Annotated in this window: 226 protein-coding genes, 6 tRNA genes, 1 other RNA gene, 4 pseudogenes, 1 riboswitch and 3 other annotated features (2 of these 241 running past the window's edge); of the genes and pseudogenes, 189 read left to right on the top strand and 48 right to left on the bottom strand. The window is 38.0% G+C overall.

Annotated features, from left to right (window positions below):
- The 5 genes from nadB to MUN87_RS04350 form a co-directional block, all read left to right on the top strand.
- Positions 1 to 230 carry the final stretch of an L-aspartate oxidase gene (gene nadB / locus MUN87_RS04370; RefSeq protein WP_244746461.1) on the top strand. The gene continues 1,309 nt to the left of window position 1, outside the view, so 230 of the gene's 1,539 nt are visible here — the last part of the coding sequence; the start codon falls outside the window, past its left edge; its stop codon occupies positions 228 to 230.
- The gene (nadC, locus tag MUN87_RS04365; RefSeq protein WP_244746460.1) at positions 227 to 1,072 is read left to right on the top strand and encodes a carboxylating nicotinate-nucleotide diphosphorylase; all 846 of its coding nucleotides are present in this window, start codon (positions 227 to 229) and stop codon (positions 1,070 to 1,072) included. Before nadB ends, nadC begins: the two co-directional genes overlap by 4 nt.
- The gene (gene nadA, locus MUN87_RS04360) at positions 1,069 to 2,169 is read left to right on the top strand and encodes a quinolinate synthase NadA (RefSeq protein WP_244746459.1); all 1,101 of its coding nucleotides are present in this window, start codon (positions 1,069 to 1,071) and stop codon (positions 2,167 to 2,169) included. Before nadC ends, nadA begins: the two co-directional genes overlap by 4 nt.
- A gap of 137 nt (positions 2,170 to 2,306) precedes the next feature.
- Positions 2,307 to 3,308 (top strand): SafA/ExsA family spore coat assembly protein, encoded by a 1,002-nt coding sequence (gene safA / locus MUN87_RS04355; protein WP_244746458.1) that lies wholly within the window; start codon positions 2,307 to 2,309, stop codon positions 3,306 to 3,308.
- Between the two features lie 581 nt (positions 3,309 to 3,889).
- Positions 3,890 to 4,639: a YebC/PmpR family DNA-binding transcriptional regulator gene (locus tag MUN87_RS04350; protein ID WP_244746457.1), complete on the top strand. Its 750-nt coding sequence runs from the start codon at positions 3,890 to 3,892 to the stop codon at positions 4,637 to 4,639.
- A 75-nt stretch (positions 4,640 to 4,714) separates the two neighbouring features.
- On the opposite strand, the gene MUN87_RS04345 is transcribed toward MUN87_RS04350, so the two are convergent.
- Positions 4,715 to 5,260, bottom strand: a complete 546-nt coding sequence (locus MUN87_RS04345) for a BofC C-terminal domain-containing protein (RefSeq protein WP_244746456.1) — start codon at positions 5,258 to 5,260, stop codon at positions 4,715 to 4,717.
- A 1,196-nt stretch (positions 5,261 to 6,456) separates the two neighbouring features.
- On the opposite strand from MUN87_RS04345, the gene ruvA reads away from it, so the two are divergent.
- Genes ruvA through yajC form a run of 6 tightly spaced genes read left to right on the top strand, consistent with a single transcriptional unit; the run spans position 6,457 to position 10,750 of the window.
- A complete protein-coding gene (ruvA, locus tag MUN87_RS04340) occupies positions 6,457 to 7,056 on the top strand; it encodes a Holliday junction branch migration protein RuvA (protein ID WP_244746455.1) in 600 nt (199 codons plus the stop codon).
- A 15-nt stretch (positions 7,057 to 7,071) separates the two neighbouring features.
- Entirely contained in the window at positions 7,072 to 8,073 is a 1,002-nt protein-coding gene (gene ruvB, locus MUN87_RS04335; protein WP_244747875.1) for a Holliday junction branch migration DNA helicase RuvB, read from the top strand.
- Positions 8,070 to 8,270: a DUF2905 domain-containing protein gene (locus MUN87_RS04330; RefSeq protein ID WP_244746454.1), complete on the top strand. Its 201-nt coding sequence runs from the start codon at positions 8,070 to 8,072 to the stop codon at positions 8,268 to 8,270. Before ruvB ends, MUN87_RS04330 begins: the two co-directional genes overlap by 4 nt.
- A gap of 13 nt (positions 8,271 to 8,283) precedes the next feature.
- Positions 8,284 to 9,312 carry a tRNA preQ1(34) S-adenosylmethionine ribosyltransferase-isomerase QueA gene (queA, locus tag MUN87_RS04325; RefSeq protein WP_244746453.1) on the top strand — a complete coding sequence of 343 codons (1,029 nt, stop codon included), beginning with the start codon at positions 8,284 to 8,286 and terminating at the stop codon, positions 9,310 to 9,312.
- Positions 9,313 to 9,329: 17 nt separating this feature from the next.
- Positions 9,330 to 10,469 (top strand): tRNA guanosine(34) transglycosylase Tgt, encoded by a 1,140-nt coding sequence (gene tgt, locus MUN87_RS04320; RefSeq protein WP_244746452.1) that lies wholly within the window; start codon positions 9,330 to 9,332, stop codon positions 10,467 to 10,469.
- 17 nt (positions 10,470 to 10,486) lie between these two features.
- Entirely contained in the window at positions 10,487 to 10,750 is a 264-nt protein-coding gene (gene yajC, locus MUN87_RS04315) for a preprotein translocase subunit YajC (protein WP_244746451.1), read from the top strand.
- A gap of 166 nt (positions 10,751 to 10,916) precedes the next feature.
- On the opposite strand, the gene MUN87_RS04310 is transcribed toward yajC, so the two are convergent.
- Positions 10,917 to 11,291: a TIGR04086 family membrane protein gene (locus MUN87_RS04310; protein WP_244746450.1), complete on the bottom strand. Its 375-nt coding sequence runs from the start codon at positions 11,289 to 11,291 to the stop codon at positions 10,917 to 10,919.
- 152 nt (positions 11,292 to 11,443) lie between these two features.
- Here MUN87_RS04310 and MUN87_RS04305 point away from each other — a divergent pair, with 152 nt between their 5' ends.
- Both MUN87_RS04305 and MUN87_RS04300 read left to right on the top strand, forming a co-directional pair.
- Positions 11,444 to 12,745, top strand: a complete 1,302-nt coding sequence (locus MUN87_RS04305) for an ArsB/NhaD family transporter (protein ID WP_244746449.1) — start codon at positions 11,444 to 11,446, stop codon at positions 12,743 to 12,745.
- 60 nt (positions 12,746 to 12,805) lie between these two features.
- Complete coding sequence (locus tag MUN87_RS04300; protein ID WP_244746448.1) at positions 12,806 to 13,477, top strand: DUF421 domain-containing protein; 672 nt, start codon at positions 12,806 to 12,808, stop codon at positions 13,475 to 13,477.
- Between the two features lie 34 nt (positions 13,478 to 13,511).
- Here the strand turns inward: MUN87_RS04300 and spoVB are convergent, their stop codons facing one another.
- Positions 13,512 to 15,053: a stage V sporulation protein B gene (gene spoVB / locus MUN87_RS04295; RefSeq protein WP_244746447.1), complete on the bottom strand. Its 1,542-nt coding sequence runs from the start codon at positions 15,051 to 15,053 to the stop codon at positions 13,512 to 13,514.
- Between the two features lie 115 nt (positions 15,054 to 15,168).
- Between spoVB and MUN87_RS04290 the strand changes: the two genes are divergently transcribed.
- The 7 genes from MUN87_RS04290 (at position 15,169) to dtd (ending at position 24,351) form a co-directional block, all read left to right on the top strand.
- Positions 15,169 to 15,465, top strand: a complete 297-nt coding sequence (locus tag MUN87_RS04290; protein ID WP_244746446.1) for a post-transcriptional regulator — start codon at positions 15,169 to 15,171, stop codon at positions 15,463 to 15,465.
- Between the two features lie 78 nt (positions 15,466 to 15,543).
- Positions 15,544 to 17,802, top strand: coding sequence for a protein translocase subunit SecDF (secDF, locus tag MUN87_RS04285; protein ID WP_244746445.1), 2,259 nt, complete (start codon positions 15,544 to 15,546; stop codon positions 17,800 to 17,802).
- 241 nt (positions 17,803 to 18,043) lie between these two features.
- On the top strand, positions 18,044 to 18,373 hold the full coding sequence (locus MUN87_RS04280) for a LapA family protein (protein WP_244746444.1): 330 nt from the start codon (positions 18,044 to 18,046) through the stop codon (positions 18,371 to 18,373).
- 56 nt (positions 18,374 to 18,429) lie between these two features.
- Positions 18,430 to 20,751 carry a single-stranded-DNA-specific exonuclease RecJ gene (gene recJ / locus MUN87_RS04275; protein WP_244746443.1) on the top strand — a complete coding sequence of 774 codons (2,322 nt, stop codon included), beginning with the start codon at positions 18,430 to 18,432 and terminating at the stop codon, positions 20,749 to 20,751.
- Entirely contained in the window at positions 20,741 to 21,253 is a 513-nt protein-coding gene (locus tag MUN87_RS04270) for an adenine phosphoribosyltransferase (protein WP_244746442.1), read from the top strand. The genes recJ and MUN87_RS04270 overlap by 11 nt, the downstream gene beginning before the upstream one ends.
- Before the next feature lie 418 nt (positions 21,254 to 21,671).
- Entirely contained in the window at positions 21,672 to 23,876 is a 2,205-nt protein-coding gene (locus MUN87_RS04265; RefSeq protein WP_244746441.1) for a RelA/SpoT family protein, read from the top strand.
- A 19-nt stretch (positions 23,877 to 23,895) separates the two neighbouring features.
- Positions 23,896 to 24,351 (top strand): D-aminoacyl-tRNA deacylase, encoded by a 456-nt coding sequence (gene dtd / locus MUN87_RS04260; RefSeq protein WP_244746440.1) that lies wholly within the window; start codon positions 23,896 to 23,898, stop codon positions 24,349 to 24,351.
- A gap of 967 nt (positions 24,352 to 25,318) precedes the next feature.
- Here the strand turns inward: dtd and MUN87_RS04255 are convergent.
- Positions 25,319 to 26,245, bottom strand: a complete 927-nt coding sequence (locus tag MUN87_RS04255) for an N-acetylmuramoyl-L-alanine amidase (protein ID WP_244746439.1) — start codon at positions 26,243 to 26,245, stop codon at positions 25,319 to 25,321.
- A 112-nt stretch (positions 26,246 to 26,357) separates the two neighbouring features.
- Here MUN87_RS04255 and MUN87_RS04250 point away from each other — a divergent pair, with 112 nt between their 5' ends.
- The 4 genes from MUN87_RS04250 (at position 26,358) to ssrS (ending at position 30,250) form a co-directional block, all read left to right on the top strand.
- Positions 26,358 to 26,525 (top strand): hypothetical protein, encoded by a 168-nt coding sequence (locus MUN87_RS04250; protein WP_244746438.1) that lies wholly within the window; start codon positions 26,358 to 26,360, stop codon positions 26,523 to 26,525.
- Positions 26,526 to 26,589: 64 nt separating this feature from the next.
- Positions 26,590 to 26,810, top strand: a binding site (T-box leader).
- 142 nt (positions 26,811 to 26,952) lie between these two features.
- The gene (gene hisS, locus MUN87_RS04245; RefSeq protein WP_244747874.1) at positions 26,953 to 28,221 is read left to right on the top strand and encodes a histidine--tRNA ligase; all 1,269 of its coding nucleotides are present in this window, start codon (positions 26,953 to 26,955) and stop codon (positions 28,219 to 28,221) included.
- Between the two features lie 11 nt (positions 28,222 to 28,232).
- Positions 28,233 to 29,984 carry an aspartate--tRNA ligase gene (aspS, locus tag MUN87_RS04240; RefSeq protein WP_244746437.1) on the top strand — a complete coding sequence of 584 codons (1,752 nt, stop codon included), beginning with the start codon at positions 28,233 to 28,235 and terminating at the stop codon, positions 29,982 to 29,984.
- A 71-nt stretch (positions 29,985 to 30,055) separates the two neighbouring features.
- Positions 30,056 to 30,250: non-coding RNA, 6S RNA (gene ssrS, locus MUN87_RS04235), on the top strand.
- A gap of 540 nt (positions 30,251 to 30,790) precedes the next feature.
- Here the strand turns inward: ssrS and MUN87_RS04230 are convergent.
- Together MUN87_RS04230 and MUN87_RS04225 are read right to left on the bottom strand one after the other, a co-directional pair.
- On the bottom strand, positions 30,791 to 31,513 hold the full coding sequence (locus MUN87_RS04230) for an RsfA family transcriptional regulator (RefSeq protein ID WP_244746436.1): 723 nt from the start codon (positions 31,511 to 31,513) through the stop codon (positions 30,791 to 30,793).
- Positions 31,514 to 31,617: 104 nt separating this feature from the next.
- A complete protein-coding gene (locus tag MUN87_RS04225) occupies positions 31,618 to 32,880 on the bottom strand; it encodes a replication-associated recombination protein A (protein WP_244747873.1) in 1,263 nt (420 codons plus the stop codon).
- 189 nt (positions 32,881 to 33,069) lie between these two features.
- Between MUN87_RS04225 and cymR the strand changes: the two genes are divergently transcribed.
- The 15 genes from cymR to greA all read left to right on the top strand — a co-directional run bounded on the left by cymR (position 33,070) and on the right by greA (position 48,957).
- Entirely contained in the window at positions 33,070 to 33,489 is a 420-nt protein-coding gene (gene cymR, locus MUN87_RS04220; protein ID WP_244746435.1) for a cysteine metabolism transcriptional regulator CymR, read from the top strand.
- A gap of 19 nt (positions 33,490 to 33,508) precedes the next feature.
- Positions 33,509 to 34,651, top strand: coding sequence for a cysteine desulfurase family protein (locus MUN87_RS04215; protein WP_244746434.1), 1,143 nt, complete (start codon positions 33,509 to 33,511; stop codon positions 34,649 to 34,651).
- A 12-nt stretch (positions 34,652 to 34,663) separates the two neighbouring features.
- Positions 34,664 to 35,773, top strand: coding sequence for a tRNA 2-thiouridine(34) synthase MnmA (gene mnmA, locus MUN87_RS04210; protein WP_244746433.1), 1,110 nt, complete (start codon positions 34,664 to 34,666; stop codon positions 35,771 to 35,773).
- Between the two features lie 617 nt (positions 35,774 to 36,390).
- On the top strand, positions 36,391 to 37,056 hold the full coding sequence (locus MUN87_RS04205; RefSeq protein WP_244746432.1) for a tetratricopeptide repeat protein: 666 nt from the start codon (positions 36,391 to 36,393) through the stop codon (positions 37,054 to 37,056).
- 16 nt (positions 37,057 to 37,072) lie between these two features.
- The gene (gene recD2, locus MUN87_RS04200) at positions 37,073 to 39,439 is read left to right on the top strand and encodes an SF1B family DNA helicase RecD2 (RefSeq protein WP_244746431.1); all 2,367 of its coding nucleotides are present in this window, start codon (positions 37,073 to 37,075) and stop codon (positions 39,437 to 39,439) included.
- 230 nt (positions 39,440 to 39,669) lie between these two features.
- Positions 39,670 to 39,858 (top strand): YrzR-like zinc ribbon domain, encoded by a 189-nt coding sequence (locus MUN87_RS04195; RefSeq protein WP_244746430.1) that lies wholly within the window; start codon positions 39,670 to 39,672, stop codon positions 39,856 to 39,858.
- Positions 39,859 to 39,863: 5 nt separating this feature from the next.
- Positions 39,864 to 40,934: an AI-2E family transporter gene (locus MUN87_RS04190; protein ID WP_244746429.1), complete on the top strand. Its 1,071-nt coding sequence runs from the start codon at positions 39,864 to 39,866 to the stop codon at positions 40,932 to 40,934.
- A gap of 38 nt (positions 40,935 to 40,972) precedes the next feature.
- Positions 40,973 to 41,182: a binding site (T-box leader), on the top strand.
- A gap of 81 nt (positions 41,183 to 41,263) precedes the next feature.
- Complete coding sequence (alaS, locus tag MUN87_RS04185) at positions 41,264 to 43,894, top strand: alanine--tRNA ligase (protein WP_244746428.1); 2,631 nt, start codon at positions 41,264 to 41,266, stop codon at positions 43,892 to 43,894.
- 76 nt (positions 43,895 to 43,970) lie between these two features.
- Complete coding sequence (locus MUN87_RS04180; RefSeq protein ID WP_244746427.1) at positions 43,971 to 44,234, top strand: IreB family regulatory phosphoprotein; 264 nt, start codon at positions 43,971 to 43,973, stop codon at positions 44,232 to 44,234.
- A complete protein-coding gene (gene ruvX / locus MUN87_RS04175; protein WP_244746426.1) occupies positions 44,234 to 44,653 on the top strand; it encodes a Holliday junction resolvase RuvX in 420 nt (139 codons plus the stop codon). Before MUN87_RS04180 ends, ruvX begins: the two co-directional genes overlap by 1 nt.
- Before the next feature lie 13 nt (positions 44,654 to 44,666).
- Positions 44,667 to 44,951: a DUF1292 domain-containing protein gene (locus tag MUN87_RS04170; RefSeq protein WP_244746425.1), complete on the top strand. Its 285-nt coding sequence runs from the start codon at positions 44,667 to 44,669 to the stop codon at positions 44,949 to 44,951.
- A gap of 822 nt (positions 44,952 to 45,773) precedes the next feature.
- Entirely contained in the window at positions 45,774 to 46,916 is a 1,143-nt protein-coding gene (gene mltG / locus MUN87_RS04165) for an endolytic transglycosylase MltG (protein WP_244746424.1), read from the top strand.
- Positions 46,917 to 46,973: 57 nt separating this feature from the next.
- A complete protein-coding gene (locus tag MUN87_RS04160; protein ID WP_244746423.1) occupies positions 46,974 to 47,618 on the top strand; it encodes an O-methyltransferase in 645 nt (214 codons plus the stop codon).
- Between the two features lie 13 nt (positions 47,619 to 47,631).
- Positions 47,632 to 48,261: a uridine kinase gene (gene udk, locus MUN87_RS04155; protein WP_244746422.1), complete on the top strand. Its 630-nt coding sequence runs from the start codon at positions 47,632 to 47,634 to the stop codon at positions 48,259 to 48,261.
- A gap of 219 nt (positions 48,262 to 48,480) precedes the next feature.
- Entirely contained in the window at positions 48,481 to 48,957 is a 477-nt protein-coding gene (gene greA, locus MUN87_RS04150; RefSeq protein WP_244746421.1) for a transcription elongation factor GreA, read from the top strand.
- 50 nt (positions 48,958 to 49,007) lie between these two features.
- Here the strand turns inward: greA and MUN87_RS04145 are convergent, their stop codons facing one another.
- The gene (locus MUN87_RS04145) at positions 49,008 to 49,229 is read right to left on the bottom strand and encodes a KTSC domain-containing protein (protein WP_244746420.1); all 222 of its coding nucleotides are present in this window, start codon (positions 49,227 to 49,229) and stop codon (positions 49,008 to 49,010) included.
- 168 nt (positions 49,230 to 49,397) lie between these two features.
- Between MUN87_RS04145 and MUN87_RS04140 the strand changes: the two genes are divergently transcribed.
- Both MUN87_RS04140 and mtnN read left to right on the top strand, forming a co-directional pair.
- The gene (locus MUN87_RS04140) at positions 49,398 to 50,090 is read left to right on the top strand and encodes a YrrS family protein (protein ID WP_244746419.1); all 693 of its coding nucleotides are present in this window, start codon (positions 49,398 to 49,400) and stop codon (positions 50,088 to 50,090) included.
- Positions 50,091 to 50,132: 42 nt separating this feature from the next.
- Positions 50,133 to 50,828 (top strand): 5'-methylthioadenosine/S-adenosylhomocysteine nucleosidase, encoded by a 696-nt coding sequence (gene mtnN, locus MUN87_RS04135; protein WP_244746418.1) that lies wholly within the window; start codon positions 50,133 to 50,135, stop codon positions 50,826 to 50,828.
- Positions 50,829 to 50,855: 27 nt separating this feature from the next.
- Here mtnN and sigK read toward each other — a convergent pair whose 3' ends face one another.
- From sigK to MUN87_RS04095, 8 genes are all read right to left on the bottom strand, one after another.
- Positions 50,856 to 51,554: an RNA polymerase sporulation sigma factor SigK gene (gene sigK, locus MUN87_RS04130; RefSeq protein ID WP_244746417.1), complete on the bottom strand. Its 699-nt coding sequence runs from the start codon at positions 51,552 to 51,554 to the stop codon at positions 50,856 to 50,858.
- A gap of 1,431 nt (positions 51,555 to 52,985) precedes the next feature.
- Positions 52,986 to 53,354, bottom strand: coding sequence for a monovalent cation/H(+) antiporter subunit G (gene mnhG / locus MUN87_RS04125; protein ID WP_244746416.1), 369 nt, complete (start codon positions 53,352 to 53,354; stop codon positions 52,986 to 52,988).
- Entirely contained in the window at positions 53,335 to 53,625 is a 291-nt protein-coding gene (locus MUN87_RS04120) for a Na(+)/H(+) antiporter subunit F1 (RefSeq protein WP_244746415.1), read from the bottom strand. Before MUN87_RS04120 ends, mnhG begins: the two co-directional genes overlap by 20 nt.
- Positions 53,622 to 54,098, bottom strand: coding sequence for a Na+/H+ antiporter subunit E (locus MUN87_RS04115; protein WP_244746414.1), 477 nt, complete (start codon positions 54,096 to 54,098; stop codon positions 53,622 to 53,624). The genes MUN87_RS04120 and MUN87_RS04115 overlap by 4 nt, the downstream gene beginning before the upstream one ends.
- A gap of 6 nt (positions 54,099 to 54,104) precedes the next feature.
- Positions 54,105 to 55,589, bottom strand: coding sequence for a Na+/H+ antiporter subunit D (locus MUN87_RS04110; RefSeq protein ID WP_244746413.1), 1,485 nt, complete (start codon positions 55,587 to 55,589; stop codon positions 54,105 to 54,107).
- Positions 55,582 to 55,920, bottom strand: a complete 339-nt coding sequence (locus tag MUN87_RS04105) for a Na(+)/H(+) antiporter subunit C (protein ID WP_244746412.1) — start codon at positions 55,918 to 55,920, stop codon at positions 55,582 to 55,584. Before MUN87_RS04105 ends, MUN87_RS04110 begins: the two co-directional genes overlap by 8 nt.
- Positions 55,921 to 58,257 carry a Na+/H+ antiporter subunit A gene (locus MUN87_RS04100; RefSeq protein WP_244746411.1) on the bottom strand — a complete coding sequence of 779 codons (2,337 nt, stop codon included), beginning with the start codon at positions 58,255 to 58,257 and terminating at the stop codon, positions 55,921 to 55,923.
- A 337-nt stretch (positions 58,258 to 58,594) separates the two neighbouring features.
- The gene (locus MUN87_RS04095; RefSeq protein WP_244716423.1) at positions 58,595 to 58,735 is read right to left on the bottom strand and encodes a sporulation histidine kinase inhibitor Sda; all 141 of its coding nucleotides are present in this window, start codon (positions 58,733 to 58,735) and stop codon (positions 58,595 to 58,597) included.
- A 367-nt stretch (positions 58,736 to 59,102) separates the two neighbouring features.
- Here MUN87_RS04095 and MUN87_RS04090 point away from each other — a divergent pair, with 367 nt between their 5' ends.
- From MUN87_RS04090 to MUN87_RS04050, 9 genes are all read left to right on the top strand, one after another.
- Positions 59,103 to 59,621, top strand: a complete 519-nt coding sequence (locus MUN87_RS04090; protein WP_244746410.1) for a YqeG family HAD IIIA-type phosphatase — start codon at positions 59,103 to 59,105, stop codon at positions 59,619 to 59,621.
- Positions 59,621 to 60,721, top strand: a complete 1,101-nt coding sequence (gene yqeH / locus MUN87_RS04085) for a ribosome biogenesis GTPase YqeH (RefSeq protein ID WP_244746409.1) — start codon at positions 59,621 to 59,623, stop codon at positions 60,719 to 60,721. The genes MUN87_RS04090 and yqeH overlap by 1 nt, the downstream gene beginning before the upstream one ends.
- A 23-nt stretch (positions 60,722 to 60,744) precedes the next feature.
- On the top strand, positions 60,745 to 61,593 hold the full coding sequence (gene aroE, locus MUN87_RS04080; protein ID WP_244746408.1) for a shikimate dehydrogenase: 849 nt from the start codon (positions 60,745 to 60,747) through the stop codon (positions 61,591 to 61,593).
- On the top strand, positions 61,590 to 61,883 hold the full coding sequence (gene yhbY, locus MUN87_RS04075) for a ribosome assembly RNA-binding protein YhbY (RefSeq protein ID WP_244746407.1): 294 nt from the start codon (positions 61,590 to 61,592) through the stop codon (positions 61,881 to 61,883). Before aroE ends, yhbY begins: the two co-directional genes overlap by 4 nt.
- A gap of 15 nt (positions 61,884 to 61,898) precedes the next feature.
- Positions 61,899 to 62,462 carry a nicotinate-nucleotide adenylyltransferase gene (locus MUN87_RS04070; RefSeq protein ID WP_244746406.1) on the top strand — a complete coding sequence of 188 codons (564 nt, stop codon included), beginning with the start codon at positions 61,899 to 61,901 and terminating at the stop codon, positions 62,460 to 62,462.
- A 41-nt stretch (positions 62,463 to 62,503) separates the two neighbouring features.
- Positions 62,504 to 63,073: a bis(5'-nucleosyl)-tetraphosphatase (symmetrical) YqeK gene (yqeK, locus tag MUN87_RS04065; RefSeq protein WP_244746405.1), complete on the top strand. Its 570-nt coding sequence runs from the start codon at positions 62,504 to 62,506 to the stop codon at positions 63,071 to 63,073.
- Positions 63,066 to 63,410 (top strand): ribosome silencing factor, encoded by a 345-nt coding sequence (gene rsfS / locus MUN87_RS04060; protein ID WP_244746404.1) that lies wholly within the window; start codon positions 63,066 to 63,068, stop codon positions 63,408 to 63,410. Before yqeK ends, rsfS begins: the two co-directional genes overlap by 8 nt.
- On the top strand, positions 63,411 to 64,136 hold the full coding sequence (locus tag MUN87_RS04055; protein WP_244746403.1) for a class I SAM-dependent DNA methyltransferase: 726 nt from the start codon (positions 63,411 to 63,413) through the stop codon (positions 64,134 to 64,136).
- 131 nt (positions 64,137 to 64,267) lie between these two features.
- Entirely contained in the window at positions 64,268 to 65,395 is a 1,128-nt protein-coding gene (locus tag MUN87_RS04050; protein ID WP_244746402.1) for a DUF4145 domain-containing protein, read from the top strand.
- A 2-nt stretch (positions 65,396 to 65,397) separates the two neighbouring features.
- Here the strand turns inward: MUN87_RS04050 and MUN87_RS04045 are convergent, their stop codons facing one another.
- Positions 65,398 to 66,057, bottom strand: coding sequence for a YqcI/YcgG family protein (locus tag MUN87_RS04045; RefSeq protein WP_244746401.1), 660 nt, complete (start codon positions 66,055 to 66,057; stop codon positions 65,398 to 65,400).
- A 227-nt stretch (positions 66,058 to 66,284) separates the two neighbouring features.
- Here MUN87_RS04045 and MUN87_RS04040 point away from each other — a divergent pair, with 227 nt between their 5' ends.
- A complete protein-coding gene (locus tag MUN87_RS04040; protein ID WP_244746400.1) occupies positions 66,285 to 66,941 on the top strand; it encodes a type 1 glutamine amidotransferase domain-containing protein in 657 nt (218 codons plus the stop codon).
- Positions 66,942 to 67,322: 381 nt separating this feature from the next.
- Here the strand turns inward: MUN87_RS04040 and MUN87_RS04035 are convergent, their stop codons facing one another.
- Complete coding sequence (locus tag MUN87_RS04035) at positions 67,323 to 67,526, bottom strand: zinc ribbon domain-containing protein (protein WP_244746399.1); 204 nt, start codon at positions 67,524 to 67,526, stop codon at positions 67,323 to 67,325.
- A 180-nt stretch (positions 67,527 to 67,706) separates the two neighbouring features.
- Here MUN87_RS04035 and MUN87_RS04030 point away from each other — a divergent pair, with 180 nt between their 5' ends.
- From MUN87_RS04030 to MUN87_RS04015, 4 genes and pseudogenes are all read left to right on the top strand, one after another.
- Complete coding sequence (locus MUN87_RS04030) at positions 67,707 to 68,555, top strand: patatin-like phospholipase family protein (RefSeq protein WP_244746398.1); 849 nt, start codon at positions 67,707 to 67,709, stop codon at positions 68,553 to 68,555.
- Between the two features lie 14 nt (positions 68,556 to 68,569).
- Positions 68,570 to 69,274 carry an HAD family hydrolase gene (locus MUN87_RS04025; RefSeq protein WP_244746397.1) on the top strand — a complete coding sequence of 235 codons (705 nt, stop codon included), beginning with the start codon at positions 68,570 to 68,572 and terminating at the stop codon, positions 69,272 to 69,274.
- A gap of 22 nt (positions 69,275 to 69,296) precedes the next feature.
- Positions 69,297 to 70,025, top strand: a pseudogene (locus MUN87_RS04020) (class I SAM-dependent methyltransferase).
- Positions 70,026 to 70,070: 45 nt separating this feature from the next.
- Positions 70,071 to 71,393, top strand: a complete 1,323-nt coding sequence (locus tag MUN87_RS04015; RefSeq protein ID WP_244746396.1) for a CoA-disulfide reductase — start codon at positions 70,071 to 70,073, stop codon at positions 71,391 to 71,393.
- A gap of 290 nt (positions 71,394 to 71,683) precedes the next feature.
- Here the strand turns inward: MUN87_RS04015 and MUN87_RS04010 are convergent, their stop codons facing one another.
- A complete protein-coding gene (locus MUN87_RS04010) occupies positions 71,684 to 72,799 on the bottom strand; it encodes a DUF2515 family protein (RefSeq protein ID WP_244746395.1) in 1,116 nt (371 codons plus the stop codon).
- 192 nt (positions 72,800 to 72,991) lie between these two features.
- Positions 72,992 to 73,082: riboswitch (SAM riboswitch) on the top strand.
- A 102-nt stretch (positions 73,083 to 73,184) separates the two neighbouring features.
- Between MUN87_RS04010 and MUN87_RS04005 the strand changes: the two genes are divergently transcribed.
- Together MUN87_RS04005 and MUN87_RS04000 are read left to right on the top strand one after the other, a co-directional pair.
- On the top strand, positions 73,185 to 74,291 hold the full coding sequence (locus tag MUN87_RS04005) for a 5-methyltetrahydropteroyltriglutamate--homocysteine S-methyltransferase (RefSeq protein ID WP_244746394.1): 1,107 nt from the start codon (positions 73,185 to 73,187) through the stop codon (positions 74,289 to 74,291).
- A gap of 218 nt (positions 74,292 to 74,509) precedes the next feature.
- On the top strand, positions 74,510 to 75,352 hold the full coding sequence (locus tag MUN87_RS04000) for a metallophosphoesterase (protein ID WP_244746393.1): 843 nt from the start codon (positions 74,510 to 74,512) through the stop codon (positions 75,350 to 75,352).
- Here MUN87_RS04000 and ligD read toward each other — a convergent pair whose 3' ends face one another.
- The gene (ligD, locus tag MUN87_RS03995; protein ID WP_244746392.1) at positions 75,353 to 77,098 is read right to left on the bottom strand and encodes a DNA ligase D; all 1,746 of its coding nucleotides are present in this window, start codon (positions 77,096 to 77,098) and stop codon (positions 75,353 to 75,355) included.
- 102 nt (positions 77,099 to 77,200) lie between these two features.
- Between ligD and ku the strand changes: the two genes are divergently transcribed.
- Both ku and MUN87_RS03985 read left to right on the top strand, forming a co-directional pair.
- Positions 77,201 to 78,049 carry a non-homologous end joining protein Ku gene (gene ku, locus MUN87_RS03990; protein WP_244746391.1) on the top strand — a complete coding sequence of 283 codons (849 nt, stop codon included), beginning with the start codon at positions 77,201 to 77,203 and terminating at the stop codon, positions 78,047 to 78,049.
- 389 nt (positions 78,050 to 78,438) lie between these two features.
- Positions 78,439 to 78,618, top strand: coding sequence for an H-type small acid-soluble spore protein (locus MUN87_RS03985; RefSeq protein ID WP_244746390.1), 180 nt, complete (start codon positions 78,439 to 78,441; stop codon positions 78,616 to 78,618).
- 312 nt (positions 78,619 to 78,930) lie between these two features.
- On the opposite strand, the gene comER is transcribed toward MUN87_RS03985, so the two are convergent.
- On the bottom strand, positions 78,931 to 79,752 hold the full coding sequence (gene comER / locus MUN87_RS03980; protein ID WP_244746389.1) for a late competence protein ComER: 822 nt from the start codon (positions 79,750 to 79,752) through the stop codon (positions 78,931 to 78,933).
- Positions 79,753 to 79,829: 77 nt separating this feature from the next.
- Here comER and MUN87_RS03975 point away from each other — a divergent pair, with 77 nt between their 5' ends.
- The 3 genes and pseudogenes from MUN87_RS03975 (at position 79,830) to MUN87_RS03965 (ending at position 83,241) form a co-directional block, all read left to right on the top strand.
- The gene (locus MUN87_RS03975; protein WP_244746388.1) at positions 79,830 to 80,423 is read left to right on the top strand and encodes a helix-hairpin-helix domain-containing protein; all 594 of its coding nucleotides are present in this window, start codon (positions 79,830 to 79,832) and stop codon (positions 80,421 to 80,423) included.
- 65 nt (positions 80,424 to 80,488) lie between these two features.
- Positions 80,489 to 80,941, top strand: a pseudogene (locus MUN87_RS03970) (ComE operon protein 2); the annotation flags it as partial.
- Between the two features lie 29 nt (positions 80,942 to 80,970).
- A complete protein-coding gene (locus MUN87_RS03965) occupies positions 80,971 to 83,241 on the top strand; it encodes a DNA internalization-related competence protein ComEC/Rec2 (RefSeq protein ID WP_244746386.1) in 2,271 nt (756 codons plus the stop codon).
- Positions 83,242 to 83,344: 103 nt separating this feature from the next.
- Here MUN87_RS03965 and MUN87_RS03960 read toward each other — a convergent pair whose 3' ends face one another.
- Positions 83,345 to 83,479: a YqzM family protein gene (locus tag MUN87_RS03960; protein WP_244716480.1), complete on the bottom strand. Its 135-nt coding sequence runs from the start codon at positions 83,477 to 83,479 to the stop codon at positions 83,345 to 83,347.
- 364 nt (positions 83,480 to 83,843) lie between these two features.
- On the opposite strand from MUN87_RS03960, the gene holA reads away from it, so the two are divergent.
- Positions 83,844 to 84,881 (top strand): DNA polymerase III subunit delta, encoded by a 1,038-nt coding sequence (gene holA, locus MUN87_RS03955; protein ID WP_244746385.1) that lies wholly within the window; start codon positions 83,844 to 83,846, stop codon positions 84,879 to 84,881.
- A gap of 101 nt (positions 84,882 to 84,982) precedes the next feature.
- Here the strand turns inward: holA and rpsT are convergent, their stop codons facing one another.
- A complete protein-coding gene (rpsT, locus tag MUN87_RS03950; RefSeq protein WP_244746384.1) occupies positions 84,983 to 85,249 on the bottom strand; it encodes a 30S ribosomal protein S20 in 267 nt (88 codons plus the stop codon).
- A gap of 232 nt (positions 85,250 to 85,481) precedes the next feature.
- Here rpsT and gpr point away from each other — a divergent pair, with 232 nt between their 5' ends.
- From gpr to MUN87_RS03775, 35 genes and pseudogenes are all read left to right on the top strand, one after another.
- On the top strand, positions 85,482 to 86,525 hold the full coding sequence (gene gpr, locus MUN87_RS03945) for a GPR endopeptidase (RefSeq protein ID WP_439649656.1): 1,044 nt from the start codon (positions 85,482 to 85,484) through the stop codon (positions 86,523 to 86,525).
- A 74-nt stretch (positions 86,526 to 86,599) separates the two neighbouring features.
- Entirely contained in the window at positions 86,600 to 87,781 is a 1,182-nt protein-coding gene (spoIIP, locus tag MUN87_RS03940) for a stage II sporulation protein P (protein WP_244746382.1), read from the top strand.
- Complete coding sequence (locus tag MUN87_RS03935) at positions 87,774 to 88,103, top strand: hypothetical protein (RefSeq protein ID WP_244746381.1); 330 nt, start codon at positions 87,774 to 87,776, stop codon at positions 88,101 to 88,103. The genes spoIIP and MUN87_RS03935 overlap by 8 nt, the downstream gene beginning before the upstream one ends.
- Positions 88,104 to 88,194: 91 nt before the next feature.
- Positions 88,195 to 90,015: a translation elongation factor 4 gene (gene lepA / locus MUN87_RS03930; RefSeq protein WP_244746380.1), complete on the top strand. Its 1,821-nt coding sequence runs from the start codon at positions 88,195 to 88,197 to the stop codon at positions 90,013 to 90,015.
- Between the two features lie 96 nt (positions 90,016 to 90,111).
- The gene (gene hemW, locus MUN87_RS03925; RefSeq protein ID WP_244746379.1) at positions 90,112 to 91,257 is read left to right on the top strand and encodes a radical SAM family heme chaperone HemW; all 1,146 of its coding nucleotides are present in this window, start codon (positions 90,112 to 90,114) and stop codon (positions 91,255 to 91,257) included.
- 113 nt (positions 91,258 to 91,370) lie between these two features.
- Entirely contained in the window at positions 91,371 to 92,393 is a 1,023-nt protein-coding gene (gene hrcA, locus MUN87_RS03920) for a heat-inducible transcriptional repressor HrcA (protein WP_244746378.1), read from the top strand.
- Between the two features lie 115 nt (positions 92,394 to 92,508).
- Positions 92,509 to 93,069, top strand: coding sequence for a nucleotide exchange factor GrpE (gene grpE, locus MUN87_RS03915; RefSeq protein WP_244746377.1), 561 nt, complete (start codon positions 92,509 to 92,511; stop codon positions 93,067 to 93,069).
- Positions 93,070 to 93,100: 31 nt separating this feature from the next.
- Positions 93,101 to 94,939, top strand: a complete 1,839-nt coding sequence (gene dnaK, locus MUN87_RS03910) for a molecular chaperone DnaK (RefSeq protein WP_244746376.1) — start codon at positions 93,101 to 93,103, stop codon at positions 94,937 to 94,939.
- A 277-nt stretch (positions 94,940 to 95,216) separates the two neighbouring features.
- Positions 95,217 to 96,344 carry a molecular chaperone DnaJ gene (dnaJ, locus tag MUN87_RS03905; protein ID WP_244746375.1) on the top strand — a complete coding sequence of 376 codons (1,128 nt, stop codon included), beginning with the start codon at positions 95,217 to 95,219 and terminating at the stop codon, positions 96,342 to 96,344.
- A 43-nt stretch (positions 96,345 to 96,387) separates the two neighbouring features.
- Complete coding sequence (gene prmA / locus MUN87_RS03900; RefSeq protein WP_244746374.1) at positions 96,388 to 97,338, top strand: 50S ribosomal protein L11 methyltransferase; 951 nt, start codon at positions 96,388 to 96,390, stop codon at positions 97,336 to 97,338.
- A gap of 4 nt (positions 97,339 to 97,342) precedes the next feature.
- Positions 97,343 to 98,095, top strand: coding sequence for a 16S rRNA (uracil(1498)-N(3))-methyltransferase (locus MUN87_RS03895; protein ID WP_244746373.1), 753 nt, complete (start codon positions 97,343 to 97,345; stop codon positions 98,093 to 98,095).
- Positions 98,096 to 98,099: 4 nt separating this feature from the next.
- Complete coding sequence (gene mtaB / locus MUN87_RS03890; protein WP_244746372.1) at positions 98,100 to 99,437, top strand: tRNA (N(6)-L-threonylcarbamoyladenosine(37)-C(2))-methylthiotransferase MtaB; 1,338 nt, start codon at positions 98,100 to 98,102, stop codon at positions 99,435 to 99,437.
- A 172-nt stretch (positions 99,438 to 99,609) separates the two neighbouring features.
- Entirely contained in the window at positions 99,610 to 99,786 is a 177-nt protein-coding gene (gene rpsU, locus MUN87_RS03885; protein ID WP_018931586.1) for a 30S ribosomal protein S21, read from the top strand.
- Positions 99,787 to 99,804: 18 nt separating this feature from the next.
- Positions 99,805 to 100,251, top strand: coding sequence for a GatB/YqeY domain-containing protein (locus tag MUN87_RS03880; RefSeq protein WP_244746371.1), 447 nt, complete (start codon positions 99,805 to 99,807; stop codon positions 100,249 to 100,251).
- A 498-nt stretch (positions 100,252 to 100,749) separates the two neighbouring features.
- Entirely contained in the window at positions 100,750 to 102,051 is a 1,302-nt protein-coding gene (locus MUN87_RS03875) for an NfeD family protein (RefSeq protein WP_439649655.1), read from the top strand.
- A gap of 21 nt (positions 102,052 to 102,072) precedes the next feature.
- Positions 102,073 to 103,076 (top strand): annotated as a pseudogene (gene floA, locus MUN87_RS03870) (flotillin-like protein FloA).
- A gap of 36 nt (positions 103,077 to 103,112) precedes the next feature.
- Positions 103,113 to 103,583, top strand: coding sequence for a YqfB family membrane protein (locus tag MUN87_RS03865; protein ID WP_244746370.1), 471 nt, complete (start codon positions 103,113 to 103,115; stop codon positions 103,581 to 103,583).
- A 619-nt stretch (positions 103,584 to 104,202) separates the two neighbouring features.
- Entirely contained in the window at positions 104,203 to 104,481 is a 279-nt protein-coding gene (gene yqfC / locus MUN87_RS03860; protein WP_439649654.1) for a sporulation protein YqfC, read from the top strand.
- Positions 104,482 to 104,499: 18 nt separating this feature from the next.
- The gene (gene yqfD / locus MUN87_RS03855) at positions 104,500 to 105,714 is read left to right on the top strand and encodes a sporulation protein YqfD (RefSeq protein WP_244746368.1); all 1,215 of its coding nucleotides are present in this window, start codon (positions 104,500 to 104,502) and stop codon (positions 105,712 to 105,714) included.
- A 2-nt stretch (positions 105,715 to 105,716) separates the two neighbouring features.
- Positions 105,717 to 106,670 carry a PhoH family protein gene (locus MUN87_RS03850; RefSeq protein ID WP_244746367.1) on the top strand — a complete coding sequence of 318 codons (954 nt, stop codon included), beginning with the start codon at positions 105,717 to 105,719 and terminating at the stop codon, positions 106,668 to 106,670.
- Between the two features lie 85 nt (positions 106,671 to 106,755).
- Positions 106,756 to 108,900, top strand: coding sequence for an HD family phosphohydrolase (locus MUN87_RS03845; protein ID WP_244746366.1), 2,145 nt, complete (start codon positions 106,756 to 106,758; stop codon positions 108,898 to 108,900).
- 1 nt (position 108,901) lies between these two features.
- Positions 108,902 to 109,372, top strand: coding sequence for an rRNA maturation RNase YbeY (gene ybeY, locus MUN87_RS03840; protein ID WP_244746365.1), 471 nt, complete (start codon positions 108,902 to 108,904; stop codon positions 109,370 to 109,372).
- Positions 109,344 to 109,721, top strand: a complete 378-nt coding sequence (locus MUN87_RS03835) for a diacylglycerol kinase family protein (RefSeq protein WP_244746364.1) — start codon at positions 109,344 to 109,346, stop codon at positions 109,719 to 109,721. Before ybeY ends, MUN87_RS03835 begins: the two co-directional genes overlap by 29 nt.
- A 120-nt stretch (positions 109,722 to 109,841) precedes the next feature.
- A complete protein-coding gene (gene era / locus MUN87_RS03830; RefSeq protein ID WP_244746363.1) occupies positions 109,842 to 110,747 on the top strand; it encodes a GTPase Era in 906 nt (301 codons plus the stop codon).
- 105 nt (positions 110,748 to 110,852) lie between these two features.
- Positions 110,853 to 111,041 carry a YqzL family protein gene (locus MUN87_RS03825; RefSeq protein ID WP_369413999.1) on the top strand — a complete coding sequence of 63 codons (189 nt, stop codon included), beginning with the start codon at positions 110,853 to 110,855 and terminating at the stop codon, positions 111,039 to 111,041.
- 23 nt (positions 111,042 to 111,064) lie between these two features.
- On the top strand, positions 111,065 to 111,829 hold the full coding sequence (gene recO / locus MUN87_RS03820) for a DNA repair protein RecO (protein WP_244746362.1): 765 nt from the start codon (positions 111,065 to 111,067) through the stop codon (positions 111,827 to 111,829).
- A gap of 37 nt (positions 111,830 to 111,866) precedes the next feature.
- Positions 111,867 to 112,039: a binding site (T-box leader), on the top strand.
- Between the two features lie 281 nt (positions 112,040 to 112,320).
- Positions 112,321 to 113,211 carry a glycine--tRNA ligase subunit alpha gene (gene glyQ, locus MUN87_RS03815; RefSeq protein ID WP_244746361.1) on the top strand — a complete coding sequence of 297 codons (891 nt, stop codon included), beginning with the start codon at positions 112,321 to 112,323 and terminating at the stop codon, positions 113,209 to 113,211.
- Complete coding sequence (glyS, locus tag MUN87_RS03810; protein ID WP_244746360.1) at positions 113,198 to 115,291, top strand: glycine--tRNA ligase subunit beta; 2,094 nt, start codon at positions 113,198 to 113,200, stop codon at positions 115,289 to 115,291. The genes glyQ and glyS overlap by 14 nt, the downstream gene beginning before the upstream one ends.
- 24 nt (positions 115,292 to 115,315) lie before the next feature.
- Entirely contained in the window at positions 115,316 to 116,155 is an 840-nt protein-coding gene (locus MUN87_RS03805) for a pyruvate, water dikinase regulatory protein (protein ID WP_244746359.1), read from the top strand.
- 406 nt (positions 116,156 to 116,561) lie between these two features.
- Entirely contained in the window at positions 116,562 to 118,382 is a 1,821-nt protein-coding gene (dnaG, locus tag MUN87_RS03800; protein ID WP_244746358.1) for a DNA primase, read from the top strand.
- A gap of 21 nt (positions 118,383 to 118,403) precedes the next feature.
- Positions 118,404 to 119,519 carry an RNA polymerase sigma factor RpoD gene (gene rpoD, locus MUN87_RS03795; protein ID WP_244746357.1) on the top strand — a complete coding sequence of 372 codons (1,116 nt, stop codon included), beginning with the start codon at positions 118,404 to 118,406 and terminating at the stop codon, positions 119,517 to 119,519.
- Between the two features lie 134 nt (positions 119,520 to 119,653).
- Positions 119,654 to 120,190, top strand: coding sequence for a hypothetical protein (locus MUN87_RS03790; RefSeq protein WP_244746356.1), 537 nt, complete (start codon positions 119,654 to 119,656; stop codon positions 120,188 to 120,190).
- Positions 120,191 to 120,335: 145 nt separating this feature from the next.
- Positions 120,336 to 120,695 (top strand): cytochrome c550, encoded by a 360-nt coding sequence (gene cccA, locus MUN87_RS03785; protein WP_244746355.1) that lies wholly within the window; start codon positions 120,336 to 120,338, stop codon positions 120,693 to 120,695.
- Between the two features lie 89 nt (positions 120,696 to 120,784).
- Complete coding sequence (locus tag MUN87_RS03780; protein ID WP_244746353.1) at positions 120,785 to 121,477, top strand: tRNA (adenine(22)-N(1))-methyltransferase; 693 nt, start codon at positions 120,785 to 120,787, stop codon at positions 121,475 to 121,477.
- Positions 121,464 to 122,575 (top strand): annotated as a pseudogene (locus MUN87_RS03775) (Nif3-like dinuclear metal center hexameric protein). The gene MUN87_RS03780 and the pseudogene MUN87_RS03775 overlap by 14 nt, the downstream one beginning before the upstream one ends.
- Before the next feature lie 181 nt (positions 122,576 to 122,756).
- Here MUN87_RS03775 and MUN87_RS03770 read toward each other — a convergent pair.
- Entirely contained in the window at positions 122,757 to 123,698 is a 942-nt protein-coding gene (locus MUN87_RS03770; protein WP_244746352.1) for a 4-hydroxy-3-methylbut-2-enyl diphosphate reductase, read from the bottom strand.
- Between the two features lie 136 nt (positions 123,699 to 123,834).
- Here MUN87_RS03770 and MUN87_RS03765 point away from each other — a divergent pair, with 136 nt between their 5' ends.
- Both MUN87_RS03765 and MUN87_RS03760 read left to right on the top strand, forming a co-directional pair.
- On the top strand, positions 123,835 to 125,145 hold the full coding sequence (locus MUN87_RS03765) for a DEAD/DEAH box helicase (RefSeq protein WP_244746351.1): 1,311 nt from the start codon (positions 123,835 to 123,837) through the stop codon (positions 125,143 to 125,145).
- A 19-nt stretch (positions 125,146 to 125,164) separates the two neighbouring features.
- Positions 125,165 to 126,058 carry a deoxyribonuclease IV gene (locus MUN87_RS03760; protein ID WP_244746349.1) on the top strand — a complete coding sequence of 298 codons (894 nt, stop codon included), beginning with the start codon at positions 125,165 to 125,167 and terminating at the stop codon, positions 126,056 to 126,058.
- A 296-nt stretch (positions 126,059 to 126,354) separates the two neighbouring features.
- Here MUN87_RS03760 and MUN87_RS03755 read toward each other — a convergent pair whose 3' ends face one another.
- A complete protein-coding gene (locus tag MUN87_RS03755) occupies positions 126,355 to 126,639 on the bottom strand; it encodes a DUF2624 family protein (protein WP_244746348.1) in 285 nt (94 codons plus the stop codon).
- 188 nt (positions 126,640 to 126,827) lie between these two features.
- On the opposite strand from MUN87_RS03755, the gene MUN87_RS03750 reads away from it, so the two are divergent.
- Together MUN87_RS03750 and MUN87_RS03745 are read left to right on the top strand one after the other, a co-directional pair.
- Positions 126,828 to 127,535, top strand: coding sequence for a lytic transglycosylase domain-containing protein (locus MUN87_RS03750; protein WP_244746347.1), 708 nt, complete (start codon positions 126,828 to 126,830; stop codon positions 127,533 to 127,535).
- Positions 127,536 to 127,621: 86 nt separating this feature from the next.
- Positions 127,622 to 128,041: a DUF4190 domain-containing protein gene (locus MUN87_RS03745; protein ID WP_244746345.1), complete on the top strand. Its 420-nt coding sequence runs from the start codon at positions 127,622 to 127,624 to the stop codon at positions 128,039 to 128,041.
- Positions 128,042 to 128,086: 45 nt separating this feature from the next.
- Here the strand turns inward: MUN87_RS03745 and ispG are convergent, their stop codons facing one another.
- Positions 128,087 to 129,190: a flavodoxin-dependent (E)-4-hydroxy-3-methylbut-2-enyl-diphosphate synthase gene (gene ispG, locus MUN87_RS03740; protein ID WP_244746344.1), complete on the bottom strand. Its 1,104-nt coding sequence runs from the start codon at positions 129,188 to 129,190 to the stop codon at positions 128,087 to 128,089.
- Positions 129,191 to 129,457: 267 nt separating this feature from the next.
- On the opposite strand from ispG, the gene MUN87_RS03735 reads away from it, so the two are divergent.
- The 16 genes from MUN87_RS03735 to phoU all read left to right on the top strand — a co-directional run bounded on the left by MUN87_RS03735 (position 129,458) and on the right by phoU (position 143,214).
- On the top strand, positions 129,458 to 130,099 hold the full coding sequence (locus MUN87_RS03735; protein WP_244746343.1) for an NfeD family protein: 642 nt from the start codon (positions 129,458 to 129,460) through the stop codon (positions 130,097 to 130,099).
- Positions 130,100 to 131,006: 907 nt separating this feature from the next.
- Positions 131,007 to 132,644, top strand: coding sequence for a Na/Pi cotransporter family protein (locus tag MUN87_RS03730; protein WP_244746342.1), 1,638 nt, complete (start codon positions 131,007 to 131,009; stop codon positions 132,642 to 132,644).
- Between the two features lie 148 nt (positions 132,645 to 132,792).
- A tRNA-Asn gene (locus MUN87_RS03725) sits at positions 132,793 to 132,867 on the top strand.
- Between the two features lies 1 nt (position 132,868).
- Positions 132,869 to 132,945: transfer RNA gene (locus MUN87_RS03720), tRNA-Met, on the top strand.
- A gap of 8 nt (positions 132,946 to 132,953) precedes the next feature.
- Positions 132,954 to 133,029 (top strand) — tRNA-His (locus tag MUN87_RS03715).
- Between the two features lie 20 nt (positions 133,030 to 133,049).
- Positions 133,050 to 133,126, top strand: a tRNA-Ile gene (locus MUN87_RS03710).
- Positions 133,127 to 133,135: 9 nt separating this feature from the next.
- Positions 133,136 to 133,228 (top strand) — tRNA-Ser (locus MUN87_RS03705).
- A gap of 36 nt (positions 133,229 to 133,264) precedes the next feature.
- Positions 133,265 to 133,340, top strand: a tRNA-Phe gene (locus tag MUN87_RS03700).
- 190 nt (positions 133,341 to 133,530) lie between these two features.
- Positions 133,531 to 134,142: a superoxide dismutase gene (gene sodA / locus MUN87_RS03695; protein WP_244746340.1), complete on the top strand. Its 612-nt coding sequence runs from the start codon at positions 133,531 to 133,533 to the stop codon at positions 134,140 to 134,142.
- Positions 134,143 to 134,279: 137 nt separating this feature from the next.
- On the top strand, positions 134,280 to 135,512 hold the full coding sequence (locus MUN87_RS03690) for an MFS transporter (RefSeq protein WP_244746338.1): 1,233 nt from the start codon (positions 134,280 to 134,282) through the stop codon (positions 135,510 to 135,512).
- 59 nt (positions 135,513 to 135,571) lie between these two features.
- On the top strand, positions 135,572 to 137,710 hold the full coding sequence (locus tag MUN87_RS03685) for a peptidoglycan D,D-transpeptidase FtsI family protein (protein ID WP_244746337.1): 2,139 nt from the start codon (positions 135,572 to 135,574) through the stop codon (positions 137,708 to 137,710).
- 1,114 nt (positions 137,711 to 138,824) lie between these two features.
- Positions 138,825 to 139,856, top strand: coding sequence for a PstS family phosphate ABC transporter substrate-binding protein (locus tag MUN87_RS03680; RefSeq protein WP_244746336.1), 1,032 nt, complete (start codon positions 138,825 to 138,827; stop codon positions 139,854 to 139,856).
- An 84-nt stretch (positions 139,857 to 139,940) separates the two neighbouring features.
- The gene (gene pstC, locus MUN87_RS03675; protein ID WP_244746334.1) at positions 139,941 to 140,882 is read left to right on the top strand and encodes a phosphate ABC transporter permease subunit PstC; all 942 of its coding nucleotides are present in this window, start codon (positions 139,941 to 139,943) and stop codon (positions 140,880 to 140,882) included.
- Positions 140,882 to 141,751, top strand: a complete 870-nt coding sequence (gene pstA / locus MUN87_RS03670; RefSeq protein ID WP_244746333.1) for a phosphate ABC transporter permease PstA — start codon at positions 140,882 to 140,884, stop codon at positions 141,749 to 141,751. Before pstC ends, pstA begins: the two co-directional genes overlap by 1 nt.
- Before the next feature lie 17 nt (positions 141,752 to 141,768).
- On the top strand, positions 141,769 to 142,530 hold the full coding sequence (pstB, locus tag MUN87_RS03665) for a phosphate ABC transporter ATP-binding protein PstB (RefSeq protein ID WP_369413998.1): 762 nt from the start codon (positions 141,769 to 141,771) through the stop codon (positions 142,528 to 142,530).
- Positions 142,531 to 142,554: 24 nt separating this feature from the next.
- Positions 142,555 to 143,214, top strand: coding sequence for a phosphate signaling complex protein PhoU (phoU, locus tag MUN87_RS03660; protein WP_244746331.1), 660 nt, complete (start codon positions 142,555 to 142,557; stop codon positions 143,212 to 143,214).
- Between the two features lie 925 nt (positions 143,215 to 144,139).
- On the opposite strand, the gene MUN87_RS03655 is transcribed toward phoU, so the two are convergent.
- Positions 144,140 to 144,607, bottom strand: a complete 468-nt coding sequence (locus MUN87_RS03655) for an endolytic transglycosylase MltG (RefSeq protein ID WP_244746330.1) — start codon at positions 144,605 to 144,607, stop codon at positions 144,140 to 144,142.
- A 14-nt stretch (positions 144,608 to 144,621) separates the two neighbouring features.
- A complete protein-coding gene (locus MUN87_RS03650; RefSeq protein ID WP_244746329.1) occupies positions 144,622 to 144,963 on the bottom strand; it encodes a hypothetical protein in 342 nt (113 codons plus the stop codon).
- A gap of 156 nt (positions 144,964 to 145,119) precedes the next feature.
- Between MUN87_RS03650 and rpmG the strand changes: the two genes are divergently transcribed.
- From rpmG to MUN87_RS03635, 4 genes are all read left to right on the top strand, one after another.
- Positions 145,120 to 145,269 (top strand): 50S ribosomal protein L33, encoded by a 150-nt coding sequence (gene rpmG, locus MUN87_RS03645; protein WP_018933855.1) that lies wholly within the window; start codon positions 145,120 to 145,122, stop codon positions 145,267 to 145,269.
- Between the two features lie 87 nt (positions 145,270 to 145,356).
- A complete protein-coding gene (locus tag MUN87_RS03640) occupies positions 145,357 to 145,977 on the top strand; it encodes a 5-formyltetrahydrofolate cyclo-ligase (RefSeq protein WP_244746328.1) in 621 nt (206 codons plus the stop codon).
- A 5-nt stretch (positions 145,978 to 145,982) separates the two neighbouring features.
- On the top strand, positions 145,983 to 146,159 hold the full coding sequence (gene yqgO, locus MUN87_RS22535) for a protein YqgO (RefSeq protein WP_500796462.1): 177 nt from the start codon (positions 145,983 to 145,985) through the stop codon (positions 146,157 to 146,159).
- A 75-nt stretch (positions 146,160 to 146,234) separates the two neighbouring features.
- A complete protein-coding gene (locus MUN87_RS03635; RefSeq protein ID WP_244746326.1) occupies positions 146,235 to 147,779 on the top strand; it encodes a rhomboid family protein in 1,545 nt (514 codons plus the stop codon).
- Here the strand turns inward: MUN87_RS03635 and MUN87_RS03630 are convergent, their stop codons facing one another.
- Complete coding sequence (locus MUN87_RS03630; RefSeq protein ID WP_244746324.1) at positions 147,780 to 148,670, bottom strand: hypothetical protein; 891 nt, start codon at positions 148,668 to 148,670, stop codon at positions 147,780 to 147,782. It lies immediately after the preceding gene.
- Positions 148,671 to 148,777: 107 nt separating this feature from the next.
- Between MUN87_RS03630 and MUN87_RS03625 the strand changes: the two genes are divergently transcribed.
- The 4 genes from MUN87_RS03625 (at position 148,778) to MUN87_RS03610 (ending at position 153,497) form a co-directional block, all read left to right on the top strand.
- On the top strand, positions 148,778 to 150,232 hold the full coding sequence (locus tag MUN87_RS03625) for a spore germination protein (protein ID WP_244746323.1): 1,455 nt from the start codon (positions 148,778 to 148,780) through the stop codon (positions 150,230 to 150,232).
- Positions 150,233 to 150,291: 59 nt separating this feature from the next.
- Positions 150,292 to 150,483 (top strand): YqgQ family protein, encoded by a 192-nt coding sequence (locus tag MUN87_RS03620; RefSeq protein WP_244746322.1) that lies wholly within the window; start codon positions 150,292 to 150,294, stop codon positions 150,481 to 150,483.
- A 14-nt stretch (positions 150,484 to 150,497) separates the two neighbouring features.
- Positions 150,498 to 151,457 carry an ROK family glucokinase gene (locus MUN87_RS03615; RefSeq protein ID WP_244746321.1) on the top strand — a complete coding sequence of 320 codons (960 nt, stop codon included), beginning with the start codon at positions 150,498 to 150,500 and terminating at the stop codon, positions 151,455 to 151,457.
- A 150-nt stretch (positions 151,458 to 151,607) separates the two neighbouring features.
- Entirely contained in the window at positions 151,608 to 153,497 is a 1,890-nt protein-coding gene (locus MUN87_RS03610) for an LTA synthase family protein (protein WP_244746318.1), read from the top strand.
- A 1,533-nt stretch (positions 153,498 to 155,030) separates the two neighbouring features.
- On the opposite strand, the gene MUN87_RS03605 is transcribed toward MUN87_RS03610, so the two are convergent.
- The gene (locus tag MUN87_RS03605; RefSeq protein WP_244746317.1) at positions 155,031 to 155,210 is read right to left on the bottom strand and encodes a DUF2759 domain-containing protein; all 180 of its coding nucleotides are present in this window, start codon (positions 155,208 to 155,210) and stop codon (positions 155,031 to 155,033) included.
- A gap of 147 nt (positions 155,211 to 155,357) precedes the next feature.
- Here MUN87_RS03605 and MUN87_RS03600 point away from each other — a divergent pair, with 147 nt between their 5' ends.
- Entirely contained in the window at positions 155,358 to 155,987 is a 630-nt protein-coding gene (locus MUN87_RS03600; protein ID WP_244746315.1) for an MBL fold metallo-hydrolase, read from the top strand.
- A gap of 40 nt (positions 155,988 to 156,027) precedes the next feature.
- On the opposite strand, the gene MUN87_RS03595 is transcribed toward MUN87_RS03600, so the two are convergent.
- From MUN87_RS03595 to comGA, 7 genes are all read right to left on the bottom strand, one after another.
- Positions 156,028 to 156,270 carry a DUF2626 domain-containing protein gene (locus tag MUN87_RS03595; protein ID WP_244716607.1) on the bottom strand — a complete coding sequence of 81 codons (243 nt, stop codon included), beginning with the start codon at positions 156,268 to 156,270 and terminating at the stop codon, positions 156,028 to 156,030.
- Positions 156,271 to 156,411: 141 nt separating this feature from the next.
- Complete coding sequence (locus tag MUN87_RS03590; RefSeq protein ID WP_244746313.1) at positions 156,412 to 156,762, bottom strand: hypothetical protein; 351 nt, start codon at positions 156,760 to 156,762, stop codon at positions 156,412 to 156,414.
- 81 nt (positions 156,763 to 156,843) lie between these two features.
- Positions 156,844 to 157,179 carry a ComGF family competence protein gene (locus tag MUN87_RS03585; protein WP_244746311.1) on the bottom strand — a complete coding sequence of 112 codons (336 nt, stop codon included), beginning with the start codon at positions 157,177 to 157,179 and terminating at the stop codon, positions 156,844 to 156,846.
- Between the two features lie 278 nt (positions 157,180 to 157,457).
- Positions 157,458 to 157,901 (bottom strand): competence type IV pilus minor pilin ComGD, encoded by a 444-nt coding sequence (gene comGD, locus MUN87_RS03580; protein ID WP_244746309.1) that lies wholly within the window; start codon positions 157,899 to 157,901, stop codon positions 157,458 to 157,460.
- Positions 157,894 to 158,205, bottom strand: a complete 312-nt coding sequence (comGC, locus tag MUN87_RS03575; protein WP_244746307.1) for a competence type IV pilus major pilin ComGC — start codon at positions 158,203 to 158,205, stop codon at positions 157,894 to 157,896. Before comGC ends, comGD begins: the two co-directional genes overlap by 8 nt.
- Before the next feature lie 16 nt (positions 158,206 to 158,221).
- Positions 158,222 to 159,265 (bottom strand): type II secretion system F family protein, encoded by a 1,044-nt coding sequence (locus MUN87_RS03570; protein ID WP_244746305.1) that lies wholly within the window; start codon positions 159,263 to 159,265, stop codon positions 158,222 to 158,224.
- On the bottom strand, positions 159,237 to 160,223 hold the full coding sequence (gene comGA / locus MUN87_RS03565) for a competence type IV pilus ATPase ComGA (RefSeq protein WP_244746304.1): 987 nt from the start codon (positions 160,221 to 160,223) through the stop codon (positions 159,237 to 159,239). The genes MUN87_RS03570 and comGA overlap by 29 nt, the downstream gene beginning before the upstream one ends.
- A 109-nt stretch (positions 160,224 to 160,332) precedes the next feature.
- On the opposite strand from comGA, the gene MUN87_RS03560 reads away from it, so the two are divergent.
- A complete protein-coding gene (locus MUN87_RS03560; protein ID WP_244746303.1) occupies positions 160,333 to 160,830 on the top strand; it encodes a shikimate kinase in 498 nt (165 codons plus the stop codon).
- A gap of 54 nt (positions 160,831 to 160,884) precedes the next feature.
- Positions 160,885 to 161,067, top strand: a complete 183-nt coding sequence (locus MUN87_RS03555; protein ID WP_244746301.1) for a YqzE family protein — start codon at positions 160,885 to 160,887, stop codon at positions 161,065 to 161,067.
- 1,228 nt (positions 161,068 to 162,295) lie between these two features.
- On the opposite strand, the gene MUN87_RS03550 is transcribed toward MUN87_RS03555, so the two are convergent.
- From MUN87_RS03550 to MUN87_RS03540, 3 genes are all read right to left on the bottom strand, one after another.
- On the bottom strand, positions 162,296 to 163,090 hold the full coding sequence (locus tag MUN87_RS03550; RefSeq protein ID WP_244746299.1) for a YqhG family protein: 795 nt from the start codon (positions 163,088 to 163,090) through the stop codon (positions 162,296 to 162,298).
- Positions 163,087 to 164,733 (bottom strand): DEAD/DEAH box helicase, encoded by a 1,647-nt coding sequence (locus MUN87_RS03545; RefSeq protein ID WP_244746298.1) that lies wholly within the window; start codon positions 164,731 to 164,733, stop codon positions 163,087 to 163,089. Before MUN87_RS03545 ends, MUN87_RS03550 begins: the two co-directional genes overlap by 4 nt.
- Before the next feature lie 1,922 nt (positions 164,734 to 166,655).
- Positions 166,656 to 167,048 carry a rhodanese-like domain-containing protein gene (locus tag MUN87_RS03540; protein WP_244746297.1) on the bottom strand — a complete coding sequence of 131 codons (393 nt, stop codon included), beginning with the start codon at positions 167,046 to 167,048 and terminating at the stop codon, positions 166,656 to 166,658.
- A 173-nt stretch (positions 167,049 to 167,221) separates the two neighbouring features.
- On the opposite strand from MUN87_RS03540, the gene mntR reads away from it, so the two are divergent.
- Positions 167,222 to 167,635 carry a transcriptional regulator MntR gene (mntR, locus tag MUN87_RS03535; RefSeq protein WP_244746296.1) on the top strand — a complete coding sequence of 138 codons (414 nt, stop codon included), beginning with the start codon at positions 167,222 to 167,224 and terminating at the stop codon, positions 167,633 to 167,635.
- Positions 167,636 to 167,704: 69 nt separating this feature from the next.
- Positions 167,705 to 168,598, top strand: a complete 894-nt coding sequence (locus tag MUN87_RS03530) for a patatin-like phospholipase family protein (protein ID WP_244746294.1) — start codon at positions 167,705 to 167,707, stop codon at positions 168,596 to 168,598.
- A gap of 16 nt (positions 168,599 to 168,614) precedes the next feature.
- Here MUN87_RS03530 and MUN87_RS03525 read toward each other — a convergent pair whose 3' ends face one another.
- Positions 168,615 to 169,010: an SA1362 family protein gene (locus MUN87_RS03525; RefSeq protein WP_244746292.1), complete on the bottom strand. Its 396-nt coding sequence runs from the start codon at positions 169,008 to 169,010 to the stop codon at positions 168,615 to 168,617.
- A 217-nt stretch (positions 169,011 to 169,227) separates the two neighbouring features.
- Here MUN87_RS03525 and MUN87_RS03520 point away from each other — a divergent pair, with 217 nt between their 5' ends.
- The 27 genes from MUN87_RS03520 to spo0A all read left to right on the top strand — a co-directional run bounded on the left by MUN87_RS03520 (position 169,228) and on the right by spo0A (position 193,443).
- Positions 169,228 to 169,716, top strand: coding sequence for a YqhR family membrane protein (locus tag MUN87_RS03520; RefSeq protein WP_244746291.1), 489 nt, complete (start codon positions 169,228 to 169,230; stop codon positions 169,714 to 169,716).
- A 48-nt stretch (positions 169,717 to 169,764) separates the two neighbouring features.
- Entirely contained in the window at positions 169,765 to 170,199 is a 435-nt protein-coding gene (gene aroQ, locus MUN87_RS03515; RefSeq protein WP_244746288.1) for a type II 3-dehydroquinate dehydratase, read from the top strand.
- Between the two features lie 16 nt (positions 170,200 to 170,215).
- Positions 170,216 to 171,286 carry a M24 family metallopeptidase gene (locus tag MUN87_RS03510; RefSeq protein WP_244746286.1) on the top strand — a complete coding sequence of 357 codons (1,071 nt, stop codon included), beginning with the start codon at positions 170,216 to 170,218 and terminating at the stop codon, positions 171,284 to 171,286.
- A 19-nt stretch (positions 171,287 to 171,305) separates the two neighbouring features.
- On the top strand, positions 171,306 to 171,863 hold the full coding sequence (gene efp, locus MUN87_RS03505; RefSeq protein ID WP_244746285.1) for an elongation factor P: 558 nt from the start codon (positions 171,306 to 171,308) through the stop codon (positions 171,861 to 171,863).
- Positions 171,864 to 172,348: 485 nt separating this feature from the next.
- Positions 172,349 to 173,302, top strand: coding sequence for a stage III sporulation protein AA (gene spoIIIAA, locus MUN87_RS03500; protein WP_244746283.1), 954 nt, complete (start codon positions 172,349 to 172,351; stop codon positions 173,300 to 173,302).
- The gene (spoIIIAB, locus tag MUN87_RS03495; RefSeq protein WP_244746282.1) at positions 173,296 to 173,811 is read left to right on the top strand and encodes a stage III sporulation protein SpoIIIAB; all 516 of its coding nucleotides are present in this window, start codon (positions 173,296 to 173,298) and stop codon (positions 173,809 to 173,811) included. The genes spoIIIAA and spoIIIAB overlap by 7 nt, the downstream gene beginning before the upstream one ends.
- 14 nt (positions 173,812 to 173,825) lie before the next feature.
- Positions 173,826 to 174,032, top strand: coding sequence for a stage III sporulation protein AC (spoIIIAC, locus tag MUN87_RS03490; RefSeq protein ID WP_244746280.1), 207 nt, complete (start codon positions 173,826 to 173,828; stop codon positions 174,030 to 174,032).
- A 6-nt stretch (positions 174,033 to 174,038) separates the two neighbouring features.
- Entirely contained in the window at positions 174,039 to 174,431 is a 393-nt protein-coding gene (gene spoIIIAD, locus MUN87_RS03485; RefSeq protein WP_244716648.1) for a stage III sporulation protein AD, read from the top strand.
- A gap of 15 nt (positions 174,432 to 174,446) precedes the next feature.
- Positions 174,447 to 175,610, top strand: a complete 1,164-nt coding sequence (gene spoIIIAE / locus MUN87_RS03480) for a stage III sporulation protein AE (RefSeq protein WP_244746279.1) — start codon at positions 174,447 to 174,449, stop codon at positions 175,608 to 175,610.
- 7 nt (positions 175,611 to 175,617) lie between these two features.
- Entirely contained in the window at positions 175,618 to 176,232 is a 615-nt protein-coding gene (spoIIIAF, locus tag MUN87_RS03475) for a stage III sporulation protein AF (protein WP_244746278.1), read from the top strand.
- A gap of 13 nt (positions 176,233 to 176,245) precedes the next feature.
- Complete coding sequence (spoIIIAG, locus tag MUN87_RS03470) at positions 176,246 to 176,878, top strand: stage III sporulation protein AG (RefSeq protein WP_244746277.1); 633 nt, start codon at positions 176,246 to 176,248, stop codon at positions 176,876 to 176,878.
- A gap of 24 nt (positions 176,879 to 176,902) precedes the next feature.
- Positions 176,903 to 177,487, top strand: coding sequence for a SpoIIIAH-like family protein (locus tag MUN87_RS03465; RefSeq protein WP_244746276.1), 585 nt, complete (start codon positions 176,903 to 176,905; stop codon positions 177,485 to 177,487).
- A gap of 803 nt (positions 177,488 to 178,290) precedes the next feature.
- Positions 178,291 to 178,788 (top strand): acetyl-CoA carboxylase biotin carboxyl carrier protein, encoded by a 498-nt coding sequence (accB, locus tag MUN87_RS03460; RefSeq protein ID WP_244746274.1) that lies wholly within the window; start codon positions 178,291 to 178,293, stop codon positions 178,786 to 178,788.
- A 12-nt stretch (positions 178,789 to 178,800) separates the two neighbouring features.
- Positions 178,801 to 180,168, top strand: a complete 1,368-nt coding sequence (accC, locus tag MUN87_RS03455; RefSeq protein WP_244746273.1) for an acetyl-CoA carboxylase biotin carboxylase subunit — start codon at positions 178,801 to 178,803, stop codon at positions 180,166 to 180,168.
- Between the two features lie 16 nt (positions 180,169 to 180,184).
- Positions 180,185 to 180,577, top strand: a complete 393-nt coding sequence (locus MUN87_RS03450; RefSeq protein WP_244746271.1) for an Asp23/Gls24 family envelope stress response protein — start codon at positions 180,185 to 180,187, stop codon at positions 180,575 to 180,577.
- 288 nt (positions 180,578 to 180,865) lie between these two features.
- Positions 180,866 to 181,243, top strand: a complete 378-nt coding sequence (nusB, locus tag MUN87_RS03445) for a transcription antitermination factor NusB (RefSeq protein ID WP_244746270.1) — start codon at positions 180,866 to 180,868, stop codon at positions 181,241 to 181,243.
- A 12-nt stretch (positions 181,244 to 181,255) separates the two neighbouring features.
- Positions 181,256 to 182,113 carry a bifunctional methylenetetrahydrofolate dehydrogenase/methenyltetrahydrofolate cyclohydrolase FolD gene (gene folD, locus MUN87_RS03440; RefSeq protein WP_244746269.1) on the top strand — a complete coding sequence of 286 codons (858 nt, stop codon included), beginning with the start codon at positions 181,256 to 181,258 and terminating at the stop codon, positions 182,111 to 182,113.
- Positions 182,114 to 182,231: 118 nt separating this feature from the next.
- Entirely contained in the window at positions 182,232 to 183,575 is a 1,344-nt protein-coding gene (gene xseA, locus MUN87_RS03435) for an exodeoxyribonuclease VII large subunit (protein WP_244746267.1), read from the top strand.
- Between the two features lie 2 nt (positions 183,576 to 183,577).
- Positions 183,578 to 183,814, top strand: coding sequence for an exodeoxyribonuclease VII small subunit (xseB, locus tag MUN87_RS03430; RefSeq protein WP_244746265.1), 237 nt, complete (start codon positions 183,578 to 183,580; stop codon positions 183,812 to 183,814).
- Positions 183,815 to 184,699, top strand: a complete 885-nt coding sequence (locus tag MUN87_RS03425; protein ID WP_244746263.1) for a polyprenyl synthetase family protein — start codon at positions 183,815 to 183,817, stop codon at positions 184,697 to 184,699.
- 690 nt (positions 184,700 to 185,389) lie between these two features.
- Positions 185,390 to 185,965, top strand: coding sequence for a hypothetical protein (locus tag MUN87_RS03420; RefSeq protein ID WP_244746262.1), 576 nt, complete (start codon positions 185,390 to 185,392; stop codon positions 185,963 to 185,965).
- A 35-nt stretch (positions 185,966 to 186,000) separates the two neighbouring features.
- Positions 186,001 to 187,899 carry a 1-deoxy-D-xylulose-5-phosphate synthase gene (gene dxs / locus MUN87_RS03415; RefSeq protein ID WP_244746261.1) on the top strand — a complete coding sequence of 633 codons (1,899 nt, stop codon included), beginning with the start codon at positions 186,001 to 186,003 and terminating at the stop codon, positions 187,897 to 187,899.
- A gap of 5 nt (positions 187,900 to 187,904) precedes the next feature.
- On the top strand, positions 187,905 to 188,723 hold the full coding sequence (locus tag MUN87_RS03410; protein ID WP_244746260.1) for a TlyA family RNA methyltransferase: 819 nt from the start codon (positions 187,905 to 187,907) through the stop codon (positions 188,721 to 188,723).
- Between the two features lie 64 nt (positions 188,724 to 188,787).
- The gene (gene ahrC, locus MUN87_RS03405) at positions 188,788 to 189,237 is read left to right on the top strand and encodes a transcriptional regulator AhrC/ArgR (RefSeq protein ID WP_244716696.1); all 450 of its coding nucleotides are present in this window, start codon (positions 188,788 to 188,790) and stop codon (positions 189,235 to 189,237) included.
- Positions 189,238 to 189,253: 16 nt separating this feature from the next.
- Positions 189,254 to 190,972 carry a DNA repair protein RecN gene (gene recN, locus MUN87_RS03400; protein WP_244746259.1) on the top strand — a complete coding sequence of 573 codons (1,719 nt, stop codon included), beginning with the start codon at positions 189,254 to 189,256 and terminating at the stop codon, positions 190,970 to 190,972.
- Positions 190,973 to 191,110: 138 nt separating this feature from the next.
- Positions 191,111 to 192,403 carry a SpoIVB peptidase gene (gene spoIVB / locus MUN87_RS03395; RefSeq protein WP_244746258.1) on the top strand — a complete coding sequence of 431 codons (1,293 nt, stop codon included), beginning with the start codon at positions 191,111 to 191,113 and terminating at the stop codon, positions 192,401 to 192,403.
- A 260-nt stretch (positions 192,404 to 192,663) separates the two neighbouring features.
- Positions 192,664 to 193,443, top strand: a complete 780-nt coding sequence (gene spo0A, locus MUN87_RS03390) for a sporulation transcription factor Spo0A (protein WP_244746257.1) — start codon at positions 192,664 to 192,666, stop codon at positions 193,441 to 193,443.
- A 40-nt stretch (positions 193,444 to 193,483) separates the two neighbouring features.
- On the opposite strand, the gene MUN87_RS03385 is transcribed toward spo0A, so the two are convergent.
- Positions 193,484 to 194,590 carry a mechanosensitive ion channel family protein gene (locus tag MUN87_RS03385; RefSeq protein WP_369413994.1) on the bottom strand — a complete coding sequence of 369 codons (1,107 nt, stop codon included), beginning with the start codon at positions 194,588 to 194,590 and terminating at the stop codon, positions 193,484 to 193,486.
- Between the two features lie 133 nt (positions 194,591 to 194,723).
- On the opposite strand from MUN87_RS03385, the gene safA (MUN87_RS03380) reads away from it, so the two are divergent.
- On the top strand, positions 194,724 to 195,326 hold the full coding sequence (gene safA, locus MUN87_RS03380; RefSeq protein WP_244746256.1) for a SafA/ExsA family spore coat assembly protein: 603 nt from the start codon (positions 194,724 to 194,726) through the stop codon (positions 195,324 to 195,326).
- 195 nt (positions 195,327 to 195,521) lie between these two features.
- Positions 195,522 to 196,868: an aspartate kinase gene (locus MUN87_RS03375; RefSeq protein WP_244746255.1), complete on the top strand. Its 1,347-nt coding sequence runs from the start codon at positions 195,522 to 195,524 to the stop codon at positions 196,866 to 196,868.
- 25 nt (positions 196,869 to 196,893) lie between these two features.
- Here the strand turns inward: MUN87_RS03375 and MUN87_RS03370 are convergent, their stop codons facing one another.
- Both MUN87_RS03370 and MUN87_RS03365 read right to left on the bottom strand, forming a co-directional pair.
- A complete protein-coding gene (locus tag MUN87_RS03370; protein ID WP_244746254.1) occupies positions 196,894 to 197,940 on the bottom strand; it encodes an NAD(P)/FAD-dependent oxidoreductase in 1,047 nt (348 codons plus the stop codon).
- A gap of 948 nt (positions 197,941 to 198,888) precedes the next feature.
- Positions 198,889 to 199,131, bottom strand: coding sequence for a DUF2627 domain-containing protein (locus tag MUN87_RS03365; RefSeq protein ID WP_244746253.1), 243 nt, complete (start codon positions 199,129 to 199,131; stop codon positions 198,889 to 198,891).
- Between the two features lie 129 nt (positions 199,132 to 199,260).
- On the opposite strand from MUN87_RS03365, the gene MUN87_RS03360 reads away from it, so the two are divergent.
- The 8 genes from MUN87_RS03360 to MUN87_RS03325 all read left to right on the top strand — a co-directional run bounded on the left by MUN87_RS03360 (position 199,261) and on the right by MUN87_RS03325 (position 207,995).
- A complete protein-coding gene (locus tag MUN87_RS03360; protein ID WP_244746252.1) occupies positions 199,261 to 200,835 on the top strand; it encodes an AAA-type ATPase lid domain-containing protein in 1,575 nt (524 codons plus the stop codon).
- Positions 200,835 to 201,932 (top strand): butyrate kinase, encoded by a 1,098-nt coding sequence (buk, locus tag MUN87_RS03355; protein WP_244746251.1) that lies wholly within the window; start codon positions 200,835 to 200,837, stop codon positions 201,930 to 201,932. Before MUN87_RS03360 ends, buk begins: the two co-directional genes overlap by 1 nt.
- Positions 201,922 to 203,343 (top strand): dihydrolipoyl dehydrogenase, encoded by a 1,422-nt coding sequence (gene lpdA, locus MUN87_RS03350; RefSeq protein ID WP_244746250.1) that lies wholly within the window; start codon positions 201,922 to 201,924, stop codon positions 203,341 to 203,343. The genes buk and lpdA overlap by 11 nt, the downstream gene beginning before the upstream one ends.
- Positions 203,336 to 204,337: a thiamine pyrophosphate-dependent dehydrogenase E1 component subunit alpha gene (locus MUN87_RS03345; RefSeq protein ID WP_244746249.1), complete on the top strand. Its 1,002-nt coding sequence runs from the start codon at positions 203,336 to 203,338 to the stop codon at positions 204,335 to 204,337. The genes lpdA and MUN87_RS03345 overlap by 8 nt, the downstream gene beginning before the upstream one ends.
- Entirely contained in the window at positions 204,337 to 205,320 is a 984-nt protein-coding gene (locus tag MUN87_RS03340) for an alpha-ketoacid dehydrogenase subunit beta (RefSeq protein WP_244746248.1), read from the top strand. The genes MUN87_RS03345 and MUN87_RS03340 overlap by 1 nt, the downstream gene beginning before the upstream one ends.
- A gap of 15 nt (positions 205,321 to 205,335) precedes the next feature.
- Positions 205,336 to 206,601, top strand: a complete 1,266-nt coding sequence (locus MUN87_RS03335; protein WP_244746247.1) for a dihydrolipoamide acetyltransferase family protein — start codon at positions 205,336 to 205,338, stop codon at positions 206,599 to 206,601.
- A 140-nt stretch (positions 206,602 to 206,741) separates the two neighbouring features.
- A complete protein-coding gene (locus MUN87_RS03330) occupies positions 206,742 to 207,371 on the top strand; it encodes a transporter (protein ID WP_244746246.1) in 630 nt (209 codons plus the stop codon).
- Positions 207,372 to 207,374: 3 nt separating this feature from the next.
- Positions 207,375 to 207,995, top strand: a complete 621-nt coding sequence (locus tag MUN87_RS03325) for a trimeric intracellular cation channel family protein (RefSeq protein ID WP_244746245.1) — start codon at positions 207,375 to 207,377, stop codon at positions 207,993 to 207,995.
- Positions 207,996 to 207,998: 3 nt separating this feature from the next.
- Here the strand turns inward: MUN87_RS03325 and MUN87_RS03320 are convergent, their stop codons facing one another.
- A complete protein-coding gene (locus MUN87_RS03320) occupies positions 207,999 to 208,685 on the bottom strand; it encodes a TerC family protein (RefSeq protein WP_244746244.1) in 687 nt (228 codons plus the stop codon).
- A gap of 176 nt (positions 208,686 to 208,861) precedes the next feature.
- Here MUN87_RS03320 and MUN87_RS03315 point away from each other — a divergent pair, with 176 nt between their 5' ends.
- From MUN87_RS03315 to MUN87_RS03300, 4 genes are all read left to right on the top strand, one after another.
- Complete coding sequence (locus tag MUN87_RS03315; protein WP_244746243.1) at positions 208,862 to 209,845, top strand: BMP family ABC transporter substrate-binding protein; 984 nt, start codon at positions 208,862 to 208,864, stop codon at positions 209,843 to 209,845.
- A gap of 29 nt (positions 209,846 to 209,874) precedes the next feature.
- The gene (locus MUN87_RS03310; protein ID WP_244746242.1) at positions 209,875 to 210,300 is read left to right on the top strand and encodes a hypothetical protein; all 426 of its coding nucleotides are present in this window, start codon (positions 209,875 to 209,877) and stop codon (positions 210,298 to 210,300) included.
- Complete coding sequence (locus tag MUN87_RS03305; RefSeq protein ID WP_244746241.1) at positions 210,275 to 211,705, top strand: sensor histidine kinase; 1,431 nt, start codon at positions 210,275 to 210,277, stop codon at positions 211,703 to 211,705. The genes MUN87_RS03310 and MUN87_RS03305 overlap by 26 nt, the downstream gene beginning before the upstream one ends.
- A 110-nt stretch (positions 211,706 to 211,815) precedes the next feature.
- The gene (locus MUN87_RS03300; protein WP_244747870.1) at positions 211,816 to 212,253 is read left to right on the top strand and encodes a BrxA/BrxB family bacilliredoxin; all 438 of its coding nucleotides are present in this window, start codon (positions 211,816 to 211,818) and stop codon (positions 212,251 to 212,253) included.
- A gap of 71 nt (positions 212,254 to 212,324) precedes the next feature.
- Here MUN87_RS03300 and prli42 read toward each other — a convergent pair whose 3' ends face one another.
- Positions 212,325 to 212,429 (bottom strand): stressosome-associated protein Prli42, encoded by a 105-nt coding sequence (gene prli42 / locus MUN87_RS03295; RefSeq protein ID WP_244716733.1) that lies wholly within the window; start codon positions 212,427 to 212,429, stop codon positions 212,325 to 212,327.
- 93 nt (positions 212,430 to 212,522) lie between these two features.
- On the opposite strand from prli42, the gene MUN87_RS03290 reads away from it, so the two are divergent.
- Complete coding sequence (locus tag MUN87_RS03290; protein ID WP_244746240.1) at positions 212,523 to 213,641, top strand: M20/M25/M40 family metallo-hydrolase; 1,119 nt, start codon at positions 212,523 to 212,525, stop codon at positions 213,639 to 213,641.
- A 10-nt stretch (positions 213,642 to 213,651) separates the two neighbouring features.
- Positions 213,652 to 214,761 carry a DNA polymerase IV gene (locus MUN87_RS03285; RefSeq protein ID WP_244746239.1) on the top strand — a complete coding sequence of 370 codons (1,110 nt, stop codon included), beginning with the start codon at positions 213,652 to 213,654 and terminating at the stop codon, positions 214,759 to 214,761.
- A gap of 198 nt (positions 214,762 to 214,959) precedes the next feature.
- Here the strand turns inward: MUN87_RS03285 and rnz are convergent, their stop codons facing one another.
- Complete coding sequence (gene rnz / locus MUN87_RS03280) at positions 214,960 to 215,877, bottom strand: ribonuclease Z (protein WP_244746238.1); 918 nt, start codon at positions 215,875 to 215,877, stop codon at positions 214,960 to 214,962.
- A 14-nt stretch (positions 215,878 to 215,891) separates the two neighbouring features.
- A complete protein-coding gene (locus tag MUN87_RS03275; RefSeq protein WP_244746237.1) occupies positions 215,892 to 216,617 on the bottom strand; it encodes a glycerophosphodiester phosphodiesterase in 726 nt (241 codons plus the stop codon).
- A 201-nt stretch (positions 216,618 to 216,818) separates the two neighbouring features.
- Here MUN87_RS03275 and MUN87_RS03270 point away from each other — a divergent pair, with 201 nt between their 5' ends.
- Both MUN87_RS03270 and MUN87_RS03265 read left to right on the top strand, forming a co-directional pair.
- Positions 216,819 to 217,607: an SDR family NAD(P)-dependent oxidoreductase gene (locus MUN87_RS03270; protein ID WP_244746236.1), complete on the top strand. Its 789-nt coding sequence runs from the start codon at positions 216,819 to 216,821 to the stop codon at positions 217,605 to 217,607.
- 16 nt (positions 217,608 to 217,623) lie between these two features.
- Entirely contained in the window at positions 217,624 to 217,941 is a 318-nt protein-coding gene (locus MUN87_RS03265; RefSeq protein ID WP_244746235.1) for an iron-sulfur cluster biosynthesis family protein, read from the top strand.
- A 253-nt stretch (positions 217,942 to 218,194) separates the two neighbouring features.
- Here MUN87_RS03265 and MUN87_RS03260 read toward each other — a convergent pair whose 3' ends face one another.
- Positions 218,195 to 219,109, bottom strand: coding sequence for an aldo/keto reductase (locus MUN87_RS03260; protein ID WP_244746234.1), 915 nt, complete (start codon positions 219,107 to 219,109; stop codon positions 218,195 to 218,197).
- 97 nt (positions 219,110 to 219,206) lie between these two features.
- On the opposite strand from MUN87_RS03260, the gene MUN87_RS03255 reads away from it, so the two are divergent.
- From MUN87_RS03255 to MUN87_RS03195, 13 genes are all read left to right on the top strand, one after another.
- Complete coding sequence (locus MUN87_RS03255; protein WP_244746233.1) at positions 219,207 to 219,752, top strand: NUDIX hydrolase; 546 nt, start codon at positions 219,207 to 219,209, stop codon at positions 219,750 to 219,752.
- A 1-nt stretch (position 219,753) separates the two neighbouring features.
- Positions 219,754 to 220,917 carry an endonuclease Q family protein gene (locus MUN87_RS03250; protein WP_244746232.1) on the top strand — a complete coding sequence of 388 codons (1,164 nt, stop codon included), beginning with the start codon at positions 219,754 to 219,756 and terminating at the stop codon, positions 220,915 to 220,917.
- An 89-nt stretch (positions 220,918 to 221,006) separates the two neighbouring features.
- Positions 221,007 to 221,651 carry a stage II sporulation protein M gene (gene spoIIM, locus MUN87_RS03245; protein WP_244746231.1) on the top strand — a complete coding sequence of 215 codons (645 nt, stop codon included), beginning with the start codon at positions 221,007 to 221,009 and terminating at the stop codon, positions 221,649 to 221,651.
- A gap of 103 nt (positions 221,652 to 221,754) precedes the next feature.
- The gene (fur, locus tag MUN87_RS03240) at positions 221,755 to 222,234 is read left to right on the top strand and encodes a ferric iron uptake transcriptional regulator (protein ID WP_244746230.1); all 480 of its coding nucleotides are present in this window, start codon (positions 221,755 to 221,757) and stop codon (positions 222,232 to 222,234) included.
- Positions 222,235 to 222,297: 63 nt separating this feature from the next.
- Positions 222,298 to 222,519, top strand: a complete 222-nt coding sequence (locus MUN87_RS03235) for a DUF4227 family protein (RefSeq protein WP_244746229.1) — start codon at positions 222,298 to 222,300, stop codon at positions 222,517 to 222,519.
- 12 nt (positions 222,520 to 222,531) lie between these two features.
- The gene (gene xerD / locus MUN87_RS03230; RefSeq protein ID WP_244747869.1) at positions 222,532 to 223,419 is read left to right on the top strand and encodes a site-specific tyrosine recombinase XerD; all 888 of its coding nucleotides are present in this window, start codon (positions 222,532 to 222,534) and stop codon (positions 223,417 to 223,419) included.
- 155 nt (positions 223,420 to 223,574) lie between these two features.
- Positions 223,575 to 224,753 (top strand): phosphopentomutase, encoded by a 1,179-nt coding sequence (gene deoB / locus MUN87_RS03225; RefSeq protein ID WP_244746228.1) that lies wholly within the window; start codon positions 223,575 to 223,577, stop codon positions 224,751 to 224,753.
- 14 nt (positions 224,754 to 224,767) lie between these two features.
- Positions 224,768 to 226,069: a pyrimidine-nucleoside phosphorylase gene (locus tag MUN87_RS03220; protein WP_244746227.1), complete on the top strand. Its 1,302-nt coding sequence runs from the start codon at positions 224,768 to 224,770 to the stop codon at positions 226,067 to 226,069.
- Positions 226,070 to 226,803: 734 nt separating this feature from the next.
- On the top strand, positions 226,804 to 227,946 hold the full coding sequence (locus tag MUN87_RS03215; RefSeq protein WP_439649653.1) for a D-alanyl-D-alanine carboxypeptidase family protein: 1,143 nt from the start codon (positions 226,804 to 226,806) through the stop codon (positions 227,944 to 227,946).
- Between the two features lie 151 nt (positions 227,947 to 228,097).
- Positions 228,098 to 228,451, top strand: a complete 354-nt coding sequence (gene spoIIAA, locus MUN87_RS03210; RefSeq protein WP_244746226.1) for an anti-sigma F factor antagonist — start codon at positions 228,098 to 228,100, stop codon at positions 228,449 to 228,451.
- Positions 228,448 to 228,888, top strand: coding sequence for an anti-sigma F factor (gene spoIIAB, locus MUN87_RS03205; RefSeq protein ID WP_244746225.1), 441 nt, complete (start codon positions 228,448 to 228,450; stop codon positions 228,886 to 228,888). The genes spoIIAA and spoIIAB overlap by 4 nt, the downstream gene beginning before the upstream one ends.
- 9 nt (positions 228,889 to 228,897) lie before the next feature.
- Complete coding sequence (gene sigF, locus MUN87_RS03200) at positions 228,898 to 229,644, top strand: RNA polymerase sporulation sigma factor SigF (RefSeq protein WP_244746224.1); 747 nt, start codon at positions 228,898 to 228,900, stop codon at positions 229,642 to 229,644.
- Positions 229,645 to 230,626: 982 nt separating this feature from the next.
- A protein-coding gene (locus MUN87_RS03195; RefSeq protein WP_244746223.1) for a stage V sporulation protein AA crosses the window boundary here: on the top strand, positions 230,627 to 230,686 show its beginning. It continues 558 nt past the right edge of the window; only the first 60 of its 618 coding nucleotides appear in the window; its start codon is at positions 230,627 to 230,629; its stop codon lies off the right edge, out of view.

Raw genomic sequence — 230,686 nt, 5'->3', positions numbered from 1 at the left:
TGGATCGTTATACCATAATGAAAGAGCCAAAGCTTCGTAATTATTCATTAACGAAAGAGGAATGTGAAATGCAGCATATGCTCCTGACCGCAGAATTAATAACGAAATCAGCTTATCAAAGAAAAGAAAGCAGGGGAGCGCATTATCGTATTGATTTTCCAGAATCCTCGTCAGAATGGCAACAAAATTATATAAGATGGAATTCTTACAAACAAGGAGTAAAAATATGAATCGATTATATTTGCGACGACAGTTAGAATCTTTCCTTCATGAAGATATTGGTTTCGGTGATCAATCGACCACAGCATTATTCCCTGATCAGACGTTGATTGGGGAAGGAGAATTTATCGCAAAGCAGGAAGGAATATTTGCAGGTGGAATTATAATTGAAGAAGTGTTTCGGCTTTTTGGTACCGAAACCTCAGTCGACTTGTTCAAAATGGATGGAGAACCATTACAGAAAGGAGAGGTAATGGCGAAGGTGACAGGACCTTATGCACAATTATTGACGGCAGAGCGGGTAATTTTGAATTTAGTACAGCGTTTATCAGGGATTGCTACTGTTACTAATCAAACTATTATGAAGCTTAGTAATTCGAAAATAAAATTGACGGACACGAGGAAAACAACGCCAGGATTACGAATGCTGGAAAAATACGCTGTTCGCTGTGGTGGAGGAGTCAATCATCGTTTCGGATTGGACGATGCGATTATGTTAAAAGACAATCACATTGTTGCGGCAGGTACTATTTCAAGAGCAGTCAGTCAGGTGAGATCAACAGTCGGTCATATGATAAAAATTGAAGTTGAAATTGAAAATCAGCAGCAATTAGAGGAAGCGATCGAGGCTGAAGTCGATGTAATCATGTTTGATAACATGTCACCAGATCACATTAAACAATTAATTCATACAGTACCATCCCATATTGTCACAGAAGCTTCTGGATCCATTACAAATGATAATATTGCAGCTTACAGTGACACAGGTGTACATATGATTTCCTTGGGATTTCTGACACATTCTGCTCAAGCACTTGATATTAGTTTTTCATTAGTGGAGGTAACAAAATGAGTATAGATACAATTTTTTCAACCAATCAACAAATTCCGGAGCAATATCTGCATTTGACAGATGATGAGATGATCGCTCATATCCGTCAGATCAAACAAGACATGGGTGATGACCTGTATATTCCAGGTCATCACTATCAAAAAGACGAAGTGATGCAATTCGCTGACTCAAATGGTGATTCTTTAAAGCTCGCACAATTATCTTCCAATGTTAATGCAAGAAATATCGTATTTTGCGGGGTACACTTTATGGCAGAAACGGCCGACATATTATCGAAACCCGATCAAAAAGTTTTTCTGCCAGACATGCGTGCAGGGTGCTCTATGGCGGATATGGCGGATGATAAACAGGTGGAAGAAGCTTGGTATGCTTTACAGACAATGTTTGGAGACACTATTTTACCGCTTACTTATGTAAATTCTACTGCTGCTATTAAATCGTTCGTTGGCGAGCATGGTGGGGCGACTGTGACTTCTTCAAACGCCAAAGAGATGGTACAATGGGCGTTTAAACAAAAGGACCGATTGTTATTTTTACCAGACCAGCATCTTGGCAGAAATACAGCGGTCAAATTAGGTGTTCGTCTGGATGAAATGGCGGTATGGGATCCTATCAACAGAAGATTGGAAACCGATCAGGCACCTGAAAAAATCCGTGTCATCTTATGGAAGGGTCACTGTTCCGTCCACGAGAATTTTACCATTAGCAACATCGAAGAAATTCGTCATTCTCATCCGGATATGAACATTATCGTCCATCCTGAATGTAAATATGAAGTGGTACAACAAGCAGATTATGCTGGTTCGACGAAATACATTATAGATAGTTTGCAACAAGCTGAACCTGGAAGCCAATGGGCAATCGGTACAGAAATGAATCTGGTCAACCGTTTAATAAATCAGCATCATGATAAAAAAATAATTTCATTAAATCCATATATGTGTCCCTGCCTTACTATGAATCGGATAGATTTGCCGCATTTGACTTGGTCGTTAGATGAAATCAGCAAGGGAAAAGGCAGTAATCAGATTATTGTGGAAGAGAAAATTGCCGCGAATGCAAGGTTAGCATTAAATCGAATGTTAAGAATCTCCTGACTTTGGAAGGGTATCTAGAAGATATCCTTCTTTTTTTTATTCAACATTTTAGGCATTTTGCATATGTTGTTAAAGAAGATGGATTAGATCGAGACAAATGCCCTTCCATACTTACCAAGAAGAAAGGAGAAATTGCATTGAAAATTCATATTGTGCAAAAAGATGAGAGTTTATGGACCATTGCGCAAAAATATGGTGTCAGCCTTGATGCTGTTATTGCTGCCAATCCGCAAATTTCCAATCCGGATATGATTATGCCAGGGATGAAAATAAAAGTGCCAACAGGTCATGACAATATGCACCAGATGCCGTCGAACAAGAAGCAGCAAGTAACACCAGGGAAAAAGGATAAACAAGAGGTAAAACCACCTACTCAGCCACCTGCTCAAATTCTGCCACCAAAAGTCGAAGAAGATGACGATAAAAAATGGGAACCACTAAAAAAAGAAATGCCACCATTACCGATTCATTTTAACAAACAACAGCCAGCACCAGCTCCATCTCATTCACAAGATTTAAAATGGACGCAGCTGACGAATAATTTTGAAGCGAATTTCTATCCGACACCACTTGAAGAAGAGGAAGTGGAGGAAGAACAGAAAGTCAGTCCGCAAAAGCCAGTACATCCTGTTTATCCACAGCAACCACAGGCACCTTGCTATTCATCAGAAGGAATTCCTTATGGCTATGGTCCTGTAGGGCAGATGCCACAAATGTCACCACATCATGGACATCATCATCACCATTGTCACCCAGGACATCATCATGGATATCCTGGACAAATGCCACAGCAGCACATGCCACAACAAATGCCGAGTATGCAGCAAGTACAAGGAGCACAACAGCAGGCACCTTCTCAAGGTCAAGGCCAACAGGGGTGGTATCAAGCCCAAATGCCAGCAAATCAAATGCCACAACAGCAGATGATGCCGCAAATGCAGCAGCAAGGTATGCAGCAACCAATTCCTATGCAAGGTGACCCGATGATACCGCAACCAGGAATGCCAAATTATCCAATGATGCCAATGCCATCACAGGGTATGCCAGGTCAACAGCCAATGCCATATCCATCCTACGGACCTCAAGGCATGCCACACAACCCGCATGATGATGACGATTGCGGTTGTGGAGGCAGATAATAATTGAATGTATTTACTCCACTTGTAATAAGTGGAGTTTTTCTTTTGTCACGGCGCTAACTGTCCGTAATATCTCCACTTCAAGATTTGAGAGATAAAAAAGAAGTTCAACGTGGGATAAATGGACGATAACTTCCTGATTGAAGTCTCATTTTATCAGTCAAGAAAGAATATAAGTGCAGTCACAGAAGAAGTGGATCTTTAGTTCGCACTGAGGCATAAGGAGTCTCCGTCTATTTCAAAAATGTTGCTAAGCAGATAAAATCTATCAAAATGACCATTTTTCCATCTTTGTTAACATAATCCATATTATAGATCGTTGTAGATCATGTATGTAAATTAGGACAGGGTGGGTTATGGCCGTTTTCCTATAGTACTGAAAGTATACGGATCCTGTCAAAACCATTTTGTATGTCCACAATATTTTAATGAAGCAGGTAGAAGATGATATAATATGGTGTTGGGATGGAAGTTAATTTCTTAAATCCGCACCTGTGTCAGTGTCACAATATTTTCAATTGTCTGCAGTTATGATAAAGTAAAAGGTGGAGACTAAGATAGATTACGAGAGGTGAGAAAGTATGGCAGGACACTCTAAATGGAAGAACATTCAACGAAGAAAAAATGCACAAGATGCGAAACGCGGTAAAATTTTCATGAAGCATGCGAAAGATATATATTTAGCTGCTAAGCAAGGTGGCGGTGACACGGATATGAACGCGAGTCTTCGTCTTGCAGTAGATAAGGCAAAGGCAGATAATATGCCTAATGACAATATAGACCGCGCTATAAAAAAAGCAACAGGCGATTTGGATGGAGCGAACTTCGAGGAATTGACCTATGAGGGATATGGACCAGGCGGAACAGCTGTTATGGTAGAAGTGTTAACCGATAACAAAAACCGTACAGCCTCTGAGTTACGTCATGCTTTTAGTAAAAATGGTGGTAACCTAGGCGAAAATGGCTGTGTCGCTTTTATGTTCAATCGTAAAGGTTATTTCGTTATCGATCGTGAGAAGACAGAAGCAGACGAAGACACTGTAATGTTGGAAGCTATCGAAGCGGGAGCTGAAGAAATGGAAACTGTCGAGGGTGCATACGAAATATATGCCGACCCTGAAGATTTCCAAAACGTAAAGAAAACGTTGGAAGAAAGCGGCTTTACATTTGAAACAGCAGAAATCACTATGATCCCTCAAACCATGTCAGAAGTGGATGAAGATGCAGGTAACAAAATGGTTAAGTTAGTTCAAATGTTAGAGGACATGGAAGATGTTCAGGAAGTACATCATAACATAGAAGCAGACGAAGCAATTATGGAGCAATTGTAAGAAGAAAAAGACTGATTCCGCGAATAGGAGTCAGTCTTTTTTGACAGTCAAACAATTGAACGATGATAACATCGTTCAACTGTTCACTGCTTCTGCTTTTTGATAGGAACGGAATGTTTCTAATACTTCCGAATAGTCCTTTTTCGTATTAATTTTAATTCCTTCTTTTAAGCGATCAAATAAATGTGATTCTAATTCATCTGTATCGATCTGGTAAAAAGATTGTACGGCAGACTCATGTACTGGAACGCCCTCGAAAATAGTCAGTTTACCATTCTTTAATCCAAAATAGCCATTCGCCTTCAAGTAAGGAGATATATCGTTGACTTCTTTTCGGAAACGGATGTGTCCTTCTTTCTGCTCCATGACTTGCCAATCCTGATACTCCGACCAAAAATCCTCCATGGAAGCGATCGTTTCTTCGACTTGCTCCCGCTCTACATTGCCATCTATATAATGTCGTTCCAATGTTAATTCAATTGTAAGCGGGTCTTGCGCAACTGCCCTGACTTCTTCTGGGCTCTCCGCATTACTCTTTGGTGTTTCTTGTATAGATTGATAGCTGATAACGCCGATTATTGCCACAATGACCCCGTTTAACAGTAACCATAACTTGCTCATTAAAGACCCTCCAATCGAGCTATGTTTACTGTTAGGGTGTCCAAACTGTGAAAATATAATCATCTTTTTTAAAATCTTCAAAACAACAATCGCATTATTATGTCGTTACTTTTCTCAAAGATTTCAGTACCTAACATGAGTATATATAGCTTTCTTTAGACCGGATTATGTAAAATAGCAGCTTAGTGGAGTTTTGAAATATTTCATCTGTTTAGATATCGCCCCCGCCAACCACGGAGACTCCCGCAGGACGCGGAGTGGTTAGCCGAAGCGGTATCCCAGCATATTAAATATCTCAAAATGCATGCTTGGATAGCGATGGTTAATAATCCATATTATAGGTAATTGAGTTGTATATAATTTTCTTAGTTAGGACCGAGTGAACTTACCGGTTTTACTTATACGGTAGGAAAGTATAAAATTTTAGCAATGAAGAAGTTCGACGTAGTGAAAATTAGTATGTAAGAAAAGAAAGTATATAAGTAGTCGTAGAAGTAATCATGCTGAATAGGAGGATAGGTTCCTATAATATGGATTATGTCAACTAAGGCTGTATGGCAAAACGGTCATTTTGAAATATTTTATTTGCGTTGCAAAGCTCCGGAAATAGGCTCCGCGTCCTCTGGGCACGGCATCAGCTAGGCTACTACCTGTAAATGCTTCTTTGCTGCCTTGTGCCGAGGAAGCTTACTTCGAAGCAAAGCTTGCAGACACAGGCACAAATGAAATGGATCTTCAGCTCGCGCTGATTCCACGGGAGTCTCCGCCTATTTCCTACGCTTAAGGGAAGTGCTACAACGCATGGTACAGCAAAAAGCAGTGGTTCTTGGTATTTTTCAATAGCTATTATATATGCATGAAATCAATATGCTAGCTCTGACAAAATTGTAGAGTCCCAATTCTAGCGTAGGCCAACCACGGAGACTCCCGCGGGACAGGCAGGCGCTGAAGATCCACTTTGTGAAGCGATCTTTCTTCACAAAGTTAGCTTCAGCCGTGCCCCGCAGGACGCGGAGTGGTTGGACGGAGCGGTATCCCAGCACATGAATCATTTCAAAATTAACACCAGTTATCTGTTAATCCTCTCACTTTATTCCCTACTTGTTCTTGCGAAAGATCGTTAGATAAGCTAAGATTAAATACGAACGTATGCTTGTGAAAGAGTGTGAATTTGGAATGAAGAGGAGATCAGTGATATGATTGCATATATAAATGGATTAGTATCGGATATAACGGAACAAATCATTTTAATAGAAACGAACGGAATTGGCTATGAAGTAATTTGTCCGAATCCCTATCGTTTTCAAGTACAAACGGGAGAACAATTAAAGATTTACACGTACCATTATGTAAGGGAAGATGCTCAGATTTTATACGGATTTCAGAACCAGGAAGAAAAAAAACTGTTCGCTCAAATCTTAAATGTTTCGGGGATCGGACCTAAGGGTGCGTTAGCGGTATTGGCATCAACATCTGTTAAAGATTTCGTCCTGGCTATTGATCAGGAAGATGAAAAGTTTCTAACAAGTTTTCCTGGCGTAGGGAAGAAAACGGCACGCCAAATGATCCTGGACCTAAAAGGTAAATTACCATTCGACTTTCATACAGAGAATTTATTTAATCAGCAGCCAGATAAAACGGAGGAAAACAATGCATTATCAGAAGCAATCGAGGCACTGAAAGCATTAGGTTATTCAGAAAAAGAAATAAATACGATCAAGCCAGTCTTAGCGAAAGAACAGAGTGATGCAGCGGATACATACATACGAAAAGGGTTAGCCTTACTAATGAAATAGAAAGGAGATTTCATGATGGAGGAACGGATTATTTCCAATGAGATCCAAGAAGAAGATTTATCAGAAGAATTAAGTCTGCGCCCCAAAATGCTGAAGCAATACATTGGTCAGCATAAAGCAAAAGACAATTTAGCGATTTTTATTGAAGCTGCCAAGATGAGAAACGAACCACTCGATCATGTATTACTATATGGCCCTCCAGGTCTGGGTAAAACGACGATGGCACAAATTATTGCAAATGAGATGGGTGTCCAGTTTAAACAAACATCCGGTCCAGCAATCGAACGTTCTGGCGATTTAGCAGCGATCCTTTCTTCCTTGGAAGTCGGTGATGTGTTATTCATTGACGAAATTCATCGTCTGCCTCGGGCAGTGGAAGAAATCCTTTATCCAGCAATGGAGGATTTCTGTCTGGATATTGTCATTGGTCAAGGCCCGAGTGCGCGTTCTGTTCAGCTTGATTTACCACCATTTACCTTGGTAGGTGCTACAACTAGAGCAGGTCTGCTATCGGCCCCATTACGAGACCGCTTCGGTGTTTTATCACGTCTTGAATTCTATGAGGTTATAGATTTATGTGCTATTGTCGAAAGGACTGCTGACATTTTTCAAGTGCAAATAGATAAAGCAGCCGCACTGGAAGTAGCAAGACGGTCACGTGGGACTCCGAGAATTGCTAATCGTTTGTTAAAGAGGGTACGAGATATTTCACAGGTTAAAGGTGAACCAAGTATTTCGATGGAAACGACACAGCAGGCTTTAAAGATGTTGCAGGTAGATCAAGAAGGACTTGATCACATTGATCATAAATTATTACTTTCGATAATAGACGGATTCAAAGGTGGTCCTGTAGGTTTAGATACCATCGCAGCATCGATTGGGGAAGAATCTCAAACAATTGAGGATGTCTATGAACCTTATTTATTACAGCAAGGATTCATTCAACGAACACCAAGAGGGCGACTTGTTACGCCAAAAGCTTATGCACACTTTGACCGGGAGGTGCCTGAATCTTGACGGACGTTGGTAAGATCTTTATTGTAATAGGGGTTGTATGTATAATCGTCGGTCTGTTATGGGGATTCGTTGGCAAACTGCCTGGAGACTTTAGCTTTAAAAAAGGGAATGTATCATTTCATTTTCCGATCATGACATCAATCATTGTTAGTATTATTCTGACAATTATTTTTGCAGTAATAGGACGTTTTAAGTAGAAGGAGTAAAGGCATGAATATAGAAGATTTTGATTTTGATCTACCAGAAGAATTAATTGCACAGACACCGTTACAAGATCGCGCAAGCTCGAGATTAATGGTATTAAATCGAGAAGAACGATCAATCACACATCACCACTTTTACGATATAGCAGATTTTCTTGAAAAAGGGGATTGTCTGGTCTTAAACAATACAAAAGTGTTGCCGGCAAGACTGTATGGAATAAAACAGGATACAGGTGCTAAAGTGGAAGTATTACTATTAACTCAAATGGAAGATAATGATTGGGAAGTACTCGTAAAACCTGCTAAAAAAATAAAAGTTGGTTCTACAATCGTCTTTGGTGACGGACAATTAAAAGCGACCTGTATTGACACGAAAGAGCATGGTGGTCGGATCCTCCGGTTAGAATATGAAGGAATTCTTTATGAAGTGCTGGATGAACTCGGTGAAATGCCGCTTCCACCTTATATTAAAGAGCAATTGGATGAGAAAGATCGTTATCAGACGGTTTATGCGCGTGAACAAGGTTCTGCAGCAGCACCGACCGCAGGATTGCATTTTACGAAAGAGCTGCTCGGAGAAATTGAACAAAAAGGAATTGAGATTGCATTTATTACATTGCATGTTGGATTGGGGACATTCCGTCCAGTTAGTGTTGACAATGTCGAAGAACATGAAATGCATGCAGAATTCTATCAGATGACAGAAGCTACGGCTAATCAGCTTAATGCTGTAAAACAGCGTGGAGGCAGAATTATTTCGGTTGGAACCACCTCAACCAGAACGCTTGAAACAATTGCACGAGATACAAATGGTCTATTTGAAGAGCGCAATGGCTGGACGGATATTTTTATCTATCCACCATATCAATTTAAAGCAATTGACGGTTTAATTACCAATTTTCATTTACCAAAGTCGACCTTAATTATGTTAGTGAGTGCACTATCAGATCGAGATTTTATTTTAGAGGCTTATAATAAAGCAGTTGCTGAGCGTTACCGTTTCTTCAGTTTTGGTGACGCAATGTTAATTATGTAAAGAAAGGACAACTTTTGATGACTGCGATTAGATATGAACATATAAAGACATGTAAACAAACAGGAGCAAGGCTAGGCAAGGTCCATACACCACATGGCTCTTTCGATACCCCTGCATTTATGCCAGTCGGCACGTTAGCGACTGTTAAAACGATGAGCCCGGAAGAATTGAAACAGATGGGTGCGAATATGATTCTTTCCAACACGTATCATCTGTGGCTGAGACCTGGTCACGAAATTGTCAAGGAAGCGGGAGGATTGCACAAGTTTATGAACTGGGATGGTGCAATATTAACCGATTCCGGTGGATTTCAGGTTTTCAGTTTAAGTGATTTACGTAAAATTAAAGAAGAAGGTGTACATTTTCGTAATCATTTAAATGGGGAGAAACTTTTTTTATCACCAGAAAAAGCAATGAACATTCAAAACGCATTAGGCTCCGATATTATGATGGCATTTGATGAATGTCCACCATATCCAGCAGAACATGAGTATATGAAAAAGTCTGTCGAACGGACAAGCAGATGGGCAGAACGCTGTTTGGAAGCACATGAGCGAAAAGATGTTCAAGGCTTATTTGGGATTGTGCAAGGTGGCGAATATGAAGACTTACGACGATTAAGTGCACAAGACTTAACGTCCTTAGACTTCCCTGGATATGCGATAGGCGGATTATCTGTTGGTGAACCGAAAGATGTAATGAATCGTGTGTTAGAATATACGACTCCATTACTGCCATCTGATAAACCACGATATTTAATGGGGGTTGGTTCTCCTGACTCGTTAATTGATGGCGCTATTCGTGGTGTTGATATGTTTGATTGTGTCTTGCCAACGAGAATTGCACGTAATGGAACACTGATGACATCAGAGGGACGTCTGGTTGTTCGTAATGCGAAATACGCTCGTGATTTTTCACCATTAGACCCTAACTGTGACTGTCATGTCTGTAAAAATTATACAAGGGCCTACATCCGTCACTTAGTTAAATCGAATGAAACATTTGGTTTCAGACTTACTACTTATCATAATCTATATTTTCTGTTAAAATTAATGGAGCAAGTTCGTGAAGCAATTATGCAAGACCGACTTGGTGATTTTAAAGAAGAGTTCTTTGAAAAATATGGTTTCAATAAACCAAATGCAAAGAATTTTTAAGAGGAGGTGCAACACACATGGAATTTTTAGCAACCTTTGGTCCACTTGTTTTAATGATTGTGATCTTTTACTTTTTATTAATCAGACCACAACAAAAGAAACAAAAGCAAGTGCGTCAAATGCAGTCCGAACTGAAAAAAGGGGACAAGATTGTAACAATTGGTGGTTTCCACGGTATTGTTCATGCATTGGATGAAGACAGCCTTGTACTTATTACAGGTGATGGAACAAAACTTACATACGACCGCTCAGCAGTGCGCGACGTAGTAGAACAGAGCTAATCAGAGAAAATACCATAGCATCTTCATTGATGCCATGGTATTTTTTGGTTTACTTCCATAATTTCTGCGCTCAACACGAGTCGCAGAAGTAATTATATTCAAATAGAAGTTGGATCCTTATAATACGTGGGTATATACCTCTTTTACATACTGCCCAATTTGCGAGTTATGCTTCTTCTTCGGATGACAGGTTGACGCCGATGATCGCGCCGATAATGGCTAATAATAAATAGGACGTATGGTTGACCAGCTCAATCACGGAAAACCCAAGATGTAAGCCCAAGAATCGGTAGCAAAACACGATAAAGGTAAAAAATAAGCTGGTTAATACTCCTACCCAAATGCCCTTGTGTTTTGCTTTTAACCCGGCAATCAGCCCTCCAGTAAATAATGCAATAAAACTGATAAATAGCGTAGACATCTCCAGTGTGGATTCTCCTAGCGACGTAAAACGTAATAAAATCGTTAAAATAATACTCGCGACTAACATAACCGCAAAAATGCCAATCCAGCCATACAGTACACCAACGATTGTTTTCACTTCCGACCCCTCCCTTTTAATAACTTCTCTTTATTTATGTATGCATGTCCTCCAAAAATAGAAGAATTCCTTCTCGAATAGTTATAGAAAATCAGAATATATATGAATTATAGCTTGTCAATATTTTGAGATGATCAGAGAGGAGACGTTAGATGTCAGTAACCATCGCCATAGCCGTTTTTATCATTAGTTATATATTTATAATGTCAGAGAAAATAAATCGTGCACTAGTAGCATTAGCAGGTGGGGTATTATTGCTTTTAACAGGGGTATACCAATGGGAGGATGCGGTAACTTCCTATATTGACTGGAATACTGTTGCGCTATTGTTTGCGATGATGGTGTTAGTAGCGATAACGAGAAAAACAGGCGTATTCACTTATATTGCCATTTGGCTTGCGAAATTAGTAAAAGGGAAGCCAATTCCGTTAATGATAGGGATCGGTTTTCTAACAGCAATTGGATCTGCGTTACTGGACAATGTAACAACCGTGCTGTTATTTGTACCTGTTATCTTAACCTTGACCAATTTATTGCAATTACCAACGTTCCCTTACTTGCTGACGATCATTTTAACAGCCAATATTGGGGGGACGGCAACATTAATAGGAGATCCACCTAATATTATGATTGGTCAAGCAGTACCTCATTTAACTTTTTTGTCTTTCCTGCAGCATACTGCACCGATAGCGTTACTATTGCTTGGGCTTGTACTGGTGCTGTTAAGTATATGGTTCCGAAAGCAGTTAAAACAGATCGATTCGAATCGCATAGATGAATTAATGCAAATGAAAGAATCTCAATACTTAAAAAAATCACCATTACTGTTCCAATCTCTATCCATCTTGTTATTAACCATAATAGGATTTCTGCTCCACCCTGTATTTCATATAGATTTAACGATCATTGCCTTATGTGGAGCGATTCTGTTACTTATTGTAAGTGAAAAAGAAGTAGAGACCGACAAAATTTTTGAACAAGTAGAATGGGTAACCTTATTTTTCTTTATCGGTTTGTTTATGCTCGTAGGCGGCTTGGAAGAAGTAGGCGTGATCGATGAATTAGCGCGTTCGATTATGTGGTTGACAGAAGGGGATATGACAAATACCGCTCTTCTTTTGTTATGGGTGTCCGGCATATTTTCCGGGATTATTGATAACATTCCGTTCGTAGCTGCGATGATACCTGTTATTGAAGAATTCGAAACGTACGGGATGACGAATCTCGATCCATTATGGTGGTCCCTTGCACTCGGAGCCTGTTTAGGTGGAAATGGCACATTAATTGGTGCTTCTGCAAATGTCGTAGTAGCTGGACTGGCTGATGCCCAAAATAAGCCAATTGCGTTCGTGAAATTTATGCTTTACGGTATTCCCGTAGTTATACTATCGCTCATTATATCTACAATCTATATTTATTTCCGCTATCTGTTGCCGTTTCAACAGCCTTTGTAAGAATAGTCAGAAGAAATACAGGGAAAGCTAGCCATATCGTTATGGAAGGATGTGGCTAGTGTGGGCGTTGAGGAGATTTTGGCCATCATACTGCGGACAATCTTTTACTATTTTCTGGTAGTCATAATTTTTCGAATGATGGGTAAGAGAGAAGTGGGAGAGTTAAGTCTGCTTGATATTGTCGTTTATATTATGATTGCTGAAGTAGCTGTTCTTACCATTGCTGATTTGGAGTTATCATTTACTTATGGATTAATTCCGATGATTCTGTTAATGATTATACAATGGCTGACGGCTTGGGTATCATTAAAAAGTCCGTTATTCCGTGCCTGGTTTGAAGGCAAACCGTCGATTATCATCGCTCAAGGTAAAATTGATGAGAACGAAATGAAAAAGAATCGATTTAATTTTGACGATTTACTACAGCAATTACGAGAACATGGAACAGAAAGCATAAATGATGTTGCCTATGCCATCCTGGAGCCATCTGGAAAGCTGTCGATACTAGAAAAAAATCAACAGAATGTGCAGCCTGTCATTGATGGGTTGGTTTTGCCGTTAATTGTGGATGGGAGAATTCAAGAGAAAGCATTAACGCATTTAGCCAAAGATCAGAATTGGGTGATTGAGGAAGTGCGTGACCGTGGCTTTCATTCAGTTGAAGAGATATCCTTTTGTTCGATTGACGTCAATAATGAATGGTATATCGATAAGAAGAATGAAAAACAATAAAAAGAACAGGGGATTGATCAATAATCCCGCTGTTCTATTTATTTTTCCGTAATTGCTGCAACTCATCCTTGTTAATAAATTGTAAACAAAATAAGAAAATCAAGTAACCGATAAACAGAAGAATGACGATAAACAAAAAGCGGAGAGTGTGCTCGATTTGAAAATCGAATAGTTGAATCAATAATTGTCCCATCCAGAATGTTAATCCAATTAAAGCAATCATTTTGAGAATCATTTTCATAGGGATATAAAATTTAATCGCACGGAATAATGTAATTAGATGAAATACGGTTCCGATAATAACACCGACACTCATCGCGATAGCTGCTCCGTAAATTCCGATTTGCGGATTAGTCGTAAGCACGATTAAAATTATAAATTTGATAATGGTCGATCCGATATTATTCCACATCGCTTGTTTGGCGAGATCGAGTGCTTGTAAAGAAGCATTAAGCGGAAACTGAATATACATAAATAAAAAACAAGGAGCCATAATTTTCAAGAACAGACTAGCATTATTAGTCCCATACATATATTGTAAAATAGCATCAGCAAAAAGAGTTAACAGTACAGTTGCAATTGCACCGGAAGCGAAGGAGAGCCGTATTGCCTGGTGAATCCGGTAATGAATTAATTTTTTATGCTGTTTGGCCTCTGCTTCACTAATATTGGGAACGAGTGCAACTGCTAGTGAATGTGTGATGAAGGTTGGTAAAAATAGTAACGGCAATGCATATCCGGTCAAAGCCCCATATTGTTTGGTTGCAACGGTTGCCTGAAACCCGGCAAGTGCCAAACTCTGTGCTACTAATATAGGCTCTAAAAAATTGGCAATCGAGTTAACTAACCGGCTGGCGGTACTTGGTATTGCGATCGAGAATAATTGCTTTAATGTATCTGAACCTGTTTTTACATATTTTAAAATGTTTTTGCGGAGCTTGATTCGTTTTTTTAGACGGAACATTTTTAACATGAATAATAAAGATACAGCTTCACCAATGATAACTGCGATCATAGCTCCTGCAGCGGCAAATTCAATACCACGTGGAGCGAGCCAAGTCACCAGAACGAGTATGAAACCAATCCGTACTACTTGCTCAATCACCTGTGCAATACTTTGCGGCTTCATATTTTGTCTGCCTTGGAAATATCCTCGGATAACTGCTGCAACAGCACTGATTGGAATGATTGGAAGAATCGCCATCATTGGATAATAGACTCGAGGATCTGTTAATAAATGATTCGCCACATATGGGATGATCAGGTACATAAGTACTGTTGAGACAACACTTAGCGATATCGTGATGGAAAGTGAGATTATTAATATTTGCTTGATTTTAACAAAGTCACCTCTCGCATCAGCTTCCGCAACTCTTTTGGATATGGCAATTGGTAAGCCAATTTGCGAAATGGTATACATTAAGAACAAGGTAGGTAAGGCCATATTATATAAACCGATACCTTCCTCTCCCATTAATCTGGCGACAACGATTCGATTAACAAAGCCTAAAAAACGTGTAATCATACCAGCAATGATTAGAATAATTGTCCCTTTTAAAAAATTTTGTTTGGTCACTTTGATCGACCTGCCTTCTCAAACCGAAAATTTTCATATACAATGAATTATATGCAAGATGAGAGGACAAGCATGACAATTTTAGCTAGATTTTTAATCGGATGGAGGCAAGTGTATGGTAAATCGTAAACAAGTTTCGTCCTGGCGGAACGAATTAGACGTAGTGCTTGAGAGTAAAATGCGTGAATTGCAATTACTCGATTATTCCAAAACAACGATTGATGATATTTGGAATTGCTTAGTGGATAAGGTCTGGAAGGGCAATCCTGACAAAGCGTTATATGAAGTGGTGCAGGACATTCTGCATTTAAACCCTAACATCTATATGACTTATCTAACACAAAAATCATGGATGGATACAAATCTGCAAGAATCGCTCGATGCCCTGTTAGGCAATCGGAAATCGGACTAAAGTCTTTGCCTTGCTTGTCTAATCACCGGTATTTAAGGTAAAATAGTGTTGTTGTGAAAACATAGGGAGGCTTTACGTATGGTGAAAAGAGGGAGAATCGTTGCGTTTTTCCTAATTGTGTTAGTGTTAGGAGCGACGATTGGTACTACATATCAAGGTATTGCAAAAAATATTAAATTAGGACTTGATTTACAAGGTGGTTTCGAGGTTCTTTATAATGTTGAACCATTAGATGAAGATGAGGAAGTAACAAGAAGTGTACTTGAATCTACGGTTGAAACACTGGAAAGACGCGTAAATTCGATTGGGATCAGTGAACCAAGCTTTAATATCGAAGAACCGAATCGTATTCGTGTACAACTCGCAGGTGTCGAAGATCAAGATCAGGCAAGAGAGATGCTGTCAACAACAGCACAACTGACATTCCGTGATGTGAATGGAAAGAAATATCTGGATGGTTCTGATATTCAGGCTGGCAGTGCAAAGCAAGACTTTGATCCAGATACGAATCAACCGATTGTAACGCTCAAGTTTAAAGATGCCGATCGATTTGGTGATACGACGAAGCAAATTTTAGACGACTCTGAACTCGCAGATCAAGTAGTTATTTGGATGGACTACGAAGAAGGCGATACATATGAAGAGGAAATGCAAAAAGAGGATTCTAAAGTTATTTCTGCTCCATCTGTGAGTCAAGTATTAAGAACAAAAGATATCATGATTACTGGTGACTTCACAATTGAAGAAGCACAGCAATTGGCCAACTTATTAAACGCTGGTTCCTTACCAACTGATCTAGAGGAAGAGTATTCAACTTCTGTTGGTGCCCAATTCGGGCAGCAAGCGTTGGACAAAACAATTTTTGCCAGTGTATTAGGTGTTGTCTTAATCTTTATTTATATGATGTTCTACTACCGATTCCCAGGATTCATTGCCGCAATCACGCTAAGTATTTACATTTATTTAGTACTGCTTGTCTTCGAATTAATGAACGGTGTCTTAACCTTGCCGGGTATTGCCGCATTGGTTTTAGGGGTTGGTATGGCAGTTGATGCCAATATCATAACGTATGAACGGATTAAAGAAGAATTAAGAGAAGGTAAATCGATCAAAGCTGCATTTAAAGCAGGTAATCAGCAATCGTTATCGACGATCTTTGATGCGAACATCACGACAATGATAGCTGCTGCCGTTTTATTTATATTCGGAACGAGCTCTGTGAAAGGTTTTGCGACCTTATTAATGGTAAGTATCGTGCTAAGTTTTGTGACAGCTGTGTTTGGCTCCAGACTGTTCCTAGGCTTTTGGGTAAACAGTAATTTCTTAAACAAACGTCCAGGCTGGTTTGGCGTCAAAAAGGATGACATTATTGACCTCAACAGCCGGGAAGAAGTTGAACCGAAATTTTTCGGGCGTCAATTTGATTTTGTCAAACATCGCAAGAAGTTTTTCAGCATTTCCATTTCATTAGTGGCGCTAGGTATTATCTGTCTGGCTGTGTTCAGACTGAATCTTGGCATCGACTTTGTAGCTGGTTCTCGAGTAGAGGTGCTTGCTGACCAGTCATTAACAACAGAAGAAATTGAGCAAGAGTTTGAAAAGCTTGATTTAGAAGTGAGTGCGCCTGTTGTCTTGTCTGGGGAAGATGAAAATATTGCAGTTGCTCGATTTGAAAATGAACTTTCCGAAGACAAAGTAGCGGAAGTGAGAACTCATTTTGAAGACAAATACGGTAGTGCACCTACTGTTAATACGGTCTCTCCTGTTGTAGGAAAAGAATTAGCTCAAAATGCTGTGTTGGCAGTAATCTATGCATCAATCGGGATTATCATTTATGTGACGATCCGTTTTGAGTTTTACTCAGCACTTACCGCGATCCTTGCCTTACTGCATGATGCCTTTTTCATCATTGCTCTGTTTAGTATCACAAGGCTCGAATTTGATATTACGATTATCGCGGCCATTCTGACAATTGTCGGTTATTCGATTAATGATACCATTGTTACGTTTGACCGGATCAGAGAAAATCTTAAGAAACGGAAGAAGGTTAAATCGTTTGCTGAGCTTGCCAAAATCGTAAATCATAGTTTAATGCAGACCTTTGCAAGAAGTATTAACACTGTATTAACAGTTATCTTTGCAGCAGCTATGCTATTATTCTTCGGTGCAAGCGCGATTACTAACTTCTCATTCGCCCTGGTTGTTGGCTTAATCGCCGGAACGTACTCTTCGCTGTTTATCGCAGCACAAGTATGGCTGGTATGGCGAGGTAAATCAGTAAAAGAAAAACCGATCGAATACAAAGAAAAGAAATATAACGACGGACCACAAGTGTAAGAAAAAGCTGAGCTCTAAATGAGGAGCTCAGCTTTTTACTATCCAAATTCTATAGATCTCCAAACATTAAACAATGACTGTTAGTATTTCAAAATGGATGCACCACTAGTGAACATAATCCGTATTATCGGTAGCCTTTTATGTAAGACTAATTGCGATTAACAGGTTGCAAAAATCGACATTTCCTGTTATTCCCTTTATAATGAAAACATGGAATCATAACATTTAAAGGAGGCCATTCATGAAGGGACAGACATATTTAATTTTGGCTGTACTGTTTGCTGTTATTATTGCTATTTTTGCGGTGATCAATGTTGATCCTGTCGAGGTAAATTATTTATTTGGAACAGGTGAGGCGCCGTTAATCCTGATCATTTTATTCTCTGTATTAATGGGAGTTATCATAACTGCAGCATCTGGTGTAATTCGCGTACTGCGTTTACAAAGAGAATTGCGAGCTGCGAAGCTTGAAGTATCGGCACTTCAGCAAGAAGAAAAAAATAATCAATCCGCTTCAAAAACCGACAACACAGACGGTCAAATTGAAGATAACGGTGATAAAGTAAAATAATTCTGTTTGCTACCCTTGATACACTTTTGTATAATAAGTGAGTCAGGGGTGAATTTATGTTGGAAAGTCAATCAAATTGGATTTTTACATATAAGAATACGGATCAGGAATCAACCGATATACTAGCGGGTGTGAACGTATCTCCTGTCATTAAGCAATTGTTGTGGCAGCAAGGGATTGATACAGAAGAGAAAGTTGAACGATTCTTGCGACCTTCTCTTGATCAGTTACACAACCCGGAACAGTTCAACCAGATTGATAAGGCCGTACAGCGAGTCAGACAGGCAATTGAAGCTGGAGAAAGTATTCTTGTATACGGGGATTATGACGCAGATGGCGTTACTTCCACTACAGTCATGGTAGAAGCTTTACGTGAAAGTGGGGCAATGTGTGATTACTATATTCCCAATCGTTTTACAGAAGGATATGGACCAAATGAAGAAGCTTTTCGAGAAGCGCATCGCCAAGGATTTCAGTTGATCATCACTGTTGATAATGGAATTGCTGGAGTAGAAGAAGTAGCGGTCGCTAATCAATTAGGGATGGATGTTATCATAACAGATCACCATGAAGCGCAAGAAGCATTACCAGAAGCGCATGCAATCATTCACCCGAAATGTTCGGAAGACTATCCTTTTAAGGAATTAGCAGGTGTAGGGGTAGCTTTTAAATTTGCACAGCAATTATTAGGCTATTTTCCTGAACAGTTCTTAGATTTAGTCGTCGTGGGTACGATTGCCGATCTGGTTCCGTTACATGATGAAAACAGAGTACTTGTTCACCATGGACTAAAGGCATTAAGTCGATCAGAGCGTAAAGGCTTGAAAGCATTAAAGAAGCTATGTCAAATTGAAGGAAACGTAACAGAAGAAGACATTGGCTTCCGGATTGGACCACGCTTAAATGCAGTTGGTCGTCTGCAGGATGCAAATTTGGCGGTAGACCTTTTGTTAACGGAAGATCCGCAAGAAGCTGAGGAATTAGCAAATTACGTACAGGATCTGAATACAGAAAGACAAAAAATAGTGGCAGATATCACCAAAGAAGCAATAAGCCAGTATGAAGCGGCTGATCATACGAAACAAGTCATCATTGTCGTAAAAGAAGGATGGAACCAGGGTGTGCTTGGTATCGTCGCTTCTAAATTAGTGCAAACTTATTATCGACCTGCCATTGTTCTGGCAATAGATAGTGAGACGAAGAAAGCAAAAGGTTCAGCGCGTAGTATTGATGGTTTTGATATGTTCCAAAATTGTATGCAGCATCGAGAGCTTTTTACTCATTTCGGCGGGCACGCTCAAGCTGCTGGTATGACACTTCCAGTCGAGAATATCGAAGTACTTGAGACAGAATTGGATACATTAGCAAGGCAACAATTGACAGAAGAGGATTTTAAACCACAACTGTCTATTAGTGGATCATTAGCCATTTCAGATATTGACATGACGTTATTGGAAACCATTGATCAGCTGGCACCATTTGGAATGGGAAATCCTAAACCTCTATTTCATTTTGAAGCAACACCGAGTGACATCAAACAAATTGGTGCAACAAAAAACCATCTAAAAATGAGGTTTTCAGAAAATGGTCAGCAATTAGATACGATCGGTTTTGGTTTAGGAGAGAAAGTTCCATATCTGGCAAAGCAAACACCTCTCGAAGTGGTAGGAGAATTGCAAATTAATGAATGGAATGGCATTCGTAAACCACAGATGCTGATCAAGGATATGGCGGTAACGAGCTGGCAATTATTCGATTTTCGTGGAATGAGGAACTGGCAAGAGCAGGTCAATATCGAAAAGCCCAACCAATATTTTGTTAGTTTTCAAGGAAGTGACATACAAGGTGTTCCAGTCTGTGATAAAGATACGGTATTAGCTGTGTCTCATCCGATAGAGGCGCTCTATTTGCTCGATGTTCCTTCTAAATTAGAAGATTTGCAAATATTAATAGATAAGGTGAAATTCGAGCGACTAATTGTTTGTTTTTCAACGAATGACAGCCAATATTTCCGTTCTTTACCTAATCGTGATGAATTTAAGTGGCTGTATCAATTGATGTTGAAGCGGAAATACTTTGATTACAAGGTAGATGCTCCTAAGCTGGCGTCATTTAAAGGCTGGAAATTGGACAAGATCAAGTTTATGTTCCAAGTTTTTCATGAATTGAATTTTGTTACTCGTAAAGATGGAGTAATTGTCCCAACTGATGAACCTTCTAAAAAAGATTTAACAGAAGCGAGCGTCTATCAGGATCGTAAACATGAGATGGAATTAGAAGAAATTTTTATTTATTCATCTTATTCACAATTAAAAACATGGTTCTCTGAGCAAATGGAGAAGAGGAGCAATGAGGAGGAAATGGTTTATGGACTATAAACAGTATATTACAGTAGTAGAAGATTGGCCGAAAGAAGGAGTTCGTTTTAAAGATATTACGACGCTGATGGATAACGGGCCTGCTTATAAATCAGCAGTAGATGAAATTGTCGCATATGCCCAAGATAAAAAAATTGACCTTGTAGTAGGACCGGAAGCGAGAGGTTTTATTGTAGGATGTCCTGTATCCTATGCACTTGAAATAGGTTTTGCACCAGTAAGAAAAGAAGGGAAGCTTCCGAGAGAAGTTGTCAAAGTCGATTACGGACTTGAATATGGTGAAAATGTGTTAACGATTCATAAAGATGCCATTAAGCCAGGTCAGCGAGTATTGATTACAGATGATTTACTAGCAACTGGTGGAACGATCGAAGCAACCATCAAGCTAGTAGAAGAACTAGGTGGTATCGTAGTCGGTTGTGCCTTTTTAATTGAATTGACTTATTTAAGTGGCCGCGACAAGTTAGACGGATATGACGTATTAACACTAATGGAATATTAAGATACACAAAGTAGAGTACTCTTCGGAGTGCTCTGTCTTTTTATTATTTTCTGTTCGGTCAGAGTAGTATGTTAAAGTGATGAATAAATGAAGCAGCAATAGTATAAGAATCAAAGGCTATTGCTACTGCTTGAGGGTAAGCAGAACTTTTATTTATCGCGGTGCTAACCGTCCGTAAAACCCCAACTTCAAGATTAGAGAGAAAATTTATGAAGCTAAGTGGGGGATAAACCTCGTTTTATCAGAATTTTTAGTCAACTATGAACGAAATGATTCACACTTAATAAGGTATAGTAAAAACAGTAATAATAAAATTGTCGATATTTGCTATATAATTAAGGAAAATTACTATTTTTTTTGGTATGATAGGGAAAACACGTTTATATATCGTGATGAGTCTAAAAGTAAAGGTGATTATATGGCAAAAGATAAAATTTTAGCGCCTGAAGAGATATTTGAAGAAGCAAAAAGTTATCTAAACGATGAAGATATATCATTTATTAAACGAGCTTATGATTTTGCAGAAAATGCGCATCAAGGGCAATTTCGAAAATCAGGAGAGCCATATATCATTCATCCAGTTCAGGTTGCCGGTATCTTGCTGGATTTGAAATTAGACCCAGAGACTATTGCTGGGGGATTTCTTCATGATGTAGTAGAAGATACAGAAGTAACGGTGGAAGATATAAAAAGTGCGTTTAATGAAGAAGTAGCCATGCTGGTAGATGGGGTAACCAAGCTCGGTAAGATCAAATATATGTCAAAAGAAGCCCAACAAGCGGAAAACCACCGCAAGATGTTTATCGCGATGGCTAAAGATATTCGGGTTATCTTGATCAAGCTGGCTGACCGCCTTCATAATATGCGTACACTAAAACATTTGCCAGCTGAAAAACAACGGCGAATTTCGAATGAAACATTAGAGATCTTTGCACCACTTGCACATCGACTAGGGATATCAGCGATCAAGTGGGAACTAGAGGACACTGCGTTACGTTATTTAAATCCTCAGCAATATTACCGCATTGTCCACTTGATGAAACAAAAACGCGAAGAGCGTGAACATTATATAGAAGAAGTAATGGATGAAGTCAGGCAACAGTTGAAGGATGTAAATATTGAAGCAGAATTTTCTGGTCGTCCGAAACATTTATACAGTATTTATCGGAAAATGATGATCCAAAAGAAACAGTTTAATGAGATCTATGATTTGCTTGCAGTTCGTATCATCGTCTCCAGCATTAAAGATTGTTATGCAGTACTAGGCATTATCCATACTTGTTGGAAACCAATGCCTGGACGGTTTAAAGATTATATTGCCATGCCGAAACCGAACCTTTATCAATCCTTACACACGACAGTGATTGGACCTAAAGGTGCACCACTTGAGGTCCAAATCCGTACGAAAGAAATGCATGAAATCGCTGAGTACGGGATTGCAGCTCATTGGGCTTATAAAGAAGGCAAAATGATTAATCCATCACAGCAATCAACAGAGGACCGCTTAGCATGGTTCCGTGAAATTCTCGAATGGCAAAATGATGCAAATGACGCCGAGGAATTCATGGAATCATTAAAAGTAGATTTATTTTCAGATATGGTGTATGTATTCACGCCAAAAGGGGATGTAATAGAGTTGCCGCGTGGTTCGGTGCCTCTTGACTTTGCTTACAAGATTCATACAGAGGTAGGTAATCATACAATAGGTTCCAAGATAAACGGCAAAATGGAGCCACTCGATTATCAATTGAAAAATGGTGATATCGTTGAAGTCATGACATCCAAACATTCTTATGGTCCTTCTCAGGATTGGGTGAAAATGACACAAACTTCTCAAGCGAAAAATAAGATCAAGCAATTTTTCAAAAAGCAACGACGTGATGAGAATGTGATAAAAGGGCGCGAAATGTTAGAAGAGGAATTGAAGCATGCTGGCTTTGAACCGAAAGAAGTGATAACAGAAGACAACATCGCTCTCGCATTAGAGAAGTTTAGTTTCACCACAGAAGAAGATATGTTTGCAGCCATTGGATACCAAGGTATTACACCAGCTCAAATTGTTACTAGAATGACAGAAAAGATACGTGAACAGCAAGAGCAAGAAAAAGACATTGAGGAAACCATTGAAAAGGTAAATGCAAGTGGCGAATCTATCAAGAAGAAATCCAAAAGGGATTCAGGTGTGAAGGTGGAAGGCGTTGATAATATGCTGATCCGTCTTTCTAAATGTTGTAATCCTGTCCCTGGTGATGAAATTGTAGGGTATATTACGAAAGGACGTGGGGTGTCTGTTCATCGTAAAGATTGCCCGAATGTGCAAACGGAAGAAGCAGAAGATCGCCTGATTTACGTCGAATGGGAAAACATGGAATCTGAATCCAAATCTTATCACGTAGATCTAGAAATTTCAGGCTACGACCGTCGTGGCTTATTAAATGACGTTTTACAAGTAATCAATGAATCAAAAACTAATATTATCGCAGTCAATGGCCGTTCAGATCGAAATAAAATTGCAATTATCCACGTAACGATTCTTATTCACAATATTAATCACCTGCGTCGAATTGTAGAACGGTTAAAACAAATTAAAGATGTATACACAGTAGAAAGAACGATACAGTAGATAAAAGGTAGGTCAAACAATGAAAGTAGTACTTCAACGAGCAAAAAACGCATCAGTCGTCGTTGAGAATGAAGTGGTCGGTAAGATTGATGATGGCTATGTGGCACTCATAGGTGTAACACATGATGATCAAGAAGCCGACATTGACTATCTTGTCAACAAAACGGCGAATCTCCGTATTTTTGAAGATGAAAATGGTAAAATGAACTTATCATTAAAAGATGTAAGCGGCGGTGTTCTTTCAATTTCGCAGTTTACCTTATATGGAGATACAAGAAAGGGAAGAAGGCCAAACTTCATGCAAGCAGCGAAACCTGACCAGGCACTTTCCTTATATCAGCAATTCAATGAGAAATTACGTGCAGAGGGAATTCATGTCGAAACGGGACAATTCGGAGAGATGATGGATGTATCTTTTACAAACGTCGGACCAGTCACGATTATCTTAGACAGTGAAGATGCAAAAAAGAAATAACGAAAAGCCGTGTCGATCCAGACACGGCTTCTTTTATCACAGCGCTAACCACCCGTAACATCCCCACTGTCACTCACTAATAGACAGACGTGGCAAATGTCGAGTTTTTCTAATCATTCAAGAAAGTATAAAAGTGAAGTCACAGCAGAAATCATATGGAAAATGAAGATGACTTACTATAATATGGATTATGTAAACTAACAGCTTAGTGTTTATTTTGAAATGATTCATGTGCTGGCATACCGCTCCGGCCAACCACTCCGCGTCCTGCGGGGCACGGCTGAAGCTAACTTTGTGAAGAAGAGCACTTCACAAAGTGGATCTTCAGCACCTGCCTGTCCCGGGAGTCTACGTGGTTGGCCTACGCTAAGATGTAGACTCTACAACTTTTGTAAGAGATAGCATGTTGATCGTATGCATATATAATAGCTATTGAAAAATGCCTAGAACCACTGCTTTTTGTTGTTCCATACGTTGTAGCACTTCCCTAAAGCGTAGGAAATAGGCGGAGACTCCCGTGGGATCAGCGCGAGCTGAAGATCCACTTCATTTGTGCCTGTGTCTTCAAGTATCGCTTCGAAGTGGGCTTCCTCGGCACAAGGCAGCACAGATGCTGTTCAAGTAGTAGCCTAGCTGAAGCCGTGCCCCACAGGACGCGGATCCTATTTCCGGAGCTTTGCTAAGCAGATAAAATATATCAAAATGATCATTCTGCAATACAGCCTTTGTTTACATAATCCATATTATTGGAAGTTGTTTATTAATTAAGTCAATTAGGACTGTAGGTTTATGCCCGGTTTTTCTTATCAGTGAAGAAAGTATATAAGTACAGTCATAGAAGTAATTATGCTGAACAAGTTGGTTCTTATAAAATGAAGTATGTCAATCAGCTAAGAGGTCATTTTCACATGTTTTTAAGCGTATGCCACGACATGAATCCTTTCAAAATGAATACTAAGCTCCGCGGCTACTGAAAATATAACTGCAATCCATTGATAATGCCTCTGCTGACAGATTCTAAATAAGCCCTTGACTGCACTTTCTTTTCTTCTTCCTCATTAGAAACAAACCCTAACTCAAGCAATACGGATGGTCGATGGTTAATTCGTAATACTTGCAAATCTCTTTGTTGGAAACCACGATCATCCATCCCTGATGCTGAAACCATATTCTGGTGAACATAATTGGCTAGTTTTCTGTCACGTTCTGAATAATAATACGTGTCGATTCCCGTTACTTCAGGTAATTCTGGTGTACTGTTGTAATGGATACTGAGAAAGACATCCGCTTCTTTTAAATTGGCAAAGGTAGTCCTGCTTGATAGTGGAACATACCTGTCCTGATCCCTTGTTAAATACACTTTCGCGCCATATTGCTCTAACAATTCTTGGAGAATGTGAGCGGTTCGTAAGGTATAGTGACTCTCATAAGCGCCAGATACACCAATCGCTCCTACATCTCTACCTCCATGACCTGGATCCAGAACAATAATTTTTCCTGATAATCCTTTGCCGCTGTATGTGCTGGCAACCGGCATTACGTCCTCCTCATCCTCATTTGATGAAGTCACTGTGTTCTCCTGTTGCGGTTCTTGATCCGTTACTTCCGATTCTTCTTCTGCCTGTTCTGATGAAGCAGTTATTTCATTCATGTAGTCCTGGTGAATCCAACCTTGTTGATCACCAAGATCAATCTGCACCCAATCACCCTCTTGTTGCAGGATCGGGTATGTTTCGGGAGCATTTACTTGTGTTATCACTTCATAGTCAGTACCTGGACCGGTTCGAACATTTAAATTTTCACCATCAATTTCGGCATCGTTTGCATAAAGTATGTAAGACATAGAGAAAATAACAATAATACTAAGCATCGTTAGGATTAATAGTTTTTTCAAAGACTTTCCCTCTTTCGATCGGTAGTATTTAGCAATGGGGTATTCGACAATGATGTTATTCTCACTTTATCATACCCTATATCAGTCATAAATGTAAAAAAGGACGGTAAAAATGCGAACAAATGATAATTTTAACAGACATTCTGTAACAGAAAAGCAGTTTCTCCGGAGTATGCAGCAGATGACGGAATGGCAAGTCCGTCATTATCAAACAGAAATCGCCGAGCAATTCCATATTCCGTTACACAAAACACAGAGAATGCCGAAAATTCGAAAATAAACTTGACAAAGTAATTGACTAAAGATTATGATATAATCATTCTTAAACAATAATCGTGAATACAAGATAGCCCAAGAGGGAAAAAGTAACAGAGACTACAGTAGGTTAGAGAGAGAATTCCGAAGGCTGAGAGAATTCTCGCTATATGACTCTTGTGAAAGACATTCCGGAGGCTTTGTACTGAATAAAGTAAGTATAAACGTGTAACAGGCGTTAACTGTTCGAGTGGAAGTATGAAGATGTACTTCAACTAGGGTGGCAACACGGGTAACTCTCGTCCCTTTCTATAGGGATGGGGGTTTTTTTGTATTTATCGTGGACTTATATCGTCCGTCATACTTCCATGCTTAGGATAGTTTGACTAAGCTAATGATTATATAGGCGGTAACATTCTGATAAGTCTTTTTTATTGAATATGTTAGGGGGAATTGCAGTGAAGGCACCGAGAGGAACGCAAGATTTATTACCAGGTGTATCTGAAAAGTGGCAATACGTGGAAGAAAAATTAAAAGAAATCAGCAACAACTATCACTACAAAGAAATTCGCACACCCATTTTTGAGCACACGGAATTATTCCAGCGTGGTGTAGGAGATACAACAGATATTGTGCAAAAGGAAATGTACACCTTTCTCGATAAAGGAGATCGCAGCATAACATTACGTCCAGAGGGAACAGCATCAGTTGTCCGGTCTTTCGTAGAACACAAGCTGTTTGGTTCACCTAACCAGCCGACTAAATTGTTCTATATTGGCCCAATGTTCCGATACGAAAGACCTCAACAAGGTAGAATGAGACAGTTTGTCCAGTTTGGTGTGGAAGCAATAGGGAGTGCGGATCCTGCGATTGATGCAGAAGTTATCTCGCTTGCTATGCATGCTTATCAATCTTTAGGTTTACGCTCATTAAAGCTAGTACTTAATTCATTAGGAGATCAGGAAAGTAGAGAGAATCACCGTCAAGCGTTAGTCGATCACTTTTCACCTGTTAAAGATGAACTCTGTGATGACTGTCAACAACGTCTCGAGAAGAATCCATTACGTGTTTTAGATTGTAAGAAAGATCGTGAGCACCCGAAAATGCATGACGCACCTTCTATTCTTTCTTATTTGAATGAAGAGTCCCGATCTTATTTTGACAAAGTTAAGGCTTATCTGGATACCATGGGGATTGATTATGAGGTTGATCCAAACTTAGTTCGTGGCTTGGACTATTATAATCACACGGCTTTTGAAATTATGAGCAATGCAGAAGGTTTTGGAGCGATTACCACACTATCTGGTGGTGGACGCTATAACGGATTAGTACAGGATTTAGGTGGCCCGGAATCACCTGGGATTGGTTTTGCAATGAGTATTGAGCGTCTGCTAATGGCATTAGAAGCGGAAAAAGTAGCACTTCCAATTGACGAGCGTCTGGATTGCTATGTGGTATCACTAGGTGAGGAAGCAAGCTTAAAAGCAGCAGCTATAGTAAATGACTTGCGTCAAGCAGGGATCCAAGCAGATAAAGATTATCAAGGTAAGAAGTTTAAAGGTCAATTTAAAACAGCGGATCGTTTAGCTGCCAAATATGTACTGGTGTTAGGTGACGAAGAATTAGCTACTGAGCAAATTTCTGTAAAAGATATGGAAACAGGTGACCAGAAATCTGTAGCTTTAGCGAATGTAACCGAACATCTACAGGCTTTATTATAAGGGGGATTATCATGCGTACGTTAGCAGGAACATTAAGAAAAGAACATATTAATCAAGAAGTACTTTTAAAAGGTTGGGTACAGAAACGACGTGACCTTGGAGAAATCATTTTCATTGATCTGCGAGATCGATCTGGTGTTGTCCAAATTGTATTCAATGCAGAGCATGGAAAAGAATTACACGCCATTGCCGATAGTGTTCGCAGTGAATATGTAATTGAAGTGAAAGGGGAAGTCGTTGAGAGAGAATCAGAAACGATTAATCCTAAAATTGATACAGGTGATATTGAAGTCATCGTTAGTGAAATCACGGTTTTAAATGAAGCAAAAACACCGCCATTCTCCTTAACAGATGAATTGGATGTGTCAGAAGATATACGTCTAAAATACCGTTATTTAGATTTACGTCGTGAGGTAATGCAAGAAACGTTTAAGTTACGTCATCAGGCGACTCAATCGATTCGCTCGTTCTTAAATAGTGAATCATTTTTGGAAATGGAAACGCCAATGTTAACAAAAAGTACACCGGAAGGCGCACGTGATTATTTAGTGCCAAGTCGTGTACATGAAGGCTATTTCTATGCTTTACCACAATCACCACAACTATTTAAGCAATTGTTAATGGTTGCGGGATTTGAGAAATATTATCAGTTTGCACGTTGTTTCCGTGATGAAGATTTGCGAGCAGATCGTCAGCCAGAATTTACCCAAATTGATATCGAGACATCTTTTATGTCTATGGAAGATATTTTGACTATGACCGAACGAATGATGAAGAAAGTGATGAAGGATGTAAAAGGTCTGGACATCGAAACACCATTCCAACGTCTTCCTTATGATGAAGCCATGGAACGATTTGGTTCTGATAAACCGGATGTTCGTTTTGAAATGGAATTAGTTAATTTATCTGAAGTTGTTAAGGAATCTGGTTTTAAAGTGTTCCGTCAAGCAGTAGAAGAAGGTGGCAAAGTCAGTGCGATCAACTTAAAGGCGAAAGCAGATCAATATTCTCGTAAAGACCTTGATAATATGACGGACTTCGCAAAAATTTACGGTGCTAAAGGATTAGCATGGTTAAAAGTAGAAGAAGAGTCATTAGTCGGACCTATAGCAAAATTCTTCTCAAGTGAAGAACAAGCACAATTCCGTCGTTTATTAGATGCAAACTCTGGTGATTTGTTATTCTTTGTTGCGGATACAAAGCAAGTCGTGTATGATACGTTAGGTGCATTACGAATTAAATTAGCAAAAGATCATCAGTTGATTGATGAGAGTAAGTTTGAATTTCTATGGGTAACGGACTGGCCATTATTAGAATATGATGAAGAAGCAGGACGTTATCATGCAGCCCACCATCCATTTACAATGCCGTTTGAATCTGATTTTGAGAAATTGGATACAGACCCAGCTGATGTACGTGCACAAGCGTATGACTTAGTATTGAATGGTTATGAATTAGGTGGCGGTTCTCTACGTATTTATCAACGTGAGATGCAAAATCAAATGTTTGAAAAACTGGGCTTCACAAAAGAAGAAGCAGAGGAACAGTTTGGCTTCTTATTGGATGCATTGGAATTTGGTGCACCGCCACATGGAGGAATTGCTTTTGGTTTTGACCGTCTTATCATGTTGCTGGCAGGCCGCACCAATTTACGTGATACAATATTGTTCCCTAAGACTGCATCTGCTTCAGATCCGATGACAGATGCACCAAATGCAGTAGATGTCAAGCAATTAAATGAATTACATTTAAAATTAAAATAAATGTAAAGATCTTGTAAACAAATACGCTTGAATTTGTCGAAATGCTATGCTATGATTTAACTATAATAAAAACAATCCTGATGTGTTCGTCATCTTAATGATGTTTTGACCGAACACCATTAACTACGGGAGCCCGGTGTTCTCATATGGTGTGCATGCCGCTTACTTACTGTTAATTGCGGAAGCATGAAGTATGAGACAGGGCACCCACCTGCCATGAGCGGGATCAAAACTTCTTGCTAAATGACGGCACGATTGGGATTGTCGAATGTAAATGAAAAAGGGGAGATACCTGTAAAGGTGTCTCCCTTTTCTGCATAGGAAAGGTATGGAGCTGCTAAGTTGCACATAAAAATCGAGAAAAATGCTTATAGGAAGATGCTACAACGTTAGAAACAGCTAATAGCAATTGTTCTAAGCACGTAGGAAGATGCAATTTTTATAAAATTAGATTAAAAGAAAAACTGAATTTTTTGTTTTGTATAAACGCTAGCTATCAGTCTATTTTAGTAAACAGTTCTCTTATTTAATTAAGAAAAACCGGGAAAGTCCACCTGTTTAACTAGCAAAATAATATACAACTGCTTAATATAGATTATGTCTAGCTTTAGTGCGGGGCTACCGATTCGTTTAACCACTTCGCGTTCTGCAGGGCAATTATTAGAGCACATGAAATCTATCAAAAATATCACAATGTCTTTACATAATCTGTATTATTAGAAACCACTGTATGAATATACTTTTTTATAGCAATAGAGTATATCCCTTGAAATATAAAAAACCGGTTTTTATGACCGGTTTTCGTTTTATTTTGCTACTTTTTCAAGATTTCCGTTTTTGTCCATTCTGAATTTTGGCACTGGCTGTGAATCTTCTTCATCAAATACTACCATTTTTCTGGCGCGTTCCACAATTTGCATAAACGCTTGGTAATCTTCCTTCATTGTGATAAGCTCTTTCTCTAGCTGGCTGCTTCTTTTTTGTTCCTGCTGCAGTTGCAACATAAGTTGATTATTCTCTTCTGCTACTTTTTGCTGGTTAAGATGAGAAGATTGTGCCATTTTCTGCTCTTTCTTAAGGTACTGTAAGTAGCGAATCACCTGGTCAAGATTTAAACTGTATTCTTCTTGATAGTTTTCTGTTACTGACTGAGGTTGAGGTTCAGGTTCACTGCGGTTTGAAGTCCAATTGAGCAAGGAATAGACTTCTTCCTCAATTGATTTCGGCTTCTCTTCTTTTGGTAAACTTGCAGATGCGGGTCTTGTTGTGGAGAATCCAGTATTTTGACTGGCAAGAGCTCGTTTTCTATCTTTACGTTGTTTCTTCGCAATTTGGACTGCTTGTTCATAGTTTTGACGAACCTCTGCATTCCAGCGAAAGCCACAAGCTGCAGAAGTACGATTCAGTTTATCACCAACTTCATCAAAAGCCTGCAGTTGTGTACCCCCTTCGCGGATATGTCGTAATACTGTTTCTGCTAATAATAAATCATCTTCATGTGACCAGGCATCTTGTCTTACTTTCGCCATTTATGTCCACTCCTTATTCTCTGGCATTTTTTTAATAGATTGATAATCGAACAAAATGTGTTGATTTATCTGCTAGTTTGACCAGAAAATAAGAATATTAAACACTACTTTTTAATTTTTTGGTATATTTGTTGTAGATTTTTCTCAAATTTACCAGTTTCTTTTGGCTGATAATACGTTTTATGCTTGATTTTATCTGGTAAATATTGTTGCTTCACCCATCCACCTTCATAGGCATGAGGATATTTATAGTCCACACCTCTGCCTAGATGTGCAGCACCTTTATAGTGTGCATCCTTCAGATGGTCAGGTATTTCACCGGTATTGCCACTTCGCAAATCATGTAACGCCGCATCAAGTGCAACGTAAGCACTGTTTGATTTAGGAGACAGGCAAAGTTCTACGATTGCAACAGACAGGGGAATTCTTGCTTCGGGAAAACCTACGCGTTCTGCCGTTTCGACTGCCGCTAATGTACGCTGACCAGCTTGAGGATTGGCTAAACCAATATCTTCATAGGCACAAACAAGCATTCTTCTGGCGATGCTTTCTAAATCACCTGCTTCTATCAAACGAGCTAGATAATGGAGAGCAGCATCGACATCACTGCCTCGAATGGACTTCTGAAAGGCGGATAAAACATCGTAATGCGCATCCCCGCCTTTGTCATGAGAGAAGCTCTTTTTTTGCATACAAGCTTCAGCATTGGCGAGATCGATAACAATCGTCTCGCCATTTTTTGGAGTGGAATATGCCGCAAGCTCCAATCCGTTCATGGCTGCACGTAAATCACCGTTACACGCATTGGCGAAATGTTCCAACGCGGCACTTTCAACCGTTAACGCCATTTCTCCTAAACCATTTTCTGTATCAGAAATGGCTCGTTCCAATGCTTCCTTAATATCGTCAGGCTCGAGACGATAGAGCTCAAATATATGAGACCGACTGCGCACCGCGGGATTTATGGAGTGATAAGGGTTTTCTGTAGTACATCCAATTAATGTAATCAGGTTTGACTCTACATGAGGCAATAGGAAGTCTTGTTTTGCCTTATCAAGTCTATGGACCTCGTCCAATATCACAACAAGCTGGCCTGACATTTTGGCTTCTTCTACTGCGATTTGCATGTCTTTTTTCTTATCAATGGCGGCATTTAACAGTTTGTAACGGATTCCTAAGCTATTTGCAATTCCGATCGCCATCGACGTTTTACCAGTACCGGGTGGTCCGTATAGTACCATGGAGTGGATTCGGTTTGCTTCGACCATTCGCCTGATCATTTGTCCCTCTCCAACTAAATGTTGTTGTCCAATAACTTCTTCTATATTTTTTGGCCTCATCCGAAAAGCAAGAGGTTGATTCATCAGCTATCATCCTTTCACCGTTGCAAGCAAGCATCTTGACATTTTTGTTTTGCTTTTTTAATATAGGCAAGTATGTAATGACAAGTAACTTGCTATGATTACTCTTAAATTAGTATATCATTCATGCTATAATAACAACTAATAACAAATGTTGTATATAGATATTTCGAACGGAAAAAATGAGGTGAAACCATGAAAATATCAACAAAAGGCAGATATGGTTTAACAATTATGATTGAATTAGCAAAGAACGCTGGTAATGGGCCAATGTCATTAAAAAGTATTGCGAAGGAAAATAATCTATCAGAACATTATCTGGAGCAATTAGTAGCACCATTACGAAATGCAAGTCTTGTAAAGAGTATTCGCGGAGCATATGGTGGTTATGTATTGGCAAAAGAACCTGCAGAAATAACTGCAGGAGACATAATTCGAATTCTGGAAGGCCCAATTACTCCCGTCGAGGGAATTGAAGATGAAGAACCTGCAAAGCAAGAACTGTGGATCAGAATCCGTGACGCTGTAAAAGATGTGCTTGATACAACTACATTAGAAGACCTGTCCACATATGGTGAAAAAGGTGTACAGGACCCATATATGTTCTATATTTAATGTAAAGGATGAAATGGCTATGAAAGCTATCTATTTAGACCATGCAGCAACAACTCCAGTACATCCGGAAGTAGTCGAAGTGATGACTGCAAGTTTAAAGTCGAATTTTGGAAATCCTTCCAGTGTTCATTCTTATGGAAGAAAAGCGAGGCAGGAATTAGACAAAGCTCGGTCCGTTGCAGCAAAGTCAATCAACGCTTCTGAAAAGGATATTGTTTTTACAAGTGGAGGCACAGAGGCCGATAATATGGCTATAACTGGTGTTGCCATGGCGAATCGTCACAAAGGAAAGCATATTATAACAACTAAAATCGAACACCATGCGACTCTGCATACCGTGGAGAATTTGGAGCGGTTTGGTTTTGAAGCGACTTATTTGGACGTCAATGAACATGGAGTTATTGATCTGGAACAAGTCCGAAGAGCGTTGCGCGAAGATACGATATTAGTATCAATTATGATGGTAAACAATGAAACTGGTGTGATCCAGCCAATTCAAGAAATTGGCGAATTATTAGCATCACACCAGGCATATTTCCATACCGATGCGGTGCAGGCTTATGGTCTCTTACCGATTGATGTAGAAGCATTGCACTTGGATTTATTAAGTGTTTCTTCCCATAAAATCAACGGACCAAAGGGACTTGGTTTCTTATATATTGACCCTGATACCACTATGCAAGCCTTGCAACATGGCGGTGAACAAGAACGTAAACGTAGAGCAGGGACGGAGAATGTAGCAGCAATTACTGGATTTGCTGAAGCAATTCGTTTAGCGCAACACGAGCGAGAAGCTCGTATTCAGCAATATGAGGAATATCAGAATGTATTTTTACAAACATTAAGAGATCACCATGTTTCGCACGCGATAAACGGTGAAAACAGCGACAGGGTACCTAGTATAATGAATATCAGTTTTCCGGGAGCAAATGTGGAAGCATTGTTAACGAATTTTGACTTAAGTGGTGTGGCAGCATCAAGCGGAAGTGCTTGTACAGCTGGATCCGTAGAACCATCACATGTATTAAGTGCCATGTACAGTGAAGAGAATGCATGTACAACTAATTCCATACGTTTTAGTTTTGGACTAGCTAATAATACGGACAATGTAAAAGAGGCAGCGGAAATCGTTGCGAACATTGTAAGAAGATTAACTGATTAAGGTAGTGATATAATGAAAAGCAACGAAGATACACGCGTAATTGTTGGAATGAGTGGGGGAGTGGATTCATCTGTAACTGCCTTACTGCTCAAAGAACAAGGATACGATGTGGTTGGCATATTCATGAAAAACTGGGACGACACCGATGAGTTTGGAGTATGTACTGCAACAGAAGATTTTGATGATGTGGTACGTGTTTGTAACCAGCTTGATATTCCGTACTATGCGGTGAATTTTGAAAAACAATATTGGGATAAAGTCTTTACCTATTTCTTGGACGAATATAAAGCAGGCAGAACACCGAATCCCGATGTCATGTGTAATAAAGAGATTAAATTTAAAGCATTTCTTGACCATGCGCTTTCACTCGGTGCTGATTATGTGGCAACAGGTCACTATGCACAAGTGAGACGTAGCGGTGATCGTGTGGAAATGCTTCGTGGTGTCGATGATAACAAAGATCAGACCTATTTTCTTAATCAGCTGTCAGAAGATGTGTTAAGCAAAGTAATGTTTCCGTTAGGACATCTGCCGAAATCAGAAGTTCGACGCATTGCGAAAGAAAATGATTTAGCAACTGCAAACAAAAAAGACAGTACAGGTATTTGTTTTATAGGGGAACGAAATTTCAAAGAATTTCTCAGCGAATATTTACCTGCACAACCTGGTAAGATCATGACTCTCGATGGCCAAATAAAAGGTGATCATGACGGCTTAATGTATTATACAATCGGACAACGTCAAGGGCTCGGTATTGGCGGACCAGGCGGGCCATGGTTTGTGGTAGGCAAGGATCTTAAAGAAAATGTTCTCTATGTAGGTGCCGAGTATCATAATGATGCCTTGTATTCTGATGCACTAATCGCTACAGATATGAATTGGATTAATCAGACTCCCGCTGAGCCTTTCCATTGTACGGCTAAATTCCGCTACCGCCAAAAAGATACAGGTGTAACGGTTTACCCGAATGATGATGGCAGTGTAAAAGTGGTGTTCGATAATGCAGAACGTGCTATCACCCCCGGACAAGCAGTCGTCTTTTATCAAGACGAAGTTTGTCTCGGTGGCGGAACGATTAACGACGTCATTAAAAATGATCAATATTTAGATTATGTAGGGTAGCTAATTGAGACAGCATAAAAATTGCTGTCTCCTTTTGTTATCAATAAAGATAATTCATGAGGAAAAATCTACAGAATTACATATTGCCCATGAACAGTTAAACTGATGATAATACAGATGAAGAAAACCATCCTTGTGCCAATCTGCTAGCAGGTAGCAAGGGAGGGGATAACTCAAATGTTTACATAATCTATATTTGTTAGTAGTATATAACTTTCTTTAATACGGATTATGTTAGCTGCTTCGTGTTTATATTGTGCTAGTAAATCGCTCCAACCAACAACTCCGCGTTCGCAAGCACGGTTTCAGCTAGGCCGCTACCTGAATTTCTTGCCTGTTGCCTTGTGTCGCGGAAGCTTACTTCGAAGCGATACTTGTAGACACAGGCACAGACAAAGTGGACCTTCAGCCCGTGCTGTTCCTGTAGGAGTCTCCGTGGTTGGCCTGAGCGACATCATACCTCTAACTGCATTTCAAAATGGATGCATCGTTAACATAATCAGTATTATAAGAAGTATGCAGCACTTACGAAAATTACTCGTGCGCAGAACATATTTTAACAGGTTTGTTGCACTTCACTTCATGAGTGAGCTAAAATAACAACAGGAGGTAATCAAATGACTGAAATCGATCAAGGTATTCAATATATGAAAGAAGGAAAATTGGAAGAGGCAGCACAATATTTTACCGATGCCATTGAGCAAGATCCAAAGAACCCGGTACACTATATCAACTTTGGAAATCTGCTTTTACATATGAAAGACTATCAACGTGCAGAGCGCTTTTATCTGAAAGGTACAGAATTAGATCAAGAGGCGGCAACGGCTTATTACGGATTAGGCAACGTCTACTTTGAACAGGATGAATTCGAAAAAGCCAAAAAAAGCTTTCAAAAAGCGATCAATCTTGGATTGGAGGAAGCTGATCCATACTTTATGTTAGGGATGACCTTCTTATATGATGAACAATTCAAATTATCTTTGCCATATTTACAACGGGCCAGTGAATTGAACCCTGATGATGCAGATGTGCAATTTCAATATGGATTGGCATTAGCACAAACTCAACAATTGGATCGTGCAAAAGAAGTATTCAATCAAGTGCTCGAAATACAAGAAGTACACAGTGATGCCCATTATAATTTAGGTGTTATTTCTTTATTCGAAGAAAATATAGACCAGGCAATAGTCCACTTTGATAAGGCTTTAGAAATTCAGCCAGATCATTTGTTAGCAGGAAACGGCAAAAAGCAAATCGAGATCATGCTAGAAGATAACCAATAAGCTAGGAGGCTTTGGAATGGAGAATGAACAGGCAGTAGAAGAAAAAAATTTCATCAAAGGTGAGATGATTCATACGATCTTTGAAAACAAACAAGAGCACTTCTCCATTGCAAAGATTAAGGTTCTCGAAACGAATCAGTCCTTCGATGAGAATGAGATTGTGGTTAAAGGTTATTTTCGACGACTAGACCCAGGAGAAACATATGAATTTTATGGACGAGTGGTTGACCATAAACGGTTTGGTCGTCAATTTCAGGTTGAAAGTTATCAACGCTTTTTACCTCAATCAAAAGAAGGTATTGTGGCATACCTATCTAGTGATCTGTTTCCTGGTGTCGGGAAGAAAACAGCAGAACGAATCGTAGACACGTTAGGCGAGACTGCGTTGTCGATGATTTTGAATGATCAGAAGGTCCTTCGCAAAGTAAAAGGTATACCAGAAGAAAAACAAAAGAAAATTCATCAGATTTTACAAGAAAATCAAGGTTTCGAAGGTATCGTTGTTGAACTTTCAAAATATGGTTTTGGTTTGAAAATGGCGCAAAAAATGTATACTGCTTTTAAAGAGGAAACCTTGGATACATTAAAAACGAATCCTTATCAATTTGTGTTTCAAGTAGAGCACTTTGGGTTTCTTAGAGCGGACCAGATCGCCAGGCAAAATGAAATTTCTAATGATCATCCGACGAGGTTACAAGCAGCTTGTGTTTATATACTGCAGAATAGCGTGCAAGATGGACATGCTTATTTGCCGTTGGATCGCTTATTGTATGAAATGGATCAACTGTTGGATGGCGAAGCGAATGCCATCGATGTTGACAAAATGACTGCCCAGATCGTTGAACTTAATAAAGAAAAAGAAATTATAGTATCTGACCAGCATGCATATATGCCGTCCTTGTATTATTCTGAGACTGGATTTTGTGCACAAGTAAAACGGATTGCAGACAAAAAGCAGGAACGAACTTTTACCGATGCAGAACTGCTGAAAATAGTAGGTTCCATTGAAGAAGAAGAAACTTTAAGCTATGGAAAAGAACAATATCAAGCATTGGAAACGGCATTATCTGAGAAGATTTTTATTCTGACAGGAGGTCCAGGTACAGGTAAGACGACTGTTATAAAAGGTATTATAAATGCGTATGCAGATATTCATGACTTATCGTTGGATAAAGATGATTACAAGGAAGACGAAGATTTTCCATTCGTTCTTACAGCACCGACCGGCAGAGCAGCCAAAAGAATGAAAGAATCAACGGGAATTGATAGTGTGACGATTCACCGATTATTAGGATGGGATGGTCAAGAATCGTTCGAAAAAGATGAAAATAACCAGTTGGCAGGAAAAATAATTGTGATAGATGAATTTTCAATGGTAGATATTTGGCTCGCTTATCAGTTGTTTCGTGCCATTCCTGATGACATGCAAGTTATCATTGTAGGGGATGAGGACCAGTTGCCTTCGGTCGGACCTGGTCAGGTACTTGCTGATTTATTAAAAAGCAGTGTCGTAGCTTCTATCAGTTTAAAAGAAGTTTACCGTCAAAAAGAGGGCTCCAAAATTATTCAACTAGCGCATGAAATAAAAAATAATCAAGTGGAATCAACTACTTTATCGAAGGCAAATGATTTTAACTTTTTTTCCTGTCCAGATTATCAGGTAATTGATATTGTAAAACAAGTGGTCAAAAAAGCGTATGATAAAGGTGTAGACCAACGACAGATACAAGTTCTAGCGCCAATGTACCGTTCAAAAGCTGGAATTCACAGGTTAAATGAGGAATTACAAGCGATTCTGAATCCTCGCCAGCAGGGAAGAAGAGAGATGGCTTTCGGCGATACTGTTTTCCGAAAAGGTGACAAAGTCATCCAGTTGGTGAATCAAGCAGAAGACGGTGTATTCAATGGCGATATTGGTGAAGTTGTTGCCATTTTTGAAAAAGATGAAAATGTGGATCAAGAAGAGCAGGTAGTTGTCAGTTTCGATGAAAAAGAAGTTGCTTATGCGAAGCCGGACTTAATGAATTTAATGCATGCGTACTGTACCTCGATTCATAAGTCACAAGGCAGTGAATTCCAAATTGTTATTATGCCAGTGATTGCAGGATATAATCGGATGCTGCGCAAGAATCTGCTGTACACAGGTATCACCCGAGCAAAACAGTCCTTGGTGATGTGTGGAGATAAGCAAGCATTTCTAAAAGGAGTTCACACGGAAGACACTAATAAGCGCTACACCAACCTTGTACCATTCTTGCATGAACTCTTTCAAGTTAAAGAAGTGAAAAGTGAACAGCAAAAGGAAAAAATGTCTGCAGATGAATGGTTACTTTCAGTAGAAGTCGGACAGGAAGATTTCTCACCTTATGATTTTATGGTATAAAGTGAGACTGCAATCAGTGGGGGTTTTGCCCTCCCACACTGATTGCTAGCGAAATTTATCAGGAAGTTATCGTCCGTTTATCCCCCCTTAGCTTCTTATTTATCTCTTGAATCATGAAGTAGGGGTATTACGGGAGGTTAGCGCCTTGATAAATTTCAGTCAATTTCATGTATATTTCCCTCAAAGTTGGACAGGCTGACAGATAAAAATGATAAAGTGAGGGAAAGTTTGTGAGATGTCCGAATTGTCGCAGTAAAAATATTGGAATTATTGGTCCGGAGCAATATTATTGCTGGGATTGTTATATCGAATTATCTGTTCAGAATAACATGATGCATTTACATGAGGTTGAAATGGATGGTACTTTAAGTTCTTTAGACGATTTATTTTCAGATGAGGAACGACGGGTAGAAGGTTAACGGTGATGACTAATCAGAAAAAAGTCAGTATTGCGCTAAGACTCGTCATTTTATGTTTGGCTGTATTGTTTTTATACTTAATGTATATTCTCTTTCCTTTTTATAAAAATGTATTAATCATTGCGTTTCATGTGTTGACACCATTTTTAATAGCAGGTCTGATTGCTTATTTGTTACATCCACTTGTTGAAAAGATCCATAGCTGGCATATACCAAGACCCGTTGCGATTGTGTGCATTTACCTGTTATTTTTCGGTCTGGTCGGATATGGAGTCTATCGGTCTTTTCCTGCCTGGATGAAACAGATTCAGGATATTCAGCAGAATCTGCCCACATATGTAGATGCATATCGTTCATTCATTTATGGGTTATATGACCAGACTTCCTTTATGCCTGAAGGGTTTCATGATAATTTAGACCAATTCTTTCAAACCCTTGAGACATCTATCGGTGAAAGAATTACGAGTCTGTTAAAAAACATTCCGATGCTTTTTGATATGTTTGTCATGCTGGCAGTTATCCCGATTCTAGCATTTTATTTCTTGAAAGATTACCGCCCCATACAGAAAAGCATACTAAAACTGGTTCCATCACGCTGGCAGGTGTTTACCAAAACATTAGCCAGAGATATGGAAGAAAGTTTAGGTCAATATATTCGTGGTCAAATATTAGTTTGTTTTCTGGTAGGACTTGTCAGTTATTTTCTATTAAAGTGGATCGGTATGAGTTATACAGTTGTGTTGGCAACTATCATCGGTTTCACCAATTTCATACCATACTTCGGTCCAATTATCGGAGCGATACCAGCTGTACTGATTGCTTTTACTATTTCTACCGAAAAAGTATTATACGTCGTACTGGCAGTGATGGTTGTCCAAGTGTTAGAAGGCAATTTGCTGTCTCCGTTTATAGTAGGGAAAAGCATTCATATTCACCCTATTTACATTATCTTGACGTTATTTATTGCTGCTAAAACAGTTGGTGTGGTCGGCATGATTCTGGCTGTTCCACTTTTAGCCGTCGGCAGGGTAGCAATACCAATGATTTATAGACAAGTAAAAGCGATTGACAGATAGTAAAAAGTTTTCTATAATATGCTAGCGAAGTAAATAATCAAAATACGTTGAAAAACATGAGTACCAGATAACCATGTCGAAGAGAGGGAGAACCTAGGCTGAAAGTGATCCTGCATGCAATGATCTGGGAAGCTAGTTTGAAGTGCAGTTAATCTCTGCCGGTTACATCACCGTTACTGATGTTCAAGAGATAGTCTTTTTTAGACTATAATTAGGGTGGTACCGCGGAATCAACTCTCGTCCCTGCTATTAAGGCAGGGATGGGAGTTTTTTTATGCATATCAATACCGGGTCTGCACCTGGATATATTTATTATAGGAGGTTTCACTATGAAGCAATTAACATCTGCTGAGGTTCGTCAAATGTTCTTAGACTTTTTTAAGGAAAAAGGACATGGCGTTGAACCAAGCGCGTCATTAGTACCGAAAGATGATCCTACATTATTGTGGATCAACAGTGGAGTAGCAACATTAAAAAAGTATTTTGATGGCAGAGTAGTACCACAAAATCCGCGTATTACAAATGCGCAAAAGTCTATTCGTACCAATGATATTACCAACGTCGGCTACACAGCACGTCATCACACATTCTTTGAAATGTTAGGGAACTTCTCGATTGGTGATTATTTCAAAGAAGAAGCAATCGAATTCGCTTGGGAATTTTTGACCAGTGAAAAATGGATCGGCTTTGACCAGGCGAAATTATCCGTTACTGTTCACCCGGAAGATGAAGAAGCATACTTATTATGGAAAGATAAGATTGGTTTGCCAGAAGATCGTATTATTCGACTTGAGGAGAATTTCTGGGATATTGGTGAAGGACCTAGTGGACCGAATACGGAAATCTTCTATGACCGTGGCGAATCATATGGTAATGATATAAGCGATCCTGAACTTTATCCTGGTGGAGAGAACGAACGCTATCTGGAAATTTGGAATCTGGTATTCTCCGAATTTAACCATAATCCGGATGATACGTATACACCATTACCGAAGAAAAATATTGATACCGGTATGGGACTGGAACGTCTTGTCAGTGTTATACAACAGACCAAAACTAATTTTGAAACAGATTTGTTCTTGCCTATTATTAAAGAAACGGAAAAATATGCGAATACGAGCTATCTCGAACAAGTCGATACAGATGTTTCGTTTAAGGTAATCGCAGACCATATTCGTACCGTATCGTTCGCAGTCAGTGATGGTGCACTGCCTTCTAATGAGGGACGCGGCTATGTATTGCGTCGTTTATTACGACGGGCGGTCCGTTATGCGAAACAAATTGGCATTGACAAGCCATTTATGTTTAAACTTGTTCCGACAGTTGGTTCCATTATGGAAGCATTCTATCCTGATGTGAAAAAGAAAGGCGATTTTATCCAGAATGTAATCAAAACAGAAGAAGAGCGATTCCATGAAACGTTACAGGATGGGTTGCATATTTTAAATCAGATTGTCGAACAGGAAAAAACAAAAGGAAGTACTGTTTTTCCAGGTGAAGAGGTGTTTCGTCTATACGATACTTATGGATTCCCGAAAGAGTTGACGGAGGAATACGTGGACGAAGCTGGTTTTACAATTGATGAACAAGCATTTGAGAACGAAATGAAAAAACAACGGGATCGTGCACGAAATGCTCGTCAAAAAGTAGATTCAATGCAAATTCAAGATAGTGTACTAAGTGATATTGATGCAGAAAGCCAATTTGTAGGATACGATCAGTTAAAAGTGGAGACGAAAGTCATTGCACTTGTTACTGGCAAGGATTTAGTTTCTGAAGCCTCTGACGGCGAAGCATATCTTATATTAGAAAACACACCGTTCTATGCAGAAAGCGGTGGACAAATTGCGGATAAAGGCTTGCTGACATTTACGAATGGCCAAGCAGAAGTATTAGATGTACAAAAAGCTCCAAACGGACAAAACCTTCATCGTGTGATGATACAAGGTACACTTTCTAATGGACAAACGGTTCATGCAAAAGTCGATCAGACATCCCGTCAATATATTATAAAAAATCACTCCGCTACTCACTTGTTACACCAAGCACTCAAGGATGTATTAGGGGACCATGTCAATCAGGCAGGTTCATTGGTAGCTGGTGAACGGTTACGATTTGACTTCTCTCATTTCGGTGCTATTACAGAGCAAGAGATCATTGAGATTGAGCAGATTGTAAATGAAAAAATTTGGAATTCCATTCCTGTATCGATTAGTAACAAATCACTCAGTGAAGCGAAAGAAATGGGTGCAACGGCACTATTTGGTGAAAAGTATGGTGATGTTGTTCGTGTCGTTCAGATGGGTGAATATAGTCTGGAATTATGTGGGGGATGCCACGTCAATAATACTGCAGAAATCGGGCTATTTAAAATTGTATCAGAATCTGGTATTGGCGCAGGAACTCGCAGAATTGAAGCTGTCACGGCTAAAGGCGCTTATCAATTTGTTAATGGGAAGCATCAGCTATTACAGACAGCCGCTACCCAATTAAAAACGAAAGAAGATCAGGTACCAGAACGAATCGACCAGGTTTTCAAAGAAATGAAGGAGCAACAGCGTCAAGTAGAGTCGTTGCGCGCTAAATTATCGCAATACGAGGCATCTTCTATTCTTGATGATGTAAAAGAAGTAAATGGTGTTCAATATTTAGCTAAAAAAGTCGATGTAAGTGATATGAATCAATTACGCCAAATGGTAGATGATATGAAACAGAAGCTTGAATCTGGTATTATTTTGCTTGCAGCAGTTAATAATGACAAAGTACAGCTTGCTTCTGGTGTGACGAAAGACCTTGTTAGCGAAGGATACCATGCTGGAAATTTAATAAAAGAAACCGCACAAATCTGTGGTGGGGGCGGCGGAGGTCGTCCAGACATGGCACAAGCTGGGGGTAAAGACGCCAGCAAATTGGCAGATGCATTAGGTTATGTAGAAAAATATGTCCAAACAGCACTATAATTTTGGAAATTTTTAATAATAACCGGTATAATAGAAAGATACAATCAAACGTTGAATTTTAATTGGGGGTGCTTCCATGGATGGAATGGACAAGACAATGAAATTTGATTTTTCAGAAGAACCCATTGAACAGAATGTTGAAGAAGTGTTATTGGTAGTTTATCATGCTCTGGAAGAAAAGGGGTACCATCCGATCAATCAAATTGTTGGATACTTATTATCCGGGGATCCAGCATATATTCCAAGACACAAGGATGCACGCAATTTAATAAGGAGAATTGAGCGCGATGAAATCATTGAAGAGCTGGTCAAATATTACATCAGCGCGAACAAAAAATAATGAGTAAAGTATTAGGATTAGATGTAGGTTCCAAAACGATTGGAGTGGCCATTAGTGATGCACTAGGGTGGACGGCTCAAGGATTGAAGACCATCTATTGGAATGAGCCTGACTTCCAATCTGTACAAGAAACGTTTAAACAGTTAATTGATGACCATACTATTGAGAAAGCGGTAGTTGGCTTACCGAAGAACATGGATGGTTCCATCGGTTTTCGTGGTGAAGCTTCCCAAGAATTTGCAGCGTTTTTAGAATCCACTTTTTCCTTGCAAATTGTAATGTGGGATGAACGCCTGACGACAATGGCTGCCGAAAAGGTGCTGTTAGAAGCAGACGTCAGTCGTTCCAAACGAAAAAAAGTGATAGACAAAATGGCCGCTGTAATGATTTTACAAGGCTACCTGGACAGTCAACCATAAGGGAGGAAGGCAATTGGCACTAGAAGAAAAAGAACGAATTATTATACCAGATGAGAATGGTGAAGAGCATTTATTTGAAGTGTTGTTTACCTTTGACGTGGACGAAACAGAACAGTCATATGTAGCTGTAGTACCGGCAGACCAGAAAGAAGACGAAGAAGTGGAAGTCTTTGCTTTCCGCTATGAGGAAAATGACAACGAAGATGATCTGGCATTATTCCAAATCGAATCAGATGAAGAATGGGATATGGTAGAAGAAGTACTTAACACGATCGCAGACGAAGACTTAACCGAATAAGCAAAAAAACCTGACTATTAACTTAGTCAGGTTTTTTTAATGAGTAGAGAAAGTAAATAAGTACAGTCACAGCAGTAATCACTTTGAACATGAATTTTAGTTCCGATAATATGGATTATGTAAACTAGCAGCTTAGTGGTCATTTTGAAAAATTATGTGTGGTATGATACCGCTCCGTCCAACCACTCCGCGTCCTGCGGGGCACGGCTGGAGCTAACTTTGTGAAGAAGAACGCTTCACAAAGTGGATCTCCAGCACCTGCACAATCCCGCGGGAGTCTCCGTGGTTGGCCTCCGCTGATGTATAGCTCCACAATTTATGCGGCAGCTAGGATATGAAGCACTATCTGCAAGATTTACACCATAATTGATGAAATACATTGCTAAGCACCACTGCTTCTAGCTGTTCCAATCGTTGTAGTACTTCCCTTTAGCGTAGGAAATAGGCGGAGACTCCCGTGGAATCAGCGCGAGCTGAAGATCCATTTAGGAAAGAAAAGAATTTTCTTTCCTAAATTAGCTGAAGCCGTGCCCACAGGACGCGGAGCCTATTTCCGGAGCTTTGCTAAGCAGATAATCTATATCAAAATGACCATTTGGCAATACAGTCTTTGTTGACATAATCCATATTATAGGAAGTTGTTTATTTTGTTGTTAGCTAGGATTAGATGAACCTATCCGATTTTTGTTAGTTCTCTTGTCAACTAACAAAAATATGTTCAGAATTTCTTTTATTATCGACAATTAATCCAAATAATTGCGTGTTGTGTTTTCCTTTTGCGAAAATTGTAGTATAATATAGCGGGTGAAAGGGGGAGACCTGATGAGTAACGAACAAGATGACAAACAAAAGAAAGACAAGCTTACATATAAAGAAATCTCACAACAAAGCGCGAAAGAGGCAAGTATCGCAAGAAAAATTATAATCATTGTGCTGTTGCTATTATCGCTCATTCTGATAATTGGCGGATACAGTGCATATAAATTTGTCGAAAAAGGTGTATCACCAGTTGATCCAGATAGTGAAGAAACGATTAATATTACGATTCCCTTAGGATCTTCCAGTTCTGAAATCGCGAAAATATTGGAAGAAAAAGGAGTTATCGCTAATAGTTTAATTTACAGGTTTTATGTCAAGTTTAATAATGCGACAGGATTTCAAGCGGGTGATTACGAACTTTCACCTTCCATGACACTTTCAGAAATAACTTCAGAGTTGGAAACCGGCTCTGTCCAACAAGATGCTGTATTGCGAGTGACAGTACCAGAAGGAAGAAATATAGAAGAAATTGCATCAATATTTGCCGAAAATGCAGGGATTGAACAGGAAGAATTTCTGGAGAAGATGAATGATCAGGAATATATCAAAGAATTAATTGATAGATACCCGACTATCCTTACAGATGAGATACTGAATGAATCGATTAAGTACCCTTTGGAAGGATATCTATTCCCGGCAACCTATGAATTCTTCACGGAAAGTCCAACTATTGATAAAATCATTACAAAAATGCTGGAGAAGACTAATAATGTTGTGTTGGCACATTATGACCAAATCGAAGAATCTGATTATAATGTACATCAAGTGCTGACGTTTGCTTCTTTAGTAGAAGAGGAAGCACCTACACCTGAGGACAGAAAGAAAATAGCCGGTGTATTCTATAATCGGATGGCAAGTGATATGCCATTGCAGACAGACCCGACAGTTATTTATGCCCACGGAGAACATATTTCACGCTTAACTTATGACCATTACGAAATCGATTCTCCTTACAATACTTATAAGGTAAAAGGTTTGCCTGTAGGACCGATCTCAAACTTTGGAGAGAGTTCTATTGCAGCAGTGTTGGAGCCAGCAGAAAATGATTTTCTCTATTTCTTAGCTGATTCAGAAGGAACGGTATATTATTCCAAGTCCTATGAAGAGCATCAAGCGTTAGAAGATAAATACATTCATAACCAATAATCAAAAGCAGGGGAGGTTCTCCCTGCTTTTGCCTGTTACGGAAAGGAAAGAATAAACGTGCATTCAAAAGAAATTATTTCTTATTTAAATGAGATAGCGCCAAATCCTGAAAGTTGGGTACAAGTATTAGAAGAAGAAGCCATGGAGTACCATGTACCGATCATGGATAAACAAGGCATTAGTTTGCTGCAACAGCTTGTTCGCGTACATCAGCCTGCTAAAATACTTGAAATCGGTACAGCGATCGGGTATTCTGCATTAAGGATGTTAGAAGCCCATCCTAATACATCCGTTGTCACGGTGGAACGTGATCAGCAAATGTATCAAAGAGCAATGCACAATATTGAAATGCAGCAAGGGCAACAAAACATTGATGTGATTTTTGGGGATGCATTGGAAAAAGAAGCAGAAATTCTGGCTAAAGGGCCATATGATATGATTTTCATTGATGCGGCAAAAGGACAGTATCACCGTTTTTTCGAGAGTTATCTTCCTGCGCTTAGCAATACCGGTATCATCATTACCGACAATGTTCTTTTCAGAGGACTAGTGGCAGATGCATCAGAGGCTCCCAAAAGGCTGCAAAATCTGGCGAACAAAATTGACCAGTATAATCAATGGTTAGTTCAACACCCAGATTTTCATACAACTATTGTGCCGGTGGGGGATGGCATAGCTATCAGCATAAAAAAGAAAGAGTAGAGGTGCAAGATATATGAGCAAGGAGAAACCAGTAATAATTGGTGTAGCAGGCGGATCAGGATCGGGAAAGACCTCTGTAACCAAGTCTATCCAAAATCGATTTCGAGATCAATCTGTTCTTGTTATAGAGCAAGACTATTATTATAAAGATCAGTCGGACATGCCGATGGAAGAAAGACTGCAAACAAACTATGATCATCCACTCGCATTTGACCATGATTTGTTAATTGAACATATTAAACAATTATCAGAGCAACAAACTGTCAATAAACCAGTATACGATTATACCATGCATACGCGCTCTGAACAGGTTATTCCTATTGAACCTAAAGATGTGATTATTATTGAAGGTATTCTCATTCTTGATGATCCAAGATTGGTGGAATTGATGGATATTAAAGTTTTTGTAGATACAGATGCGGATTTGCGTATCATTCGAAGATTATTACGAGATATAAATGAACGAGGCCGCTCGATCGATTCCGTGATTAATCAGTATATTCAAACGGTTCGACCAGCTCACTTACAATTTATTGAACCGACAAAACGATATGCAGATGTCATTATCCCAGAAGGCGGTCAGAACGAGGTTGCAATCGATTTGTTAGCGACAAAAATTGAAAAAATACTTGATATCGAGTAGAATATTTCGATATAGTGATATGCTAAATATATAATTGCTAAAATACTACAAATAAAACTATTGAAAAAAATAAGAAAATTTGAGATAGTAGTGTTTAGTAAATTAAGCATTTACATATCATATCTGCTATGATCAGTGCTATTTCTTAAGATTAGACATACAATGAAAGTACATTTATAAAGGTTGACTCATAGCAATAGATAGAAGGAGTGTAGGATAATGCCAGAAGAAAAAGAATTTTTTATGACAGAAGAAGGATTAAAAAAGCTTGAAGATGAATTAGAATATTTAAAAACAGAGCGACGACAAGAAGTTGTAGAACGCATTAAAATTGCCAGAGATTTTGGTGATTTATCAGAGAACTCGGAATATGATGCAGCTAAAGATGAACAAGCTTTTGTAGAATCACGTATCGTTCAAGTAGAGAATATGATCCGCAATGCGGTTATCATCACAGATGAAGATGCTAATCCAGATGTTGTTTCCTTAGGGAGAACCATCACATTCCAAGAATTACCTGACGGAGAAGAAGAAAGCTACACAATTGTAGGTAGTGCGGAAGCAGATCCATTCGAAGGGAAAATCTCCAATGATTCACCAATCGCTAAAAGTTTACTAGGTCATTCCATTGGGGAAGAAGTCGTTGTTCCTACTCCTGCCGGTGATATGAACGTCAAAATTTTAAAAGTACAATAAATTTCTAACGTAAAATGGATGTCTTCCTTAGACATCCATTTTATGTTTTTCTATGTTGTATATTGTAAAGGTTTCAGTTTCGTTTCAATGAAATAATCTTTGTTTGTCGTTAAAATGAAAGCAAACACCAGGTCTTCAGGGATTGAGTCAAACTTTAGCGTGGTCTCATCGAGAAAATGAATAATTAAAATTTGTTCCTCTTTATCATAGCTAATGGATTCGAAAGTTGTTAACTGCCATAGATTTCGGTCAAATGTAGTAGTTCTCAACATTGCACACGCTCCTTACATTATCATCTTATTTATTATATTCCATGTATATGGACAAACTCCTGCAAGTATGACAAAAAAAGAAAAAAATCGATCTAATTACCCAAGATATCATTTAGTTTGGTGGTATCCAGCATTTTTTAGTATAATGACGATGGGGAGGGTGAGAATATGTCAGATAAATTTGGAAAAATAACAAGAAAAAATCGCTATGAAAAGAAACGAACAAATACGAAGGCAATCACGTGGTTAACCGCTATTGGTGGCGTATTGGCAGTTCTTATTATCACGCTTGTAATAGTTGGTGGTGGAGATGAGGAGCCAACGGCATCAGGGTCAGATAACAGTGCAGATAGTGAGCCAGACAATCATGAATTGAATAACCCGTCTGATGAATCTACTGACATGTCACCTGAAGAAGAGTCTAGTGAAAAGGAATTGGAAGTCGTGGAAGACGAAGACAATCAGAATCAGGAAGAATCGAATGATGAAGATGAAGAAGCATCTTCTGATGAAGAAACTGAAACACAACAAGTAGAATCAAATGACAGCAATGTTAGTGAAGCATATGAAGGGAATTGGCAAGCAGTCGACTCAGAACAATCAGAACCAGCGATGACGTTTGAAAAAGGGTCTGTAGATTGGAATGAAATGCAAAAAGCGGTCGAAGTAGCAACAGGCATACCAGTTGGAGAACAAGTAGTATGGTATCTTGGCAGAGCAGGAGAGCAACAGGCAGAAGCTACCGTATCACCTACTTCTAATCAGGACCAAACGTACCGGGTCTCCCTGCAATGGGCAGAAGGAAAAGGCTGGCAGCCAACACTGGTAGAAGAACTTAAGGAGAACGATAAAAAATCATAGACAACGTATTAGTAAAGAGAAGACATCTGAGGAGGATTAACAATGATTGGTATAATTGGAGCAATGGATGAAGAAGTAGAGTTGCTAAAAAATAAAATGGAGATTAAAAACACGGAGCATATAGCGAATGGTGAATTTTATATCGGTCAGTTAGAAGGAAAGGAAGCAGTCCTCTTAAAATCAGGTATTGGCAAAGTCAATGCAGCGATTTCTACCACCATCTTATTTGAAAGGTATCAGCCGGATTTTGTAATTAATACAGGGTCTGCGGGTGGATTTCATAGTGATTTAGAGGTCGGTGATCTGGTTATTTCTACTGAAGTAGTTCATCATGATGTGGATGTTACTGCATTTGATTATAAGTACGGTCAGGTGCCAGGTTTACCTGCAACATTTCACGCTGATCCTGTATTGATAGAGAAGGCGATGCTCGCTGCAAAGCAATTAACTGATGCCGATGCAATGAAAGGTCTAATTAGCACGGGTGATACGTTTATGCAGGAAGCAGAACGTGTTCAGGTTGTTAGAGAGAAATTCCCGGATATGATTGCTGCTGAAATGGAAGCAGCAGCTGTTGCTCAAGTATGTTACCAATATGGACGTCCTTTTGTTATTATCCGAGCTTTATCTGACATTGCTGGCAAAGAGTCCTCTGTATCTTTCGATGCTTTCTTGCAAAAAGCGGCAAATCATGCTGCAACGATTATTATGGATGTTGTCAAAAATATAAATGAATAAGAAAAATAGCTGTCGAGAACTCGACAGCTATTTTAATTCATTACGGTAATATTCATGAAAGACTTTCATTAAAGCTCTTTTCTCTATGCGGGAGACATAACTCCGTGATATTTTAAGTTTCTTGGCTATTTCTCGTTGCGTTAATTCGTCTGTTTTGCCCAAACCAAATCTTGCAATAATGACTTCCTTTTCCCGTTTATCAAGTACACGTAAGTATTTTTCGATCTTTTTCAACTCCATATGAAGTTGAATCGCCTCTGTAATATCTTCATTTTCTGCTTCTAAAATATCAATCAGGCTAATTTCATTACCTTCTTTATCCTGACCAATTGGATCTTGCAAGGAGACATCCTTCTTCGTCTTCTTCATGGCTCGTAAATGCATCAGAATTTCGTTTTCAATACACCTGGCGGCATATGTGGCCAGTTTAGTCCCTTTGCCACTAGAATAGCTCTCAATGCCTTTTATGAGGCCGATTGTTCCAATGGAGATTAAATCCTCGGCATCTTCTCCGGTGTTCTCAAATTTCTTAACGATATGAGCCACTAATCGTAAATTATGTTCGATTAATTTGTTGCGGGCGTTTTCATCGCCATCTTGCATTTTTTCAATCATTTCCGCCTCTTCTTTAGGAGAGAGTGGCTGAGGAAACGTATTGTTTTTTACGTAAGCAACAAAGAATAGTGCTTCTTTGATAATCGCTAAAATGCCAAATAAAATTGACAATATGACACCTCCTAGATAGTAGGTATTCGCCCATACTTCAGTTTATGCCGCACGTTTGTCCATTGTGTCATATGGTCAAGCTAATAATTCAAATTGCAGTTAGCAGTTGTTAATTTTAAAAGTGGCTGGATTAGTTATTAAATAACTACTTAATAATATGGATGATGTTTACAAAATTTGTATTGCAAAATGGTCATTTTGATATCGCTTACCTGCGTAGCAAAGATTCGGAATTAGGCTGCGCTGATCCCACGGGAGTCCCCGCCCTAAAGGAAGTGCTACAAATTATATAACAGTTAAAAGCAGTAATTCTAAGCATTATGCTATTCCAAAGCTGTTATTTATAAATGCAATCAATATGCTAGCTCACAAAGGCTGTAGAGTAGCAATTCTAGCGTAGAACCGAAGTGGTACCCCAGCACATACAATAATATATCAAAGTGATCGCAATGCTAGCATTATATAATGCACATTATAGGAACGTAACTTCATTTTCTTTATGGTAGGGCGATGCAGGAAGTTTCCTTGTTTCCAGGTGCCGAGTGACACGGCTATTTCTTATCAGATAGTGTATGAATCTTTTTATCAAGGCGCTAACCGTCCGTAATACTGATTACAGCCACTGAAATGCACCACCTCTGACAGACTTTTTACCACCGAATGCCAAAAGTTGTACCAGTTAATGACAGACGCTTTACCACGAAATCAATTATGCACATAGTGCTATGCCTATGTTAGATTTATCCTAGTATTACGTAGTAGAAGCATACTGCGCTGTAAAGACATATCATATTTTTTGCTAAGTAAGAATCTATCTAATGCTGTAAGATTGTATTTTCATTTGGTGATTATGACATTTTTACTGTGCTTAGCAAAGCTTCGGAAATAAGCTCCGCGTCCTGTGGGCACGGCTTCAGCTAACTTGGTAAAGAAAATTCTTTTCTTTACCAAGTGGATCTTCAGCTCGCGCTGATTCCACGGGAGTCTCCGCATATTTCCTACGCTTAAAGGAAGTGCTACAACGCATGGGACAGCAAAAAGCAGTGGTTCTAGGCATTTTTCAATAACTATTATTTATGCATACGATCAATATGCTAGCTCTACCAAAAATTGTAGAATCCCAATTCTAGCGTAGGCCAACCACGGAGACTCCCGCGGGAAAGGCAGGCGCTGAAGATCCACTTTGTGAAGCGCTCTTCTTCACAAAGTTAGCTTCAGCCGTGCCCCGCAGGACGCGGAGTGGTTGGACAGAGCGGTATTCTAGCACATTAAATATCTCAATATGGATGCTTGGCTAGTAATGCTTAGTTAACATAATCCATATTATAGGAAATAAAATTCATGTTCAAAGTGATTACTGCTGTGACTGTACATATACTTTCTTTACTCATAAAAAAATCAGTAAGATCAAAATTGATCTTACTGATTCTTTCATTTTTCTTTTAGTGTGTCTGCGTATTCGTCTTTCGTATTACCGTCCTGGCTCCAAGGTTTTATGCCAATGGAGTGGGCGGCGCGGCCGATCATATGGGCGGATACGGGAGCGGTTAGCAGAATGAAAATAATTCCTAAGATCAGCTTACCACTGACAATCTGATGCTCTACATATAAGAAGATAAAAGCACCGATCATGATTCCTGAGATACCAAGTGTTGCCGCTTTGGTCGAAGCGTGCAATCTTGTGTATACATCAGGAAAGCGAATCACACCAATAGACGCCGAGATGACGAAGAAGGTACCAGTAATTAAAAATACGATCACCAAAATATTCATAATGAATTCAGTCGTCGTCCCTGTCAATGATAACACCCTTTTCTAAATATTTTGCTAAACCAACGGTTCCAACAAATAGCAGAATCCCGATTAATAAGATAACATCATTCAGACGAGTAGTGACGAGCAGAATAGCACTTAGACCAGCCATCCCCATTAAGTTCACACCAATCGCATCAAGCGCTACAGCACGATCAGGATTAGTCGGGCCTTTTATGACTCGAAATAATAAGAGTGCAATGGAAATAGTAACGACAATCATACATACAATTGCAATCGTATTAATCAGTTCATTCATCTCGTCACCTCCATAATCGCCTGTTCAAATGTTGTTTTAATCGCTTCAATTGCTGTTTCGTTCGTGTCAATATCCATTGCGTGGATATAGATCACACTGTTACCTTCGGATACAGCAACCGACAACGTACCCGGTGTTAACGATATTAAAGAGGTTAGTATCGTAATCTCCCAGTTGCTTTTTAATTCAGTAGGTAAGGCAAAAATGCCAGGTTTATAATCTTTTTTAGGTTTGTACACCCATTTTAAAATATCCCAATTCGCAATCAGTAACTCTTTGATAAAGAGAAAGACAAGTTTTATTATTTTCCATACACGCTTAAAATAAAACGTATCAGGAATAAAACGTCTTAACAGGAACAATAGCAGTATCCCCATGATATAACCTGAAAGAAAGGATACGAAGGTATAGGTCTCCGTTAAAAACATCCACATGATAGCGATAATGACATTTAATACAATTTGAAGAGTCATATAGATTTACTCCTTTAATACAGATTGAATATAGGTTTCCGGGTTCATTAGATAATCCCCGATTGACGCTATGCTCGGGTAGAACCATTCTGCACCGACACCAAGCAAAATCGAGAAAAACAGAAGAAAGACTACAGGTAATGCAAAGCTTCTTGCAGCTTTTTTGTCAGGGATAATGGATTCGTCTTTTTCCCCCCAGAAACCACGGATGAATATTCGCATCACAGATAATAAGATTAATAAACTGGCTGCCAGCCCGATTAAGGCGACAATGATTTGGTCAGATTCTATCGCACCTTGCAGTAATAATAATTTGCCAATGAATCCGCTAAACGGTGGAATACCAGCTAAAACCAGAGCTGCGATAAAGAATAGCCAGCCGAGGAATGGATAATAGTGTATTAAACCACGTATCTTTCGCAAATCACTTGTTCCAGTTAAATAGGCGATTGCACCTACAAGCAGAAACAGAACAGCTTTAATAATCATGTCACTAACTAGATAGTAAACGGTACCTGCGTAACCTGTACTGTTATAGACACCAATTCCTAGAAGCATAAAGCCCACTGCCGGAATAATATTATAAGCTACAATTAATTTTATATTGTTTGTTGACATTGCGCCGATTGCACCAAATATTAGGGTGAGGGCAGCTATCCAGATAAACAATTCATGCGTAATGTCACTTTTGTGAACAAAAATGATTGAAAACACACGTAGCAATGAATAAATACCAACCTTTGTCAGAAGGGCACCAAACAAAGCAGAAACAACTGGGTTAGGCGCTATATAAGGCTTTGGAAGCCAATAATATAACGGGAATAGGGCAGCTTTCGTACCAAATACGAAAAACAGCAAGATTCCGATTGCAGTTAGTACGCCTGTTTGTTCTACTTCGCCGACACGTTGCGCAATTTGCGCCATATTTACCGTACCAACGACGGAATATAAAAACGCGATTGTTGTGACAAAAAGCATTGATGAAAAGAGGTTGATCAATACATACTTTATTGATTCTCGCAATTGGACCTTTTCGCCACCTAATACAATCAGTCCATAAGATGCCATCAGAAGTACTTCAAAGAACACGAACAGGTTGAATAAATCACCTGTTATAAACGCTCCGGACACCCCTGATATCAGCAGAAAGTAGAACGTGTAAAAGTAAAATTCTTCTTGTTGATCACTTAATGACTTCGGTGCATAAAACACACAAGCAAGAGCGATGATATTGGTGGTAAACACTAATACCACTGATAAGAGATCGGCAACAAGGACGATGCCGAATGGCGCCATCCAATCACCTGCCTCTAAAACGACAGCACCATTCTGACTGACATAAAATAATACATAAGCGACTACAATCGTATTAACGACTGTCAATATCTGAGCAAAACGTCTGACGATGGTCAGTTTACGGTGAATGAGTATGGCTATGACACCTGCGATCAGCGGTATGACTATTGGTAATACAGCTAAGTTACTAATCATTTTCGTTTCCCCTTAATTTCTCCATATTATCTGTTCCATTCTCCTTGGAGGCACGATAAGCCAGTACAAGTAATAGACTTGTGACACCAAAGCTAATTACAATCGATGTAAGGATTAATGCTTGTGGAAGCGGATCGCTATAATTTGCGATTTCATCACTAAGAACTGGTGGTTTCCCACGTTTCAGTTCCCCCATTGTTAAAATAAACAGGTGAGCTCCGTGGGAAACCAAAGCAGTACCAATAATAATTCTCAGCATCTGCTTTTGTAACATATTATAGATACCAGTTGTAAACAAAATTCCTGCTAGAATCGACATGACGATTTCCATTTATTTTGCCCCCTTTTTGTTGCGAAGCTTGATAAGGCCATAAATGGCTAAAGCAGCTATTCCTAATACGACAATCTCAAATAAAGTATCAACTCCACGCATATCGACTAAAATGACGTTTACGACGTTATCGCCGCCTCCGATATCATGAGCTGTTTCGAGGAAGTAATCAGAAATCTTTTCGAATAATTTTGTACTATGTGCCGATATGGCAACAATCGTCATCATTGCACCGAAACCAACAGAAATAATGAGGTTCCTAAGTTTTTTCGCTTTACCTTCTGTTCTTTCACGAAGGTCCGGTAAATGATAGAAGCATAGTAAAAATAAGGCTACTGTGATCGTCTCAACAACGAGTTGGGTTAAGGCTAAATCTGGTGCACTATACAGAATAAATAATAATGATAAGCCGTAACCGACCACACCTAGGATTAAAATAGAAGCAACCTTATTTTTGGTGAAGATCGTAAAGATAGCAGCAACAGCCATTGCAACAGCAATCAGAATCTCATGCACTGTAATGTCGGCCAGGTTACTGGTATCCCAGGCAAATCCATCTGTAATCCAAAGTATGGCAAACGTACAACTGACAATTGCGATTAAGATCAGCGACATATAACGGTTTAATGAACCATTCATATAACTGTTCGTAATTCTTGCGGATGTTTTTTCAGATTGATCTACAAGAAAATCGTATGCTTTATTTAAGCTGAGCTTTCCTGGGAAGTATTGATAAATATTTTTCCAGTATTTTATCGTCAACGCTAGTACTGTACCAATCCCGACAACCACCAATGACATATACAGTGGCGGGCTGTCCCATCCATGCCAAAACTGAACATGCTTATCGACAGGTGCACCGTAGATTGCTTCCGCTGTATGGGCTAAGAAAGTACTGTTCACAAAATTCGGGAATAAACCGATAAGGATAACACCTACTATAAGTATCATCGGTGAAATTAACATCCCAACAGGTGCTTCATGCGGCTTCGCAGGCAACTGATCTAGTTTCTTTTTGCCCATAAAGGTTCCAAACACTAAATACATGGAATAGACAAATGTGAAAATACTTCCAAAAACAGCTAAATACGGGATAGCCTGTGCTAAAATATTGGCAAATGCAATAGAGGATTCGTGTAATTCTAAGGAAGCATCAAAAAACAATTCCTTACTGTAGAACCCGTTTAAGAAAGGTAGTGGTACACCTGCCATAGAAAACGTACCGAAAAAGGCTAATGTTGCTGAGATAGGCATCAAGGTTGCCAGGCCACCTAATTTGCGAATATCACGTGTACCCGACTCGTGATCAACGATACCTGCGATCATAAATAAACTGCCTTTAAATGTAGCATGGTTTAATATGTGAAAGACTGCTGCGTAAATCGCAAGTTTTGTACCAAAGCCGAGCATCGCCATAATCATACCTAACTGGCTGATGGTAGAAAAGGCGAGAATACCTTTTAGGTCCGTCTGGCGAACTGCCATAAATGAACCCCATACTAAAGTAATAATTCCAAATCCGCTTACCAATACGAAGAACCAGTCGCTTTCTGAGAAAATTGGTGAGAAGCGGGCTACTAGAAAAATCCCGGCTTTTACCATTGTGGCAGAGTGTAAGTAAGCACTCACCGGCGTAGGAGCTTCCATTGCATCTGGCAGCCAGATGTGGAAAGGGAATTGAGCGGATTTAGTAAATGCTCCTAATAATATTAGCGCTAAAATTAATCCGAAATATGGACTCGAAAGAATCGTGTCTGTTTGTTGGATCATTTCTTGTATACTGTTCGTACCTGTAATAGTGGTAAGTAAGATAAAACCACCGAACATACTCAGACCACCAAAAATAGTGATCAACATAGATTTTAATGCACCATAACGGGAACGTTCTTTATAATTCCAATATCCAATCAGCAGGAATGATGAAATCGAGGTAAGCTCCCAAAATGCATAGAGAACAAATACGTTATCGGATAAAACGACACCAAACATGGCGGTCATAAAAATCAGGAGATAGACGTAAAATTGGTCCAATCTTTCAGAGGTATGCAGGTAAAAGATCGAATAAAGCGTGACCAGTGTTCCAATACCACTTATTAATAAGACAAACAATAAACTTAGACCATCCAGATAAAATTCAAATCCAATATCCATGGATGGAATCCAGTTAAAAGATTGGGTAACGGGTGTAAAATCATTACCTATGTGTGGAATGAAGTAAAGAAATACAGCCAGTGGCGCAAGCAATACAAAATAGCCTGTATGTATCTTCTCCTTCCATTTACTTAAATATGGGATAAAAATTGCCAGTAATACCGGCAAAAAAACTGCGAACAACATCTATCGAGGCTCCCCCTTATGATTGAATTAATAATAATGTTTTGTAAATTGCAGCATCTACTCTATTCTAATCTATAAACTTTATGGAACACAAGAGACGTGAACCGTACTTTCTTCTTGTTATTCCAAATTAGACGAGAAATATCCTATTTATATATAAATCAAAAAATTTTTTAAAAGAAAATTTTTGTCAGCTTTAAGGATAGAGCGGCATGATACAGTGAAAAGAAAAGATTGAAATATGTCGAAAAGTGGATGAGAGAAGGGGTGATAAGAGGGGGAATAAAAGAAAAAAACCTAGTCGTTACGCGACTAAGTTGATATTACTTAGGTTTATTTAATTAGTGTACTCCAGAAAATCCATTAATGAGCGACGGATCATCTCTTCTTCCATTAGTTGTATGAATTCATAGCTGAGTTGAAGCTCGGTAGCTTTTTTGTAGGATTCAATTAGTAATTCATCGGATAAGTTTTCCAAAGCTTGTCCCTCCAATAGTTAGGATGTCTGCTACGTGTTATAGTAAATGTAGCATGAAATCAACTTACGGACAACTGTTAACTTATCTACATATACCTGTTTATAACTTGTGTGTAACTAGTGCATAAATGCCCCTAAAGTTGATGGTATAAGTGTGGATGGTGTGCACAAAGTTATCCACAGGAAAAAGTTTGTAATAATTTGTCGAACGATTTTACGAATACAATACTTTTTTACTGTTATTTTAGGACCTATTGTCACATTTTATGTTATAATTTCGTCTTGTCACAGATTTCTTTGAACAATAGCTGAAAATTGTTTATGATAGGAAAAGATATGTATTTATTAAGATAGAGGTGGACTACCATTGCTGACTAAATTTTTACCAAATGAGCATGTGAAGCGTGTTTTAGATATAACACCGGCTAAGCTCCGTGAAATGGGTATTAAAGGAGTAATTACCGATCTTGATAACACTCTAGTTGCCTGGGACGTGAAAGATGCAACAGAAGAGGTTATAGATTGGTTTAAAGAAATGAAAGAAAATGAAATAAAAGTAACCATCATTTCAAACAATGATAAAGAGCGAGTAAGTGTCTTTTCAGAGCCACTGGAAGCACCTTTCGTATATAGTGCAAGGAAGCCATTAGTGCGTGCATTTAACCGGACAGCGAAACAAATGGACTTAAAAAAAGAAGAGATCGTAGTTATTGGTGACCAGTTACTGACAGATGTACTTGGCGGGAACTTTGCCGGCTTTCACACAATTCTAGTTGTACCCATTGTAGAAACAGATGGTAAGATAACAAGATTTAATCGGATGATCGAAAGACGTATACTAAATTGGATGCACAAAAAAGGTATGATTAGCTGGGAGGATAAATAATGGAGAAGATATATTGTGAAGGCTGCGGAGCGGAAATACAAACAGAAGACAAAACGAAGTCAGGCTTTGTTCCTCAAAGTGCACTATCAAATGAACATATTATTTGTCAGCGTTGTTTTCGCCTAAAGCACTATAATGAGGTACAGGAAGTAGAATATACAGATGATGATTATTTACGCATGATCCATCAAGTCAGTGACACAAACAGTTTGGTTGTGAAAATTGTTGATATATTTGATTTTAATGGCAGTTTTATCTCTGGCTTGCAACGCTTGACTGGGAAAAATCCGGTAATACTTGTCGGAAACAAAGTAGATTTATTACCAAAATCCACGAATCATAACAAATTGATCCATTGGATGAAAAAAACAGCCAGTGATTTCGGGTTAACTGTACAGGATGTTTTTCTCGTTTCAGCAGCGAAAGGGCAAGGGTTTGAACAAATGGAGGCAGAAATCGAAGCAAGGCGTAATGGCAAGGATGTGTACGTCGTTGGCTGTACGAATGTTGGAAAATCGACATTTATTAATCAGCTTATTAATCGTTCAAGTGGGGTAAAAGATGCGATAACTACATCGTACTTCCCTGGAACGACACTTGGTTTTATTCAGATTCCATTGGATGAGAAGTCATACATGTACGATACACCAGGTGTTGTTAATCGTACACAACTTGTACATTATGTAACAGATAAAGACCTGAAACTTATTACGCCAAAAAAAGAAATCAAACCGAAAGTATATCAGTTGCAAGACAAACAAACCTTGTTTTTAGGTGGATTTGCTCGTTTCGATTTTGAAAAAGGAGTGAAACAATCCTTTGTTTGTTATGTTTCAAACCTTTTGATGATACACCGTACAAAATTGGATCAGGCGGATACATTCTATGAAAAGCATGTTGGTGATTTATTACAGCCACCTAGCCCCGAGACAATGGAAATGCTTCCACCATTAGTGAAACAAACAATGAAGATTCCGTATGATAAAACGGATATTGTCATTCCAGGTCTTGGCTGGATAACTGTACCTGAAGGAGGAGTTACGGTTTCCATTCATGTACCTAAGGGGGTCCATATCTCGTTGCGTTCCGCTTTAATATAAAAAAGCTTGGGGAGGAGAAATAATTGCGCTATAAATTAGGATTAATTGGTCATCCAATTGGACATTCGCTATCTCCATGGATTCACAAACATTTCTTGGATTTAGCAGGATTAGATGGGGAATATAAATTATATGAGGGAGATCATCAGCAGCTTCCGAATGTCCTAAAGTATTTAAAACAGGAAGGAATCGATGGTTTTAATGTAACTGTTCCTTATAAACAGATGATCGTCGATTTTTTGGATGAAATAGATGAGGATGCAAGAATTCTCGGTGCTGTCAATACAGTAGTATTACAAAATGGTAAGTGGAAAGGGTACAGCACGGATGGTGCAGGTTATATCCGGTCATTAACAGACCCATTTCCAAATCTTTTAAATAAAAACACATCTGTGTTATTATTAGGAGCTGGTGGAGCAGCTCGTGGTATTTATCGCGCGTTGATTCAAGAGGAAATTGGACGTGTTGACATAGCAAATCGTTCGGTAGTTAAAGCGGAACAATTAATTGCTTCCATGCGATTTCCAGGTGTTGACACACAAGTGTTGACCTTTCAAGAGGCGGAAGAGTACTTGGGTCATTATGACCTGATAATTCAAACAACATCTGTCGGTATGAAGCCACATGTCGATCAGCAGGTACTATCATTAGAGAATTTATCTGCGGATACAGTAGTAAGTGATATTGTGTATCAGCCAATTATGACACAGTTGCTACAAGATGCATCTGATCGTGGAGCTTCTATCCATCATGGACACGCAATGTTATTATATCAAGGACAGTTGGCTTTCGAGAAATGGACAGGACAATCATTGGAGATTCATCATCTTGTAGATGAATTAGAAAAAAAATTAAGAGGTGAAAATAGTTGAATTTAACTGGAAAACAAAAACGCTTTTTACGAGCGGAAGCGCATCATCTGAACCCGATTTTTCAAGTGGGCAAAGATGGTGTTAACGAAAATATGATCAAACAGATTAGTGAAGCATTGGAAAAGAGAGAATTAATTAAAGTATCCATTTTACAAAACTGTATGGAAGATAAAAACGATGTAGCAGACGCACTTGCTGATGGTGCTGAGGCATTTGTTGTGCAACTTATTGGTAACACCATCGTATTATATAAAGAATCACAAGAAAACAAACAAATTACTTTACCTTAAAAGCAGGTGACCAGCATGAAACGAATTGGTTTATTCGGCGGCACCTTTGATCCGCCGCATTATGGTCATTTACTCATGGCGGAGCACGCTTATCAACAGATGGAATTAGACGAGGTCTGGTTTATTCCATCTTTTAAGCCGCCACACAAAGAAGAAGCAAATACGACAGCAAAAGATAGAGTGGAAATGACACGTATTGCCATTCAAGATCATCCCGCTTTTTCTGTTCACACGATTGAAGTAGACAGAGAAGAAAAATCTTATACGGTTCATACCATCAAACTACTTCAAGAACAGTATCCGGACGTACAATTTTACTTTATTATTGGCGGGGATATGGTGGAATATTTACCTAATTGGTACCGAATTAATGAATTAATGGAGTTAGTTCCTTTTATTGGCGTAAAGCGTCCTGGTTATACGTTGGATTCGATTTACAACGTAGAGGAAGTGGAAATGCCATTAATTGAAATTTCCTCTACACTGATTCGTGATCGGCTTCAGTCTGGTGAGTCTGTAAGGTATCTGACCTCACCGGAAGTTATTGCAATGATTAATAAATATCAATTATATTCATAAAATGTAGTAATCCTTTTTTAATAAAAAGGGAGTGGAAAGAAATGAACAGAGCAGAAGCATTAAAATTAGTAGAAAAACAATTAACAAAAAAAAGGTACGAGCACACAGTTCGCGTGATGGAAACAGCATTGAACTTAGCAGAACATTATCAGGTTGATCGTCAAAAAGTGGAACTAGCTGCTATCTTCCATGATTATGCTAAATACCGTCACCCAGAAGAAATGAAAAGATGGATTATAAAAGAAAAACTGCCTCATGATTTGTTAGAATACCATCAGGAATTATGGCATGGTCCAGTAGGATCGATCATGATCGATCGTGAGGTGGGTATCTCGGATCCTGAAATACAAAGTGCTATTTATTGGCATACTACTGGTAAACGGAACATGACTTTAATGGAGAAGATCATTTTTATTGCAGATTATGTAGAGCCCGGAAGAGACTTCGCAGGTGTTGAAGAAGTCAGAGGTTTAGTGTTTGATAATATCGACAGGGCATGCTGGTTAGCAGCCAGGAATACGATACAGTTTTTAATGGGAAAAGAACAACCGATTTATCCTGATACATTTCAATTATATAATGAAAAAATAGGGAGGAACATGAATGGATAGTAAACAATTAGCGGATCAAGTAGCAAAAGCATGCGATGACAAAAGAGCTGAAGACATCGTTATTATGGACATGAAAAATGTGTCGCTAATCGCTGATTATTTTTTAATTTGTCAAGGGACGAATGAACGTCAGGTGCAGGCCATTGCTCGTGAGGTTAAAGATTTTGCGCAAGAAGAAGAAATTGAAGTAAAGCGATTGGAAGGTTTTGATCAAGCAAGATGGGTACTTGTTGATCTTGGTGATGTAGTATGCCATATTTTCCATCGTGATGAACGCCAATATTACAATTTAGAGAAATTGTGGGGAGATGCTCCGCAGCTTGAAGTGAAATTGTAAATGGCATACTCTAAACTAGCTTATATTTACGATGTGTTAATGGATGATGAATTGTATGACCATTGGCAGGCTTTTGTTGAACAGTTCATTAAAGAGGGGCGGTTACTTGATCTCGGCTGTGGAACGGGAAGAATGAGCAAGCGCTTTGCGAATGCTAATTTCTCTGTAACCGGTGTGGACGTGTCGGAAGATATGCTGGCATATGCGCAATCAAACACATCAGGCATTCAGTATATTCAACAAGATATTCGTGAATTAAATGGATTGCACGGTTTTGATGCAGTGGTCAGTTTATGTGATGTGATCAACTATATTACGTCAGCTAAAGATTTAGAAACAGTTTTTCGGAATGTACAGCATTGTCTTGTGGATGGAGGATATTTTATATTTGATATACACAGTCTTAAGCATTTTGCTGAAGATATGATAGGTCATACATTTTCTGAAATATACGAAGATATTACCTATGTTTGGTTATGCGAACAAGGGGAAGAGGTAGGAAGTGTGGAGCATGATCTCACCTTTTTCCTGCTGGATGAATCGACTGGCCAGTACCAGCGATTTGATGAACAGCATGTTCAACGTACATTTGCAGTGGACTCGTACGTTCATTTATTAGAGCAAACAGGATTTCATTTACAAGGTATCTATGGTGATTTCTCATTAACAAAATCGGAAAACCCAGAAGAGAATGAACGAATATTCTTTGTTTGTAAGAAAAAGTAAGTTTTATAACAGTCACAATGATTCTTCAGTGGCAACTATTAAACGAGGTAGAATGACCATACTTTCTAACCTCGTTTTCTCATGTTTTGGTGACAAAACAAAAAAAGACAACAGAGAGGTAACGATTCAAGATGGAAGATGTGAAACAGAACTATTTTTATTATTTTCTTAATGAAGTGTCCTTTGATCTAGCTGCGATTGCGCGAGAATTAGAATTTAGCGTGTTTTCAAGTCCGAGAACTATGTTAACTCACACACGAGCATTTATTGAGAATATTGTACAGCGAGTATTACGAATAGAAAGTATCGATGCTGGGTCATCTAACAATCTAAAAAATCGGATCAAGATTTTGCAGTTGAAAGGGTTGGTCACAGACGACCCATGTGAAGCCTTGGATCGAATTCGACAGTTAGGCAACCAAGCGGCTCATCAGGTACGTGCATTTCGTTATCGTGAAGCATTAGAAGCTTGGGAAGATTTATACATTGTAATGAAGTGGTATGTGGAGGTGTATGGATCACCTTCCATTATCGTCCCAGCCTATCAGGAACCATGCCTTGCAACTGATCATCAATACGACTTTCAAGAATTAGAGCTGAAATTACATGCATTGGAACAACGTCTTGTAGATCATTTTCAATTGATGACTGAAACAGAAGCAGAAGATGTAAGACACCAACACCATGAAGAAGCTGTCAGCCTTCCTGGAGAAATCATTATTCGTACGATTACTTATAAACATCAATCCATCGATATACCTTATTTTTTGCGTGATGTATTTTTATTGCCGCAACGCTTTGAACAATCCACCAGATTTATGGTAGCTTTAGGTGGTGTCCAGCAAGCTCGGATTATGAGTGAGCTTCCTGAAGACTTGGAAGACATTTCAAAGTGTGTAAAACGGTATAAGGTCGAAAATGAGCAGTTGATGTTTCAAGATTTAGTTCGATTCGTCGAGCAGGAATGGACTAGAAGAAAAATTACTCATCAACGACCTGGTGAGCTTTTATTATTTTTCCGTAATCAATACCTTATTATGACAGAACGATTGGCCAACATTCCGTTAACGGACGCATATTTTTCAGGCTTTCCTTATTTCTTAAGGCAAATGCACCATGACGGTATCGAATACGTTGGACAGTTGCCTCAGGAGTTATTTATATTGGCTAAATACGATCGTGTAGGCTCCACAACGGTTGAAAAATTCTTTATGCAAATACAGGCACTGGCACAGGAGAACAACGATATTAATCATTAAGATTATCGATGGAAAGGGCATTGTTGTATTGAACTGTCGTCATCACGTAAAAAATATTGTTTCCATTCAAAGTTATCAGATTCGCCGTAGCTGTTTAATGCAGGATGAACAGAGAGCAGATCATAGTCATTTATCCGCTTTCTGACTTGTTGTTTTATCTTTGCTGCATGTTTCGGAGAAGCGTTAAATTGTTCTAATACCCATCGAGGGGTGATGGCGAGCATAAAACTGTCAAATTGCCTGCTCACTCGATTCTTATGCGCCGGTGTGCCGCAAAACATGAAGTATCGTTCTCCTTGAAAGCAATACTCCCAGACGGGATCATGAGGATCTGTCGGAATATCAGTTGGCCATTCCCTCTCGTCATATTTGCTTAGTCGTTCTAAAAGATTCCAAAAAAGTTTTTCAAAGTTTTCTACTGATGGGGAAAGTTCAGGTTTATCGGAGGATTGAAAGAATATAATAAGCGAAGTATAACGGCCGTTAGTTGTTGATTGTTTAGTGTATGCTGAAAGCAATGCTGCTACATCTTGAATGGTTGAATGATCAGCAGGGTCACCTGCAAAGCCATAGCGTAATTGATTTGTCGAAAAACCAATGGTAGCTGGGATACAGGGAAATGGATGTTGCCGATCAGTCATTTTACGTTTAAAACTTTCCATTACCGTTTGTTCCCAACTTGACAGCTTTTCAATATCGGTATATTGATACAAATTTGTGATGATAATCACCTCCAGCCTAACGTGCTATATAGTATTCCAAGAACCTATTTTATGGGTATATAACCAGATAAAATGGGCGGTTGCCTAATGTATTGATGTTTAAACATATCTTTAGAACGGGTATATTGTACTGTGTAAGGAACTTATAAACTGTTAGGAGGAATACTTTGACAAAGCAAGTGTTAATGGTTGTTACCAATCACACAAAGATCAGTGATCAGCATAAAACAGGACTTTGGTTAGAAGAATTTGCTGTTCCCTATTTAGTTTTTAAAGAAAAAGGATACCATATAAAAGTAACAAGTATCGAAGGTGGGGAAGTAGCATTAGATCCGAACAGTGTGGAAGACAAGCCTGAATGGAAGGAAGCAGAAGCGCAACTGAAGCACACGGCAAAAGTCAGTAAAGAAGACGCAGATGAATTTGACGCGATCTTTCTGCCAGGTGGTCATGGAACGATGTTTGATTTTCCAGAAAATGAAACATTACAATATTTGCTTCAGCAGTTTGCAGAAGGTAATCGGATCATTGGTTCGGTTTGTCACGGGCCAGCGGGTTTAGTGAACGCCACATATCAAGATGGTACGCCAATAGTGAAAGATAAACATGTTACTTCCTTTACAGATAGCGAAGAAAAAGAAATGCAATTAGATCAATATATGCCTTTCTTACTGGAATCCAAGATTCGTGAAAATGGCGCTCGTTTCTTTGCGAAAGAAAACTGGTCTGATCACGCGATTAGAGACGGTTTTTTAGTTACAGGACAAAATCCACAATCCAGTAAAAGTACAGCGGAAAAAGTAGTGGAGGCATTAGAAGCATAAAAAGACCCCCCCAAGCAATTTTGCTTGGGGGGTTTCTGTATTTTATACGCAGTGAAAATTTAGTATGTATCAGGAGAAGAAAAACTTCAGCACTCCCTAATATTGAACATGAAATTGAGTTCCTATAATATGGATTATGTTAGCGTTGCAGCCATTTTGATATGTTGAATGTGCAGGGATACCGCTTCGGCCAACCACTTCGCGTTCTATTTCCGGAGCTTTGCTAAGCAGATAAAATATATCAAAATGATCATTCTGCAATTCAGCCTTTGCTTAACATAATCCATATTATAGGTAGTTGTATATTATTTTGTTAGTTAGGAACGGCTGAACTTTCATGGTTATTATAATCGTTTCGTTGATTTATTGTTAGTCACATAATTATCCAAAAAATAAATCGAGGATATTGGATCCTTTAGTAGCTTGTTTATTATAAAACTCTGAATAACCGCAATCCTCACAATATACGACTAAAAATTGATTGTTTTGCACATCAAACATTTTGGATAACCCTGTGCCTGTCATTGCCACCTCTTTTTGATTAGCATTTCTACTTCCACATTTTACACAACCTTGTTGGCTCATAGATATACCTCCTCTTTTCCATTTACTAGCAAGTATAACAAGTTTTTTTGATAGAGAAAAATAATTTCCATCAGGTTTACGTACAATTTTTCTTCCTTTATAAAATGTTTGATTGGAAATCAATTGCTATTTATTAGATAATGAGTAGAGATCTAATAATAAGAGTTTCGAGGCGATAAAATGAACAATACAGGATTAGTATTAGAAGGTGGAGGCAGCAGAGGTGTTTTTACAGCAGGTGTTCTAAACTTCTTAATGGAGCAAGATATATACATACCGTACGTTATAGGTGTATCATCAGGGGCATGTAACGGATCCTCTTATATCTCCAGGCAATTAGAACGAAATAGGATGGTTAATATTGATTATGTCAGTCATCCAGATTATTTATCTTTACGTAATTGGGTTACAAAAAGGCAATTATTTGGAATGGATTTTTTGTTTGATACACTTCCGAATCAGCTGGTTCCATTCGATTATCAGACGTTTCAAGCAGCAAAAGAAGAATTTGTTGTTGGAACAACGGATTGTTTAACTGGAGAACCTGTCTTTTATAGTAAAACCGATTATGCCCAGGATATGATGACGGTGATCCGTGCATCTAGTTCCCTTCCTGTTGTAGCACCTCCGATTGATTTTGAGAGTCGAGTATTAATGGATGGTGGGATAGCCGATCCGATTCCTATCATGCAATCGTTAAAGGATGGCAATCAAAAGAATGTTGTCGTGCTGACAAGGAATCGCGGCTATTTTAAGAAGCGTGCAGGTCAAAACTGGTACATAAAGCGAAAGTACAAAGAATTCCCTGGATTGATTAAGGCGATTGAGAATCGTCATCAGGTATACAATGACACACTTCAGTATTTATATGATCAAGAAAAACAGGGAAATGTTTTTATTATTTCTCCAAATGAGAAATTAACAGTGGGCAGGGTAGAAAAGAATAAAAATAAATTGATGGATTTATACAGGAAAGGCTATCAGGATGCAGAGAAACTGAAAGCCCCTTTACAAGAATTTTTAGCTTAGGGAAGGAAGAAAACATGAAGACTATTATATTTGATGTGGATGATACGTTATATGATCAGTCCTTATCGTTTCATCATACATTTCGCAAGATTATAGCTAGCGATTACTCCTACGATGAATTGGATCAAATTTATCGTCGCAGCAGGGAGTATAGTGAAATTTTGTTTGACAAGAGTGAAGCAGGAGAAATTTCTGTCCATCAATGGCAGACAGGTAGAATTATCAAGGCCTGTCAGGATTTTAATATTGTCATCGATCAGGCACAGGCAGCGAGCTTTCACCAACAATATAAAAAAGAACAAGCAGCGATTCAACTGTTTCCAGAAATGGAGAAGTTGATTCGTAATTTAAAAAAGTCCGGTAAACAATTAGCGATATTAACCAACGGCGATCCTGAGCATCAGACTATGAAAATAAAGCAATTAGGTTTGGAGCAGTGGATTCCAACTGATCACATTTTCATTTCTGGAAGCTATGGTGTGGCAAAACCGAAGCCGGAGATTTTTCAGGTAGTAGAGCAGGCCCTTGGTTGTCATCCAGTCGATACAGTGTACATTGGTGATTCCTTTGAAAAAGATGTGATAGGCGCAAAGTATATGGGCTGGAAAGCTATCTGGATGAATCATCGTAAGCGGACCGTTGCGAATACTGTATATCAACCAGATCATGTAATACATCATGCCAGCGAGTTACTAGCCTACTTTCAAGTAGCACATTAATTATCTAAGAAAAGGTGAATATATGAATAATCCGATTGAAAAAGTTTTTGACCAGTTAGCTAGTATTTATGAAACATCGGTCGATACTGACAGTCTATACAATGCCGAATATGAACGCCCGGCAATGATGAATGTATTACCAATGAAAATGAACGGTCTCAAAGTTTTAGATGCAGGGTGTGCGGCAGGCTGGTATACAAACGAATTATTGCAACGTGGTGCAAACGTAACTGCGATTGATATCAGTAAACAAATGATAGAAGCAGCAAAAAGACGAGTTGGTGATCAAGCAGATATTCGCCAATTGAGTTTAGCCGAGCCGCTGCCTTTTGAGAATGATTGTTTTGATTAAGTGATAAGTTCATTAACACTTCATTATTTGGAAGAATGGCAACCAACATTTCAAGAATTCTCTCGGATATTAAAACCTGGTGGACAACTTTTATATTCGATCCACCACCCTTTAACAGATCTTCATTTAGTGGATCAACCAGACTATTTTTCAGTAGAGCCATACATCGATCAATGGATGAAGCAAGGGAAGTCCTTCCAGGTTCCAATGTATCGAAGACCTTTCCAGCGAGTAATGAATGACACGCTTAGATATTTCAAGCTTGATCAGATCATTGAACCAGTGCCAACGGATGTCTTTAAACAACAATTTCCTGATAAGTACCAAAAGATTCGCCAACAACCAAATTTTTTGATTGTTCACTCATCTGTAAGATCTGACAATGATTACAACGCTTAAAATATCCTTCTTTGGGGAACATCTCTAATAGAGGAGGTAATGGAAATGAAATATGTGATTATTGGTGGTGTCGCAGCTGGAATGAGTGCAGCTATGGAAATCGTTCGAACGGATAAAAAAGCTGATATAACGGTGTTAGAACGAGGTGCTGATTATTCTTATGGTCAGTGTGGCTTGCCATATGTTATCAATGGCCTTGTCACATCGACTGAATCAGTCATTGCGCGTTCAGTCGAGACGTTTCGTAATAAATACGGAATTGATGCTAGAATACATACAGAAGTTACCGATATTGATGCCTCAAGTCAGACAGTTCGGTATCGGGATCAAAAAAGCGAGCAAGAGATAACATATGATCGTTTATTGATAGCTACTGGTGCAGATCCGGTTAGACCAGAATGGGACGGAATTAATCTGGCAGGGATTCACTGTTTAAAAACAATTCCTAATACAGAAGCTATTATGGCCGATTTATCAGAGGAAGTGAAGCAGGTAACGATTGTTGGTGGTGGCTATATTGGATTGGAAATGGCAGAAGTCTTTACTTCGCTTGGCAAGAAAGTTAGGTTAATTCAACGAGGAGACCAGCTTGCCAGTATTTTCGATAATGAAATGGCTAAGCTTATAGAAGAGGAGGCACTAAAGCATAATGTAGAAGTCACATTAGCGGAAGAGGTCATCGGTTTCAGCGGAAGCCAGCGAGTGCAGAAGGTTATCACTGATAAAGCTCAATACAATGCTGATCTGGTGCTAATTAGTGCCGGCGTCAAGCCAAATACAGAGTTTATAGTGAATTCAAATATCCAATGTAATGAAGCTGGAGCAATTCGTGTGAATGCTTATATGCAGAGTTCTGTGGCTAATATTTATGCAGCTGGCGATTGTGCGACAGATTATCATATGATAAAACAGCTGGAAGATTATATACCGCTTGGAACGACAGCTAATAAGCAAGGTCGGATTGCTGGTGCGAATATGGCGGGTAATCCAATAACATTTAAAGGGATAGTTGGAACTTCCATTCTCAAATTTTTTGATATAACATTAGCCAGAACGGGATTAACAGAAGCGGAGGCGACAAAATTACAAATACCCTATCAAACAATTTCAAGAAAGAGCACTGATCATGCAGGGTATTATCCTGATGCAAATCCATTACATATTAAGCTGCTGTATCATCGTAAAACCAACCTGCTATTGGGTGGACAAGTAATTAGTAAGAAGGGTGCAGATAAGCGGATTGATGTGCTTGCTACTGCTTTATATAATCGAATGACAGTTCAGGAACTGCAAGATCTGGATCTTTCTTATGCACCACCGTATAACAGCGTATGGGATCCTATACAACAAATTTCCCGAAGAACATAAGTACCATTGGGGCACAGCTGAAGCTAACTCTGTGAAAAAGATTGGTTCACAAGGTGTACTTTCAGCTCGTGCTGATTCCAGAATAGACCCTCATCACTAAAATAAAGACTATTATTAATAAAGTTAGTTCACACCACGAAATTACTTCTCCGTTTATAAGGATGGCAAGCAATAGTAGAGGATAATCTTTTTGATCAAATCAAATTACTTGTCATTTGTTGCAATTATTAGAACTCTAATAAGCCCTTAATAAATTGCCTAGAGTTATCATCTTCTCTTGATTATACATGCTACTCTCCAATCCATTCTTTAATTTTTACCGCCAATTGAAGTTTCACCAGTGTATGATGGTAGGCGGTTAGGATGTCTGGGTTTTTAGGGGCATTTATCTTATCTAGTAAATATACCGTACGCCAGTCTGTATACCAATCTTCATTTTCGCTATTTGGATGGTGAATATCAGTCCAGACATCACGTAACTTCGGACTGAATAATGGTTTAAGCCACCAGTTTCCTGGAGCTTTCACCTTGATTCTCTTCAGTGGCACATGCTGTGTTTCGTGAAAGAGTGATGGCCAATAATCTTGTCTTGACCCAGAATGGCGAGTGGTAAGGGCGAATTGATAGATGGCTGGATAATAGTTTGGATGAAATAACACTTGATAAAGTTGTTTTCCGATGTTGATTCGCTTCGTTAATGACTCGAAATGATAGACATTTAACCCCACTAACCGGACCCTGCTCTCTTCCTTAAAAGGAAACATTATTTGGTTCATTTGCATCATTTGTTGACCGATAAATTCCAGTGCCTCCATATTTGTTTTGGCATATTGCGGATTATGAATGACACGATTTTCAATGTAATTTTGTTCATTGATAATCAGGGCAGTGGTAATCAGAGATCGTTGTCTATCCTCATAAAAATAATCCCATATCACTTTCATAAAGTAGGAAACCCCGAATAATGGCAGTAAATAAAACATATTCTTACCAAGTCGAATACTTGCTTCATATAAGCGCAGCTGCGGATATGCATCTTGAAATATTAGCCAATTGCTTCGTTCTAAGAAATGAAAAAAATACTGCTGCTGTTCATTTGTTAACAGTTTTGGTAAGAGACCTCCTTTCAGATCTGTCATATTCCAGCCAGCATTTCTCGAAACCATATGTGCTAAAAAGCTCCATTCAATTTCGGGAAATTGCAGATAAAAACGAAGATAAGCATCTGTACGTGTGATATTATTTCGATTACCATGTCTCGTTTCACATAGAATCTGACTCATTAGTTCATGTTCATCTTCTGACAATTGATCTTTAATTACGTAATAGCTTTTTTTGTTTTGTAATCGCTTTTTAATGCTATTTAATGGATAAGGAAGAGGAATAGATGGCTTAATAATTGCCACCGTCCTTTCAGTTTTAAGTATTGATTGTTTTTTCTTAATCAGATAACCATTTATCTAGCATTGCTTTTTAGAAGTAAGATTATACGGTTAGCAGAACGAATTGTAAGACTTTTTGAAATTTTTTAACAAATATGGGTTGATCCCATCTTTGTTATGTAGTAATATGTGTTTATGGTAATAATTTCATATAATTTCTTATCCAGAGAGGCGGAGGGATTTGGCCTAATGATGTCTCAGCAACCAGTCTATTCGAAGACATGGTGCTAATTCCAACAGATAAGAGGAATAAGTTTTTAAATGTTAAAGACCTTCTTCTTATATAGGGGGTCTTTTTTTACTGGATAAGAATTATTGCAAACAATTAACTGAAGGAGAGGATTAATCAATGGCTACAAAAACAGTAACAGCACCATTTCGAGCAGATCATGTAGGGAGTTTACTACGTCCAGAAAGTTTATTGACGGCAAGAAAATCATTTCAGGATGGAAATATCAGTGCGTTACAATTACGAGAATTAGAGAACAAAGAAATTGCACACATAGTAGATAAACAAATTGAGGTTGGTTTGGAATTAGTATCCGATGGAGAGTTTCGCCGTCGTTTTTGGCATACAGATTTCTTAGAACATTTGAATGGAATCGAAGGATATGTACCAGAAGTAGGTTACATATTTAACGGAAATGAAGAAACTGAACGTTACAATATACGAAACAATGGAAAGATATCCTTTAATCAGGATCATCCATTCTTACAAGATTTTAAAGAATTTAATGAAATCGTCAATGGTCGTGCTGTTGCGAAACAAACGATACCAAGTCCAAATCAATTGTTTAATATCGGAATTCGAAACGAAACGATTTATCCGGACATTGAAGATTTTGCAAGTGACATAATTCAGGCATACCGTGATGCCATAAAAGCTTTTTATGATTTAGGTGTACGCTACTTGCAATTTGATGATGTATATATTGCTGGACTATCTTCACCAGATATTCCATTTAATGATGGGGCGTATGACAGAGATTATTTAATTGATTTAGCTTTACGAGTAGTAAATGGTGTGTTAGAAGATAAACCGGAAGATCTGGTTGTAACCACTCATTTATGCCGTGGAAATTACCGTTCCAATTGGGCGTTCTCCGGCAGTTACGATCTTATTGCACCGACATTGTTTGCAAAAGAAAAAGTCGATGGCTTTTTCTTGGAATATGATGATGAACGTTCTGGTGGGTTCAAGCCGCTTGACTATATTCCAGATGGTGGTGCGCGGGTAGTACTAGGCTTATTCACTTCAAAAACTGGTGATTTAGAAGATAAAGAACAAATCAAAGCAAGAGTAGGGGAAGCTGCAAAATATGTACCGCTTGAACAGATTTGTTTAAGTCCTCAATGTGGATTTGCATCAACTCACCATGGTAATAAACTGACAGAAGAAGATCAATGGAACAAGCTGAAATATATCGTAGAAGTGACTAAAGAAATCTGGAATTAATCAATAAACTCGGCATTCGCTTCGCATTTTAGCGAATGCCGTAGTTTTTCATAGTTGATACGCTCTAAATTTTCTTTGTGCAGAGCTTGTTCATTAATGTTTATACGCTCCTATCGTATAAACCAAAAACCTCTTAAGCGTTTCATAGGATGCTTAAGAGGTTTTTCTATCTATAGGTATCAAGTGAGTGCAAAACAAATATGTCTGGAGTAGAAGGAATGAAAAACAGAAAAATGCATGTGATTTTATTGATTATAACTGGCTGTATGTTGGCGATCGTAGTTGGTTGTAAAGTCTATTATGACACAAATGTATTGAAGTTAGCTAAAATAGAATTGTCAAATGAAAAATTGGATCGAAACCAGTCCTTACAGATATTGCAGATATCAGACTTGCATAATAAACAATTTGGTGAGGGGAATCAAGTCTTACTGGAGAAAGTGGCGCAACTTGCTCCAGATATAGTAGTACTGACAGGAGATATTGTTGATCGCAGTACAGATAATATCAAAGATGTTCTCTCTTTTGTTAACCAGTTATCAGCCGGCAACTCTCACGTATTCTATGTTTCAGGAAATCATGATTGGGATAATCCTTTACATGAATCATTATTTAGCGGTCTTAGAGAAGCTGGCGCGAAGATATTGAATAATCGGAGCGTGCAAATACCATTAGACCAGTTTACTATTCAATTAGCTGGTGTGGTCGATTTATCAACTGGGAAAAGCAATATTGACGATGCAGCAGAAGATCTGGATCATCAAATTTTTACTGTCTTATTATCCCATACACCCCCGGTGAATCAAGGTCCGTTACCGAATGGGATTGACTTGATATTGAGTGGCCATACACATGGTGGACAAATTCGTCTTCCATTTATTGGAGCTGTCGTTGCTCCTGATCAAGGATTCTTTCCAACATACGATCAAGGATTATTTAAGCTTTCCGAGCATCAATTGCTTTATATTGACAGTGGAATTGGTACTAGCATGCTTCCGATCCGATTTCTCAATCAGAGTCAGATCACCTTGATCACTGTTTCAGGTGTAGGAGGGGAATAGTTACTCCTGCTTTTCGAAATGTGTATAAAAATCAAAGAATGGGCATCCTTTGTCCTTAATTCTTTTCAATACTGAACGAATAGTGAAACTGGTTGGATCCAGGGTTTCGTTAACTTCTTCCCAGAATAAAGGAGTAGCTACAGTTGCTTGTTTCGTTGCACGCGTGGAGTAAGGAGCAATAATGGTTTTTCCTTCCGCGTGCTGGACATAATCAATATACAACCGATTGCCGCGATTCTTTATCAGCCTTTCGCTGGTAAACTGATCCGGATACGCTTGAATTAATACGTTAGCTGTAGCTTCCATTAACTCACGTGTATCCTGGTACGTCCAATTATTAATCGGTATATGAATTTGCAGTCCGGTCCTTCCCGAGGTCTTGATATATGGTTTTAATTTTTGGTTCTCCATCATTTCTTTAATTAATGATGCAGCCCGAACAGCAAGGTAGAATTCTTTAAGGCTGGGTGGATCTAAATCAAAGACAATTTGATCCGGCTCTTGATGGTGCTGCTTGTTAAATGGCATATGAAATTCCAAGCCAGCATGGTTGCCAAACCAAAGCAGACTTTCAAAGTTCTGTATATATATAGCTGCTTCTTCGTCGGTTGATAGCATAGGTCTGAGAAAAGCAGGTGCATAATCTGGTAAATGTTTTTGATAGAATGATGGCGCATCTACGCCATCAGGATAGCGAATAATCGTTAATTTCCGATCCATTATCCAAGGAAGCATGTACGGCGCCATTGTTCTTAAATAACACAAATATTCTAATTTAGAGTAATTGGGAAATAGCAATTTTTCTAATCTTGAAACGGAGATACATTCTGGAATTTGCGCTAATCCAAGCTGAACCGCGTCTTTAGTACAATCTGCTGGTTCGATATCGAAACGGAACGCTGCAAAATGTGGTTCACGCAATTCATGATTGCTAACGTCCAGACAGTCAATATTCAAGCAGACAGATGGCGCTACATTCCAAGTCGTTCCGTTTACTTTTTTACCATTCTTTTTTATAAATGTCTGTAGTGTTTCTTTTTCATCATTCTTCAACCCGTTTTTACACTTGCCTAACAATTGCAGTTTATTGTCCGCATAATAACTAATCGTAAAATAGTCATTATCACTATTCCATTTTGTTACAATTCCTTGAATAGTACGATAGTTCTTTATTTTCAACCAGGAATCACTACGCTTTCCTTCTTTATAGGGGGCGTTTTTTTTCTTAGCTACAAATCCCTCCGCCTGGTGTAAATCAACCAATTTCTTCACATCTTCTACCAGTTCAAAAGTAGGTGCTTTGTATATCGTTCCGGTCTTTTTCGTAAATAAGTTATCCAGTGCTTGATCTCTTTCGATGAATGGTTTATTACGGAAATTTGTCTCCCCACCTTGTAGTAGATCGAAAACAATAAATGTTACCTGAAGTTGATTCTTTGCATTTCGCTTTGACTTCGACCTTCTTTGGATTTGACTAAAGTTACAACGGTATGAAGTGAGTAATTGAACGATTTCACCATCTAACAATAACGGGAGATTACTCTCGTATAGGTCATGATGTTGCTTACACCAATTCGTGATTTCAGGGAAATAAGCGGTGAGATCGTGACCATTCCGACTTAGTATAGTGACTCCATCCGCATCCCAATACAAGCCACAACGGAATCCATCATATTTTATTTGATATAACCATTGGCGATCTGTTGGTGCATGTGATGTAAGAATTGGCAACATTGGTTTCCACACGTACGGAACACCCCTTATATTATAACTTTTATAGTATTTTTTCCGTTCGTTTGCATGATTATGTGATGATTTGAAAAACTAGCTATAAAAAGAGGTGTTAGTATGCATACGATTTGGAAAGGCACAATTAGTTTTGGACTAGTTAATATCCCGATAAAACTACATTCTGCGACAGAGAATAAAGATATAAAACTGAAAAATTTACACAAGGAATGTCATTCACCGGTTAAATATGAGAAAGTATGTCCGGTTTGCGAAAAGGATATTGCGCAAGAGGATATGGTGAAGGGGTATGAATATACAAAAAATAAGTTTGTCGTGTTGGAACAGGAAGATCTAGAAGCACTAAAAGAGGAAAATGAAGAAAAAGCAGTGGACATTATTGAATTTGTCAAGTTAGAAGAAATTGATCCGATTTATTTCGATCGCAGTTATTATTTATCACCGAATGATGGGGGCACAAAAGCATATGCCTTGCTTCGGAATGCACTTGAGGAAACAGGCAAAATAGGATTGGCGAAAATTACAATCCGTTCTAAGCAACATTTGGCAGTGGTTCGCATTTATCATCATACATTGATTATGGAAACCATTTATTTTCCGGATGAAGTGCGTGATTTTAAAGAAGTTCCGAATGTTCCCGAAGAACCTTCCATCGTTGAGAAAGAATTAGAGACAGCTAAATTACTGATTGATCAACTAACTGCTACATTTGAACCAGAAAAATATCATGATGACTACCGAACAGCTTTGTTAGCTTTAATCGAAGAGAAAAAACAAGGAGAAGCAGTAACGACTGCAAAAGAGCCAGCACGTAAAGATAACGTGACGGACTTAATGCAAGCTTTAGAAAAATCATTATCTAAATCGAAAACAAAGAAAAAGAAATCAACTGCAAAAAAATCGAAAACCACGAAAAAATCGACTTCACAGAAAGCAAAAGCAAATTAAGTGCAGATCATGTGATACCTTTCCCCAACCATGCAAAAGAAAGGTATCACTTTCATTATCATCTATAGTTCAGCTATTCCTTAAAAGCTTGTCCACTTCAATATGGTACAATATAAATAAAGACTTCTGGGGGATCGATGATATGAATTTGAAAAAAATGATCATAATGGAACTTATTTATTCGATAGTTATTGGTGTGATACTTGGATTTCTGTTGGAAAATATGTTGATTGGATTAGCATTTGGTTTCGGGATTGGACTAGTTATGGTAGGGATTCTTTATTTAGTAAATAAATTTTTTATAAAATGACAGAAAATCAGTTGTACATACATACTTTTCCAATATCTAAACATACTACATACTGTTAACACAATAAGGAGGGGAAATAATGAATGCACAACGCGCACAGGAAATCATGGACTCTAAAGACATGTGTCATGTAACATGTAAAGGAAATCAAGTGTACATCGAACATGTTGACCAGGGTACGGGCAATGCAACCGTTCATGAACTAAATAAACCAGAACAGAAATACATGGTGTCTGTTGATGAGTTAATGGAGCAGTAGAGTTAGTGGATTCGTTAGCAACTGGAACAGAATCGTGCCCAGTTGCTAATTTATTTATGTTCCGATAAACAGAATATAGTGATTTTCAACATTTTTTTTAAAATCATAGCAGGAATTTCGTCATTTTTATCGAATAATATATAAAGGACAACTAATTATCGGAATAATGGAGTTGTTTTAAGACTGATGTATCAGACATAATTCTGCCATTTCTGCAAATTGATCGTTTATTGTCGCCTATAAGATCAAAACTAGTCGTAATTTGCGGTTTCCCGGGCAATATTTGAGGGGAATGCTACTATTTCCTATTCATTAACCTTCCATCAACTTCGCTATCATCTCCTTATCTTCTGAAAATTTTCCGTGTGTTGCTTTAACTAATTCCGGAAATAAATCACCAAGATTTGCTTCCATTGCAGCGATCCCAACCCCGGTTATGCCACCTTTAACACATACTTTTTCAATTAATTCGCTTAATGTAAAATGATTTTCTGAAAGTAATTTACCAAATCCTATAAACATTTTTTCCATTAATGCGGTTGCGTCTTCCGTGGTAATATCGGTTAACTTTGCAGCATGATGGATATAATTTTCTGCCAAAAACGCAAAAAATGCAGGACCGCAAGATACCATATCTGAAGTGATCCGAATGGTATTTTCTTCTATTTCAATTGGTTCAGAGAATCGTTGGCAGCGTTTGATAAATAATTCTTTTCTAGCAGGATCGATTCGATTTCCAAATGTTAATAATGTAACACCTGCAAGTGCATAATTTGTAATACTAGGTACCATTCTAGCTACCTGACACTCCACGATTGATTCAATTTCTTCTACAGACATTCCACTTGTTATGGATACGAGTAATTGATTGTCAGCAAGTACTGGTTTTATTTCTTCTAATACATTTACCATATCCTTAGGCTTTACACAAAGAAAGAGAGTATCCACTTCCTCCACTAATTCAAATATATTCTCCTTTACATGTATGTCTGTATAACGATGTTGTATAGCTTCAGCTTTCTCAATCGATCGGTTCGTAATATATAAATCATTTTGTGACAGAACGTTTGATTCGAGAAAAGCAGTTACTAAAACGGTCCCCATATTCCCCGTTCCGATTAGACCCCATTTCATCAGAAATCGCCTCCTGGATATTTTCTAACACTATCCTATGAACAACTTTACTATTCTATGATAAAGGAATGATAAACATGAGTTGGATTTTGAAAAATTGGTATGTGATAGTCGTAGTTGCCGCGATTGTAATTTGGCTGATTGTCGATCCATCTGTCGATAAATCTGATCGCAATGGGGAAGGAATCGTTATTGATGAAATGACAGCTTCAAACAATACATTAGAGAATCAACCTGAGACATCTCAAGAAGTGATGGTCGATATTAAAGGAGAAGTACAACAACCAGGTGTATATGTAATGGATGTGGATGATAGGGTACAGGATGTTGTTCAAAAGGCGGAAGGATTTACCGAGAAGGCGAATCAGGAATTGATTAATTTAGCCGAAAGGGTTTATGATGAAATGATCGTGCAAGTTCCTGATAAAAACTCTACAGATGCGGTATCGCTAACTGGCTCAATAGAAAAAAAAGAAAACAAAATAAGAATTAATGTAGCGGATGCCAGCGAAATTCAAACTATTCCAGGTATAGGAGAAGTGAAAGCACAGGCAATTATAGAATACAGGGAAACCAATGGTAACTTTAAAACAGTGGAAGAATTAACGAAAGTTTCAGGTATTGGTGATAAAACGGTAGAGAAAATGAAAGAATTTATTCTTGTTCCGTAGTTATTGACGCTTTATTGTTCACGCGTTACACTTTATTATATTGTGATTGGAAAGGGATGAATGGAATGGAGAGAATTTCTTGGCATCAATATTTTATGGCACAGAGTCACTTATTGGCGTTACGCAGCACATGCCAACGACTAATGGTAGGAGCTACAATTGTACGGGACAAGCGGATAATTGCTGGGGGCTATAATGGCAGTGTATCTGGTAGCGTTCATTGTATTGATGAGGGATGTTATGTGATTGATGGGCATTGTGTTCGTACCATACATGCTGAAATGAATGCCATTTTACAATGTGCTAAATTCGGTGCCTCAACGGAAAATGCAGAAATATATGTCACCCACTTTCCGTGTTTAAATTGTTGTAAAGCTATCATTCAAAGTGGTATTAAAACGGTTTATTATGCGGAAGATTACAAAAACCATCCATATGCCATCGAACTATTTGAAGAAGTAGGTGTGCATGTTGAAAAAGTGGAATTAGATCAATCTTACATATCTTTAAAACCTCAATAGACTGTGGAAAAGGGAGGTAATATGGATTGTATCAACGTTTACATTGGTATGTCATTATCTATTTAATTTGTGTTATCTTTAATGACGGTAATTTTTGGTGGATATTGCTGATTATGGCGGTGCTTGGGCTGATTCTGCATTATTGCTTTCGTTTTACCAATCTTTTTATTACCTCTCTGATACTTTTCGCTTTCTTCGCTTTTTTTCAAATCCCATCCTTAGATATAAGTAAATCATTAAATACTGCCTCTTCAACACTTCAAGGCAAGATTGTTTCGATGGTAGAAGAGCAAAGTCAATTTCTCCGGTTTACGTTAGAGACTTCAGATGAAAACCTCGTTCAAGTTTATTTATATCCTTCTACAGATCAATTTTCTTCAAATTTAGACATGTTTCGCACTGGTGCAACATGTCATTTAACAGGACAGTTCGATACAATCACTCCTAAGAGAAACCCTGGACAATTTGATTATAAGCATTATTTAGCTTCTCAAGGAATTCATTATCAATTTGTAATGGAACCAATATATAATAATGAATGCGAAGGTCAGTCTTTTCTCCAAAATGTTTATGACACTAGGAGACAGCACTTAAGTCAAATGAAAGAGCAGCTAAGTTCTGATACGTTCTCTTGGTATGCTGCGTTGTTGTTTGGTGATCGGCAATATTTAGATGATGAGATAGTTGCCCTTTTTCAGAATTGGAACCTTTCTCATTTACTTGCTATTTCAGGTTTACACGTAGGTTTTATTATAGCCATTACTTATTTTCTGTTGCTTTTTCTTTTTCGGATGACCTTGGAAAGGGCGCAACTATTAATTGGATGTTTCTTAATTTTGTATCCATTAATGGCTGGTGGAGCAGCCTCTGTATGGCGTGCAAGCTTGCTGGCAGTTGTATTAATTGCTATACATAAATCATCAGTGAAATTGGCCATAACTGATAGTCTAAGTATCGTTTTCCTGTTGATGGTGTTCGTCCATCCTTATAGTATCTATTCATTAGCTTTTCAATTCAGCTTTATGGTAACGTTTGCGATCATTTTATCCAGGAAGGTAATCTCAGGATCCTTAAGCTACACATGGATTGTAATAAGAATATCTCTTGTCAGTATGCTCGTTATTTTGCCATTTCAACTTCTTCATTTTTACCAGTTTCAGCCGCTTTCTGTTTTATTAAATCTTATCATCATACCCTATTTTACACTTATAGTCATGCCGTTTTTAATCGTTATATTCAGTTTGTCTTTCTTCTTACCTAGTGTTTTGTCCATTGCGGATCGTCTTTTTTTAGATATGCATGATAGTGTGATTGAAAATATCTATAAAATGAATGACTGGTTAAGTGTTCCGTGGGTTACAGGTGAATTTCCATCGGAATTTATTATTCCATATTACTGTCTGATGTACGTTATGTTTTATTTTTGGGAAAAAAAGCAATTAGTCCGATCATTTTTCTTCAGTGCAGCATTGGTCACTTTGTTAGTAATGATTACTATCAAACCTTATTTAAGTAAGTTCGGCTACGTAACAATGCTCGATATCGGACAGGGAGATGCCATCGTAGTAGAATTACCATATCGAAAGGGGGTAATAATCATCGATGCAGCAGGAACGATGTCAGCGGATTTCTCATCACCTTCCACTAAGAATTATGACCAAATCATTGACCCATTTTTAAAATCAAAAGGGATTACTGAGATTGATGCCATTATCCTTTCACATGAAGACCATGATCATATTGGAAGTGTTTCTGGTATTCTTAAGCATTACAACGTAAACGCAGTGATAACAAGTCCATTCTTTGATCAATCGCAATTAGTGGAGTGGAAGGGTATGAGTAGAGCAGACTTTATTACATTTAAAAGCGGAGATCAATTTTATATTGATAAGCAATTGTTTCAAGTGATTTCGCCTGTATTTGATATGTCAGATCCAAATGAAAATTCATTGGTGATAAAAACAGTGTTTGGAAAGGATACATGGCTATTTACCGGAGATATAGGAGAAAGTGGTGAAGCAGCTTTAGCCAAACAATTCCCTGGGGAAGAGGTTGATGTCTTAAAAGTGGCTCATCATGGCAGTAAGACGTCAACTTCAGAAAATTATTTAGACACGATCCAGCCAAAGCTTGCGTTAATTTCTGTTGGAGTAAATAACAGATATGGCCATCCCGATCAAGAGGTAGTTGACCGTCTGCTGAAAAATGGAATAAAAATTTTAAGGACAGACATAAATGGTGCAATTATCTATAAATTTTCTTCAAATAGTGGAACAGTTTCAACCTACTTACCATAGGATAATGTAGCAAGAGCAAGGAATGGTTTACACATGTTTTCTTACGATCGCTAGAAGGATTGGCCATAAAAAAACGAGACTAAAGAGCTTAGCCTCGTTCCTATTATGATGCAATTGCGTCAAATACAACGCCGATAAAGAAAATGATCATGAAAAATACAAATGAAAACACAAAACCAAATCCTGCATCGAAAATGTCGTGACGTTTCGACTGTACGTCCTTTTCAAATTCATTCATTCAGGCTACCTCCTTTTGCATCTAAGTATCTCTAAAAACTTAGCGTCGCATGCCATTTAATTATTTCATCCTTATCACAGGATTCCCTTACTTAGCAAGAGTTAACACCTATATATTTGGGTTATTAGGTCAATCTATATGTAAGAAAATATCGCAACTTGATTAGTTACCTGGGGCTAGTGAAGTTGCGTTGATATAGATTGAGGAGGGAAGGATGATGACGCTTCCCTCTTTTATTAGTATGTATCCAAATACAGCGTTACATGCTGACAGCTTTTCATTACATCCATCTTATTATACAATAAAACATATTGAAGTTTTTTTCAACTTTTTATTAAACAGTTTATATAGTGGAGTGGAGCGCATGAGTTACATAAGTTGTATTGAAGAAATGAAAAAAAAGAAATTTGCTCCTGTTTATTATTTCTACGGAACAGAGACGTATATGATAGAGGCCTTAAAACAAGCTTTATTATCCAATGGCCTAGAGAAAGAAGAGAAGGATACAAATTTCGAGGTATATGATTTAGAGGAGTCATCGATTCAGGAAGTTATCACAGATGCAGAGACATTTCCTTTCTTTGGTGAGCGAAAGATTATTTTGGCTACGAATGCATCATTTTTAAAGGCAAAACCACCCAAAATGGAAGTTGGGCATCGGCCGGAAGTCCTGATTAATTATTTGGAAAACCCGGCACCGTATTCGATCCTTGTTTTAATTGCACCTTTCGAAAAAGTCGATGAACGAAAAAAAGTTGTGAAACGATTGAAGAAAGAGGCCAATGCTGTTTCTTGTGAACCATTGAAAGAATGGGATTTGCAGAAAGTAATAACTTCTATTGCGAAACAGCACAATGTGAAGGTTTCGGAACAAGTTATTTCTTATTTTATTAATGAAATTGGGACAAACATGATGATTATAAATTCTGAAATGGAAAAACTCGCGTTATATGTAGGGGAAGGTAATGAGATAAGGCTAGAAGATGCCCAACTGCTATTGTCGAGTCAAGAGAATAGTTCGTCATTCAAATTAATGGACGCGATCATGAATAATGATCTAGCAAAAGCAATCGATATTACAAAGGATCTGGAAAAGATGAATGAAGAGCCCATTGCGTTAATTGCCCTTATTGCGTCTCAATTCAGAACACTGATGCATGTAAAAATATTAAAGCAAAAAGGATATACGCAGCAACAGATGGCAACTCAACTTAAGGTGCATCCATATGTGGCTAAATTATCGATTCAAAGACAAGCTAAATTCCAATTAAAAGAATTAAAGCAAGCAATCGATCTTCTCACCGAAACGGATGCCCAAATCAAATCAGGGAAAATGGATAAATCGTTAGCATTTGAATTATTACTTTATCAATTAATTGCTAAAAGACAACATGTATCTTGATTTAGCCGTATTGAGGTTCCGTTATTGTCATATTCATATTGATTTCGGACATTTTTTTAGCTAATAAAAACCACAACAGTTAAGTCTGTTGTGGTTATTTATTATGCGCTCAAGTTGTTAACTTGCTGAGCTAAGCGGGATTTTTGACGGTCACCTTTGTTTTGGTGAATTAATCCTTTTTGTACCGCTTTATCAATTTTCTTCACTGCTGTTTGAAGAGCAGCTTTTGCATTTTCAACATCTTTACTTTCCACTAATGCTTCCACTTTCTTAATATGGGAACGCATGTCTGCTTTAAATGATTGGTTTTGTAGACGATGTTCTTCATTAACACGTACTCGTTTGATAGCTGATTTAATATTAGCCAATGTCTTCACCTCCATCTTACTTCATAGCCTATCTTATGTTAGGTCAAATGACATTTTACCAAAGCTTCGGCTACTTTTCAATAAAAATCGTCGTTAATTCCGAAATAACGTTACGTGTATCAATTTTGATTCAGTCGGTCAAACTATAAAAAATAAATGCAGAGAGGTGTTTCACTTGGAAAATCAAGAGAAATTTGAAGTTCGAACAGATCTTGCAGTTGAGGCGAAAGAAATGTATGTCAATCAGAACGAAAATCAAAATCAGAAACAAGAAATAGAAGGAGTTACGATTAAAGAAGACAAAATTGGAAATATCGGTTTAACAAATGTAGATGTAGATGAAAGTGGTGCTCAACACATTGGAAAGAATCCAGGCTCATACAGAACCATTTATTCGGAGGCCATCAAAAAACAGGATACAAAACTTCAGGAAGAAACGGCAAAAGTTGTTGCCAAGCAGATCATTGAGTTGCTGGACAAAAACAATGTCCCTGCAGATGCAGCTGGTTTAATAGTTGGCCTTGGAAACCGAAATGTTACGCCGGATGCATTAGGACCACTTGCTATCGAAAAGGTATTGGTTACGAATCATTTGTTTGTACATGAACCGCAATATGTTCAAGAAGGTTATCGTAAAGTGGCAACCATTGTGCCAGGAGTAATGGGAGTTACTGGGATTGAAACGAGCGACATTATTAAAGGTGTGATAGAGAAATATAAACCAGGATTTGTTATTGCAATTGATGCATTAGCGTCCCGGTCAATCGAACGAGTTAATGCCACAATTCAACTATCCGACGCCGGCATACATCCAGGGTCTGGAGTTGGAAATAAGCGCAAGGAATTAAGTCAAGCAACACTTGGTATTCCAGTGTTTGCAATCGGTGTTCCAACCGTTGTTGATGCAGTAACCATTACAAGTGATGCCATCGATTATGTCCTAAAGCATATCGGAAAAGAATGGAAGGAAAAAGACAAACCATCCAAATCTTTAACACCTGCTGGTATGTCATTTGGAAACAGACAGTTAAGTGATGAAGATCTTCCTTCCATAGAGAAACGGGAAAAGATTTTTGGAATGATTGGTTCTCTTACAGATGAGGAAAAACGATCCTTAATGCAAGAGGTGCTGACACCGCTCGGTCATAATTTAATGGTAACGCCAAAAGAAGTAGATGGTTATATAGAAGATATGGCTCATTTAATAGCTGAAGCAATCAACGCTGCTATGCATAAAAATGTAAATATTAATAATTTTGCACAATATACGAGATAATATCAGGTTCTACTTTCTATCGAATCATCATAAGATTTACTAGACATGATAGAGGAGATAGGAAGGAGAACGTTATGCAACGACCTAATCGATTTCGCAAAAGAGTATATTTCTTTTCCCAGCACAAATTACTGATCATCATTTCGTCTTTTATTACCGCATTTTTTGCCATGTTTATTTTGATTGGGATGTTAACAAGTGTCGATCCCAGCTATCGTGTTGCTTCTAATACGGTAAAAAAATGGACTACAAATGTAGCGGAAGAACATTTTTTAACGTTAATGTCAATGGAGAATCGCATGTTTAAAGAAGCGTTACCGGAAGATAAACCGCCGATAGACATGTGGAAGGTCATGTTCGAATTAGGAACGAACGTACGCATGCATGATGTTCGCAGTTTACTCGGACGAGAATTGCCAGGTTTTGAAATGTATGACAGACAAATTCTAATAGCTGGGGAAGGCACGGATTATACAAACTTAACAGTCGAATCAACACCTCCTCTTGATATTGTACTAGAGGATAGAGAAGCTACCGAACCGGAAGAAAAGCAAGATAACAAACCAGTGGAAGAGCAGGAAAAAACGACAGGAGAGCGAGACGTCGTCTTTATCTATAATACACATAATCGTGAGTCTTTCTTGCCTTATTTACCGGATACGGATGATCCGAATGATGCTTTTCATCGCGAGGTTAATATTACGAAAGTAAGCGAACAGTTAGCAAAAGATCTTGAAAGGTTTGGTATTGGAGCACAAGTGGATAAAACCGATATCGGGTCTATTCTGAATGAAAAAGGGTGGGATTACTCAGCGGATTCTTATCGGGCATCGAAAGAAGTTGTGGAAGCGGCTCTCACTAATAATAAAGAAGTTAACTTTATATTCGACCTTCATCGTGACAGTATGAGAAAAGATGTTACCACAATAGATATAAACGGAAAATCATACGCGAAAATGATGTTTGTCATCGGTGGTGACAACCCAGAACACGAAAAGAATGCGGCACTCGCTAAAGCGTTACAGGACAAACTGGATGAGGAATACCCTGGACTAAGTCGTGGTGTAGAAATGTACGGCGGCGCAGGAAGAAACGGTGTATATAACCAGGATTTATCAGATAACGCGTTAACTATCGAATTTGGTGGCGTTGATAACACGATGGAAGAACTGTACAACACCTCAGAAGTTTTTGCAGAAATTTTTAGTGAATATTACTGGAATGCGGAAAGAGTTTCTGGAGAAGGGGATGAATAAGGTGAAGTATTTTTTCTATCTGTTGTTATTAAGTATTTGCTTTTCCATCGGTATGTATCTTGGAATGGACCGTAGTGGCGAGACTGCCACTGCGGAAGGTTCAACTGCTGAACAGGAAGTAGAAGAAGTAGCAGTTAGTCAGATTGACCAAATGAATCGCGAGGCTATCATGGAGGAAGTAGAAAAGAATGGTGTTGCAGAAAAAGAATTTGAGCCTGCGTTTATTCATTCTGTTGCCAATAAAGGGGAAACGGTTGTCAAACATTTCTTTAATCAGATTGTTCATGCAACGTATGCGGTGGTAGATGGTTTGTTTTCATAACACCAACTGTTATTAAGAGATATTTATGTTGAACATCCACGGTTTCACTGCTATAATCAATGCTAGTATTGTGGTCAAATATAGGAGTTGAATGACATTGACGAACATTAGAAATCAAAAAAAGGTGCGTAATTTTTCTATTATCGCACATATTGATCACGGAAAATCTACTTTAGCAGATCGTATTCTGGAGAAAACGAAAGCTTTAACATCTCGAGAAATGAAGGAACAGTTCCTGGATGCGATGGATTTAGAACGTGAACGTGGAATCACCATAAAACTAAATGCAGTACAGTTGAAATATGATCGTGGTGGTGGAGACGACTATTTATTCCATTTAATTGATACACCAGGACACGTCGATTTTACATATGAAGTATCTCGTAGCTTAGCGGCTTGTGAAGGTGCTATTCTGGTTGTGGATGCTGCTCAAGGAATAGAGGCGCAGACACTTGCAAATGTGTATCTGGCGCTTGATAATGATCTGGAAATCATACCTGTCATTAATAAAATTGATCTGCCTAGTGCAGATCCTGATCGTGTTAAACAAGAAATTACTGACGTGATTGGTATTGATGGCGATGAAGCTATTTTGGCCAGTGCTAAATCTGGTATCGGAATTGAAGAAATACTTGATGCGATTGTAGAAAGAATACCAGAACCGCAGGGTGACCCTGAAGAACCGTTAAAAGCCCTTATCTTTGATTCTTTGTATGATCCTTATCGTGGAGTTGTCGCGTATATTTGTGTAAAGGAAGGATCAGTTAAAGTAGGCGACAAGATAAAAATGATGGCAACTGGCAAGGAATTTGAAGTGAATGAAGTTGGCGTATTTAATCCGAAGCCGATTCAATTGGATGAATTAACAGTTGGAGATGTTGGCTACTTAACAGCATCGATAAAAAATGTAGGAGATTCACGCGTAGGGGATACGATCACTCTTGCTAACAATCCTGCACCAGAACCATTGCCAGGTTATCGTAGATTAAATCCAATGGTATTCTGTGGCTTATACCCAGTGGATGCAGATAAATATAATGATTTACGTGAAGCTCTAGAAAGACTTGAATTAAACGATTCTTCGTTGCAATATGAAGCAGAAACTTCTCAGGCGCTAGGTTTTGGTTTCCGTTGTGGCTTCCTTGGTTTGCTTCACATGGAAATTATTCAAGAACGTATTGAACGAGAATTTGGTATTGATTTAATCACTACCGCACCAAGTGTTATTTATCAGGTGATTAAGACAGACGGTGAAGAAGTATCGATCGATAATCCATCATTTATGCCTGATAATCAATCGATTCAAGAAGTACAGGAACCTTATGTAAAGGCGACGATTATGGTTCCAAATGATTTTGTTGGACCAGTAATGGAAATTTGCCAGAAAAAACGTGGCGATTTCATGGATATGCAATATTTAGATGATAATCGCGTGAATGTTGTCTATGAAATTCCGTTATCTGAAATTGTGTATGACTTCTTCGATCAGTTAAAATCACAAACGAAAGGATATGCTTCGTTCGATTATGAAATGATTGGTTATAAAACCTCCAATTTAGTAAAAATGGATATCCTGTTAAATGGTGATACGATCGATGCATTGTCCTTTATCGTGCACAGAGATTTTGCTTTTGAACGCGGTAAACAAATTGCAGATAAGCTAAAAAAATTAATTCCGCGTCAACAATTCGAGGTTCCGATTCAGGCAGCAATTGGTAATAAAATCGTTGCCAGAACGAATATTAAAGCAATGCGTAAGAACGTTCTGAGTAAATGTTACGGTGGGGATATCTCCAGAAAACGTAAACTTTTAGAAAAGCAAAAAGAAGGTAAAAAACGTATGAAAATGGTCGGCTCTGTAGAAGTCCCTCAAGAAGCATTTATGGCAGTATTAAAAATGGATGATGAATAAACCATCTTAAACCCTTGTCAATTGACAAGGGTTTTGCCGTACAAGATCATTACATCAGGAATGTTTGTCATACAGCTAAAAAAGGAGGTATCAGTAGTGGTTTCATCCGCGTATATTCATATTCCCTTCTGTGAAAAAATCTGTCATTATTGTGATTTTACAAAGTTTTTTTATGATGAAAAAATGGCAGATGACTATTTAATCGCATTAGAAAATGAAATGAAAGCCTATATTCATAAACCAAAAAAGAAAATGGAAACCATCTTTGTCGGCGGAGGTACTCCGACAGCACTAAATGAAAAGCAATTAACGAAACTGGTACAAATAATTAACCATTATTTTGATGTATCAACAGTCAGTGAGTATTCCTTCGAAGCAAATCCTGGGGACTTAACCAATGAAAAAATTAACATATTACGTGCTTACGGCGTTAACCGTATTTCCATGGGTGTTCAAGTGCTCGATAATGATATGTTGGAACAACTTGGAAGGTTGCATAGAGTGAAGGATGTATACGAAAATGTCAATGGATTAATAAAGGCAGGTATCGATAATATTAGTATCGACTTAATGTACAGTCTTCCCAATCAATCTGTTGAAGGTTTTAACCAAACCTTACAAGAAGCATTACAGTTTCACCTCCCGCATTATTCGGCTTACTCGCTGCAAATAGAACCGAAGACTATCTTCTATCAGCGGTACATGAAGGGAAAACTATCAAAACCACCAGAAGAAATAGAGGCAGATATGTATGCATTGCTGCGAAGTGAAATGCGTGCTAATGGCATTCATCAATATGAAATAAGTAATTTTGCCAAGCCAGGATTTGAAAGTCAGCATAATTTGGTGTATTGGAACAATCAATATTACTTTGGTTTCGGAGCAGGGGCTCACGGGTATCTACCAGGTGAGCGCATTATAAATATCCGTCCTTTTCCGAAGTATGTCGAAGCCGCCAATAACACTGGAAAACCTGTCCTTCATATTGAGCATATTGGACGTAAGGAACAGATTGAAGAAGAGATGTTTCTTGGACTGAGAAAGAGTGAAGGAGTTTCGATCGACGCCTTTGAACAAAAATATCAAATTCCGCTAAATGATTTATATGGAGAAGAGTTACGCACTCTGAAACAAAAGGGATGGATTGACATAACTAGCAGCTTTGTAAAGTTAACAGAGGAAGGCAAACCATTTGGTAATGAAGTATTCCAAAGCTTTTTGTTAGATGATAATGCGGTCTAGCTTTTAAATCTTTATTTTTCCGTGTTTCTTAATTGACAATTAAGATTGGATTTGATAATTTATTAGTAGAATTAGCACTCAAGGAATTAGAGTGCTAACAGAGGTGATCATCGATGCTTACAGATAGACAAATACAAATTTTGCAGGTTATTATTGATGAGTTCATCCAGACGGCACAACCGATTGGATCAAGGGCAATAGCGAAAAAAGAATCTATCTCATTCAGTCCCGCTACGATCCGGAACGAGATGGCTGATTTGGAGGAGATGGGGTTTATTGAGAAGACCCATACTTCTTCTGGTCGAGTGCCGTCCGAGAAGGGGTATCGTTTCTATGTCGATCATTTAATGTCGCCCTTTCGATTATCAAATCGTGACATGAATATGATTAAACATACTTTTGAGCGGGAAATGATAGAATTTGAAAGAGTTGTTCAGAAATCAGCAAGAATTATGTCTGATCTGACCAATTATACTTCGATTATTCTCGGTCCGGAAGTGTTTCACACCACGTTAAAACAAATACAGCTGATCAGTTTATCCAACAGTACTGCTGTCGCGATCCTGGTAACTAACACGGGACATGTGGAGCACAGGTATTTTAATGTGCCTGCTGCGATGCTATCAACCGATTTGGAGAAGTTGGTAAACATTTTGAATGATCGACTTGTAGGAGTCCCGATTATTCAGTTGCAACAGAAACTATTTGGAGAAGTCGCACAGCTTTTGCAACAATACAGTGCTGATTTTGAAACGACTTATTCCTATTTACAAGAAGCGTTACTGGAGAAACAGCCGGTTAAGCTTTACATGGATGGGAAGACAAATATTATGTTGCAGCCCGAATTTCATGATGTTCATAAAATACAATCTTTGTATTCGATGATGGAGCGCGAGGATGAAATGGCCAATCTGCTCCGAACATCTGGTCAAGGGTTAAAGGTAGTTATCGGGCAAGAAAATCGTATAGATGCAATGCAGGATTGCAGCTTAATTACGGCCACTTATTCACTGGGGGAGGACCAATTCGGTACAATTGCCCTGTTAGGACCTACCCGAATGGAATATTCCAGAGTGGTTTCCTTATTGAATGTCCTGTCAAAGCAATTAAGCAAAACGTTTGATTCATGGTACTAACATGTGTAAGGGTATGGTGAAATCCCGTACTCTTTTCTCATGTGTGTATAAAGTTTGATTCTTTTAAGAAAGTATGTTTAGCTATACAGTGGTTTTTATCTAGGAGGTGACAGTAATGCAAGAAAAAGATGTCAATCAAAACGAACAAGAAGAAGTAATCGAAGATGCAGAACAAGAATTGGTGAGTGATGAAGAAACAGCTACAGTTACTCAAACAGATGTAAGTGAAGAAGAAATTCAGGCACTCCAAGCTGAAAAAGACGACTTACAGAACCGTCTTCTTCGGGTTCAGGCAGAGTATGATAATTTCAGAAAACGAACCAAGAAAGAGAAAGAAGCGGACTTAAAATATAAATCTCAATCCGTTGTCACAGAATTACTCCCCGTACTTGATAACTTTGAGCGCGCTCTTCAGGTCGAAGTTGATGACCAGGCAGCTAAAGGTGTGGTAGATGGTCTGGCGATGGTGTACCGTCAGTTAAAGACAGTACTAGAAAATGAAGGTGTGTCTGAAATTGAGACAGACGGTCAATATTTTGATCCGAATCTTCATCAAGCCGTTATGCAAGTGGAAGAAGAAGGTTTTGAATCAAATCAAATTGTCGACACTATGCAAAAAGGCTATCAATTGAAAGATAGAGTAATTCGACCAGCAATGGTTAAAGTAAATCAATAATTACATATGATGTGAAGGAGGAATTTTAGTTATGGGTAAAATCATTGGTATTGACTTAGGTACAACAAATTCATGTGTAGCAGTAATGGAAGGTGGAGAATCTAAAGTTATCCCGAATCCAGAGGGGAACCGTACAACACCATCTGTTGTTTCTTTCAAAAATGGTGAACGTCAAATTGGGGAAGTTGCGAAACGTCAAGCAATTACAAACCAAAACACGATTCAGTCTATCAAACGACATATGGGTACAGATTACAAAGTAGAAATTGAAGGGAAAGAATACACTCCTCAAGAAATTTCTGCGATTATTTTACAGCATTTGAAATCATATGCAGAAGATTATTTAGGAGATACAGTTGACAAAGCTGTCATTACAGTGCCAGCTTATTTCAATGATGCAGAGCGTCAAGCTACAAAAGATGCAGGTAAAATTGCTGGACTTGAAGTAGAACGTATTATCAATGAACCAACAGCTGCAGCACTAGCTTATGGTATTGACAAAGCAGATCAAGATCAAACTGTTCTAGTATATGACCTTGGTGGCGGTACGTTTGACGTGTCTATTCTAGATATTGGTGAAGGTACATTCGAAGTAGTATCTACTGCGGGTGATAACCGACTAGGCGGGGATGACTTCGATGAAGTATTAATCGATCACATGGTAGCAGAATTCAAGAAAGAAAATGGCATAGATTTATCTCAAGACAAAATGGCACTGCAACGTCTGAAAGATGCAGCTGAAAAAGCGAAAAAAGACCTTTCAGGTGTAGCGCAGACTCAGGTATCTCTTCCATTTATTACAGCAGGAGATGCTGGGCCACTTCACTTGGAAATGAACGTTACACGTGCTAAATTTGATGAGTTATCAGCAGATTTAGTGGAAAGAACTATGGGACCAACTCGTCAGGCATTGCGCGATGCAGATCTATCTGCTAGTGAAATTGACAAAGTGTTGTTGGTAGGTGGATCTACTCGTATCCCAGCAGTACAAGAAGCTATTAAGAAAGAGATTGGTAAAGATCCATCCAAAGGGGTAAACCCAGATGAGGTTGTGGCATTAGGTGCAGCGATCCAGGGTGGTGTGTTACAAGGTGATGTTAAAGATGTTGTATTACTTGATGTTACACCATTATCACTTGGGATCGAAACAATGGGTGGTGTTACGACGAAATTAATCGAACGTAATACAACAATCCCAACTAGCCATTCTCAAGTTTTCTCAACTGCAGCAGATAATCAGACGGCAGTAGATATTCACGTACTTCAAGGTGAACGTGAAATGGCTCAGGATAACAAGACATTAGGTCGTTTTCAATTAACTGATATTCCAGCAGCTCCGCGCGGTGTACCACAAATCGAAGTATCATTTGATATTGATGCGAACGGTATTGTAAATGTACGTGCGAAAGATTTAGGAACGAATAAAGAACAGTCTATTACAATTAAATCGTCTTCCGGTCTATCTGATGATGAAGTAGAGCAAATGGTAAAAGATGCAGAAGAAAATGCTGAAGCGGACAAACAACGTCGCGAGGAAATTGAGCTTCGTAATGAAGCAGATCAGTTAGTTTTCCAAACAGATAAAACGCTAAAAGATCTTGGCGAAAGTGTAACAGAAGAAGAAAAGCAAAAAGCAGAAGCTGCTAAAGAAGAATTGAAAAAAGCTTTAGAAGATAATGATCAGGATCAAATTAAAGAGAAAAAAGAAGCGTTAGAACAAGAAGTGCAAAACTTAACAGTAAAAATGTATGAGCAAGCACAACAACAACAGCAAGCAGAAGGCGGCGCTGAAGCTGGTCAGGAAAATGCTGATGATGTAGTAGATGCCGATTACGAAGAAGTAGATGACGAAGATAAAGACAAAAAATAAGATAGTGCACGTAACATGATTGGAAAAGTCAAAGTCAGAATTCTCGGCTTTGGCTTTTTCCATGAGATAGGTGTCGTTTCGTGCAGTTAATCGATGGAATATATTAATAGATAACGAGAATGAAACGATGTAAAGGTGCGGTCCCTGGAGCCAATGTTTCAGGTGGCGAGAAGGTAGGTGTGCCGCTCTCTTACACGTGAAATAATGTTTGCTAATCAGTATAAATCAATGTTATGATAATGTTTATGCAATAAACGAGCGGGAGCGTGATCAGTCAGTGAGTAAACGAGATTATTATGAGGTACTAGGTGTGTCCAAAGATGCATCAAAAGATGAAATAAAAAAGGCTTATCGTAAACTTGCAAGAAAATATCACCCAGATGTGAATAAAGATGAAGGTACGGACGACAAATTTAAAGAAGTAAAAGAAGCTTATGAGGTATTGGGTAATGAGCAGAAGAAAGCTCAATACGATCAATTCGGTCACGCGGGTCCTCAAGGTCAAGGTGGCTTTGGCGGATTCGGAGGAGGAGCTGAAGACTTTGGTGGCTTTGGTGACATCTTTGACATGTTTTTCGGTGGTGGCCGCCGACGCGATCCAAATGCACCTCGTCAAGGAAACGATCTGCAATATACGATGACACTAGAATTTGAAGATGCTATTTTTGGAAAAGAAACCGATATTCAAATTCCTAAAGAGGAAGAATGTGATACGTGTCATGGTTCTGGTGCAAAACCTGGTACTAAGCCAGAAACGTGTAGTAATTGTAACGGTAGCGGACAACTCAATGTTGAGCAAAATACACCATTTGGCAGAGTTGTGAACCGAAGAGTATGTCATCATTGTCAAGGTACCGGGAAACAAATTAAAGATAAGTGTGGCACTTGTGGCGGTCAAGGAAAAGTGAAGACGCGCAAGACGATCCACATTAGCATTCCAGCCGGTATTGATGAAGGACAACAAATCCGAGTAGCTGGTCAAGGGGAACCGGGTGTGAATGGCGGACCAGCCGGGGATCTTTATGTAGTTATTCAAGTAAAAACACATGAATTCTATCAGCGTGAAGGGGATCACATTTTCTGTGAAATGCCCGTTACATTCGCACAAGCTGCACTAGGTGATGAGATTGAAGTGCCAACTCTTCATGGTAAGGTGAAATTAAAGATTCCAGCTGGTACACAGACAGGAAAGACTTTCAGACTTAAGGGCAAAGGTGCTCCTAATGTCCGAAGTAATGTCCATGGGGACCAACATATCAAAATCCGCGTCATTACACCAACTACCCTTAGTGATCGCCAAAAAGAATTATTGCGGGAATTTAATGAAATCAGTGGGAATCAACCGACAGATGAACACGAAGATACATTTTTTCAACGAGTAAAACGTGCGTTTAAGGGCGAATAATTAATTACAGTATTAAATTTTTGAAAGAAATGAGTTGATCTGCTTGAAGTGGACAGAGCTGAGTATCTATACGACAAATGAAGCGATTGAACCTATTTCAAATATTATTCACGAAGCAGGAGCAAGTGGAGTAGTAATAGAAGATCGTCAGGATCTCGAACGTATTTGGGAAGATCGTTTTGGAGAAATTTATGACCTTAATCCGGATGATTATCCTGAAGAGGGAGTTCGGTTAAAAGCTTATCTCCCTGTCAATAGTTTTCTGGGTGAAACTGTATCTGAAATAAAGCAAGCTATTAACAATTTATTGTTATACGACATCGATATTGGTTTGAACAAAATTACACTCAGTGAAGTAAATGAAGAAGAATGGGCAACAGCCTGGAAGAAATATTACAAACCTGCAAAAATATCGGAACGTGTTACAATTACCCCTACATGGGAAGATTATCAGCCTGTCTCCACAGATGAACTTATTATCGAGTTAGACCCGGGAATGGCATTTGGAACAGGAACACATCCCACAACTGTTTTAAGTATTCAAGCACTGGAGAGTCACTTGCAGAATGGAGATATCGTATTTGATGTAGGCTGTGGCTCTGGTGTTCTGAGTATTGCTGCTGCATTATTAGGTGCAGACAAAGTATATGCGTATGACTTAGATGAAGTAGCGATCCAAAGTACAAAACTGAATGCTAAAGTAAATAAAGTGGATGAAAAAATGCAAGTCAAACAAAATAATTTACTACAGCATGTTACAGGTACAGCGGATGTTATCGTAGCGAACATTTTGGCAGAAATTATTTTGCGCTTCGAAAAGGACGCATTTGACCGCCTTGTTCCAGGAGGTATATTTATTACTTCCGGGATCATCCAAAAGAAGAAATCGGCAGTAAAGAATGCATTGGAAGAAGCTGGTTTTGACATTGTTGAAATCAATCAGATGGAAGATTGGATATCTATCATTGCCCAAAAACCCGAAGGAAGCAGGTAATGGGATGCAACGTTATTTTATTGACAGTACTAGGTGGGATGATAACGAGGTGAAAATCACAGATGAGGATTTTCATCATGTCGTCCATGTGATGCGTATGCAAGAAGGTGATTCATTTATTGCCAACCATCCTGATCAGTCTGCGGCAAGGTGTAAGATTACATCCGTAGATGAAAGTCAGGTTGTAGCAGAAGTAGAAGAATGGCTCGAGGAAACGAAGGAATTACCTGTTGACATTACTGTTGCTCAAGGGTTGCCAAAAGGAGATAAGTGGGAACTTGTTTTACAGAAAGGAACGGAGTTAGGAGCGGGTCGCTTCGTTCCGTTTCAAGCGGCAAGATCTGTCGTTAAATGGGATACAAAGAAACAACAGAAAAAAGTAGCAAGATGGCAAAAAATCGTGAAAGAAGCGAGCGAACAGGCCCACCGTAACAAGGTGCCTGATATTGATCCTGTTCTGTCTGTTAAAGATTTTGTAAAGCTGTCTGCTTCCTATGATTGGAAATTTTTTGCGTATGAAGAAACAGCAAGACAGCATCCGACTGTTAAGCTGCATCATTATTTTTCACAGATAGAAGAAGGTCAGTCAGTGCTGATTTGTATCGGACCTGAAGGTGGATTCGATCAGGATGAAGCCATTACCTTGAAGGAAAATGGATTTCAAGCGATTCGGTTAGGGCCAAGAATATTAAGAACAGAAACAGCACCTCTTTATGTGCTTGCTAGCTTGTCTTACTACTTTGAAGAAATGAGGTGATGAAATGCCAACAGTGGCTTTTCATACATTAGGATGCAAGGTAAATCATTATGAAACAGAAGGAATTTGGCAGAAGTTCAAAAATGAAGGATATGAACGTGTTGAATTTGATCATCATGCAGATGTATATGTGATTAATACATGTACTGTTACGAATACAGGTGACAAAAAAAGCCGACAAGTTATCCGTCGAGCTGTTCGCAGTAATCCTGAGGGTGTAGTATGTGTAACAGGCTGTTACGCACAAACCTCTCCTGGTGAAATTATGGAAATCCCAGGTGTTGATGTCGTTGTCGGTACGCAAGATCGTGGCAAAATGATTCAGTATATTGAAGAACACCAGGAACACCGACAACCGATCAATGGTGTGTCGAATATTATGAAGAACCGTACATTTGAAGAAATGGATGTGCCGCAATTCTCTGACCGTACCCGTGCATCATTAAAAATACAGGAAGGATGTAACAACTTCTGTACTTTCTGTATCATTCCATGGTCTCGTGGTTTATTACGTTCAAGAGAGCCTGAAAATGTCTTGAAGCAGGCGCGTCAACTTGTGGAAGCAGGATATAAAGAGATCGTACTTACGGGTATCCATACAGCTGGATATGGTGAAGACATGAAAGAATATAATTTTGCACAATTATTACGTGATCTCGAGAGCAATGTAGAAGGATTGAAACGTATTCGTATCTCCTCTATAGAAGCAAGTCAAATTACGGATGAAGTAATCGAGGTGCTTGATGCATCTACAAAAGTTGTACCACATTTACATATTCCGTTGCAATCAGGTTCTGATACTGTATTAGAGCGAATGAGACGTAAATATACGACCGACTTTTATAAAAAACGAGTGGCAAGAATTCAAAAAGCTCTGCCACATCTAGCTATTACTTCCGATGTGATAGTAGGTTTTCCGGGAGAAACAGAACAAGAATTCAAGGAGACGACGGATTTCATCAAAGAAATTGGTTACTCAGAATTACACGTTTTTCCATTCTCAAAGAGAACGGGTACTCCTGCAGCGAGGATGGATAATCAAGTGGAAGATGATGTGAAGCATCAACGTGTTCAAACGTTGATCGAACAGTCTAATCAACAAGCTCTTGCTTATGCTAAGAGTTATGAAGATGAAGTGGTAGAAGTAATTCCTGAAGAATCATTTAATGAAGAAGAGCCTAATATGCTTGTCGGTTATTCTGATAATTACTTAAAGGTTAAGTTCGATGGTACAAAGGATATGATCGGCGAAATTGTACGTGTCAAAATTACAAAAGCAGGGTATCCATATAATGAAGGTACATTTGTCCGTGTAATGGATGATGCAGCATTATCGGTATAACGTAACAGGATAGGTCTTTATCATTCAAATAATGGCGATCAAGAAGAAGTTACTTTTTCTTGTGAAAATGGTTGACCTGGAAAACAACGTATATTATAATTGCAAAGAGACATATGTATGATTACATATGTGGGATTATTTTTTTGTATGCTTCGGAGGGAGGGAAATTAGCATGTCTAACACAACTCGCGTTCGTAAAAACGAGTCTCTTGAAGATGCTCTTCGTCGCTTCAAACGCAGTGTATCTAAATCAGGTACATTGTCTGAATACCGTAAGCGTGAATTTTATGAAAAACCTAGTGTTCGCCGTAAGAAGAAATCAGAGGCAGCTAGAAAGCGTAAATTTTAAAGAGGGTGTAATGAGATAATGGCAATCGTTGAACTTTTGAACCAGGATATGAAACAGGCGATGAAGGCCAGAGATAAAGAAACATTAAGTGTTATTCGAATGGTCAAAGCATCGATGCAGAATGAAGCCATTAAATTACAAAAAGATGCATTGTCAGAAGAAGAAGAACTAACCGTTTTAGCAAGAGAGCTAAAACAAAGAAAAGATTCCCTCCATGAATTTGAAGAAGCTGGACGCGAAGATCTTGTAAGCAAGTTAAACACTGAAATAGAGATTATACAAGCTTATATGCCTGAACAGCTATCTGATGAAGAATTAGAGACAATTGTTGTTCAGACGATCGAGGAAGTTCAAGCACAGTCTAAAAAAGACATGGGAAAAGTAATGAGCGCGCTGATGCCGAAAGTAAAAGGTAAAGCAGAAGGCTCAAGAGTGAATCAATTGGTTCAGAAGAACTTATCATAGAACGAACATAATGATTTCATTCAACAATAAAGGCCCTTGGCTTATTCATAAGCCAAGGGCCTTTTTATTTGTAAGTACAGCACCTTTCTTTAGGCGTAGGAATTTGCGGAGACTCCTCATGCCTCTGCGCAAGCTGAAGATTTACTATCATTGATTAGCAGATGACCGTTGTGCCTGCAGTATGCTGATCATATTTCCGGAGCACACTATCCATATTCCATAAGTCAAAATAACCGTTTGTCATGTAGGTCAGTTCCACTTTACATAATCCATATTATCGAGGGAGTGATTGCCAAGTATTCCAATCTGTATGTTTGATACTTGACATTTATCGTCTTTAACAGTATGTTCGAAACGAGTAGTGCAATCTGACTGTGTGATATCATCTTTTTTAATCTTTTTGAAACTTATCACAGAGTTCAATCGTACATAGTAATGGCGTAGTGGGAAGGAGGTTATTTATTGAAACATTTCTGTATCAAGCTTTTAACCGCTATCATGCTGATGATTGTACTTGGAACTGTCCTTCTGAATAACGATCAAGTGTCAGCTGCAGATGATGGAGAAGGCAAGCTTGTATATATCATTCCGATTGAAAACGAAGTAGAGAGAGGATTGGAAGCTTTTATTCGCCGAACGACTACAGAGGCAACAGAAGCAAATGCCGACCACATTATTTTTGAAATTAATACACCGGGTGGCCGGGTTGATGCTGCGCAGAATATTGGGGAAATCTTGCAGGATCTTGATGTCGAAACGACCTCGTTCATCACGGTAAAAGCGCTGTCGGCGGGTTCATTTATCGCACTTAATACCGATAATATTTATATGAAACCACAAACAAGTATGGGCGCTAGCGGAGTGATTAACTCGGATGGTACAGCTGCAGACAAAAAAGCCCAATCAGCTTGGGTAGCAAGCATGAGAGGAGCAGCCAGTTCGAAAGGTAGAGATCCATTATATGCTGAGGCAATGGCGAATGCGGAGCTTGACCTGTCGGAATACGGAGCACCTGAAGGAGAATATTTGACTCTGGATGCTAATTATGCCACGGAAGTAGGGTACGCTAATGGCATTGTTTCACATCGCACAGCATTGTTAAATGAGCTTTCGTTATCAGAAGCGGAAGTAATTGAAACGGAGCCAACTGCTGCAGAATTAATTGCCAGATTTCTGACAAATCCAGTTGTGGTTCCCATCTTATTATCATTAGCAAGCATTGGTTTGATTGTGGAATTGTATTCACCTGGTTTTGGGATTCCTGGATCAATTGGACTTGGTTCCCTTGTACTTTATTTCTATGGACATATCGTAGCCGGACTTGCAGGCTATGAATCGATTGTATTACTTATTATTGGCATAGTCTTAATTATTATCGAGATTTTTGCACCAGGTGGTATACTTGGCTTTATTGGAGTTGGCGCAATAGTCGGGGCATTGTTTATGTCCACAGATGATGTAGGAAACATGACACTTAGTATTGCTATTGCGCTTATTGCAAGTATTATTGTCTCTGTGATCCTATTTAAAACAATAGGATTGGAGAAAGGCGCTTTTCGCCATGTTATTTTAAAGGATGCGACGAGAACCGAACAAGGGTATGTTTCAACTGTCAATCGTAACGAATTACTGGGGCAGGAAGGTATTTCGGTTACACCATTAAGACCGGCTGGCTCTGCTGAATTTGGCAATGAGCGATTGGATGTCGTCTCGGAAGGTAGTTTTATTGAAGTGAACAGCCCAATTACCATTGTGAAGGTAGAAGGTTCAAGGATCGTCGTTCGTAAAATCAAATCATAATATCTTGAGGAGGAATGTATCATGTCAGAACAATGGGAAGTAATTTTTCCAATCATCATTATTGGTTTAATTGTTATAGCTGTGGCAGTACTGTTTACCTTTATCCCGGTGATGCTGTGGATTAGTGCACTTGCTGCAGGTGTGAAAGTTAGTATCTTTACATTAGTTGGTATGCGTTTAAGAAGGGTTGTACCGTCACGAGTTATTAATCCACTAATTAAAGCACATAAAGCGGGGATTGATGTTACCACCAATCAGCTTGAGAGTCATTTTTTAGCTGGGGTAATGTGGATCGTGTCGTCAACGCATTAATTGCTGCACAACGTGCAAACATTGAATTAAGCTTCGAACGCTGTGCTGCGATTGACCTAGCAGGTCGTGATGTGCTTGAAGCTGTTCAAATGAGTGTAAACCCAAAAGTTATTGAAACACCATTTATTGCAGGTATCTCCATGGATGGTATTGAAGTAAAAGCGAAGGCGAGAATTACGGTACGTGCTAATATTGATCGACTTGTCGGTGGTGCCGGTGAAGATACGGTAATCGCCCGTGTAGGTGAAGGTGTCGTCAGTACGATTGGTAGTTCACAAGATCATAAAAAAGTTTTGGAAAACCCGGATTCGATTTCACATAATGTCTTAAATCGTGGATTAGATGCTGGTACAGCGTTCGAAATCTTATCGATTGATATTGCAGATGTGGATATCGGTAAGAACATTGGTGCTATTCTACAAACTGATCAGGCAGAAGCTGACAAGAATATTGCGCAGGCAAAAGCAGAAGAGCGTCGTGCAATGGCAGTAGCTCAAGAACAGGAAATGGTTGCAAAAGTACAAGAAATGCGTGCGAAAGTAGTAGAAGCAGAAGCAGAAGTTCCACAAGCCTTAGCTGAAGCATTACGTTCAGGTCATATGGGTGTAATGGATTATATGAATTATAAAAATATTAACGCAGATACAGATATGCGTGATTCTATCGGTAAATTAACGGACACTGATAATGAGGAAGAAGACAATCGCAGTTAATAATATTCATCCGTTACAAAGGAAGGATGATGATAAATGAATGAAATTCTTAGTTTTATCGTCCCGATTATTGCAGTTGTTGTATGGCTGTTTGGATTACTTGGAAAGTCAAATCAAAATGAGCAGCAGAAACCAAAATCTGCAAATCCCAATCCACCAACCATGCAACAAAGTAACCCGACGATAAGCGAAAACTCTGACGAGGTATCTGCTGAAGTGGATTCTACATTTGCTCAGCAAAAGGAACTGCAAATGGAGAAGCTGAAGAAAAAACTTGGCCAAACGGGAGCTTCCGAGAAGCGAAGTGATCAGCCATTAGGTGAGCACAATGCCTTGAAAGATCAGCCTTTAACTAGACCCAAGAAGCAGCAAACAGAAAAAGAAGTCACGCTTTCCATTGCGAAAAATCTTAATAAAAAAGGTATTGCACAAGGGATAATCATGGCAGAAGTACTCGGCCCCCCTCGCGCGTATCAAAAAAGAAATAACACAAGAATCAAACAATAGTAAAAAAACCGAATGGTCTTATCCATTCGGTTTTTTTCGTGAGTTCGGTTTTTTTCGTGAGTAAAGAAATTATAAAATCGTCCACTTTCTGGCAGGAATCAGGTTCACGCAGCTGTCCGGAAACTAGACGACTTCATGTAGCGTACTACGATAAAGAAGATGAAGTTGAGTTCCTATAATATGGATTATGTAAACTAAGCATTACTAGCCAAGCATCCATATTGAGATATTTTACGAGTTAGCATACCGCTCCACACTTTATGCGACAGCTAGGATATGAAGCACTATCCGCAAGATTTACACCTTAATTGATGAAATGCATTGCCTAGCACGACTGCTTTTTCCTGTTATATAAGTTGTAGCATTTCCGGAGCTTTGCTAAGCAGATAATCTATATCAAAATGAACATTCTGCAATACAGCCTTAACATAATCCATATTATAGCTAGTTGTATATAATTTTTTCAATTAGGACTGGGTGGGATCGATATCGTTTTTGTGTTGTGAATAATTTATTCGTGGTTGATTGATTTATCGGCTGAACTTTCGTCTAAACTGTTCTGAAATTTATTTATGCTCATAGAATAGACATGAGGGGAGGCATTTGTATTGTGAAAAAAATGAAAGAAAAATTTATGAGAGCTATAACACGTACATTTGATTTGCCTTCTGAAGTGACGCTTGAATTACCCCGGATTACCATGATTGGTTCCATTCACGCATACATAGAAAATCATCAAGGGTTAGTGGTATTTTCATCCCAAGAGCTCCTCTTAAAAGTACATCAAGGCTTTGTCAGAGTTAAAGGGGAGGCATTTGTATTAAAAATGATGATTGATAAAGATATATTGCTTGAGGGTAAGATTCAAGATGTTACCTTTGAAAAAGATAAAGCTTAATATCGGAGGGAAAGTCGTATGTTTTTCCATCGCAAAAACTGGCTGGCAGGTTATATAACAATCGAAATTAAAGGACAATACCCAGAACATTTTTTTGACATGTGTGCAAGGTACGATATTCCGTCCTGGGATATACAAAAAACAGACACAACTACTGCGACAGGAAAAATAAAATTATCGGATTTGCCCAAACTAAGAGCTGTGAGAAGGAAATCCATTTATAAAATCCATTTTAAAGATCGGATGGGTTTACCTTTTTTTCTTAGACAATTAGTTTATCAAAAACCATTTTTGGTTAGTATCGCTATTGCTTTATCTGTTATTTTTTTATTATCTAATGTTGTCTGGAGAATCGATGTAGTTGGCCTTGATGAGGAATTAGAAAGGAAAGTCAAGATTCAGATGGAGGAATATGGACTTGAGAGAGGCAGTTTACAGTGGAATGTTGATTCTCCTGGCACATTGCAGCAACGTTTATTAGCAGATGTACCCGAGTTGTTATGGATAGGTGTAAAGAAGAAAGGTTCTGCTTATCACCTTGAAGGAGTAGAGAAAACAACAGTCGAAAAGAAAGAAGAGGAAGCTGTAGGACACTTGGTCGCTTCGAAAGAAGGGGTTATTGTCGATTTATATGTAAAAAAAGGACAACCCCTCGTACAGCCGAATGACGTGGTTTATCAAGGGGATACGCTTGTATCAGCTTTTTTAAACGAGTCAGATGATGAGAATGAAGATGAAAAGCCAAAGAAATCAAATCCAGTAGCGGCAGAAGGAGAAGTGATTGCCGAAGTTTGGTATAAGAGTGAAGTCACTGTTCCATTAAATAATGAATATGCTGTAATCAATGGTATGTCTGAGAAAAAGCATTATGTTCATCTTTCTAACTATTTGATCCCAATTTGGAATTTTAAAAAACCTGAATTTAAGGACTACCAAATGGATGTCGAAGAAAAAGAATTTTATTTCTTGAAATGGAAATTGCCGATCACTTATGTTGAACAAACTATTTATCAAAAAGAAATGAAAAAAGAGCAACTCACAGAGAAAAAAGCAAAAGAAATAGCTTTAGAACAAGCCAAGAGAGAATTGCGAAGTCAAATTTCTCAAGAAGCTGAAATTAAGGAGGAAAAAATTTTGCACGAAACGGTAGAGAATGGTAAAGTTAAATTAACCTTATATTTTACTGTACTAGAGGATATTGCAAAGAAACAACCATTGAGTCAAGGAGATTGATTATGACAGAAGACCTAAAAATGATTGATTTACAAATAGAAAATCCGAATGAAGCATTAAGTCTTTTTGGTACGGAAGATCGTCACCTGAAACAATTAGAAGAGCAATTACAGGTATCTATTACATCACGTGGCGAGCAAATTAGTGTGTCAGGAACCGATACGGATATATCCATCATACAGGATGTATTAAACGGACTGCTGGCAATTATCCGAAAAGGTATTACCATAAGTGAACGTGATGTCATTTATGCGGTTGATTTAGCAAGGAAAGGTAAGATTAATCAATTAGAAACTTTATTTGAAGATGAGATTACCAAAACAGCTAATGGCAAATCGATCCGGGTTAAGACACTAGGACAACGCCATTACTTACAAACGATGAAACAGAATGATCTGGTGTTTGGAATTGGTCCTGCAGGTACAGGAAAGACATACTTAGCTGTTGTGATGGCTGTACATGCTCTAAAAAACGGAAAAGTAAAACGCATAATACTGACAAGACCAGCTGTAGAAGCAGGTGAAAGTTTAGGCTTCTTACCTGGGGACTTAAAAGAGAAAGTAGATCCTTACTTGCGTCCATTATATGATGCACTTCATGACGTTCTTGGTACAGAACATACCTTACGATTAATAGAAAGAGGTACTATTGAAATCGCGCCACTTGCGTATATGCGTGGAAGAACACTTGATGATGCTTTTGTTATACTAGACGAAGCGCAAAATACTACCAACGCACAAATGAAGATGTTTTTAACAAGGTTAGGATTTGGCTCGAAGATGGTCATTACAGGGGATGTTACCCAAATTGATTTACCAAAAGGCGTGCAATCAGGCTTAACAGAAGCAAAAGATAAATTAGCAGGTTTTAAAGGAATCGGCATTGTTTATTTATCACAGTCAGATGTAGTCCGCCATCCGATTGTCCAAAAAATTATTGAAGCATATGACCAATAAGAAGTATAGGCCATAAAAGCTTACGCCTAGTGATCGTAGGCCTTTATGGCAACATTCAACTATACAGGATAGGGGGTCGAAGGTCTTGAAACGACTAATTTCGATCTGGAAACAGTTTGTTATTTCACTTTTTCAACATCGCATTCATCAACTGATAGCTACCTGTTCGGTAATTGCAGTTGTTTTTTTGCTTGTCAGCTTTCAAAACGTGCAATCCGAAACGTATGATCTTGAAAAATTAGCAGTTGCGAAAGAGACAATTCGATCTCCTATCACTATTGAGAACACAAAAGAGACAGAGCGCAGAATTAGAGAAGTGGTTCAGTCTGTCGAGGATCATTATGAAATTTCAGAGGAAATCGTCGAGGAACAAGTTACCTATATTAATGAAATGTTCGATGCTATTAACAAAATTGAGCAGGGGCAGGTTGATATCGATGAGGAGCAGTCCAACCTAGCCGACATATCTGATAAAATTACTTACCTTGAAGGATTAGTACAAGACGATATAATGGAAGCGGTAGACTCAGATTCTTTGTCTACGATGTTTCAAGCTTCGCATGAAGATCGCGTTTTAGCAAAAGAATTAATCTCAACGGGCTTATATGATGTGTATCATAATGGGATTAAAGCAGAAGAAGTTGATCAGGCAATTCAAACCATGCAACAGAAGCTTTCTTTCTCAACACTGGATTATTCATTTGTACAAGCCCTGAATCCATTAATAGCTGTCAGTATCAAGCCCAATTCTTTCTTTTCAGCTGACGAAACGAATCAGGCACAGCAACAAGCGAGAAACAGTGTCGAACCTGTAATGATTCAAGCTGGAGAAGTATTGGTGGAAGAAGGACAATTGATTACAAATGATATTTACGAACAGTTGGAGGTCGCAGGACTGTTACACGAAGAACGTAATTATTATCCGTTAATTGGCTTGTGTTTATTAATACTGTTAATTGCTTTATTTATTTTCTTAGAATGCCGTTATCAGGATATTCATTCCAGCTTAAATGCTCGTAAATTAATGGCAATTGCAGCATTGAGTATTTTTATCATGGTCATGATGAAGGTAGTCAGTGTGTATGCTACATCAACGAATCCATTGTATTATGTCACACCGGTTGCTGCGGTGTCCATGTTACTAAAAATATTGATAAATGAGCGAATGGCACTAGTCATGTCCATTTTTCATGCGATTATGGGTTGTGTTATTTTTAATTCGAATATTCCAGGTTTATTGAATATGGAAGCGGGAATTTATATCTTATTTTCTCAACTGGCAGGGACGTTTTTTCTATCCATAATTAAAGATAAAGGCTCCATTATTAAGAGCGGGTTAGTAACCTCTGTCGTAAACATTGTTTCAATATGTTTATTTTTATTCTTATCATTTGAAAAATATGCATGGATAGATTACATAACATTCAGTGGTTACGGATTTTTTTCAGCGATGCTAGCTACGATATTAGCGATTGGTATGCTGCCGTTCTTTGAATCAGGATTACGCATATTATCTGATACAAAATTATTGGCTTTATCAAGTCCGAATCAACCATTATTAAGAAAATTATTAATTGAAGCACCTGGCACTTACCATCATAGTATCATGGTTGCGAATTTAAGTGAGGCATCCTGTGAAGCGATTGGAGCTAATGGACTGCTTGCAAGAGTAGCAGCATACTATCATGATTTGGGTAAAACGATACGTCCTCATTATTTTATCGAAAATCAAATGGGTATGAAAAACCCACATGATTATTTAGATCCTTATCAGAGTGCAGAAATTATTCTGCAGCATCCGCTTGACAGTGCAAAGTTATTAAAGCAAAATAAGCTGCCAGCAGAAATTATTGCCATTGCTCAACAGCATCATGGAACGACGCTCTTAAAATATTTTTATTACAAGGCTAAAGAACGTAGTGAACATGTACATGAAGAAGATTTTCGCTATCAAGGACCAAAACCAAGCACGAAAGAAGCTGCAGTTGTATCTATTTGTGACTCAATTGAAGCAGCCGTTCGTTCTTTGGCAAATCCAGCCCAAGAAGAAATCGAAAAAATTGTAACCTCTATTTTCGAGGATCGATTATTAGATGGACAATTAAACGAAAGCACATTGACCTTTAAAGAATTAGAACAAATGAAATTAATAATTTGTGAGACACTAAAAGGAATTTATCATTCAAGAATTCAATATCCTAATGATTCGAAAATGAAGGAGGCTAAGTAGAATGGAGATCGATTTTCAAGATGAAACAGGCAAAGTAACGGATATACATATCGGTCTAATCGAGCAGTTATTAATCTATGCAGCAGACTACCAAAACATTTCAGGAGAAGCAGAGCTTTCCGTGTCATTTGTAGATAACGATGAAATCCAGTTACTGAATAAACAATACCGTGGTTTAGATAAGCCAACAGATGTTTTATCATTTGCGTTAGAAGAAGAGACAGATGATGAAATGAAGATAACTGGTGCGGATATCCCGATAGCACTAGGAGACATTATTATATCTGTAGATAAAGCGGAGCAGCAAGCTGAGGATTATAACCATTCCTATGACAGGGAGCTGGGATTTTTGGCACTACACGGCTTTTTACATCTACTTGGATATGACCATATGAACTCGGAAGATGAGCAAATAATGTTTTCAAAACAAGAGGAGATCCTAAATGGCTTCGGATTATCGAGGGGAAAATAAATTTCACATCGGTGCTAAATATGCATGGAATGGGCTGAAGATCGCTGTACGAACAGAACGGAATATCAAAATACATTTAGTGGCAGGCATCGCAGCGTCTATGCTTGGTCTGATGCTGTCGATATCTGTTGTAGAGTGGATTTTGTTAATTTTAACGATCAGTGCAGTAATTAGTATGGAATTAATGAATACAGCATTAGAACGAGCGTTGAATCATCTGGAACCTTCTCATCAGCCTGCGATCGGTATTGCAAAAGATTTGGCTGCAGCTGCAGTATTTACTACAGCAATCGCAGCATTTCTTATCGGTTGTATTATTTTTATCCCTTATTTATTCGAATTTTTTTAAAGAAACACGCAATTTTAAAGTTTCACACTAGTTTTGTCGAAAGTATGAAATTTCACGAAAGATATAGTATCATTGAGGTACAGAATAAAACACAGCAAGAAATATAGCGGAGGAAAAGTTATGCATAACCAATTTAAATCAGGATTTGTAGCAATTATTGGAAGACCGAATGTAGGTAAATCTACCTTTATGAATCACGTGATAGGTCAGAAAATAGCTATCATGAGTGACAAAGCACAGACAACAAGAAATAAAATTCAAGGTGTTTATACAGATGACACTAAACAAATTATATTCATTGATACGCCAGGTATTCATAAACCAAAGCATAAATTAGGCGATTTTATGGTGAAGATAGCCGAGAACGCGCTTAATGAAGTGGACGCTGTTATGTTTATGATTAACTCTGACGAAGGTTATGGCAGAGGAGATCAGTATATTATGGATCGTCTGGAAACGATCAATAAACCTGTCTTCCTAGTCATTAACAAAATAGACCTTGTACATCCTGATCAGTTATTACCTCTTATAGAGCAATATAAGGGAAAATATCCTTTCGAGGAAATTATTCCGATTTCAGCTTTAGAAGGAAATAATGTGAATCACTTAATGGATGTATTTACAGAGCATTTACCTGAGGGCCCTCAATATTATCCAGAGGATCAGATTACAGATCACCCGGAGCGCTTTATTATTAGTGAATTAATTAGGGAAAAGGCATTGCAATTAACAAGGGAAGAAGTTCCACATTCGATCGCAGTGGTTATCGAAAAAATAGACAACCGTGGTGAAGACGAAAAGATTTTAGTCCAAGCAAGTATTGTTGTGGAACGAAAATCACAAAAAGGGATTATTATTGGAAAACAGGGAAAAATGTTAAAAGATATCGGAAAACGGGCTCGTCAGGATATCGAACGTTTATTAGGTTCAAAAGTCTATTTGGAATTGTGGGTAAAGGTGCAGGAAAACTGGCGGAATAAACCACATCAGTTATTCGAATATGGTTACAAACAGGATGAATATTAAGTAATTGGTAACGAACGTCTCAACTTTAACAGATAAGTGCTGGTTTGCAGATTCATAAATGGTAAATATTTTTACTAATTGAATGTAGATTTTAAGGAAAATCTAATGGATGAACACAATGAAAGATTACCAAAAGGAAAGGTGAGGTTTATTGTGATCGATGTACCATGGAAAATATTTAGTCAAACAGGAAATATTGAAGCTTATTTATGGATGAAAGAAGTTGAATCAGACGTTTATCAAGAACCGGAAGATGAAAACGACCATACATTATTTGAGGACACACATTTTTAGTTTGAAAAGGATAGGTGGAGCTTGTGTTTGAGAAAGTAGAAGGTTTCGTCCTGAAAACACAAGATTATGGGGAAACACATAAAATTGTGACATTGTTAACTCCGTCTTTAGGAAAAGTTGGCGCAATAGCAAGGGGAGCAAAGAAAACAAAAAGTAGAATGGCTGCTATTACGCAGCCATTTATTCATGGTTCATATTTAATTCAACCAAGTTCAGGACTTGCAGTGGTACAACAAGGCGAAGTATTATCATCATTTCGAAAAATTCGTGAAGATATATTCAAAACAGGTTATACTAGCTACCTGGCAGAATTAACGGATAAATTAGTTGATCCTAAACAATACAATCCTTTTATATACCAGCAGTTACTACATACTGTCAACAAAATAAATGTTGGTCAAGATGCCGAAATTATAACGATGATTTATGAATGGAAAATGTATAAAGAAGCTGGTTTTGCCCCTGTAGTAACCCAATGTGTTTCTTGTGGCAGGAAGGATGAACTCAAAGCATTTTCTATTTCAAACGGTGGATTACTATGTCGACAATGCTTATCAATCGACCCTAATGCAATAGCAGTTCCGGAGAAAGTTGCGAAATTAATGGCTATATTTGCTTGGGTAGAGGTAGAGCAAATCGGAAATATATCCGTTAAACCGGAAAATAAAATAATCCTTCAGCAAATCATGGAGCAGTATTATGAAGAACACGGTGGATTTTTCTTAAAGTCTAAGAAGTTTTTAAAACAAATGAATAAATTGCAAGATAATTTTTCAATTGACAAGTAAGCGAATGTTCCGTATTATGGTTTAATGAATACAATATTTTGTTGCTATGAAAGAGAATAGTACTGTTTTCGATGTCTTTTAAGCGAGTTCAGGATGGTGTAAGCTGAACAAGAACAGAAACAGGAAGGCGCTCTAGAGCGATGGTTCTTGAAAGTGGTCACCTAATCTGGTGACAAGTAGGGTGGAACCGCGGATGAACCCGTCCCTATGTTTTATCGCCAATGATAAAACATAGGGACGGGTTTTTTGTTATACGTTACGGAAGAATTAATTTTTTAGCGATGAAGCAGACCGTCGTAATGACAATCTCTAGGTGGACCATGTATAAGAAAAATGATAACACTTGCTGAAGATGTGGCTAGTACCTGTGGTGTCGAGATGCTTATATAAAACCCTGGTACTTAGCGATTTTGGACGATTTCCGTACGAAATAGGAATCAAAGTTTTAAGATGGAAAAGCAAGTAGGAACAGTTTTTAAGGAGGAAAAGAAATGAATATTCAAGAGATGATCTTAACATTACAAAAGCATTGGTCGGATCAGAATTGTATTTTAATGCAAGCATATGATGTTGAGAAAGGTGCGGGTACGATGTCCCCCATGACCTTACTGCGCAGCTTAGGACCAGAGCCTTGGAATGTTGCCTATGTGGAGCCGTCACGAAGACCAGCGGATGGCCGCTATGGTCAAAATCCGAATCGATTATACCAACACCATCAGTTCCAAGTAATCATGAAACCATCTCCAGATAATATCCAGGAGTTATATTTGCAATCTTTAGAAAAATTAGGAATTGATCCAGCTTTTCATGATATTCGTTTTGTAGAAGATAACTGGGAAAATCCAACATTAGGGGCAGCAGGCCTAGGTTGGGAAGTATGGCTTGACGGCATGGAAATTACACAATTCACTTATTTTCAACAAATTGGCGGTTTGGAAGCAAAACCAGTTGCAGTTGAGATTACGTATGGGATAGAGCGATTAGCATCCTATATTCAAGACAAAGAGAATGTGTTTGAATTAGAGTGGACCAATGGCGTAACCGTTGGAGATATTTTCTATCAGCCTGAATATGAGCACTCAAAATATACGTTTGAAGAATCCGATACAGATATGTTGTTTGACTTGTTCTCTACATATGAGAAAGAAGCTAAGAGAGCTATGGATAAAGATCTTGTATTTCCGGCGTATGACTATGTACTGAAGTGCTCGCATACTTTTAACCTGTTAGATGCGAAAGGTGTTATTTCTGTAACAGAAAGAACGGGCTATATAGGTCGTGTACGTAACCTGGCAAGAGAAATTGCTAAATTGTATGTAGCAGAGCGGGAGAGATTAGGCTTCCCAATGTTGAAAGGAGATATTGATCATGAAAACAACTAATGTTTTATTTGAAGTTGGCCTGGAAGAAATGCCTGCTCGGTTTATGGACGATACCGAAAAACAATTAAAAGACAAAACGAAAGCATGGTTAGATAATATAAGACTAGAGTATCAAAACCTTACAACTTATATAACACCGAGACGCTTTGCTGTCTTAATCGAGGGATTGGCCTATAAACAAGCTGATCAAGAGGAAGAAGCTAAAGGACCTGCATTAAAAATCGCTAAAGATGAAGAAGGAAACTGGTCAAAAGCAGCGATCGGATTCTCCAAAGGACAAGGAAAAGCAGTAGAAGATCTATATACGAAAGATTTGAATGGTACTGAATATGTATTTGTAAATAAATTTATAGAAGGACAAACGCAAGAACAGTTACTGCCAGGCTTTAAAGACATTATATTAAGTCTACAATTCCCTAAAAACATGCGTTGGGCTGAGGAGTCATTACGATATATACGACCGATAAAATGGCTTGTTGCTTTGCAGGACGATCAAGTTATTCCATTTGATATTACTGGAGTGAAAACCGGAAATAGGAGTGAAGGACATCGTTTTCTAGGAGAGCAAATCACGATTTCTAATCCTTTAGCATATAACGAACAGTTAAAATCACAATATGTAATTGCAGAAACAGAGCAGCGTAAACAAATGATCGTCGATGGAATTAAAGAATTGGAAGAAGAAAACGGCTGGGTTATCCCAATAGATCAAGACTTGCTTACAGAAGTGACACATCTGGTTGAGTATCCAACGGTATTTTCTGGTCAGTTTAGCGAAGCATTTTTGCATATACCGAAGGAAGTATTAATTACTTCCATGAAAGAGCATCAACGTTATTTTCCTGTACAGACATTATCAGAAAATTTGCTAGCTTATTTTGTTGGTGTGCGTAATGGTACGAAAGAACATATTGAATCAGTCGCTAAAGGAAATGAAAAAGTACTGCGTGCGAGATTGCAGGATGCACAGTTTTTCTATGAAGAAGATCAAAAACAAACTATTGACGAGAACCTGAAAAAATTAGACCGGATGGTATTCCAGGAGCAGCTGGGAACAATTGCAGATAAAGTTAGTCGTGTTATCGATATTAGTAAGATGATAGCTAACGAATTGCATTTTTCAGACCAGGTACAGAAGAAGATTGAACGTGCTGCACAAATCAGTAAATTTGACTTGGTTACCAATATGGTAAATGAATTCACGGAATTACAAGGGATAATGGGAAGAAAATACGCGCTTATTTTTGGAGAAGACGATACAGTAGCCAAAGCGATCGAAGAGCATTATATGCCACGCAATGCTCAAGATAAACTTCCTGAAAGTAATGTTGGCTCTGTTATAAGTATTGCTGATAAATTAGATACGATTGTTGGTTGTTTTGCTGTTGGTTTAATACCGAGTGGTTCACAGGATCCATATGCATTAAGAAGACAAGCTTTAGGTATTATGCAGATTATCCAAGGACAGCAATGGGAGCTGAATATCAATTCATTAATTGAGAAAGTATATACCATTTTTGATGCGAAAAATATTCCAACAGCAGAAAAAACTAGCGTGATTGACCAATTAGAATCATTTTTCAAACAACGTACTGCATATATTATGAAGGAAGCAAATATTGAAGCAGATATTATGGACGCTGTTCTTATAAATCAGCTATCAGATATCTCATTCCTTCTAGAAAAAGCACGTTGGTTAAAAGACAAAAGATTGGATCCTGCTTTTAAGGGAGAGCAGGAAGCATTTGTTCGTGTTATGAATCTTGCTGCAAAGGCGGAAGGTGATCACGAAGTAGATCCCAATTTATTTGAAAATGAACAAGAAAAATTATTATATACTACCTTTTTACAAATACATGATCGCTATCAACAGGCTTTGGCTGGTAAACAAGTGGATAAAGCAATGGAACAATTTACTCCAATCGTTCAGCCAGTTCATCAATTTTTTGACCATACGATGGTAATGGATAACAATCAATCCATTCGCCAAAACCGTCTTGCCTTACTGAAGCTAATAGCAAATGATCTAATACAATTTGCTGATCTAACTAAAGTCCAATGGAAGCAGACACAATCGTAATGGGCTTAGGAGGTCTATACATCAATGGAGAAAAAGGTGATTTATGTTGTATCCGATTCTGTCGGTGAAACAGCAGAATTCGTAACAAAAGCGGCACTTAGTCAGTTTATTAATGAAAACGAATATGACATCTATCGAATTCCATATGTGGAAAACACAGAAGTTCTGCGTGGAGCCGTTTATCACGCGAAACAATTAGGAGCAATGATTGGTTTCACATTAGTAAACAGAGATTTAAGAGCATTTCTGACAAGGGAAGCAGTTGAGAAAAATGTGGAATGTGTCGACATTTTAGGCCCGATGATAGAGGCAATGGAAAGAAAGTTCAGCTTGCAGCCAAAACAGGAACCTGGTTTAATACACAAGTTAGATGAAGATTACTTTAAGCGCGTGGAGGCGATCGAATTTGCTGTCCGCTATGATGATGGAAGAGACCCGCGCGGAGTAGCGCAGGCAGATATTGTATTAATTGGAGTTTCAAGAACATCTAAAACCCCTTTATCACAATATTTGGCACATAAGCAGCTGAAGGTCGCCAATGTACCGATAGTTCCGGAAGTTGAACCACCGAAGACGTTATTTGAAATACCATCTCATAAATGTATTGGTCTACGCATCAGCTCTGAAAAATTAAATGATATCAGAAAAGAACGCCTTAAGAGTCTAGGTTTGGACGATAAAGCCTTTTATGCTAATTTGGATCGTATTGAAGCAGAATTATCTTTTTTTGATCAAATTATACAACGACTTAATTGTCCTGTTATCGATGTGTCGAATAAGGCAGTTGAAGAAACTGCCAATAGTATTATGAACATGATTAACCAGCCTTATTGGGATTTTCATGAACACCAGGCAAAAGAATAATTCATCCCAAGCAAATATGTTGGAATTCTAAGTGTATTGTATTATAATAATAATTTGTGAAAATGTTTATATTATAAAGAATATGTATATTACTGAGTAATAGATTGCTTTTTTGTTTAAAATTAACCAATAAATTCTGCTTTTTAGGCAACATTTTTTGAAAATTATTAGTTTTAAGCAGGAATTTGCAGATTAATGTAGAAATATTTATGCATGGACCTTTTGTAATGACAAGTATCAAACAATTACCGGAGGGTTTATTAATGTGTTTATTATCTGGTGTTAAGAGGTATTATGTTAACAAAAGGCTATCTGTTTTATAAAGCTCAGTTTAAGCTTGCTAGGGTTATTAATGAGAAAATTGTCGAACTTTTAAAGAAGTATATGGTAGAAATGGTGATAAACAGTGGCTTACCAAATTTCGGATGAAACGATCGAGTCGTTACGCAAAGCTAATGACGTCGTTGATATCGTTGGAGAGTACGTGCAATTGAAGCAGCAAGGTCGAAATTATTTTGGTCTTTGCCCGTTTCACTCTGAAAGTACACCATCTTTCTCTGTCAATCAGCAAAAGCAGATTTATCATTGTTTTGGTTGCGGAAAAGGTGGTAATGTGATCACCTTTGTTATGGAGATGGAAGGATACAGTTTTCAACAGGCTATTCGGCATCTTGCTGAAAAATCCGGCCAATCATTGCCTGAAATGAAAGGGACAGATGAGAGAACCAATAGTGAAGAACAGTCGAGTTTAGAGGCATATCAATGGCTCGTGAAGTTGTATCATCAACTGTTACGCCATTCCAAGGATGGCAAAGAAGCGTTGGAATATCTTTATAAGCGAGGATTTAATGATGAGGTAATAAACGAGTTTCAAATTGGTTATTCTCCCTCATCCCGAGAGTTTGTTCCACAATTTCTCGAGAAGAAAGGATTTCACAAGCAAAAAATGGCGAATACTGGTCTGTTAGCTACAACAAATGATGGTCAGTATTATGATCGATTCCAGGGTAGAGTAATATTTCCGATTCGAAATCATCTTGGTAAACCAATCGGATTTGGTGGAAGGTCCATTCATGGACAAGAACCAAAATATTTAAATAGTCCTGAATCAGCTTTATTCCAAAAGAGTAAACTGTTATATAATTTTGATCTGGCCAGAGCTGAAATTCGAAGAAAAGGCGAAGTAGTCCTTTTTGAAGGGTATGCAGATGTCATTGCCTCGTATCAGGCTGGTGTTAAGAATGGAGTAGCATCATTAGGAACATCCTTAACCGAAACACATGCGAACCTATTAAGGCGTTATGTGGACACAGTGGTCATTTGTTATGACGGTGATCCAGCTGGGCAGAATGCTACGTACAAAGCGATACAGCTATTAAAGAAGGTTGGATGTCATATAAGGGTAGCATCATTACCTTTTAAATATGATCCAGACCAATATATTCAGGAATTCGGAGAAGAGTCATTCCGTGCAAACGTAATTGAATCAGCAGATACGGAAATGGTTTTTTTTCTTCAATATTTAAAAAAGGATTTCAACTTATCACTTGAAGGAGACCGGCTTCAATATGTAGAGAAAGTAATAAGTGAAATAGCAAAGCTGTCAAGTTCTATAGAACGGGATCATTATATCAGGGAAATTGCAGAAGAATTCAATTTATCTTATGATGCTTTATCACAAGAATTAATGTCTCGAATGCGAAATGTTGAAAAAAGTAATGATAAGCCTAACAGGTTTGGTAATACTAATGATGGAAATCAACATAAACAAGTCGTTCCATCATTACAAGTGATTCCTCCAGCTTTTCAAAATGCGGAGCGCCGCTTACTCGCTTACATGTTGCAAAATACGCATGTTGCAGAGAAAGTAAGAGTAATGATCGGGTCCCAATTTAATCTTGAACAACACCAAATTATTGTAACCCATTTGTATGGATATTATGAAGAAGGTAATGAACCGGATCCTAGTCATTTCTTATCCTATTTAGACGACCCTGACTTACAACAGATTGTGGTGGAATTATCCATGATGGATAGTTCATGGGAGATGTCCGAGAAGGAACTTCAGGATTATATTTATTTTATTCAATCCGAACAAACTGATAAGGCTAGTGTAAAACAACTGCAACAAAAAATGAAACAATTAGAGAAAACAGACCCGAAAGAAGCTGCTAAAGTGGCAATGGAGATATTAAAGATAAAACAGAAATCGAAAAATTGGAGTTAGTCTTTGGAAGGAGGGGCACTCATGGCAGAAAATAAACCATCACGTTCAAAGGATCCTGAATTAACAATCGATCAAGCGAAAGATCAATTGCTCGAACTGGGTAAAAAGCGTGGTGTATTAGCATATGAGGAAGTAGCAGAAAGGTTATCAGGATTCGATCTTGAATCAGATCAAATGGACGAATTCTATGAGTACTTAAATGAGCAGGGAGTAGAGGTAATAGGTGATTCGGAAGAAGATCCTACCATGCAACAGCTTTCAAAAGAAGAGGAATTTGATTTAAATGATTTAAGTGTTCCTTTAGGGATTAAAATCAATGACCCTGTTCGAATGTATTTAAAGGAAATCGGTAGAGTAGATTTATTATCTGCTACTGAGGAGATTGACTTAGCCAAAAAAATCGAAGAAGGCGATGAATACGCTAAAAAACGATTAGCAGAAGCAAACCTTCGTCTCGTTGTTAGTATTGCTAAACGGTATGTAGGTAGAGGTATGCTATTTCTAGATCTGATTCAGGAAGGAAATATGGGTTTAATCAAAGCAGTTGAGAAATTCGATTTCCGTAAAGGATTTAAATTCAGTACGTATGCCACGTGGTGGATCCGCCAGGCTATTACGAGAGCGATTGCTGATCAGGCAAGAACGATTCGTATTCCTGTACACATGGTAGAAACGATTAATAAATTAATTCGTGTACAGCGTCAATTATTGCAAGATCTCGGTCGGGAACCGACACCAGAAGAAATTGCGAAGGACATGGAGTTGACTCCAGATAAAGTACGTGAGATCCTTAAAATTGCTCAGGAGCCTGTTTCATTAGAAACACCTATTGGTGAGGAAGATGATTCACATCTTGGTGATTTTATCGAAGATCAAGAAGCTACATCTCCTTCAGATCATGCAGCGTATGAATTACTAAAAGAACAATTAGAAGATGTTTTGGACACATTAACAGATCGCGAAGAAAACGTATTGCGTTTGCGTTTTGGACTTGATGATGGTCGCACTAGAACACTGGAAGAAGTAGGTAAAGTGTTTGGTGTAACGCGTGAAAGAATTCGTCAAATCGAGGCAAAAGCTTTACGTAAGCTACGTCATCCTAGTCGCAGTAAACGACTTAAAGATTTCTTGGAATAAGTTTCTAAGTGGTAACTGGACTGTCTGGTATAATTCCGGATGGTTCAGTTACATTTTATTCATGATTGGTGTAAAGGATATCATGAATAAGCCGATATAATTAGAAATGTGACTTATTCTTGGAGATGGTATGGATGAATCAAGGTCGAAAACAATTGATTGTGAAAGAAATTCAGTACTGGAAATCACACAAGCTGTTACCTGACCAATACTGTGATTTTTTGTTAGCTTTATACACGGAAGGACATGTGAATGACTCAGAGCAGGAGCAAAGAAGCAAATCAGGCTATTTGTTGCTTTTCTATTTCCTGGATTCATTGTTGGTGTTATTACCGATTCTAATCTTTTTAGCAACGGATGCTTTTTTTATAAGAGTGATTGGTATCGTTATCATTTGTTCGTTAGCATTACTTATGATAAAACTGTTTTCCCGTTATTCAGAATTGAAAAGTGGATACGCGGTCATGATATTTTTTGTCGTTTGTCTGTTTAGCTCACTTTTAGTATTAGACGAATATGTAGACAATAGATGGATTACGTATTCGTGGATGTTAGTAAACAGTTTAATATGGATTATAGCAGGTAAAAGAAAGCAACAACATTTCTTGCAAATCGCAGGTATTTTCGTCCTTATTATGATTGGTATTATGTTAGGATTTAACTTTTTTTAATATTTTATCGAATTTTCAGTAGTAATACTTTTCTATTTACTGATTTTGCAGTAAAATAGAGATGGTTTTCTTAATACATATATCTAAGATTAGTTGGAACATTACTAATACGAACAACACTTGTCATTGAAGGAGGAATTAACAAATGAAAAAAAATCCGATCATCCCTTTTGCTCTTATTGCTGTTCTCGGTATTATAGCCATGATTATTATATCTGCGGTAGGCGTAAATGAACAGGATAAAATTGCAAATGGTGGTGGAGAAACAGAAGAAGCAGCTGATCCACAAACACTAATTCAAAATTGTACAGGCTGTCATGGTGGTAATCTAGAAGGTGCTACCGGTCCAAACCTGCAGAATATCGGTGATACGTATTCTGTAGAAGAGATACAAGAAATCATTGTTAATGGTAGAGAAGATAAAGGAATGCCTGGTGGACTTGTTAGTAATGAAGAAGCCGCTGTATTGGCTGAATGGCTTGCAGAAGGTCAAGGTGGCGAATAAACAGATGAAAAAGCTTTCTGTGCAGACAGGAAGCTTTTTTGTTGGTCTAGTCTTATTAATTTATCGTAATCAGGAAAGGAACGAAAAGGATGTTATCTAAACGACTTCAAGTGTTAGCAACATATTTACAGTCACCAGTACATTTTGCAGATATCGGATCCGATCATGCTTACTTGCCCTGTTTTGTCTGCTCAAAAGATCCTCTTGCGAAAGCTGTCGCAGGGGAAGTAAATCAAGGCCCCTATGAAAGGGCGCTCCAAACGGTAACAGATCATGAGTTAGCAGATCGCATTTCTGTTCGTAAAGGTAATGGTCTAGCTGTTATCCGTCAGGGAGAAGTGAAGCAGCTCACCATCGCAGGAATGGGTGGTAAATTGATTTGTCAGATTTTAAATAGTGACAAAGACAAATTGGAAGGTGTAGAGCGATTAATTTTACAGCCTAATGTTGATGCTCCATTAGTAAGAGAGTGGCTGCAAATGAACCACTTTACACTTGTGGCAGAAGAGATCATTGAAGAAGATGGTTATATATATGAAGTGCTGGTTAGTGATTACACAGAAAACAATCTGTGTTTAACAGAAAAGGAACTACTATTTGGTCCATTTTTGTTACAGGAGCAAAATGATGTGTTTAATCTAAAATGGAAAAAGGAAATAGAGAAACGTAACTATTTAATCAATCAAATGAATCAGGCGACAACAATTCCGGAAGAAAAGATAACACAACTGCAAAAAGAATGTCATTGGATTCAGGAGGTTTTGGCAGATGACAACCGTTAAGGATGTAATCAAGCTGTTTGAAAAATGGGTGCCAGTCAATTTGGCAGAATCATGGGATAATGTCGGGCTCCAGCTAGGTTCTAAAAATCAGCCCGTACACAAATTAATGATCACACTCGACGTTGTTGAAGAAGTGGTCGACGAAGCAATTGCTGATGAAGTGGACATGATTATTGCTCATCATCCGCTGTTGTTTAAAGGGATCAAATCTATAGATTTTTCCAGCCCGAAAGGGAAAGTCATTCAAAAACTAATTCAACACAACATTTCCGTTTATGCCGCTCATACCAATTTGGATGTAGTAAAAGGTGGCGTGAATGATTGGTTAGCAGAACGATTGGAATTACAAGATACCAAGGTGCTTGTACCAACAACAGAAGAATCTTTGCTCAAATTCGTTGTTTATGTTCCCCGTTCACATGTAAAAGAAATGCTAACGGCACTTGGTAACAATGGTGCTGGTCATATTGGAAATTACAGTCACTGTTCTTTTAGAGGAGAAGGGACCGGTGCTTTCAAACCGTTAGAAGGAACGGATCCATATATAGGAAAGTTAGAGGAAATAGAAGAAGTAGAAGAATCGAAAATCGAAACCATTATTAAAAAAAATCAATTTCCTCAAATACTTCAAGCTGCTCAAAAGGCACATCCCTATGAGGAAATGGCATATGATCTACTTCCACTTGCAAATAAGGGTGAATCTAGTGGTTTAGGTAGAATTGGAAAAGTCAAACAGTCAACGACTTTAGCAGATTATGCAGCTTTAGTAAAGGAACAGCTGCAGGTTCCCACACTCAGATATGTTGGTCATCCAGATCAAACTATTAAAAAGGTTGCCGTTCTAGGGGAAGTGGAAAAGGGTTTATAGACACTGCTCGCCACGCAGGTGCGGATGTTTACATTACCGGTGATTTGACCTTTCATGAAGCGCAGGATGCTGAGCAAGCCGGTCTATCTTTAATTGATCCAGGGCATCACGTTGAAGAAGTGATGAAAAAAGGTGTGAAGCAATTTTTTACTGACAAAATGGACCAGCTGCCAAATAAAATAGAGTTAAAAGCTTCTACGGTATCAACTGAACCATTTCGATTCATTTAAGCATTTGATTGTATAGTGGAATATACACCTAAGCGTAGGAAATAGATGGAGTCTTAGTGGAAGCAGCACCACATTTAGTATAGAGCCAATATTTTTTGCGTATTAAATAAGCCGAACATAACGGAAATTCTCATTTGATGAGTTTCCTGATATGTTCGGCTTTTCATTTATAAAAACTCTTTTATTTTGCTTTTACTTTTGGCAGGATCTTTTCTTTTTTGACTTTTGAAGTAATATCCCACGTTTCCTGATTATTTGCATTGTAATTCTCGATAAATCTAATTACTTCTTTAGCAATTGGTGTAGGTGTTGATGCACCTGCAGTAACTGCTACTTTCTCTACACCTTCCAGCCAATCGAGCTGAATCTCGGACACATCAGCGATACGATATGCTTGTGTGCCTGCCTTTTCAATAGAAACCTGCGCAAGGCGATTTGAGTTATTACTTCTCGGATCGCCAACAACCAGTGTTAAATCTGCGTCTTTCGCTTGTTCGGCAACGGCCTCCTGACGTACTTGCGTTGCCATGCAAATTTCTTGCTCTAACTCGGTTTGAGGATACTTCTCTTGAACTGCCAGCATTACATCATGTACATCCCACTGACTCATTGTCGTCTGGTTTGTCACTAGTATTTTATCTGCCTGTATCTCAAGTGTGTCAACATCTTCCATATGTTGAATTAAATGAACGTGGTCAGGTGCGACACCAACAGCCCCCTCTGGCTCCGGATGACCCTTTTTACCTATATAGACAATTTCATAATTATCTTTGACTTTTTCTCGAATCAAGTCATGTGTCCGGGTAACATCAGGACATGTTGCATCTAAAACGGTCAAACCTTTTTGTTCCGCACGTTGTTTCACTTCTGGTGATACACCATGCGCTGTGAAAATCACAGTACCTTCATTAACCTCTTCTAACAGTTCTGCTCTGTCTTTTCCATCTAAAGTATAAACGCCTTGTTCTTCAAAAGCGTTAGTTACATGCGAATTATGAACAATCATACCAAGAATATAAATCGGACGAGGTAGATTGGGATCCTTCACTGCATTCTGTGCAATGACCATTGCATCGACAACTCCATAGCAATATCCTCTAGGAGCAATCTTAATTACTTCCATTATGGTTCCCCCTCTGTACTTTCTACTAGAGATCAAGTAAAATGTGTAATAGTGGACGTATATATGTCCAATACTTATATTATAAAGGTATTTGCTGTAATTGACAAAGATATTTCATACAATGAAGGAGATTAACATGAAAAAGCACTTATTCAGACAATATGCATTGAATGACTGGATGTATGACGTCATCGGACAACTTGATTTTTACGAACCGACAGCCATTCAAGCTAAAGTCATCCCTGAGGCATTAAGAGGTAAAGATATTATTGGACAATCAGAAACAGGCTCTGGTAAAACTCATGCTTTCTTAATTCCATTATTAAATAACATAGAGACAGATGATTCGCAGACACAAGTAATTCTTACTGCGCCTACGCGAGAGCTTGCCATTCAAATTTATGATGAAGTAAAGAAAATTACGGAATTCTCTGGTAAGGAAGATCAGTGGCGAGCCAAATTAATTATTGGTGGTACAGACAAAAAGCGAATGGTAGAAAAAATGAAGCAACCGCCACATATCGTAGTCGGAACTCCTGGGCGTATTCTGGACTTGATTAATGATGGTGTACTCAATATTTATGAGGCAAAATCATTTGTTATAGATGAAACAGACTTAATGCTTGAACTTGGATTGATGGAAGAGATCGATAAAATATTGGTTCATGCTGATCGTGATATACAGCTTATGGTATTTTCCGCTACTATCCCGGAGAAATTACAGCCATTCCTGAAAAAATATTTACACGCACCATTATTTGTGAAAATCGATGATCGGTTAGCTCCAGAAAAATTAGAGCATCGTTTAATTGATCGAAAACATCGGGATCCTGCAACCATTATTGCTGAGATTTCTACATTAATTCATCCCTATTTAGCCATAATATTTACAAATGGTAAGGAGAAAGCAAATCAATTAGCTGCGGATTTACAAGCAAAAGGGTTAGAAGTCGGTCTTATACACGGTGGACTTAACCAACGTGAACGTAAGCGGGCTTTGAAAGAAATCCAGCAATTAAAATACCAGTATATCGTTGCTACAGATTTGGCCGCGAGAGGTATTGATATTAAAGGTGTCAGCCATGTTATCAATGCAGAGCTTCCTAAAGAGGAATCATTCTATTTACACAGAGTCGGAAGAACAGCTCGAGCGGGAATGGAAGGAACAGCTATCGGTATTTATCAAGATGAAGATATTGATTTAATTAAAAACCTTGAGAAAAAAGGCTTAACCTTTACGTATTATGATGTAGTAAAAGGGGAATGGCGTGAAGCTAAAGCGTGGAATATTAGACAAAAAAGAGAAAAACAAGAATCAGAAATTGAGAAGAAAGCATGGCAGCAAGTAAGAAAGCCGAAAAAAGTAAAGCCAGGTTATAAAAGAAAAATGAAGTATCAACAAGAAAAAGCGAAAAAGAAAATAAAGCGAAATCAATTCAAGAAATAAAGAAAAGGTGAGAGGTATAATGTTAAAATTAGGTTCACATGTATCAATGAGCGGAAAGAAAATGTTGTTAGCGTCAAGTGAAGAAGCGGTATCCTATGGTGCCAATACGTTTATGATTTATACTGGAGCTCCGCAGAACACGAGAAGAAAACCAATTGAAGAGCTTAATATTGAAGCAGGGAAATTGCACATGAAAGATAATGGGATAGAAGACATTGTGGTACATGCTCCTTACATTATCAACATTGGTAATGCTAAGAAAAAGGAAACATTTGATTTAGGGGTACGTTTTCTGAAAAATGAAATTGACCGAACGGAAGCCCTTGGCGCCAAACAAATTGTACTTCACCCGGGTGCACATGTTGGTGAAGGTGCCGAAGTAGGGATTGCCAAAATAATTGAAGGGCTAAATGAAGTACTTGATCCAAACCAGGATGTTCAAATCGCATTAGAGACAATGGCTGGTAAAGGATCTGAAATCGGCAGGAATTTCGAAGAATTGGCAAAAATTATTGATGGAGTCACACATAATCAAAAACTCTCTATCTGTTTTGACACTTGTCACGTCCACGATGCAGGATATCCAATCGTGGAAGATTTTGACGGGGTACTCAACGAATTCGATAAAATTATTGGATTGGATCGATTGAAAGTAATCCACATTAACGATAGTAAAAATGAACGCGGAGCAGGAAAAGACCGACACGAAAACATCGGCTTTGGTCACATTGGCTTTGATGCGATTCATGCAATTGTACACCACGACCAATTAGATGATTTACCTAAGATTTTGGAGACACCTTATGTAGGGGAAGATAAGAAAAACAAAAAACCACCATACCAATTCGAAATTGAAATGCTGAAGCAGGGCTCTTTCGTCTCAGATCTTAAGGAGAAAATTGTGCAGCAATAATGCCAATGCTGAAAATAACCCAATAGAAAAGCCGAGTATTACACGAATCGTATTTGATGACGTGTGATGCTCGGCTTTTAGTTTATCGTAATATTTCTTGGCTTACTTTAAGAAACAAAGTGCCTTCATTACGATTTAAACGATTTTGCTATGTTTTTTTGACATATAATGTGCTTGGGTACCTCGTGACAATCACTTCTCATTCTCAAAAATCACCCAATAGTCAGGTGATTACATAATCCGTATTTTAGGCAGTTGTACATTTTTGCATATTTTTCATGATTAAAATAATACTATTACTGGAAATAGTGCTCCAATCCATATTCCTTTATCAATTTTTGAAATAACTGCTGGCATGCTTTCGCAGTGTTTAAATCGGTAAGCTGCGCCAATTTCTTGATCATTTTTGCGCGATCCTTTGCTTGGGTTGGGTCGTAATCAGTAGTACTTAAATGGGCAGTAATGGAAGCTGCTTGCTTCGGCGTAATGGAAATATTATATTGCTGGGCATAGTTTAAGACTTCTTCAGCATTTAGATTTCTCAATTTATTTATCATCAACCGTTTTGTAAGTCCATTCATGAATATGGCTCCTTTCCCTTCGTTATTTCTATATTATGCATTAATGTTTACTATTTGTGCATAAAGGTTATATGTAGAGAGTGTGTATTATTTGCATTTCTCGACAAATTTAGCTAACATTATCCGCTGTAGGTAAAATGGCAACATCGAGGTTGCATGTAGTTACAAAGAAGGAGTGTTCAATAAAGATGACGAAAAGAATACAATGGATTGGCATTGTATTAATTTTAGTGTTTGTAGCCTGGAGCTATTATCAAATAAATTCATATCAATCAAAAGTACAGACACTAGAAGAAGAAAATATTGAATTAGAACAGGATTTGCAGAAAATGGAATCCCAATCTCAATATATATTAAGCCAATCCACTCAGAAAGATGTAGAAATGACAAGACAAAATTTACCGAAGTTTTTTGATTTAGCAGAAGTAATGGTGGAAGACAGTGAAGGTAAATTTTTGCGTCCATGGGCAATCTACCTTGTCAAGGAAGCAGAGGAGTATGATATAGACCCGTTTATAGCATATGAATTGTTGAAGGTGGAATCCGGAAGCAGTTTTGATACAGAGCTGGTGGGACCAGAAACAGAATATGGACATGCATATGGCATGGCACAATTCATGAAAAATACAGCGCCATGGATTGCTGATATGGCTGAGATGCCATATGATCAAGAAATGCTATTCGATCCGTACTATTCGATTAAATTGTCATTAGTGTATCTGGATTTTCTTTATGATCAATACAATAACTGGGATGAGACGTTGACAGCTTATAATCGGGGGATGGCAGGATTAGAGCAATACAAATTGCATAACGGTCATGCAAAGAGCTCCTATGCAACTACAATCCAAAAAAATGCAAGTAAATATCAAGAATTTGTAGCAATTGCCCAGTAGTTCCAAAGTAGAATTTACCACGTAAGTGCAAAGTCGAATGAGGCATACTATGTTTGTACCTCTAAAAGAAAGGGAGGGTATATAGTATGCCAAATCATCAAGATGAACAGCATGTAGAAAATGCACCGAAGATTGATAATGGACAACACATCGATGAATCAGCACAAACAAATCAGTTTGTGGATACAGATGAATTATATGCAGTAGATGAGGCATATAAAAGAGAAGCAGAGACCTCTGCTGAATTATCAGCAAATGAATTTAACCGTCCAGTTGCAACTGACGAACAAGAAACAGAGATGCAATCAAATGTAAATCCTGTTTTCGGCTGGATCGGTTTAATTGCTGCCATTGCATCGTTCTTTGTATGGCCACTTATAATGGCTATCGGTGCCATTGTTTTAGGATTTATCTCTAAAAAACAAGGCGCAGATACACTTGGTAACTCTGCTATCGCAATTGGGATAATCTCGATCATCTTATCGATGATACTGATACCATTTTAGATAAGCAATAAAAAAGGCAAGCCTGTTGACAGGCTTGCCTTTTATTTACACTTCTTGTGCTTCTTCTTTTTGTTTTTGAATATATTCTTCTGCGATTTTGTCTACTTCGACTTTTAACTCTTCTACCATTGTTTCTTCTGGTACTTTACGAATAATTTCACCATGGCGGAACAGTAAACCTTCTCCTCGGGCACCGGCAATACCAATATCTGCTTCTCTGGCTTCTCCTGGACCGTTCACGGCACAACCAAGCACAGCAACTTTTATTGGCGCTTTGATGGTGGAAATATATTCTTCTACTTCATTTGCGATTTTTATTAAATCAATCTCAATCCGTCCGCAAGTAGGACATGAAATAAGGGTGGCAGCGTTTGATGCTAAGCCAAACGTTTTAAGCAATTCCTTGGCCACTTTAACTTCTTCTACAGGATCGGCACTTAGTGAGATACGCATTGTACTTCCGATCCCTTTACTTAGAATTGCTCCCATACCAGCAGCACTTTTAATACTTCCGGCAAATAATGTACCCGACTCTGTAATACCTAAATGAAGCGGATAAGGAATAACTTCTGCTGCTTTTTCATAAGCTTCAATTGCTAAATTAACATCGGATGCTTTTAATGAAACGACAATATCATGAAAATCAAGATCTTCTAAAATTTTGATATGGTGCAAGGCACTCTCAACCATACCATCTGCAGTTGGATAGCCATATTTCTCAAGAATGTGTCTTTCTAATGAACCAGCATTAACACCAATCCGAATGGGAATACCTTTTTCTTTCGCTGCATTCACAACTGCTTCTACTTTATCACGCTTTCCGATATTTCCGGGGTTAATACGAATTTTATCTGCTCCGCCTTCGATGGCTTTCAGAGCTAATTTATAGTTGAAATGAATATCAACTACGAGCGGTATTGAAATTCTTTTCTTTATTTCAGGAATAGCATTTGCAGCACGTTCATCAGGACAAGCAACTCGCACAACCTGACATCCTGCTTCCGCAAGACGTTCTATTTCTTTTACGGTTGCTTCGACATCATGTGTCTTTGTCGTCGTCATCGATTGTATGACTACTTCGTTTTTGCCACCAACCATTACATTCCCGACTTTTACCGGTCGCGTATCTTTTCGATGTATTAAAGCCATAAATAAAATCGCTCCTTTATTCCGATTTACAAAAAACTCATATAGAATCTTTTTGGAAAAATTCTACGTTCTTATAATTGATTTTAGACTTCATAATTAAATATGCCTTTTTAGGTAACTTCATTACCACTGTCCATTATAAAGGTTAAACCAATAAAAGAGAAGTATCAAACCTTATACTTCATGAAAAAATAATATTTTGAAACGAAATAATTTCTTCATACGTATGATATGATAAGTAAAAAAAAACAGAACGGGGTGAGGATAATGTTTACATTATCAGCAGATTGGATGAGTTTTGTGATTGTTGGCTTAGCAACCCTTTTTCTAATAGGGGAGCTTTTGGTAAACGCAAAAGGCGTGTTTAGCTTATTAGGACTCGGATTTATTTCCATATTTTTTGCGTCTTATCTTGATCCAGCCATGTTCTTTGTCATGCTGGTTATCTATTTCGTGGGTATTATATTGATATTAATTGATGGCAAGATATTGAATGATGGTACATTAGCCGTTATTGGACTAGTATGTATGGTTATATCAGTCGGGTTCACAGCACCTAATTGGGTTTCAGGCCTTTATGCAGTGATTGGTGTCTTCATAGGTGGGATCGCTTCATTTGGTTTTTTGAAAGTATTTCCTAAGCGTAAGATGTGGACGAAGATTACACTATTTGATCAATTAACAGAAGAAGCTGGTTATTCCAGTATGAACAGCAAATATCAATCTTTAGTAGGAAAACAAGGGCTAACGACGACGGATATGCGACCAATTGGAACAGTGTTGATCGATGATGCAGAGTATAGTGCTATATCACAAGGTAAATGGATCAGTAAACAAACAGAAGTAGAAGTGGTCAAAGTAGATGGAACCAAAATATTAGTACAAGAAACGAAAAAGTCTGCCGGATAAAACCAGCAGGCTTTTTATCAGTCAAGAATATATAAAAGTGCAGTCACAACAGTAATTATATGGAACAAGAAGCTGAGTACCTATAATATGTATTCTATCGAAGAATGTAATGCAAAATGGTCATTTTGATATAGATTATCTGCTTAGCAAAGCTCCGGAAATAGGCTCCGCGTTCTGTGGGTACGGCTTCAGCTAGGCTACTACTTGAAATACATCTGTGCTGCTTTGTGCCGAGGAAGCTTACTTCGAAGCGACCCTAGCAGACACAGGCACAGACGAAGTGGATCTTCAGCTCGCGCTGATTCCACGTGAGTCTCCGCCTATTTCCTACGCTTTAGGGAAGTGCTACAACGTATGGAACAGCTAAAAGTAGTGTATCTAGGCATTATGTTATTCGTTCAATTGCTGTTATTTATATTGATGAGTGATCAACAATATGCTATCTCTTACGAAAGTTGTAGAGTCCACATTCTAGCGTAGGCCAACCCCTTCATCCCCACAGGAAAAATACTGCGCTTTTTACAAAGAAATATAATAAAGCAGCAGATTATTTAATACATCAATTCTTCCTCATCAGAACACGCCAAGTATCGAATACAACATAAAAAAGGTTGTTCTATTATACATTTTATACACATATTCGGAAAAGTATGGAACAAAAAAATCGTTGAATCGCTTTCAATTATGGAATAACTTGGTACAATAAAAATAAGTGTTAAGCTTTTGTAAATTTTATTTAAAAAGCCTTTACAAATTAGATGCCTATCATTAATAATGAATTGGTGTGTGCGGAAAGTTTGTCAACTTATGTCGGAAATGAAAAAGGATATGGTTTTTAAGCAATACTTTCGACACAATGGTCATACTAAAAAGAAAGAAAAGATTTTGTGAGAAGGGATGAACACTTTTGGATTTAAATGTACAAGCTATGATCTTGGAGTTTGTTGCTGGCTTAGGTATTTTTCTATTAGGTATTAAGTACATGGGTGAAGGATTACAAAAAACAGCCGGTGACCGATTAAGAGATATTCTAGACAAATTTACCAGCAATCCTTTTATGGGTGTACTTGCCGGGATTATTGTAACAATCTTAATTCAATCCAGTTCGGGGACAACTGTTTTGACAGTAGGTTTAGTAAACGCAGGATTTATGACGTTACGACAGTCTATCGGTGTTATTATGGGGGCAAACATCGGTACAACAGTAACAGCATTTATCATCGGTTTTGATCTGGGTGAATATGCGCTTCCTATCATGGGTATCGGCGCACTACTAATATTCTTTATTAAAAATAGTAAAGTAACCAATATCGGGATCACTATTTTTGGTTTCGGATCATTGTTTTTTGGACTGGAACTAATGAGCTCAGGCCTAAAACCATTACGTGATTTACAAGCATTTCATGAATTAACGGTGGACATGTCGAATAACCCAATACTTGGTGTTATTATTGGAACAGTGTTTACTGTTGTCGTTCAAAGTTCAAGTGCAACCATTGGTATATTGCAAAGCTTGATGATGGAAGGTGCAATCGAAATAAAAGCAGCCTTACCTGTATTATTCGGGGATAATATCGGGACAACCATCACTGCGGTATTAGCATCTATCGGTGCAACTGTTGCAGCGAAACGAGCAGCATTGACTCATGTTATATTTAACGTAATTGGGGCATCAATAGTAATAATTTTCATCGGAGCTTACAGTAATTTTATTACTTATATTCAAGGTGCACTTGAATTAAATCCGTCGATGACTATTGCTTATGCACATGGTATATTTAATATACTAAATGCTGTAGTACAGTTTCCGTTTATCGGTTTATTAGCATTACTTGTAACCAAGATCATCCCGGGTGAGGACGTAGAAATAGAATATAAACCAAAACATTTAGATCCAATTTTTATTGAGCAATCACCGTCTGTCGCATTAGATCAGGCAAAAGCCGAAGTAATCAGAATGGGTGAGTATGCAACGAAAGGATTAGAAGAAACAAGTCTGTTCTTAAACAAACAAAATCCGAAGACCTCTGAACTTGCTATTCAAATTGAAGGGGCATTAAATAATCTGGATCGTGAAATTACTTCTTATCTGGTCGATTTATCTAAAAAAGATTTCTCGGAATCAGAAATTAACAAACATTCTGCATTGATTAATTCGGTTCGCGATATTGAGCGTATTGGTGATCATTTTGAAAATATTATTGAACTGGTCCATTTTAAAATGTCCAATAAAGTTGATATTACTGAGCAAGGAATGATCGATTTAAATGACATGTTTGATTTAACGATCAGTACAGTAAAAGAGGCTATTAGAGCTCTCGATACAATGGACAGAGAAGCAGCCTTAAATGTTGTACAAAAAGAAAATGAAATTGACAAAATGGAAAGAACGTACCGAAAGAAACATATTATACGTTTGAACGAAGGAGCTTGTTCTGGTGCTGCAGGAATTGTTTTTGCTGATATTATCAGTAACCTAGAACGTATAGGCGATCATGCAGTAAACATTGCAGATGAAGTATTAGGCGAACGTTATAAACAATAGATAGTGGGAAGTAGTCTGGATTATTTCAGGCTACTTTCATCCCTTTCGACAAAAAAAATAAAAAAATCTAACAAAACTGTTGACGATCTAATATGGATATGGTAAATTATTAAATGTCGCTTCAGTAATTACATAATTTCATTTTCATTCCACAGTAGCTCAGTGGTAGAGCAATCGGCTGTTAACCGATCGGTCGTAGGTTCGAATCCTACCTGTGGAGCCATGGCGGTGTAGCTCAGCTGGCTAGAGCGTACGGTTCATACCCGTGAGGTCGGGGGTTCGATTCCCTCCGCCGCTACCATAATAATGGCGGTCGTGGTGAAGTGGTTAACACATCGGATTGTGGTTCCGACATACGTGGGTTCGATCCCCACCGGTCGCCCCATTAAAAACATAAGTAAGATAGGACCCTTAGCTCAGTTGGTTAGAGCTATCGGCTCATAACCGATCGGTCGCAGGTTCGAATCCTGCAGGGTCCACCAATTACATTCGGAGGAGTACCCAAGTCCGGCTGAAGGGAGCGGTCTTGAAAACCGCCAGGGGCTTCACGGCCCGCGGGGGTTCGAATCCCTCCTCCTCCGCCATGTTACATAATAATTGGTTTAATTTCATAAGTGATTGGCTCGGTAGCTCAGTCGGTAGAGCAACGGACTGAAAATCCGTGTGTCGGCGGTTCGATTCCGTCCCGAGCCACCATTTTAAACAAGCAAAGAAAAGGGCTTGTTTTTTTATTTGATTTTAATTACATATCATTTTTTATCCTTCCTTGTATAAATTATATTAAAAAAAGAAATGCTAAATAGTTGCATTTCAATAAAATGATTTGATACCATTCTGAATAGAGAGATTTTTATACTTTCTAATTAAAAAATAGGAGGAATTAAACATGGCAAACTTTACATTACCAGAATTATCTTATGGATATGATGCATTAGAGCCTCATATTGATAAAGAGACAATGAACATTCATCACACTAAACATCACAACACTTATGTTACAAAATTAAATGCTGCACTTGAAGGTCATGATGATTTAGCTAGTAAATCAATCGAAGACATTCTTGCAAATCTTGATGCGGTACCTGAAAATATCCGTACAGCAGTGCGTAACAACGGTGGCGGACATGCTAATCACAGCTTATTCTGGACATTGTTATCTCCAAATGGCGGCGGTGAACCAACAGGTGAATTAGCAGATCAGATTAATGCTACATTCGGCAGCCTAGACAAATTTAAAGATGAATTTGCAGCTGCTGCAGCAGGCCGATTTGGTTCAGGCTGGGCTTGGTTAGTAGTAAACAATGGTAACCTTGAAATTATCAGCACACCAAATCAAGACACTCCTATTTCAGAAGGTAAAGCACCTATCTTAGGATTAGACGTATGGGAGCATGCGTACTATCTTAAATATCAAAATAAACGCCCTGATTACATTGCGGCATTCTGGAATGTAGTGGATTGGGATAAAGTAGCAAGCTTATATAATGAAGCAAAATAATTAACACGAACACAACAAGGACTATAGTTTGAGACTATAGTCCTTTTTTTGTGTTTTGTGCCTCTATCTAGGATTCATATGCATAACTCCTACTTTCTGGATCAAAATAAAGGTTAGATTGTAGTGAGGTGTATACGATGAATCATAAGCCGAAATCTTCGACAAACCGATTACCCAATAGTAAGGATTTAAAGATACTTTTAACGATTGGCGGACTGTATTCGTTAGCTACATTTTTATCGAATGCATTCGTAAATGTTTTTTTATGGAAGCAATCAGGCAACTATGTAGATATTGCGGTATATAATTTATTTATTTACCTATTACAACCGATTGCGTTTGTAATAGCAGGTAAGTTTACGAAGAAAGTAGACCGGACACTTATTATTCGCTTTGGAGTTGCTTTCTTGTCGATATTCTACGTCACAGTGTTGTTAGTAGGTGAACAAGCTTCTAATATACCGTACTTATTAGGGGCAATCTTAGGTATTGGTTATGGCTTTTATTGGTTAGCATTTAACGTGTTAACGTTTGAGGTAACCGAGCCTGAATCCCGTGACTTTTTTAATGGTATACTGGGGGTCTTACAATCGTTAGGTGGTATGATTGGCCCTTTTGTGGCAGGATATATTATTTCGAAGCTAGATAATTTTCAAGGGTATAGTATTATTTTTTTTATATCCTTTTTTTTATTTTTATTAGCTGTAATTTGTTCGTTTTTCCTCAAAAAGCGAAAAGCTACTGGTCGCTTTCTGTTCCGGCGTGTAGTGGAGGAGAGAAAAACAAACAACAACTGGCGATACATTCTTAATGCGCATGTATTTCAAGGTTTACGAGAAGGATTATTTATTTTTATTGTAGCGATTTGGGTCTACATTGCTACGAACAGTGAATTTGCGTTAGGATCATTTAACCTCCTTTTTTCATTCTGTTCTTTTGTTGGTTACTATGTCATCACAAAATTAACGAAAAAAGACAATCGAAAAAAGACAATTTTCTTTGGCGGGTTATTATTATATCTGGGTGTGGGGATTTTTGTATTCCAGCCTGGTTTCTGGATGTTATTACTGTACGGTGTGGTAGTAGGGGTTGCCTATCCAGTCTTTAACGTGCCATTCATTTCGCTTACGTATGATATTATAGGTAAGGCGAAAGGAGCAAGGGAATTGAGGATAGAATATATCATTTTCCGTGAGTTGTTTGTCAATATTGGCAGGGTATCCGCCATATCACTGTTTATTATAGGTGTTTTATTATTTGATCCTAAGTTTATTATACCAATATTACTATTGACGATAGGATCGGGAAATCTCATTGCTTACTATTTTGTGCGAAAAACTGATTCTTCTATCTATAACGTTCCATCATAGTAATAATACAGATTTTCGTGTTATACTATATAAGATGTTTTCATCAGGGGGAGTAGAACATGAAATTGCATCTTAAATGGGGAAAAAAGAAAAAAACGAAAAAGAAAAAGGCGCAATTGCCTTTCCGGTTAAATATTTTATTTGTATCGGTTTTTGCCGTTTTTTCACTATTGATTATTCAGCTTGGGGTTGTTCAGATCCTGAATGGAGAAGAGGCACAAAGGAAGATAAATCAGACAGATAACACACCGTCTGAAAAACCTGTGCCGAGAGGGAAGATGTATGATAGCAATTTTGATCTGGTAGTAGATAACCAGGCAGTCAAATCGATTACATATACACCTCCTAAAAATGGTGAATCGGCAACGGAAAGATTAGAACTGGCAAAGAAATTGGCAAAATACATCACAATTATTAAAGACGACGAAGCATTGAGTGATGAAATTACGGACCGGGATAAAAAAGAATATTGGTATTTAAACAATCAAGAGACGATCACGGATCGATTGACAGAAGAAGAAAAAACATTGAGTGCGAGTGAACGGTACCAGGTTGAGTTGGACAGTATAACAGAAGAAGACCTGTCATCAGTGGATTGGACAAGCGAACTGAACAATATAATAGCTATTAAGAAAGAATTAGATTCTGCTTACGAGTTGTCACCACATGTTGTTGTCAATGAAGGTTTAACAGATGAAGAATATGCTAAAGTGGCAGAACATTTAACGGATTTGCCTAACATTGATGCGGTGATTGATTGGGAACGTGAGCGTGAATATGAAGATACTTTCAGTTCATTTATTGGTAATCTGACTTCCTCTGAGGAAGGTATTCCACGTGACAATAGTGCTTTTTATTTAGCGAATGGCTATACCTGGAATGACCGTGTTGGTACAAGTGGACTGGAACAAGAATACGAAAATGTATTGCGCGGAAGGAAAGAACAAGTTCAGTATACGACTAATTCAGACGGCAATGTTGTTAATTCTGAGGTTGTAGTGGATGGTCAAAGAGGAAAAGACCTTGTGCTTACCGTTGATATGGAATTTCAGCAGGCTGTTGATAAGATCGTTCAAGAAGAATTAGAAAAAGCTATTAACAATTCTGCTAGTAATAACGGCTATTTGAAAGATGCACTAGCTGTCGTCATGAATCCGCAAACAGGTGATATTCTAGCTATGTCCGGATACCGTTATGACAGGGAGAATAATGAATATTTAAATCAGGCGTATCGTACGATTTATGATTCTCATGAACCTGGTTCTTCAATAAAAGGGGCGACGTTGCTTGCTGGTTATCAAGAGGGTGTAGTGGATGTTGGATCAAGATTGAGTGATGTACCGATCAAAATTAAATCGACACCTGAATTTGCATCGCACGCCTTTTTAGGCAACAGTATTTCTGATCTTACTGCTTTACAGGAATCTTCCAACGTTTATATGGCCCGTATAGCTATAAAAATTGCTGGAGCAACGTACCGGTTAAATGAACCATTATATAACTTTGATTATAGCGCATTTAATACGATGCGAAAGTATTATAACCAGTTCGGACTAGGTGTGAAAACGGGAATTGATTTACCTTTTGAAGCAACAGGTGTGACGGGAGCAAATCCAGTACAAGGTAATCTGCTTCACTTGGCAATTGGTCAGTATGATACGTATACAACACTGCAATTAGCACAGTACGTTTCGACTATCGCAAATGATGGTTATCGTATGAAACCGCGTCTTGTGAAAGAAATCAGAGAACCTGATAATAGTACCACTGGAACACCAGGGAAAATTATCGAATCATTCGAACCTCAAGTGTTAAATCGTGTTGAAATGGATGAAAAATATATTGAACAAGTCCAGGAAGGGTTCAGAAGAGTTTATGAAAGTGGTACAGCTTCATATCAATGGAGTAGCTTCCCTTACGAAATGGCTGGAAAAACAGGTACTGCCGAAAAACCACAGTACGAAAAACAGGAAGATGGAACATATAAGAAAGTAGCTGATACAGATAATTTATCATTGATCGGTTACAGTCCATTTGAAAATCCTGAAGTGGCTTTTGCAATCGTTGTTCCGGAAAATGGTACAGCGAATGGAAGACACCAGATTCATCATGTTATAGGTAAACGTATCATCGAAACCTATTATGAGTATAAAGAGAAGTCAGATGAAGAAAAAGAAGCCGACTCCGAAGAGAACTAGTCTTACTAGTTCTCTTTTTTTATCAGTGAAGAAAGTATATTAGTCTGATCACATCAGTAATCATATTGAACATGATTAGAGTTCCTATGATATGGATTATGTTAAGCTTTGCGACCATCATGAAATATTATTAGTGGTATATTATGCAGCTCCGGCCAACCACTCCGCGTCCTGCGGGGCACGGCTGAAGCTAGGCTACTACACGAATTACTTCTCTGCTGCCTTGCACCGAGGAAGCCTATTTCAAAGCGATACTAGAAGACGCAGGTGCAGACGTTGTGGATCTTCAGCGCTGCCTGTCCCGCGGGAGTCTCCGTGGTTGGCCTACGCTAGGATTGGGACTCTACAATTTTTGTAAGAGCTAGCATAGTGATCGTATGCATATATAATAGCTATTGAAAAATGTCTAGAACCACTGCTTTTTGCAGTTACATCTGTTGTAGCACCTTCCTTAAGCGTAGGAAATAGGCGGAGACTCCTGTGGAATCAGCGCGAGCTGAAGATCCATTTATCTGTGCCTGTGTCTGCCAGTATTGCTTCGAAGTGGGCTTCCTCGGCACAAGGCAGCAAAGAAGCTTTTCAAGTAGTAGCCTAGCTGAAGCCGTGCCCACAGGACGCGGGACCTATTTCCGGAGCTTTGCAACGCAGAAAGAATATTTCAAAATGACCGTTTTGCCATACAGTCTTAGTTAACATAATCCATATTATAGGAAGCTGTTTATTAATTAAATCAATTAGGACCGGGTGGTTTATGCCCGGTTTTTCTTATAGGGTTAGAAGTATAATATTCTTTCAACGAAAAAGCATGACCTAGTGAAGATTTAGTATGTTCCAAGTATAAGAAAAACTTCGAATAGACGAGGCGAATTCTGACATAAGTGGAAGGCTTATTATCATGGATCTAACCGTCCGTAATAGCCCCACTGATCAAAGTCTCATTTTATCGGTTGTGGATTGCAAAATAAGAAGCATTTCATTTTAATTTCTATTAATCTGTCGAATTTACAATGTCTTTACAATAGGTTAATAGTACCTTAATAGTTGTGAGTTACGATGTAGTAGAAGCTTTCAAAGGGAGCTGAAAATTCTTAGATTGTAATAGGGGGAAGAAAGAATGAACAAGTGGAAGTTAATGATGTTAGTTGCGATTGCCGTACTAACAATGGGTATCCTGGCTGCATGTGGTAACTCACCAGCAGAAGACGAAGAAGGCACAGGTGAAGAAACAACAAACGAAGCAAGTGCAAATGAAGGTTCTGACAATGCAGAAGAATCTGGCGACTCAGAAGAGGTTTCTGGTCCAGTAAGCTTAGATGGTTCTTCTACTGTATTACCAATCATGGAATACTTGACTTATGAATATAATCAAGTTCAACCAAACGTTGAAACAGTTCTTAACTCTTCTGGTTCAGGTGGCGGTTTCAAAAAATCTACTGTCGGTGAAATAGATTTCAGTAATGCTTCACGTCCAATTAAAGAAGAAGAACAAGCAACAGCAGAAGAAAACGGTATTGAATTACAAGAATTAGAATTAGCTTATGACGGTCTTTCAGTAGTAGTGAGCCAAGAGAACGATTTTGTTGAAAACTTAACAGTTGATCAATTAAAACAAATCTTTTTAGCTGACGGTTCTGCTACAAAATGGTCTGATCTTAATCCGGAATGGCCAGAAGAAGATATCATAATTTACAGCCCAGGACATGACTCTGGTACATTCGATTATTTCAACGAAGTAATCTTAGAGGAGAACCCAATGCGTGAAGGTGAAAACACTACATTATCTGAAGATGACAACACGCTTGTTACAGGTATCAAAAATGATCCATATGCAATTGGGTACTTTGGTTATGCTTACTTTGTTGAGAACCAGGATTCATTAAAAGTACTAGGTATTGATAATGGAGATGGTAATCCAGTTAAACCTGATGGTGATACTATCCAGGATAACAGTTATTCTCCACTATCACGTCCATTGTTCACATATGTAAATGTAGATTTTATGAAAGAAAAACCTCAAGTGTTTGATTTCGCTAAATACGCACTTGAAAATGCAGGAGCAGCAGCTGAAGAAGTAGGATATGTTGCACTTCCTGATGAAAAATACCAAGAACAAATAGAGAAAATTACGGAATTGGTATCTGAGTAAGATTAAATAATGTTATATGGGACAGACCTGCTTAAAGCGGGTAACTGTCCCATCATCTTTGTGAAGAAAGTGTAGGGGATTATCATGGCGAGCAATCAGATGAACAAGGAATTATCCGTTCAGGACATGATTAAAAAAAATAAACAGAAAAAAAATCTAGGTAATGCCATTGAAAAAATAGTACCGATATTTTTATTATTATGTGCCGTTGTATCGGTCTTAACAACCATTGGTATCTTATTTACGTTGTTGCGAGAATCGATCTTATTTTTTACAAAAGTCCCATTGACTGATTTCTATTTTGGAACGAATTGGTCTCCTTGGACAGAACACTTTGGTGTAGCACCATTAATAGCCGGGACGTTATTAATTACAGCTATAGCTATCTGTGTTGCTGTACCTATCGGTATTGCATGCGCTATTTATTTGAGTGAATATGCATCAGAACGAGCTAGAAAGATTATTAAACCAATATTGGAAATCCTAGCGGGTATTCCTACCGTTGTTTATGGTTTTTTTGCACTAACCTTTGTGTCTCCATTATTGATGAATATCTTTCCGGATATGCGAATCTTTAATGCCATGAGTGCAGGGCTGGTAGTTGGTATTATGATCATTCCGATGATTGCCTCATTATCAGAAGATGCCATGAGTGCTGTACCAAAATCATTAAGAGAAGGTGCACTTGGATTAGGAGCAACTCGTTTTGAGGTTTCGATGAAAGTGGTATTACCAGCTGCATTATCTGGCATCATCGCATCGATTGTATTAGCCGTTTCCCGGGCGATAGGGGAAACGATGATCGTGACAATAGCAGCAGGTGCGACACCTAACCTGACCTTTAATCCGACTGAATCGATACAAACATTGACAGCATTTATCGTACAAGGTGCTACAGGGGATACTTCTTATCATTCTACTATTTACAATAGTATCTATGCAGTAGGTATCACGCTGTTTATCTTTACATTATTGATGAATATTTTATCTCAGTATATTTCGCGTCGATTTAAGGAGGATTATTAATGTCTCAACATGTTAATACAAGTCATACCAAAAGTCGTGTAAACATTAATAAATTTTTCAAGTTTTTGTTTATTTTTGCTACGGCTTTAGCGATGCTCTTTCTTGCTGCTCTATTCTATAGGATCGTTAGCCAAGGTATGGGTTATGTAAGTATCGATTTTCTCAAGAATTTCCCTGCGCCTTATATTGAAGAAGCTGGACTATTTGCAGGGATTATGGGTTCTATTTTTATGATGGCAATCACCGCACCAGTATCAATTATCATTGGTGTGTCTACTGCGTTGTATTTGGAAGAATATGCAAAGCAAAATAAATTCACCCGATTTATTCAAATAAATGTACAGAACTTAGCTGGTGTCCCTTCTATTGTTTTTGGTTTATTAGGATTGACATTCTTTGTATACATTTTGGGGTTTGGCTATACATTGATCGCTGGTGCATTAACAATGAGTTTACTCGTATTACCCGTTATCGTTGTTTCCTCACAGGAAGCAATTCGCTCGGTTCCACTGGAAATTAGAGAAGCTTCGATAGGAATGGGTGCTACGAAGTGGCAGACCATCTGGAGAATCGTATTGCCAGCAGCTATCCCTGGTATCATAACGGGTTCAATACTTGCTCTATCAAGGGCAATCGGTGAAACAGCACCATTAATTATTGTTGGAGCTGCAACGGCGATTTATTCTATTCCAGATTCTTTTATGTCAAAGTATACGGTAATGCCTATCCAAATTTACAGTTGGACAGCAAGACCACAGGCGGAGTGGCAATTTGTTGCTGCAGCAGGAATTATTGTTTTATTAATTTTATTACTATGTATGAATGCCATAGCAGTATGGATTCGTAACAAATTTCAAAACAGATATTAGAGAAAGAAGGGCTATTTATGACAACAGCAAATGCATTTAACATTGAAGATTTCAATTTATGGTATGGTAATGACCAAGCATTGCATCAAATAAATATTGAAATTCCTAAAAAAGAAATTACAGCCGTTATTGGACCTTCCGGGTGCGGTAAGTCTACACTATTAAAGACGTTAAATAGGATGACAGAAACGATTCCGATTGTGAATACTTCTGGTATTATTAAATATAAAGATAAAAATATCTTTGATAAGAAACAACTCGTAGAAGAATTGCGTACACACGTAGGAATGGTCTTTCAAAAGCCGAATCCTTTTCCAAAGTCTATCTATGAAAATGTGGCATATGGACCAAAGATTCACGGTATCAAAAAGAAAAAACTATTAGATGAAATAGTAGAAAAGAGTCTGCGTGGTGCCGCAATTTGGGACGAAGTAAAAGATCGATTAAATCAAAATGCATATGGCTTATCTGGTGGCCAGCAACAAAGAATCTGTATTGCGCGATGTCTGGCTGTAGAACCGGAAGTCATATTAATGGATGAGCCAACGTCGGCATTGGATCCTATTTCGACTCTTAAAATTGAAGAATTAATAAAAGAGTTAAAAAAAGACTATACGATTGTTATTGTGACGCATAACATGCAACAAGCAGCACGGATCTCAGATAAAACAGCCTTCATGTTAAACGGTGAACTAGTTGAGTTCTCAGAAACAGATCAACTGTTCTCTAATCCAAGCGATAAACGTACAGAAGATTACATTACCGGTCGCTTCGGATAATCATTTTGTGGGAGGAAATATAGTATGGTAGGTAGAGAGATATTTCAGAGTGAACTGGAAAAGGTGGAAGCATTAATCATTGAATTAGCAAGAAAGACAAAGGAACAATTGCGTTCTGCAGTGGAAGCATTACATTCTAGTGATACCGAAAAAGCTAGAGAAATAATAGAAGCTGATCGAGAGTTGGATAAGCTTGATTTCAAAATTAACGAAACGGCCATTTTATTAATTGCACGCCAACAGCCTGTTGCAACTGATCTAAGAAGGTTAGTAGTTGCGATTCGCATCTCTTCAGATTTGGAAAGGATGGCTGACAACGCAAAGAACGTTGCGAAATCTGCCATTCACTTAGGAGAAGATCATGGAATTGACATTCATAGTTCTATTAAAGAAATGCAGGAAATAGCGATTAAAATGATTGATTTAGCTATCAGTGCTTATGAAAATGAAGATATTACCCTAGCCAGGAAATTAGCAGATCTTGATGATATTATTGATAGTATGTATTCTTCTATGTTACGAGAATTATTAGAAGAAACAGCTACGAACCCACAAAAAATTCAGCATATCATGCAAATGGCCTTTAGTGGCCGTTATGTGGAAAGAATCGGCGATCATGCTACAAACATCGGAGAAGACGTTATGTATCTGGTTAAAGGTGAATCTGCAGACTTAAATGAATAAATAAAAAGAGTGAGCTTGTGAGCTCGCTCTTTTTGTTTATACGCTAGGAAAATATATAAAATTTTAGCAATGATGCAGCACGACGCAGTGAAAATTTAGTATGTACAACGTATAAGAAAAACTTCGACACTAACTAAGACTGAACATGAAGTTGAGTTCCTATACTATGAATTATGTTAACTAGCCATCGCTAGCCAAGCATCCATTTTGAGATATTTAATGTGCTGGGATACCGCTACGTCCAACCACTCCGCGTCCTGCGGGGCACGGCTGGAGCTAACTTTGTGAAGGAGGGCACTTCACAAAGTGGATCTCCAGCACCTGCATGTCCCGCGGGAGTCTACGTGGTTGGCCTACGCTGATGTATAGCTCCACAATTTATGCGACAGCTAGGATATGAAGCATTAGCTGCAAGATTTACACCTTAATTGATGAAATACACTGCCTAGCACGACTGCTTTTAGCTGTTCCATACGTTGTAGCACTTCCCTCAAGCGTAGGAAATAGGCGGAGACTCCCGTGGAATCAGCGCGAGCTGAAGATCCACTTCATTTGTGCCTGTGTCTGCAAGCATTGCTTCGAAGTGAGCTTCCTCGGCACAAGGCAGCAAAGAAGCATTTTCAAGTAGTAGCCTAGCTGAAGCCGTGCCCACAGGACGCGGAGCCTATTTCCGGAGCTTTGCAACGCAGAAAGAATATTTCAAAATGACCGTTTTGCCATACAGTCTTAGTTAACATAATTCATATTATGGGAAGTTGTTTATTGATTAATTCAATTAGAACCGGGCGGTTTATGCCCGGTTTTTCTTATGAAAGCATTCAGTTATAAAGCCGAATGCAGAAGCAATTATGTACATTTTATAATGCGGTTTACATCAACTAGACATGTGCTTATTTTTGAAAATTTTAAATGCTGTGTGTAGTAATTAATTCGTAATCAACTTCGCAATATCTGACATTTTCATTTGATTGTTCAATGAAAATTCGCCAATTTGAATGGAAGTGGTTAGATTGTTATCTTCTAAATAAGTGATAAATGCTTCACTATCATTGATTAGCTTATTTTCTACTAATGCATCTGCAATTTCTTGCAGGGACATACCGGATTCGATAGTAACATTTGCAGTAATGACTTGTTCTTCGGTTTCGTCAGCTACTTGACTGTCTTGTTTCGTTTGTATGTTTGCAAGTTCGTCTTCTAATCTTTCTATTTTCTGTTCCTTATTTTCCTGATAAACAAAATAGCCTTCTTGTTGAACCGCTTTAATGTTTTCTTCCGTCGATGCAGCAGCACTGGAGCTGTTTGCAGAAGGTGATTCGATCCAATAGATAACGCCAATTAGAATGGCTGCGGTGAGTAAGCCTAAAGAGAAAGCTCTAATAGTTTGTTTCAAAATTATCCCTCTTTTTATAATTGTTTAATCATTGTCATCACATCATATTCATTTAATTGTACTTTCTCGGCAATAAATGCCGTGTGATGTCCTTGTTGATGCAATTCCTTCACTTTTTTCATTACAGGTGTTTCGTTTCTGGAATAGGACATTGTTTGTTCGACTGTTTCGTCATTAATCAGAAGTTCTTCTTCGAGAATACTTACTTTCTTTTTCAATTGATAAGTTTCCTGTAGGGTGGAGATAGAGAATTGTTCCAACTGATCTTCTAGTTGTTTAAATTTATCTTGGGTAAAAAACGAAAGAATCCATAATATAATCGCTATAATGATAATTGCTCCGATTGCAAAATACATGCTTTTCCTCCTATTCCTTTCCATATCTAAATATAGTTATATCATAATTAACAGAACAATAAAACAGATACTTGAAATTCTCGTTTGTTTTTGCTATGATATTGTAGGTAATGATTCGATATGAATGATGTTATGATTTAGTTTGGAGGGAAAACCATGCGCGTTAACATTACTTTAGCTTGTACTGAAACAGGCGATCGTAACTATATTACGACTAAAAATAAACGTAAACATCCTGAACGTTTAGAGCTGAAAAAATATAGCCCACGTTTAAAACGACACACGTTACACCGTGAAACAAAATAATGAACAGATAAAGCTCTTACCATCGCTTGGTAAGGGTTTTTCTATTATGTATGGGACCATACAACCTAAAGAGGGGGAGGTGGCAGAATGCAAGAGACGAAAGAGAAGCAGCTAATAAGGGCTGATGTATTTAAGACATGGCAACAAATGAACGATAGAAGCTCAGTAGAGAGGCGTCTCCAGAACCGGTTGTTCAGATCTTACGAATGGAAACAGTCTCACACAGTAGCTATTACGATCTCGACTACATTGGAATGGGACACAGAAGAAATCATCAGAAGAGCGTGGAAGGAAGGAAAACGAGTAGCGATACCGAAGTGTTTTCCTGTAACGAAAGAAATGTGTTTTTATCATTACGAATCAGGAGATACATTGCTTCCATTATGGAAGGATATGCTTGAGCCTATTAGTAATGCCGAGTCCTTCATAAACAAATCTGATATTGATTTAATCATAGTTCCTGGCATCGCTTTTGATAAGTCGGGCTATCGCATAGGATATGGAGGCGGATATTATGATCGCTATTTACAAAGTTTTCGAGGAAAATCGATTTCTATAGCAGCAGGCTTTCAATTGTATTCATCGATTCCGGTACAGCCACACGATATCCCCGTAGACATCATTATTACGGATGTTTGCAAGCTTTATCAGCCAATACATAAAAAAACGTGGGAAGGAAACACTTCTTATATAGAAGATAAGGAGTGATAGATATGAAAGTTGCAAAGATTCTTTTGTCATTCGCGACTCTGTTATCCACTGTATATTTCTTTCGCCATAATATCACAAAAGGGTTAATAAATATCCCTTTTATACGAAAGTTTGGCGTTCGGTCTGTTATGAAGATCCCATACTTCCGGAATAAATTTATGGGTTCCATGTTTCGATAAAGATAACACTCATTACTATTCCAATCATAAGAAAACATGATATGATTGGAATAGTAATAGGGTGGGTGAGTGAAAATGTATATAAAGAACCAATTCGTTCGTCATCAATTAGTATTACATTTACTAGAGCAGGAAGGTTATGAAACAATAACTACATCTTCTAATCAGGACGAAATTTTGTTATGGCGTAAGATGAATAGAATGACAAACATCGTTAGAATTTCATTGAAACAGTTTGATTGGGCTCGAGAGCTTGATCATTCTATCGAACAAATAGAGAAAAATGTTAGTAAAAACTTGCAATTGCCTTTGTTTCAGAAAGAAGTTAATTTTCATCATGTTTGTATAGCAGATTATGTACCAGTAGATAATTGGCAGCAACATAAAGCTTCCAATATAAAAGCAATTGATCATACATATGTTTATATCTGGGCGTCAGATCAAGATGAACAATTTGCCCGTTTTTTTAAAAATGCGGGTATGAAGCATCCTTTAAGCTTTTCCATCCCAGAACAGCCTATGGAATTAGAACAGCATGCACAGTATTTAAAGCAACGAATTGACCATATCGACTATCAAGCAAAAAAAGAAGTCGCTGACGTATTTAATAAGGCAAAACCAATTCTGTCCTATGTACTGATTGCGATCAATATTGTTGTATTTGTTCTCCTTGAATGGATGGGGGGGTCTACAGATCCCGATACATTGATAAAATTCGGCGCCAAATATAACCCCGCTATGATGGAAGGGGAATGGTGGCGTGTAGTATCTTCTATGTTCTTACATATAGGTGTTTTCCATATTGGTCTTAATATGATGGCTCTTTACTTTGTAGGTACATTGGTAGAGCGGATTTTTGGCAATTATCGATTTATTATCATCTATTTTTTAGCAGGCATCAGCGGAGGGATAGCTAGTTTTGCCTTTAATGCGAATGTGGCAGCAGGAGCTTCCGGAGCATTGTTTGGACTATTTGGGGCGCTGCTATTATTCGGTTTGAAAAACCCGAAGATTTTCTTTAAAACGATTGGAATGAACGTTATTTTCCTAGTTATATTGAATATTATTTTCGGGTTTTCTATACAACAAGTGGACAATGGAGCCCACTTAGGCGGTTTGATTGGTGGATTTCTAGCCGCTGGAGCGGTCCAGTTGCCTAGTATGAGAAAAAGCTGGAAACAAATCTTATTTTTATTCGGTTATCTTGTGTACAGTTTCGGTTTATTGTACTACGGTATCCAAAATGACCAGATTCAATATAACGAAACTGTCCAGATTCAGCACATTCAGCAATTAATAGAAGCGGAACAATACCAGAAGGTAGCAGAATCAGCCTCGCAATCTCTACCGCATGCAGAAGAATATCAGGCAGAACTTTTATTTTATCGTTCCTTTGCCAATATTCAACTAGGAAATTATAAAAAAGCGGAAAAAGATTTAGAAGCTGCTGTTGAGAAAAAGCCGAGATTCGAAGAAGCACTTTACAACTTGGCCTTGATTTATCAACAAGAACAAAAATTGTCCGAAGCATTGGAAATCTCAAAGAAACTGCTGGACCTTGATCAAGATAATTCGACTTATCAATCGTTATATAAGGAATTAACAAAAACGACGAGTTAATCATTGCCCGTCGTTTCTGCTTTCCTCTGAGATGGATAGTTTTTGATACAGTTGTTCAAGTTGATAATTTTCGTTCTCGAATAGGACGATTAAATGATCATTGTTTTTATCAATTAATATAATCGGCATAGTCTGGTTTTTTGTATTGGATTGATCCGCAATTGGCAAAATATAATTTCGATACAATCCTTCCCATAATTGTCCCATGATACGATCTGTCTGTTCCTGAGTCAATCCTTCTAAAGGAGTATTCTGAAATTTACTGATAGAGGTTAACGGATAAATCTGGTATTGTTCAATATCAAGATTTGACTCGCTTATCCACTGTTTCCATGCGTATTGTAATTGTTGAGTTGTCGTATGGTCTATTGTCTCTTTCCATTCCTCCTGCATTGATGAATTCGGTTCTCGAAAGGATTCTAATGCTGTATAAGGAGAGTCAATTACATAAAGCTGATCTACCGTCATACGCTGAATACTTTTAATTTCATCATTCGGGTAATGAATTTCACCATGGTGGAAGGTGATTGCCTGAAAATGGCTACTGTCACTTTCTTCAAAAAGTACTTCTAATGATATATTGTTTTCATTTTCTTTCCATTGTCCTTTCATTCCTTTTAACTGCCCGTCCATATAGAGCAATGAAACGTCCTGCCTTAAATAGATCTCGTTATCCAAACTACTGTTAGCTGTCCACTTTATTCGATATTGATCATTTCCTGTCTCATCTAATAATTGCAATTTTGTCTCGGCATCAACAAAAGAGGTATCGGCATCTAAGGGGAAATATTTAATGGTTTCTTCTGCAGAGTGTTTAGATAACAATAACAACAACATACTTAGCATCATTAATATACATATAAAAATATGTAACTTCCTTGATTTGATCATGAGTCATCCCTCTTTTAGTTAAATTTAACTTGTCCACTTTTCTTCCTGTATGAAACGACTGAAATGGAACAGACTATCCATTAATGGGATGATGAAGGAGGAATCGCATGGAACAAGAGAAACGTTTGTATCATAATTATGAGAAGAATGTTCAATATATACATGATTATTTGGCAGTAGATAAAAGCTTTGACCTTGTCCATCTAGATGTCGAGTATGCTGGCAAGAAAATGGCGTTGTTTTTTATTGATGGATTGATTAAAGATGAAATGCTTCATTATTTAATGCGTTTTCTCGCTGAGTTAGATGAAGGTGATCTAGATACAGATACGCTTCAAAAATTAATCAAACGCTATATTCCTTATGTAGAAATTGATGTTGAAAAAGATATAGACAATGCAGCTGATTTGGTATTGGCAGGTCCTACAGCCCTTGTAGTAGAGGGACTTGATAAGGTAATAATGATCGATGCCAGAACGTATCCTGTCAGAGGACCTGAAGAACCTGACCTGGAAAGAGTAGTAAGAGGCTCTCGTGATGGTTTTGTGGAAACGATAATATTTAATACAGCATTGACAAGAAGAAAAGTGCGTGACAAGTCATTGCGAATGGAATATATGTCAATCGGTCGCAGATCAAAAACAGATATTTGTATTTGTTATTTGGAAGATATTGCAGATTCGCGACGAGTAGAAACTCTCAAAGATCACTTGGACAGTATTGATACTGATGGATTACCGATGGCAGAAAAAACAATTGAAGAATATCTGAGTGGGAAAACGTGGAATCCATATCCGACAATCCGTTATACCGAGCGGCCTGATACTGCATCTGAACATCTTTATGAAGGACACATATTAGTAATTATTGATGGTTCTCCAAGTGTCATGATTACACCAGCGACATTCTGGCATCATTTACAGCATGCAGAAGAGTACCGACAGAAGCCATTTATCGGTGTCTATCTCCGTATGGTTCGTTTTCTTGCGGTATTTGTATCGTTATTCCTGCTGCCATTTTATTTCTTACTTTCTACGCAGCCAGAATTATTACCGGATGCAATAGCTTTCATTGGTCCAAAAGAAGTTGGCCTCATTCCATTAATCGTTCAATTTCTTTTGGCGGAAGTTGGAATTGACGTATTAAGAATGGCTGCTATTCATACGCCATCAGCCCTGGCTACTGCTCTTGGTCTTGTATCAGCTATTATCATCGGTCAAATTGCCGTAGAGGTTGGCTGGTTTTCCAATGAAGTTGTGTTGTATTTGGCAGCAGTAGTGATGGGGACATTTGCCACGCCAAGTTATGAATTAAGCTTAGCGAACCGAGTCACCCGAATTATTTTGTTACTTGCTACGGCTATATTTGGTGTGAAAGGATTTATTATCTCTATAACACTGTATATTTTGTATTTAACTAACTTAAAGACATTTTACATCGGCTATTTTTGGCCGTTTATACCATTTGAACCAAAAGCATTTTTAAATGTTATTGTGCGACAGCCGATTCCATACGATCATCAGCGCCCATCATTTTTAAATCCGAAAGATCCGGATCGATAAATATAGTTTTTTATTTCCTTTTGGAATTGACTTTGATATAATATCTTAGGTGATATCGAATGCAGAGTGTTTATGATATACGAAAACTATTATTGAAATTTGGAACGATCATCTACTTAGGTGATCGTTTAGCTGATTTAGAAATGATGGAAACAGAATTAGATGAACTTTTTCAAGTGAATATCATCACAAAAGAAGATTATTTACAAGCAAAAATGATTCTAAAAAAAGAGAGAGAGAAAACTAAATAAAAGGGTGGAATACAATGGAGAAAGATTTGTTGATTGGAATTGATATTGGCGGAACAACTGTAAAGCATGCAATCATTACGAGTAATGGGGAAATGATTTCTAGTTGGGAAATTCCTACGAACCTGCAAAACGCTGGGATCAGTATTCCAACAGATATTTGGACTTCCATTGAATTAAAACTTAACGAGTTAGAGATTAAGAAACAACGAATATTAGGTATAGGAGTAGGTGCTCCAGGTTTCATTGAACCTGAAACGGGTATAGTTGCAATAGCAGTAAACATCGGCTGGAGAGATTTTCACCTTAAAGACTTACTGGAGGGTTTATCCGGTTTACCTGTCTTAGTAGATAATGACGCAAATATTGCTGCATTGGGTGAAAATTGGCAAGGGTCAGGTGACCAGGTAGACAACATGTTGGCTGTTACACTTGGTACCGGTGTCGGTGGAGGCATAATTGCAAATGGTCATATTCTAAGTGGAGCGAATGGTACAGGTGCAGAGATTGGCCATATGATCGTAGAACCTGACGGAGCCCCGTGTAATTGCGGTCGAAACGGCTGTCTCGAAACCGTAACATCTGCTACAGGAATAGTACGACAAGCAGAAGAATTAATGAATGCAGGCAAAGCTGTTAAGTTGCAACAACGAAAAGAAAGTGTATCCCGAATTACAACGAAGGATATATTCGAATGTGCCAGTGAAGGTGATCTGGATTGTCAGGCTCTCCTGCAGTATGTCTTTGATGTGCTCGGTTTTTCATTAGCCAACGTAGCCGCTACGGTGAATCCTGCTAAAATTTTAATTGGTGGGGGCGTATCGAAAGCTGGAGATGCTTTATTGAATCCTGTAAAGGCAGCATTTGAGAAATACGCACTCGCTAGAGCAAATGAGGCCTGTACATTTGGAATTGCACAACTAGGAAATGACGCGGGCGTGTACGGTGGTGCATACCTTGTGTTACAAAACAATTAAAAAAATGCAATTGTCATGAATTTCGTAAATTAATTGTAACTTTTTTTAAGATTTATGAAACTTTTATGTGATATCTTTCGTCTATAATAAATAGATATAGAAAAATAGATATAGAGATTCAGGGTAATCATTTTGAGGAGGATATAAAATATGAAAAAGCTGCACATGCCATTATATATAATCGCAGCCTTACTATTTGGTTTAAAAACGTATATCATTTATCGATTTATATTCGATATAACACTTGAGAACACAATGCAGGAGCTAATTTTAATAATCAACCCGTTTGTTACGGCGTTTTTTATATTTGTTCTAAGCATATTTTTCAATGAGAGAAGACAATTAAAATACATTAAGTATGCTATGTTACTAGGATCATTGATCCTGTTTTTCAATATTGTATTTTTCCGAAACTTCTCTGATTTTATAACGATCCCGTTATTATTCCAAGGAAGCAATGCAGCTGACTTAGGAAGTAGTGTATTAGGTTTAATTGAAGTATGGGATATCGCTTTATTCCTAGATGTCGCTATCGTATGGATATTAGCAAGAAAATACGGAACAACTTTAACATCAACATTCTCTAAACGTTATAAGCGATTAGCGGTTGTATTGTCTTTATTAATGATTGCTGGGAACTTTACTCTAGCAGAAATTGAACGTCCACAACTGTTTCAACGTACGTTTGACCGAGAATACTTGGTGAAAAACATTGGTATTTTTAATTACCATATCTATGATGCCATTTTGCATTCTAAGTCGAAAGCACAGCGTGTTTTTGCTGATGGAAATGAGCTAACAGAAATCTCTGATTATATGAAAGAAGAAACGACTACTTCAGGTAGTGAAGAAATGGAAGGTATTGCAGAAGGTAAAAATGTCATTTTTATCTCTTTGGAATCCTTGCAAAGTTTTGTGATTAACAACACGATGAATGGTGAAGAAGTAACACCTTTCTTAAATGATTTAATTGGGGACAGTTATTATTTTGAAAACTTCTACCATCAGACAGAGCAAGGAAAAACGTCTGATTCGGAGTTTATTGTAGAGAATTCACTTTACCCATCTCCAAGAGGGGCAGTTTATTTCACACATTCTTCTAACGATTTTCATTCTTTACCAGAAATTATCGGTAATAATGGATACTATTCAACGGTATTCCATTCGAATAATAAAAGTTTTTGGAATCGCGATGTAATGTATGACAATCTTGGGTACGATCATTTTTACTCGGAAACTGCTTTTGAAGTAACAGAAGAAAATTCAGTTGGATGGGGTCTGAAAGATAAACCATTCTTTGAACAGTCAATGAAATATTTACAACAACTGAATCAGAAAGAACAACCATTCTATTCTAAGTTTATTACGTTAACAAACCACTATCCATTTGAATTAAGTGAAGAGGATGCCACTATCGATCCTTATGATTCTAACTCAAATACGTTGAATCATTACTTCCAGACAGTTCGCTATATGGATGAAGCGGTAGAAGAATTCTTCAACCACCTGAAAGAAACTGGTGTATATGATGATTCCATCATTATTTTAATGGGGGACCACTATGGTATTAGTGATTTCCACAAAAAAGCAATGAGTCAATATTTAGACACAGAGTATACAGATTTTCAGCACGTACAATTACAGCGAGTACCATTTATTGTTCACATTCCGGGTGAAGAAGGAAAAACATTCTCGAAAGTTGCCGGCCAAATTGATGTAAAACCAACTATCCTTAATCTATTAGGTATTGATGACAGTAATGACCTTTCTTTCGGTACTGACTTATTCAGTGATGAACGTAAAGATTACGTAGCATTACGAGACGGTAGCTTTATTACCGAAGACTATGTCTATACGAAAGATCAATGCTACAACAAGGAGACTGGTGAATTAATACAAGGTAATATAGAATCCAGTGATGACGATGAAGCCAATGCATGTGGACCATATATGGAACAAGTAAATCAGGAACTCAATTATTCAGACCAAATTGTATTCGGCGATCTATTCCGCTTTTACGACTTTGGCGATGAAGAATAATAAGAAAAAAGGATGAACATACTGTTCATCCTTTTTTTATATGGAAATATAGTATCATTTCTTCTAATATAGAAGGTGTAAACTAGCAACTAACTTAGTAGTCATTTTAGTGATAGGATACTGCTTCGCTAACCAGTAGGCGGACAGCGAGGCCTACTTTCGGAACTAATAAAACACACGGAGCATATTAAAATCGCCACCTATACTCCAATTTTATACTCAGTATTATAGGCAGTACTGTTATATATATTTACTATTATGAAAAACAATTATTGAGTAATCTAATAAGTACTATTTATCTAAAGCTAAACACGATGATACGCAGATAATTATCATATGAAAAACCGGGCATAACCCGCTCGGTCCTAATTGATGTGTTTTGCAAAGCAGATTGTTAGAAGGTTGCAATCAGAAAGTGAGAATGTTGCAACTCGACACGGAGCCTCTGTGAGCATGAATGATTAGCCAAGATGCCAGCTATATAAAGGCTTGGCTAACTTACAAGGGTATCATGCTCACTTCTCCGTATAAAGTTGCAACGCCTTAATCCCATTGCAATATTCATAACTTTTACTTTGCATTAAACAATTGACTTAATTAACAAACAACTTCCTATAATATGGATTATGTTAAGGCTGTATGGCAAATCAATCATTTTGAAATATTTTATCTGCGTTGCAAAGCTCCAGAAATAGGCTCCTCGTCCTGTGGGCACGACTTCAGCTAGGCTACTACTTGAACAGCTTCTTTGCTGCCTTGTGCCGAGGAAGCTTACTTCAAAGCAATACTGGCAGACGCAGGCACAGACGAAATGGATCTTCAGTTCGCGCTGATTCCACGGGAGTCTCCGCCTATTTCCTACGCTTTAGGGAAGTGCTACAACGTTTGGAATATCAAAAAACAGTATTTCTAGGCATATGTTATCTATTCAATTGCTGTTATACATGCGGCGACCAATATGCTAGTTCTTCCAGAAGTTGTAGAGTCCTTAACCTAGCGCAGGTCAACCACGTAGACTCCCGCAGGACGCGAAGTTGGACGGAGCGGCATAATACCACTAATAATATTTCATAATGGTCGCAAAGCTAGTTAACATAATCCATATTATAGGAACTCCAATCATGTTCCATATGATTACTGATGTGACCAGACTTATATACTTTCAACGAACGGCTAAGTTCACCCGGTGCTAACTAATAGCAACTGTGCTGTTTTTGCCGAGGAAGCTTACTTCGAAGCGATACATGCAGAAGCAGGCACAAATGAAATGGATCTTCAGAGCTCGTGACACAACGTATAGAACAGCAAAAAGGAGTCATGCTAGGCATTGTATTCGTCAATTAAGGTGTAGATTTCGCAGATAGTCCTAAATATCGAATATCATAACTGCCGTATGAATTGTGGAGCCATACATCAGCGTAGGCAAACATAATAAGAAGCCATCTTTACTGAAAAAAAGTACAAGTTCGAAAATTCCGAACTTGTACTTTATGTAGGTGCATCCATCAAACAGTAATTATTTAAGAATGCGTTTTAGTTTTGGAATAAAGGATGAATTAATTCCCAATATAATGTTGCAATGGAAAAGAATCCAAATACTAATGTGGCAAGACCCGCAAATGCGACACCGAACATGTTTTGCTTTTTCAATTCACGAAAAACAGCTAAAGCGCAAAGGATTGATACTACTAAAATGATAAATCCTAATTCCATTTTTTCCCCTCCTTACATCCAGTCCATCATTTTCATTCTACAACTGTTAACGTTATAATATGTATTAATAGATAATCCATACTTATTTTAAAACATAAAACGGATTTTGTCTATTAAAAGATGGGTGAGAGAAAGGATGTAATCGAGATGAAAGTTGAACAATTGCCACTAGGGCCACTATCTACTAATTGCTATTTAGCTGTACTTGATAAAGAAGTAGTGATTATTGATCCGTCTGGAGATGCTGAGAAGATAATCGGTCGCATTGAGCAATTAGCAGTCTCTCCTGTAGCCATTTTACTGACGCATGCACATTTTGACCATATCGGTGCGTTGGATATCGTGAGAGAACATTATCGTGTGCCTGTTTATTTACATACAGCTGAGCAAGATTGGTTAGAAGACCCTACATTGAATGGTTCCTCATTATTTGGAATGGGGGAAGTTACTGCAAAAGCTGCTGATCATTTAATTAATAGTGGCGATACGGAGCTACAAGTTGGAAACTTTACTTTTGATGCTCGGCACACACCGGGACATTCACCAGGTGGTGTAGCGTATGTCTTTCACCAGAATCGTTTGGTCTTTGGTGGAGACAGTTTGTTTGCAGGTGGTATCGGAAGGACTGATTTAGCTGGTGGCAATTTTGAGCAGCTAGAAGAAAGTATTAAAGAGAATTTTTATCTTCTGCCTGATGACTATATTGTATATCCTGGGCACGGTCCAGAGACAACGATTAAGCTGGAGAAAGAGTCCAATCCATTTGTGCAAGGATAGCCAAAACGCTCTGATCGATTGTGATCAGAGCGTTTCCATTTTAATGTCCAAATCCAGGAACAAGAATAAAGTTGGTGTAGAATGTAAATCCAATAAAGAAAATAGTACAATAAGCTCCAAATAAATACATATACATTCTCTCGGAAAGTTTTAAATATCCGACACCTAGAAAGAATATTGTTTGTGCTAAAAACAAGTATGCCATCGTCATCATGTCTCCAACGTAAAACATGACAGTAAAAATAGCAGTCCAGAAGGCTAGCATGCGGAATACCCGATCCATTGTTCCCCCTCCTTTATTTTATCAGTATGTATCATGACTATTATAAACGACTCTAACCTAATTGTAAATTAATCTGGGAAAAAGAGCTAAATTATTCTGACACTTACTATCAGTTTTTGATAAAAGCATGAATAATATACTTCACTTCGCTAATTTTGTTTTTATAAGTCGATAGCCACCATTCTTTGACCGAAGTTCCAGATTGTATATTAAAGTATTTTCGCTTTGTTCTGCGGTAATATCTACAGTGCCATCTGGAAATGCGTAATGGAGAGGGGGAGTTTGATTTTCCACAAGTAATTGCTGGTAACTTTTTTGATATAACATTTCTAGCGTGTACTGTTGCTTGTGAATTTGGTGGATCTCAATTAAATTTCTGTTCAGATTAATTAGATGAAAGGTAAATAACAATAACAGCACAATGACAATAGATGTTAAAGGAAACATAAAACCTTGCTGGTTACTGGACTTTTTTAAATACGTATTTTTCAAATGTTTCACCGCTTTGTGTTTTAATTCGGATCACGATATCATATTCACGTTCCATTACTTCAAAATCTGAAATATCCCTTACTATTTCTTCATGGCCCTACTATTTACTTGTCTGCGAATTTTATGATTATGATAAGAAATAGACACTCTTTCACCTGTAGGTTGAATAAAATAGAGCTGGTTGTCTTGAGTAGAAATAACTTCTGCTGTTTGTGCTTCTAATTCAATCAGATGATGAAAATAATAGACCAACGGCAAAGTATTATTTTCACTCTGATGCCATAAAAGAAGGGTTTGGCTAAGCCAAATTAACATCAAACTAAGGCAAATCGTAGCAAGCAAGATTTCGAATAAAAGGTATCCTTTTTCATTTTTGCTTTCCATATAAGCATGTTGTTGTTGTTTGTTGTCTAACATTTGACCAAGATACACATCCTTTTAGTAAACCGTTTGTGTGTTGCCAACTTATTCTCAGGGGAGAGCTGATAATATTGTCAAATGTCTCATTGGTCGGTATGTAAGGAAGTAATATCGCCTCATGCATTTGATTCATGAGAAAATAAATCGCTTTATCTTCCTCATAAATCCGTTTCTTTTCTACCAATAATTGGTGCTGAATAGGGAGAAGTGTGACACAGATAATGGAAAATAACAGAAAAGAAAGCAAGGTCTCTATTAAGTAGAAACCTGCTTGCTTATTCTTTTTTCTCATAACAACGCCCCTTTCCGAATGGACATGTAATCCAATATATGTGATACTTTGTTTTTATTTTCATGGTACCAGGTCTTTTTATATTGCCATTATGTGAAAATTCAATTGGTTGTAGGAGAGTGTTTGCATTTACTTCCCATTTTTCGCTATATACGCGTTCCAAAACTTCTGTGCCAAGTCCATCTTTTCGAATGGTATAGCGCTGTTGGGCTGTATCGATTTGCAAATAATAGCTGTCTTCCTGGGATAATGCTAATTGTTGTAAATAAAGTAAGTCACGGTTAAATTGTTTTATGAATTGTTTGTATTGTACAGTATCATGTATTCTTAATCCTGCACTGCCGCTTATAAGAAGCAGTAATGAGGTGATTGTCAATGCGATGAGAAGTTCAGGTAATGTAAATGCCCGCTCGTTGTTCTTAGTCATTTTTGTTGCTGATTGTCAATTCACCGCTGGTATTTTTGGTGATTTCTTTTTTACCATTTGCACATTCTGTGGTTTCGAGATACTCATTATCGACCAGCATTTGAAGTGTTTCAGGTTCTTCTCCTTCTTCTAGTTCATAACTGGCGATTTGATTTTCGGTCATTTGCAGTAATGCATCGCACCCTTTACTGTTGATTGTGTCACCTTTATCCGCTAGGTTTGGAATAAAAAGCAACATTAAAATACTGATGACCGCTAGCACAATAAGCATTTCGATAAGTGTAAAACCTTTTTGATTATTCATTTTAACCTTCTCCTTTTTACATAGTTTGAATATAATCAAACATCGGCAGCATAAGTGACAGATAGACGAAGACAATAAAGAGAGCTAGAATACTTAATAAAAATGGTTGTAAAAAACTAAGCCAGCTCTTGATAAATCGTTCCATAGCGGCAATCAAATGCTCTGCATAAAATGCAAATTCTTTTTGTAATTGATCTTGATTTCTTTCTTTGGTCATAATGCGATCTAACTCCGGTTCTAATAAGATGCATTGAGGTAATATGGTGGAATATTGATAACCTTGCGCAAGGTGACTACTTATATGGGTGGCATAGTAATGTACGATATCTTCCTTCTGATTATGTTCGATAATCTCTAAACATTCCTTCATCGTTAGTCCGCTCTTTAGCAAGCTTGATAAATGAGTAATTAATAAATAAGTAGTTTGCATTCGCTTGTAACGATAGTAGATAGGGATTTTTTGAATCACAGCTATTCTTGTTTCTAACGTAACGGAATGTTGAAAGGAGAAGCGGAAAAGAAATAGAAGCAGGAAAATCACAGATAGTGCGATAATTCCATAATAAATGAAATTAATAACCGTTATTGCCTGTTGAAACACACCATTTTGAGAAGTTTGTAAGAGTTGTGATAACGAAGGGAAAATGGAGGTTTTTAACAAGTACAAAAGGATAAAAAAGAAAAGAAACAAAAAGAATGGATACCTCGTTAATGATCGAAGCTTTCTGGTGAAAAGTATGCGCTGCTGTAATAAGTTACAGCACTGCGTTAATCCATCTGCTAAATTACCATGTTCAACTGCGGTTTCAAGAAAACGGACAGTGTCTTCATGAAAATGAGCTTTTGATAATGCTGTAACAAACGGTTGGCCTAGTTCTAAATGACTTTTGATTGTTCTAACGGGCTGAAGCAATTGCTTCTCCCATAGTAATACGTCAAGGGCATCATTTAGCATATAACCGTGTCGAAACAATAGCTCTAAGCGATGCAGTATTTGATGTTGTACCTTAAGTGGCAATGTTTCCTGGCGTTTAAATCGTCGTAAGATATCCAAATGCATATGCTTTTCTCCTCAAATGTTCAAAACTGCTTTGATTTGTATCTTGTTGATCGTGGAGGATACTTTTAATATGTTGTTTTTCCAAAATATCTAGTATAGCTGCTCGTTGTTTTGCGAATTTACGGACTTGTAAGGAAACTAATTGGATGGAGGCAACTGCTTGTAGATTTTGGTCAATATCAACTGGAGTGATGCCCATTTCCAGTAAACGGTGGATGGTTCCTTTCGCATGATTTGCATGAAGTGTGGACAAAACCAAGTGACCAGTGTTGGCGGCGTGGAAGGCAAATTTAGCTGTTTTTGCATCGCGAATTTCACCGATCATTAATATATCCGGGTCATGTCTCAGAGCTGCTTTTAAACCCGCATCATAAGTGATACCAGCTTTCTCGTTTACTTGAACTTGAACTACATTATCTAATGGTTTTTCAATTGGATCTTCGAGTGTAATGATCTGAAAGTGAGAAGTTTTTGCAAAAGCTTGCAGTAATGCATATAGTGTTGTTGATTTGCCCGATCCTGTGGCACCAGTTAGAAGAATAAGCCCTGTTTTCATCGTTAACCACTTCTCGACAGTTTGAAATTGGTTATGGAATAGAAACAAGCGTTTCAGATGCTGAATTTCTTGTTGAGGCAGGATACGGATAGCAAAACTCTCATTGTTCTTAATTGGTAGTGTATAAAGACGTAAAGAGTATGAATTTGTGCGAAAGGTGTAATACAATGCACCTTGTTGTGGAGAACGATTTTCACCTATGTCCATTTGACCTGCGAATTTGTAGTACGCTAAAACTAATGCGTATTGGTCTTTCGCGATGGAGGAGTGATAAATTCGTGTCCCATTGCATCGGAAAAAGATGTGAATATCTTGGTGACGAGGAATAAAGTGGATATCAGAAGCATGGGCCTCAATTGCTGCTTGAAGAATATGATTAGAAATTGCTGAGGCTTTGTTCAACTAACCGTTCACCTCCTATTTTTATCGTGGTACAATATCTATATTCGCCATTTATTCGCAAAATCCTGCAATATATTCAAAATTTTTATAAAGAGGGGGAAGAGTAAAGATGAAGAGCATCTATTTAGTTGGTTTTATGGGGAGCGGTAAAACAAGTGTCGCGGAATATTTACAAAAAGAGTTAGGATGGGGGCTTCAAGATACAGATCAAATGATTGTGGACCAGTATGAAATGACTATTCCAACCATTTTTGCAGAAAAAGGGGAAACGGAATTTCGAAATTACGAAACAAACATGTTACATACTACAACCACCGAAAACACAATCATTGCAACTGGAGGAGGAATAATTGAGAAAGATGAAAATCGGCAATGGTTGAAAAATCAAGGTAACGTTATTTTTCTTCAAACATCGTGGGAAGAAATCGGACGCAGATTGCAACATGACAGCTCACGACCGATTTGGAATAATCAGTCACGTGATAAACAAAAACTTTTGGAAGATCGTACACCAAAATACCTAGAGGTGGCAAGTTATGTCATTCAAACAGATAATAAGACAGAAGAACAGATTGCAGCTGAAATAATTTCAAATATACATGCATAAAAAAATGGTGGCTGGAAAAAATAGCAGTAAATGATTTGAAAAGGTGTGAGTATTTTGTCCAGTAACGATTATGTAAAGTATATGACTCAGCGTATCGTTAAGTACATGGATACACCAAAGGATGAACGAAAGAAACAAAAGGAAGACAGCAAGCCAGAAGTTGCTCATTCCAGCAAATGGTTTGGTGTGTTACCTTTCGCCTTTCGCTTACTCATCCAAAAACGCAAAGATTCCTAAGCCTTCATGTAGAAAGACTGCTTTCCCATTTGAGGATTGCAGTCTTTTCGTTTTACACTAAGCAAATATTTTAATGAAGATGCTATGCGTAGTGAAAATTTTACATTGTACCAAGTATAAGGAAAAGAACACTCGCTAAAAAGCAAATTCCTCAGAATGATGCTAAAGTTATTTTCAATTCTGTATGATTCTCTCCATTAAAATTAATAGAGAGCAATAGGGAGGGCTGTTTCTTTGATTACGGCCACTAAAATGTACCACCTCTGATATACTTTTTACCACCGATTGCCAAAAGTTGTACCAGTCAATAACAGACGCTTTACCACAAAAACATTTATGCACACAGTGCTATGCTTATGTTAGATTTACCCTAGTATTACGTAGTAGAAGCATACTGAGCAGCAAAGACAAGTTTTATGCAAAGGAAGAATCTTCATTTCGCATTGTTTATAGTTGTATTTCCATTTGGTTATTTTGACATAAACAATGTGCTTAGCAAAGCTCCGGAAATATGCTCCGCGTCCTGTGTGCACGGCTTCAGTTAACTTGGTAAAGAAAATTCTTTTCTTTACCAAGTTAACTGAAGCTCGCGCTGATTCCACGGGAGTCTCCGCATATTTCCTACGCTTAGAGGAAGTGCTACAACGCATGGAACAGCTAAAAGCAGTGGTGCTAGGCATTATACATATTAAAAATGAGGTATAGACACTAAAGGACACCGCTTCAAAATACTAGCTGTATTATTAATTGTAGAGCAAAACCATAGCGTAGGCCAACCACGGAGACTCCCGTGGGACGTGCAGGTGCTGAAGATCCACAACGTCTGCATCTGCGTCTTCTAGTAACGCTTCGAAATAGGCTTCCTCGGTGCAAGGCAGCAAAGAAGTATTTCTGGTAGTAGCCTAGCTTCAGCCGTGCCCCCCAGGATGCGGAGTGGTTGGACGGAGCGGTATCATAATACTAAGAACGTTTCAAAATGTTCTCAAGGTTTAAGAGCACACATCCTGTTACTTCACAGTATATCCATACGGTTCAACTAATAATGAAATTCTATAACCATCAAAAGCCTAATTCTTTAGAGCAAAATAAGAGGAATTAGGCTTTTGTACTTTAAAAACGTTTTTCTATTGGTAAACGCATAGACGCCAAGTGGTAAATTTCGCGGAAATGGCTGGGAAAAAATCGCAGAGATGGTACCATTCATGTGGCGGTAATCATTCTTTATTGCTTAATCATTAATCACTTGATTACTTGTCTGTTCGGTTAAGTAAAAAAGACCAGCATTAATTACTTCTAAATTAATTTTAGGTTCTAAACGCTCCGAAAGTCTTTCTCTTTCTTTTGTTAATAATTCTACATTGTCTTTCTGCTGATAAAAATACTCCAATAATTCAAGTTCTTCCTGTAACGTTTTTTTCGCTTCTTCAACCCAATGGAAATCCTCAATGAATAAATGGTTCTCTACATACTGATAAGCACGTCTGAAGCCGCTGACAGGTTTTATGATAGGGGATATCGTATAACTGTAATCTGTCATTTGCCGGCTAAATGATAAGTGATCAACTCGCTCCATCATATTTGTCTGAATGGCTCCGTTTATTAAATGAACACCAATGGAATAAATGGCTTCTCTTTTTTGTTTTCCACAGTAATGAATCATTACGTTGACGATCAGCCAAGGCATCAGTGATGTTTTGCTTTGGCCATTCGTTTCTTCATACAATATAGTGAATCTCGCATTTTGCTGAATATGTTGAAATATTTGATGGAGACGCGGACTGCCATAGTGAATCCATTCTTTTTGATTCTCTTTCTTTTCGAGACTTGTGTCTAACTGAATGGACATTGGATCACCATCACGCCCTAATTTATCCATATAATGCCAGTAGAAAGGGCGATTCATTAAAACTTGATCTAATTCCCGTGTTAATTTCACTTCCAACTCTGTTTGGTTTTCCTGTATTATTTCACAATCATGTAATACAAAGTATTCAGTTAAAAAGGAATGTAAATTAGAAATCATACTTGATTCTCCTTCAGTTGATCTTCTTGTTGATAAGATTGAATAACAGATGTTAAGTTATTTAATTTAATTCTTGATTCACCAATCGAATGGGATTGTTCAAAAATTTGTTCGACTTCTTTTTCTAAATTATTAACATTTATATCTGTCAATATCTGTTCCAGGTGACCAATCACATTTTCAAATAAGTGAATCTTATCATATAACAATTTCATGACATGCTCTTCAACTGTGTTCTCTAATGCAAAATTGTAGATCTTTACATCATTCTCTTGGCCAAAGCGGTGGATTCGACCAATTCTTTGTTCTAAGCGCATCGGATTCCACGGCAGATCATAGTTGACAAGATGATGACAAAATTGCAAGTTAATCCCTTCTCCAGCTGCTTCTGTTGCTATCATTACTTGTGCATGATTTTGAAACAATTGACGCATCCAGTCTTTTTTCCCTTTCTTAAAACCGCCACGATAGATAACGGAGGGAATTTGTTCCTGTTGCAATAACCATTGTAAATATATTTGGGTGGCACGATATTCTGTAAATACAATAAATTTCTCATCCGATTGTTTAATTAACTCTACTAATTTTAATGCTTTTGCATGGTGGGGAAGTTGTTCAATAACGGACAAAATTTCTTGAGCTTCTGTCTGTTCGGACTGTTCCATCCATTTTTTGATAGAAAGATAACAAGCCTCTCTTGAACTGCAAAATTCTCGTATATAGGTAATAGATGATATTGCTCGGTTTTGTTTGAAGTACTGGTCGATTTGCTGATATGCATCTAATTCCTGCTCTGTAAAAGGTACCCAAATCGTTTCAATCTCACGTTTTGTCCACTCAATTCCTGTATCACCACGGCGGTTTCGTACCATCACTTTACTGATGAGTTGTTTCAAATAAGGGTCTTCGTCCATTGTTTTATTTTGCTCACGATATTGTTGCAGAAAATCCTCATATGTTCCCAAATAGCCCGGGCGCAGTAACGTAATTAAGTTAAATATATCGGTTAATTTATTTTGAACGGGGGTAGCAGTTAAAAATAAACAATATTTTTTCGATAACTGTTGAACAAACTCAAAATTTTTTGTTTTATGATTTTTTAATTTGTGCGCTTCGTCTACAATAACAAAATCATAGTCTTGTTCCAAGATTGTCTGGCGATGACGAGCAGACTTGGCTGTATCGAGAGTAGTAATCAGAATATTAGTATTTTGCCAATCTACACGTTTACCAGATGGTACTGCAGGTATTAAGAATTTTTGATTTAATTCTAATGCCCATTGGTTTACAAGAGAAGCAGGAACGAGAATTAATATTTTTTGTGCCAGACCTCTTAGCATATATTCTTTAAGAATTAATCCTGCTTCAATTGTTTTGCCAAGCCCTACTTCATCTGCTAACAAAGCTCTCCCATTCATATCCTGAATCACTTTCTCTGCACTTTTCATTTGATGTGGCAAAAATTCAACATGTGGAAGGAAAGTAGGTGCTACAAGTTCTTTGAAACTAGGTATTTGTAGAGTTTGAGCAACTTGATAAGATTTTTTAAATAACTGCCAATCAGCCATTTGTGAAGGATTTGATGCAGCATCCTCAAATGTTTTTATAAAATTTTCATCTCTATTAATCGGAATATTAATCATATGGCATACTCCATCCTATCATGAATACAATTTGTTATGTTATTGTAATCAAATCTGTCGACTTTATACATTTTCTCAGCATACAGCTAACATTGAATCCACTCATTCAAGTTTCTCTAGACACGAATGTTAAAAAAACTGAATGTTCACCATGTCATTAGCGATTACCGTAGTTTTTGTCATCTTTGGTACAACAAGCTTTTCATTTTCTTTACATCGAGCATCCTCTAATCCTTTATTACCGAATAAGAAAAACCGGGTAAGTTCACCCGGTCCTAACTAAGAAAATTATATACAACTCAACTATCTATAATATGGATTGTGTTAACAAAGACAGTATTGCAAAATGGTCATTATGATATAGATTATCTGCTTAGCAAAGCTCCGGAAATAGGCTTCGCGTCCTGTGGGGCACAGCTCATAGCCGTCAAGCTAAGGAAAAAAGAAAAGAGAGCTTAAACTGTCTTACATGTTCGGCCAATCATATAATCCATTCTTATGGACAGTTGAAAAGGAAAAGGGCAAAAGTTGTCCATAAGAATCAAAAATATGACCACTCAAGGATATCTAAAGGACTCTTATGGTCAAAAATCCGATTTCTTGTGCCAATACTTCAGGAACAGCTATTATAAATGATATCTTACACTCAACTTAGAAAGAATCACTACACATAGATAACTTGTATTCATTACGGCAACATATTCACTTTTCTTTTTAAAAGCATTACCTTAACCTGACGGCTATAGCTAGGCTGCTACTTGAACAGCATCTTTGCTGCCTTGTGCCGAGGAAGCTTACTTCAAAGCGATACTAGTAGACACAAACACAAACTAAGTGGATCTTCAGAACGTGCTGATCCAACGGGAGTCTCCACCTATTTCCTAAGCTAAAGGGAAGTACTACAACGTTCGGAACAGCTAGAAGCAGTAGTTATAGGCATTATGTTATTAAAAGCTGATATTTATGGTGCATTCAATATTCTAGCAATTCCAGAATTTGTAGAGCCCCATCTCAGCGTAGGCCAACTACGTAGACTCCCGCGGGACAGGCAGGCGCTGAAGATCCACTTTGTGAAGCGATCTTTCTTCACAAAGTTAGCTTCAGCCGTGCCCCGCAGGACGCGAAGTGGTTGGCGGAGTAGCCGTCAAGGCTAAGAATCTAATGGAGTGAAAGTCTCCTGTCGTCAATTTGCCGATTCAGACGACTAGCATATCCAATGCGTGGGAAGGTAACGACCCACGTTCTGCTTGTAGGGGTTTTAGCATCTAGGGAAAGATTCTTAGAGATAACGACGGGAAGGTCCTACTTCTAGCAGGGACTAGCAACAACCTGCAAAGACCAATCCTTATAAGTTACAGCGAAATAGGAATGGAAGATTTAGGATCGGCGGATGAGTCCGTAGTAGCGAAGAATGAAGGGTAATGCCTTCAGAGATAGAACAAGATTCTATCTCTGTCAAGAGTAACACCCAAGATAGGGCAAAGGGGCTCTGGATACTTGGCGGATTGTCTGGCAAAGTTGAACGCAGAGTCAACACAAAAAAAAGCCTGAGACATTCACGTAGATAAGTAAACTCATTTAGTAATGGGTGAATGTTGGCTAGAACTTAAACCTAGATTAAATGAGGAAGACATATTTATGATAGAGCCAAGGTCAGAACCGGACTCGGGAAATCCGACCGTCCGGGATCGTGGGGGGGCTACAGGAAACGTGATTCTACATGAATGCGCGCGCCTGTTTTCTACCCGACCGGAGCGCGGAGCGGCATCCCAGCAAATGAAACATTTCAAAATCACCACTAAGCAGCTAATTGAATAATCCATATCATAGGAACTCAGCTTCTTATTCAATATGATTACTGTTGTGACTGCACTTTTATAATAAAAAAAAGAGGGGATAGAATCCCGCTCGTTTTGTTTTTATTAATCTAATTTTTTTGTTTTCTTGATTTTGCCTGTCCACTTTTTGTATCCACCCTGAAGTTGGTTTAAATCTTTGTAACCTTCCTTATCCAGGATTAATGCAGCTCTCATTGAACGAGATCCTGATTGACAGTAAAGATAGACAGGTTTATCTTTTCGCAGTTCTGTCAGCCTTTGTTTTAACTGTGTTAACGGTATATTCCGTGCTCCAAGGATGTGGCCACCATCAAATTCTTTCGGTTCACGAACATCGATCAACTGCGCTTTACGATACCCTTCACGAAAATCATCTTCGGAAAGTGCCTTTAAGATTCTTTTTTGTTTAAAATAGCGATATACACTAAACAGAATAAAGGCAGCTAGGATAGCTAATAAGATGTATAATTGTGTCATTTGTAATCCTCCATTGCTTTCTAATAAATCCTCTAAAAAGGATTATACCATTTAATATGATGAAATAAAGCAAAAAATATTGAATTTGATATTTTAAGCAGGATGGCTTGTTTCATGTACCATTCTATTGTATGCTTTTATTTACATTAATAATTATGGATGGGGGATTTACGATGCCTACACCTACTATGGAAGATTACATAGAACAAATATATATTCTTATGGAAACAAAAGGATACGCTCGGGTGTCAGCAATTGCTGAAGCTTTACAGGTCCAGCCTTCTTCTGTTACAAAGATGGTTCAGAAACTTGATAAAGATGACTATTTAAATTACGAGAAATACCAAGGCTTGATTTTAACACCAAAAGGTAAGAAGGTCGGGGAAAGATTGGTTTACCGCCATGAATTATTAGAGAAATTCTTACAAATCATTGGTGTGAATGAAGAAAATATCTATACAGACGTAGAAGGTATTGAGCACCATTTAAGCTGGAATTCTATTGATCGGATCGGAAGTCTTGTCCAATTCTTAGAAGATCCAGAAAGGCTGGAACAACTGAAAAGTTTTCAAATCAATAAAGAATAACCGTTTGGTTCTATCTGCTGGGTATGGTGTATATATATATTCTGAATACCAGTCAGATAGGGTGATGCAATGAAAATAGATGGAGTATTCTCTGGTGGTGGAGTCAAGGCTTATGCGTTTATAGGTGCTTTGCAAGCCTTGGAGGAACGGAATATCCAATTTGAACGTGTTGCTGGTACATCTGCCGGTGCACTGTTCGCAACTTTTATAGCAGCGGGTTACACCGCAAGAGAATTGCAAGAGTTGTTTTTGGATTTACCATTAGAGAATTTTCTTGACCAGTCAAAGTTTGGTGCTGCGTTTCCAGTTATTAAATGGATCACACTTTACCAGACAATGGGGTTATACAGAGGTAACTATTTCCAACGTTGGCTTGAAGAAAAGCTTCAAGATAAAGGCGTAAAAACATTTTCGGATTTACCGCCGGGGAAACTGAAGATAGTATCAGCAGACTTAACCCTTAATCAAGTTGTCATTTTTCCAGATGATTTGGCCAAATATTATCATATTGATGCGACTTATTATACTGTAGCCAAAGCAGTTCGAAGCAGCATCTCCATTCCATATTTTTTTCGCCCCTTCAAATTAAATAATCCTCAAACAAAACGCAAAAGCTATATTGTAGACGGAATGATCTTAAGTAATTTTCCTTTGTGGTTATTTGACAGAGGGGAAGAGACTAGAGTACGTCCAATTGTCGGTATGCAATTATCAGACCCAAGACAGAAACAGCCTAAGCATAAAATTAATAATTCTCTTGATATGTTATTTGCCATGATTAATACGATGCGAAATGCATATGATACACGTTATATAGCAGAGAACGTTGCAAAGGATATTATCTTTTTTCCTATTGATGGGATCAGTGCGACCGATTTTCAGCTGTCACGCGACGATAAATTGAGATTAATTGAAATTGGGTACAAACGTACGAATAAATTTCTGAGAAAATGGTCGAAATAAAAAAGAACAGAGCGTTTTATAACGACGCTCTGTTCTTTTTACTTTTTTGTTTGTTACCTTCGATTACGCGTAAATGTGTTGCAGATCGATTTGGTGATTTCAACGGGCGGATGGCTTTTTTGGAAGGAAAACTTGTTTTTAATGCTGACGATTTTGTCTTGAAGTTACTTTGTTGATTTTTAAATCGTTGCTTGGATTGTTTAACTGCTTTTCGGTATTTTTTTAGTTCATCCGTAGAACGTTTTCTCATGAAGAAGAAATAGACTAATCCAAAAATAGCTGCACCTATTAATAAAGAGATTAGTAGTGAAGAAAGTAAACCAACTGTGTCATTAATTAATGCTGTTGCGAAACCCACTACGGCTAATCCTATTAAGACATAGACGATAATAGAACCTATTTTTCGATTCAATTGTGATTCCTCCTTTATTTCATGTTTTTTCGAAAAAATTGTTCTTTCTATAGTTATACCCGTTTTGAATTGGTTTTTATACAATATATTTGAAATTGATGTTGGTACGTATGCTTAATTCTATTGTATAAAAAAAATAGTAAAATAACTAGGTCGTATTTTACCAAAAGCATGAAATAGTGGAAATTGGTTAGCCTAATGCTGAGGTGATAAAAAGATGCGACGAATAAATAAGAATGATGAAAAAAAACAGAAAGTGTCTTTACTGCCGAAAACAATTAGTATCGGTTTTTTTGGAGGATTGATTTGGAGTACTGTTGCTGCCTTTGCAGGATTCTTTCACTTTACAACCATAACTCCTAAAAGCTTTGTATTGCGTTCATGGCTCCAAAATTCGTGGTCTGATCAGTGGACTGGGGAATTATTGTCTATTATCGTAATCAGCATCTTGTCAATTGGTTTAGCGTGCTTATATTATCTTATGTTAAAGAAGTTTAATGGGATACTGCCAGGTATCATAACTGGTATAGCGCTGTGGTTTATCGTATTTTGGCTTATGAAGCCACTTTTTTCTAATATACCCGCTTTTTTTGAGCTAGACAGCGATACAATCGTTACAACCATGTGTTTATTTATTTTATATAGTGTCTTTATTGGATATTCGATTTCTTTTGCCTATCAGCAGCATTTTGGTGAAAATAATTAATTAATTGTGTTACTATGGTAAAGGAAGCTTGTTCAATGGGGTGAATGAATGGGGAAAATATTATTGTTAAATGGTCCAAACCTTAATCGGTTAGGGAAGAGAGAGCCTGACGTGTATGGACACGAGACACTGAAGGATGTTGAAGAACAGGTAAGACAACTCGTTGAAACGAAGCACTATCATCTAGATGCAAAACAATCTAATCATGAAGGAGATTTAATTGATTGGATCCAAGCAGCAGAAGGGGAATATTCTGGTATTATTTTCAATCCAGGTGCATACACACATACAAGTATCGCTATCAGAGACGCGATAGGGTCTGTCACTGTACCCGTCATTGAAGTCCATATTTCCAATGTACATAAAAGGGAATCATTTAGACATGTTTCTATGTTAGCACCGGTTTGTGCAGGTCAGATTGTTGGATTAGGAACAAAAGGGTACCAACTAGCGGCAATCTATCTGTTAGAAGAAAAAGAATAAAAGGGGTGAATAGCGTATGAATCGCTTGGAGAAACTACGTGAAGTTTTAAATGAAGCACAGTTAGATGGTTTATTAATCACCAGTCCAGTTAACAGAAGATATATGACAGGTTTTACTGGAACGGCAGGTGTTGCTATAGTTACTGCTAATGATGCTTATTTTATTACTGATTTTCGTTACACTGAGCAAGCCGCTGAACAGGTTAAAGAGTTCACTATTAAAGAACATAAGGGACCTATTCAGCAAACGGTGGCAGCGCTTGTTGATTCGTTACAGTTGAAAACACTTGGATTTGAAAAACAGGATTTGACATATGCATTATTTGAAACCTATCAAAAAGCAGTAGATACAAAGCTTGTACCGTCAGATGGCTTAATTGAGAAATTGCGCTTGATTAAAGATCAAGATGAGATTAATATAATAAAGGATGCATGTAAAATTGCAGATGATGCCTTTGATCATATTCTACAATACATAAGACCGGGGGCTAAAGAGATCGATATTGCCAATGAATTAGAATTTTTCATGCGAAAACAAGGTGCTACGTCATCTAGTTTTGATATGATTGTAGCTTCTGGCTATCGTTCTGCATTACCTCATGGTGTGGCGTCATCAAAGGAAATACAAGCAGGTGAGTTAGTGACATTGGATTTTGGAGCACTATATAAAGGGTATGCTTCAGATATTACAAGGACGGTTGCTGTCGGAGAGATCTCAGAAGAATTACAATCTATCTACCAGACAGTTTTAGATGCACAGTTAAAAGGTGTAGCTGGAATTAAAGCTGGTATTACTGCTAAAGAAGCAGATGCCTTAACACGAGATCATATTAAAAGTAAAGGTTATGGAGAGTACTTTGGACATTCAACTGGTCACGGATTAGGTTTAGATGTTCATGAAATGCCAGGGTTGTCTTTCCGCTCGGATGAAGTATTACGACCAGGTATGATTGTAACCGTTGAACCAGGTATCTACATTCCAAATGTTGGAGGGTGTCGTATCGAAGACGATATTCTAATTCAGGAAGATGGAAATGAGAGATTAACCAATGCACCAAAGGAACTAATTCAGTTGCCTGTATCGTAAATAACAGAGGAGGAATAACATGATTTCAGTTAATGATTTCAAAACCGGTTTAACCATCGAAGTGGATGGTGGAATCTGGCAAGTAATGGAGTTTCAACACGTAAAACCAGGTAAAGGTGCTGCGTTTGTACGTTCAAAGTTACGTAATTTACGTAATGGAAGTATCCAGGAAAAAACATTTCGCGGCGGTGAAAAAGTAAATAAAGCACATATCGAAAACCGAAAAATGCAATATTTATATGGTTCGGGTGATATGCATACATTTATGGATACCAATACGTTTGAACAAACCGAATTACCATCAAATCAAATTGAACGCGAACTTCAATTTATCAAAGAAAACATGGAAGTTAATATTTTAACGTATGAAGGAGAGACGATCGGTGTAGATCTTCCCAACAACGTTGAATTAACTGTAACCGAAACAGAACCAGGCATTAAAGGTGATACAGCAAGTGGCGGAACAAAGCCAGCCACATTAGAAACAGGATTGTCTGTACAAGTGCCTTTCTTCGTCAATCAAGGCGACGTTCTGGTCATTTCCACTAACGACGGAAAATATGTTTCCCGTGCATAGTTCTATTTAAACTACTAAGTCATTGCGCTTAGTAGTTTTTTGTTATGAGTACAGAAAGTATCTAAGGTGAATATCTCGCAGATAGTGCTCCCTATCCTAGTTGCTGCATGAATTGTGAAGCGGTATCCTAGCACATACAATATATCAAAATGGTCGCAACGCTAGACATAATCTGAATTATAGGTAATTGTATATAATTTATGTCAATTATGCCCATTTTTCTTGGTAGAAATATATACATACAGTTCTTCGTGATTATATTAAAACCACGAAGCTGCTGGACGTTCCGAGCAACCACTTCTAGTGTTGGGGAGGATATTTCCAAAGCTGTTTGCATTTGAATCCTATCAAAATTACCACATCGTTATACATATAGCTGTATTTAAACTCAGAGAACCGGGCTGTTGATGCTCGGTTTTTTTGTTTCTTATAAATTTCAAAGCTCGTACCTATCTATGGTTATATCTATTAAAGAGTCGCATAGAATGTTTATAGAAATAGCTTATGGAAAAGAGGAATATGTGATGACAAGTGTTCTGGAGATCCTGCCCAATCATATTACAGACCATATCCATGCCGTACTTGAGGATAAAGATTTCGATGTTCAAGAAATAAGACTCAGAGTCAATCAGCCTGTTGAACTGAACAATGGAAGAGACGTCCGCTGGTTACCACAAACAAACTTTAGCCAATCAGACGCAACCATGTTTCTCAATAAAATAAGCGATTTTTCACTATATCGTTTAGAGGAAGAGTTGAGACATGGTTTTATTACCATTCAAGGCGGACATCGCATTGGAATTTCGGGTTCGGTAGTAGTTGAGAATAGACAAGTGAAGGCCATTCATCATATCAGTTCTTTTAACATTCGAATTGCTAAAGCGCAATTCGGTATTATCCATGCTTATACACCTTATCTTATTACCGATACCATTCAAAATACACTTATTATTGGCCCGCCACAATCAGGAAAAACCACTCTGCTTAGAGATATAGCCAACTATTGTGGCAGCTCGAAATTACAGTTGAAAACTGCAATTGTAGATGAGCGTTCTGAGATTTGTGCATCGATTAATGGTGTCCCGCAGCACTTATTTGCGCCCAGAATTGATGTCCTTGACCGTTGTCCGAAGGCAGAAGGAATGATGATGTTTGTCAGATCGATGTCACCGGAAGTGGTTATTGTTGATGAAATAGGAAGTGAACGAGATGCGGAGGCAATTGATGAAGTCATTCATGCAGGTGTGCAATTGGTTTGCACTGTTCACGGGAAATCGCTTGAAGATATTAGGAAAAGACCGACGATGAAGAAAATTTTACAGAAAAATATTTTTCAGCGCTTTATGATTTTATCGAATCAACACCGGGCTGGAGAAGTGACTGAAATACTGGATGCAACAGGACATTCACTCTATAAAAGCCGTGTTAACATATGCTGAAATTATTGGCAAGTTTATTAATTGTCGGGTCGCTAACATGGATTGGACATGAATATGCCAGGAATCTTGCCAATCGCCCTCGTATTTTACGTTCGCTGAAAAGTGCCTTGCAAATTCTTGAAGCAGAAATTGTCTACAGTCAATCTACTGTACAAGAAGCGCTCTTCGCAGTATCAAAACAAATACCTCAACCAATATCAAGTCTGTTTTATGATTTGGCATCTGATATTGCGCAAGAAAAAGAGCAATTATACCCTGTTTGGGAGCTTCACATAAATCGATTTCATCAAAAACAGCCATTACAGGCAGAAGACAAAGAAATTCTCCAGCAATTTGGCAGAACGCTCGGCCAACATGATATAACACAACAGCAAAAATATATTCGGTTAGGGATCACTCATCTAGAAAGAAGTTTATTGGAGGCTGAAGAAAGAAACCAACAATTTGGCAATATGTCTAGAAGTGTAGGTTTCTTGATTGGTATGTTTATTGTTTTACTCTTGCTATAGAGAGGAGTTATCACGTGATAGGAGATACGAGTATATTATTCCAAATTGCTGGTATAGGTATTATAGTAGCGATGATTCATACAATTCTAAAACAAATGGGAAAAGAAGAATATGCACAATTTGTAAGCTTGGTAGGATTTATCATTGTCTTGCTATTTGTATTAAACAGCATATCTGAACTGTTCCAGCAAATCCAATCTGTATTTTTTCTAAAAGGATAATGGTTTATGGAAATATTTGAAGTGATCAGTGTCGGGATTATTACCTCTGTACTTTTTTTATTGCTGAAGGACAAGCAGCCAAGCATAGCTTTTCTAATTGTTGTACTTACCGTTCTATACTTCTTTATTTATGTGATGCAATATGTTCATGAAATCTTAAATCTGATCACATATTTAGGTGAACAAGCTAATATTGATGCGGTATATATTAAGACGATTTTGCAAATTATTGGTATTTCGTACATTACTGACATAGGTGCAAACATAGTAAAAGACGCGGGATTAGAATCGATTGCAGTAAAAATTGAAATGATAGGAAAAGTGTTTATTCTTATTTTGGCCATACCAATATTTAAGTCATTAATTGAGACCATCATAAATATTTTTCCAATCGCTTAGTTAGGAAGGATATACATGAGCTGGACAAAAATATCTACGATGCTAATTCTCTTATTTATCATCATCCCGGTATCTCTGCAAGCGGATGTGAATACCAATCAAACCGAGGCATATCGTTCTTTAATTGACGATAGCGAGATTGAAAGTTATTGGGAATATCTAGGACAGGAATATCAAGAGGCATTACCTGATCTCGATAAACAAAGTCTGTGGTCAATGATAAAGGGAGACGGAAATCTTAGTGTACAAGACTGGTTAAAAGGTTCTCTACGTTATTTCTTCTACGAATTACTTGAAAACGGTAAGTTATTAGCCACTTTAATGTTATTGACATTATTCTGCCTCCTTTTGCAGACGATACAGAATGCATTTGAAAAACAAGTAGTAAGTAAAGTTGCATACGCTATTGTCTATATTATTTTAATCATAATTGCTTTGCAAAGTTTTCAACTCGCAGCTACTTATGTCGTTGACACAGTCAGAATGGCACAAAGTTTCTTGCTAGCAATTTTGCCATTATTGCTAGGTATTTTAGCTTCTTTAGGTCAATTAGTTACGATTTCTTTTTTTCATCCGATCATCATTACATTGATACCAACCAGTGTATTTGTAATATCAAAAATTGTTATTCCGTTAATTTTGATTTCTGCGATTTTACAAATTGTCAGCACCATAAGTCCGGAATACAAAGCAACTAAGCTTGCTAATTTAATTAAAAATGTTGCCATCAGTATTATGGGGATTCTGCTTACTGTATTTCTAGGGGTAATATCTGTCCAAGGTGCTGCCAGTGCAATTCAAGATGGAATTGCTATGCGAACAGCGAAGTTTGTAACAGGTAACTTTATACCGGTTATCGGCAGAGTGTTTACAGATGCGACAGATACGGTACTAAGTGCAACCATCCTGATAAAAAATGGGATAGGTATTATTGGTGTAGTGATATTGATCGGAATTGTATTATTCCCAGCCATAAAAATTTTCGCAATATCCCTCATGTACAAAATCGCAACAGCTGTATTGCAACCACTTGGTGACGGTCCTGTAATTGAATGTTTAGATGTTATTGGAAAGCATATTCTTTATTTGTTTGCCGCTTTGTTATTAGCTACCTTTATGTTTTTCTTTACCATAGTCATTTTAATCATTTCCAGTAACTTAACGATGATGGTGAGATAAGGGGGGATTGATTATTGAGTATATATCGAATTGGATTTTGCAAATTATCATCTATATTATTCTAGCTATGCTGGTCGACCTCCTTCTGCCGAGTAATGTATTAAAGCAATACGTTAAATTAGTAGTCGGTCTCCTCTTAATGCTGATTATTTTACAACCGGTATTAGCTGCTTTCTCTATTGATGTATCACGTATAGTAGACAATTTGTTTCACACTAGAGGAACAGTTTCTGTAGAAACTTCCATAGAAAATCAAATGAATCAGCAGAAAAGTGAAATAGAAAAGGTACAAGCTGCATATGTATTAGAAGAGATGGTTGTCCAAATGGAAAATTTAGTAGAGGAGGAGTTGCAGCAGACTTATCAATATCAAATCGTTGATCTAGAAGTGAATTGGGCAAATGAAACTGCATCTCAAGCAAGCGAAGTAGAACATATAGATGTCCAGCTCGCTGATGCGGAAGACACTTCCAACGATGTCCAAGAAGTGCAAATTCAAATTGGTGAGACACTACCTCAAACTTCTGAACCTCCAAATGATCAGGCTGAAGTCATTCAGTTCTTGGCTGATCAATGGGGAGTAGAGAAAGATGTCATTCAGATTGGATGGAAGGAGGAATAAGGTGCCTGGATGGATGGAAAAGTTTCTTTCAAACTTAAAAGCAAAAGATAAAAAACCAACAAAAATACAATACATTGCATTGCTTGTATTAGTAGCGGTTTTTGTTATGTTAGTTAGCAACATATTTAGTGATAATGATGATAATCAATCATTAAATCAGCCACAAACCATGATTGAATCGTCAAGTAGCGATGATAAGAACAGCACACCATCACCAATTGAAGGCTCCGATGCAAGCTCTAAAATCTCGGATCTGGAATCGTCCTATGAGAAAGATTTAGTACCTTTACTTGAGAAAATCAACGGTTTATCAGAAGTAGAAGTTATGGTCAATCTTGATGCCACAAACGAACAAGTATATCAAAAAAATTTAGTGATTGGCTCGCAAATTACGAATGAAACAGATCAAAATGGTGGAACAAGAAAAATTGAAGATGAAACTAGAGAACAGACAGTAGTCTTTATTCGGCAAGGGGAACAGGAAGTACCATTATTAGTGCAGACGAAACGTCCAGAAGTTCGTGGTGTTTTAGTAGTTGCTAAAGGTGTGGACAATCTCGAAGTGAAAAAATGGGTGTTAGACGCAGTATCCAAAGTGTTGGATGTACCAGCACACAGGATATCGATAATGCCAAAAAGTAAATAAACATATTTTTTAGGAGGGGATTTCATGTTAAGAAAACAAACCGTATGGTTATTGACAATGTTGAGTTTAATGATTGTATTAAGTGTGTACTACTTAAATGCGCCGAATGAAGGGGATTTGGCTTATAATGTGGAGGACCAATCGGAAGATCAAACGACATCACTTGATCAATTAACTAACCAGACAGAGTCCGATACAGAAGAGACCGATGTGACAGAACAGACAAGTGAAGAGTTGGATACATCTTCCATAAATACAGATGAATATTTTGCAGCTGTCAGAATGGAGATTACTAATCAAAGAAGCTATGAAAAAGAAAGATTAGAAGATATTGTTGCATCAAGCGAAGCTACTTCTGAAGAAAAAAATGAAGCATATGAAGCGATGAAAGAAATCGAATCATTAGACATGAAAGAATCAACATTGGAAGAAGAATTAAAATCAATAAAAGGCTATGAAGAAGTATTAGTTCGTAATATGGAAGATAACAACCTTGTTGTTACAGTCCAAACGGATAGTTTATCAGCTGCAGACGCAAATGACATTATTCAGCAGGCAAAAGAAGAATTTGGTGAAATCAATATTGATGTTGTTTATCAAACCCAATAACCTTCATTACAGGAGAGAGTAAAAAGCCCTTGAGTAAAATCGAGGGCTTTTTTTGTCAAATGGCGATGCTATGTTCTAATAATATACAATTTCCTGTAATCTGGATTATGTTAACCAGGCCTGTATGGCAGAATAGGCTCCGCGTCCTGTAGGTACGTCGGTCTGCTAGGCTACTATTTTAAAAAGCATCTCTGCTGTCTTGCGCCGAGAAAGACCACTTTGAATCTATACTTGCAGACACAGGCACAAATGAATTGGATCTTCAGCTCGAGCTGAGGCATGAGGAGTCTCCGCATGAGGGAAGTGCTACAACTTAGGGAACAGCTAAAAGCAGTAGTTTTAGACATTATGTTATTCATTCCATTCCTGATCTGTATACTTTGAACAATATGCTAACTCTTACAAAAGTTTTACAGTCCCTATCCTAGCGTAGGTCAACCACGTAGACTCCCGCGGGACTAGGCAGGTAGCTTCAGCCGTGCCCCGCAGGAATGGTTGGCCAAAGTGGTATCCCAGCACATTAAATATCTCAATATGGGTGCTCTGCTAGCGCTGGCTAACATAATCCATATTATCAGAACCCATTTTTTCCAGTTCGGCATGATTACTTCTATGACTGTACTTATATACTTAACTGATATAAATATAAATTTTATCTGATTCTATCGCTTATTACTTTTCAATAGCTGACCATATTTGTACAATAAAAACAAAGGTTGCAGTTTCTCATTGGATTGCGTAAAATATTAGAAGGAGTTATTAGTACCTGTTATTAAATGTAACAAATATGAAGGGGTGCAGAAATGTTATCTGTAGAAGAAATCAATCAACTAATCGACAAATTAGATCAATCATCCATTGATGAATTTTCTTATGAAGCAAATGGTGCAAAAATTAAAATGAAAAAGAATACAGGCACAGCTACATCTAATGTAGTCACACAGCCAGTACATACACCACAGCCTGCGGTACAGCCGCAAACTGAAGAAGCACCGCAACAAGTCAATAATCAGGCGCAAGAAACAAAGGAAGTTACAGAGAATGTGTCCACGCCTGATTACGATCATGAAATTGTATCACCGATGGTAGGAACTTTTTACAGCTCACCATCTCCTGACAAAGAAAATTATGTACAAACAGGTGACAATGTACAAGAGGATTCTATTGTGTGTATCGTAGAAGCAATGAAATTATTTAATGAAATAGAAGCAGATGTGAAAGGGACGATCACAGAAGTTTTAGTGGAAAATGGTGAACTTGTGGAATATGGTCAGCCATTATTCCGAATTAAGAAGGCATAAGGGGATGACATTGTGATTAAGAAACTGTTAATTGCTAACCGTGGAGAAATCGCAGTAAGAATTATTCGTTCTGCAAAAGAAATGGGCATTGAAACGGTAGCAGTATATTCAGAAGCTGATAGTGAAGCATTACATGTGCAATTAGCAGATGAGGCATATTGTATTGGTCCAAAATTAAGTAAAGACAGCTATTTAAATTTTACAAATATTATGAGTGTGGCGACATTAACAGAAACGGACGCAATTCATCCAGGTTATGGCTTCCTTTCCGAGAATGCAGATTTCGCAGAGATCTGCGATGCATGCAATGTAACCTTTGTAGGTCCAAGCGCTTACGCTATTCAAAAGATGGGAACGAAAGATGTAGCCAGAGAGACAATGCGCGAAGCAGGCGTGCCTGTTGTTCCAGGCTCAAATGGTATTATTGGTAGTGAAGAAGAAGCTTTGGAAATAGCTAATCAGATTGGATTTCCGGTTATTATAAAAGCAACTGCCGGTGGCGGAGGAAAAGGAATCCGCGTGGCAAGATCTGAGGAAGAATTACGGAAAGGAATCCGTGTAACGCAAAATGAAGCAGAGAAGGCTTTCGGAAATCCTGGTGTTTATTTAGAGAAGTTTATTGAAGACTTCCGCCACGTGGAGATTCAGGTATTGGCTGATAACCACGGGAACGTCATTCACCTTGGTGAGCGCGATTGTTCGGTTCAGAGAAGATTGCAAAAACTTATCGAAGAAACACCTTCACCAGCTATTAATGAAGCGATGCGTGCAAAAATGGGAGATGCTGCAGTGAAAGCAGCTAAGGCTGTTGATTATTCCGGAGCAGGAACTATCGAGTTTATTTTTGATCAAAAAGAAAATAAATTCTATTTTATGGAAATGAATACAAGAATCCAAGTAGAACATCCTGTTACTGAAATGGTGACCGGTGTCGACTTAATCAAAGAACAGCTGCATATCGCAAATAATGAGCCATTACGATATAAACAGGAAGATATCACGTTTAAAGGCTGGGCAATGGAATGCCGGATTAATGCAGAGAATCCAGCAATGGATTTCATGCCGTCTGCTGGTACCATTGACATGTATTTGCCGCCAGGCGGTTTGGGAATACGAGTAGATTCGGCTGTGTACCCTGGTTATCAAATACCGCCATACTATGATTCGATGATTGCTAAATTAATTTCGTATGGTAAAACAAGAAAAGAAGCGGTAGACCGGATGAAACGCGCGCTAGATGAATATGTCATTGAAGGTGTATTTACTACAGTTCCTTTCCATCGTAAGATGATGACACATTCGGTATTTGTAGAAGGCGATTTTAATACCAGTTTTCTTGAAAAGTATAGTATAATGGAAGATGGTAAAGAAAAAAATTAACTAAAGGGGGTTCATCATGTCTGACAATCAATTATTGAATGTTGGTGAATCAACTCCGTTAGGAAATGTAGAAATCTCTCCTGATGTTCTAGAAGTTATTGCAGGTATTGCAACAACAGAAGTTCCTGGTGTATCGAGTATGCGCGGCAACTTTGCAACAGGCGTTGCTGAAAGACTTGGGAAGAAGTCGCACGGAAAAGGGATAAAAGTAGAACTGAAAGACGAAATGGTACTAATTGATGTCTTTATCGTAGTCGATTATGGTCACACGATTCCGACTGTAGCGCAACAGATACAATCGAATGTAAGACAAGCGATCAAAAATATGACTGCCATTCAAATTAAAGAAATCAACATCCATGTTGTCGGTGTGCATATGGAACAAATGAACGAAGACGTAGAAATCTAAGCTCGTTTAAAAGAATAAAAGCCCTTCAGCGATATGACTGAGGGGCTTTTCATTATTACATATACGAGTGATTATAATGTAGCAAGGCCGCTATCCAGTCAGTTAATGCTTTTACGAATTTAAGCTGTTGGAATCGAATGAAGATGTTTACGAGATGATTTTGCTAAATTTTTCTGATATCAATTGTTAAATTGATGTGCAATTAATCTTTTATTTGGTAATCCTATAGATAACGTGGTATCATTTGAAGGTGAAGAATCTGATCGTGATAAGGAGAAGTAATAGGTAATGAAACGAAGAATCGCTCGTGAGAAAGCACTGCAAATTTTATTTTCGTTAGATAACGAAGAATATGATGTAACAACAACGATTGAATACTCTTTAACGGAAGAGGAACATGATCCTTTTTTATTAGACTTAGTACAAGGGGTCGTGGATAAAAAAGAAGAAATAGACGAAAAAATCAAGCAACATTTGGTGAAATGGTCATTGTCAAGGCTGGCGGTAGTAGAAAGAACATTACTCCGAATTGCTACCTATGAATTATTTTACTTAAAAGACGCACCCGAAAGCGTTGTAATAAATGAATCAATTGAAATTGCACATGTTTTCGGTGATGATAAATCAGGGAAATTTATCAATGGTGTATTGTCTAAAATGCTTTAAGGGGGAAATATCATGACTGCAGAAGTAATCTATGGAAGTGAATTAGCGAAATCGTTAAGAGATGAGATGAAGGAAGAAGTTGCTGGATTGCGTGAGAAAAATATCATTCCTGGCTTAACTGTTGTATTAATCGGTGATGATCCGGCTTCTAGATCTTATGTGAGAGGGAAACAAAAAGCATCTGATTATGTAGGTGTTGACTCAGACTTAATCGAGCTGCCAATTGAAACAACACAAGAGCAATTATTACAATTAATTGATGAGTTGAACCATAAAGATACGGTCCATGGTATTCTAGTCCAGCTACCGTTACCTGCACATATTGATGAACAAGTAATTATTGAAGCAATTTCGCCAGAGAAAGATGTTGATGGCTTTCATCCGATCAGTATCGGACGAATGATGACAGGTAAGGATACTTTTTATCCTTGTACACCGTACGGTATTATCCAAATGATGAAATCAAAAAACATTTCATTGGAAGGGAAACACGCGGTAATTATCGGGAGAAGTAATATTGTTGGTAAACCGGTAGGACAATTATTGTTAAGTGAAAATGCAACAGTGACCTATTGTCATTCCAGAACAAAAAATATGGAAGCATACATAGCGCAAGCAGATATTTTAATTGTTGCAGTAGGAAAAGCTCATTTTATTAATGGAGATCATATTAAAGATGGAGCAATTGTAATTGATGTTGGTGTCAATAGAGTAGAAGATGGATCATTAACAGGAGATGTTGATTTTGATTCTGCAAAAGAAAAAGCTAGCTACATTACCCCAGTACCAAAAGGGGTAGGGCCGATGACGATTACAATGCTTATGCATAACACGATTAAATCTGCTAAGAAAGCAAATGAATTAAACTAGTTACGTTTATACTGAAAATAATTAGGTCATTCTTTAAATAGGATGGCCTTCTTTTAAAGTATGAACAAAAACCAAATAGTATTTAAAAATGTTTGACAATGATAAAGAGGGATGACTCGTGGAAGATAAATATTTATCCGTTACTGCGTTAACTAAGTATATTAAGAAAAAATTCGATGTGGACCAGCACTTAAATCACATCCTGTTGCGAGGTGAGATATCGAATTATAAACATCATTCCAGAGGGCATATGTACTTAACCATCAAGGATGAACAAACCAGTATTCGAGCCGTCATGTTTCAACGTCAAAATCAATCACTGAAGTTTCGACCTGAAGACGGGATGAAGGTGTTGATTACAGGACATGTCAGTGTGTTCGAATCCCAAGGGCAATATCAGCTTTATATACAGGAAATGGAACCCGATGGTATTGGCGCATTATATTTAGCGTTTGAGCAATTAAAAGAAAAACTAACAAAAGAAGGATTATTCGATCCAGCTTATAAAAAAGTGCTGCCAACCTATCCAACCAAAATAGCTGTGTTAACATCACCGACTGGCGCAGCGATACGCGATATTCTTACAACATTGGAAAGGCGCTATCCCATTGCCAGTGTGTTAATTATTCCAGTGCTGGTCCAAGGAAAACAAGCAGCTGCTTCAATCGTTAGTGCAATCGAACAGGCAAATGAGTTAGCAGATATAGATGTTATTATTATGGGACGCGGTGGTGGATCGCTTGAAGAATTGTGGAGCTTTAATGAAGAAGAGGTAGCAAGAGCAATTTTTCATTCAACAGTGCCGATCATTTCAGCGGTTGGTCACGAAACAGACATTACAATCAGTGATATGGTTGCTGATTTAAGAGCTGCAACACCTACCGCAGCAGCTGAATTAGCAGTGCCATCTCAGAATGAATTATTAGAACGTATTCAAAAAATGAATCAAGCGATGCAGACAACCATACATCATCAAATCAGACATTTAAATGAGAAGCTGCAAAGACTGCAGGGGTCATACGTCTTTAAATACCCAGAAAGACTGGTCGAAGAGAAAGAGCAAAGGTTAGATCGTGCTGTTGATCGAATATCCAAGCAATTAACGACAATCAACCAATCCAAAAAAGATCAATATACATATGTAAAACAACGATTTACGCGTCTGCCGCTTCAGCGAAATATGGACCAGCGTCATCAGTCAATTTTGGAAATCAAAAAAAGAATGGATCGAGCCATCATCCAGCAAATTGATCAGAAAAAGAATCTATTCAGTAAACACTTAACACAGCTTGACTTACTAAACCCTACTCGTATTATGAGCAGGGGTTATTCAATAACGTATAACGAAAATCATGACATTATTCGATCGGTTCAGCAAATGAAGAAAGAAGATGAATTACTTATTCAATTGGCTGATGGTGTCGTTCAAAGTAAGGTGCTACAAATTAGAAAGGATGAATAAGAATGTCAGATCAGAAATCAGAGTGGAGTTTTGAAGAAGCTTTGCAACAGTTAGAAGAGATTGTAGAAAAAATGGAAGAAGGGGAGGTCCCTTTGGAGAAAGCGATGGAATATTATGCAGAGGGATCGAAATTATCAAAAATTTGCCATGATAAATTAGTTAAAGCAGAAAAACAAATGAAGGAAATTTTAAACGAAGATCATGAACGGGTAGGTTTTGAGATACAGGAGGAGAAGTAATTGCAACGATCAATTGACGATATTTTGAAAAGTGAGCAGGATCATATCAATAACAGCCTCCTGAATTATATTCATCAATTGGAAGTGCCAGATCGACTGAAAGAATCTGTACTATATTCAATTGAAGCTGGCGGGAAAAGATTGCGACCACTTCTAATGAAATTGACCTGTGAAGGACTTGGTGGTGAAGTAGACAAAGTATACCCAGCGGCTGCAGCGCTAGAAATGATTCATACGTATTCATTAATTCATGACGATTTACCGGCAATGGACGATGACATGTACCGGCGAGGCAAACTGACGAATCATAAGAAATACGATGAAGCTACAGCGATTCTTGCTGGAGACGGACTTTTAACAAATAGTTTTCATCTTGTCAGCACGGCAACAACTTATACAGATACACAAAAAGTAAAGCTGATATCAGCATTATCCAAAGCAAGCGGCTTAGAAGGAATGGTAGCAGGTCAATACCTTGATATGGAAGCGGAAAATAAGCTCGTGTCAATAGTAGACCTGGAACGTATTCACCACCTGAAAACAGGAAGGCTTATTTCTTTTGCTATTGAAATCGGCGCGTATCTAGCAGATGTTTCGGAAAAGAAAAGAGCGGTGTTAAAACGATTTGGAGATTGTTTAGGTCTGATTTTTCAAATCCAGGATGATATTTTGGATGTTGAAGGAGATCAGGAATTAATTGGAAAACGCGTCGGTAGTGATGCAGACAATGATAAAAGCACTTATCCGGGCTTGCTCGGAATTGATGGTGCCAAACAATACAAGGCAACCCTTATGGCTGAAGCAGCTGAATGCTTAGTTGAAACTGGTCTTGAGAATACAGATTTAGCAGTGATTAGCACATATTTAAGTGAACGTGATCAGTAATTATTGAGAAAAAATTAATTTCATGTTATATTAAAATTATGTAAAGGGATGGTGCAGTATTCTAGTCAATCCCCCGTTTCTGAAGGCGGGCCTAAAAATCCGCCAAAGGGCACATCGATGAAGTTCCTTGTGTTGGCTTGAGGCGCCCAGCCTTGGGTCGATGCTGGGAGTTAAGGTTGAAGGGCGATCCACAAAGGCATGTGGGCGACGACCCTTCTTCCGCGGAGGCCCATCTCTGTATAGAAGGCTTAGCCAAGTGTTCTGTATGGAATGGGGTATGAACCTATAAAATAAGGATCAGGGAATCCTTATTTGTAGCGTAGCCTGCCTTGAGTGGTACGAAGGGGATTATAGGCAACAAAGTATCTGAACTGGATGGCCACTAGTTCGGATATGTTTATCTATATGAAATTCGTACTGCAAAAGAGGCTAGGAAACGGCGAAAGATTGTCGAGGAAATCTCCTAGACTGTTCCAAAAGGACATTTAAAAGGGATTATAGTGTGGACTAAGTGGTAATCCAGTCTAGCGTCGGGTGACTGCGCTAAGGCAGGTTTAATGGGGAACCGCCAGAATGGCAACATTCGGTACCTGTTTGGGAAAACCTACTGGACCTAAGCCGCAGTTTTTACCTTTTAAATGACCATTCCATTTCCTTATACATAATGTAACCAATTGATGAGGTTTTTATATGGATAAAAAACAATTAAGAAAGTCGATGAAATTTAGTTTAAGCATTGCCGTTATCACGTTTGTGTTAGCGGCTATTTTTTCCGTGGTGTCATCTTCCATATTAAGTGGGGTTTCTTCGATTATTGGATTAACTATTGTGCTTATTATTGTATTTACTGGTGTATTTTTTGATATGCTAGGAATAGCGGCAACAGCAGCAGATGAAGTGCCATTTCATGCAATGGCAGCAGAGAGGGTAAGCGGTTCCAAACAGGCAATTCTTATTGTCCGCAATGCGGATCGTTTTGCGAGTTTCTGTAATGATGTTATTGGTGATATTTCGGGTATAATAAGTGGTACAGCCTCGGCAATCGTAATTCTTCAAATAGCCAATAACTTTGGATATAGTGAAGGCAGTACCTTTCAATTAACAATTAATGTAATATTGACCAGTCTGGTTGCTGCTTTAACAGTTGGCGGGAAAGCACTCGGGAAATTTTTGGCAATTAACTATTCGACGAAAATTATTTTCTTCGTTGGTAAAATAATTGCATTTTCTGAAGAAAAATTTAAAATAAAGATATTGTCGAAATAGGCAAAGTTTTGAAAAACAGTAGGGAGGATTCCTTTATGGATCTTACCAAGATGAAGAATCCAGCATTTCTAAAAGAATTGAACAATGAAGAACTTGAAGTACTAGCACATGAAATCCGTCAATTTTTAATTCAAAAATTATCGGTTACTGGTGGTCATTTAGGAGCGAATTTAGGTGTTGTTGAGCTTACATTAGCATTGCATAAGCAATTTAATAGTCCAACAGATAAATTTCTATTTGATGTAGGGCATCAATCATACATCCACAAAATGCTTACAGGCAGAACAGACCAATTTGATACGTTAAGACAATATAAAGGTCTGTGTGGATTCCCGAAAATGAACGAAAGTAAACACGATGTATGGGAAGCTGGGCACAGCTCTACCTCCTTGTCAGCAGCAATGGGAATGGCGATTGCACGAGATATGCAAAATGAAGATTATTCGGTGGTACCAATAATTGGTGACGGTGCTTTAACTGGTGGAATGGCATTAGAAGCATTAAACCATATTGGCCATGAACAAAAGAATCTTACAGTTATTTTAAATGACAACGAAATGTCGATAGCTGGAAATGTCGGCGCTTTACACAATGCTCTAGGCAGAATGCGCAGTGCAGGCAAATATAACCGTGTAAAAGATGAATTAGAAGTTCTTTTAAAACGGATCCCAGCAGTAGGCGGTAAAATTGCTCAAACAGCAGAACGGGTGAAAGATAGCATGAAATATTTCATGGTGCCAGGGATGTTGTTTGAAGAATTCGGCTTTACTTATTTTGGTCCTGTTGATGGACATGACTTTAAAGACCTGGAAGAAAATATCGCTTATGCAAAAAAAACAGAAGGTCCAGTAATTGTTCATGTTATCACACAAAAAGGGAAAGGGTATCAGCCTGCTGAGACTGATCAGAAAGATAAATGGCATGGCGTAGGACCTTATAAAATTGATTCTGGTGAGAAAATTAAGCCTGCAAATGCAGCGCCTGCCTGGAGTCAGGTCGTCAGTGATACGTTAGAAGAGATAGCAGGAAAGGATGATCGATTAGCAGTTATTACACCTGCTATGATTTTAGGATCAAAACTGGACAAGTTTCAGGAGAAATATCCGGATCGTTTGTTTGATGTAGGCATTGCGGAACAGCATGCAACAACGTTATCAGCTGGCCTTGCTACCCAAGGAATGAAGCCGTTTTTAGCGATTTATTCTACATTTTTGCAACGGGCATATGACCAGTTGGTGCATGACGTTTGCCGTCAGAATTTAAATGTTGCCTTCGGAATTGACAGATCTGGTCTTGTTGGTGCAGATGGTGAAACGCATCAAGGTGTGTTCGATATTGCCTTTATGCGCCACTTGCCGAACATGGTCATTATGATGCCTAAAGATGAAAATGAGTGTCAGCACATGGTAAACACTGCTGTTGCTTATAATGATGGACCTATCGCTGTACGATTTCCAAGAGGAAATGGTTTAGGGGTAGAAATGGATCAGAGCCTGTCAACTATTCCAATTGGAGAATGGGAAGTGTTAAGTGAAGGTGCAGATGCAGTCATCTTAACATTTGGTACAACTATTGAAATGTCTCTGGCCGCAAGTAATTACTTGAAGAAGCAAGGTATAAATGTAGAAGTTGTTAATGCCCGCTTCATTAAGCCACTTGACGAAACGTTATTACATGATCGTATGACTAAGAACATACCTATTCTCACAGTAGAAGAAGCAGTCCTGCAAGGTGGCTTTGGAAGTGCTGTGCTTGAATTTGCTGAAGAACATAATTATAAACCTGTTATCAAAAGAATGGGAATTCCAGATAAGTTTATCGAGCATGGAAGTGTCAAAGAATTATTAAAAGAAATTGATTTAACAGAGAATCAAATTATTTCAGAACTGCAACATTTAGTTACAGTTAGTAATGATAAGCAAAAAAGGGCTTGAAGAATATGACAAAAAAAATCAGATTAGATCAATTAATCGTAGATAGAGGGCTAAGTGAATCCAGAGAAAAAGCAAAAAGAACCATCATGGCAGGACTTGTGTTTTCAGAAGGACAGTGTATGGATAAGCCAGGCACGAAGGTAGCTGAAGATATAGCCATCGATATAAAAGGAAAAGCCATTCCATATGTTGGGCGCGGGGGCTTGAAATTAGAAAAAGCACTGGAATACTTTTCTTTGGATTTACAGGATAAGATAATGGTAGATGTTGGCTCGTCAACTGGTGGATTTACAGACTGCGCCTTACAAAATGGGGTAAAACGCAGCTATGCGATCGATGTCGGTTATAATCAGTTAGACTGGAAACTGCGAAATGACCCTCGAGTAGTTGTTATGGAGAGAACTAACTTTCGCTATGTGACACCTGAGATGTTGACGGAGGAAGTTCCAACTTTCGCTACCGTTGATGTTTCCTTTATTTCGTTACAATTGATCTTAGCACCACTTTATCAGTTATTAGCAAATGAAAGCTTTGCGGTTGTTCTTATTAAACCGCAATTCGAGGCGGGAAAAGAACAAGTAGGCAGAAAGGGAATTGTTCGTGATCCTGCCGTACATTTGCAAGTACTGAGAAAAATATTGGCTTTTGCTGAAACAACAGGCTTTCAGATTATCGATGTAACGTTCTCACCAATTACGGGTGGGGATGGTAACATTGAATATTTAGGTTTGTTAAAAAAATCTGCTATGCAACATAAAGCACAAGAGCTTTTTGCGCTGACAGAGAGGGTTGTGTCAGATTCTCATCAGCAGTTAAGCAAATAAATGGGGAGGACTACTTTTTTGTAGTCCGTTTTCATATGAGAAATGATTGATGGAGGATATTGAAATGAATAAAGCACAACGGCATATCAAAATACGTGAGATCATTACAGAAAATGAAATCGAAACGCAGGATGATTTAGTTGAAGAATTGCGTAGTCAAGGTTATGGCATTACGCAGGCTACTATTTCTCGTGATATCAAGGAATTGCATCTTGTCAAAGTACCAACACAAGATGGTCGCTACAAATACAGCTTGCCTGCAGACCAGAAGTTTAATCCATTAAATAAGCTAAGAAGATTTATTATGGATGCATTTATCAGTATAGACACAGCGACTCATTTTATCGTCATGAAGACTCTTCCGGGGAATGCACAGGCTATGGGTGCTTTAATTGATAATCTAGGTTGGGAAGAAATTGTTGGTTGCATCTGTGGTGATGATACAATCTTGATAATTTGTAAAACAGTGGAAGATGCGGAAGCTTTAAAGGACAAATTCTTAGACATGTTGTAATAAAGGCGGTGGGTAGATGTTAACGGAATTATCGATTAAAAATTTTGCGATAATAGAGCAATTATCCATATCATTTCAATCCGGTTTAACGGTTTTAACGGGAGAGACTGGTGCTGGTAAATCCATTATTATAGATGCACTTGGTTTGCTGATTGGTGGAAGAGGATCGGTCGAATATGTACGTCATGGTGAAAAAAAAGCAGAATTAGAAGGACTATTTATTATAGAAGATCTTGAACACCCTGTTTATCAAAAAACAAAAGAATTGGGCATTGATATTAATGATGACCAAATGCTTGTGTTACATCGAACCATATCACATTCAGGCAAAAGTATATGCAGAATTAATGGCAAATTAACGACATTAGCTATTTTGAAAGAAATCGGACAGAGTGTTCTTGATATCCATAGTCAGCACGAAACACAGGCATTATTAAATAAAGAGAAACATTTGGAACTTTTAGATTCTTATTATCAGTCAAATCATCCAGATTTCAAAAAATCCTATCAGCATTTGTATAAACATTGGAAACAGCTAAAAGATAAATTTGAGGCAAGTAACAAAAATGAACAAGAATTAGCACAGCGTATGGATTTATTAGATTTTCAACTGAAAGAAATCCAGAATGCCGATTTGCAGCCAAATGAAGATGAGTTACTGACAGAAGAACGAAACGAATTACAGCATTTTGAGAAAATCCACAGCAACTTAAATGATGCCTATAATGCACTTCACGGGGAGCAAAAAGGATTGGATTGGATGTCACACGCTGCCAATCATTTAGAGGAAGCAGGAGAACATCATCAGGCTGTAAAAAAAATGCATCAAGACTATATTGATCATTATTATTTAATGGAGGAAATTTCGTATCAAATCCGGCAGCAACTGGAAAGTATGGATTATGAACCAGGTCGATTAGAAGTAATTGAATCCCGTTTACATGAAATTGATCAACTGAAGCGTAAGTATGGTCAATCCGTTGAGGAAATCATGACATACAGCGCGAAAATCGAAGAAGAATTAGATGAAATTAAACATCGTGACCAGCATCTTGAAAATCTATCCCATTCCTTACAGGAAGCAGCTCATGATTTACTTGTAGAAGCTAAAGAATTGTATCTGCTAAGAAAAAACGCTGCAAAACAGTTAGAGAAAGCGGTATTGGCAGAACTCAAAGATCTCTATATGGATAAAACGGTTTTTGAAGTAGATGTTTCCATACCAAATCGTGAACAAGGTATATCATTTGAAGGTAAAAAAGTTTCTCCGCACCCTCACGGAATAGATCAGGCTAGATTTTTAATTTCTACAAATCCAGGTGAACCTGTAAAGGATCTGGATCGTATTGCTTCAGGCGGGGAAATGTCTCGGATAATGCTTGCTTTAAAGAATATTTTCTCCAAGCACCAAGGTATTACGAGTGTCATTTTCGACGAAGTTGATACTGGTGTAAGTGGTCGTGTTGCGCAATCTATGGCTGAGAAAATTCATAATATTTCCAGCGGATCGCAAGTTCTTTGCATTACACATTTACCTCAGGTTGCCTCTATTGCCGATACGCACTTAAGAATCGAAAAGATTGTAGAGAATAATCGTACACATACGTCATTGCAAGAATTAAGCTTTGAACAACGTATTGATGAAATTGGTAAAATGATAACCGGTGAAGAATTAACAACTGCATCCAAGACTCATGCACGCGAGCTTATTGAGATGAATCACAAACATAAATAATATTCCGAAAATAATCATTTCTTAAAGTGGAAAAGTTCACCCGATTTTGTTATGTTTAACGGGTTTAAAAAGCCCTCCTTAAGGTCAAATTAATGATACAGATCAAAAACAGTCTGTAATACAAGGAGGGCCAAACCAATGAAGAACAACTACGCAAGAAAATGTATAGGATTAATACTCCTTGTCATATTATTTGTACTCCCATGGTATTCACCATTTCAGATATACCTCTCTATCCCGAATCAAATCAAAACTTTTACACAATCAGATACAGTGTCGTTACCTACTTTAGGTGATGATGTTTCGATATCAGCTATGAACGATGAGGCTGTTCAATATGCAACAGACTTAATGAATTATTCGCTTGAAGAAAGTGGGCAAGACGAAGTAACCTATACCTTCGCTAATGTCCCGGTTAAGAAAGTGGATGTGGAAGTATACGATGATTTCCGCCTGATTCCTGGCGGACAATCGATCGGAATTAATCTGCAAACACAAGGCGTTTTGGTTGTAGGTCATCATCTCGTGACAACGGAGGAAGGAACGAGTTCTCCTGGAGAAGATGCTGATATACAAGTAGGAGATAATATTATCTCGATTAACGATAAAAAAATTACCAAAATGGAAGAAGTGGCACCGATTGTAAAAGAAGCTGGAGAGCAAGATGAGTCCTTAGACGTAGAACTGAAACGCGGCGGTAAAACGGTAGACACGGAGTTGACGCCGCAATATGATGTGAAAGAAGAAGATTATCGAATAGGTGTTTATATTCGTGACTCTGCAGCAGGTATCGGAACAATGACTTTTTACCATCCGGATTCAAAAAAATATGGTGCTCTTGGACATATCATTTCAGATATGGATACAAGAGAGCCAGTAAAAATTGATAACGGAAGTATTGTACGGTCGCAAATCACCGATATAAAGAAAGGTGAACACGGCGTTCCAGGTGAAAAACGTGCTGATTTCGTATTAGATGGTACGGAAATGGGTGATATTACGAAGAATTCGCCGTTCGGAATCTTCGGAACACTGCATGAACCATTAAAATCTGCTGATGATAACTGGTCGAAACCAATGCCGATTGCCTTACCGAATGAAGTAGAAGAAGGTCCTGCAAAAATTTTGACGGTTATTAACAAAGAAAAAGTAGAGGCGTTTGATGTAGAGATTGTAAATACAGTTAATCAATCTGCACCAGCTACTAAAGGGCTGATTTTAGAAATAACAGACAAACGATTGTTAGATGCAACTGGTGGCATTGTACAAGGTATGAGTGGTAGTCCGATCATTCAGAATGGAAAAATAATTGGTGCGGTTACACATGTTTTTGTTAATGATCCAACTAGTGGGTACGGTGTTCATATTGAATGGATGCTGAATGAGGCAGGAATAGATATTTATAAATCTGAAAACCGAAAAGCGAGTTAATGAAGAAGGGAGCAGCCATTTTAGCTGTTCCCTTTTATTATCAGTAATACCTTCTATCCATCATTCTTAAAAACCCACTAGGAAAATAATGGTTGCAGACTTTACTTTCTTTTGCTAAACTAAAAACAAATATTTTTCGACAAACCGTGTAGAACGAAATTTTGTATTTTTTATGAACGAAAAGAAGGATTTCTATTCCTTTTGTCGAAAGTATTAATTAAGGTCAAAATAGTTAGCATAAGGTGAAGGAGGAACTTTTTGTGAAGAATTCGAATGTAATGTTGGTGGATGACAACCGTGAACTTGTAGATTTAATGAATGATTATTTAGAGGATCAGGAGGATATTGCCGTAGTAGGGAGAGCATATAATGGAAAAGAATGCCTGGATTATGTGGAAGAAGTTAATCCGGATGTAATTATATTAGATATTATTATGCCTCATATAGATGGTCTAGCTGTTCTATCGAAATTAAAACAAAATGAACGGACAAAGCACATTAATGTGATTATGCTCACTGCATTTGGTCAGGAAGAAGTTACGAAAAAAGCTGTCGGTCTGGGAGCGTCGTATTTTATCTTGAAACCATTCGATTTAGAACATCTTGCAGAACAAATAAGACAAGTACATGGTATCCAAACTGCTGTACATAATGAGAAAAGGTCTTCCGTGACAAACAGCAAAAGGTTTGATTTAGAAGCAAGTATTACGCATATCATTCATGAAATTGGTGTACCTGCCCATATTAAAGGCTATATGTATTTGCGAGAAGCCATCACAATGGTTTATAAAGACATTGAATTACTAGGATCAATCACGAAAGTTCTTTATCCTGATATTGCATCTAAATTCAACACAACTGCTTCAAGAGTAGAACGTGCCATTCGTCACGCCATTGAAGTAGCCTGGAGCAGAGGTAACATGGATTCGATTTCATCGCTGTTCGGATATACGGTAAGTGTGTCTAAAGCAAAACCGACGAACTCTGAGTTTATAGCTATGGTTGCAGATCGATTACGATTAGAACATCGCGCTAGCTAGTAACTACAAATAAATCCCCCGATGATTCGGGGATTTATTATTATTGTTGATCATCTTGTAAAGGATGCATATTGTGCATGCTATCTTGTTCAAGATATATCGAACGAGACGGAAATGCAACAGAAACATCTGCCTCTTCTAAAATCTCCATAATTTTGTAATTCACATTTTGTTTTACTGTTAAGTATTCTTCCCAAACAATTGTTTTTGTGAAGAAGTAGAGCATGATATCAAGGCTGCTATTATTATATTCGGTAAACTTTACAAAAATGGTCTCTGGATGTATGTCCTCATTATTTTCCAAGTATTCTTGAATCTCATGTACAACATGCTGGATCTTTTCTTTTGATGTGCTGTATTCCACTCCGAGGGTGAAAGATATTCTTCTCTTGTTCATCTCACTCCAATTAGTAATCGGCTCATTAGATAAGGTAGAGTTCGGAATGGTAATAAGTGAATCAGCAAAGGTTCGAATAATGGTACTGCGGAAATTAATATCCTCTACAATCCCCTCAATACTAGGTGATTGGATCCAATCGCCAATTGTAAAAGGTTTTTCGGTAATAATAACGACACCGCCGAACAAGTTTTTGATTACTTCCTGAGCAGCTAGAGCAAATGCCAGGCCGCCCAAACCTAAACCTGCTACAAACCCACTAACGTTATATCCAAATTCCTCCGCTATAATACTGATGCTAATCATGACAATGATGACTCGAACTGCTTTAGATAAAAACGGAATTAAGATGGAATCCATTTCAAAATTCAGTTTATTGCTTATTTTCATAAATAAAAGCGACGTGCTTGACGACAGGTTAAACAGCCAAGAGGAAATAGCGAGTAAAATCGATATTTTTAATAACTTTAAGTAAATTTCCCTAGTCTCATTGATGTATGGGAAAAAATGAATAGCGATATAGATGCCTACTACGACAAATAAAAAGCGCAACGGATGTTCTAATGCTTTTAGGGCATGATTGAGCAGTTCCGTTTTTCCTTTATTGGATAATTTTAAAAACAGGTAAAAAATATATTTAATAAACAATTTTCGTAAAAGAATTGCCAGCAAAATGACACCGATACTTATTGCGATATCAATGTAATCATCATATGAAATAGCTTCCCAAAATCTCCAATCCAACTCCAACTTGTTACCCTCCATTTATTGCATTATATAGATACTTTATCATGATCAATATGTATTTCCAACTATTTATATGTATAGTTTCGGACAGTTTGGACAATTTAAACACGAATAAATATGGAAAGGACTGTTGAATGTGAGAAAAATCTGCTTTGTTTTGTTGGTTGTCGGGTTTTGTCTACTGCCTGTACAATCTTTATTTGCTGCGAGTACCTATACGGTTCAATCAGGCGACAGTTTGTGGAAGATTGCTGTAAAATATCAAATCGGATTATCTGAAATCATTGAAGCAAATGACCAAATATCCAATCCTGATTTGATTTATCCCAACCAAACAATAACGATTCCAACGATCGACGAAATTAAAAAAATAGAGCATCAAGTTATTCAATATACCAACCAAGAAAGAGAGAAGAATGGACTTCCAAGTTTGCGAGCAAATTGGGAGTTATCTCGTGTAGCACGTTACAAATCGCAAGATATGTTGCAAAACCAATATTTTAGTCATACAAGTCCAACGTACGGTTCACCATTTACAATGATGCAGAATTTCGGTGTATCTTATACTTCTGCAGGTGAAAATATTGCTAAAGGACAAGACACTGCTTATCAGGTAGTACAAGCATGGATGAACTCAAGTGGACATCGTGCCATTATTCTAAACGAAAAGTATACACATATTGGCGTTGGTTATGTAGAAAGTGGACATTATTGGACGCAAATGTTTATAGCGAAATAATGATCAAGGTTCAAATGCGCTCACTGCTTATTTGACAGCCTCTCGTCTTGAATTTTAATAAATGTACCATTGTATACCGTCAAGCGCTGATATTCTCCGGTATTTTTACTTTTAGATGCTTATTTTGTTTAACAATTCTGATAAAAGTATGATAATATTTTTATGGTAGCAAAATAATTATTGGAGAGGTTAAACATGAAAGTAGCAAAATTTGGAGGAAGTTCAGTAGCGAATGCTGAGCAATTACAGAAAGTAGCATCGATTATTCAAGACGATAAAGATAGAAAAGTTATCGTCGTATCAGCACCAGGTAAACGATTTTCAGATGATATTAAAGTAACAGACATGCTTATTGAGCTCGGAGAAGCCTTCTTTAATAAGCAACCGTATGAGCAAAAACTGCAAGCGGTGTTAGAACGTTTTCAATCGATAACAAATGAATTAAGTATATCTGATCAGATCATCAAAGAAATTAAAGATGGGGTAGAAGGTATATTGCATTCTACAGACAGTGACGCTTTAAAGATGGATGCATTAAAAGCTACGGGAGAAGATTCTTTGGCAAAGGTTTTAAGTGCATATCTGCAATCAATAGGAGTAGAGTCAACATACTTAAATCCACAACAGGCAGGTATCTTTGTTAGTGAACATCCAGGAGGCGCACAAGTACTTGAAGAAAGCTATGATCATTTATATCAGTTAAGAGAGCGTAACGAAATTGTTGTTATACCTGGCTTTTTTGGCTATTCAAAAGAGGGAAAATTAATTACATTTTCACGTGGAGGTTCTGATATAACTGGATCTATAGTTGCTGCAGGAGTAAAAGCGGATTTATATGAGAACTTTACAGATGTCGACTCTGTGTATTGTGTAAACCCGACAATTGTGGATAATCCGAAGCAAATCACCTCTTTAACGTATAAAGAGATGCGTGAATTATCCTATGCAGGGTTTTCTGTGTTTCATGATGAAGCATTGATTCCAGCGTTTAAGGCAGATATTCCTGTTTGTATCAAAAATACGAACAACCCACAAGCTATGGGAACGATTATCGTATCGAAAAAAGAACCACAACCTAATCCTGTAGTAGGGATTGCCAGTGATACAGGATTTATCAGTATCTATGTTAGTAAATACTTAATGAACCGCGAGTTAGGGTTTGGCCGTAAACTGTTAACGATCTTAGAAGATGAAGATATCTCCTTTGAGCATACACCATCTGGTATTGATGATATCTCTGTCATCATCCGTGAATCTAATATCACTTCAGAAAAGGAAGAGCGTGTTATCGCGCGAATTAAAGAAGAATTGGATCCAGACACTGTCAGCGTTGAACGTGATCTTGCATTGATTATGGTTGTGGGCGAGGGAATGGACAGTACGGTAGGATTAGCTGATAAAGCGACACATGCTTTTCATCAGGCAAAAGTTAATATTGAAATGATGAATCAAGGTTCTTCAGAAGTTTCTATGATGTTTGGTATTAAAGCAGAAAAAGTTAACGAATCTGTTAGAGCGCTTTATCATATGTTCTTCGAATAGAAAGAAAAAATACTTGACTACATAATTAGTCAAGTATTTTTTGTGTTTTCAGAAGCTCTTTATTTTTATCTTTAAACTTCTCGTTATGAGAGGATACCATGGCTCTTTCATGGGAAGATGGATCAATAAATTGTTTTGCTTTATTGACTGCATTACAAGCGTCCTGGAAGCATCCAGCAATTAAATGTAATTTACTCTCATGTTTAAGTATATCTCCAGCAGCATAGATACCGGGAATGTTCGTGGAACTGTCCGTATTACCTTGAATTAATTGGTATTCATCCAACGCGATATTGATCGAACTACTTTCAAACAGGGAACGATCAATGACATATCCGTGGTTTATGATTACTTCGTCGATTTCATGCCATTGCTCTTTTTGGCTTTTTTTATTGTACAATAATGCCTTATTGATATAGTCATTGTCATGTTCGCTTACAAACTTTTCAATTGTCGTGTTTAAATGAACTTCGACAGAACTGGACAGGACTTTGTTAACTTCTGCCTCATGTCCTTTTAATTGCTCGCTTCGGTATACGAGAGTGACTTTTTCAGCAATTGCTTCTAATTCATTTGCCCAATCCACCGCTGCATTACCCCCGCCTGAAATCAGCACTCGTTTGTTTTTAAATTGCTGTAAAGAAGGAACTATGTAATGGAGATTTGTTACTTCGAACTTATCGATTCCATCCAATTCCAGTTTTTGCGGATTTAGTATCCCTCCGCCAATCGCAACGATAACTGTTTTAGAATAATGTGTTTGTTTATTGGTGCTTATGACGAATAGACCGTCATCTTCTTTACGAATGTCGGTAACTTTCGAATTTAATGCGACAGTTGACTTGAAGGTTTGTGCTTGTTGAACCATCTGCTTAATAAAATCACCGCCGCTGATAGGAGGTTGCCCTCCTACATCCCAAATCATCTTCTCAGGATAAACATGTACCTTACCACCTAAATATGGCTGGTATTCAATTATTTTTGTTTTTAAGTCGCGCAGACCGCTGTAAAAAGAAGCAAACAATCCTGCAGGACCACCGCCGATTATCGTGACGTCATAGATATCTTTCATAGCTTGCACCTCCGAAAATGAAAATCATTCTCATTAAATAATACTGTAAACGTTCGGAATTTGCAACAACAAATACCGCACTATTCTTACTAACTTAGTAATTGAAGCTGTCTTTTGCTTTGTGCTATTTTTGAAAAGAGACCTTCACTATGAATCAGGCTCAACAACGTATATATGAGCATGTGTAGTTAGTTTGGTTTGATCAATATTGCATCTTAATGATCTGTTGTGGTAAGAGCACATATAAATTAGATATAACTGAGTACTTTAAGAAAAAACGGCCATAACCCGCCCGGTCCTAATTGACTTCATCAATAAACAACTTCCCATAATATGGATTATGTTAACTAGCCGCTTTATGCTTAGTAGTAATTTTGAAATGATTCATTTGCTGGGATACCGCTCCGTCCAACCACTCCGCGTCCTGCGGGGCACGGCTGAAGCTAACTTTGTGAAGAAGGGCGCTTCACAAAGTGGATCTTCAGCGCCTGCATAATCCCGCGGGAGTCTCCGTGGTTGGCCTACGCTAGGATGTGGACTCTACAACTTTTGTAAGAGATAGCATATTGATCACTGTATATATAACAGCAATTGAATGAATAACATAATGCCTAGATCCACTGCTTTTAGCTGTTTCATATGATGTAGTACTTCCCTAAAGCGTAGGAAATAGGCGGAGACTCCCGTGGAATCAGCGCGAGCTGAAGATCCACTTATGAAAGAAAAGAATTTTCTTTCATAAGTTAGCTGAAGCCGTGCCCGCAGGACGCGGAGCCTATTTCCGGAGCTTTGCAACGCAGATAAAATATTTCAAAATGACCGTTTTGCCATACAGCCTTAGTTAACATAATCCATATTATAGGAAGTCCGCTTCATGTTCGATATGGTTACTGCTTTGATTGCACTTTTATGCTTTCTTGACTGAGAACATGAAAAAACAGATATTCATTAGGAAGAATATCTGTTACGTTTGCCACCTTTATTTAACTGTCTTTTTTTATCGCGATGAAGGATAAAGCCACCAATAAAATATAACCCTCCGACAAAAAGAACAAGACCAATAATAAATTGAATGACAATATGAAAGAAGAGCATATTCAATTCGCCAAAGAAGGCATCTCTCATTAATTTAATTCCATAAGTTGCCAAAACAGCCGGTAAGACAAGCATTAATAACGCAATCAGTCTCAAAGTGTTTCCTCCTATAGTGTGGAAATACTTAAATTATAGCAAAAAAGCTCGATAATTGAAAATAGCTTTATCTTGCAATATCTTGCAAGAAATTATACACTAATAGTATGAAAAATAATGCAAGGTGTGATGAAAATAGCTTCAATTATATCAATGAAACATGATCATATGTTGCAACAATTACCAGTGGGAATAATGTTAATTAACAAAGAGGACTGCATAGAGTTTGCCAATGCAATGGCGAGAGAAATATGTGAATTGGACGATGACAACGAGCTGAGGCCCTTGTCTGAAGTCATTGATCATCCAGCAACGATCAATGTAAAGCAACTCCATCAGCATGTTGATTCGATTGATACGATAAAAAGTAATCAACAAAAAATACTATCTGTTTATCGTCCTTTTTTTAGCGAGCAGGGGACATTAACAGGTGTCATCTTAATGTTCGAGTCATTACAAATATTTGATAAACAGGTACTTGAGTTTACCGACAAGAAAATGCTTGAAAGTATTATTAAAGAAAGTATGAAGCATCATCATTCCGACTTTCGAGTGGTAATGGCAGATAATACGGAATGGTTTGTTAGTCAAAATTGGAATCAATTAAACGAGAAACAAACTCAACGGGTTGATCTGCTGGCAACGAAAGCTATCCATGCTAGGCGAGAAATATTAGAACGTGTACAAATTTCCGCTAACTGGGGCGCCGGATCTTTAGAAATTATTAGCAAGCCATTGTGGAATCATGGAAAAATTGCCGGTTGTATGCAATTTATTAATAAGAATAGGGAGCAGGACACGGAAGAAGAATTAAAGATGGCTCAACATTTGATCCGTAAGCTGGAATCCTCTTATCGAATGTCTGATATCATTGCTGCTTCACCTGCAATGAAAATTGCAAAAGAACAAGCAAAACTATATGCCAACATGGATACCCCGATAATGATAAAAGGAGAAGTGGGAACAGGGAAGCAGATGATGGCACGAGCAATACATGATTTAAGTGAATGGAGAGACTATCCTTTTTATTATGTTCGTTTTTCTGAATTGCAAAACGCATTATCCAGTCAGTTTCCAATTAATCAAAAAGGTACTTATTATATATATATGGATTCAAAATTGCCTCAAGACATACAAGAGCAGCTGTTAGAAAAAATGACAAAACTACCACATATTCGAATAATATTCGGTACTGTCAAAGCGATCCACTCAACTGACTGGATGGATGATCTCTATGATATCTTGCAAAGATATGTTTTGGTGTTGCCTAATCTAAAGGAAAGAAGTGAGGATTTCCAACCGCTTATCTCATCAATATTAAACATGTTGGATCAGAAATATCAAAAAAAAGTTGCTGCGATCGATGATCAGGTACTTGCACGTCTTCTAAACCAGGATTGGCCAGGAAATGTAATGCAATTAGAACAAACATTGGAAAATATAGTCTTGCGTGTTAGTTTTGGGACTGAAGTACTTACGATGGCTCACTTGGAAGAAGGTGTCGATTCTTCAGTTGAAACAGGGACGACTGTGGATAAAAGCCTGCAGGAAGCAATTGATCAGTTTGAAAAGGATTATATTTTCTCCGCACTTAAACAGAATCAGTTTAACAAATCAAAAACGGCTAGAGAGCTGGGCGTATCTGTTCGTAATTTATATTATAAAATGGAAAAATATAATATGGAACGAGGTGCAAACTCTTAATGACAAGACTCTTTCGTATATTAGTCATTAACCCATTAGTCGAAGGAACGAGAATCGCAATTTATGAGAACGAAGAATGCTTGTATGATAAATCGATTCCGTTGCAAAATGAATGGGATGACCTGGAAATTCTTCAACAGTTAGAAGGTCGGAAAAAGGATGTTATCAATACGATACAAAAAATAGGTTTCAATATTACATACTTTGATGCTGTATGTGGTCGTGGAGGTTTGTTACGCCCTATCGAAGGTGGCACTTACCAGGTTAATCAGCAGATGATTGATGACCTTAATAATCAAATAAACGGGGGGCATGTATCGAATCTAGGTGCATTACTGGCGCATGATATTGCTCAGGACTGGAACCTACAAGCCTATATCGTCGATCCAGTTGTGGTAGATGAAATGTTTGACATTGCCCGAAAAACGGGTGTACCATCAATCGAGCGCAAAAGTATTTTTCATGCATTGAATCAAAAATCAGTGGCAAGGTCATTAGCAAGCCAATTGCAAGCAAATTATGGGGACCTCTGCTTGATTATCGCTCATATCGGTGGTGGTGTTACAGTAGGGGCTCATCAATATGGCCAAGTGATTGATGTCAATAATGGCTTTGATGGTGACGGTCCTTTATCTTTTGAAAGAGCTGGATCTATTCCTAATAAAAGCCTAATAGATCTCTGCTTTGAATCAGGATTATCAAAAGGTGAAATCCAGGAGCAGATTATATACCAGAGTGGTTTGAAATCTTATTTGGGTATTGAACGAAAAGCAGATCTCGATTGGTTATGGCATACATCACCAGAACAAGTCGAAGAAGTATTTGATATATTAGGTTTTCAAATTGCAAAAGAGATTGGTAAGATGAGTGCTGTGTTATCAGGTAATGTCAATGCAATTGCTTTAACTGGTGACTTAGCGGCTTATTCATATTTAAACGAAAAAATTATTCAGCAGGTCAGTTGGATTGCTGATACATATGTATTCCCAGGTGAGAATGTCATGCTAGCCTTAGCGCAAGGGACATTACGCGTACTAATTGGGAAAGAAACGATAAAGCATTATGAAATAGGAAGGAATGGCAGAAATGGCTCATAATTATGATCTGGTAATTCTAGGCGGTGGAACAGGAGGTTACATGACAGCTATCCGGGCTGTTCAGCTTGGACTCAAGACAGCTGTAGTGGAAAAAGATGCGTTAGGTGGTACTTGTCTGCATAAAGGTTGTATTCCCACGAAAGCATTACTAAAAAGTGCTAATGTTTTTCAGCAAGTAAAATCAGCTGCAGCATTTGGAGTGGAAACCACTGAACCGACATTTAATCTGGTTCAGGCGATTGAACGGAAAGACAACGTAGTAGCTTCTTTACATAAAGGTGTAACACATTTGATGAAATCTAATCAAATAGATGTTTACCAAGGTTACGGACGAATTTTAGGTCCTTCGATCTTTTCGCCGATAGCTGGAACAATTTCGGTAGAATATGATGATGATCGTGAGAATGATATTTTAATTCCGAAAAATGTCGTGATTGCTACAGGTTCTTCGCCAGCCGAACTGCCTGCACTTAAAGCTGATCATGAAGATATTCTCACATCAGATGATTTAGTTAATTTGACCAATTTACCTGCTTCAATCGTTATTGTTGGCGGGGGTGTGATCGGAATTGAATGGGCCTCTTTTCTGCAAGATGTCGGAGTTGAGGTGACTATTTTGGAAGCGCAGGATCACATGCTGCCGATGTTCGATCAAGAGGTAACGAAGCAGATGAAACGTTCACTTGAGAAAAAAGGGATAACCGTTATAGAACAAGCGATGATTGAACGTGCGACGAAGACAGGGTCGTCATTGCAGGTTCAGTATCAGCATAAAGGGGAAACTCATCAATGTACAACAGATAAACTATTGATGGCAGTAGGGAGAAAGGCGAATACCTACAAGATTGGCCTGGAGAACACTGATATTGAACTGGATCAAAAAGGTTTTATTAGCGTCAACCAAAATTTCCAAACAAAGGAAAGTCACATCTATGCGATTGGCGATGTTATAGGTGGTCGACAACTTGCGCACGTTGCTACTTATGAAGGAAAAAAAGCGGTTGAACATATCGCCGATGTTGCTGGCAGTACACTATCGGATCAGGAAATACCATCTTGTATCTACAGCAATCCGGAAGTAGCGATGATTGGTTTAACAGAACAGGAAGCGAAACAGGATGGTTATGATTATCAAACAGAAAAAATATCACTTCAAGCCATTGGAAAAGCACATGTGAATGGTCATACGGATGGGTTTATGAAAATAATAATAGACACAAAAACAGATGATATACTAGGCATTCATTTATTAGGTGAACACGTAACAGAATTAATTGGACAAGCCAGTGTGGCGAAATATTTTGATAGTTCGGCGTTGGAATTGTCAGAGGTGATTTACCCGCATCCATCTGTTAGTGAAATTTTTGGAGAAGCTGCACAAGCAGTACAAGGGAGGAAAAATCATGGTTAATCAAACAGTCGATATTAAGACCGATAAAGAAACGTTATTAAGCATGTATCGAGAAATGTTATTAGCAAGAAGAATTGATGAGAGAATGTGGTTATTAAATCGTTCAGGCAGCATTCCGTTCGTCGTATCCTGTCAAGGGCAAGAAGTGATGCAAATTGCAGCTTCCTTTGCTTTGGACAAAGAATTAGATTATGCATTGCCATATTACAGGGATTTAGGGGTAGTAGTTCACTTCGGAATGACAACAAAAGAAATATTCTTGCAGGCTTATGCAAAAGCAGAGGACCCTAACTCCGGTGGTCGTCAAATGCCAAGTCACTTTAGCCAAAAGAAAAATCGAATTGTAACAGGTTCATCGCCGGTAACGACTCAGGTGCCACATGCAACCGGCTTTGCCTTGGCTAGCAAGATGGAGAAAAAGCCATCTGTCTCTTTTGTTACGTTAGGAGAGGGGTCATCTAACCAAGGAGATTTTCATGAAGGGCTAAATTTTGCGGGGGTTCATAAATTGCCTGCTATCTTCATGGTGGAAAACAACAAATATGCGATTAGTGTACCGCTGCATAAGCAAGTAGCTTGTGATAATATCTCAGATCGAGCTATTGGTTATGGAATGAAAGGTATTAAAATCGACGGTAATGATACATTTGCTGTCTATAACGCTGTGAAAGACGCTCGCGATCGCGCTATAAACGGCGAGGGACCTACACTGATTGAAGCTGTTTCTTATCGCTTAACTCCGCACTCTAGTGATGACGATGATATGACTTATCGAACAAAAGAAGAAGTAACAGAAGAAAAAACAAAAGACGGTCTTGCGGTATTTAAAAAATACCTGGTGGAACAAGGGTATTTAACAGAAGCGATAGAAGAAGAGTTCGAAGCATCTATTAAAAATGAAATTAATGAAGCGACTGAATATGCAGAAAACGCACCATACGCAGACGCATCTACATTAGAACGCTACGTCTATGATGAGAAGGGGGCAAACTGATGGCTGTAATGACATATATTCAAGCTGTAAATCAGGCTTTGAAGGAAGAAATGGAACAAAACGAAAAAGTATTCGTGCTAGGGGAAGATGTAGGAAAGCGAGGAGGAGTCTTTCTTGCTACTGCGGGATTATATGATCAATTTGGCGAAGAACGAGTTATTGATACGCCACTTGCGGAATCTGCCATTGCAGGGGTAGGAATCGGTGCGGCGATGTATGGAATGCGACCGGTAGCTGAAATGCAGTTTGCTGATTTTATTTTACCTGCAGTCAATCAGATTATCTCGGAAGCGGCTAAAATAAGATACAGATCGAACAATGATTGGGATTGTCCAATAACGATTAGAGCTCCATATGGAGGCGGTGTTCATGGAGCGCTGTATCATTCGCAGTCGATTGAAGCGATTTTTGCAAACCAGCCTGGATTGAAAATTGTCATGCCTTCAAGTCCTTATGATGTAAAAGGTTTGTTAAAAGCGGCCATACGCGATGATGATCCGGTATTATTCCTGGAACATAAACGTGCTTATCGTTTACTGAAGGAAGAAGTACCAGAGGACGACTATACTGTTGAGATTGGTAAAGCGGATGTAAAACGTGAGGGAGAAGATGTCACTGTCATCACTTATGGTTTATGTGTTCATTTTGCCAAACAAGCTGCTGAAAAGCTGGAACAGGAAGGCATTTCGACAGAGATTGTTGACTTAAGGACAGTTTATCCGTTAGATCAAGAAACGATCAAACAAGCAGCATCCAAAACTGGTAAAGTGTTACTCGTAACGGAAGATAATAAAGAAGGAAGCATTATTGGGGAAGTAGCTGCTATTATTAGTGAACATTGTTTATTTGATTTAGATGCACCTATTAAACGATTAGCTGGACCGGATGTACCAGCGATGCCATATGCACCGCCACTGGAGAAAGAATTCATGGTGAATGCAGACAAAATTGAACAAGCTATTCGAGAGCTGGCAGAATTTTAAGAAGGAGTGAGTAGTGTGACGGTCCAACGAATTAATATGCCCCAACTGGGGGAGAGTGTCACGGAAGGGACTGTGAGTACGTGGCTTGTAAAACCTGGAGACTATATTGAAAAATATGATCCTATTGCAGAAGTGATGACAGATAAAGTAAATGCAGAAGTGCCATCTTCTTATTCAGGAGTGATCCAGGAGTTAGTGGCAGAGGAAGGACAGACGATCGAAGTTGGGGAGTTAATGTGCTACATAGAAGCGGAAGGAACGAAGTCGGATCAAACCGCTCAGGCAGACAACGTATCGGTACAACCAAATGAATCTTCATCTGCCTCTTCAGATATGAAGAAACGGTACTCGCCGGTTGTGATGCGTCTGGCACAGGAAAATCAAATTGATTTAAATACGATTAATGGATCAGGAAAAGGTGGACGCATCACGAGAAAAGATATTGAGAAGGTTATTGCGGATGGACCATCTAGTGCGCAAGAAGTAATGCCTGTGAAAGAACAGCCAGCAGATCAACCTGACCAATCGGAAGCGGAGTTCACACCACCAATCATTCGCAGAAAACAAGTAGAAGCTAAACCTGGTGACAAAGAAATCCCAGTAACTGGTCTGCGCAAAACGATAGCACAGAATATGGTTCGTTCAAAAACAGAAATTCCGCATGCCTGGATGATGATTGAAGTTGACGTAACCAATCTTGTAGCCTATCGTAACGCTGAAAAAGACCAGTTCAGAGAAAATGAAGGATATAACCTATCTTATTTTGCATTCTTTTTAAATGCTGTGGCGAAAGCTTTGAAGAAATTCCCTGAGTTAAACAGCTGTTGGGCAGGAGAAAAAATTATTCAGCGCAAGGATATTAACTTATCGATCGCGGTTGCTCATGAACATGAACTATATGTACCTGTCATTAAGAATGTAGATGAAAAAAGTATCAAAGGAATTGCGAAAGAAATCGCGCAGCTTTCTAAAAAGGCAAGAACAAATACATTAACACAGGAAGATATGGAAGGTGGTACCTTTACTGTCAATAATACTGGTTCCTTCGGTTCAGTAGAATCAATGGGTGTAATAAACTATCCACAGTCGGCTATTTTACAAGTTGAATCCATTGTGAAACGACCGGTTATTATTGATGATATGTTTGCGGCCCGTGATATGGTAAATCTTTGTTTATCGCTCGATCATCGTGTGTTGGATGGTGTGATCTGCGGTGCATTCATGTCTCATGTCAAAGCGATATTAGAAAATATTTCAAGCGATACAACGCCAATTTACTAAGTAACCTGTCCTTTACTTTGGGATAGATGGAAAAAAACTGTTCCCATTTTCTATGAAAAACAGTATACTAATAAAAGCAAGGGAAACCTACAACGAAAAGATGCAGGTTTCCCTTTACTTATTTTGAATTGGTGATGAGTATGCAACGTGTTACAAAATGGATATATGATGTGATTATGATCGTGCTGGTGATGGTTACGATTTTAACTTTATGGGCAGAGAATGAAATTAATTCTCTTATCAATATGATAGTTTGGTTAATCTTTTTAGTTGATTACATTGCACGAATTATAATAGCAGAACAAAAATGGCAATTTGTAAAACAGAATCCATTTTTGTTGATAGCTGTTATCCCACTCGATCAGTTTTTTCAAGTTGCTAGAATTGTAAGATTATTTTACTTATTTCGCATTAAGACCATAACAAAATATTATATTTCGCCTTATTTGAAAAAGTTATCAAACGGAATGCGTGTCGTGTTTTTTTCACTTATTCCGATTTTACTAAGTATGGAAGCCGTGTTTATTTGGAAAATGGAAAATCAAGTGTCTCAGCTTAGTGCTTCTTTTGCTGCCGTCTTCAAACATCTATTTATTTTTGCAAGCAGTATGGAGACGATCGAACACTTTCCAACCATTGTCGTATTGACAATCACTTCATTTTTTGGTGTGATAATGCAAGGTGTCGTACTTCAGTGGTTTTTTGAAAAGTTTGAAACGATGTGGAAGAAGAGACGCGAGTTATTTTCTACATCACGAAATGGAGGGTAACCCATGCTATTGATCGAAACATTTGTATATATAGGCACCATCGCATTTGCTATCTCTGGTGCATTAATAGCGATAAAGAATAATTTAGATATCTTTGGCGTGATCTTACTTGGCTTAACCACAGCTTTAGCAGGTGGAGTTATCCGTGATATTATGATCGGTAATATTCCACCTACTAACTTGGCGGATCCGCAATATTTTCTGGTTAGCTTATTAGCTTGTCTAATCACCATACTGTTTTTCGATAAGTTAAATAGATTTGAACACGCCATTGTTTTCTCCGATGCCATTGGCTTGGGCGTATTTACTGCTGTTGGAGCTAACGCTGCGATCTCGCTCGATTATTCCGAACCATTTCTTATCGTTGCTATGGGTCTTGTCACAGGTATTGGGGGCGGTGTGCTGCGTGATGTATTTGTGCGTGAAATTCCGCTTGTGTTTCGTAAAGAGATTTACGGAATTGCTTCGATTGCTGGTTCGATAAGCTTGATTCTAACATACGAATTCGTCGCCCCAAGTATTAGCTTATACATTTGCTTAATCGTTACTGCTACTATTCGAATGTTAGCAGTGAAGTGGAAATGGAATGTTCCCATTGTTCACAAAAATTCTGTTGCAAAGTAAATTTTAATGACTGCCTGAATAGTTTTCATTGTTGGAAACATAGGCAGATACAACAACACCAATCGTTAAGATAAAGCTCAGAATAATCGTTATCATGCCTGATTGAAGTTGAAAAAAGTTAAAAACAAACGGTTCATGAATCATCATATCAACCCCGGTATACACTAAAATAGCCGAACCGATATAGATGAGAAATGGATATTTTTTCAATAATAGTACGATAAATTTGGCACCGAAAATCATCAATGGAATACTAATCATTACACCTAATGCTAATAGCGTAACACTGCCTTTCGAAGCACCAGCTATCGCTACAACATTGTCCAAGCTCATGATCACATCCGCAACAATAATGGTCATCACAGCTTTATACAAGGATTGATGGGATGCGATATCTTGTGCTTCATCTTCTTTTAACAGTATCTTATAGCCGATCCAAATTAATAATATTCCACCTATCAAATAGATTAGCGGAAATTTAAGCAAGAATATAATTCCGCTTGCGAAAGTGATACGTAGCAAGATCGCCCCTGCAACCCCAAATAGAATTGCTTTGTTTTGGTGTCTCTTGTTCAGATTCTTTGTTGCCATAGCAATAATAAGTGCGTTATCACCTGATAATATAATATCGATTGAAATTACTTGCAATAAACTGATCCAATCCAACTCTGCCCACAAATTACTGATCACCGGTATATCCTCCTTTTTTTACTTCTGTCTTTTAACTATATGCTTGTCTATCTTGTCAATATTCCTAGTAACAGCTAAAAATTTTGTCGAAATAAAAAGAAAATTGGAAAAGTATGTTCAAAACTTGTCATTTAATGTATAATATTATTGTCAGTATTTACTAGGGGAGATGTTTTATGGAGGCAAACAAACAGTTGAAATACATCACTGCCATTACTGCGATTGTCTCATCTATCGTTATTATTTTTCTTATTTTAAAGGCTACTAATATTTTGGATGATTTGAATGCATCTGCCAAAGAAGACGCAAGCATTCTAATACTCACTTCCGATAATTTGAATGATCAAAGTTGGGGTGGATTAGCTTATAAAGGGAAAATATTAATCGAGGACGAATATAACACTTCCGCCGAAGCAGTAGGAAATGTTAAGGAGAATGAAGATACTGAGAAATTGGTAGATACATATGTTGACAAAGGGTATCAGTTAATTATCGGTCATGGTCGGGAATTTTCTGAACCATTTTACCGCTTAATGAATAAGTACAAAGATGTGGAATTTGTAACGGTTCATGGAAATTATTCGGGTGATAACCTCTCGGTATATACCTTCAATCAGAATGAGGTAGAAGTCGTAGCTGGTATGGCTGCTGCACTCAAAACGGAATCCAACAAAGTAGCGATAATTGATGCAGTAGACAATCGCCAAAAGGATTGGGGTTTTCCTGAAGGAATTGAAAAGATAAATCCAGCTGTTAATTTAATGTACAAAGTAGTTCCTGAGCGAACGAGTAAACTTAAGGCGAAAGAAGTAGCCGAATCAGTCATTCATAAAGGTGTTGATGTAATTTATACGAAGGGTAATAGCTATAATCAAGAGGTGATCGATTATGCCAAAGAACATGGTGTTTATCTAATCGGCTATTTGGAAGACCAATCATATATGGCAGAAAACCTCATGCTTACCAGTGTTACCAATGACGTACCTATGACCTATAATGCTATTATAAAAGACTATTTAAGTGATAAAGGCTTGCCACACAGTAAAAAGATGCTCAATGAAAATGATGGTGTCTATGGTATTGCTCCACTTGGTCCAATGTTCACGGAAAGTGAGATGGAACAAATGCAAGCTTTAACAGATGTAGAGATCACTCATTGACGATCATACAATGATAGGAGATTTGCCGAATGATAACGTTTTTTAACAACTTTTCACTTCGGAATAAGCTGTTATGCATTCTCCTAATAGCGATTGTTATTTTTAGTGGTTTTTCATTTTTACTCATACAATCCATTGAGAAAATCAGCTCAGTTTCTAATACAATTCAAAATGAAAATATCCCGGAGATTGTTTGGTATGACCAATGGGAGAAAGAATTAGCCATAAAAAAACAATTCGTTTTAAAAAATATAGAGAATGGTTTTCAAAGTGACTTTCAGGAGGAATTTCAACAGTACAGCAGCGATCCCCAAAGTGAAGAAATAAGTCAGTTAGTAGCCATACCTGAAAAAGCAGAAGGATTACACAATGAGCTAATGTTACTTGATTTTGTCATTATGAATAAAGTCGTCGGTTTATTGGAATACAATGAAACAGATGCCGCTAGCCGCTAAAAGTGTGATCAAGCAGGAGTATTTACCTGCGTTAGAAGATTTGAAAGAGCGATTAGGATTACAAAGAAACGAGCAATTAAATGCTTTACATAGAAACACTAATACATATCCTGAAATTATAGAGCAATCCTTATATTTTTTACTTATTATTACGATTATCGGTATACTTCTCTCTATTTATATTTCTTTTAGACTGAGCAGAAGTATTACAAACCCTATTGAGAAAATGGTAGCGAAAGTAAACAATACTTCTAATGGTAATTATGGAGAGACAGTCTCAGATTTTGTGCAAATTGAATTTAAAAGCTTGGCCAATTCGATTAATCGAATGTCCAAGAGTTTGCAGCAATCATTTCATCAAATTATCTCTGATAAGATCAAGCATGAGCAAATATTAAATTCGTTGCCGATCGGTATTATTACCAATGATTATAATGAAAACACATATTGGGTGAATTCTTGTGCACGCTATTTATTTGAATTTGATAGTGATACTATCTCTGATCGTGATCTAATTGAAAAGCAGAAACAATATCCTATCTTAAACATGCTTTTGTCTGATAAGGTTGTCCACAATCAAAAGTTCCAATTGACTAGCCGTGATGAAGAATACGTTCTGCTCGCATCTCATACAAATCTGAAGGATTTAGACCGGCAGACAACGGGAAAGATCCTTTATTTCGTGAATATTACGGAATCAGAGATGCTTGAAAATCAAATTGTTCAATCAGAAAAACTTGCACTTGTGGGAGAAATGGCTGCAAGCTCAGCTCATGAAATTAGAAATCCGTTGACTGTGATCCATGGTTTTCTAACCTTGATGAGAGAGTCGATGACGAAGGAGGAAATCGAAAAATATCATTTTAATCTAATGATGAAAGAGATAGATAGATTATACTCCATCGTAGAACAAATGCTTCTTATGTCAAATCACAAAAAACCAGAAAAAGAAATGGTTTTACTTTCCGAGCTTCTGCAAGAGTTACTACCTTTAATGTATAGCTCGTTAGAGGCAAAAAATATCAATTTGGTTACCAATATCGCTGAAGAGTATATTCTGGCGGACCAAAAACAATTGAAGCAAGTATTTTTAAATTTGCTACAAAACAGTAAAGACGCAATTGGTGATAATGGAACTATAACCATTGAAAGTGTACTCGACGACTATAATCAATATGTCATTTACATTCGGGATACAGGCTCCGGTATTCCGAATTCGATCAGAGAAAGTTTATTTGAGCCTTTCTCAACATCCAAAGACAGCGGGACAGGATTAGGATTAAATGTAGTCAGACGTATTATTGAAAGTCATGATGGTTCTATTTCTATTCAAAGAAGTGATCATACAGGCACTACATTTAAAATAGCATTACCTCATGTAAAGCAAACGAGTTCAGTTGTTTGAAAAGGAAGGCTATTGTTGATATTATTTAACAGAGGATTATTTTTTGATGGTGATCATCTAAAAGGTTTCAAGACCTTTGGTGGAAGACTCACTTTATTAAGAGAGGGTTGATATATATGGATTTTAATTTGTTTATGGGTGACATCGTCGAATCTGCACGTAATGAAATAACGCAAGCGGGTTACGATGAACTTAAGACACCAGAAGAAGTACAGGAAGCTTTAAGTAAAAAAGGTACAACATTAGTAATGGTAAATTCTACTTGTGGTTGTGCCGGAGGAGTAGCACGACCTGCAGCGGCAAGTGCAGTACATTACGATAAGAGACCGGATCAATTAGTAACGGTTTTTGCAGGTCAGGATCGAGAAGCAACGGAATTGGCTCGACAATATTTTGAAGGATATCAGCCTTCATCACCATCGTTTGCGTTGTTGAAAGATGGTCAAATTATTAAAATGGTGGAACGACATGAAATTGAAGGACACAGTCCAGTAGAGGTTGTCAATAAACTTCAAGGCTTGTTCGAGCAACATTGTGAGGAAGTATAAAGTGTGAAAAGACACCCAACTGATCTGGGTGTCTTTTCCTGTGTGTTATTCATCGGTGCATTTCAGAAATTTTAATTAATAAACATTGCTAATCCAGCAGTAAAAGTAGATAAAATCATAGCCACAATCATTATATATACGATAATTTTTGTTCTTTTTTCACGTTTTGAAGCCATACTAAAATCCTCCTTTATGGGCGATACTAACATATATTTTACATGTAATTACAGAATAGGACAAGTCAATATTTCACAAAAAGGAGTTAGCATATGAGCAACCAGGATAGAATCGTCAAACAATTTATTGAACTAGTACAAATCGATTCAGAAACAACGAAAGAACGCAAGATAGCAGATCATTTACTGCAACAATTCGAACAATTAGGTTTAGAGGTAAAAGAAGACAATACTCATCAGCAAACGGGACATGAAGCTGGGAACATTATTGCTCGTTTGAAAGGAAATGATTCAAATATACCATCGATCTATTTCACTGCACATATGGATACAGTAGTACCAGGAGAAGCAATCAAACCTGTCATCAAAGATGAATTTATCTATTCAGATGGGACTACTATTTTAGGTGCAGATGATAAAGCCGGGATTACTTCGATAATTGAACTAATTCATATGTTGAAGGAACAGCCTGTAATTCATGGTGATATTTATTTTGCAATCATGAGTGGGGAAGAATCAGGTCTTGTAGGTTCACAATATTTTGATGAGTCACAATTACCGGTATCGTTTGGGTATGCTTTGGACAGTGATGGAGAAGTTGGATCGATTATTACAGCAGCGCCTTCACAAGCAAAAATATATGCAACGATCAAAGGAAAAGCGGCACATGCTGGTGTACAGCCGGAAAAAGGTGTATCTGCGATCAGTATGACTGCAAAAGCTATTACGAAAATGCCGCTAGGACGAATTGATGAAGAAACGACTGCCAATGTAGGAAGCTTTGAGGGGAAAGGTCCTACAAATGTGGTGTGTGACCGCGTATTATTAATTGCAGAAGCCCGGTCATTGTCGAAGGATAAATTAGATAATCAAGTGGAAGCAATGTGCACTGCCCTTAAAGAAAGCACAGCGAACATGGGTGGCGAAGTAGACATCGAAATAAAGCATATGTACCCTAATTATCAATTTGATGAAAATGATCAAGTTGTTCAAATAGCGATGAAAGCTGCTTCTGCTCTTGGAAAAGAAGCTTCATTGAAAGTGAGTGGCGGAGGAAGTGATGCGAATCATCTGTCTGGTAAAGGCATTCCAACTGTTAATCTAGCTGTTGGCTATGAAAACATTCATACCAAAAATGAACGAATCGGTATTGCAAGTTTAACGGAGGTCCCGTTATATATGTATGAAATTGTTAAGCAATTATCAAAATGAGTGTGATGACATGAATTCATGGTACCCCAAAAATGGGCGGGTGATCTTACATGTTGACATGAACAGCTTTTATGCTTCAGTTGAAATGGTAGACCATCCGGAATTAAGAGGTAAGCCATTGGCTATAGCAGGTAATCCAGATGAACGAAAAGGTATTATCGTTACCAGTAGCTATGAAGCACGAAGTAAAGGTGTAAAAACTACTATGTCATTATGGGAAGCGAAAAAAAGATGCCCGGATTTAATTGTAAGACGACCGAACTTTCCACGTTATCGAGAGGTATCAAGTCAATTGTTCCGAATTTTAGAAGATTATACCCCGTACGTTGAGCCGGTATCGATTGATGAAGCATTCATGGATATTACGGACAGCTATGATTTGGGAAGCCCTATCGAAATAGCTGAAGCTGTTCAGCAACACGTGGCTAACGACTTGCAGTTACCTTGCAGTATCGGAATTGCTCCCAATAAATTTCTTGCAAAAATGGCATCTGACATGAAGAAACCGAACGGTATTACCATTTTACGAAAGAGGGATGTAGCGGCAAAATTGTGGCCGTTACCGATTGAAGAGATGTATGGTATCGGTAAGAAAACAGCAGAGAAATTACGGCGCTATGACATTAACTCAATAGAAGATCTGGTCGAAACTGATACGATGATGTTAAAAGGACTGCTTGGAGTGAACGGAGAAAAGTTAAAAACAAGAGCATTAGGTGAAGACCCCCGACCGGTTGATCCAGAACGTGCGAGCAGTTTTAAAAGTATTGGTACTTCCAGGACCTTTCCGCAAGATATTGGTGAATATGATTTATTATCGGCTCAGTTACATCAGCTGGCAGAAAGTGTTACGAATCGATTACGGCGCAAATCAGCATTAGGGAATACTATTCAGTTAACCATTCGATACAATGACAGAAAAACGATCACAAGAAGAACAAAAATTAATCAATATATTGAAACAGCTGCTGATATATATTTTTATAGCGAACGATTATTAGAAGATCATTGGAACGGTACTCCCGTCCGTTTGCTCGGCATAACCGTTCAAAATGCCGTAAAAAAAGACGACATCACTTATCAGATGAATTTATTTGAATATATGAAAGAAAAAGATTAGGGAAAGAGGTCTCCTAATCTTTTTCTTTATACGTTATAAAAGCAAAATGAGCTTGAATAAAAAGCTTTAAAATATACCAAAGAGTACTACTTGAAATATTCGCTGACAAAACACATTATATCCCGAGCTTTGTTAAACGTTTCTAAGCTTGTCAAAATTAGCTGACTAAGGTAATAAGAAGAAAGAACCAACTAAGTTCTAATCTATTGTTGCTGTATAGAAGTCATAAGCGATTGTTGTATTGTGAAATAGTTGTTGAGATTCTTTTTTCAATAGCTCTATATCTTCGTTTTGGAATCTAGAGGATATATGTGTCAAAATTAACTGTTTAACGTTTGCCTCCCGAGCTATGGCAGCAGCTTGGCTGGTTGTCGAATGGTAGTATTCATGAGCTAATTTTTCCTGATCTGCAGCGAAAGTAGCCTCATGAATCAGCAAGTCAACTCCTTGGACAAATGGTATTATGGCTTGGTGAGCTCTCGTATCACCTATAACCGCTATCCGTTTGCCTGGTTTTGGTACTCCGATATAGTCCTTGGATTTAACTGTATGCCCGTTTGGCAGGTCAACGGTTTCATTTACCTTAAACTCCTGATAGATCGGTCCAGGTTCGATTCCTATTTCTTTTAATTTATTTACAAGTAATGGCCCTGGACTATCCTTCTCCTCAATTAAGAAACCGAAGCATTCTATCCCATGCTGTAATTTCTGAGCAGAAATGATAAACTGCTGATCTTCAAATATCACACCTTCGCTCAGTTCAACGATTTTAATAGGATAGGACAATTTTGTACGGCTAAGCGTTAAACTCGTCTCTAAATAGGCTTTAATACCCGGTGGGCCATAGATTGTTACTGGCTCCACGCCGCCTTGAAAGGAACGACTACTTAGCAATCCTGGTAAACCAAATATGTGATCACCATGTAAATGAGTAATGAAAATTTTCTCTATTTTTCTTGGTTTAATTGACGTATGTAAAATTTGGTGTTGTGTTGCTTCCCCACAATCAAACATCCAAAGCGCATTACGTTTTTGTTCCAAATGGAGCATGATGGAGGTTACATTTCTATTTTTGCTAGGAAGTCCGGCCCCTGTTCCTAAAAACTCAACGTGCATGTATTCCTTCCTCTCTATAGTGTGTTTTTTCTTAAATCAACAGCTAGTTTTGGGATGTCAGTAAAGATGGCATGGCAGTTCATCCTTATAGCACGTTTTATCGACAGCGGCAAGTTAACAGTATAAACTGCAACATATAAGTCATGCTGATTAGCTTGTTCTACCAGCCGATTGGTAAGTAGTCGGTACTGAATATGAATTCCTTCTGCCTTAATAGACTCTGCAAATGGAATTAAATTTTTATCTTTCTTACTAGTTAGAAAAGCGTAATTCAGTTCAGTTGACCATTGTTTCAACTTAACAATACTCTCTTGATTGAAGGTTGAGATCACAGTCTGATTCACCATGTTGTACTTTTGAAGCAACTGGAATACTGTTTCCTCTAGTCCTGGATAGGGGAATATGTTGTTTTTTAATTCGATATTCAGCTTCAGTTGCTTATCTTGATTCCAACGAAGTAAATCCTCTAAAGTTGGAATGACAGTGTCAGCGAATTGAGGAGACTTCCAGCTGCCGGCATCAAGTTGAGTTAATTCAGCGTAGGTGTAGTCTTTGACAAATCCATTTCCGTTAGTCGTGCGTTGCAGTTTTTCGTCATGGATCAATACTGGTACACCATCCTTTGTTAATTGGACATCAGTTTCAATACCATCAGCATCATGATGATAGGCTAGATCAAATGCTGGTATCGTATTTTCTGGTGCATGTTTACTTGCTCCACGGTGTGCATAAATAATCATTCGTTACCTTCACCTCTTTTAAATAACCTCCTCATGATTGTCTAGAATATCATATCAAAAGTCAATGGAATCGTATTAAAATTTACTATTTCTTTATATCCTTCACTATGTCGGACGACAACCAACCATACCGATCAACCGAACAGCAAAATATTCTGTTACATTTCCAGAGTATGATAAGATAGGAATGGAGATGATGACATGAACAGATTAATGGGTAAACATGTATTAATAACAGGAGCATCAAGTGGAATAGGAGAGGCGTTAGCATATCAATTAGCAGCAAATGGGGCTGTGCCAATCCTTGTGGCACGAACGGAAAGTAAGCTTGTACAAATAGTAGATAAAATAAAAAAACAATACCAGATAGAAGCTTATCATTACACTGCTGACATTACGGATAGACAGAAATGGGGAGAGATTCTCGATGAAATGATGTCAGATATTGATAAGGTAGATGCTGTGATTAATAATGCCGGTCTTGGTTTTTTTCGTCAATTTGACCAAATGAATTGGTCCGATATTGAAAAAATGGTGCAGCTCAATTTGCAAGCATTATTTTTTACTACCTATCAGCTAATTCCGTATTTAATAAAAAGTAAACCAGCGCATATTGTGAATATCGGTTCACAGGCAGGTAAGGTGCCAACTCCCAAATCAGCCATCTATAGTGCGACCAAAGCTAGTGTTATCAGCTTTTCTAATGCACTACGTATGGAATTAGAGGGGAAAGTTTTTGTTACATCTGTCAATATTGGTCCGGTAAGAACTGCTTTTTTCGAACAAGCAGACCCGGAAGGAAACTATCAAAAAAGTATACAAAATGTGATGTTAGACCCGAATGATGTCGCTCAGAAAATCATCCATGCCTTGTTCACAAAGAAAAGAGAAATTAATTTACCAGCGTGGATGAATGCAGGCGGGAAACTGTATCAACTCTTTCCACAGTTAATGGAGAAAATATTAAAACCTGCTTTTAATAAGAAATAACGAACGGAGGAATAGTATGAAATTAACAATCACAGAACAAGCACTAGAAAAATTAAATACACTCGCTTCCACACCTTTTATTTTGGCATTGACCTACGATACTGAAGATTGCGGTTGTGGTGTCAATGGGATGCCAACAGTTGCTATCAAAGATCAGCCGACCGAATATGATCAACCAGTAGAGTGTGACCAGTTAGAAGCCGTGGTTCATAAACAGCAAGCCGTCTTCTTCAGCAAAGAAATGAAATTGGATTATAATGGCGCGACATTTCGACTTTCAAGTCCCAATGAAATGTTAAATCCATTTATCCACGTTCGGTCCGTAACAGCATGAAATTGTAAGTGCCGGCTATTTCTTTTATTGTGTAGCATGAGCTTTGACAGGATAAGTAGTCGAAAGATCAAATTAACGCACAACTTTATTTCATATCAACTGAAATGAGAGTTCTTTAACCTTTTTTATTGGAAATGTAACTTGATAGCATAAGAATACGGCCGGATATAAAGTGAATGCTCTTTGGTGCATTTCATGGTATATCCGGCCGTACATTTAACTTATTTGTTGTTTTAATTTCTATTATTCTGAATTATCGGTGCTGCTGATATGTGTTTTCCAGGGTAATTGATGCTGCTTTGTCTAATTGCTCTTGATCAAAGGATTGATGCAATGCTTCTACATTTTCTCTTAACTGATTCGAACTGCTTGCGCCAGCTACAATCGATGTAACAGCTTTGTTATTTAATACATAGTTCAGAGCTAGTCCATTTAGCGTCTGATTAGGTTTAAGCAATTGCTGTAATTGGGAAACTGTATCGTTGAGACTAGACTGGTCATAGTCTAAGTAGCCTTTGAGGCCTTTCTTTTCAATGATATCTAAACCATGATGACTTAACATGCCTTTCGCAAGAGAACCACGAGTGACAACGCTGATCTGCTGATCTGACAGTTCGTTTAATATTGTTTCTTCAGGTCTTCTGTCCAATAAACTGTATTGCATCATCACGCTTATGATGTTGGACGAAGTCATATACTCGCGAATCACATTTGGGCGAATTGATGAAATACCATAGTATCGGATCACACCTTCTTGAACTAACTCCTCAAATGCTTCTATCGTTTCTGGAATAGGATCTTCGATTGTTCCGCCATGCAATTGGTATAAATCAAGATAATCAGTACGTAATCTCTTTAAGCTTTGTTTCACTTGCTCTTTTATATAAGATTTGCTCGGGTCCCAAAACCAGCTGCCATCTTCTTTCAAATGATTTCCTACTTTTGTTGCTAGAATAATATCCTTCCGTTTGTTTTGAATGGCTTTACCAACCATTTCTTCATTTAATCCTTGATCATATAAATCAGCTGTATCCAGGTAATTGATGCCTAGTTCAGTTGCCTCATCAATTACATTAGCAGCTTGTTTATCATCCGTACCTAATGACATACATCCTAAAGAAATAGGGGAGACCATTAAATCAGATTTTCCTAGTTGTTTTTTATCCATAACCGACACCCTTTCAAAAAATAATCTATATTTATTGTACAAATCACGATAAAGAAATACAATGAATGTGACTGTCCAGAGAAAGGAAGTATCAAAAATGACAAATTTTGAAGAAAAAACGTTGCAATCCGAAACAATTTTCAATGGAAAAGTAATCAGTCTTCAGATAGATGAAGTAGCTTTGCCTGATGGAAAAACATCAAAAAGAGAACTGATTAAGCATCCAGGAGCGGTTGCAATTATTCCTGTAACAAAAGACAATAAAATAGTATTTGTCAAACAATATAGAAAAGCTCTAGAAAAGACAATTATCGAAATACCTGCGGGTAAGTTGGAGCCCGGTGAAAAACCAGAAGTTACCGCTATAAGAGAGCTCCAGGAAGAAACGGGTTATACGACGGAACACTTAATTTATGTGACGTCTTTTTATACATCACCAGGATTTGCAGATGAAATTATTTATCTGTATCAAACCGAAACGCTATCAAAGCTGGAACAACCACTGGAAACAGACGAAGATGAATTTGTCGAATTAATCGAATTGACATTGGAAGAAGCGGAGGCTTTGGTTGAAAGTGAAGAAATTCATGATGCGAAAACTGCTTATGCACTTCTGTATGTAAAGCTTAAAGGTCTAACATAACATGCTTACAGACTATTATGCAGATTTACATATTCATGTTGGAAGAAACCAGTATGGTCGGCCAGTAAAAATTACAGCTTCGAACCAGTTGACAATTGAGAATATATTAATCGAAGCCAGTGAACGTAAAGGGATTGATATTGTAGGCGTGATAGATTGCCAGGCGCCGGCAGTTTTAGCGGAATTGCAGCAAATGATCTCGGATGGTAAGGCAGTAGAAAGAAACGATGGTGGCATTCGGTTTAAACATACGACATTAATCCTTGGTAGTGAGATCGAAATCTATGATCAAAACTGTCAAGGTCCGATTCATGTGCTGTGTTACTTTCCTTATCTAAAGTCCATGACTATTTTCTCGAATTGGTTATCCGAGCACATGAAAAATAATCAACTAAGTTCACAGCGTTTCTACGGGGATGCAGTTGCTTTACAACAGAAGACTAAGGAGTTAGACGGAATCTTTATACCCGCACATGTATTTACACCTTTCAAAAGTTTGTTTGGTAAAGGAGTGAAACAGTCATTAGAAGAAGTGTTTCATCCTGATTGGATAGATGCAATCGAACTGGGATTAAGTGCTGATACACCTATGGCTGACCAGATTGCAGAGCTGCATCGATATACGTATGTCACCAATTCAGATGCCCATTCCTTAGCCAAAATAGCTAGAGAATATCAACTTATTCGCCTTAAAGAGCCGAGTTTTAAAGAATTACAGATGGCACTTCAACAGATAGAAGAGCGAAAAGTTATTAAAAATTTCGGGATGAATCCGAGATTAGGAAAATATTATACAACTGTTTGTCAAAAGTGTTTAAGACCATATAAGGAATCGCCATGTCCTCATTGCAAGTCCGTCACATTTATAAAAGGGGTTGCGGACCGAATCGCGGAATTAAAAACGTCTTCTCATTCTCTTTCCAGCAGACCGGCCTACCTATACCAAGTGCCGTTGGAGTATATACCAGCTTTAGGTCCTAAAACGTTGGAGAAACTGATAGATCATTTTGGTAACGAGATGTCGGTGATTCATCGTGTAAGTAAAGAAGCATTAATTCCTGTAATTGGCGAAAGAATAGCAGAGAAGATCATCCAGCTACGAGAAGGGAAACTTTTAATAGAGTCTGGTGGCGGCGGAAAATACGGTAAAATCGCTCGTAAATGATTGTATCGGAAAACACGTCTAGTTTAGTTCTATTTCGATCTAGCAATTCATAGATTGAAACGAGAACTAAATTAGAGGATGTGAAGCGATTGAAATTACCAAAAAATAAACACACCATCACCAATCATATTACGAAATACCATACCATCTATATTTTTACGATTATCTTATTTATAACAGGTATCATTTTTGGTGCGATCATCGTGAATAGTATGACATTTGTCCAAAAACAAGACTTGTATTTTTATTTGGAGCGTTTTTTTATCGGCTATTTACAAGACGATAATATTTCGAAGCAAGAGCTGATGAAAAACGCAGCATTTTATCATATACAGTTTCTTTCTCTGCTCTTTTTTCTTGGATTAGCCGTTATCGGTTTACCGATAATATGGGTATTGTTATTTGTGAAAGGTGTTGCGATCGGATTTACGGTTGGCTTTTTTGTGAATCAGTTAGGGATGCAAGGGTTATTGTTCTCATTCTCATCAATTGCGCCACAGAATTTGATAATCATTCCGATCTATATAATTGCAAGTAGTTTAGCGATGGTTTTTTCATTATCACTGTTACAGAGTATTTTTTCCAAACGTTTCAAACATCCTATCATGCAAATCTTCTTTCGTTATACCGCGATATTTATTGGTTTGATGGTGGTCGTGAGCCTTGCATCTATCTTGGAATCAGCTGTTTCCTTTGAGGCGATGAAACTAATTTCGGACAAACTTATTAATTAATAATAATTATTATCTGATAATTGTAAATTCACTCTATTTATAATTATTTTAATTGACACCTTACATCGGACTATTTATAATGAGAATGTAAGGAGGTCTTCATATGGAACACCGATTAGATCGTATAAAAAAGGAATTACACGCACAAAGCTATAAATTGACTCCACAGCGAGAAGCGACTGTTCGTGTTTTATTGGAAAGAGAAGAAGATCATCTAAGTGCAGAAGATGTCTATTTGTTAGTAAAAGACAAGGCACCAGAAATAGGTTTAGCTACGGTATATAGAACGTTAGAATTGTTAACAGAAATAGAAGTTGTAGATAAAATTAATTTTGGTGATGGAGTATCACGCTATGATCTTCGTAAAGAAGGAGCAAAGCATTTCCATCATCATTTAGTTTGTACAGAGTGTGGATCTGTCGAAGAAATTACCGACGATTTATTAGAAGATGTTGAGGAAATTGTACAGACGGATTGGGGCTTTATTGTCAAGGATCACCGTTTAACGTTTCATGGCATCTGCCAAGTATGCCAGGATCGAATCTGCCGAAATTGCGAAGCAAAAAAATTGGCTGCAAAATAGGTATATTTTTCTCTAAAACTGGTATAAATTCTAATAGAATGATTTCTATTAGGAGAATGCCATATGTCTTCCGTATTTAAAATGTTAATCGAAATGATGAAGTTTTTTGTGATATTCGTTTTATGTACAATGCTATTTTATTACGTTATTAAAGCGTTGCATCATGAATACGAAGATTTGCATCGCTACGAATATCCACAAGGTGACGCAGTAAAAGTATTTCAACCTCAGGAAGAAACAGATGTATGGGAAAGACTTAGTATTTTTTTTCGATTGGGAGAATAAACAATGAATGAAATGCAATATCCCGTGGAAGAATTCTTTCATTTCTTGAAAATTGAAAGAGGATTGTCTGATAATACTTTGCAAGCCTACAAAAGGGACTTGCTGAAGTATTATCAGTATCTTCATAAGGAGCGACAATTAGCGGAGTGGAAACAAGTGAGCAGGAACGACATTATGCAGTTTTTGTACAGTTTGAATGATCAGGGGAGATCATCTGCTACCATTGCTCGAATGCTTTCAACGTTGCGTCTGTTCCATCAGTTTTTAATACGGGAATACCAACTAAAAGAAGATCCTAGTTTACATATTGAAACACCAAAAGCAAATCGCAAATTACCGAAAGTATTATCACTGTCTGACGTTGATAAATTATTGAATATCCAGCCATCTGATAAATATACCGTTCGTAACAAAGCGATGTTAGAAACGCTCTATGCAACTGGTTTGCGTGTCTCAGAATTAATCGATTTAAAAATGAATGATTTACATCTCACTATGGGATTTGTGCGATGCTTTGGAAAGGGTTCAAAAGAAAGAATAGTCCCTCTGGGTGAGATGGCAAGCGATGCTTTAGACAAATACATTCACACAGCCAGAAGCGACTTCGTAAGAAAAAAACAGACTGAAACCGTGTTTGTTAACCATCATGGTAACCCGCTAAGCAGACAAGGGTTTTGGAAGATTATGAAAGAACTTGCTAGAGAAGCAGGAATTGAGAAAGAATTATCCCCTCATACGTTGCGCCATTCATTTGCAACACATTTGCTGGAAAATGGAGCGGACCTAAGAGCAGTCCAGGAAATGCTCGGTCATGTTAGTATCTCCACAACGCAAATTTATACCCATGTCTCTAAATCGCGTTTAAAAGATATATATAAAAGCCATCATCCGAGAGCATAAAACGTCACGATACGATCGTGGCGTTTTTAACTTCATTTAAAACAAATAAAATATCACTCTTTTATCCATTTAGTAAGACTGAAGTGTTATATTACAGCATTTTTGAAGCATATTAACGAAGTAGACAGGGTATGGATTATTAGGAGGGATTGTAATTGACAACTTTTAATCGTGTTTTTTTAATTGTATTAGATTCGGTCGGAATTGGGGAAGCACCAGATGCGGCTGATTTTAACGACATCGGAGCGGATACGCTCGGCCATATTGCAACTCATCGTAATGGTCTTCATATGCCAACAATGGCTGAACTCGGACTAAGTAATATTCGGCAAATAGAGGGAATAAAAGAATCGAAACATCCCAAAGCACATTTCACGAAAATGCAGGAAGCCTCAAACGGCAAAGATACGATGACAGGACATTGGGAGATCATGGGTTTGCACATTGACACACCCTTCCGTACTTTTGAACAGTTCCCAAAAGAATTAATTGATAAGATAGAGGAAAGAACGGGACGAAAGGTTATAGGTAATAAGCCTGCTTCTGGTACCGAAATCATTAAAGAATTAGGGCCTCATCATCTTGAAACTGGAGATTTAATCGTTTATACGTCAGCAGACTCTGTATTACAAATAGCGGCACATGAAGAGGTTATCTCTGTAAAGGAACTTTATCAAATTTGTGAAATATGCAGAGAACTGACTCTTGATGAGAAGTATATGATCGGTAGAGTAATTGCTAGACCATTTGTAGGTAAGCCTGGACATTTTGAACGGACTGCAAACAGACATGATTATGCATTGAAGCCTTTTGGTTATACAGTGATGAATGCACTGAAAGATGGTGGCTTTGATGTGCTTGCGTTAGGAAAGATTTCTGATATCTATGATGGAGAAGGCGTTACAAAATCAATTCGAACAAATGATAATAACGATGGTATGGAAAAATTAATCGAATCGATGGATGAAGAATTTACAGGTTTAAATTTTCTTAATTTAGTCGATTTTGATGCAAAATACGGACATCGAAGAGATCCGGATGGGTATGGGCAAGCGTTGGAGACTTTTGATCAGCAATTACCAGCAGTTCTTACTAAGTTAAAGGACGATGATCTGCTAATTATTACGGCAGATCATGGTAACGATCCAACTCATCACGGAACGGACCATACCAGAGAGTATGTACCATTACTTGTCTATCACAACGGAATTAAAAGAGGAAAAGAATTAGCACGAAGACAAACTTTCGCTGATATCGGTGCAACTGTTGCTGCTAATTTTAATGTAAAAATGCCAGAATATGGTGTTAGTTTTCTGCAAGAAATTAAATCTTAAGGAGCGTATTCGCGATGAGAATGGTAGATATAATTGCAAGAAAGCGTAATGGCGGTGATTTGTCAGAAGCAGAAATTAATTATTTTATCACACATTACATGAATGAAGAAATTCCAGACTATCAGGTGTCTGCATTAATGATGGCAATTTATTACAAAGGAATGTCCGGAAAAGAGACAGCATTGTTAACGAAAGCCATGGTCGAATCGGGTGATACCATTGATCTAAGTCCAATCAAAGGTCATAAGGTGGATAAACATTCAACAGGTGGAGTCGGTGACAAGACAACTTTTATTGTCGGTCCTTTAGTTGCTGCAGCGGGTATTCCGGTCGCCAAAATGTCAGGCAGAGGGCTCGGTCATACAGGTGGTACTATTGATAAATTAGAAGCGATTCCTGGTTTTAAAGTAGAATTAACCAATCAGCAATTTATCGATAATGTCAATAAGTACAAGTTGGCAGTAGTCGGACAAACCGGTAATTTAGCACCTGCTGATAAGAAACTGTATGCATTACGTGATGTAACTGCTACAGTTGATTCGATCCCGTTAATAGCCAGCTCAATAATGAGTAAAAAAATTGCATCAGGGGCAGACGGTATTGTACTTGATGTCAAAACGGGCTCTGGAGCATTTATGAAGTCATTAGAAGATTCGAAGCGATTAGCAAAAGAAATGGTGACTATCGGTAATCAACTAGGTCGAAATACAGTTGCTGTTATAAGTGATATGAATCAACCTCTTGGATACGAGATTGGTAATGCTAATGAGGTAAAAGAAGCAATTGAAGTGTTACAAGGGAAGCGAGTAGATGACTTAAGGGAATTAGCTATTGAACTTGCTGCTCACATGACTTTGATTGCTGGTATTTATCGTAATTATAAGGAAGCAACGGATGCCTTAGCAACATTGTTGGATAATGGAAAAGCATACGATGCCTTCTATCAATTTATCAAAGCACAGTCTGGTGATACTTCCTATATTGAGGATTTGTCAAAATTATCGAGCGCGACTTATCAAGTGGAAGTGAAAGCAGATGAAGAAGGATACATTCATGAAATGGAAGCAGATGAGATCGGATTAGCTGCTATGCATCTTGGTGCAGGAAGAGCAAAAAAAGAAGACAAGATTAACCATGGCGTCGGTATCACTCTCAAGAAAAAAATTGCAGATCAAGTAAAGAAAGGCGACACCTTAGCAATATTACACAGTGACCGCGATGATGTCGATGATGTTGCAGGTATGGTGAAGCAGGCGTATATGATAAAAACAGAGAAGATACATCAGCGGAAAATGATATATGAAGTGATCAAATAAAGATAGCAGTTTTTCTGCTATCTTTATTTTTGTTTATTGATACAGTAAAGTATAAAATTTTAAGATTCGTACACTTACTGACAGGAACAGCCGTGTCCTCTCGGCGTTTAGAAACAAGGTGACTTTCAGCATCGGTTCGCAAGCTCAACCTGATTCCTTTATCTCAGTTAATGCCGTCCAGTCGCGACGTTTCTAAACAGGCGCTTGCGCTTTTCTATCAGTCAAGAAAGCATAAAATTGCAGTTACAGCAGTAATCACATTGAATATGAAGTTTTTTCAGATAATATGGATTATGTCAACTGCTAAGCGGTACGGTATTCTTGAAATGTTTCAAGTGCTAGAATAACGCTCCGGCCAACCACTCCGCGTCCTGCGAGGTCTATTTCCGTAGCTTTGCTAAGCAGATAAAGTTTATCAAAATAACCAAGTTGCAATACATTCTTGGTTTACATAATCATATTATAGGTAGTCGTATTTAATTTAATTCAAATAGGACCGCGCGGCTTATGCCTGGTTTTTCTAACCTGTTAATGATGAAGAAGATCGACGTAGTGTGATAATTAAGAATGTACAAAGCTTGGGGAAAACTAAGTTCATCCATTAAATCTTAAAAAATATCTTCACAAATGGTTATACCTTTGAATTTTTTTGGAAAAAATAGTGATGTTATTAATCGGAGGTGACATTTGTGAAAAAGTTAAGTATTGTTTCAGTTTTTTTATTATCAATGTTGATGAGTCAAAGTGTTGTTTTAGCGCAACATAATGACCAGCATATCTCGATGGAAGTTAATGAGAACACGTCACTTGACTTAGCTGAGAATTCTAAATCAGCGATATTAATCGAACGAGATACTGGCAATATTTTATATGATAAGAATTCTGATGAAAAATTACCACCTGCTAGCATGACAAAGATCATGACAATGTTATTGATTATGGAAGCAATTGAAAAGGGAGAATTAACATTAGATGAGAAAGTAAAAGTTAGTGAAAAGGCCTCTTCTATGGGCGGATCACAAATATTTCTAGAAGAGGGAGAAGAAATGACAGTGAACGACTTGTTGAAGGGGATAGCTGTTGCCTCTGGAAATGATGCGAGTGTAGCGATGGCAGAAAGAATTGCAGGCAGTGAAGAAGCGTTCGTCGAAATGATGAATAATAAGGTAAAGGATCTAGGTTTAACGTCAACACAATTTCAGAATTCAACCGGATTACCTGCTGAAGATCATTACAGCACCGCTCATGATATGGCAGTGATGGCGAAAGCATTACTGAAATATGAAGCCATTACGAATTATACCAGCATTTATGAAGACTATCTTCGAAAAGGAACGGAAAAAGAATTTTGGTTAGTTAATACGAATAAGTTAGTTCGCTTTTACGATGGTGTGGACGGTTTAAAAACTGGTTTTACCAACGAAGCAAAATACTGCCTGACTGCAACAGCAGAGAAGAATGGGATGAGGACAATTGCTGTTGTTATGGGTGCGAAAACACCGAAAGACCGTAATAATGAAATCAGTAAACTGCTTGATTATGCCTATGCCAAATTCGATACAAAGCCTTTATATGAAAAAAATCAAGTAGTAACCTCTTTTGAATGGTTGAAGGCTAACAAACAAAAGGTGGATGTCGTAACGAGTGATTCAGTATCGATTCTCTATCCGAAAGGGACAGACCTAGAGAAAGTAGAGACCAAAATCACGATTAATCAGGACATTACATTGCCATTGGAAAAAGGGACCGTCGTAGGAAAGTTACAAGTGACGGATGGTGAACAGATAATGAGTGAAACAGACTTAACTATTTTAGAAGATGTTGAACAAGCCAATGTGTTGCAATTATTTAAACGAACATTTCAATCGTTTTTTTAAATAAAGATAGAGAAAGTTGATTTTTATATTCGTCATTTGAAGTCGAAATTCGATTTATTTAGGCGATTTCGTTCTACTTTTGTCATGATGCAGGAATATGACCAACAAAAATAGAATTTGTAAGACAGAAAAGAACAGGGAGGGAAACATTATGCAATTACAATCTCAGTTTACAGTTGTGCAAAACGTTTTGATTGTCAGGCTGGATGGAGAACTTGATCACCATTCTGCTGCTCGATTAAAAATTGAATGGCAGGAGCAGCTTCAGAAACAAGGAATTCAACATGTGATCCTGAATTTGAATGCACTTCACTTTATGGATAGCTCAGGGCTGGGCGTCGTATTAGGAAGATATAAAGAAGTGAAACAATTAGGCGGCGAAATGATTGTCTGCTCAGTAAATCCAGCTGTAAAACGACTGTTTGATATGTCCGGTTTGTTTAAAATTGTCCGATTGGAATCCAATGAAGACTTTGCACTTTCCAGTTTGGGGGTGGCATCGTGAATAATGCCGTGGAATTGAAATTTAAAAGTGTCAGTGAGAACGAGGCTTTTGCAAGGGTGTCGGTTGCATCCTTTGTTTCACAATTAGATCCCACGATGGATGAGTTGACAGAAATTAAGACAGTAGTGTCCGAAGCTGTAACAAATGCGATTATACATGGTTACGAAGAAGACCCTGATCAATTTGTATATATTTCCTGTACGTTAACGGATCGTTCCTTATCTCTTGTTATTAAAGATGAGGGATCAGGCATTGACAATATCGATTTAGCGAAAGAACCCCTTTATACATCTAAACCGGAATTAGAACGTTCCGGAATGGGATTTACCATTATGGAAAATTTTATGGACAAGGTCGAAATAATATCACACCCAGGAGAAGGCACACAAGTGAAAATGACGAAAGATTTTCAGACCAGCAAAAGTATGAGTCATTAGGTGATGCCTATGAAAACTAAAATATCGAACGCTTCACCATTGGATGATAAAGAGGTTAAAAAATACATTCAACTCAGTCAGCAAGGAGACGAAGAAGCTAGATCATTGTTAGTGGAAAAGAATATCCGTTTAGTATGGTCCGTTGTACAAAGATTTTTAAACAGAGGTTATGATCAGGATGACTTATTCCAAATTGGCTGTATCGGCTTACTAAAGTCGATTGATAAGTTTGATCTGGAGTACGATGTTAAATTTTCTACCTATGCTGTTCCTATGATTATTGGTGAAATTCAGCGGTTTATCCGTGATGACGGAACCGTTAAAGTAAGCAGGTCGTTAAAAGAGATCGGCAATAAAATTAGAAGAGTAACAGATGATCTGACAAAGGAATTATCAAGAGCTCCGACAATTCAAGAAATTGCTGATAAGTTAGAATTATCGCCAGAAGATATTATCCATGCACAAGAGGCAACCAAAAAACCGCAATCTATTCACGAAACCGTTTATGAAAACGACGGGGATCCTATTACGTTATTGGATCAAATCGCAGATGTAAATGATAACTGGTTTGATAAACTAACGATGGAACAAGTCATTAAAGATTTAGATAAACGTGAGCGTTTGATCGTTTATTTGAGGTATTATAAAGACAAAACACAAACCGAGGTTGCCAATCGTTTAGGAATCTCACAGGTGCAAGTGTCACGAATAGAGAAGAAAATACTGGAGAAAATAAAAGAAGAGATTATGAATTAAGGCTGCCTTAACAGGTAGTCTTTTTTTTGTTCAGTAGTGAATATTTAATATGTACCGAGTATAAGAAAAACGTCGTCACTCACTAATAGACGAGGCGAATGCCAAGTTTCTCCAAACAAGTAAGAAGGTATAAAAGTACAGTCATATCAATACTGAACAAGAAGATTGGTTCTGGTTCTTATAATATGGATTATGTAATGCTAGCAGCTTAGTGATGATTTTGAAATATTATGTATGTTAGGATACCGCTCCGCCCAATCACTTCGCGTCCTAGGGGCACGGCTGAAGCTAGGCTACTACATGAATCACTTCTTTGCTACCTTGCACCGAGGAAGCATACTTCGAAGCGTTACTAGTAGACGCAGGTGCAGACGTTGTGGATTTTCAGCGCCTGCCTGTCCCATGGGAGTCTACGTGGTTGACCTACGCTAGAATTAGGACTCTACAATTTTTGTAAGAGCTAGCATAGTGATCGTATGCATATATAATAGCTATTGAAAAATGCCTAGAACCACTGCTTTTTGCTGTTCCATACGTTGTAGCACTTCCCTAAAGCGTAGGAAATAGGCGGAGACTCCAGTGGAATCAGCGCGAGCTGAAGATCCATTTATGAAAGAAAAGAATTTTCTTTCATAAATTAGCTGAAGCCGTGCCCACAGGACGCGGAGCCTATTTCCGGAGCTTTGCTAAGCAGATAAAAATTATCATAATTAACTCCATGTCAGACAGTTCCGGTTTGCATAATCCATATTATAGGAAGTTGTTTATTAATGTATTATGAAAAGGTCTTACTAAAATGTAGGTATGCGATCACTGAGTTCTTATGAACCCCCTACCAAAAATATCCAAATTGATCATGAATATTAGCTGAGTAATCTTCCATATTACTTCTTTTCTACTACAAAATGAATGAAAACTTGAATTCCTCTCATACTAAGAAAAACATTTCCTCTAGAGCCTATTAAGAAAAGGGATGATGAATATGAAGGAGGAAAAAGTATATCTTCGCTTGAAAAAGAAAATCGCTGTGAAAAAGCAGCAT

The organism is Gracilibacillus salinarum, assembly GCF_022919575.1.
GTDB classification, from domain to species: Bacteria; Bacillota; Bacilli; order Bacillales; family Amphibacillaceae; genus Gracilibacillus; species Gracilibacillus salinarum.
The sequence above is the reverse complement of the archived record's forward strand: the minus strand, read 5'-3'. Positions and strand labels throughout refer to the sequence as shown.

Bases quoted from the DNA above. Each gene is read 5' to 3' on its own strand.
- nadC (WP_244746460.1), top strand. From the start codon at position 227: ATGAATCGATTATATTTGCGACGACAGTTAGAATCTTTCCTTCATGAA.
- nadA (WP_244746459.1), top strand. From the start codon at position 1,069: ATGAGTATAGATACAATTTTTTCAACCAATCAACAAATTCCGGAGCAA.
- MUN87_RS04350 (WP_244746457.1), top strand. From the start codon at position 3,890: ATGGCAGGACACTCTAAATGGAAGAACATTCAACGAAGAAAAAATGCA.
- MUN87_RS04345 (WP_244746456.1), bottom strand. From the start codon at position 5,260: ATGAGCAAGTTATGGTTACTGTTAAACGGGGTCATTGTGGCAATAATC.
- ruvA (WP_244746455.1), top strand. From the start codon at position 6,457: ATGATTGCATATATAAATGGATTAGTATCGGATATAACGGAACAAATC.
- ruvB (WP_244747875.1), top strand. From the start codon at position 7,072: ATGGAGGAACGGATTATTTCCAATGAGATCCAAGAAGAAGATTTATCA.
- queA (WP_244746453.1), top strand. From the start codon at position 8,284: ATGAATATAGAAGATTTTGATTTTGATCTACCAGAAGAATTAATTGCA.
- tgt (WP_244746452.1), top strand. From the start codon at position 9,330: ATGACTGCGATTAGATATGAACATATAAAGACATGTAAACAAACAGGA.
- yajC (WP_244746451.1), top strand. From the start codon at position 10,487: ATGGAATTTTTAGCAACCTTTGGTCCACTTGTTTTAATGATTGTGATC.
- MUN87_RS04305 (WP_244746449.1), top strand. From the start codon at position 11,444: ATGTCAGTAACCATCGCCATAGCCGTTTTTATCATTAGTTATATATTT.
- MUN87_RS04290 (WP_244746446.1), top strand. From the start codon at position 15,169: ATGGTAAATCGTAAACAAGTTTCGTCCTGGCGGAACGAATTAGACGTA.
- secDF (WP_244746445.1), top strand. From the start codon at position 15,544: ATGGTGAAAAGAGGGAGAATCGTTGCGTTTTTCCTAATTGTGTTAGTG.
- MUN87_RS04280 (WP_244746444.1), top strand. From the start codon at position 18,044: ATGAAGGGACAGACATATTTAATTTTGGCTGTACTGTTTGCTGTTATT.
- recJ (WP_244746443.1), top strand. From the start codon at position 18,430: ATGTTGGAAAGTCAATCAAATTGGATTTTTACATATAAGAATACGGAT.
- MUN87_RS04270 (WP_244746442.1), top strand. From the start codon at position 20,741: ATGGACTATAAACAGTATATTACAGTAGTAGAAGATTGGCCGAAAGAA.
- MUN87_RS04265 (WP_244746441.1), top strand. From the start codon at position 21,672: ATGGCAAAAGATAAAATTTTAGCGCCTGAAGAGATATTTGAAGAAGCA.
- dtd (WP_244746440.1), top strand. From the start codon at position 23,896: ATGAAAGTAGTACTTCAACGAGCAAAAAACGCATCAGTCGTCGTTGAG.
- MUN87_RS04250 (WP_244746438.1), top strand. From the start codon at position 26,358: ATGCGAACAAATGATAATTTTAACAGACATTCTGTAACAGAAAAGCAG.
- aspS (WP_244746437.1), top strand. From the start codon at position 28,233: ATGCGTACGTTAGCAGGAACATTAAGAAAAGAACATATTAATCAAGAA.
- MUN87_RS04230 (WP_244746436.1), bottom strand. From the start codon at position 31,513: ATGGCGAAAGTAAGACAAGATGCCTGGTCACATGAAGATGATTTATTA.
- cymR (WP_244746435.1), top strand. From the start codon at position 33,070: ATGAAAATATCAACAAAAGGCAGATATGGTTTAACAATTATGATTGAA.
- MUN87_RS04215 (WP_244746434.1), top strand. From the start codon at position 33,509: ATGAAAGCTATCTATTTAGACCATGCAGCAACAACTCCAGTACATCCG.
- mnmA (WP_244746433.1), top strand. From the start codon at position 34,664: ATGAAAAGCAACGAAGATACACGCGTAATTGTTGGAATGAGTGGGGGA.
- MUN87_RS04205 (WP_244746432.1), top strand. From the start codon at position 36,391: ATGACTGAAATCGATCAAGGTATTCAATATATGAAAGAAGGAAAATTG.
- recD2 (WP_244746431.1), top strand. From the start codon at position 37,073: ATGGAGAATGAACAGGCAGTAGAAGAAAAAAATTTCATCAAAGGTGAG.
- MUN87_RS04190 (WP_244746429.1), top strand. From the start codon at position 39,864: ATGACTAATCAGAAAAAAGTCAGTATTGCGCTAAGACTCGTCATTTTA.
- alaS (WP_244746428.1), top strand. From the start codon at position 41,264: ATGAAGCAATTAACATCTGCTGAGGTTCGTCAAATGTTCTTAGACTTT.
- MUN87_RS04180 (WP_244746427.1), top strand. From the start codon at position 43,971: ATGGATGGAATGGACAAGACAATGAAATTTGATTTTTCAGAAGAACCC.
- ruvX (WP_244746426.1), top strand. From the start codon at position 44,234: ATGAGTAAAGTATTAGGATTAGATGTAGGTTCCAAAACGATTGGAGTG.
- mltG (WP_244746424.1), top strand. From the start codon at position 45,774: ATGAGTAACGAACAAGATGACAAACAAAAGAAAGACAAGCTTACATAT.
- udk (WP_244746422.1), top strand. From the start codon at position 47,632: ATGAGCAAGGAGAAACCAGTAATAATTGGTGTAGCAGGCGGATCAGGA.
- greA (WP_244746421.1), top strand. From the start codon at position 48,481: ATGCCAGAAGAAAAAGAATTTTTTATGACAGAAGAAGGATTAAAAAAG.
- MUN87_RS04145 (WP_244746420.1), bottom strand. From the start codon at position 49,229: ATGTTGAGAACTACTACATTTGACCGAAATCTATGGCAGTTAACAACT.
- MUN87_RS04140 (WP_244746419.1), top strand. From the start codon at position 49,398: ATGTCAGATAAATTTGGAAAAATAACAAGAAAAAATCGCTATGAAAAG.
- mtnN (WP_244746418.1), top strand. From the start codon at position 50,133: ATGATTGGTATAATTGGAGCAATGGATGAAGAAGTAGAGTTGCTAAAA.
- MUN87_RS04120 (WP_244746415.1), bottom strand. From the start codon at position 53,625: ATGAATGAACTGATTAATACGATTGCAATTGTATGTATGATTGTCGTT.
- MUN87_RS04115 (WP_244746414.1), bottom strand. From the start codon at position 54,098: ATGACTCTTCAAATTGTATTAAATGTCATTATCGCTATCATGTGGATG.
- MUN87_RS04110 (WP_244746413.1), bottom strand. From the start codon at position 55,589: ATGATTAGTAACTTAGCTGTATTACCAATAGTCATACCGCTGATCGCA.
- MUN87_RS04105 (WP_244746412.1), bottom strand. From the start codon at position 55,920: ATGGAAATCGTCATGTCGATTCTAGCAGGAATTTTGTTTACAACTGGT.
- MUN87_RS04100 (WP_244746411.1), bottom strand. From the start codon at position 58,257: ATGTTGTTCGCAGTTTTTTTGCCGGTATTACTGGCAATTTTTATCCCA.
- yqeH (WP_244746409.1), top strand. From the start codon at position 59,621: ATGGAGAAGATATATTGTGAAGGCTGCGGAGCGGAAATACAAACAGAA.
- MUN87_RS04070 (WP_244746406.1), top strand. From the start codon at position 61,899: ATGAAACGAATTGGTTTATTCGGCGGCACCTTTGATCCGCCGCATTAT.
- yqeK (WP_244746405.1), top strand. From the start codon at position 62,504: ATGAACAGAGCAGAAGCATTAAAATTAGTAGAAAAACAATTAACAAAA.
- rsfS (WP_244746404.1), top strand. From the start codon at position 63,066: ATGGATAGTAAACAATTAGCGGATCAAGTAGCAAAAGCATGCGATGAC.
- MUN87_RS04055 (WP_244746403.1), top strand. From the start codon at position 63,411: ATGGCATACTCTAAACTAGCTTATATTTACGATGTGTTAATGGATGAT.
- MUN87_RS04050 (WP_244746402.1), top strand. From the start codon at position 64,268: ATGGAAGATGTGAAACAGAACTATTTTTATTATTTTCTTAATGAAGTG.
- MUN87_RS04045 (WP_244746401.1), bottom strand. From the start codon at position 66,057: ATGGAAAGTTTTAAACGTAAAATGACTGATCGGCAACATCCATTTCCC.
- MUN87_RS04035 (WP_244746399.1), bottom strand. From the start codon at position 67,526: ATGAGCCAACAAGGTTGTGTAAAATGTGGAAGTAGAAATGCTAATCAA.
- MUN87_RS04030 (WP_244746398.1), top strand. From the start codon at position 67,707: ATGAACAATACAGGATTAGTATTAGAAGGTGGAGGCAGCAGAGGTGTT.
- MUN87_RS04025 (WP_244746397.1), top strand. From the start codon at position 68,570: ATGAAGACTATTATATTTGATGTGGATGATACGTTATATGATCAGTCC.
- MUN87_RS04015 (WP_244746396.1), top strand. From the start codon at position 70,071: ATGAAATATGTGATTATTGGTGGTGTCGCAGCTGGAATGAGTGCAGCT.
- MUN87_RS04005 (WP_244746394.1), top strand. From the start codon at position 73,185: ATGGCTACAAAAACAGTAACAGCACCATTTCGAGCAGATCATGTAGGG.
- MUN87_RS04000 (WP_244746393.1), top strand. From the start codon at position 74,510: ATGAAAAACAGAAAAATGCATGTGATTTTATTGATTATAACTGGCTGT.
- ku (WP_244746391.1), top strand. From the start codon at position 77,201: ATGCATACGATTTGGAAAGGCACAATTAGTTTTGGACTAGTTAATATC.
- MUN87_RS03985 (WP_244746390.1), top strand. From the start codon at position 78,439: ATGAATGCACAACGCGCACAGGAAATCATGGACTCTAAAGACATGTGT.
- comER (WP_244746389.1), bottom strand. From the start codon at position 79,752: ATGAAATGGGGTCTAATCGGAACGGGGAATATGGGGACCGTTTTAGTA.
- MUN87_RS03975 (WP_244746388.1), top strand. From the start codon at position 79,830: ATGAGTTGGATTTTGAAAAATTGGTATGTGATAGTCGTAGTTGCCGCG.
- MUN87_RS03960 (WP_244716480.1), bottom strand. From the start codon at position 83,479: ATGAATGAATTTGAAAAGGACGTACAGTCGAAACGTCACGACATTTTC.
- holA (WP_244746385.1), top strand. From the start codon at position 83,844: ATGAGTTACATAAGTTGTATTGAAGAAATGAAAAAAAAGAAATTTGCT.
- gpr (WP_439649656.1), top strand. From the start codon at position 85,482: ATGTATGTCAATCAGAACGAAAATCAAAATCAGAAACAAGAAATAGAA.
- spoIIP (WP_244746382.1), top strand. From the start codon at position 86,600: ATGCAACGACCTAATCGATTTCGCAAAAGAGTATATTTCTTTTCCCAG.
- MUN87_RS03935 (WP_244746381.1), top strand. From the start codon at position 87,774: ATGAATAAGGTGAAGTATTTTTTCTATCTGTTGTTATTAAGTATTTGC.
- lepA (WP_244746380.1), top strand. From the start codon at position 88,195: ATGACATTGACGAACATTAGAAATCAAAAAAAGGTGCGTAATTTTTCT.
- hrcA (WP_244746378.1), top strand. From the start codon at position 91,371: ATGCTTACAGATAGACAAATACAAATTTTGCAGGTTATTATTGATGAG.
- grpE (WP_244746377.1), top strand. From the start codon at position 92,509: ATGCAAGAAAAAGATGTCAATCAAAACGAACAAGAAGAAGTAATCGAA.
- dnaK (WP_244746376.1), top strand. From the start codon at position 93,101: ATGGGTAAAATCATTGGTATTGACTTAGGTACAACAAATTCATGTGTA.
- MUN87_RS03895 (WP_244746373.1), top strand. From the start codon at position 97,343: ATGCAACGTTATTTTATTGACAGTACTAGGTGGGATGATAACGAGGTG.
- mtaB (WP_244746372.1), top strand. From the start codon at position 98,100: ATGCCAACAGTGGCTTTTCATACATTAGGATGCAAGGTAAATCATTAT.
- rpsU (WP_018931586.1), top strand. From the start codon at position 99,610: ATGTCTAACACAACTCGCGTTCGTAAAAACGAGTCTCTTGAAGATGCT.
- MUN87_RS03880 (WP_244746371.1), top strand. From the start codon at position 99,805: ATGGCAATCGTTGAACTTTTGAACCAGGATATGAAACAGGCGATGAAG.
- MUN87_RS03875 (WP_439649655.1), top strand. From the start codon at position 100,750: ATGCTGATGATTGTACTTGGAACTGTCCTTCTGAATAACGATCAAGTG.
- MUN87_RS03865 (WP_244746370.1), top strand. From the start codon at position 103,113: ATGAATGAAATTCTTAGTTTTATCGTCCCGATTATTGCAGTTGTTGTA.
- yqfC (WP_439649654.1), top strand. From the start codon at position 104,203: ATGAAAGAAAAATTTATGAGAGCTATAACACGTACATTTGATTTGCCT.
- yqfD (WP_244746368.1), top strand. From the start codon at position 104,500: ATGTTTTTCCATCGCAAAAACTGGCTGGCAGGTTATATAACAATCGAA.
- MUN87_RS03850 (WP_244746367.1), top strand. From the start codon at position 105,717: ATGACAGAAGACCTAAAAATGATTGATTTACAAATAGAAAATCCGAAT.
- ybeY (WP_244746365.1), top strand. From the start codon at position 108,902: ATGGAGATCGATTTTCAAGATGAAACAGGCAAAGTAACGGATATACAT.
- MUN87_RS03835 (WP_244746364.1), top strand. From the start codon at position 109,344: ATGGCTTCGGATTATCGAGGGGAAAATAAATTTCACATCGGTGCTAAA.
- era (WP_244746363.1), top strand. From the start codon at position 109,842: ATGCATAACCAATTTAAATCAGGATTTGTAGCAATTATTGGAAGACCG.
- MUN87_RS03825 (WP_369413999.1), top strand. From the start codon at position 110,853: ATGGATGAACACAATGAAAGATTACCAAAAGGAAAGGTGAGGTTTATT.
- glyQ (WP_244746361.1), top strand. From the start codon at position 112,321: ATGAATATTCAAGAGATGATCTTAACATTACAAAAGCATTGGTCGGAT.
- glyS (WP_244746360.1), top strand. From the start codon at position 113,198: ATGAAAACAACTAATGTTTTATTTGAAGTTGGCCTGGAAGAAATGCCT.
- MUN87_RS03805 (WP_244746359.1), top strand. From the start codon at position 115,316: ATGGAGAAAAAGGTGATTTATGTTGTATCCGATTCTGTCGGTGAAACA.
- rpoD (WP_244746357.1), top strand. From the start codon at position 118,404: ATGGCAGAAAATAAACCATCACGTTCAAAGGATCCTGAATTAACAATC.
- MUN87_RS03790 (WP_244746356.1), top strand. From the start codon at position 119,654: ATGAATCAAGGTCGAAAACAATTGATTGTGAAAGAAATTCAGTACTGG.
- cccA (WP_244746355.1), top strand. From the start codon at position 120,336: ATGAAAAAAAATCCGATCATCCCTTTTGCTCTTATTGCTGTTCTCGGT.
- MUN87_RS03780 (WP_244746353.1), top strand. From the start codon at position 120,785: ATGTTATCTAAACGACTTCAAGTGTTAGCAACATATTTACAGTCACCA.
- MUN87_RS03770 (WP_244746352.1), bottom strand. From the start codon at position 123,698: ATGGAAGTAATTAAGATTGCTCCTAGAGGATATTGCTATGGAGTTGTC.
- MUN87_RS03765 (WP_244746351.1), top strand. From the start codon at position 123,835: ATGAAAAAGCACTTATTCAGACAATATGCATTGAATGACTGGATGTAT.
- MUN87_RS03760 (WP_244746349.1), top strand. From the start codon at position 125,165: ATGTTAAAATTAGGTTCACATGTATCAATGAGCGGAAAGAAAATGTTG.
- MUN87_RS03755 (WP_244746348.1), bottom strand. From the start codon at position 126,639: ATGAATGGACTTACAAAACGGTTGATGATAAATAAATTGAGAAATCTA.
- MUN87_RS03750 (WP_244746347.1), top strand. From the start codon at position 126,828: ATGACGAAAAGAATACAATGGATTGGCATTGTATTAATTTTAGTGTTT.
- MUN87_RS03745 (WP_244746345.1), top strand. From the start codon at position 127,622: ATGCCAAATCATCAAGATGAACAGCATGTAGAAAATGCACCGAAGATT.
- ispG (WP_244746344.1), bottom strand. From the start codon at position 129,190: ATGGCTTTAATACATCGAAAAGATACGCGACCGGTAAAAGTCGGGAAT.
- MUN87_RS03735 (WP_244746343.1), top strand. From the start codon at position 129,458: ATGTTTACATTATCAGCAGATTGGATGAGTTTTGTGATTGTTGGCTTA.
- sodA (WP_244746340.1), top strand. From the start codon at position 133,531: ATGGCAAACTTTACATTACCAGAATTATCTTATGGATATGATGCATTA.
- MUN87_RS03690 (WP_244746338.1), top strand. From the start codon at position 134,280: ATGAATCATAAGCCGAAATCTTCGACAAACCGATTACCCAATAGTAAG.
- MUN87_RS03685 (WP_244746337.1), top strand. From the start codon at position 135,572: ATGAAATTGCATCTTAAATGGGGAAAAAAGAAAAAAACGAAAAAGAAA.
- MUN87_RS03680 (WP_244746336.1), top strand. From the start codon at position 138,825: ATGAACAAGTGGAAGTTAATGATGTTAGTTGCGATTGCCGTACTAACA.
- pstC (WP_244746334.1), top strand. From the start codon at position 139,941: ATGGCGAGCAATCAGATGAACAAGGAATTATCCGTTCAGGACATGATT.
- pstA (WP_244746333.1), top strand. From the start codon at position 140,882: ATGTCTCAACATGTTAATACAAGTCATACCAAAAGTCGTGTAAACATT.
- pstB (WP_369413998.1), top strand. From the start codon at position 141,769: ATGACAACAGCAAATGCATTTAACATTGAAGATTTCAATTTATGGTAT.
- phoU (WP_244746331.1), top strand. From the start codon at position 142,555: ATGGTAGGTAGAGAGATATTTCAGAGTGAACTGGAAAAGGTGGAAGCA.
- MUN87_RS03650 (WP_244746329.1), bottom strand. From the start codon at position 144,963: ATGTATTTTGCAATCGGAGCAATTATCATTATAGCGATTATATTATGG.
- rpmG (WP_018933855.1), top strand. From the start codon at position 145,120: ATGCGCGTTAACATTACTTTAGCTTGTACTGAAACAGGCGATCGTAAC.
- MUN87_RS03640 (WP_244746328.1), top strand. From the start codon at position 145,357: ATGCAAGAGACGAAAGAGAAGCAGCTAATAAGGGCTGATGTATTTAAG.
- yqgO (WP_500796462.1), top strand. From the start codon at position 145,983: ATGAAAGTTGCAAAGATTCTTTTGTCATTCGCGACTCTGTTATCCACT.
- MUN87_RS03635 (WP_244746326.1), top strand. From the start codon at position 146,235: ATGTATATAAAGAACCAATTCGTTCGTCATCAATTAGTATTACATTTA.
- MUN87_RS03630 (WP_244746324.1), bottom strand. From the start codon at position 148,670: ATGATCAAATCAAGGAAGTTACATATTTTTATATGTATATTAATGATG.
- MUN87_RS03625 (WP_244746323.1), top strand. From the start codon at position 148,778: ATGGAACAAGAGAAACGTTTGTATCATAATTATGAGAAGAATGTTCAA.
- MUN87_RS03620 (WP_244746322.1), top strand. From the start codon at position 150,292: ATGCAGAGTGTTTATGATATACGAAAACTATTATTGAAATTTGGAACG.
- MUN87_RS03615 (WP_244746321.1), top strand. From the start codon at position 150,498: ATGGAGAAAGATTTGTTGATTGGAATTGATATTGGCGGAACAACTGTA.
- MUN87_RS03610 (WP_244746318.1), top strand. From the start codon at position 151,608: ATGAAAAAGCTGCACATGCCATTATATATAATCGCAGCCTTACTATTT.
- MUN87_RS03605 (WP_244746317.1), bottom strand. From the start codon at position 155,210: ATGGAATTAGGATTTATCATTTTAGTAGTATCAATCCTTTGCGCTTTA.
- MUN87_RS03600 (WP_244746315.1), top strand. From the start codon at position 155,358: ATGAAAGTTGAACAATTGCCACTAGGGCCACTATCTACTAATTGCTAT.
- MUN87_RS03595 (WP_244716607.1), bottom strand. From the start codon at position 156,270: ATGGATCGGGTATTCCGCATGCTAGCCTTCTGGACTGCTATTTTTACT.
- MUN87_RS03585 (WP_244746311.1), bottom strand. From the start codon at position 157,179: ATGTTAGACAACAAACAACAACAACATGCTTATATGGAAAGCAAAAAT.
- comGD (WP_244746309.1), bottom strand. From the start codon at position 157,901: ATGACTAAGAACAACGAGCGGGCATTTACATTACCTGAACTTCTCATC.
- comGC (WP_244746307.1), bottom strand. From the start codon at position 158,205: ATGAATAATCAAAAAGGTTTTACACTTATCGAAATGCTTATTGTGCTA.
- MUN87_RS03570 (WP_244746305.1), bottom strand. From the start codon at position 159,265: ATGCATTTGGATATCTTACGACGATTTAAACGCCAGGAAACATTGCCA.
- MUN87_RS03560 (WP_244746303.1), top strand. From the start codon at position 160,333: ATGAAGAGCATCTATTTAGTTGGTTTTATGGGGAGCGGTAAAACAAGT.
- MUN87_RS03550 (WP_244746299.1), bottom strand. From the start codon at position 163,090: ATGATTTCTAATTTACATTCCTTTTTAACTGAATACTTTGTATTACAT.
- MUN87_RS03545 (WP_244746298.1), bottom strand. From the start codon at position 164,733: ATGATTAATATTCCGATTAATAGAGATGAAAATTTTATAAAAACATTT.
- MUN87_RS03540 (WP_244746297.1), bottom strand. From the start codon at position 167,048: ATGACACAATTATACATCTTATTAGCTATCCTAGCTGCCTTTATTCTG.
- mntR (WP_244746296.1), top strand. From the start codon at position 167,222: ATGCCTACACCTACTATGGAAGATTACATAGAACAAATATATATTCTT.
- MUN87_RS03530 (WP_244746294.1), top strand. From the start codon at position 167,705: ATGAAAATAGATGGAGTATTCTCTGGTGGTGGAGTCAAGGCTTATGCG.
- MUN87_RS03520 (WP_244746291.1), top strand. From the start codon at position 169,228: ATGCGACGAATAAATAAGAATGATGAAAAAAAACAGAAAGTGTCTTTA.
- aroQ (WP_244746288.1), top strand. From the start codon at position 169,765: ATGGGGAAAATATTATTGTTAAATGGTCCAAACCTTAATCGGTTAGGG.
- MUN87_RS03510 (WP_244746286.1), top strand. From the start codon at position 170,216: ATGAATCGCTTGGAGAAACTACGTGAAGTTTTAAATGAAGCACAGTTA.
- efp (WP_244746285.1), top strand. From the start codon at position 171,306: ATGATTTCAGTTAATGATTTCAAAACCGGTTTAACCATCGAAGTGGAT.
- spoIIIAA (WP_244746283.1), top strand. From the start codon at position 172,349: ATGTTTATAGAAATAGCTTATGGAAAAGAGGAATATGTGATGACAAGT.
- spoIIIAB (WP_244746282.1), top strand. From the start codon at position 173,296: ATGCTGAAATTATTGGCAAGTTTATTAATTGTCGGGTCGCTAACATGG.
- spoIIIAD (WP_244716648.1), top strand. From the start codon at position 174,039: ATGGAAATATTTGAAGTGATCAGTGTCGGGATTATTACCTCTGTACTT.
- spoIIIAE (WP_244746279.1), top strand. From the start codon at position 174,447: ATGAGCTGGACAAAAATATCTACGATGCTAATTCTCTTATTTATCATC.
- spoIIIAG (WP_244746277.1), top strand. From the start codon at position 176,246: ATGGAAAAGTTTCTTTCAAACTTAAAAGCAAAAGATAAAAAACCAACA.
- MUN87_RS03465 (WP_244746276.1), top strand. From the start codon at position 176,903: ATGTTAAGAAAACAAACCGTATGGTTATTGACAATGTTGAGTTTAATG.
- accB (WP_244746274.1), top strand. From the start codon at position 178,291: ATGTTATCTGTAGAAGAAATCAATCAACTAATCGACAAATTAGATCAA.
- MUN87_RS03450 (WP_244746271.1), top strand. From the start codon at position 180,185: ATGTCTGACAATCAATTATTGAATGTTGGTGAATCAACTCCGTTAGGA.
- nusB (WP_244746270.1), top strand. From the start codon at position 180,866: ATGAAACGAAGAATCGCTCGTGAGAAAGCACTGCAAATTTTATTTTCG.
- folD (WP_244746269.1), top strand. From the start codon at position 181,256: ATGACTGCAGAAGTAATCTATGGAAGTGAATTAGCGAAATCGTTAAGA.
- xseB (WP_244746265.1), top strand. From the start codon at position 183,578: ATGTCAGATCAGAAATCAGAGTGGAGTTTTGAAGAAGCTTTGCAACAG.
- MUN87_RS03420 (WP_244746262.1), top strand. From the start codon at position 185,390: ATGGATAAAAAACAATTAAGAAAGTCGATGAAATTTAGTTTAAGCATT.
- dxs (WP_244746261.1), top strand. From the start codon at position 186,001: ATGGATCTTACCAAGATGAAGAATCCAGCATTTCTAAAAGAATTGAAC.
- MUN87_RS03410 (WP_244746260.1), top strand. From the start codon at position 187,905: ATGACAAAAAAAATCAGATTAGATCAATTAATCGTAGATAGAGGGCTA.
- ahrC (WP_244716696.1), top strand. From the start codon at position 188,788: ATGAATAAAGCACAACGGCATATCAAAATACGTGAGATCATTACAGAA.
- recN (WP_244746259.1), top strand. From the start codon at position 189,254: ATGTTAACGGAATTATCGATTAAAAATTTTGCGATAATAGAGCAATTA.
- spoIVB (WP_244746258.1), top strand. From the start codon at position 191,111: ATGAAGAACAACTACGCAAGAAAATGTATAGGATTAATACTCCTTGTC.
- MUN87_RS03375 (WP_244746255.1), top strand. From the start codon at position 195,522: ATGAAAGTAGCAAAATTTGGAGGAAGTTCAGTAGCGAATGCTGAGCAA.
- MUN87_RS03370 (WP_244746254.1), bottom strand. From the start codon at position 197,940: ATGAAAGATATCTATGACGTCACGATAATCGGCGGTGGTCCTGCAGGA.
- MUN87_RS03360 (WP_244746252.1), top strand. From the start codon at position 199,261: ATGAAAATAGCTTCAATTATATCAATGAAACATGATCATATGTTGCAA.
- buk (WP_244746251.1), top strand. From the start codon at position 200,835: ATGACAAGACTCTTTCGTATATTAGTCATTAACCCATTAGTCGAAGGA.
- lpdA (WP_244746250.1), top strand. From the start codon at position 201,922: ATGGCTCATAATTATGATCTGGTAATTCTAGGCGGTGGAACAGGAGGT.
- MUN87_RS03345 (WP_244746249.1), top strand. From the start codon at position 203,336: ATGGTTAATCAAACAGTCGATATTAAGACCGATAAAGAAACGTTATTA.
- MUN87_RS03340 (WP_244746248.1), top strand. From the start codon at position 204,337: ATGGCTGTAATGACATATATTCAAGCTGTAAATCAGGCTTTGAAGGAA.
- MUN87_RS03330 (WP_244746246.1), top strand. From the start codon at position 206,742: ATGCAACGTGTTACAAAATGGATATATGATGTGATTATGATCGTGCTG.
- MUN87_RS03325 (WP_244746245.1), top strand. From the start codon at position 207,375: ATGCTATTGATCGAAACATTTGTATATATAGGCACCATCGCATTTGCT.
- MUN87_RS03315 (WP_244746243.1), top strand. From the start codon at position 208,862: ATGGAGGCAAACAAACAGTTGAAATACATCACTGCCATTACTGCGATT.
- MUN87_RS03310 (WP_244746242.1), top strand. From the start codon at position 209,875: ATGATAACGTTTTTTAACAACTTTTCACTTCGGAATAAGCTGTTATGC.
- MUN87_RS03305 (WP_244746241.1), top strand. From the start codon at position 210,275: ATGAAACAGATGCCGCTAGCCGCTAAAAGTGTGATCAAGCAGGAGTAT.
- prli42 (WP_244716733.1), bottom strand. From the start codon at position 212,429: ATGGCTTCAAAACGTGAAAAAAGAACAAAAATTATCGTATATATAATG.
- MUN87_RS03290 (WP_244746240.1), top strand. From the start codon at position 212,523: ATGAGCAACCAGGATAGAATCGTCAAACAATTTATTGAACTAGTACAA.
- MUN87_RS03285 (WP_244746239.1), top strand. From the start codon at position 213,652: ATGAATTCATGGTACCCCAAAAATGGGCGGGTGATCTTACATGTTGAC.
- rnz (WP_244746238.1), bottom strand. From the start codon at position 215,877: ATGCACGTTGAGTTTTTAGGAACAGGGGCCGGACTTCCTAGCAAAAAT.
- MUN87_RS03275 (WP_244746237.1), bottom strand. From the start codon at position 216,617: ATGATTATTTATGCACACCGTGGAGCAAGTAAACATGCACCAGAAAAT.
- MUN87_RS03270 (WP_244746236.1), top strand. From the start codon at position 216,819: ATGAACAGATTAATGGGTAAACATGTATTAATAACAGGAGCATCAAGT.
- MUN87_RS03265 (WP_244746235.1), top strand. From the start codon at position 217,624: ATGAAATTAACAATCACAGAACAAGCACTAGAAAAATTAAATACACTC.
- MUN87_RS03260 (WP_244746234.1), bottom strand. From the start codon at position 219,109: ATGGATAAAAAACAACTAGGAAAATCTGATTTAATGGTCTCCCCTATT.
- MUN87_RS03255 (WP_244746233.1), top strand. From the start codon at position 219,207: ATGACAAATTTTGAAGAAAAAACGTTGCAATCCGAAACAATTTTCAAT.
- MUN87_RS03250 (WP_244746232.1), top strand. From the start codon at position 219,754: ATGCTTACAGACTATTATGCAGATTTACATATTCATGTTGGAAGAAAC.
- fur (WP_244746230.1), top strand. From the start codon at position 221,755: ATGGAACACCGATTAGATCGTATAAAAAAGGAATTACACGCACAAAGC.
- MUN87_RS03235 (WP_244746229.1), top strand. From the start codon at position 222,298: ATGTCTTCCGTATTTAAAATGTTAATCGAAATGATGAAGTTTTTTGTG.
- xerD (WP_244747869.1), top strand. From the start codon at position 222,532: ATGCAATATCCCGTGGAAGAATTCTTTCATTTCTTGAAAATTGAAAGA.
- MUN87_RS03220 (WP_244746227.1), top strand. From the start codon at position 224,768: ATGAGAATGGTAGATATAATTGCAAGAAAGCGTAATGGCGGTGATTTG.
- MUN87_RS03215 (WP_439649653.1), top strand. From the start codon at position 226,804: ATGAGTCAAAGTGTTGTTTTAGCGCAACATAATGACCAGCATATCTCG.
- spoIIAA (WP_244746226.1), top strand. From the start codon at position 228,098: ATGCAATTACAATCTCAGTTTACAGTTGTGCAAAACGTTTTGATTGTC.
- sigF (WP_244746224.1), top strand. From the start codon at position 228,898: ATGAAAACTAAAATATCGAACGCTTCACCATTGGATGATAAAGAGGTT.